The sequence below is a fragment of the Knoellia sp. 3-2P3 genome (genome assembly GCF_029223115.1).
In the GTDB taxonomy this organism is placed as follows: domain Bacteria; phylum Actinomycetota; class Actinomycetes; order Actinomycetales; family Dermatophilaceae; genus Pedococcus_A.
This window is the reverse complement of record NZ_JARGZE010000002.1, coordinates 337547-563239: the sequence shown is the minus strand read 5'-3', so window position 1 is coordinate 563239 and position 225693 is coordinate 337547. Positions and strand designations below refer to the sequence as shown.

The 225693-nt window shown below is 71.8% G+C and carries 218 protein-coding genes, 4 tRNA genes and 1 pseudogene (2 of these 223 only partly in view); 133 read left to right on the top strand and 90 right to left on the bottom strand.

Features of this window, described 5'->3' with window-relative positions:
• The 8 genes from P0Y31_RS08135 to P0Y31_RS08100 all read left to right on the top strand — a co-directional run.
• A protein-coding gene (locus tag P0Y31_RS08135) for a glycogen debranching N-terminal domain-containing protein (RefSeq protein ID WP_275868167.1) crosses the window boundary here: on the top strand, positions 1-1145 show its 3' portion. The gene continues 958 nt to the left of window position 1, outside the view; the window shows 1145 of its 2103 coding nt (coding positions 959-2103); its start codon lies beyond the left edge, outside the window; the stop codon is at positions 1143-1145.
• A gap of 36 nt (positions 1146-1181) precedes the next feature.
• On the top strand, positions 1182-3056 hold the full coding sequence (gene dxs, locus P0Y31_RS08130; protein ID WP_275868165.1) for a 1-deoxy-D-xylulose-5-phosphate synthase: 1875 nt from the start codon (positions 1182-1184) through the stop codon (positions 3054-3056).
• 225 nt (positions 3057-3281) lie between these two features.
• Entirely contained in the window at positions 3282-4490 is a 1209-nt protein-coding gene (locus tag P0Y31_RS08125) for a substrate-binding domain-containing protein (RefSeq protein ID WP_275868163.1), read from the top strand.
• Positions 4487-5224, top strand: a complete 738-nt coding sequence (locus P0Y31_RS08120; protein ID WP_275868161.1) for an ABC transporter ATP-binding protein — start codon at positions 4487-4489, stop codon at positions 5222-5224. The genes P0Y31_RS08125 and P0Y31_RS08120 overlap by 4 nt, the downstream gene beginning before the upstream one ends.
• 41 nt (positions 5225-5265) lie before the next feature.
• Positions 5266-5970 carry an ABC transporter ATP-binding protein gene (locus P0Y31_RS08115; RefSeq protein WP_275868915.1) on the top strand — a complete coding sequence of 235 codons (705 nt, stop codon included), beginning with the start codon at positions 5266-5268 and terminating at the stop codon, positions 5968-5970.
• Positions 5967-6848 (top strand): branched-chain amino acid ABC transporter permease, encoded by an 882-nt coding sequence (locus P0Y31_RS08110; protein ID WP_275868159.1) that lies wholly within the window; start codon positions 5967-5969, stop codon positions 6846-6848. Before P0Y31_RS08115 ends, P0Y31_RS08110 begins: the two co-directional genes overlap by 4 nt.
• On the top strand, positions 6848-7876 hold the full coding sequence (locus P0Y31_RS08105; RefSeq protein WP_275868157.1) for a branched-chain amino acid ABC transporter permease: 1029 nt from the start codon (positions 6848-6850) through the stop codon (positions 7874-7876). The genes P0Y31_RS08110 and P0Y31_RS08105 overlap by 1 nt, the downstream gene beginning before the upstream one ends.
• Positions 7876-8808 (top strand): alpha/beta fold hydrolase, encoded by a 933-nt coding sequence (locus P0Y31_RS08100; protein WP_275868155.1) that lies wholly within the window; start codon positions 7876-7878, stop codon positions 8806-8808. The genes P0Y31_RS08105 and P0Y31_RS08100 overlap by 1 nt, the downstream gene beginning before the upstream one ends.
• Here the strand turns inward: P0Y31_RS08100 and P0Y31_RS08095 are convergent.
• The 7 genes from P0Y31_RS08095 to P0Y31_RS08065 all read right to left on the bottom strand — a co-directional run bounded on the left by P0Y31_RS08095 (position 8787) and on the right by P0Y31_RS08065 (position 18730).
• Complete coding sequence (locus P0Y31_RS08095; protein ID WP_275868153.1) at positions 8787-10640, bottom strand: helix-turn-helix domain-containing protein; 1854 nt, start codon at positions 10638-10640, stop codon at positions 8787-8789. The two genes, P0Y31_RS08100 and P0Y31_RS08095, sit on opposite strands and share 22 nt — an antisense overlap.
• A gap of 43 nt (positions 10641-10683) precedes the next feature.
• Positions 10684-11457 (bottom strand): 3-hydroxybutyrate dehydrogenase, encoded by a 774-nt coding sequence (locus P0Y31_RS08090; protein ID WP_275868151.1) that lies wholly within the window; start codon positions 11455-11457, stop codon positions 10684-10686.
• A gap of 111 nt (positions 11458-11568) precedes the next feature.
• Positions 11569-13098 (bottom strand): UDP-N-acetylglucosamine 1-carboxyvinyltransferase, encoded by a 1530-nt coding sequence (locus P0Y31_RS08085; RefSeq protein WP_275868149.1) that lies wholly within the window; start codon positions 13096-13098, stop codon positions 11569-11571.
• 225 nt (positions 13099-13323) lie between these two features.
• Positions 13324-15453: a 3-hydroxyacyl-CoA dehydrogenase NAD-binding domain-containing protein gene (locus P0Y31_RS08080; protein ID WP_275868147.1), complete on the bottom strand. Its 2130-nt coding sequence runs from the start codon at positions 15451-15453 to the stop codon at positions 13324-13326.
• Positions 15450-16667, bottom strand: a complete 1218-nt coding sequence (locus tag P0Y31_RS08075; protein WP_275868145.1) for a thiolase family protein — start codon at positions 16665-16667, stop codon at positions 15450-15452. The genes P0Y31_RS08080 and P0Y31_RS08075 overlap by 4 nt, the downstream gene beginning before the upstream one ends.
• A 180-nt stretch (positions 16668-16847) precedes the next feature.
• Positions 16848-18035, bottom strand: a complete 1188-nt coding sequence (locus tag P0Y31_RS08070) for an HRDC domain-containing protein (protein ID WP_275868914.1) — start codon at positions 18033-18035, stop codon at positions 16848-16850.
• Positions 18036-18145: 110 nt separating this feature from the next.
• Positions 18146-18730: a DUF3000 domain-containing protein gene (locus P0Y31_RS08065; protein ID WP_275868143.1), complete on the bottom strand. Its 585-nt coding sequence runs from the start codon at positions 18728-18730 to the stop codon at positions 18146-18148.
• A 214-nt stretch (positions 18731-18944) separates the two neighbouring features.
• Between P0Y31_RS08065 and P0Y31_RS08060 the strand changes: the two genes are divergently transcribed.
• From P0Y31_RS08060 to hemE, 3 genes are all read left to right on the top strand, one after another.
• Positions 18945-19868 (top strand): hypothetical protein, encoded by a 924-nt coding sequence (locus tag P0Y31_RS08060; RefSeq protein ID WP_275868141.1) that lies wholly within the window; start codon positions 18945-18947, stop codon positions 19866-19868.
• 63 nt (positions 19869-19931) lie between these two features.
• The gene (locus P0Y31_RS08055; RefSeq protein WP_275868139.1) at positions 19932-20756 is read left to right on the top strand and encodes a DMT family transporter; all 825 of its coding nucleotides are present in this window, start codon (positions 19932-19934) and stop codon (positions 20754-20756) included.
• Positions 20757-20805: 49 nt separating this feature from the next.
• Positions 20806-21849, top strand: coding sequence for a uroporphyrinogen decarboxylase (gene hemE, locus P0Y31_RS08050; protein ID WP_275868911.1), 1044 nt, complete (start codon positions 20806-20808; stop codon positions 21847-21849).
• A 54-nt stretch (positions 21850-21903) separates the two neighbouring features.
• Here the strand turns inward: hemE and P0Y31_RS08045 are convergent, their stop codons facing one another.
• Together P0Y31_RS08045 and P0Y31_RS08040 are read right to left on the bottom strand one after the other, a co-directional pair.
• Complete coding sequence (locus P0Y31_RS08045) at positions 21904-23499, bottom strand: glycoside hydrolase family 13 protein (RefSeq protein ID WP_275868137.1); 1596 nt, start codon at positions 23497-23499, stop codon at positions 21904-21906.
• 14 nt (positions 23500-23513) lie between these two features.
• Entirely contained in the window at positions 23514-24470 is a 957-nt protein-coding gene (locus P0Y31_RS08040; protein WP_275868134.1) for a DUF4349 domain-containing protein, read from the bottom strand.
• Between the two features lie 119 nt (positions 24471-24589).
• Between P0Y31_RS08040 and hemG the strand changes: the two genes are divergently transcribed.
• The 4 genes from hemG (at position 24590) to P0Y31_RS08020 (ending at position 27715) form a co-directional block, all read left to right on the top strand.
• Positions 24590-26020 carry a protoporphyrinogen oxidase gene (gene hemG / locus P0Y31_RS08035; RefSeq protein ID WP_275868132.1) on the top strand — a complete coding sequence of 477 codons (1431 nt, stop codon included), beginning with the start codon at positions 24590-24592 and terminating at the stop codon, positions 26018-26020.
• Positions 26021-26031: 11 nt separating this feature from the next.
• A complete protein-coding gene (hemQ, locus tag P0Y31_RS08030) occupies positions 26032-26733 on the top strand; it encodes a hydrogen peroxide-dependent heme synthase (RefSeq protein WP_275868131.1) in 702 nt (233 codons plus the stop codon).
• A gap of 112 nt (positions 26734-26845) precedes the next feature.
• Entirely contained in the window at positions 26846-27202 is a 357-nt protein-coding gene (locus P0Y31_RS08025) for a hypothetical protein (protein WP_275868129.1), read from the top strand.
• A gap of 78 nt (positions 27203-27280) precedes the next feature.
• Complete coding sequence (locus tag P0Y31_RS08020; RefSeq protein WP_275868127.1) at positions 27281-27715, top strand: DUF1810 domain-containing protein; 435 nt, start codon at positions 27281-27283, stop codon at positions 27713-27715.
• A gap of 8 nt (positions 27716-27723) precedes the next feature.
• On the opposite strand, the gene msrB is transcribed toward P0Y31_RS08020, so the two are convergent.
• On the bottom strand, positions 27724-28146 hold the full coding sequence (gene msrB / locus P0Y31_RS08015) for a peptide-methionine (R)-S-oxide reductase MsrB (RefSeq protein WP_275868125.1): 423 nt from the start codon (positions 28144-28146) through the stop codon (positions 27724-27726).
• A 69-nt stretch (positions 28147-28215) separates the two neighbouring features.
• On the opposite strand from msrB, the gene P0Y31_RS08010 reads away from it, so the two are divergent.
• Entirely contained in the window at positions 28216-30354 is a 2139-nt protein-coding gene (locus tag P0Y31_RS08010) for an ATP-dependent DNA ligase (protein ID WP_275868123.1), read from the top strand.
• Positions 30355-30358: 4 nt separating this feature from the next.
• Positions 30359-31528, top strand: coding sequence for an alpha/beta fold hydrolase (locus tag P0Y31_RS08005; protein WP_275868121.1), 1170 nt, complete (start codon positions 30359-30361; stop codon positions 31526-31528).
• Here the strand turns inward: P0Y31_RS08005 and P0Y31_RS08000 are convergent.
• A complete protein-coding gene (locus P0Y31_RS08000) occupies positions 31525-32262 on the bottom strand; it encodes a dihydrofolate reductase family protein (protein WP_275868119.1) in 738 nt (245 codons plus the stop codon). The genes P0Y31_RS08005 and P0Y31_RS08000 overlap by 4 nt on opposite strands.
• An 81-nt stretch (positions 32263-32343) precedes the next feature.
• Between P0Y31_RS08000 and zapE the strand changes: the two genes are divergently transcribed.
• From zapE to ugpC, 6 genes are all read left to right on the top strand, one after another.
• Complete coding sequence (zapE, locus tag P0Y31_RS07995) at positions 32344-33342, top strand: cell division protein ZapE (protein ID WP_275868909.1); 999 nt, start codon at positions 32344-32346, stop codon at positions 33340-33342.
• A 16-nt stretch (positions 33343-33358) separates the two neighbouring features.
• The gene (locus tag P0Y31_RS07990) at positions 33359-34336 is read left to right on the top strand and encodes a PPK2 family polyphosphate kinase (protein ID WP_275868117.1); all 978 of its coding nucleotides are present in this window, start codon (positions 33359-33361) and stop codon (positions 34334-34336) included.
• A 117-nt stretch (positions 34337-34453) separates the two neighbouring features.
• Entirely contained in the window at positions 34454-35764 is a 1311-nt protein-coding gene (locus P0Y31_RS07985) for an ABC transporter substrate-binding protein (protein WP_275868115.1), read from the top strand.
• Positions 35761-36732: a sugar ABC transporter permease gene (locus tag P0Y31_RS07980; RefSeq protein ID WP_275868113.1), complete on the top strand. Its 972-nt coding sequence runs from the start codon at positions 35761-35763 to the stop codon at positions 36730-36732. The genes P0Y31_RS07985 and P0Y31_RS07980 overlap by 4 nt, the downstream gene beginning before the upstream one ends.
• A 1-nt stretch (position 36733) precedes the next feature.
• Positions 36734-37567 (top strand): carbohydrate ABC transporter permease, encoded by an 834-nt coding sequence (locus P0Y31_RS07975; RefSeq protein ID WP_275868111.1) that lies wholly within the window; start codon positions 36734-36736, stop codon positions 37565-37567.
• A 35-nt stretch (positions 37568-37602) separates the two neighbouring features.
• Positions 37603-38847 (top strand): sn-glycerol-3-phosphate ABC transporter ATP-binding protein UgpC, encoded by a 1245-nt coding sequence (gene ugpC, locus P0Y31_RS07970; protein ID WP_275868109.1) that lies wholly within the window; start codon positions 37603-37605, stop codon positions 38845-38847.
• A gap of 38 nt (positions 38848-38885) precedes the next feature.
• On the opposite strand, the gene P0Y31_RS07965 is transcribed toward ugpC, so the two are convergent.
• Positions 38886-40532, bottom strand: coding sequence for an acyl-CoA dehydrogenase family protein (locus tag P0Y31_RS07965; RefSeq protein ID WP_275868107.1), 1647 nt, complete (start codon positions 40530-40532; stop codon positions 38886-38888).
• A 99-nt stretch (positions 40533-40631) separates the two neighbouring features.
• Between P0Y31_RS07965 and P0Y31_RS07960 the strand changes: the two genes are divergently transcribed.
• From P0Y31_RS07960 to P0Y31_RS07925, 8 genes are all read left to right on the top strand, one after another.
• Entirely contained in the window at positions 40632-41858 is a 1227-nt protein-coding gene (locus P0Y31_RS07960; protein ID WP_275868106.1) for a YihY/virulence factor BrkB family protein, read from the top strand.
• 138 nt (positions 41859-41996) lie between these two features.
• Positions 41997-42069, top strand: a tRNA-Gly gene (locus tag P0Y31_RS07955).
• Positions 42070-42093: 24 nt separating this feature from the next.
• Positions 42094-42164 (top strand) — tRNA-Cys (locus tag P0Y31_RS07950).
• Between the two features lie 30 nt (positions 42165-42194).
• Positions 42195-42269 (top strand) — tRNA-Val (locus tag P0Y31_RS07945).
• A gap of 757 nt (positions 42270-43026) precedes the next feature.
• Positions 43027-43470 carry an SRPBCC family protein gene (locus P0Y31_RS07940; RefSeq protein ID WP_275868104.1) on the top strand — a complete coding sequence of 148 codons (444 nt, stop codon included), beginning with the start codon at positions 43027-43029 and terminating at the stop codon, positions 43468-43470.
• A 115-nt stretch (positions 43471-43585) separates the two neighbouring features.
• Positions 43586-44278: a haloacid dehalogenase type II gene (locus tag P0Y31_RS07935; protein ID WP_275868103.1), complete on the top strand. Its 693-nt coding sequence runs from the start codon at positions 43586-43588 to the stop codon at positions 44276-44278.
• Complete coding sequence (locus P0Y31_RS07930; protein WP_275868101.1) at positions 44275-44592, top strand: thioredoxin family protein; 318 nt, start codon at positions 44275-44277, stop codon at positions 44590-44592. Before P0Y31_RS07935 ends, P0Y31_RS07930 begins: the two co-directional genes overlap by 4 nt.
• A gap of 556 nt (positions 44593-45148) precedes the next feature.
• Positions 45149-46195 carry an NAD-dependent epimerase/dehydratase family protein gene (locus tag P0Y31_RS07925; RefSeq protein WP_275868099.1) on the top strand — a complete coding sequence of 349 codons (1047 nt, stop codon included), beginning with the start codon at positions 45149-45151 and terminating at the stop codon, positions 46193-46195.
• 12 nt (positions 46196-46207) lie between these two features.
• Here P0Y31_RS07925 and P0Y31_RS07920 read toward each other — a convergent pair whose 3' ends face one another.
• The gene (locus P0Y31_RS07920; protein WP_275868098.1) at positions 46208-47404 is read right to left on the bottom strand and encodes a hypothetical protein; all 1197 of its coding nucleotides are present in this window, start codon (positions 47402-47404) and stop codon (positions 46208-46210) included.
• A 321-nt stretch (positions 47405-47725) separates the two neighbouring features.
• Between P0Y31_RS07920 and P0Y31_RS07915 the strand changes: the two genes are divergently transcribed.
• Genes P0Y31_RS07915 through P0Y31_RS07885 form a run of 7 tightly spaced genes read left to right on the top strand, consistent with a single transcriptional unit; the run spans position 47726 to position 53133 of the window.
• Entirely contained in the window at positions 47726-48382 is a 657-nt protein-coding gene (locus P0Y31_RS07915; protein WP_275868096.1) for a glycosyltransferase family 2 protein, read from the top strand.
• A complete protein-coding gene (locus tag P0Y31_RS07910; protein WP_275868094.1) occupies positions 48379-49095 on the top strand; it encodes a DUF2064 domain-containing protein in 717 nt (238 codons plus the stop codon). The genes P0Y31_RS07915 and P0Y31_RS07910 overlap by 4 nt, the downstream gene beginning before the upstream one ends.
• Complete coding sequence (locus tag P0Y31_RS07905; RefSeq protein ID WP_275868093.1) at positions 49092-49766, top strand: class I SAM-dependent methyltransferase; 675 nt, start codon at positions 49092-49094, stop codon at positions 49764-49766. Before P0Y31_RS07910 ends, P0Y31_RS07905 begins: the two co-directional genes overlap by 4 nt.
• On the top strand, positions 49754-50923 hold the full coding sequence (locus P0Y31_RS07900) for a molybdopterin-dependent oxidoreductase (protein ID WP_275868091.1): 1170 nt from the start codon (positions 49754-49756) through the stop codon (positions 50921-50923). Before P0Y31_RS07905 ends, P0Y31_RS07900 begins: the two co-directional genes overlap by 13 nt.
• Positions 50920-51354: a hypothetical protein gene (locus tag P0Y31_RS07895; RefSeq protein WP_275868089.1), complete on the top strand. Its 435-nt coding sequence runs from the start codon at positions 50920-50922 to the stop codon at positions 51352-51354. Before P0Y31_RS07900 ends, P0Y31_RS07895 begins: the two co-directional genes overlap by 4 nt.
• Positions 51347-52027 (top strand): response regulator transcription factor, encoded by a 681-nt coding sequence (locus P0Y31_RS07890; protein WP_275868087.1) that lies wholly within the window; start codon positions 51347-51349, stop codon positions 52025-52027. Before P0Y31_RS07895 ends, P0Y31_RS07890 begins: the two co-directional genes overlap by 8 nt.
• Complete coding sequence (locus P0Y31_RS07885) at positions 52024-53133, top strand: HAMP domain-containing sensor histidine kinase (protein ID WP_275868085.1); 1110 nt, start codon at positions 52024-52026, stop codon at positions 53131-53133. The genes P0Y31_RS07890 and P0Y31_RS07885 overlap by 4 nt, the downstream gene beginning before the upstream one ends.
• A gap of 472 nt (positions 53134-53605) precedes the next feature.
• On the opposite strand, the gene P0Y31_RS07880 is transcribed toward P0Y31_RS07885, so the two are convergent.
• From P0Y31_RS07880 to P0Y31_RS07865, 4 genes are all read right to left on the bottom strand, one after another.
• Positions 53606-54931, bottom strand: a complete 1326-nt coding sequence (locus P0Y31_RS07880) for an alpha/beta hydrolase (RefSeq protein WP_275868084.1) — start codon at positions 54929-54931, stop codon at positions 53606-53608.
• Between the two features lie 167 nt (positions 54932-55098).
• The gene (locus P0Y31_RS07875) at positions 55099-56484 is read right to left on the bottom strand and encodes a wax ester/triacylglycerol synthase family O-acyltransferase (protein WP_275868082.1); all 1386 of its coding nucleotides are present in this window, start codon (positions 56482-56484) and stop codon (positions 55099-55101) included.
• A 21-nt stretch (positions 56485-56505) separates the two neighbouring features.
• Positions 56506-57294 carry a hypothetical protein gene (locus P0Y31_RS07870; RefSeq protein ID WP_275868080.1) on the bottom strand — a complete coding sequence of 263 codons (789 nt, stop codon included), beginning with the start codon at positions 57292-57294 and terminating at the stop codon, positions 56506-56508.
• A 38-nt stretch (positions 57295-57332) separates the two neighbouring features.
• Complete coding sequence (locus P0Y31_RS07865) at positions 57333-57803, bottom strand: CoA-binding protein (protein ID WP_275868078.1); 471 nt, start codon at positions 57801-57803, stop codon at positions 57333-57335.
• A 398-nt stretch (positions 57804-58201) separates the two neighbouring features.
• Here P0Y31_RS07865 and P0Y31_RS07860 point away from each other — a divergent pair.
• Positions 58202-58378, top strand: a pseudogene (locus P0Y31_RS07860) (transposase); the annotation flags it as partial.
• Here P0Y31_RS07860 and P0Y31_RS07855 read toward each other — a convergent pair.
• Entirely contained in the window at positions 58375-59031 is a 657-nt protein-coding gene (locus tag P0Y31_RS07855; protein ID WP_275868076.1) for a response regulator transcription factor, read from the bottom strand. The pseudogene P0Y31_RS07860 and the gene P0Y31_RS07855 overlap by 4 nt on opposite strands.
• Positions 59028-60167, bottom strand: a complete 1140-nt coding sequence (locus tag P0Y31_RS07850; protein WP_275868074.1) for a sensor histidine kinase — start codon at positions 60165-60167, stop codon at positions 59028-59030. The genes P0Y31_RS07855 and P0Y31_RS07850 overlap by 4 nt, the downstream gene beginning before the upstream one ends.
• A gap of 213 nt (positions 60168-60380) precedes the next feature.
• On the opposite strand from P0Y31_RS07850, the gene P0Y31_RS07845 reads away from it, so the two are divergent.
• Positions 60381-60830, top strand: a complete 450-nt coding sequence (locus P0Y31_RS07845; protein WP_345803621.1) for a DUF6326 family protein — start codon at positions 60381-60383, stop codon at positions 60828-60830.
• Between the two features lie 776 nt (positions 60831-61606).
• Here P0Y31_RS07845 and P0Y31_RS07840 read toward each other — a convergent pair.
• From P0Y31_RS07840 to P0Y31_RS07820, 5 genes are all read right to left on the bottom strand, one after another.
• A complete protein-coding gene (locus tag P0Y31_RS07840) occupies positions 61607-61987 on the bottom strand; it encodes a GNAT family N-acetyltransferase (RefSeq protein WP_275868073.1) in 381 nt (126 codons plus the stop codon).
• Positions 61988-62026: 39 nt separating this feature from the next.
• Positions 62027-62200: a hypothetical protein gene (locus P0Y31_RS07835; RefSeq protein ID WP_275868071.1), complete on the bottom strand. Its 174-nt coding sequence runs from the start codon at positions 62198-62200 to the stop codon at positions 62027-62029.
• Positions 62201-62291: 91 nt separating this feature from the next.
• Positions 62292-62525, bottom strand: coding sequence for a hypothetical protein (locus P0Y31_RS07830; RefSeq protein WP_275868069.1), 234 nt, complete (start codon positions 62523-62525; stop codon positions 62292-62294).
• 436 nt (positions 62526-62961) lie between these two features.
• The gene (locus P0Y31_RS07825) at positions 62962-64239 is read right to left on the bottom strand and encodes an MFS transporter (protein ID WP_275868067.1); all 1278 of its coding nucleotides are present in this window, start codon (positions 64237-64239) and stop codon (positions 62962-62964) included.
• Between the two features lie 106 nt (positions 64240-64345).
• Entirely contained in the window at positions 64346-64534 is a 189-nt protein-coding gene (locus P0Y31_RS07820; protein ID WP_275868065.1) for a hypothetical protein, read from the bottom strand.
• A gap of 250 nt (positions 64535-64784) precedes the next feature.
• On the opposite strand from P0Y31_RS07820, the gene P0Y31_RS07815 reads away from it, so the two are divergent.
• The 3 genes from P0Y31_RS07815 (at position 64785) to P0Y31_RS07805 (ending at position 68756) form a co-directional block, all read left to right on the top strand.
• Positions 64785-67550, top strand: coding sequence for a LuxR C-terminal-related transcriptional regulator (locus tag P0Y31_RS07815; RefSeq protein ID WP_275868063.1), 2766 nt, complete (start codon positions 64785-64787; stop codon positions 67548-67550).
• Between the two features lie 172 nt (positions 67551-67722).
• Positions 67723-67956 carry a hypothetical protein gene (locus P0Y31_RS07810; RefSeq protein WP_275868062.1) on the top strand — a complete coding sequence of 78 codons (234 nt, stop codon included), beginning with the start codon at positions 67723-67725 and terminating at the stop codon, positions 67954-67956.
• 47 nt (positions 67957-68003) lie between these two features.
• Entirely contained in the window at positions 68004-68756 is a 753-nt protein-coding gene (locus P0Y31_RS07805; protein WP_275868060.1) for a DUF4386 domain-containing protein, read from the top strand.
• Positions 68757-69074: 318 nt separating this feature from the next.
• Here P0Y31_RS07805 and P0Y31_RS07800 read toward each other — a convergent pair whose 3' ends face one another.
• Positions 69075-69785, bottom strand: coding sequence for an alpha/beta fold hydrolase (locus tag P0Y31_RS07800; protein ID WP_275868058.1), 711 nt, complete (start codon positions 69783-69785; stop codon positions 69075-69077).
• 181 nt (positions 69786-69966) lie between these two features.
• Here P0Y31_RS07800 and P0Y31_RS07795 point away from each other — a divergent pair, with 181 nt between their 5' ends.
• The gene (locus P0Y31_RS07795; RefSeq protein WP_275868056.1) at positions 69967-70500 is read left to right on the top strand and encodes a DUF1697 domain-containing protein; all 534 of its coding nucleotides are present in this window, start codon (positions 69967-69969) and stop codon (positions 70498-70500) included.
• A gap of 105 nt (positions 70501-70605) precedes the next feature.
• Here P0Y31_RS07795 and P0Y31_RS07790 read toward each other — a convergent pair whose 3' ends face one another.
• The 3 genes from P0Y31_RS07790 to P0Y31_RS07780 form a co-directional block, all read right to left on the bottom strand.
• A complete protein-coding gene (locus tag P0Y31_RS07790) occupies positions 70606-71043 on the bottom strand; it encodes a VOC family protein (RefSeq protein ID WP_275868054.1) in 438 nt (145 codons plus the stop codon).
• A gap of 288 nt (positions 71044-71331) precedes the next feature.
• Positions 71332-71691, bottom strand: coding sequence for a hypothetical protein (locus tag P0Y31_RS07785; protein ID WP_275868052.1), 360 nt, complete (start codon positions 71689-71691; stop codon positions 71332-71334).
• 264 nt (positions 71692-71955) lie between these two features.
• Positions 71956-72351: a hypothetical protein gene (locus P0Y31_RS07780; RefSeq protein ID WP_275868050.1), complete on the bottom strand. Its 396-nt coding sequence runs from the start codon at positions 72349-72351 to the stop codon at positions 71956-71958.
• Between the two features lie 169 nt (positions 72352-72520).
• Between P0Y31_RS07780 and P0Y31_RS07775 the strand changes: the two genes are divergently transcribed.
• Complete coding sequence (locus tag P0Y31_RS07775) at positions 72521-73213, top strand: aspartate/glutamate racemase family protein (protein ID WP_275868048.1); 693 nt, start codon at positions 72521-72523, stop codon at positions 73211-73213.
• Between the two features lie 151 nt (positions 73214-73364).
• On the opposite strand, the gene P0Y31_RS07770 is transcribed toward P0Y31_RS07775, so the two are convergent.
• The 5 genes from P0Y31_RS07770 to P0Y31_RS07750 are packed head-to-tail and all read right to left on the bottom strand — an operon-like array spanning position 73365 to position 78074.
• Positions 73365-73847 carry a hypothetical protein gene (locus tag P0Y31_RS07770; protein WP_275868046.1) on the bottom strand — a complete coding sequence of 161 codons (483 nt, stop codon included), beginning with the start codon at positions 73845-73847 and terminating at the stop codon, positions 73365-73367.
• Complete coding sequence (locus tag P0Y31_RS07765; RefSeq protein WP_275868044.1) at positions 73844-75718, bottom strand: glycoside hydrolase family 15 protein; 1875 nt, start codon at positions 75716-75718, stop codon at positions 73844-73846. The genes P0Y31_RS07770 and P0Y31_RS07765 overlap by 4 nt, the downstream gene beginning before the upstream one ends.
• The gene (locus P0Y31_RS07760; RefSeq protein WP_275868042.1) at positions 75715-76959 is read right to left on the bottom strand and encodes an FAD-dependent oxidoreductase; all 1245 of its coding nucleotides are present in this window, start codon (positions 76957-76959) and stop codon (positions 75715-75717) included. The genes P0Y31_RS07765 and P0Y31_RS07760 overlap by 4 nt, the downstream gene beginning before the upstream one ends.
• 27 nt (positions 76960-76986) lie before the next feature.
• Positions 76987-77628, bottom strand: coding sequence for a GTP cyclohydrolase I FolE (folE, locus tag P0Y31_RS07755; protein WP_275868040.1), 642 nt, complete (start codon positions 77626-77628; stop codon positions 76987-76989).
• On the bottom strand, positions 77625-78074 hold the full coding sequence (locus P0Y31_RS07750) for a hypothetical protein (RefSeq protein WP_275868038.1): 450 nt from the start codon (positions 78072-78074) through the stop codon (positions 77625-77627). Before P0Y31_RS07750 ends, folE begins: the two co-directional genes overlap by 4 nt.
• Positions 78075-78238: 164 nt before the next feature.
• On the opposite strand from P0Y31_RS07750, the gene P0Y31_RS07745 reads away from it, so the two are divergent.
• From P0Y31_RS07745 to P0Y31_RS07735, 3 genes are read left to right on the top strand one after another with little or no spacing between them, the layout of a single operon-like run.
• A complete protein-coding gene (locus P0Y31_RS07745) occupies positions 78239-78472 on the top strand; it encodes a hypothetical protein (protein WP_275868036.1) in 234 nt (77 codons plus the stop codon).
• A 29-nt stretch (positions 78473-78501) separates the two neighbouring features.
• A complete protein-coding gene (locus P0Y31_RS07740) occupies positions 78502-79188 on the top strand; it encodes a sigma-70 family RNA polymerase sigma factor (RefSeq protein WP_275868034.1) in 687 nt (228 codons plus the stop codon).
• Positions 79185-79421: a hypothetical protein gene (locus tag P0Y31_RS07735; RefSeq protein ID WP_275868032.1), complete on the top strand. Its 237-nt coding sequence runs from the start codon at positions 79185-79187 to the stop codon at positions 79419-79421. Before P0Y31_RS07740 ends, P0Y31_RS07735 begins: the two co-directional genes overlap by 4 nt.
• 58 nt (positions 79422-79479) lie before the next feature.
• Here P0Y31_RS07735 and P0Y31_RS07730 read toward each other — a convergent pair whose 3' ends face one another.
• On the bottom strand, positions 79480-81492 hold the full coding sequence (locus P0Y31_RS07730) for a methyltransferase domain-containing protein (protein WP_275868030.1): 2013 nt from the start codon (positions 81490-81492) through the stop codon (positions 79480-79482).
• A gap of 323 nt (positions 81493-81815) precedes the next feature.
• On the opposite strand from P0Y31_RS07730, the gene P0Y31_RS07725 reads away from it, so the two are divergent.
• Positions 81816-82181, top strand: a complete 366-nt coding sequence (locus P0Y31_RS07725) for a hypothetical protein (RefSeq protein ID WP_275868028.1) — start codon at positions 81816-81818, stop codon at positions 82179-82181.
• Between the two features lie 241 nt (positions 82182-82422).
• Here P0Y31_RS07725 and P0Y31_RS07720 read toward each other — a convergent pair whose 3' ends face one another.
• The 3 genes from P0Y31_RS07720 to P0Y31_RS07710 all read right to left on the bottom strand — a co-directional run bounded on the left by P0Y31_RS07720 (position 82423) and on the right by P0Y31_RS07710 (position 84041).
• Positions 82423-82971 (bottom strand): suppressor of fused domain protein, encoded by a 549-nt coding sequence (locus P0Y31_RS07720; protein ID WP_275868026.1) that lies wholly within the window; start codon positions 82969-82971, stop codon positions 82423-82425.
• 134 nt (positions 82972-83105) lie between these two features.
• Positions 83106-83573 (bottom strand): GNAT family N-acetyltransferase, encoded by a 468-nt coding sequence (locus P0Y31_RS07715; protein ID WP_275868024.1) that lies wholly within the window; start codon positions 83571-83573, stop codon positions 83106-83108.
• Positions 83574-83690: 117 nt separating this feature from the next.
• Positions 83691-84041: a YciI family protein gene (locus P0Y31_RS07710; RefSeq protein WP_275868022.1), complete on the bottom strand. Its 351-nt coding sequence runs from the start codon at positions 84039-84041 to the stop codon at positions 83691-83693.
• Between the two features lie 23 nt (positions 84042-84064).
• Between P0Y31_RS07710 and P0Y31_RS07705 the strand changes: the two genes are divergently transcribed.
• From P0Y31_RS07705 to P0Y31_RS07690, 4 genes are all read left to right on the top strand, one after another.
• On the top strand, positions 84065-86752 hold the full coding sequence (locus P0Y31_RS07705) for a LuxR C-terminal-related transcriptional regulator (RefSeq protein ID WP_275868020.1): 2688 nt from the start codon (positions 84065-84067) through the stop codon (positions 86750-86752).
• A gap of 143 nt (positions 86753-86895) precedes the next feature.
• Entirely contained in the window at positions 86896-87624 is a 729-nt protein-coding gene (locus P0Y31_RS07700) for a hypothetical protein (protein WP_275868018.1), read from the top strand.
• A complete protein-coding gene (locus P0Y31_RS07695) occupies positions 87621-88130 on the top strand; it encodes a DUF2306 domain-containing protein (RefSeq protein WP_275868016.1) in 510 nt (169 codons plus the stop codon). Before P0Y31_RS07700 ends, P0Y31_RS07695 begins: the two co-directional genes overlap by 4 nt.
• Complete coding sequence (locus P0Y31_RS07690) at positions 88127-88990, top strand: GNAT family protein (RefSeq protein ID WP_275868014.1); 864 nt, start codon at positions 88127-88129, stop codon at positions 88988-88990. Before P0Y31_RS07695 ends, P0Y31_RS07690 begins: the two co-directional genes overlap by 4 nt.
• Here P0Y31_RS07690 and P0Y31_RS07685 read toward each other — a convergent pair.
• Together P0Y31_RS07685 and P0Y31_RS07680 are read right to left on the bottom strand one after the other, a co-directional pair.
• Entirely contained in the window at positions 88894-89418 is a 525-nt protein-coding gene (locus tag P0Y31_RS07685; RefSeq protein ID WP_275868012.1) for a GNAT family N-acetyltransferase, read from the bottom strand. The genes P0Y31_RS07690 and P0Y31_RS07685 overlap by 97 nt on opposite strands.
• Positions 89419-89612: 194 nt before the next feature.
• A complete protein-coding gene (locus tag P0Y31_RS07680; protein ID WP_275868010.1) occupies positions 89613-90653 on the bottom strand; it encodes an NAD(P)-dependent alcohol dehydrogenase in 1041 nt (346 codons plus the stop codon).
• A gap of 192 nt (positions 90654-90845) precedes the next feature.
• On the opposite strand from P0Y31_RS07680, the gene P0Y31_RS07675 reads away from it, so the two are divergent.
• On the top strand, positions 90846-91526 hold the full coding sequence (locus P0Y31_RS07675; RefSeq protein ID WP_275868007.1) for a TetR/AcrR family transcriptional regulator: 681 nt from the start codon (positions 90846-90848) through the stop codon (positions 91524-91526).
• Positions 91527-91558: 32 nt separating this feature from the next.
• Here P0Y31_RS07675 and helR read toward each other — a convergent pair whose 3' ends face one another.
• The 3 genes from helR to P0Y31_RS07660 all read right to left on the bottom strand — a co-directional run bounded on the left by helR (position 91559) and on the right by P0Y31_RS07660 (position 95955).
• A complete protein-coding gene (gene helR / locus P0Y31_RS07670) occupies positions 91559-93721 on the bottom strand; it encodes an RNA polymerase recycling motor ATPase HelR (RefSeq protein WP_275868005.1) in 2163 nt (720 codons plus the stop codon).
• A 153-nt stretch (positions 93722-93874) separates the two neighbouring features.
• Positions 93875-94546, bottom strand: coding sequence for a hypothetical protein (locus tag P0Y31_RS07665; protein WP_275868003.1), 672 nt, complete (start codon positions 94544-94546; stop codon positions 93875-93877).
• Positions 94547-94689: 143 nt separating this feature from the next.
• Positions 94690-95955, bottom strand: coding sequence for a serine hydrolase domain-containing protein (locus P0Y31_RS07660; RefSeq protein WP_275868001.1), 1266 nt, complete (start codon positions 95953-95955; stop codon positions 94690-94692).
• A 246-nt stretch (positions 95956-96201) separates the two neighbouring features.
• Between P0Y31_RS07660 and P0Y31_RS07655 the strand changes: the two genes are divergently transcribed.
• The 5 genes from P0Y31_RS07655 to P0Y31_RS07635 all read left to right on the top strand — a co-directional run bounded on the left by P0Y31_RS07655 (position 96202) and on the right by P0Y31_RS07635 (position 99148).
• Entirely contained in the window at positions 96202-97401 is a 1200-nt protein-coding gene (locus P0Y31_RS07655) for an NAD(P)/FAD-dependent oxidoreductase (protein ID WP_275867998.1), read from the top strand.
• Between the two features lie 89 nt (positions 97402-97490).
• Positions 97491-97796 (top strand): hypothetical protein, encoded by a 306-nt coding sequence (locus P0Y31_RS07650; RefSeq protein WP_275867995.1) that lies wholly within the window; start codon positions 97491-97493, stop codon positions 97794-97796.
• A 19-nt stretch (positions 97797-97815) separates the two neighbouring features.
• Positions 97816-98274 (top strand): helix-turn-helix transcriptional regulator, encoded by a 459-nt coding sequence (locus P0Y31_RS07645; protein ID WP_275867993.1) that lies wholly within the window; start codon positions 97816-97818, stop codon positions 98272-98274.
• A gap of 5 nt (positions 98275-98279) precedes the next feature.
• Positions 98280-98690 (top strand): VOC family protein, encoded by a 411-nt coding sequence (locus P0Y31_RS07640; protein ID WP_275867990.1) that lies wholly within the window; start codon positions 98280-98282, stop codon positions 98688-98690.
• A gap of 5 nt (positions 98691-98695) precedes the next feature.
• Complete coding sequence (locus P0Y31_RS07635) at positions 98696-99148, top strand: pyridoxamine 5'-phosphate oxidase family protein (RefSeq protein ID WP_275867988.1); 453 nt, start codon at positions 98696-98698, stop codon at positions 99146-99148.
• 12 nt (positions 99149-99160) lie between these two features.
• Here P0Y31_RS07635 and P0Y31_RS07630 read toward each other — a convergent pair whose 3' ends face one another.
• Both P0Y31_RS07630 and P0Y31_RS07625 read right to left on the bottom strand, forming a co-directional pair.
• On the bottom strand, positions 99161-101680 hold the full coding sequence (locus tag P0Y31_RS07630; protein WP_275867986.1) for a DUF4153 domain-containing protein: 2520 nt from the start codon (positions 101678-101680) through the stop codon (positions 99161-99163).
• On the bottom strand, positions 101677-102381 hold the full coding sequence (locus P0Y31_RS07625; RefSeq protein ID WP_275867983.1) for a response regulator transcription factor: 705 nt from the start codon (positions 102379-102381) through the stop codon (positions 101677-101679). Before P0Y31_RS07625 ends, P0Y31_RS07630 begins: the two co-directional genes overlap by 4 nt.
• Positions 102382-102488: 107 nt before the next feature.
• Between P0Y31_RS07625 and P0Y31_RS07620 the strand changes: the two genes are divergently transcribed.
• On the top strand, positions 102489-103499 hold the full coding sequence (locus P0Y31_RS07620; protein ID WP_275867980.1) for an aldo/keto reductase family protein: 1011 nt from the start codon (positions 102489-102491) through the stop codon (positions 103497-103499).
• Positions 103500-103567: 68 nt separating this feature from the next.
• Here the strand turns inward: P0Y31_RS07620 and katG are convergent, their stop codons facing one another.
• From katG to P0Y31_RS07605, 3 genes are all read right to left on the bottom strand, one after another.
• On the bottom strand, positions 103568-105754 hold the full coding sequence (katG, locus tag P0Y31_RS07615; RefSeq protein ID WP_275867977.1) for a catalase/peroxidase HPI: 2187 nt from the start codon (positions 105752-105754) through the stop codon (positions 103568-103570).
• A gap of 49 nt (positions 105755-105803) precedes the next feature.
• Positions 105804-106256, bottom strand: coding sequence for a Fur family transcriptional regulator (locus tag P0Y31_RS07610; RefSeq protein ID WP_275867974.1), 453 nt, complete (start codon positions 106254-106256; stop codon positions 105804-105806).
• Between the two features lie 65 nt (positions 106257-106321).
• Complete coding sequence (locus tag P0Y31_RS07605; RefSeq protein WP_275803176.1) at positions 106322-106684, bottom strand: cupin domain-containing protein; 363 nt, start codon at positions 106682-106684, stop codon at positions 106322-106324.
• Between the two features lie 202 nt (positions 106685-106886).
• Here P0Y31_RS07605 and P0Y31_RS07600 point away from each other — a divergent pair, with 202 nt between their 5' ends.
• Positions 106887-107375, top strand: coding sequence for a DUF1269 domain-containing protein (locus P0Y31_RS07600; protein ID WP_275867972.1), 489 nt, complete (start codon positions 106887-106889; stop codon positions 107373-107375).
• Positions 107376-107441: 66 nt separating this feature from the next.
• Here the strand turns inward: P0Y31_RS07600 and P0Y31_RS07595 are convergent, their stop codons facing one another.
• The 6 genes from P0Y31_RS07595 to P0Y31_RS07570 form a co-directional block, all read right to left on the bottom strand.
• On the bottom strand, positions 107442-108896 hold the full coding sequence (locus P0Y31_RS07595; RefSeq protein ID WP_275867970.1) for an amidase: 1455 nt from the start codon (positions 108894-108896) through the stop codon (positions 107442-107444).
• Positions 108893-110161, bottom strand: coding sequence for a M20 family metallo-hydrolase (locus P0Y31_RS07590; RefSeq protein WP_275867968.1), 1269 nt, complete (start codon positions 110159-110161; stop codon positions 108893-108895). Before P0Y31_RS07590 ends, P0Y31_RS07595 begins: the two co-directional genes overlap by 4 nt.
• Before the next feature lie 51 nt (positions 110162-110212).
• Positions 110213-111541 (bottom strand): MFS transporter, encoded by a 1329-nt coding sequence (locus tag P0Y31_RS07585; RefSeq protein WP_275867965.1) that lies wholly within the window; start codon positions 111539-111541, stop codon positions 110213-110215.
• Positions 111542-111759: 218 nt separating this feature from the next.
• Positions 111760-112674, bottom strand: a complete 915-nt coding sequence (locus tag P0Y31_RS07580; protein WP_275867962.1) for a LysR family transcriptional regulator — start codon at positions 112672-112674, stop codon at positions 111760-111762.
• Positions 112675-112711: 37 nt separating this feature from the next.
• Complete coding sequence (locus P0Y31_RS07575; RefSeq protein ID WP_275867960.1) at positions 112712-114295, bottom strand: Hsp70 family protein; 1584 nt, start codon at positions 114293-114295, stop codon at positions 112712-112714.
• Positions 114296-114384: 89 nt separating this feature from the next.
• Positions 114385-115749: an MFS transporter gene (locus tag P0Y31_RS07570; protein WP_275867958.1), complete on the bottom strand. Its 1365-nt coding sequence runs from the start codon at positions 115747-115749 to the stop codon at positions 114385-114387.
• 124 nt (positions 115750-115873) lie between these two features.
• Here P0Y31_RS07570 and P0Y31_RS07565 point away from each other — a divergent pair, with 124 nt between their 5' ends.
• The 6 genes from P0Y31_RS07565 (at position 115874) to P0Y31_RS07540 (ending at position 122032) form a co-directional block, all read left to right on the top strand.
• Positions 115874-116737, top strand: coding sequence for an aldo/keto reductase (locus tag P0Y31_RS07565; RefSeq protein WP_275867955.1), 864 nt, complete (start codon positions 115874-115876; stop codon positions 116735-116737).
• Positions 116738-116788: 51 nt separating this feature from the next.
• Positions 116789-116980, top strand: coding sequence for a hypothetical protein (locus P0Y31_RS07560; RefSeq protein WP_275867951.1), 192 nt, complete (start codon positions 116789-116791; stop codon positions 116978-116980).
• Between the two features lie 68 nt (positions 116981-117048).
• Positions 117049-119301: a phage holin family protein gene (locus P0Y31_RS07555; RefSeq protein ID WP_275867948.1), complete on the top strand. Its 2253-nt coding sequence runs from the start codon at positions 117049-117051 to the stop codon at positions 119299-119301.
• 149 nt (positions 119302-119450) lie between these two features.
• Entirely contained in the window at positions 119451-120200 is a 750-nt protein-coding gene (locus P0Y31_RS07550) for an MIP/aquaporin family protein (RefSeq protein WP_275867946.1), read from the top strand.
• Between the two features lie 95 nt (positions 120201-120295).
• Entirely contained in the window at positions 120296-121507 is a 1212-nt protein-coding gene (gene fdhA / locus P0Y31_RS07545) for a formaldehyde dehydrogenase, glutathione-independent (protein ID WP_275867943.1), read from the top strand.
• Between the two features lie 342 nt (positions 121508-121849).
• Positions 121850-122032, top strand: coding sequence for a hypothetical protein (locus P0Y31_RS07540; protein ID WP_275803157.1), 183 nt, complete (start codon positions 121850-121852; stop codon positions 122030-122032).
• 28 nt (positions 122033-122060) lie between these two features.
• Here the strand turns inward: P0Y31_RS07540 and P0Y31_RS07535 are convergent, their stop codons facing one another.
• Positions 122061-123626, bottom strand: a complete 1566-nt coding sequence (locus tag P0Y31_RS07535; RefSeq protein ID WP_275867941.1) for an AMP-binding protein — start codon at positions 123624-123626, stop codon at positions 122061-122063.
• A gap of 158 nt (positions 123627-123784) precedes the next feature.
• Between P0Y31_RS07535 and P0Y31_RS07530 the strand changes: the two genes are divergently transcribed.
• The 3 genes from P0Y31_RS07530 to P0Y31_RS07520 all read left to right on the top strand — a co-directional run bounded on the left by P0Y31_RS07530 (position 123785) and on the right by P0Y31_RS07520 (position 126595).
• Positions 123785-124984, top strand: coding sequence for an acetyl-CoA acetyltransferase (locus P0Y31_RS07530; protein WP_275867938.1), 1200 nt, complete (start codon positions 123785-123787; stop codon positions 124982-124984).
• Between the two features lie 73 nt (positions 124985-125057).
• Positions 125058-125768: a DedA family protein gene (locus P0Y31_RS07525; RefSeq protein WP_275867935.1), complete on the top strand. Its 711-nt coding sequence runs from the start codon at positions 125058-125060 to the stop codon at positions 125766-125768.
• A gap of 11 nt (positions 125769-125779) precedes the next feature.
• Complete coding sequence (locus P0Y31_RS07520) at positions 125780-126595, top strand: alpha/beta hydrolase (RefSeq protein ID WP_275867933.1); 816 nt, start codon at positions 125780-125782, stop codon at positions 126593-126595.
• Between the two features lie 42 nt (positions 126596-126637).
• On the opposite strand, the gene P0Y31_RS07515 is transcribed toward P0Y31_RS07520, so the two are convergent.
• Positions 126638-127612 (bottom strand): glycosyl hydrolase, encoded by a 975-nt coding sequence (locus tag P0Y31_RS07515; RefSeq protein ID WP_275867931.1) that lies wholly within the window; start codon positions 127610-127612, stop codon positions 126638-126640.
• Positions 127613-127859: 247 nt separating this feature from the next.
• On the opposite strand from P0Y31_RS07515, the gene P0Y31_RS07510 reads away from it, so the two are divergent.
• On the top strand, positions 127860-128981 hold the full coding sequence (locus P0Y31_RS07510) for a N(5)-(carboxyethyl)ornithine synthase (RefSeq protein WP_275867928.1): 1122 nt from the start codon (positions 127860-127862) through the stop codon (positions 128979-128981).
• Positions 128982-129019: 38 nt separating this feature from the next.
• On the opposite strand, the gene P0Y31_RS07505 is transcribed toward P0Y31_RS07510, so the two are convergent.
• Complete coding sequence (locus P0Y31_RS07505) at positions 129020-131851, bottom strand: cation-translocating P-type ATPase (RefSeq protein ID WP_275867926.1); 2832 nt, start codon at positions 131849-131851, stop codon at positions 129020-129022.
• Positions 131852-131995: 144 nt separating this feature from the next.
• Between P0Y31_RS07505 and P0Y31_RS07500 the strand changes: the two genes are divergently transcribed.
• Together P0Y31_RS07500 and P0Y31_RS07495 are read left to right on the top strand one after the other, a co-directional pair.
• A complete protein-coding gene (locus P0Y31_RS07500; protein ID WP_275867923.1) occupies positions 131996-132817 on the top strand; it encodes an ATP-binding protein in 822 nt (273 codons plus the stop codon).
• Between the two features lie 33 nt (positions 132818-132850).
• Positions 132851-133333 carry a hypothetical protein gene (locus P0Y31_RS07495; protein WP_275867921.1) on the top strand — a complete coding sequence of 161 codons (483 nt, stop codon included), beginning with the start codon at positions 132851-132853 and terminating at the stop codon, positions 133331-133333.
• On the opposite strand, the gene P0Y31_RS07490 is transcribed toward P0Y31_RS07495, so the two are convergent.
• Positions 133330-134295, bottom strand: a complete 966-nt coding sequence (locus P0Y31_RS07490; protein ID WP_275867919.1) for a sensor histidine kinase — start codon at positions 134293-134295, stop codon at positions 133330-133332. The two genes, P0Y31_RS07495 and P0Y31_RS07490, sit on opposite strands and share 4 nt — an antisense overlap.
• Before the next feature lie 145 nt (positions 134296-134440).
• Between P0Y31_RS07490 and P0Y31_RS07485 the strand changes: the two genes are divergently transcribed.
• From P0Y31_RS07485 to P0Y31_RS07430, 12 genes are all read left to right on the top strand, one after another.
• On the top strand, positions 134441-135655 hold the full coding sequence (locus tag P0Y31_RS07485; RefSeq protein ID WP_275867916.1) for a 4Fe-4S dicluster domain-containing protein: 1215 nt from the start codon (positions 134441-134443) through the stop codon (positions 135653-135655).
• Positions 135656-135668: 13 nt separating this feature from the next.
• On the top strand, positions 135669-136130 hold the full coding sequence (locus P0Y31_RS07480) for a cyclic nucleotide-binding domain-containing protein (protein ID WP_275803131.1): 462 nt from the start codon (positions 135669-135671) through the stop codon (positions 136128-136130).
• On the top strand, positions 136127-136990 hold the full coding sequence (locus P0Y31_RS07475) for an FAD/NAD(P)-binding protein (protein ID WP_275867913.1): 864 nt from the start codon (positions 136127-136129) through the stop codon (positions 136988-136990). Before P0Y31_RS07480 ends, P0Y31_RS07475 begins: the two co-directional genes overlap by 4 nt.
• Positions 136991-136992: 2 nt before the next feature.
• Positions 136993-137835 (top strand): hypothetical protein, encoded by an 843-nt coding sequence (locus P0Y31_RS07470; protein ID WP_275867910.1) that lies wholly within the window; start codon positions 136993-136995, stop codon positions 137833-137835.
• Positions 137832-139142, top strand: coding sequence for a Ni/Fe hydrogenase subunit alpha (locus tag P0Y31_RS07465; protein WP_275867908.1), 1311 nt, complete (start codon positions 137832-137834; stop codon positions 139140-139142). The genes P0Y31_RS07470 and P0Y31_RS07465 overlap by 4 nt, the downstream gene beginning before the upstream one ends.
• Before the next feature lie 5 nt (positions 139143-139147).
• Entirely contained in the window at positions 139148-139690 is a 543-nt protein-coding gene (locus P0Y31_RS07460; RefSeq protein ID WP_275867905.1) for a hydrogenase maturation protease, read from the top strand.
• Positions 139677-139967: a HypC/HybG/HupF family hydrogenase formation chaperone gene (locus P0Y31_RS07455; RefSeq protein WP_275867903.1), complete on the top strand. Its 291-nt coding sequence runs from the start codon at positions 139677-139679 to the stop codon at positions 139965-139967. The genes P0Y31_RS07460 and P0Y31_RS07455 overlap by 14 nt, the downstream gene beginning before the upstream one ends.
• Positions 139964-140896, top strand: coding sequence for an EamA family transporter (locus P0Y31_RS07450; RefSeq protein WP_275867900.1), 933 nt, complete (start codon positions 139964-139966; stop codon positions 140894-140896). The genes P0Y31_RS07455 and P0Y31_RS07450 overlap by 4 nt, the downstream gene beginning before the upstream one ends.
• On the top strand, positions 140883-141671 hold the full coding sequence (locus P0Y31_RS07445; protein ID WP_275867898.1) for a DUF6390 family protein: 789 nt from the start codon (positions 140883-140885) through the stop codon (positions 141669-141671). The genes P0Y31_RS07450 and P0Y31_RS07445 overlap by 14 nt, the downstream gene beginning before the upstream one ends.
• Positions 141672-141754: 83 nt before the next feature.
• A complete protein-coding gene (locus P0Y31_RS07440; RefSeq protein WP_275867896.1) occupies positions 141755-143914 on the top strand; it encodes a SpoIIE family protein phosphatase in 2160 nt (719 codons plus the stop codon).
• A gap of 43 nt (positions 143915-143957) precedes the next feature.
• On the top strand, positions 143958-144584 hold the full coding sequence (locus tag P0Y31_RS07435; RefSeq protein ID WP_275867894.1) for an ATP-binding protein: 627 nt from the start codon (positions 143958-143960) through the stop codon (positions 144582-144584).
• 87 nt (positions 144585-144671) lie between these two features.
• Positions 144672-145691 (top strand): magnesium transporter CorA family protein, encoded by a 1020-nt coding sequence (locus P0Y31_RS07430; RefSeq protein ID WP_275867892.1) that lies wholly within the window; start codon positions 144672-144674, stop codon positions 145689-145691.
• Positions 145692-145785: 94 nt separating this feature from the next.
• Here the strand turns inward: P0Y31_RS07430 and P0Y31_RS18580 are convergent, their stop codons facing one another.
• Together P0Y31_RS18580 and P0Y31_RS07420 are read right to left on the bottom strand one after the other, a co-directional pair.
• The gene (locus P0Y31_RS18580; RefSeq protein ID WP_345803620.1) at positions 145786-146139 is read right to left on the bottom strand and encodes a hypothetical protein; all 354 of its coding nucleotides are present in this window, start codon (positions 146137-146139) and stop codon (positions 145786-145788) included.
• 288 nt (positions 146140-146427) lie between these two features.
• Positions 146428-147135 carry a VOC family protein gene (locus P0Y31_RS07420; RefSeq protein ID WP_275867890.1) on the bottom strand — a complete coding sequence of 236 codons (708 nt, stop codon included), beginning with the start codon at positions 147133-147135 and terminating at the stop codon, positions 146428-146430.
• A gap of 188 nt (positions 147136-147323) precedes the next feature.
• Here P0Y31_RS07420 and P0Y31_RS07415 point away from each other — a divergent pair, with 188 nt between their 5' ends.
• The gene (locus tag P0Y31_RS07415; RefSeq protein ID WP_275867888.1) at positions 147324-147812 is read left to right on the top strand and encodes a GNAT family N-acetyltransferase; all 489 of its coding nucleotides are present in this window, start codon (positions 147324-147326) and stop codon (positions 147810-147812) included.
• Positions 147813-147843: 31 nt separating this feature from the next.
• Here P0Y31_RS07415 and P0Y31_RS07410 read toward each other — a convergent pair whose 3' ends face one another.
• Positions 147844-149457 (bottom strand): FAD-dependent monooxygenase, encoded by a 1614-nt coding sequence (locus P0Y31_RS07410; protein WP_275867886.1) that lies wholly within the window; start codon positions 149455-149457, stop codon positions 147844-147846.
• Positions 149433-150020, bottom strand: coding sequence for a hypothetical protein (locus P0Y31_RS07405; RefSeq protein WP_275867884.1), 588 nt, complete (start codon positions 150018-150020; stop codon positions 149433-149435). The genes P0Y31_RS07410 and P0Y31_RS07405 overlap by 25 nt, the downstream gene beginning before the upstream one ends.
• A 241-nt stretch (positions 150021-150261) precedes the next feature.
• Here P0Y31_RS07405 and P0Y31_RS07400 point away from each other — a divergent pair, with 241 nt between their 5' ends.
• Positions 150262-150474, top strand: a complete 213-nt coding sequence (locus P0Y31_RS07400; RefSeq protein ID WP_275867882.1) for a hypothetical protein — start codon at positions 150262-150264, stop codon at positions 150472-150474.
• 42 nt (positions 150475-150516) lie between these two features.
• On the opposite strand, the gene P0Y31_RS07395 is transcribed toward P0Y31_RS07400, so the two are convergent.
• The gene (locus P0Y31_RS07395) at positions 150517-151317 is read right to left on the bottom strand and encodes a hypothetical protein (protein WP_275867880.1); all 801 of its coding nucleotides are present in this window, start codon (positions 151315-151317) and stop codon (positions 150517-150519) included.
• A gap of 551 nt (positions 151318-151868) precedes the next feature.
• On the opposite strand from P0Y31_RS07395, the gene P0Y31_RS07390 reads away from it, so the two are divergent.
• Together P0Y31_RS07390 and P0Y31_RS07385 are read left to right on the top strand one after the other, a co-directional pair.
• Positions 151869-152558, top strand: coding sequence for an ATP-binding protein (locus P0Y31_RS07390; RefSeq protein ID WP_275867878.1), 690 nt, complete (start codon positions 151869-151871; stop codon positions 152556-152558).
• 129 nt (positions 152559-152687) lie between these two features.
• Positions 152688-153467 carry a hypothetical protein gene (locus P0Y31_RS07385; protein ID WP_275867876.1) on the top strand — a complete coding sequence of 260 codons (780 nt, stop codon included), beginning with the start codon at positions 152688-152690 and terminating at the stop codon, positions 153465-153467.
• Positions 153468-153773: 306 nt separating this feature from the next.
• Here P0Y31_RS07385 and P0Y31_RS07380 read toward each other — a convergent pair whose 3' ends face one another.
• Positions 153774-154601 (bottom strand): UbiA family prenyltransferase, encoded by an 828-nt coding sequence (locus P0Y31_RS07380; protein WP_275867874.1) that lies wholly within the window; start codon positions 154599-154601, stop codon positions 153774-153776.
• A gap of 102 nt (positions 154602-154703) precedes the next feature.
• Between P0Y31_RS07380 and P0Y31_RS07375 the strand changes: the two genes are divergently transcribed.
• Genes P0Y31_RS07375 through idi form a run of 4 tightly spaced genes read left to right on the top strand, consistent with a single transcriptional unit; the run spans position 154704 to position 157963 of the window.
• Positions 154704-155771: a 3-oxoacyl-[acyl-carrier-protein] synthase III C-terminal domain-containing protein gene (locus P0Y31_RS07375; RefSeq protein ID WP_275867872.1), complete on the top strand. Its 1068-nt coding sequence runs from the start codon at positions 154704-154706 to the stop codon at positions 155769-155771.
• A gap of 5 nt (positions 155772-155776) precedes the next feature.
• Positions 155777-156331 carry an isoprenylcysteine carboxyl methyltransferase family protein gene (locus tag P0Y31_RS07370; RefSeq protein ID WP_275867870.1) on the top strand — a complete coding sequence of 185 codons (555 nt, stop codon included), beginning with the start codon at positions 155777-155779 and terminating at the stop codon, positions 156329-156331.
• Entirely contained in the window at positions 156324-157379 is a 1056-nt protein-coding gene (locus tag P0Y31_RS07365) for an FAD-dependent oxidoreductase (RefSeq protein ID WP_275867868.1), read from the top strand. Before P0Y31_RS07370 ends, P0Y31_RS07365 begins: the two co-directional genes overlap by 8 nt.
• Positions 157376-157963, top strand: a complete 588-nt coding sequence (gene idi, locus P0Y31_RS07360) for an isopentenyl-diphosphate Delta-isomerase (protein WP_275867866.1) — start codon at positions 157376-157378, stop codon at positions 157961-157963. Before P0Y31_RS07365 ends, idi begins: the two co-directional genes overlap by 4 nt.
• Here idi and P0Y31_RS07355 read toward each other — a convergent pair.
• Positions 157960-158682 carry a PAS and ANTAR domain-containing protein gene (locus P0Y31_RS07355; RefSeq protein ID WP_275867864.1) on the bottom strand — a complete coding sequence of 241 codons (723 nt, stop codon included), beginning with the start codon at positions 158680-158682 and terminating at the stop codon, positions 157960-157962. The two genes, idi and P0Y31_RS07355, sit on opposite strands and share 4 nt — an antisense overlap.
• Before the next feature lie 225 nt (positions 158683-158907).
• Between P0Y31_RS07355 and P0Y31_RS07350 the strand changes: the two genes are divergently transcribed.
• The gene (locus P0Y31_RS07350) at positions 158908-159774 is read left to right on the top strand and encodes a sigma-70 family RNA polymerase sigma factor (RefSeq protein ID WP_275867863.1); all 867 of its coding nucleotides are present in this window, start codon (positions 158908-158910) and stop codon (positions 159772-159774) included.
• Here the strand turns inward: P0Y31_RS07350 and P0Y31_RS07345 are convergent.
• The gene (locus P0Y31_RS07345; protein ID WP_275867861.1) at positions 159726-159998 is read right to left on the bottom strand and encodes a DUF2795 domain-containing protein; all 273 of its coding nucleotides are present in this window, start codon (positions 159996-159998) and stop codon (positions 159726-159728) included. The two genes, P0Y31_RS07350 and P0Y31_RS07345, sit on opposite strands and share 49 nt — an antisense overlap.
• Before the next feature lie 282 nt (positions 159999-160280).
• Here P0Y31_RS07345 and P0Y31_RS07340 point away from each other — a divergent pair, with 282 nt between their 5' ends.
• The 4 genes from P0Y31_RS07340 to P0Y31_RS07325 are packed head-to-tail and all read left to right on the top strand — an operon-like array spanning position 160281 to position 165070.
• Positions 160281-163724 carry a sensor histidine kinase gene (locus tag P0Y31_RS07340; protein WP_275867859.1) on the top strand — a complete coding sequence of 1148 codons (3444 nt, stop codon included), beginning with the start codon at positions 160281-160283 and terminating at the stop codon, positions 163722-163724.
• Positions 163711-164130, top strand: a complete 420-nt coding sequence (locus P0Y31_RS07335; RefSeq protein ID WP_275867857.1) for a roadblock/LC7 domain-containing protein — start codon at positions 163711-163713, stop codon at positions 164128-164130. The genes P0Y31_RS07340 and P0Y31_RS07335 overlap by 14 nt, the downstream gene beginning before the upstream one ends.
• A 3-nt stretch (positions 164131-164133) precedes the next feature.
• Positions 164134-164505 (top strand): DUF742 domain-containing protein, encoded by a 372-nt coding sequence (locus P0Y31_RS07330; protein WP_275867855.1) that lies wholly within the window; start codon positions 164134-164136, stop codon positions 164503-164505.
• Between the two features lie 22 nt (positions 164506-164527).
• The gene (locus P0Y31_RS07325; RefSeq protein WP_345803630.1) at positions 164528-165070 is read left to right on the top strand and encodes an ATP/GTP-binding protein; all 543 of its coding nucleotides are present in this window, start codon (positions 164528-164530) and stop codon (positions 165068-165070) included.
• An 82-nt stretch (positions 165071-165152) separates the two neighbouring features.
• Here P0Y31_RS07325 and P0Y31_RS07320 read toward each other — a convergent pair whose 3' ends face one another.
• Positions 165153-165884, bottom strand: a complete 732-nt coding sequence (locus P0Y31_RS07320) for a TetR/AcrR family transcriptional regulator C-terminal domain-containing protein (protein WP_275867851.1) — start codon at positions 165882-165884, stop codon at positions 165153-165155.
• A gap of 280 nt (positions 165885-166164) precedes the next feature.
• On the opposite strand from P0Y31_RS07320, the gene P0Y31_RS07315 reads away from it, so the two are divergent.
• Positions 166165-166455, top strand: coding sequence for an ANTAR domain-containing protein (locus tag P0Y31_RS07315; protein ID WP_275867849.1), 291 nt, complete (start codon positions 166165-166167; stop codon positions 166453-166455).
• Here the strand turns inward: P0Y31_RS07315 and P0Y31_RS07310 are convergent.
• From P0Y31_RS07310 to P0Y31_RS07280, 7 genes are all read right to left on the bottom strand, one after another.
• Complete coding sequence (locus P0Y31_RS07310; RefSeq protein ID WP_275867847.1) at positions 166452-167114, bottom strand: LUD domain-containing protein; 663 nt, start codon at positions 167112-167114, stop codon at positions 166452-166454. The genes P0Y31_RS07315 and P0Y31_RS07310 overlap by 4 nt on opposite strands.
• A complete protein-coding gene (locus P0Y31_RS07305; protein ID WP_275867845.1) occupies positions 167111-168628 on the bottom strand; it encodes a LutB/LldF family L-lactate oxidation iron-sulfur protein in 1518 nt (505 codons plus the stop codon). The genes P0Y31_RS07310 and P0Y31_RS07305 overlap by 4 nt, the downstream gene beginning before the upstream one ends.
• Positions 168625-169380 (bottom strand): (Fe-S)-binding protein, encoded by a 756-nt coding sequence (locus tag P0Y31_RS07300; RefSeq protein ID WP_275867843.1) that lies wholly within the window; start codon positions 169378-169380, stop codon positions 168625-168627. The genes P0Y31_RS07305 and P0Y31_RS07300 overlap by 4 nt, the downstream gene beginning before the upstream one ends.
• 79 nt (positions 169381-169459) lie before the next feature.
• Positions 169460-170626 carry an ABC transporter permease gene (locus P0Y31_RS07295; RefSeq protein ID WP_275867841.1) on the bottom strand — a complete coding sequence of 389 codons (1167 nt, stop codon included), beginning with the start codon at positions 170624-170626 and terminating at the stop codon, positions 169460-169462.
• A complete protein-coding gene (locus P0Y31_RS07290) occupies positions 170623-171789 on the bottom strand; it encodes an ABC transporter permease (RefSeq protein WP_275868905.1) in 1167 nt (388 codons plus the stop codon). The genes P0Y31_RS07295 and P0Y31_RS07290 overlap by 4 nt, the downstream gene beginning before the upstream one ends.
• A 2-nt stretch (positions 171790-171791) precedes the next feature.
• Entirely contained in the window at positions 171792-172874 is a 1083-nt protein-coding gene (locus P0Y31_RS07285; protein WP_275867839.1) for an ABC transporter ATP-binding protein, read from the bottom strand.
• Positions 172875-173042: 168 nt separating this feature from the next.
• Positions 173043-173597, bottom strand: coding sequence for a carboxymuconolactone decarboxylase family protein (locus P0Y31_RS07280; RefSeq protein ID WP_275867837.1), 555 nt, complete (start codon positions 173595-173597; stop codon positions 173043-173045).
• Positions 173598-173675: 78 nt separating this feature from the next.
• Here P0Y31_RS07280 and P0Y31_RS07275 point away from each other — a divergent pair, with 78 nt between their 5' ends.
• Positions 173676-176108 (top strand): TIM-barrel domain-containing protein, encoded by a 2433-nt coding sequence (locus P0Y31_RS07275; protein WP_275867835.1) that lies wholly within the window; start codon positions 173676-173678, stop codon positions 176106-176108.
• On the opposite strand, the gene P0Y31_RS07270 is transcribed toward P0Y31_RS07275, so the two are convergent.
• Both P0Y31_RS07270 and P0Y31_RS07265 read right to left on the bottom strand, forming a co-directional pair.
• The gene (locus tag P0Y31_RS07270; protein WP_275867832.1) at positions 176095-176523 is read right to left on the bottom strand and encodes an SRPBCC family protein; all 429 of its coding nucleotides are present in this window, start codon (positions 176521-176523) and stop codon (positions 176095-176097) included. The genes P0Y31_RS07275 and P0Y31_RS07270 overlap by 14 nt on opposite strands.
• Positions 176520-177005: a TspO/MBR family protein gene (locus tag P0Y31_RS07265; RefSeq protein ID WP_275867830.1), complete on the bottom strand. Its 486-nt coding sequence runs from the start codon at positions 177003-177005 to the stop codon at positions 176520-176522. Before P0Y31_RS07265 ends, P0Y31_RS07270 begins: the two co-directional genes overlap by 4 nt.
• A gap of 123 nt (positions 177006-177128) precedes the next feature.
• Between P0Y31_RS07265 and P0Y31_RS07260 the strand changes: the two genes are divergently transcribed.
• The 4 genes from P0Y31_RS07260 to P0Y31_RS07245 are packed head-to-tail and all read left to right on the top strand — an operon-like array spanning position 177129 to position 181755.
• On the top strand, positions 177129-178376 hold the full coding sequence (locus P0Y31_RS07260) for a DUF4010 domain-containing protein (protein ID WP_275867829.1): 1248 nt from the start codon (positions 177129-177131) through the stop codon (positions 178374-178376).
• Positions 178377-178424: 48 nt separating this feature from the next.
• Positions 178425-179708: an FAD-dependent oxidoreductase gene (locus P0Y31_RS07255; protein ID WP_275867827.1), complete on the top strand. Its 1284-nt coding sequence runs from the start codon at positions 178425-178427 to the stop codon at positions 179706-179708.
• On the top strand, positions 179705-180490 hold the full coding sequence (locus P0Y31_RS07250; RefSeq protein WP_275867825.1) for a DUF1365 domain-containing protein: 786 nt from the start codon (positions 179705-179707) through the stop codon (positions 180488-180490). Before P0Y31_RS07255 ends, P0Y31_RS07250 begins: the two co-directional genes overlap by 4 nt.
• 5 nt (positions 180491-180495) lie before the next feature.
• Entirely contained in the window at positions 180496-181755 is a 1260-nt protein-coding gene (locus P0Y31_RS07245; RefSeq protein WP_275868903.1) for a cyclopropane-fatty-acyl-phospholipid synthase family protein, read from the top strand.
• A 4-nt stretch (positions 181756-181759) separates the two neighbouring features.
• Here P0Y31_RS07245 and narI read toward each other — a convergent pair whose 3' ends face one another.
• The 6 genes from narI to P0Y31_RS07215 are packed head-to-tail and all read right to left on the bottom strand — an operon-like array spanning position 181760 to position 189859.
• Positions 181760-182482, bottom strand: coding sequence for a respiratory nitrate reductase subunit gamma (narI, locus tag P0Y31_RS07240; protein ID WP_275867824.1), 723 nt, complete (start codon positions 182480-182482; stop codon positions 181760-181762).
• Complete coding sequence (gene narJ, locus P0Y31_RS07235; RefSeq protein WP_275867822.1) at positions 182482-183198, bottom strand: nitrate reductase molybdenum cofactor assembly chaperone; 717 nt, start codon at positions 183196-183198, stop codon at positions 182482-182484. Before narJ ends, narI begins: the two co-directional genes overlap by 1 nt.
• Positions 183198-184871 (bottom strand): nitrate reductase subunit beta, encoded by a 1674-nt coding sequence (gene narH / locus P0Y31_RS07230; RefSeq protein ID WP_275867820.1) that lies wholly within the window; start codon positions 184869-184871, stop codon positions 183198-183200. Before narH ends, narJ begins: the two co-directional genes overlap by 1 nt.
• Positions 184871-188602, bottom strand: a complete 3732-nt coding sequence (locus P0Y31_RS07225; RefSeq protein WP_275867819.1) for a nitrate reductase subunit alpha — start codon at positions 188600-188602, stop codon at positions 184871-184873. The genes narH and P0Y31_RS07225 overlap by 1 nt, the downstream gene beginning before the upstream one ends.
• On the bottom strand, positions 188599-189135 hold the full coding sequence (locus P0Y31_RS07220) for a hemerythrin domain-containing protein (RefSeq protein WP_275867817.1): 537 nt from the start codon (positions 189133-189135) through the stop codon (positions 188599-188601). The genes P0Y31_RS07225 and P0Y31_RS07220 overlap by 4 nt, the downstream gene beginning before the upstream one ends.
• A complete protein-coding gene (locus tag P0Y31_RS07215; protein WP_345803619.1) occupies positions 189128-189859 on the bottom strand; it encodes a helix-turn-helix domain-containing protein in 732 nt (243 codons plus the stop codon). Before P0Y31_RS07215 ends, P0Y31_RS07220 begins: the two co-directional genes overlap by 8 nt.
• Positions 189860-190172: 313 nt before the next feature.
• Between P0Y31_RS07215 and P0Y31_RS07210 the strand changes: the two genes are divergently transcribed.
• Together P0Y31_RS07210 and P0Y31_RS07205 are read left to right on the top strand one after the other, a co-directional pair.
• Entirely contained in the window at positions 190173-191537 is a 1365-nt protein-coding gene (locus tag P0Y31_RS07210) for a nitrate/nitrite transporter (RefSeq protein WP_275867813.1), read from the top strand.
• Positions 191534-192934 (top strand): MFS transporter, encoded by a 1401-nt coding sequence (locus P0Y31_RS07205; protein ID WP_275867811.1) that lies wholly within the window; start codon positions 191534-191536, stop codon positions 192932-192934. The genes P0Y31_RS07210 and P0Y31_RS07205 overlap by 4 nt, the downstream gene beginning before the upstream one ends.
• A gap of 98 nt (positions 192935-193032) precedes the next feature.
• On the opposite strand, the gene P0Y31_RS07200 is transcribed toward P0Y31_RS07205, so the two are convergent.
• From P0Y31_RS07200 to P0Y31_RS07180, 5 genes are all read right to left on the bottom strand, one after another.
• Positions 193033-193896 carry a universal stress protein gene (locus P0Y31_RS07200; protein ID WP_275867809.1) on the bottom strand — a complete coding sequence of 288 codons (864 nt, stop codon included), beginning with the start codon at positions 193894-193896 and terminating at the stop codon, positions 193033-193035.
• A 5-nt stretch (positions 193897-193901) separates the two neighbouring features.
• A complete protein-coding gene (locus tag P0Y31_RS07195) occupies positions 193902-194444 on the bottom strand; it encodes a flavodoxin domain-containing protein (RefSeq protein WP_275867807.1) in 543 nt (180 codons plus the stop codon).
• 83 nt (positions 194445-194527) lie between these two features.
• The gene (locus P0Y31_RS07190) at positions 194528-195151 is read right to left on the bottom strand and encodes a CE1759 family FMN reductase (protein WP_275867805.1); all 624 of its coding nucleotides are present in this window, start codon (positions 195149-195151) and stop codon (positions 194528-194530) included.
• On the bottom strand, positions 195148-196290 hold the full coding sequence (locus P0Y31_RS07185; protein ID WP_275867803.1) for an LLM class flavin-dependent oxidoreductase: 1143 nt from the start codon (positions 196288-196290) through the stop codon (positions 195148-195150). Before P0Y31_RS07185 ends, P0Y31_RS07190 begins: the two co-directional genes overlap by 4 nt.
• 94 nt (positions 196291-196384) lie before the next feature.
• Positions 196385-197554: a CapA family protein gene (locus P0Y31_RS07180; protein ID WP_275867802.1), complete on the bottom strand. Its 1170-nt coding sequence runs from the start codon at positions 197552-197554 to the stop codon at positions 196385-196387.
• Positions 197555-197590: 36 nt separating this feature from the next.
• On the opposite strand from P0Y31_RS07180, the gene P0Y31_RS07175 reads away from it, so the two are divergent.
• From P0Y31_RS07175 to P0Y31_RS07140, 8 genes are all read left to right on the top strand, one after another.
• A complete protein-coding gene (locus P0Y31_RS07175) occupies positions 197591-198604 on the top strand; it encodes a chorismate-binding protein (protein WP_275867800.1) in 1014 nt (337 codons plus the stop codon).
• The gene (locus P0Y31_RS07170) at positions 198601-199470 is read left to right on the top strand and encodes an aminotransferase class IV (protein ID WP_275867798.1); all 870 of its coding nucleotides are present in this window, start codon (positions 198601-198603) and stop codon (positions 199468-199470) included. The genes P0Y31_RS07175 and P0Y31_RS07170 overlap by 4 nt, the downstream gene beginning before the upstream one ends.
• Complete coding sequence (locus P0Y31_RS07165; RefSeq protein WP_275867795.1) at positions 199467-199901, top strand: TIGR02611 family protein; 435 nt, start codon at positions 199467-199469, stop codon at positions 199899-199901. The genes P0Y31_RS07170 and P0Y31_RS07165 overlap by 4 nt, the downstream gene beginning before the upstream one ends.
• A 63-nt stretch (positions 199902-199964) precedes the next feature.
• Positions 199965-200041, top strand: a tRNA-Val gene (locus P0Y31_RS07160).
• 46 nt (positions 200042-200087) lie between these two features.
• A complete protein-coding gene (locus P0Y31_RS07155) occupies positions 200088-200432 on the top strand; it encodes an MOSC N-terminal beta barrel domain-containing protein (RefSeq protein WP_275867793.1) in 345 nt (114 codons plus the stop codon).
• Between the two features lie 110 nt (positions 200433-200542).
• Positions 200543-201913 (top strand): FAD-binding oxidoreductase, encoded by a 1371-nt coding sequence (locus tag P0Y31_RS07150; RefSeq protein WP_275867791.1) that lies wholly within the window; start codon positions 200543-200545, stop codon positions 201911-201913.
• Positions 201910-203229, top strand: coding sequence for a cyclopropane-fatty-acyl-phospholipid synthase family protein (locus P0Y31_RS07145; RefSeq protein WP_275867788.1), 1320 nt, complete (start codon positions 201910-201912; stop codon positions 203227-203229). The genes P0Y31_RS07150 and P0Y31_RS07145 overlap by 4 nt, the downstream gene beginning before the upstream one ends.
• Positions 203230-203652, top strand: a complete 423-nt coding sequence (locus P0Y31_RS07140; RefSeq protein WP_275867786.1) for a VOC family protein — start codon at positions 203230-203232, stop codon at positions 203650-203652.
• 4 nt (positions 203653-203656) lie between these two features.
• On the opposite strand, the gene P0Y31_RS07135 is transcribed toward P0Y31_RS07140, so the two are convergent.
• Positions 203657-205570 (bottom strand): acyl-CoA dehydrogenase, encoded by a 1914-nt coding sequence (locus P0Y31_RS07135; RefSeq protein ID WP_275867784.1) that lies wholly within the window; start codon positions 205568-205570, stop codon positions 203657-203659.
• On the bottom strand, positions 205567-206232 hold the full coding sequence (locus tag P0Y31_RS07130; RefSeq protein WP_275867782.1) for a TetR/AcrR family transcriptional regulator: 666 nt from the start codon (positions 206230-206232) through the stop codon (positions 205567-205569). Before P0Y31_RS07130 ends, P0Y31_RS07135 begins: the two co-directional genes overlap by 4 nt.
• A 96-nt stretch (positions 206233-206328) precedes the next feature.
• Between P0Y31_RS07130 and P0Y31_RS07125 the strand changes: the two genes are divergently transcribed.
• The 4 genes from P0Y31_RS07125 (at position 206329) to P0Y31_RS07110 (ending at position 211111) form a co-directional block, all read left to right on the top strand.
• Positions 206329-207621, top strand: a complete 1293-nt coding sequence (locus tag P0Y31_RS07125) for an acetyl-CoA C-acetyltransferase (RefSeq protein ID WP_275867780.1) — start codon at positions 206329-206331, stop codon at positions 207619-207621.
• 1 nt (position 207622) lies between these two features.
• Positions 207623-208963 carry a 3-oxoacyl-ACP reductase gene (locus P0Y31_RS07120; RefSeq protein ID WP_275867778.1) on the top strand — a complete coding sequence of 447 codons (1341 nt, stop codon included), beginning with the start codon at positions 207623-207625 and terminating at the stop codon, positions 208961-208963.
• Between the two features lies 1 nt (position 208964).
• On the top strand, positions 208965-209825 hold the full coding sequence (locus P0Y31_RS07115; RefSeq protein WP_275867776.1) for a MaoC/PaaZ C-terminal domain-containing protein: 861 nt from the start codon (positions 208965-208967) through the stop codon (positions 209823-209825).
• A 98-nt stretch (positions 209826-209923) separates the two neighbouring features.
• Positions 209924-211111: an FUSC family protein gene (locus tag P0Y31_RS07110; protein WP_275867774.1), complete on the top strand. Its 1188-nt coding sequence runs from the start codon at positions 209924-209926 to the stop codon at positions 211109-211111.
• Here P0Y31_RS07110 and P0Y31_RS07105 read toward each other — a convergent pair.
• Complete coding sequence (locus P0Y31_RS07105) at positions 211108-211362, bottom strand: SHOCT domain-containing protein (RefSeq protein WP_275802981.1); 255 nt, start codon at positions 211360-211362, stop codon at positions 211108-211110. The genes P0Y31_RS07110 and P0Y31_RS07105 overlap by 4 nt on opposite strands.
• A 187-nt stretch (positions 211363-211549) precedes the next feature.
• On the opposite strand from P0Y31_RS07105, the gene thrS reads away from it, so the two are divergent.
• From thrS to P0Y31_RS07065, 8 genes are all read left to right on the top strand, one after another.
• Positions 211550-213526, top strand: coding sequence for a threonine--tRNA ligase (gene thrS, locus P0Y31_RS07100; protein WP_275867773.1), 1977 nt, complete (start codon positions 211550-211552; stop codon positions 213524-213526).
• Between the two features lie 41 nt (positions 213527-213567).
• Positions 213568-214113, top strand: a complete 546-nt coding sequence (locus P0Y31_RS07095) for an HIT domain-containing protein (RefSeq protein ID WP_275868900.1) — start codon at positions 213568-213570, stop codon at positions 214111-214113.
• A gap of 33 nt (positions 214114-214146) precedes the next feature.
• Entirely contained in the window at positions 214147-214758 is a 612-nt protein-coding gene (gene pgsA, locus P0Y31_RS07090) for a phosphatidylinositol phosphate synthase (RefSeq protein ID WP_275867770.1), read from the top strand.
• Positions 214755-215681 (top strand): phosphatidylinositol mannoside acyltransferase, encoded by a 927-nt coding sequence (locus P0Y31_RS07085; RefSeq protein ID WP_275867768.1) that lies wholly within the window; start codon positions 214755-214757, stop codon positions 215679-215681. Before pgsA ends, P0Y31_RS07085 begins: the two co-directional genes overlap by 4 nt.
• Before the next feature lie 10 nt (positions 215682-215691).
• Positions 215692-216882, top strand: coding sequence for a glycosyltransferase family 4 protein (locus P0Y31_RS07080; protein ID WP_275867766.1), 1191 nt, complete (start codon positions 215692-215694; stop codon positions 216880-216882).
• On the top strand, positions 216882-217463 hold the full coding sequence (locus P0Y31_RS07075) for a hypothetical protein (RefSeq protein ID WP_275867764.1): 582 nt from the start codon (positions 216882-216884) through the stop codon (positions 217461-217463). Before P0Y31_RS07080 ends, P0Y31_RS07075 begins: the two co-directional genes overlap by 1 nt.
• 69 nt (positions 217464-217532) lie before the next feature.
• A complete protein-coding gene (pdxS, locus tag P0Y31_RS07070) occupies positions 217533-218447 on the top strand; it encodes a pyridoxal 5'-phosphate synthase lyase subunit PdxS (RefSeq protein ID WP_275867762.1) in 915 nt (304 codons plus the stop codon).
• The gene (locus tag P0Y31_RS07065) at positions 218444-218839 is read left to right on the top strand and encodes a hypothetical protein (RefSeq protein ID WP_275867760.1); all 396 of its coding nucleotides are present in this window, start codon (positions 218444-218446) and stop codon (positions 218837-218839) included. Before pdxS ends, P0Y31_RS07065 begins: the two co-directional genes overlap by 4 nt.
• Positions 218840-218866: 27 nt before the next feature.
• Here the strand turns inward: P0Y31_RS07065 and kynU are convergent, their stop codons facing one another.
• Positions 218867-220102 (bottom strand): kynureninase, encoded by a 1236-nt coding sequence (kynU, locus tag P0Y31_RS07060; RefSeq protein ID WP_275867758.1) that lies wholly within the window; start codon positions 220100-220102, stop codon positions 218867-218869.
• Positions 220103-220157: 55 nt separating this feature from the next.
• On the opposite strand from kynU, the gene pdxT reads away from it, so the two are divergent.
• The 7 genes from pdxT to secD all read left to right on the top strand — a co-directional run.
• Positions 220158-220790 (top strand): pyridoxal 5'-phosphate synthase glutaminase subunit PdxT, encoded by a 633-nt coding sequence (gene pdxT, locus P0Y31_RS07055; RefSeq protein WP_275867756.1) that lies wholly within the window; start codon positions 220158-220160, stop codon positions 220788-220790.
• Between the two features lie 55 nt (positions 220791-220845).
• Positions 220846-221604 carry a YebC/PmpR family DNA-binding transcriptional regulator gene (locus P0Y31_RS07050; protein WP_275802965.1) on the top strand — a complete coding sequence of 253 codons (759 nt, stop codon included), beginning with the start codon at positions 220846-220848 and terminating at the stop codon, positions 221602-221604.
• An 80-nt stretch (positions 221605-221684) separates the two neighbouring features.
• Positions 221685-222236, top strand: coding sequence for a crossover junction endodeoxyribonuclease RuvC (gene ruvC / locus P0Y31_RS07045; protein WP_275867754.1), 552 nt, complete (start codon positions 221685-221687; stop codon positions 222234-222236).
• Positions 222233-222838 (top strand): Holliday junction branch migration protein RuvA, encoded by a 606-nt coding sequence (gene ruvA, locus P0Y31_RS07040; protein WP_275867752.1) that lies wholly within the window; start codon positions 222233-222235, stop codon positions 222836-222838. The genes ruvC and ruvA overlap by 4 nt, the downstream gene beginning before the upstream one ends.
• A 36-nt stretch (positions 222839-222874) precedes the next feature.
• Positions 222875-223951, top strand: a complete 1077-nt coding sequence (gene ruvB / locus P0Y31_RS07035; protein WP_275868898.1) for a Holliday junction branch migration DNA helicase RuvB — start codon at positions 222875-222877, stop codon at positions 223949-223951.
• A gap of 173 nt (positions 223952-224124) precedes the next feature.
• Positions 224125-224484, top strand: coding sequence for a preprotein translocase subunit YajC (yajC, locus tag P0Y31_RS07030; protein WP_275867750.1), 360 nt, complete (start codon positions 224125-224127; stop codon positions 224482-224484).
• 1 nt (position 224485) lies between these two features.
• Positions 224486-225693: the 5' portion of a protein translocase subunit SecD gene (secD, locus tag P0Y31_RS07025; RefSeq protein WP_275867748.1), read on the top strand. It continues 586 nt past the right edge of the window; the window shows 1208 of its 1794 coding nt (coding positions 1-1208); its start codon is at positions 224486-224488; its stop codon lies off the right edge, out of view.

Genomic DNA, 225693 nt, shown 5'->3' with positions numbered 1-225693 from the left:
CCGCGGAGGCGCCGGGCAAGATCCCCCACGAGCTCCGCCGCACGGCATACCACGACCCGGAGAGCGGCCTGTCGCTCCCGCCGGTCTACTGGGGCACCGTCGACGCGACCGCGCTGTGGGTGTCCCTGCTCGGCGAGGCCTGGCAGTGGGGGCTGCCCGAGAGGGAGGTGCGCGACCTGCTGCCCGCCCTGCGGGCCGCCGTCGGGTGGCTCACCGGCCCGGGCCAGCCCGACGACGACGGCCTGTTGAAGTACCTCGACACGACCGGCACCGGTCTGGCGAACCAGGGGTGGAAGGACTCCGTCGACGCGATCCGGTGGCGCGACGGGCGCATCGCGGACGGACCGATCGCGCTGGTCGAGGCCCAGGCGTATGCCGTCGAGGCCCTCGACCACGCGGCCCGCCTCCTCGGGGCGCTGGGGGAGGAGGGGGCGCTGGAGGCGGAGCAGGCGGCGGCCGCCCTCCGCCACCGCGTGGCGCAGCGGTTCTGGGTGTCCACGGACGCCGGCGAGCACCTGGCCATGGCGCTCGACGGGTCCGGAGCGGCCGTCGACGGCCTCGGCTCCAACATGGGCCACGTCCTCGGCACCGGCACCGTGACCGGCGGCCAGGCGGTGCGCGTCGCCGAGGTGCTCACGAGTGCCGAGATGCTCGACGCCTTCGGCGTGCGCACGCTGGGCAGCCGCAACGGAGGCTTCAACCCGATCGGCTACCACACCGGCTCGATCTGGACCCATGACACGGCCATCGCCGCCTGGGGCCTGGCCCGCGAGGGGCACCGGGCCGCAGCGGGACGCGTCGCCCGTGCGCTGCTCGACGCGGGGGAGGCGTTCGGCTACCGCTACCCGGAGCTGTACTCCGGCCTGCCGCTCCTGGGCCGGCCCGCGCCCTACCCCGCGTCCTGCCTGCCACAGGCCTGGTCGGCCGCGTCGGCCGCCGTGCTCGTCACCGTGGCGCTCGGGCTGCGGCCGGACGGGGAAGGCGGGCTCCTGGTGACCCCGCCTCCGACCGCGCCCTTCGGGGCCGTCACGGCCCACGGGCTGCGGTTCCACGGCCACCCGTTCTCGGTGCAGGCGGGGCACGACGGCACCGCGCTGGTGACCGGGCTGCCGGACGAGTTCGAGGTGTCCGTGGGGAGCGCATAGACTCAGACGGTTCCCCTGGAAAGGACTGTCCTCATCGTGGGTGTGCTCGAGACCATCACCGGCCCTGACGACCTCAAGCGGCTCTCCGCCTCGCAGCTGCCGGACCTCGCGGAGGAGATCCGCACCTTCCTCGTCGACTCCGTGTCGAAGACGGGCGGCCACCTCGGCCCCAACCTCGGCGTGGTCGAGCTCACCATCGCCCTTCACCGGGTCTTCGACAGCCCCCGGGACGCCATCGTCTTCGACACCGGCCACCAGTCCTACGTGCACAAGCTGCTGACCGGCCGGCAGGACTTCACGGGCCTGCGCACGCGTGACGGCCTCTCCGGCTACCCGAGCCGCGCCGAGTCCCCCCACGACGTCGTGGAGAACTCGCACGCCTCCACGTCCCTGTCGTGGGCCGACGGCATCGCCAAGGCGCGCCGCCTGCGGGGCGAGCGCGACCGGCACACGGTCGCCGTCATCGGCGACGGCGCGCTCACCGGCGGCATGGCGTGGGAGGCGATCAACAACATCGCCGCCGACAAGGACCTGCCGCTGGTCATCGTCGTCAACGACAACACCCGCTCCTACGCCCCGACCATCGGCGGCCTCGCCGACCACCTCGCCACGCTGCGCACCACGCGTGGGTACGAGCGCTTCCTCGACTGGGGCAAGCACACGCTGCACCGCACCCCGGTGGTCGGCGGTGCTATGTACGAGACGCTCCACGGCATGAAGAAGGGCCTGAAGGACATCGTTGCCCCGCAGGGGCTGTTCGAGGACCTCGGCCTGAAGTACCTCGGCCCGGTCGACGGGCACGACGAGCAGGCGGTCGAGGCGGCGCTGCGCCGGGCCCGCTCGTACGGCGGTCCCGTCCTCGTCCACGTCATCACGCAGAAGGGCCGCGGCTACGACCACGCCCGCAACCACGAGGGCGACCGCTTCCACGCCGTGGGCGTCATCAACCCCGAGACCGGGTTGCCCCTGGAGATCTCCGGACGTTCCTGGACCGACGAGTTCAGCGACGAGATGGTCGCCATCGGCGCGGAGCGCGACGACGTCGTGGGCATCACCGCAGCCATGCTCATCCCGGTCGGCCTGAGCGACTTCGCCGAGGCCCACCCCGACCGCATCTTCGACGTCGGCATCGCCGAGCAGCACGCCACCACCATGGCCGCGGGCCTGGCCTTCGGCGGGCTCCACCCGGTCATCGCCGTCTACGCGACCTTCCTGAACCGCGCCTTCGACCAGCTGCTCATGGACTGCGCGCTGCACAAGGCCGGCGTCACGTTCGTGCTCGACCGCTCGGGCATCACCGGTCCCGACGGCGCTTCGCACCACGGCATGTGGGACATGACGCTCACCGGCATGGTGCCCGGACTGCACCTCGCGGCGCCCCGTGACGGCGAGCAGGTGCGCGCCGCCCTGCGCGACGCGGTCGACATCAGCGACGCGCCGAGCGTGATCCGCTTCCCGAAGGGCACTGCGCCCGAGCCGATCCCGGCCGTGGCGCGCCTCGGCACCGTCGACGTGCTGCGCCAGCCCTCGGGCGACCGCGATGGGATCGACCTGCTCGTGGTGGGCATCGGGTGCATGGCGGCGGCGGCGCTCACCGTCGGGGAGAAGCTCGAGGCCCAGGGCCTGAGCGTCCAGGTGGTCGACCCGCGCTGGTCGCTCCCGGTCAGCCCCGACCTGGTCGAGGCCGCCCGCTCCGCCCGCGCCGTCGCCGTCATCGAGGACAACCTCGAGATCGGCGGCGTGGGAACGCACATCGCGGCCGCGCTCACCGAGGCGGGCCTCTCCGTGCCCGTGCACCAGCACGGCATCCCCACCGAGTTCATCGACCACGCCTCGCGCGGCCAGATCCTCGACCGGCTCGGGCTGACCCCCGAGAGCATCGCCAGCGAGCTGGTGGCCCGCCTGTCCTGACCCCCTGCACCGGCGAGCAGGCGCCGGAGGGGCGCGGCCGCGCGGGCCTCGAAGCCTTCGCGCCCACGACTCATCGCTGTGGGCCGGGTCCACCCGGGCGGTCGTCTTTGTGTGACTGCGGCCCACTAACGCCCGACTTGGCCTCCCGTAGGTTGACGCCCGAACTGGCCCGGACGCATCTTCTCGCGCAGTCGGCGCGGGCGTCGGTCCAAGGGGAGGACAACGATGTCCCAGCGTTGGAAGACAGCGGTGGTGGTGGCGGCGACCGGTCTGGCCCTGACGGCCTGCGGCAGCCCGGGGAGCCCGGGGGCGGCGGCCCAGGAAGGCGACGGGGGCACGGCGGCCGAGGCCTACAAGGTCGGCCTCGTCTACTCCAAGTCCGGACCTCTCGCGAGCTACGGCGAGCAGTACCGCCAAGGCTTCACGGCCGGGCTCGACCACGCCACCAAGGGCAGCGGCGAGGTGAACGGCCACAAGATCGAGGTCACCGAGCAGGACGACGCGAGCGACCCCGCGAAGGCCACGTCGGCCGTCACCAGCCTGGTCGGCCAGGGCGCCAAGGTCATCGCCGGCTCCACGGCCTCGGGAGTCGCGCTCCAGGTGGCCCCGCTCGCCAAGGACAACAAGGTCCTGTTCATCTCGGGCCCGGCCGCGGCCGATGGCGTGACCGGCGCCAACAAGTACACCTTCCGCTCCGGTCGCCAGACCTTCCAGGACATCACCACCGCCGGCTCGATGATCGGTGACGTCAAGGGCAGGAAGGTCACCGTCTTCGCGCAGGACTCGGCGTTCGGCAAGGCCAACGAGGCCGGTGTGAAGGCGATCCTGGGTGCCAAGGGCGCGACCGTCACGTCCGTGCTCGCCCCGGCGGCTGCCACCGACCTGACCCCGTTCGCGACCCAGATCAAGCGCCAGAAGCCGGACCTGCTGTTCGTCGCCTGGGCCGGCACCAACGCCTCCACCATGTGGCAGACCCTCGACCAGCAGGGCGTCTTCGCGACCACCAAGGTGGTCACCGGGCTCGACATCAAGGCGACCCACGCGCTGTTCGGCTCGGCCGGCGACAAGATCGACTTCCTCTCCCACTTCTTCGACGGCGCGGCCGACAACCCGGCGTACCAGGCCCTCGAGGCGGGGATGAAGAAGCAGGGCGGGACCGTCGACCTGTTCACCCACGACGGCTTCACCGCGGCGCAGATGGTCGTCCGGGCCCTCACCGAGGGCGGGAGCGACGTGGACAAGATGGTCTCCGCGCTCGAAGGCTGGACGTTCGAGGGGCCCAAGGGCTCGATGGAGATCCGCGCCGAGGACCACGCGCTGCTCCAGCCGATGTTCACGGTCAAGCTCGTCAAGGACGGCACCGGCTTCAAGCCCGAGCTGGTCAAGACCCTGGACCCCGCGGCCGTCGCCCCGCCGGTCACGCCGTTCAAGTGATCGAGGCACGCGGGATCGGCTGGCACGTCGGTGGCGCGCAGATCCTGGACGACATCTCCCTGACCGTTGGGGCCGGTGAGCTCCTGGGCATCATCGGCCCCAACGGGGCGGGCAAGTCCTCGCTGGTCAACATCCTCTCGGGGGTGCGCCGCCCGTCCAAGGGCTCCATCACCCTCGACGGGCGGGACGTGACCCGCCTTGGTGCCACTGCCCGCTCGCGGCGCGGGCTCTCACGCTCGTTCCAGACGTCGGCGCTCTTCGACGGCCTCACGGCGGCGGAGAACGTGCGGCTGGCCGTCCAGGGCACCATGCCCGGCCGGCTCTCCCTCGCCCGACCCGCCTCGGGCTCGGCCCCGGCGGAGCGGCTCGAGGGCCTGCTCGAACGGGTGCGGATGCCCGGCCGGGCGTCGGTCCTCGCGCGTGACCTCTCCCACGGCGACCGGCGCAAGCTCGAGCTGGCGATGGCGCTGGCGAGCGAGCCGTCCGTGCTCCTGCTCGACGAGCCCATGGCCGGCGTCTCGGCAGAGGACGTCGACGGCCTGACGGCGATCATCGGCGAGGTTCGCGATGCCGGGGTGGCGGTGCTGATGGTCGAGCACCACATGCACGTCGTGCTCGGGCTCGCCGACCGGGTGGCGGTCATCCACCACGGCAGACTCCTCGCCTGCGGCTCGGCCTCCGACGTGACGTCGGATGCCGAGGTGCAGCGGGCCTACCTGGGGGAGGCGCTGTGAGCGCGCCAGCGGTCGCCGGCCGGGCGACGCGGCCGTCCCCGATCCTGCGGGTGGAGGACCTGCACGTCCGCTACGGCGGCTCGCACATCCTCCAGGGCGTGTCCTTCGACGTGCCGGCGACAGGGGTGACCGCCCTGCTGGGCCGCAACGGCGTGGGCAAGACCACGACGCTGAAGGCCATCCTGGGGCTGGCGCCGCGCACCGGGGGTGTCTTCCTCGACGACAGCGACATCACTCGCTGGTCGGTCACCCGCACGGTCCGTGAAGGCGTGGGGTACGTGCCGGAGGACCGCGAGGTGTTCGGGGGCCTCACGGTCGACGAGAACCTGCGCCTGGTGGGTGGCGAGGTCGGTGCGGACGCGCCGATCGTCGCCGAGCTGTTTCCCGACCTGGTGCCGCGACGCGAGCAGCGGGCTGGAACGCTGTCGGGGGGCCAGCAGCAGATGGTGGCCCTGGCGCGAGTCCTGTTGCGCCCCAACCGCTTGCTGCTGGTCGACGAGCCGACCAAGGGCCTGGCCCCGAAGCTCGTCACCGAGGTGGCGGACGTCCTCGCGCGGGTCGCCGAGACCGCGCCCATCCTGCTCGTCGAGCAGAACCTGCCCGTCGTGCGACGCATCGCCGACACGGTGGTGGTGCTCGACGCCGGTCAGGTCGTGCACCGGGGGAGCGCCGAGGAGCTCGTGGCCGACCCGGAGCTGACGAGGGAGCTTCTCGGCGTGTCGATGAGAAGGGAGGCCCGGCAGTGAGCGAGGTGGTCCTGCTCGTCCTGACCGGTGTGGGGCTGGGAGCGCTGTACTTCCTGGCCGCGTCCGGGCTCAGCCTCATCTACGGCCTCATGGGCGTCCTGAACTTCGCCCACGGCGCGTTCATGGTCGCCGGCGCGTATGCCGGATGGCTCACCATGACCGGGCTCCCGGACACCATGGGCGCGGGGGTGCGCCTGGCGGTGGCCCTGGTCGTGGCCCTCGCCGTGGGCGCGGGGATCGGGCTCCTCGTCGAGGTGGTGCTGATCCGTCCGCTGTACCGGCACCACATCCAGCAGGTGCTGGTGACGGTCGGCCTGTCGCTCGCGGCCGTGGCGGCCGTGCAGGGCATCTGGGGCTCCGACGCCCACCCGCTGGAGAAGCCGCGGTGGCTCGCGTCCACGACCGACGTCGCCGGCGCGCAGATCCCCAACGACCGGTTCCTCTTCATCGCGGCCGCGCTGCTCCTCTTCGGGACGCTGATGGCCGTGCTGCACCTCACCCGGTTGGGCCTGGTCATCCGCGCAGGCGTCGAGAACCGCTCCATGGTGGAGGCGCTCGGCATCGACGTGCAGCGCACCTTCTCCGTGGTCTTCGCGGTCGGCGGCGCGGCTGCCGGGCTGGCGGGGCTGCTCGGCGGCGTGTACGCCAGCAGCGTCTCGCCGCTCCAGGGAGGCTCGATGCTGATCTTCGCCTTCATCGTGGTCGTCATCGGTGGCATGGGGTCGCTGGTGGGCACCGCTGTCGCGGCAGTGGCGGTGGGGCTCGTCCAACAGTTGGCGAACTACTACGCGGCCTCGGGAGTCGGCGACCTGTCCGTCGTCCTGCTGCTCGCCCTGGTGCTCCTCGTCCGCCCGGCCTCGATGCAGGGAGCTCACTGATGACCCGTCACCTCAAGGCCCTGCCCGCGCTGGCCCTGCTCCTGCTGCTCGCCTACCTGCCCTACGTGCCGGTCGGGTTGCCGGGACTGCTCCCCGGTCGGGTCAACGGGCCAGGCGCCATGCAGCTCCTCGCGACCTGCCTCACCATGGCGGGCATCGCGCTCAGCTACGACGTGCTGTTCGGCCGCACCGGTCTGCTCAGCTTCGGGCACGCGCTCTTCGTGGCCTCGGGGAGCTACGTCCTGACGATCTCCATGTCGACGCTGGGCCTGTCGCTCCCCATGGCCGCGGTGGCGTCGCTGGCCGCCACGACGTTGCTGGCCGTGGTCGTCGGTGGCATATCGCTGCGGGTGGGCGGCATCGCCTTCGCGATGGTCACCCTCGCCTTCGCCCAGGCCGCCTCGATCATCGTCATGCGCAACCCGGGCGACCTGACGGGCGGGGAGGAGGGCCGCAGCCTCAACCGCGAGCTGATGCCCGAGCTCTTCCTCGGCGTGGCGAACGCGCCCTACCGGTACTGGCTCGCCCTGGGCTTCGTGGCCGTCGCCTGGGGTGCCGTGTCCTGGCTCAGCCGCACGAGGGCCGGGCACGCCATGGCAGCGGTCCGTGAGAACGAGGCGCGCGCCGCGGTGCTCGGGTTCAGCGTCTACCGGGCGAAGCTGATCGCGATCGTGGTCGCCTCGTTCCTCGGCGGGCTGGGCGGTGTCGTCCACGCCGTCGTCCTCGGCGGCTCCAACCCTCACCTCACCACGGCCGAGTTCACCCTGTCGCTGCTGGTGATGGTGGTGCTCGGCGGCGCCGGCAGCAAGTGGGGCGCCGTGCTCGGCGGGTTCCTCTACACCTACGCCGATGCACGGCTCGTGGAGCTGAGCGGCTCCTCGCTGCTGCAGTCGATGCACGGAGTCGTGGGTGAGGTCGTGTCGCAGCCGCTCTTCGTGCTCGGCACCTTCTTCGTGATCGTGGTCTACTTCGCGCCCACGGGCCTGACCGGCCTCGGCAAGCGCGTTCTGCGCAAGGAGAGAGTGTGATGGCCCAGACCGAGCAGCTGCTGCGCGTCGACGTCGAGGGCGGCGCCGTCGCCGTCCACGACCTCAGCCGGGGTGTGCCGCGAGAGGGCGCGCCGGTCGTCCTGGCAGCCCACGGCATCACCGCCAACGGCCTGATGTGGAGGCCGGTGGCCGACGAGCTGGCGCGGCGTCGCGGCGAGGGTGCGGTGCGCTTCCTGGCACCGGACCTGCGTGGACGTGGTGCCAGCAACGCCGTCCGCGGTCCCTTCGGCCTCGCGGCCCACGCTGCCGACCTGGTGGCCGTGGCCCGTGAGGTGGGGGACTGCCCCGTCCTCGTCGGGCACTCCATGGGCGCGTTCATCGCCGCGCTGACGGTCGCCACGGCATCGGGGAGCTTTCGCGGCGCGGTGCTCGTCGACGGCGGGCTGGCCTTCCCGGCTCCCGCCGACCTCGACATCGACGCCGCCCTCCAGAAGGTCATCGGCCCCGCGATGCAGCGCCTGGGCATGCGCTTCCCGAGCCAGGAGGCCTACCTCGCGTTCTGGGGCGAGCACCCGGCGCTGGGTCCGGCGCTGACGGGGGAGGGCGCCGACGCGGTGCGCGGCTACATCCTCCACGACCTCGTGCGCGACCCGGACGGTCAGTGGGTCTCGTCGTGCCTGCTCGACGCCGTGCGGGCCGATGGGGCCGACGTCCTCGCCGACGAGCGCACCCACGCTGCGGTCGCGGAGGCGGCGGTCAGGGGCGTCTCGCTCGACTTCGTCTGGGCCCACCGGGGGCTGCTCGACGAGCCGCAGGGGCTCTACGACGCCGGCCGGCTCGACACACTGGGCGTGCCCGAGCAGGTGCGCGTCCGCTCGGTGGACGCCAACCACTACAGCGTGGTGCTGGACGGCCCCGGGGTGGCGGCCGTCGTCGACGCGATCGAGGGTCAGCTCGACGTCATCAGGTGACGCAGCCGCAGGGCCAGCTGCAGCTCCAGTGACTGCCGCGGGTGCTGCCACTGCGCGCCGAGCAGGGCCGAGATGCGGTCCAGCCGCTGGCTGACCGTGTTGACGTGGAGGTGCAGGGCCGTGGCGGCGTGGCGCGGGCTGGTGCCGGCGTCGAAGTAGGCCGCGAGCGTCTTGACCAGCTCGGACCCCCGGCGCTCGTCGTAGTCGAGCAGCGGTCCGAGGTGGCGGCGCACGTAGCCGTCGACGTCCGGGTCGTTCCCGACGACCAGACCCGCGAAGCCGAGGTGGGCGGCCGAGGCGCCCGTGCCCTTCATCCCGAGCGCGCACAGCGCGGCAGAGGTGCGGGCCGCCTCCGCCCAGGACGCGGGCACGTCCTCGGGCGCCCGCACCGGACCGGCGCCGCCGACCGTGATGCTGCCGAGCCGGCGCAGCCGGCGGGCGAGCTCGGCCGCGGCGCCCTGGGGGTCCTCGGAGGGCACCAGCGCGACCACCCGGCCGTCGTGCTCGCCGGCGATGGACCCGGGTCCCGCTGCGGCGTGTGCGGACATCAGCAGCGTCCTGCGGGGGACGTCGTCGCCGGCGGTCGCCACGAGGACCACGTGGGGGCGGGTGGGGTCCACGCCGCTGGCCCGGGCCCTGGTCTGGAGGGCGCTGGTGTCGCCTCGCCCCGTGATGAGGTCGGAGACGAGGTCGGTGCGCACCCGCTGCTCCGCGTCAGCGGCGGCGCGCTCGAAGAGGAGCACGAGGGCCGAGACGACCGCCGCGCGCTCCAGGGTGCGCTGGTCGGACTCGTCGAGGTGCGCGACTCCGCCGAGGACGAGCACCCCCATCTGCGAGTGCGCGGCCTGCACACCGATGGCCCACGTCGTGCCGTCGTGCGCCAGGCGGCCCGTGCGGGTGGTGTCGCGCACGGCCGGGTTCGCCTGCAGGGCGGCGAGGTGGGGGTCCTCCTGGGACGAGCCGTCCGACTGGCTCAGGAGCTCGCCCTCGTCACCGAGCAGGACGACCCAGCCGCCGAGCAGCTCGGCCAGGGCGGCCGTGATGTCCTCCACGCCACCGCCCTCGAGCACCAGCGCCGCGAACCGGTCGTGGGCCGCGGCGGCCCGCTCGATGCCCGCCGTGTGGTGCCGCACCAGTTCGTGGGCGGCCGAGAGCTGGGCCAGGGCGTCCGCCGTCTCGGCGGCGGCCCGGGTCTGCACGATCGACACGGCGGCCAGTGCGGCGAGCGAGGCCAGCAGGGCGACCTGGTCGGGGCTGAAGGGGCGGGTCGAGCGGTTCGCCGCGAACAGCACACCGAGGAACTCGCCCTCCGCCAGCAGCGGGGTGCCGCAGATGGAGACCAGGCCCTCGTCGCCCACGGCGCTGTCGATCTGGCCGGTGTGCTGGAACCGGTCGTCGTGGAAGTAGTCGGCCGTCCAGTACGGCTTGCGGCTCTTGGCCACCAGGCCGCCGAGGCCGTCGCCGAAGGAGAGCCGCACCACCTGGAACTCGGCGCTCACCGAGCCGTCGGTCGCCCGCATGAAGGTGTCGCCGGCCTCGGGGTCGTAGAGCGTCAGGTAGGCCACGTCGGTGCCCAGGAGGGTCCTTGCGCGTCGCACGATGGCGTCGAGGACTCCCGAAGGGTCGCGGAGCGCGGCGAGGTCGCGGGCCGTGTCGACCAGGGCGGTGAGCTCGGCCTCGCGGCGCCGGCGGGACTCCAGGGCCGCGCGCACCCGCAGGGCGAGCTCGCGTGCCTCACCGTCGGAGTCGTCCACCGCCGACAGCTCGGCCACGGGGGCTCCCTCGGCCAGCAGTCGGAGCAGGCGCAGCGCGGCGGGCTCGTCGGTGTCCATCGGGGCGATCCTAGGACTGTCTCCGGTCAGGCTCATGGCGGGCTCAGTGGGCGGTCCAGCCGCCGTCCATGGTGAACGAGCTCCCCGAGATGGACGCGGCCGACGGCCCGCACAGGTAGGCGACGAGGTCGGCCACCTCGGAGGGCTCGATGAGCCGCTTGACGGCGACCGGGGTCAGCATCACCTTCTCGACCACCTCGTCCTCCCCGATGCCGTGCGCCCGGGCCTGGTCGGCGATCTGCCGCTCCACCAGCGGGGTGCGCACGTAGGCCGGGTTGACGCAGTTGCTGGTGACGCCGTGCGGGGCGCCTTCCAGGGCGGTGACCTTCGACAGGCCCTCGAGGCCGTGCTTCGCCGACACGTAGGCCGACTTGTACGGGCTGGCGCGCAGGCCGTGGACGCTGGAGACGTTGACGACGCGACCCCACTCACCGGCATACATGTGGGGGAGCACGCGCCGCACGAGGCGGAACGGCGAGGTGAGCATGAGCCGGATGATGAGGTCCCAGGTCTCCGTGGGGAAGTCCTCGATGGGGCTGACGTGCTGGATGCCCGCGTTGTTGACGAGGATGTCGACCTGCGCCGGCAGGGCGTCCACGGCGTCGAGGTCGGCGAGGTCCACGGGCAGGGGCGTCACCGCGCCCACGTCGGCGAACTGGCGCAGGCCCTCCCCGTCGCGGTCGACGGCATACACCTTCGCGCCGGCCCCGGCGAGGCGCGTCACGCAGGCCGCGCCGATGCCGCTGGCGGCGCCGGTGACCAGGGCCGTGCGCCCGGTGAGGTCGAGCTGCGGGGCTGGCTCGGTCGTCGTCGACATGCGCCGAAGACTAGGTAGCGACCCCGGCGGCGGGCGTGTGCGCCGACCCCACAGTTCGACCCCATCGTGTGTGGGCCCGCCCTCGGGGTGGGCGGGCGCCCGCGGCTCGTCCTAGATGTCGCGGAAGGTCTCGATGGTCGCGCCGAGGGCGTTGAGGCGCTCGGCGAGGTCCTCGTAGCCACGGTTGATCACGTAGACGTTGCGCAGCACCGACGTGCCGGGGGCCGCCAGCATCGCGAGCAGCACGACCACGCCCGGCCGCAGCGCCGGCGGGCAGATGACCTCGGCGGCCCGCCAGCGGGTGGGGCCCTCGATCATCACCCGGTGCGGGTCGAGCAGCTGCACCTTGGCGCCCACCTTGGTGAGCTCGGTCAGGTAGATCGCCCTGTTCTCGTAGACCCAGTCGTGCACCATCGTCGTGCCCTCGGCGCAGGCGGCGATCAGGGCGAAGAACGGCAGGTTGTCGATGTTGAGGCCGGGGAACGGCATCGGGTGGATCTTGTCGATCGGCGCGTGCAGCTGCCCCGGCATCGTCGTCAGGTCGACGAGTCGGGTGCGGCCGTTCGCGGAGAGGTACTCGTCGGTGATGCCGTACTTCATGCCCATGCCCTCGAGCGTGGCGAGCTCGATCTCGAGGAACTCGATCGGCACCCGCTTGATGGTGATCTCCGAGCTGGTCACGACCGCTGCGGCGAGCAGGCTCATCGCCTCGATCGGGTCCTCCGAGGGAGAGAACTGGACGTCGACGTCGATGTGGCGACGGCCGCGCACGGTGAGCGTGGTCGTGCCGATGCCGTCGATCTCGACGCCGAGCTCCTGGAGGAAGAAGCAGAGGTCCTGGACCATGTAGTTCGGGCTGGCGTTGCGGATGACGGTCTCGCCCTCGTGGCGGGCGGCGGCGAGCAGCACGTTCTCGGTGACGGTGTCGCCGCGCTCGGTGAGCACGATCGGCTTGCCGGGGGTGATCTGGGGGTTGACCGAGGCGTCGTAGAAGCCGGCGGTGGCCGTGACGCCGAGCCCGAAGGACCGAAGCGCGGCCAGGTGGGGCTCGACGGTGCGTGTGCCGAGGTCGCAGCCGCCGGCGTAGGGGAGCTGGAACTGCTCGAGCTCGTGCAGGAGCGGCCCGAGGAACATGATCACGGTGCGGGTGCGACGTGCGGCGGCGATGTCGATGTTGGCCAGGTCGAGCTGGGCCGGCGGGGTGATCTCGAGGTCGTTGCTGTCCGGCAGCCAGCGGGTGCGCACGCCGATCGAGGTGAGCACCTCGATGATGCGGTTGACCTCCTCGATGCGGGCCAGGCTGCGCAGCGTGGTGCGGCCCTTGTTGAGCAGCGAGGCGCACAGCAGGGCAACCGCGGCGTTCTTGGAGGTCTTGACGTCGATCGACCCCGACAGGGGGGTGCCGCCGACGATGCGCAGGTGCTGCGGCCCGCTGTGGCCGAGCGAGACGAACTCGGAGTCGAGGCTCTCGCCGATGCGGGCAAGCATCTCAAGACTGAGATTCTGCTTGCCCTGTTCGATGCGGGCCACGGCGCTCTGGCTCGTGCCGAGGGACTCGGCAAGCTCGTTCTGGGTCATGCCCTTGTGGCGGCGGGCGTCACGAATGAGGGTGCCGATGCGCGTCAGGTAGGTCGAAGTCACGCCAAGGAAGGTAACTCACATATGAGATAGATGCACACCGACGCGCCGGAAGCCCGGGTAGCCGGCCCGGGCGCGCAACCCAGAGCACGGTACCCGCAACCAGGACCGCAGCCCAGTGCGATCTCAGCTGGTGAGCGACCGCTCCGTCAGGGGGCACAGGACTGAGCCACGCACGTGGCCGGCACACCGTCAGTGACGGTGTGCCGGCCATGTGGGTCAGGTGCGTCAGGCGGGGACGCTGGCCACACCAGGGGGAAGGAAGCGCTTGCCGGCGACGTTCTCGGAGATGCCCTCCCGGTCGAGCAGCGGCGTCAGGCCGCCGTTCCAGAACTGGAACCCGGCGCCGGTGATCATCGCGAGGTCGATGTCCATCGGTGCCTGGGCGACTCCCTCGTCGAGCATGAGGCGGGCCTCCTCGGCGAGCACCGACAGCACGCGCTCGCGCACCTGCTCGACGGTGAGTACCACCGGGTCGGCCGGCTTCTCGAAGAGCGCCTCGACCTCGGGGTCGACGACCGGCCTGCCCTCGGGCCAGACGTAGATGGCCGGCTTCTTGGCCGCGACGACCCGGCGCAGGTTCTCCGAGACGTAGAAGCGGTCGGGGAAGGCCTTGGCGAGGGTCTCGTTGTTGTGCAGGGCGATCGCCGGACCCACCAGGCCGAGCAGGACGAACGGCGGCATCGGGGCCAGGCCCGCGAACGCCTTGTCGGCCACCTCGATCGGGGTGCCCTCGTCGACCACCTTCGCGACCTCGCCCATGAAGCGGCCGAGGAGGCGGTTGACGATGAAGGACGGGGAGTCCTTCACCAGGATGGTCGTCTTCTTCAGCGCCCTGCCGGTGGCGAACGCCGTGGCGAGCGTGGCGTCGTCGGTGCGCTCGCCCTTGATGATCTCGAGCAGGGGCATGACGGCGACCGGGTTGAAGAAGTGGAAGCCGACGACCCGCTCGGGGTGCGCCAGGTCGGCCGCCATCTCGGTGATCGACAGCGACGAGGTGTTGGTGGCGAGCACGCACTCGGGGCTGACGATGGCCTCGACCTCGGCCCACACCGTCTTCTTGACGCCCATCTCCTCGAAGACGGCCTCGATGACGAAGTCGGCGTCGGCGAAGCCGTCCTTGGACGTGGAGCCGGTGACCAGCGCCTTGAGGCGGTTGGCCCTGTCCTGTCCCAGCCGGCCCTTGGCGAGCAGCTTGTCGACCTCGCCCCGGACGTAGGCCACGCCCTTGGCCACGCGCTCCTGGTCGAGGTCGGTCATCACGACCGGCACCTCGAGCCGCTGCGCGAACAGCAGGGCGAGCTGGCTGGCCATGAGGCCGGCCCCGACGATGCCGACCTTGGTGACCGGGCGGGCGAGCGCCTTGTCGGGCGCGCCGGCCGGTCGCTTGGCGCGACGCTGCACGAGGTCGAACGAGTACAACCCGGCGCGCAGCTCGTCACCCATGACGAGGTCGGCCAGCGCCTCGTCCTCGGCCGTGAACGCCTCGTCGCGGGTGGCGGTGCGGGCTGCCTGCACGAGCTGCAGCGCGCGGTACGGCGCCGGCGACTTGCCGCCGGTCTTGAGGTCGACCAGGCCCTTGGCGGCCTTGACCGCCGCAGCCCACTCGGCCTCCTCGCGCGAGACCTCGGGACGCTGCACGGTGACCTCGCCGGAGACGACACCGGCCGCCCAGCGCAGCGACTCCTCGAGGAAGTCGGCAGGCTCGAACATGACGTCGGCCATGCCGAGCGAGAACGCCTGCGGGCCCTTGAGCATCCGGTTCATGTTCATCGGGTTCTCGATGATGACGTTGAGCGCGTTCGCCGGACCGATGAGGTTCGGCAGCAGGTAGCAGCCGCCCCAGCCGGGGACGAGCCCGAGGAAGGTCTCCGGCAGCGCCACCGCCGGCACGCCGGAGGAGATGGTGCGGTAGTCGCACGCGAGCGAGATCTCCACCCCGCCGCCCATGGCGGCGCCGTTCACGAAGGCGAAGGTCGGGACCGGCAGGTCCATGATGGCCGCGTATGCCGCGTGGCCGGCGCGGGCCACCGCCAGCGCCTGCTCACGCTCGGCCGCCCCGGCCACCGCCTTGAGGTCGGCGCCGACGGCGAAGATGAACGGCTTGCCGGTGATGCCCACGGCCTGGACCTCGCCGGCCTTGGCGCGCCCGCGCAGGGCCTCGACGGCCGCGTGGATGCCCGCGATGCCCTGGGGCCCGAAGGTGTTGGGCTTGGTGTGGTCGAAGCCGTTGTCGAGGGTGATGAGCGCGAGGGTGCCGGCGCCGCCGGGGAGCTGGACGTCGCGCACGTGTGCGTGGGTCACGACCTCCTCGAAGCCCTCGTTGTTCGCGTTCTGGGGGGTCTGCTGCTCGCTCACGCGGCAACCTCCTTGCCGTAGTCGGCGTGGTGCGGGTTCTCCCAGATGATGGCGGCGCCCATGCCGATGCCGATGCACATCGCGGTCATGCCGTAGCGCACCTCGGGGTGCTCCTCGAACTGGCGGGCCAGCTGGTTCATGAGGCGGACGCCGGAGGAGGCCAGCGGGTGGCCGACCGCGATGGCGCCGCCGTACCGGTTGACGCGCTCGTCGTCGTCGGCGAGGCCGAAGTGGTCGAGGAACGCCAGGACCTGCACCGCGAAGGCCTCGTTGAGCTCGAAGAGGCCGATGTCGTCGATGGTGAGGCCGGCCTTCTTCAGGGCCTTCTCGGCGGCCGGGACCGGGCCGATGCCCATGACCTCGGGCTCGACACCGACGAAGGCGTAGTCGACCAGGCGCATCTTGACGGTCAGGCCGAGCTCCTCGGCAGCCTCGGCGCTGGCCAGGACGCACGCGGTGGCGCCGTCGTTGAGGCCGGCGCTGTTGCCTGCGGTGACCTTGCCGTGCGGGCGGAACGGGGTCTTCAGGCCGGCCAGGTCCGAGGTGGTCGTGCCCGGGCGCGGCGGCTCGTCGGCCGTGGCGAGGCCAAAGCCGAGCTCGTCGTGGCGGGTGGCGACCGGCACGAGGTCGGGCTGGATCTGGTTGTTGGCGTAGGCCTTGGCCAGCTTGTCCTGCGAGCCCACGGCGAACGCGTCGGAGCGCTCCCTGGTCAGCTCGGGGAAGCGGTCGTGCAGGTTCTCGGCTGTCTTGCCCATGACCAGGGCAGAGGGGTCGACGAGCTTCTCGGCGACGATCCGCGGGTTGGGGTCGACGCCCTCACCCATCGGGTGGCGGCCCATGTGCTCGACACCGCCGGCGATGGCGACGTCGATCGCGCCGAAGGCGATCGAGGAGGCCGTGGTGGTGACCGCGGTCAGGGCGCCGGCGCACATCCGGTCGACGGAGTAGCCGGGGGTGGTCTTGGGCAGACCGGCCAGCAGGCCGGCCATGCGGCCGATGGTCAGGCCCTGGTCGCCGATCTGGGTGGTGGCGGCGATGGCCACCTCCTCGACCCGCTCCGGCGGCAGACCGGGGTTGCGGCGCATGAGCTCGCGGATGCATTTGATGACGAGGTCGTCGGCACGGGTCTGGGCGTACATGCCCTTCTCCCCGGCCTTGCCGAACGGCGTCCTCACGCCGTCGACGAACACGACCTCACGCAGAGTGCGGGGCACGGGTGGCCTCCTGGCTAGGTGGTCGGTGGGACGTCACCGGCGAGCCGGTGGGTACTCCAGCGATGCTACTTGCCGGTAACCGCGGAGTCAGTCAGTCCCTCGGGTGAGAGCCGTCACCTCGGAAGGGGGCACGAGGGGGCCTGGTGCCGCTCGTGCGAGCGTCCGCGTGCTCGCGTGACGTCAGGCGTCGGGGTGCGCCTCGAACGCCGCAGCCACCATGGGCGCCACGATGTCTACCTGCCACTGCCGGGCGCCGAGCTCGAGCAGCGCGGCCGTGAAGCCGGCGGCTGAACGGTCCGCCGGCGGCGTCCAGATGACCCGGCGAAGGGGGTCGGGCGACATGACGTTCTCGACCGGGATGTCGTGCTCCTGGGCGAACGCGGTGAGCGCGGCACGGGTGGCGGTGAGCCGCTCGGCGGCGACGGGGTCGCGGTCGGCCCAGGCGCGCTGGGGTGGCGGCCCGTCGGAGCGCAGCGTCAGCGGCGGCAGGTCGGCCTCGGGGATCGCCTGGGCCCGCCGCACCGCCTCGAGCCACTGCCGCTGGTAGCGCTGGATGGCGCGGTGCCCGCGCGGCAGGTCGTGCACGCTCCGGGGCGCCGCCATGGCCAGCTCGACGAGCACCGCGTCGGGCAGGACCCGGCCGGGGGAGACGTCACGGTCCATGGCGATGCGGTCGCGGGTCTCCCACAGCTCGCGCACGACAGCGGCCCCGCGCCGCTGTCGCACCTTGTGCATGCCGGAGGTGCGGCGCCACGGGTCGACCCGCTGCCCCGGTCCGGTGAAGCCCAGCAGGGCCTCGAACTCCTCGCGGGCCCAGCCGGCCTTCCCCTGCCGGGCGAGGTCGACGCCCATGAGGTTGCGCAGCTCCACGAGCACCTCGACGTCGAGAGCCGCGTAGAGCAGCCACGGCTCGGGCAGCGGTCGGGTCGACCAGTCGACCGCCGAGTGCTCCTTGGCCAGCGAGAGGCCGAGGTAGTGCTCCACCACCGCGGCGAGCCCGACGCGGGGGAGGCCGAGCAGCCGCCCGGCCAGCTCGGTGTCGAACAGCTGCCGGGGTCGCAGCCCCACCTCGGCGAGACAGGGAAGGTCCTGGGTCGCGGCGTGCAGGATCCACTCCGCGCCGCCGATGGCCTCACCGACGGGGGAGAGGTCGGGCACCGCGATGGGGTCGATCAGCCAGGTGCCGGAACCTTCCCTGCGCAGCTGGACGAGGTACGCGCGCTGCCCGTACCGGTACCCCGAGGCCCGCTCGGCGTCGAGGGCCACCGGGCCCTCGCCGGCGCGGATCGCCTCTGCCGCCTCGAGGAGCCGTCGCTCGTCGGCGACGACGTCGGGGACACCTTCGGCGGGGGCGTCGAGCGGCGTCAGCGCCTCGGGCGCGGGCTCGACCGCTGGCTCGAGCGCGGGCTCGACCGCGGCCGCCGCCGCGGGTTCCGATGGTGTCACGCGGCTAACCTACCGGCCACGCGCCCGGGAGGTCAGCGCCGCTGCCCGGGCAGCGCGATGACACCCTCGGGCAGCGGGGGCAGCCCGGCGATCGTGCAGAGCAGGTCGCACCAGGCCTCGAGGTGGTCGCCGAGGTTCCCGCCCAGCGGGGTCCACGAGGCGCGCACCTCCATCTCCACGCTGGCCGGGCGGTCGGAGAGGCCGGCGAAGCTCTCCGAGACCACACGGGTGACGGTGCCGGCCTCGGCCGTGTAGGGGAGCCGGTGGCTGTCGAGGGCGTCGATGAGCCAGGCCCACCCGACCGACCCGAGCATGGGGTCGCTCGAGAGCTCGGGCTCGAGCTCGGCGCGCGCGAACGTCACCGCCCGCCACATCCCGTCCCACGGCTCCGGCGCGGAGGGGTCGTGCAACAGCACGAATCGGCCGGAGGCGAGCTCGTCCTCGGACCCGGCGCTGCCCACCACCTCGGCGGTGAGGGCCACGGCATACGGTGCGATGCGCTGCGGTGCGGGCACCTCGCTCAGGCGCACCTCGGGGCGCAGCCGTGCGCCCCGCAGCTCGCTGAGCGCCTGCGCGAACTCGGGTGAGTGGTCACCGGTGACCGATCTGCTGCCCACCTCCACAGCGTATGCCGCGAGGGCGCCTTTCCCGGGGAGGTCCGCGCGCTCGTGTCGCCCCTGCGACCCCGTACTCCACCCTTCCGCGGAGCCGCGCTAGGCATTGTGGAGGTTGCCCGGTGCCACGGCCCTGGGGTGAACCTGAAGGCGTACCCGAAGTCGCCCCGGCCGTGGGCCCGCAGGGCCGGGGCCGATGGACCTCAGGGAGGGCCAGATGCGACAACCACGTTCGACAACGCCCGCGGCCATCGTGCTGGGGACGGCACTCACCCTCGCGGCGGCGGCCTGCGGCGACACCCCCGAGACGGCCGGAGCGGGCACGACCACGTCGTCGACGACCACGACGGCGACGCCCACACCGGTCGAGCAGCCCACGACCGGACCGGCCAAGGGCTTCGACGTCGCCACGTTCACGAGCCCCACCACGGTGGACAGCACCTGGCTGCCGATGAAGCCCGGCACCCACATGGTCTACCGCGGCGAGACGATCGAGGAGGACGAGAAGATCCCGCACCGGGTCGAGTTCACCGTGACCGACCTGACGAAGGTCGTCGCGGGAGTCGAAGCGGTCGTGGTGCTGGAGCTCGACTACTCCGATGACCAGCTCGAGGAGGCGGAGCTGGCGCTCTTCGCGCAGGCCGACGACAAGACGATCTGGCACCTGGGCCAGTACCCCGAGGCCTACGAGGAGGGCAAGGTCGTCGAGACCCCCGCCTGGGTCCACGGGGTCAAGGGAGCCGAGGCCGGCATCACCATCCGGGAGGGCGACAAGGCGGGCGACCCGAGCTACTCGCAGGGCTGGGGGCCTGAGGTGGGCTGGTCCGACCGGGCCCGGGTCATCAAGGTCGACCAGCGGACGTGCGTCGAGGCAGGCTGCTACGAGGGGGTGAAGGTCACCGAGGAGTCCAGCGACGACGAGCCGGGGGCCCTGCAGCTGAAGTACTACGCGCCCGGCGTCGGCAACGTGCGGGTCGGCTGGGGCGGCACGGACCCGACCAGGGAGACCCTCGAGCTGGTGTCGGCGGAGACGCTCGACTCCGCCGCGCTCGCCAAGGCGAGGGCCGCCGCGCTGAAGCTGGAGAAGAGCGCCTACCAGCACAGCAAGCAGGTCTGGGGCACCACCGAACCAGCCAGCTGAGCCGAGCCGGGCGGCGCGGGGCGTCGTCGCCCGGCACCGGCGCGGATCGGTACCGTGCCGCCCATGCTGTCGCTGCTCGCCGTCGCCTCGAGCGTGTGCTGGGGCACCGCGGACTTCTTCGCGGGCCTGAAGTCCAAGAGCCGGCCGGCGGCAGCGGTGGTCGCCTGGTCGCAGGGGCTGGGCCTGGTCGTGGTCTCCGTCGTCGTCCTGCTCCAGTGGAACGAGCTGTCCGTCGACGGCTGGCCGCTGTGGTCGGTCGCGGCCGGGGCGTCGGGCACGATCGGCCTGGTCAGCTTCTACTCGGCGCTGAGCAGCGGCACCATGGGCGTCGTGGCGCCGGTGGCGTCACTGGGCGTGGTGGTGCCGGTGCTGCTCGGGCTGCTCGGCGGCGAGCAGCCGCCCGCCAGCACGTGGTTCGGGATGCTGCTGGCCGTCCTGGGCATCGCGCTCGCCTCCGGGCCGGAGCTGTCCGGGGACGTGTCAGCCCGACCCGTGCTGCTGGCGAGCGTGGCGGCCGTGGGCTTCGGCCTCGCGCTCTACTGCCTCGACCGGGGCGCGCGTGAGTCGCTGCTGCACACGCTGTGGGGCATGCGGCTGACCTCGGTCACCGTCTTCGTGGTGGCGGCCCTCGCGCTGCGCACCGCCGGCGGCATGGTGGCCCGCGACATGCCGGGCCTGCTCGCGATCGGGGTCGGCGACCTCGCGGCCAACGGCCTGTTCGCGTTCGCCTCCTCCCGCGGCCTGGTGAGTGTCGCCAGCGTGCTGGGGTCGCTGTACCCGGTGGTCACGGTGCTGCTCGCGCGGTTCCTGCTGCACGAGCGGCTGCTGCTCATCCAGTCCGTCGGGGTGGCTCTCAGCCTGGTCGGGGTCGCGGTCATCGCCGCCTGAGCCGTCGCGGAACGGGGCGTGAAAGACTCGCCCGGTGACCGCCTCCCACATGCTCGACAACCCCAAGCTCGACGACAGCAACCTCGTGCGGGCCGCGCGCCAGCAACCGGTGACGCACACGCCCGTGTGGTTCATGCGCCAGGCCGGTCGGTCCCTGCCGGAGTACCGGCGCGTGCGCGAGGGCATCCCCATGCTGGAGTCGTGCCGTCGGCCCGACCTCGTCGCCGAGATCACGCTGCAGCCGGTCCGCCGCCACGGCGTCGACGCCGCGATCTTCTTCTCCGACATCGTCGTCCCGCTGGCGGCCGTGGGCGTCGACCTCGACATCAAGCCCGGGGTCGGGCCCGTCGTTGCGGAGCCGTTCCGCACCCGTGCCGACCTCGACCGGCTGCCCGAGCTGACGCCCGAGCACGTGCCCTACATCACCGAGGCGGTGCAGATCCTCACGGGCGAGCTGGGCACGACGCCGCTCATCGGCTTCGCGGGGGCGCCGTTCACCCTCGCCTCGTACCTCGTGGAGGGCGGGCCCAGCAAGAACCACGAGCACACCAAGGCGCTCATGTACGGCGACCCGCAGCTGTGGGACGACCTGTGCGCCCGGCTGGCCCAGATCTCCGGGGAGTTCCTGCGGGTGCAGGCCTCGGCCGGGGCATCGGCGGTGCAGCTGTTCGACTCCTGGGTGGGGGCGCTGCCCCGGGCCGACTACGAGCGCTTCGTGCAGAAGCACTCGGCGCGGGCGCTCGCGGCCGTGGCCGACCTCGGCGTGCCGAAGATTCACTTCGGCGTCGGCACCTCCGAGCTCCTGCCACTCATGGGGGCCGCCGGAGCCGACGTCGTCGGCGTGGACTTCCGGATCTCCCTCTCCGACGCGCTGTCCAGGCTCGGTGGGCACTACGCGGTGCAGGGCAACCTCGACCCGGCCCTGCTGTTCGCGCCGTGGGACGCCCTCGAGGCCAAGGTGCGCGACATCGTGGAGCAGGGTCGCCAGGCGCCGGGCCACATCTTCAACCTCGGCCACGGCGTCCTGCCCGACACCGACCCCGACGTCCTCACCCGCGTCACGGAGCTGGTCCACGAGATCAGCGCCCGCTGAGCGGTGCCCACCACGCGCTGAGCGACCCTGCCCGCGACGCGCTGAGCTGGCCGCTCACCACTCGCTGAGCCAGGCGGCCGTGTCCGGCGGCAGCTGGTCCACCACCTCGAGCGATCCGCTCGTGAGGAGCACCTCGCCCGGCGGGAGCACCTCAGGCGCCTCGCCGAGGTTGACGACGAGGCGTAGGCTGCCGCGGTCGGCCACCAGGAGGCCCTCGCCCTGCACCACGACCGCAGTGGCGTCGTCGGGGGTGAGCCGTCCCTCGGCGTGGAGCCGGCGACGCAGCGCCAGCGCCCGCCGGCACAGCTCGAGGGTCGACTCCGGCCGACCGCTCTGGGCGGCGACGGAGAGGGCGGCCCAGCCGTCGACGGGCACCGGCAGCCACGGCTGGGCGGTGGGCGCCGACGAGAAGCCGTGGGCGCCCGCGGGGTCGCAGGTCCACGGAACCGGCACCCGTGCGCCGTCCCGCGTCACGCCGGAGCGCAGCCACGCCGGGTCCTGCCGTGCCGCGACCGGCACCTCGACCTCCGGCAGCCCCAGCTCCTGCCCCTGGTACAGGTAGGCCGAACCCGGGAGGGCCAGCACGGCCAGCACGGCGGCCCTGGCTCGGGCCGTGCCCCGCGAGCCGCCGCCGTAGCGGCTGGGGGTGCGCACGACGTCATGGTTCTCGACGACCCACGTGACGGGCGAGCCGGTTGCCTCGGCCGACTCCAGCAGCTCGGTGGCCGCGGTCCGCCACGCCCGGGCGTCCCAAGGCGCGGCGAGGAACGCGAACGCGAATGCCTGGTGGAGCTCGTCGGGCCGCAGGTAACGGGCCGCTCGTTCCGGCAGCAGGTTGACCTCGCCCACGAGGACTCGTTCGGGGGAGTACTCCTCGCAGATGCGGCGCCAGCGACGGTAGACCTCGTGCACCTCCTCCTGGTCGCAGGCAAGCGGGTTGCCGCGCAGGCGCATGGGCTCGATCTCATGGGGAGCGTGGTGGTCGGGCAGGCCGTCGGCCTTGAACAAACCGTGCGCCACGTCGATGCGCACGCCGTCGGCCCCGCGGTCGAGCCAGAAGCGCAGGGCGTCGTCCATGAGCGCCCCGGTGGCCGGGTGCCGCCAGTTCCAGTCGGGCTGCTCGGGCGCGTACAGGTGCAGGTACCACTGGCCGGGGCTGCCGTCCGGCTCGGTCACGCGCGTCCACGCGGGGCCGCCGAAGACGCTGGGCCAGTTGTTGGGCGGCAGCTCACCGCGCACGCCGCGCCCGGGCAGGAAGTGGAACCGGGCTCGCTCGGGGCTGCCTGGCCCAGCGGCCACCGCCGCGCGGAACGCCGGGTGCTCGGAGGAGCAGTGGTTGGGCACGAGGTCGACGATGACGCGCAGTCCCCGGGCGTGCGCCGCAGCGACGAGGTGGTCGAAGTCGTCGAGGGTGCCGAACAGCGGGTCGACGTCGCAGTAGTCGCTGACGTCGTAGCCGTGGTCCGCCTGGGGTGAGCGCTGGAACGGCGTCAGCCAGATGGCGTCGGCGCCGAGGTCGGCGATGTGCTGGAGGCGGCTCGTCACACCGACCAGGTCACCCACGCCGTCGCCGTTGCTGTCGGTGAACGACCGCGCGTACACCTGGTAGACGACGGCTGAGCGCCACCACCCCTCGTCGCGTCTATCCATGGGGCCCGAGTCTGTCAGCCGGCGGCGTTCACGGGGGAGCGGTGGGCCCGACGGCGTCGAACCCCCCACCACACAGGCAGGGCGACCACCGCGGCGGTGACGGCGAAGGGCAGTACGGCGCCGAGCGCGGTCAGCAGCACGACCACCGACGCGGTGAAGGCCCTCCAGCCACCCTGGAGCCCAGCCAGGAAGCCGTCGTTGTCGTCGGCGACGATCACGTCCGACTCGGTCGTCAGGCTGACCTGTATGGGGGCGCGAGCCACCCGGTCCTTCAGCGAGGCGAGCTGCGCCTCGAGCGCCTCGAGGTCGGCCTGCCGCCGGCTGAGCTCGGACTCCAGCGTCACGATCTGGGCGATGTCGGTGGCTCGCGCCATCAGCGCCCGCACGCGGTCGACGCTCGCCCGCATGGTCTTGACCCGGCTCTCGGTGTCGATGTACTGCTCGCGGACGTTCTCGCTGGTGGACTCTCGCCGGATCACGGTCCCGACCTCGCTGAGCGCGGCCAGCGCCCGGTCGAGCCGGTCCCCGGGCACCGAGATGGTGATCTGGCCGTAGTTCATCGCCGTGATCCTGCCCCGGTCGGGCACGGGGGTCTCGCCGCCGCCCCCGATGCTCTCGCTCAGGATGACCCCGTCGTGCGCGGTGCTGATCGAGCGCACGGAGGCCGCGGCCGCCGCGATGCTCTTCACCTTCAGGGCCAGCATGGCGCTGCGGGCGAGGTACTCGGACTGGGCGGTCACCGCTGCGGGGTCGACCCGGCCGAAGCTGCCGTTGTCGGAGCCGCCTTTGGCGCCGCCGGACCTGTCCTGCCCGGCGCTGGGGGGCTGCGCCTCGCTGCCGGCGCTGTCGCGGGCCACCGCGCCCGTCGAGGCGTCGCTCCCGGATCCGCTGCACGCGGACGCGAGCAGGAGGGCTGCTGCCCCGGCGACGAGCGCTGCGGTGGTCCGGCGGAGATGACGGTTGACGTTCATGGCGGCCCCCTGGGCTCGACTGGCGCTGCACGGCTGGACACCGGTGGGAGGGGTGGTCGCAGGTCCCGGGTTCCCACCCCGCGGTGTCGATTCGGTCACGGCCTTGGCAGAGTGGGCCCGTGTCCAGCACCTCCCGTCCCGCCCCCCGCGTCGTCGTGCTCGGAGGGGGCATCGCAGGGCTCTCGGCTGCCTGGGACCTCTCACACCGCCTGCCCGACTGCGACATCTGCGTGGTCGACGCCTCGGACCGGCCGGGCGGCAAGCTCCGCCTCGAGACCGTGGCGGGCCGGCGCATCGACGTCGGCGCCGAGTCGGTGCTCGCGCGCAGACCCGAGGCGGTCGAGCTGATGGAGGAGGCCGGTGCCGGAGGCCTGCTCACCCACCCCGCCACCACGGCGGCGAGCGTCTGGTCGCGAGGCGACCTGCACCCGCTGCCGAAGGGGACGCTGATGGGGGTGCCCGGTGAGCCGGAGGCGGCACGGGGCCTGCTCACCGACGAGGAGGTGGCCCGCGCAGCCGACGAGCAGCCGTGGCCCGCAGGGGCGCTGGAGGACGACGTCGCGGTGGGCGACTACGTCGGCGCGCGGCTGGGGACCGCGGTCGTGGACCGCCTGGTCGAGCCGCTGCTGGGCGGCGTGTATGCCGGGCACGCCAGCCGCCTGTCCCTGCAGGCGTGTGTGCCGGGCCTGTTCGAGGTGGCCCGCTCCGGGGGCAGCCTCAGCGCCGCCGCTCGCGCTGCAGCGGCGGCCGGGGCGGCGAACACCAGCCCCGTCTTCGCCGGAGTGGTCGGCGGGATGGGGCGCTTCGCGGAGCTGCTCGTCGAGGAGCTCCGGGCGAGAGGCGTGGAGATCCGCACCGGGCTGATCGCTCGCGAGCTCCACCGGCGCCCCGACGGTGGGTGGACCGTCGTCACAGGCCCGCGTCCGGCTCCCGAACGGCTCGAGGCGGATGCCGTCGTGCTGGCCGTGCCTGCTGCGCCGGCGGCCCGCCTGCTGCGCGAGCACGCACCGGCCGCCGCCGAGGAGCTCTCAGCGATCGAGTACGCGTCGATGGCCATCGTCACCCTCGCCGTCGCCAGGGACGGTCTCGGCGACCTCCCCGGGTCGGGCTTCCTCGTGCCGCCTGTCGACGGCCGCGGCATCAAGGCCAGCACGTTCTCGTCGAACAAGTGGGCGTGGGTCGGCGCCCTGTCCGACGACGTCTTCTTCCTGCGGGCGTCGGTCGGCAGGGCGCGGGAGGAGGCCGACCTGCAGCGCCCCGACGACGGCCTCGTCGCCCTGGCCGCAGAGGAGGTCGGCCAGGCGCTGGGCCGCCCGCTGACCCGGGTGCTCGACGCCCACGTCCAGCGCTGGGGAGGCGGGCTCCCGCAGTACGCCGTCGGCCACACGGCGCGCGTCGCCCGGGTGCGGGCAGCCGTGGCGGACCTGCCGGGGCTGGAAGTCGCCGGGGCCGCCTACGACGGCGTCGGCATACCGGCGTGCATCTCCAGCGGGCGGGCAGCGGCCGCCGGGGTCGCGACCCACCTGACCGTCGCCGGGGCGCACGGGTGACAATGGGGCACATGACCGGCAAGCCCTCCCCGTCGCGCATCCGCGAGATCAACGCCTCCATCCGCTACGCCATGTGGTCCGTCTTCGCCGTGACCGCGCCGCTCGGTGACGAGCGCGACGTCATGGCCAAGGAGGTCGACGAGCTCTTCGCCGAGCTCGAGGCCGAGGGCGTGCTGACCCGCGGGGTCTACGACATCGGCGGCATGCGGGCCGACTGCGACTTCATGGTGTGGTGGCACGCCGAGCGCATCGAGGACGTGCAGGGCGCCTACCGGCGCTTCCTCAGGACGCGACTCGGGCAGCTGCTCGAGCCCACCTGGTCGGCCGCTGCGCTGCACCGCCCGGCGGAGTTCAACAAGAGCCACATCCCGGCCTTCCTCGCCGACGAGGAGCCCAAGGACTTCATCTGCGTCTACCCGTTCGTGCGCTCCTACGAGTGGTACCTGCTCGAGGACAAGGAGCGCCGCGACATGCTCCGCGAGCACGGGCAGATGGCGCGCGACTACCCCGACGTGCGGGCCAACACCATCGCGTCCTTCGCCCTCAACGACTACGAGTGGGTGCTGGCGTTCGAGGCCGACGAGCTGCACCGCATCGTCGACCTCATGCGCGAGCTGCGGGCGTCCCGGGCGCGGATGCACGTCCGCGAAGAGGTGCCGTTCCACACCGGCCGCCGCGTCGAGGTCGGCGAGCTGCTCCAGTCGCTGCGCTGAGGGCGGTCACTGGTCCACCTCGCTCGGATGTGCCATCCCGAATAGCCATGGTTCGGTGCTGACCTCGCGACGAGACTGCAGGAGCAGGGGACACCAGCACAGGAGGTCTCCGATGGAGAAGTTCGCCGTGGCAGTCATGCCCATCGCCGACATGGGGGGTTGGAAACAGTTCCTCGAGGAGGCCACGTCGGGTGCCCGCGGTGACGCGCAGCGCGAGCTGCTGCGTCGCGGCGGGGTGTCGGCGGAGCACGTCTTCCACCAGCCGACGCCGATGGGCGACCTGATGGTGCTGGTGTGGGAGGGCGTCGACCAGGACCAGATGAGCCAGCTCTTCGCGGACATGCTGCAGAACCCGACGACCGACCACGAGCGGTATGTGCGGGACGTCGTGATCCCCAAGGTCCACGGGGTCGACCTGACGCAGCCTCCCGCCCCTCCCGCGGAGCTGATGGCGAGCCACAGGACGTAGGGCGGGTCCGGCAGTGCCTCACTGATGCCCTGGACGCATCAGTGACGCAGGCAGCACGCACCCGGCAGGATGGGCGGCATGAGCGCGCCCTTCGACCTCACCCGGTTCGTGACGGCCCAGGAGGAGGGCGGCAGGTACGCCTTGGCCCTGCGCGAGCTGCGGGCCGGGCGCAAGACGGGTCACTGGATGTGGTTCGTCTTCCCCCAGGTCGCCGGGCTCGGCCGCAGCGAGACCGCCCGGTTCTACGCCCTGTCCGGGCTCGACGAGGCGCGGGCCTACCTCGCGCACCCGACGCTGGGGCCGCGGCTCCTCGAGTGCGCCGACACCCTGGCAGGCCTGTCGACGCACGACCCGGTGGCGGTGCTCGGCACCGTCGACGCGATGAAGCTCAAGTCGTCGATGACGCTGTTCGCCCACGCCGCCGAGACCGACGAGCAGCGCGCGTCGTTCCGCGCGGTGCTCGACAGGTACTTCGGCGGAGCCGAGGACGCCGAGACGGTGCGCCGGGTCTGAGCGGGACCTCAGCCGGCCTTCGGGCGCAGCGTCATCGAGATCGAGTTGATGCAGTAGCGCTGGTCGGTGGGCGTGTCGTAGCCCTCGCCCTCGAAGACGTGCCCGAGGTGGCTGCCGCAGGTCGCACAGCGCACCTCCACGCGCTTCATGCCGAGGCTGGTGTCCTCGATGAACTCGACCCGGTCCTCGGCGAGGGGGGAGTAGAACGACGGCCAGCCACAGTGGCTCTCGAACTTGGTGTCGGAGGTGAAGAGCTCCGCACCGCAGGCCCGGCAGGCGTAGACGCCCTCGGTCCTGGTGTCGGTGTACTCGCCGACGAAGGGGCGCTCGGTGCCCGCCTGTCGCAGCACGTGGTACTCCGCCGGGCTGAGCTGCGCCTTCCACTCGTCCTCGGACTTCGTGACGGCATACGTGCGGTTGGTCTGCTCCATGCTGGGGACAACCGCGACGGCCTCCCGAACGTTCCCGCCGCCGGGGGTCGCGCCGACTAGGCTCCCGCCATGAGCGCCAAGCCGCTGGTCCTGGAGGTGCCCGGCCCCGACGGGGTGCGCGAGGTGCGCGTCTCCAGCCCCGACCGGGTGATGTGGCCTGACGCGGGCATCACCAAGGGTGACCTGGCGGCCTACACGGTGGCGGTGGCCGAACCCCTCATGGGCGCGCTGCGCGACCGTCCCGTGACCCTCCAGCGATTCCCCGAGGGCGTCGACGGGGAGGAGTTCTACTCCAAGAACCCGCCCCGCGGGGTGCCCGAGTGGGCGCGCACGGTGATGTGCACCTACCCCTCGGGGCGCCGGCACCCGCAGCTGGTGGTCGACGAGGCCGCCACCGCGGTGTGGGCCGTGCAGATGAACACCGTGACGTTCCACCCCTGGCCCGTGCGCACGGAAGCGGTCGACAACCCCGACGAGCTGCGCATCGACCTCGATCCCCAGCCGGGCCGCACCTTCACCGACGCCGTGGAGGCGGCCTTCGCGCTGCGCGAGGTGCTCGCCGAGATCGGGCTGACCGGCTGGGCGAAGACCTCCGGCAACCGCGGCGTGCACGTCTTCTGCCGCGTGCGCCCCACCCACGAGTTCCTCGACGTCCGCCACGGCGTCATCGGCATCGCCCGCGAGCTCGAGCGTCGCCTGCCCGACCTCGTCACCACCGCGTGGTGGAAGGAGGAGCGGGGGGAGAAGGTCTTCGTCGACTTCAACCAGGCGTGCCGTGACCGCACGATCGCCTCGGCCTGGAGCCCGCGTCCGCTGCCGGGTGCACCGGTGAGTATGCCGGTCAGCTGGGAGGCGCTGAAGGGCGCGAGTCCCGGCGACTTCACCGTGCGGACGGTGCCCTCGATCCTCGCGGCCGACGGCGACACCTGGGCGGGCATCGACGACGCGGTCGGTGACGTGTCGGCAGCGATCGCCTTGTGGGACAAGGACATGCACGAGCGCGGACTGGGGGAGATGCCGTTCCCGCCCGACTACCCGAAGATGCCGGGGGAGCCGCCGCGCGTGCAGCCCAGCAAGCGCCGCCAGGACCGCCAGGACAGCGACTACCTCGGGCCCAAGGCGGACCGCGACGCCGAGTGGGGGTTGCCGCTGGTGCCGCACGTGGCCCCGATGCTGGCCAAGTCGGTCAAGGCCATGCCGGAGGGCGACCTGCTCTACGAGCCCAAGTGGGACGGGTTCCGCTCGATCGTCTTCCGCTCCGGCGACCGCGTCGAGATCGGCAGCCGCAACGAGAAGCCGATGACCCGTTACTTCCCCGAGGTGGTCGAGGCGGTGAAGGCGAACCTCCCGGACAGGTGCGTCGTCGACGGCGAGATCGTCGTCGTCGGCCCGACCGGCGACCGGCTCGACTTCGACCTGCTCCAGCAGCGCATCCACCCGGCTGCAAGCCGGGTCAGGAAGCTGTCGCAGGAGACGCCGGCCCACTTCGTCGCCTTTGACCTGCTCGCCCTCGGTGACGACGACCTCCGTGAGCGGCCGTTCGCCGAGCGGAGGGCGCTGCTCGAGAAGGCGCTGGCCGACGCCGAGCCGCCGGTGCACCTGACGCGTGCCACGCGGGACCGTGCGCTGGCGCTCGAGTGGTTCGAGCAGTTCGAGGGAGCCGGGCTGGACGGCGTCGTCGCCAAACCCCTCGACGGCACCTACCTGCCCGACAAGCGGGTGATGTTCAAGGTCAAGCACGAGCGCACCGCCGACTGCGTGGTGGCCGGCTACCGCACCCACAAGAGCGGCCCCGACGCCATCGGCTCCCTGCTGCTCGGGCTCCACCGCGGCGACGAGCTCATGAGCGTGGGGGTGATCGGCGCCTTCCCCATGGCACGCCGCCGCGAGCTCTTCGAGGAGCTGCAGCCGCTCGTGACGACCTTCGACGACCACCCCTGGGCGTGGGCGCGACAGGAGGAGGGCACCCGCACCCCCCGCAACGCCGAGCAGAGCCGGTGGGCCGCCGGCAAGGACCTGTCGTTCACACCGTTGCGGCCGGAGCGCGTCGTCGAGGTGCGCTACGACCACATGGAGGGCGAGCGCTTCCGGCACACCGCCCAGTTCGTCCGGTGGCGGCCGGACCGCGAGCCCCGCTCGTGCACCTACGAGCAGCTTGACGAGCCGGTCAGCTTCGACCTCGCCGACGTGCTGAGCGGCGGGGCCTGACCTGATGGGAGCCAGTCGCGACGTCGTCCGGCGCGCCGCGCTGGGTGCGGCGATCACCGGCGGCTCCGTCACAGCCCTGGGTGCGCTGTCCTCGATCAGCGCCGCCGCCTACTTCGCCCGCCGGGCCCTCACACCCGACCGGGAGCGGCCCGACGACACCGAGGTCCTCGCGGTCGACGACCACAGCGTCACGGTGGGGCTCACCGCCGACAGCGTCGTGCCGGGGCGGTACGGGCTGTGGCTGGACGGCACGGAGGGCCACTGCCGGGTCGGTGACGTCCTGGAGCTCGACCAGGAGCGGGGCAGGGTGCGACGCGAGCTGCTCGGCGTCGACTTCGGGCACCTGGCGCCGGGGTTCGCCCGGTGGAACCAGTACTACTACGGCTCGTCCCCGGACCACTCCCTCGGCCTCCCGACCCGGCACGTCGAGGTGCCGACCGAGCTCGGGCCGATGGCCGCGTGGGTCGTGGAGGCCGAGCGGCCCACGGACCGCTGGGCGGTCCTCGTCCACGGCCGGGGTGCTCGGCGCGAGGAGTGCCTGCGCGCCATCACCCCCCTGCGCGACAGCGGGATCAACGTCCTCGTGCCGTCGTACCGCAACGACCTCGGGGCGCCGAGCGGTCCGGACGGCCGTTACAACCTCGGGCTGTCCGAGTGGCGCGACATCGAGGATGCCGCCCTGTGGGCCGTGCAGCAGGGAGCGCGCGAGCTGGTGCTGGTGGGATGGTCGATGGGCGGCGCCATCGTGCTGCAGACGCTCGACCGCTCGTGGCTCACCGGGCACGTCAGCCACGTCGTGCTCGACGCGCCGGTCATCGACTGGAACGACGTGCTCGCCCACCACGCTCGGGGCCACGGCGTGCCGGCTCCCGTGGGGACGCTCAGCCGCACCCTCATGGGCAAGCGCTGGGCCCGCAGGCTCGTCGGTGTGCACGATCCCGTCGACGTGGCCAAGACCAACTGGGTGGCGAGGGCCGACGAGCTGCGGCACCGGATCCTGCTCATCCACTCCGTCGACGACGAGTTCGTGCCGGTCGGGCCGTCCGAGCGGCTGGCCGAGGCGCGGCCCGACCTGGTCCGGTTCGAGCCGTGGGAGACGGCGCGGCACACCAAGGAGTGGAACACCGACCCGCAGCGCTGGGAGAACGCCGTGCGGGAGTTCGTCTCCCCCTAGTGGTCGGCCGCCCGGTGCAGCACCCGCCAGCGGCCCATGACGGTGCCGTCGCCCTCCACCAGGGCCATCGGCGCCAGCGGCACCTCGAACGCCGGGGCCCGGGCGATCCGCCCCTGGTCGCCGCCGACCGCGACGGGCGACCACGTGAGGTCCAGCTCGTCGACGACGCCGGCTGACAGCATGGCGCCGAGCAGGCTCGGACCGCCCTCGGTGAGCACGCGCGGCATACCCCTGTCGGCCAGCCGCCGGCGCAGCTCTGGCAGGTCGACCCCGTCGTCGCCGCAGAGGAGCACGCCGTCGTCGCCGAGGGCTCGGCGAGCTGCCTCGACCGCGTCGGCCGGCGCGGCACGGTGCGTCACGAGCAGGACGTCGCCCCGGCCCGGCGCGGGAGCGAGCAGGGCCTGCGGCACCCGGGCGCTGTTGCTCACGACGGCGAGCGGCAGCGGGCCCCCGTCCTCCGCGCCGAGCCGCGTGTAGCCCTCGGTGCGGATCGTGCCCGCGCCCACGACGACCACGTCGCTCAGCCGTCGCAACAGCCGGAAGACCACGCCGTCCGCGGCGGTGTTGATCGTGCCGGAGCGACCGTTGGCGCCGGTGGCCGCGCCGTCGAGGGTGGAGACGAAGTTCGCCCGCAGCCACGGGCCGGCGGGCGGCGCGTACACCTCGGCCAGGGCGGCCTCGTCGAGGGTCTCGCCGGGGGAGTGCGAGCCGGTCTCGTCGAGGAGGAGGCGCATGCCCCGCAGTGTGCCACTCACTACGCTGCCGGTGTGTCCACGTCGATCACCACCCGCGAGCCCCGCCTCGACCGCGAGCGGCTGATCCGCGAGCTCGTGCCACCGCCGCGTTTCGACACGGAGCGCTTCTCCACCTACCGGCCCGACCCCGCCCAGCCGAGCCAGGCCGCTGCGGTGCAGCGGTTGGAGGAGTATGCCGCGTGGCTGGCCGGCCCTGCCGGGAACGGGGCGGGCGGTGGTCGCGGCCGCTGGTGGCGCCGGGGGAACAACCGTCAGCAGGCGCCCAAGGGCGTCTACCTCGACGGCGGCTTCGGCGTGGGCAAGACGCACCTGCTCGCGAGCCTGTGGCACGCCGCTCCCGAGCCCAAGGCGTTCGGCACCTTCGTCGAGCTCACCAACCTCGTGGGCGCGCTCGGGTTCTCGGAGACCGTCACCGCCCTGCAGGGCTACCGGCTGCTGTGCATCGACGAGTTCGAGCTCGACGACCCGGGCGACACCGTGCTGATGGCCACCCTCCTGACCCGGCTGAGCGAGTCCGGGGTGGGGCTCGCGGCGACGTCCAACACCCTGCCCGGCGCCCTCGGCGAGGGGCGCTTCGCCGCCGAGGACTTCCTCCGCGAGATCCAGGCACTTGCCGACCGGTTCGAGGTCGTCACGGTCGACGGCGAGGACTACCGGCACCGAGGCCTTGCGCCGAGCCCGCCGCCGCTGTCGGACGAGGAGGTCGCCGCCCGCGTCTCGGAGGCGGGCGGGCTGTGCGACCGGTTCGACGACGTGACGGCTCACCTCGCGAAGGTGCACCCGAGCCGCTACCACGCGCTGCTCGACGGGGTCACCTCCGTCGGCTGGCAGGGGGTGCGGCCCGTCTCGGACCAGATGGTGGCGCTGCGGCTGGTCGTCCTGGCCGACCGGCTCTACGACAACGACATCCCCGTGTTCGCCAGCGGCCACCCGCTCGGCGAGCTGTTCACGCCGGAGCTGATGAAGGGCGGGTACCGGAAGAAGTACTTCCGGGCGGTGTCGCGGCTGACCGCGCTGGCACGCGAGGGAGTCGGAGAGGTCGCGCACGGCATGGGCTGATGCCACGATGCCCTCCATGGCGAAGTCGGAGAAGAAGAGCGGGAAGAAGTCCGGGAAGGCCAAGGCCGCGCAGGCTCGGGGGAAGCGCGCGTCGGGAGGCGACCCGCTCGCCACGGCTGAGGTGCTGCCGACGCCGAAGGCGGCCGCGAAGCCGATGCAGCCCGGTTCGTTCACCGAGGCGCTGCGCGTCGGCGAGGGCTTCAGCCTCTTCGACACCGACACGCGGGCCACGCCGGCGTGGGACGGCGACAAGGTCGCGGCGGCCGAGGCCATGGCGCCCCTGGCCGATGAGACGAGCGAGCTGCAGGAGCGGCTGTACGCCGAGTCGAGGATGGGCGGCCGGCGCTCGCTCCTGCTGGTCGTGCAGGGGATGGACACCTCGGGCAAGGGCGGCATCATGCGTCACGTCGTGGGGGAGATGGACCCGCAGGGCGTGAGCTACACCGCCTTCAAGGCGCCGACGGCCGAGGAGAGGAAGCACCCCTTCCTCTGGCGCATCCGCAACGCGCTGCCGCAACCGGGGCAGGTCGGGGTCTTCGACCGCTCGCACTACGAGGACGTGCTGATCGCGCGGGTGCGCGAGCTGGTGCCGCGCAGCACCTGGTCGCGGCGGTACTCCCAGATCAACGCCTTCGAGCAGTCGGTGGTCGAGTCCGGCACGACCGTGGTGAAGGTGATGCTGCACATCAGCTCGGATGAGCAGAGGTCCCGGCTCATGCGGCGGCTCGAGCGGCCGGACAAGAACTGGAAGTTCAACCCGGGCGACGTCGACGAGCGGATGCTGTGGCCCCGCTACCAGGAGGCCTACCAGGCGGCGCTGGAGAAGTGCTCGACCGCAGAGGCCCCCTGGTTCGTCGTGCCCGCTGACCGGAAGTGGTACGCCCGGCTGGCCGTGATGAACCTCGTCCTCGAACACCTGCGGGCGATGGACCCCCAGTGGCCGGCCGCCGACTACGACGTCGAGACGGAGAAGGCCCGGCTGGCGGCGACCTGAGACGGGGTCGGATGACTCTTGCGTCACAACTGTTGCGCGCACCGCGCGGAGTGCCTAGTTTCGACCCACAGGATGTGTGACACCGATCACACGCCGCGGCCTGCCGAAGGAGCGACGATGAAGTCACCGACCGGACGAGGTAGGGCAGGACGGCGGCGACGCGCGCGCGTGCTCGCCATAGGGGCGGTGCTGGGGCTCACCGGGGGGCTGGCCGCCTGCTCCGGCGGTGGAGACGGGGGCGTCGTCGTCAACCTCTATGGCGGGGCGAGTGCGGTCGGCTTCGAGGACATCCTCGCCGACTGCAACAAGAAGGCGGCCGGCAGGTACACCATCGTCGGGAACCTGCTGCCGAGCGACGCGGACGGCCAGCGCGAGCAGTTCGTCCGCCGGCTCGCGGCCAAGGACACGGGCATGGACCTCCTGGGCATGGACGTCACCTGGACGGCCGAGTTCGCCGAGGCGGGGTGGATCGAGGAGATCACCGGCGACAAGAAGGCCCAGGCCATCGAGGGGGTTCTCCAGCCGCCGGTCGACACCGCGACCTGGAAGGAGAAGCTGTACGCCGTGCCGAGGACGACCAACGTCCAGATCCTCTGGTACCGCAAGTCGCTCGTTCCCGAGGCACCCAAGACCTGGGACCAGCTGATGGCCGCGGCCCAGAAGCTCAAGGACGAGGGCAAGCCGTACCAGATCGCGTTCACGGCGGCCCAGTACGAGGGCTACGTCGTGAACGTGAACAACATGCTCAACGCGTACGGGGGCACGTTCGTCAACGAGGACAGCACCGAGGCAACCATCGACGAGAAGGCGGTTCAGGGCCTCACCCTGCTCAACAAGCTGGCCACCTCGGGCCTGACCAGTGCATCGCTGTCCAACTCCCAGGAGCCCGAGGTCTTCGCCGACCTCCAGGCCGGCAGGGCCGCGTTCGCCCTGAACTGGCCCTACGTGCTCAGCGCCATGCGCAGCGCGGGCGAGACCGACCCCAAGAGCAAGGAGGTCGCGGACGACCTCGGCTACGCGCCGTTCCCGACCGTCAACGAGGGTGACGCGCCGAAGGTGACCCTGGGCGGGATGAACTACGCGGTGAGCACCTACAGCGAGCACAAGGAGGAGGCATTCGAGGCGGGGATGTGCCTGCGGTCGGAGGAGAACCAGCTGCGGGCGGCGCTCGACGCCGGTGACGCTCCCGTCTTCGAGCGGATCTACACCTCCAACGAGGAGTTCCGGAAGCAGTACCCGATGGGCGACGTCATGCTCGAGGAGCTCAAGAACGCAGTTCCTCGCCCGGTGACGCCGATCTACCAGAACATCTCGACGATCGTCTCCACCTCGCTGTCGCCACCGGCAGACATCAACCCCGAGCAGAGTGCGGCCGAGCTCGATGACTCCATCCAGCAGGCCATTGACGGAAAGGGGATCCTGCCGTGAGCACCAACCTCCCCACGCAGCCCGGCGCCGAGGTCGAACGGGACCAGGCACGGGGAGCCGGCACCGACCGCGGCACCGAGATCGCCCGTCAGCGCTACAGCGAGGGCAAGCGGGCCGAGCGCCGGCTGGGCCTGCTGCTCTGCGCGCCGGCCGTCATCACCATGCTGGCGGTGACGGCATACCCGATCCTCTACGCCTTCTGGCTCTCGCTGCAGCGCGCCGACCTCCGCACCCCCGACCAGAACGAGTTCATCGGGCTCGAGAACTACGTCACGGTCCTGTCCAGCCCCATCTGGTGGGACGCCTTCGGCATCACGATGCTCATCACCGTCGTGAGCGCAGCGCTCGAGCTCGTCCTCGGGATGCTGCTGGCGATCGTCATGCACCGCACCATCGTTGGCCGGGGCCTGGTCCGCACCTCCGCCCTGGTGCCCTACGCGATCGTCACGGTCGTGGCGGCCTTCTCGTGGCGGTTCGCCTGGACGCAGAACCTCGGGTGGCTCGCCGGCGAGAACGCGCCGCTGACCGAGAGATGGCCCTCCGTGGCGATCATCATCCTGGCCGAGGTGTGGAAGACGGTGCCGTTCATGGCCCTGCTCCTCATGGCCGGACTCGCGCTCGTGCCGGAGGACCTGCTCAAGGCCGCCTCGATGGACGGGGCGACGGCATGGCAGCGCTTCTGGCAGATCACGGTGCCCCTGATCAAGCCGGCCATCCTGGTGGCGCTGCTGTTCCGCACCCTCGACGCGTTCCGCATCTTCGACAACATCTTCGTGCTGACGGGCGGCGCGAACGGCACGTCCTCGGTGTCGATGGTCGCCTACAACAACCTCATCAGAGGCCTCAACCTCGGCATCGGCTCGACGATGGCGATCCTGATCTTCATCACCATCGCCATCATCGCCTTCCTCTTCATCAAGCTGTTCGGGGCGGCGGCACCAGGTGCGGACACGGAAGGGAGGCGCTGACATGCGCCAGGAGACCGCTCAGCGCAAGTGGACGTGGTGGGGCATCAACACCATCGTCCTGCTCTACGCCTTCATCCCGGTCGTCTGGATCATCTCGATGTCGCTCAAGGACGCGGGGACGCTCAACGACGGCAGGTTCCTGCCCGTCTCGCCGTCCACCGAGAGCTACACCCAGATCTTCGAGAACAGCGACTTCACCCGGGCGCTGATCAACTCGATCGGCATCTGCCTCATCGCCACCTTCATCGCGCTGGTGTTCGGCACCATGGCGGCCTACGCCATCGCGCGCCTGGACTTCCCGGGCAAGAAGACGATCGTGGCCGTGTCGCTGCTGATCTCGATGTTCCCGCAGATCGCGCTCGTGACGCCGCTGTTCAAGATCCTCACGACCATCGGGCTGTTCGACACGTGGATGGGCCTGATCATCCCCTACGTCACCTTCGCGCTGCCGCTGGCGATCTACACCCTGTCGGCGTTCTTCCGCGAGATCCCGTGGGAGCTGGAGAAGGCGGCCAAGATGGACGGAGCCACGCCCTTCCAGGCCTTCCGTCAGGTGATCACCCCGCTGGCCATGCCGGGGGTCTTCACCACCGCGATCCTCGTCTTCATCGCCTGCTGGAACGACTTCCTGTTCGCGATCTCACTGACCTCCACCTCCGCGTCGCGAACGGTGCCCGCGGCCATGTCGTACTTCACCGGTGCCACGACCTTCGAGAAGCCCGTCGGGCCCATCGCTGCTGCGGCCGTGGTCATCACCGTCCCCATCGTCATCTTCGTGCTGCTCTTCCAGCGGCGCATCGTTGCCGGCCTGACCTCCGGCGCCGTCAAGGGCTGAGCGCCCGATCACCGTGAACGACTGAAGGAGCAGACATGGCCGAGATCGTCCTCGAGAACGTGGTCAAGCGCTACCCCGATGGTGCGCTGGCCGTGGACCACTTCAACCTCACCATCGCCGATGGGGAGTTCATCATCCTCGTGGGGCCGTCGGGCTGCGGGAAGTCGACCACGCTGAACATGATCGCGGGCCTCGAGGACATCACCGAGGGCAAGCTGATCATCGACGGTCAGGTCGTGAACGACAAGGCCCCCAAGGACCGTGACATCGCCATGGTGTTCCAGTCCTACGCGCTGTACCCCCACATGACCGTCGGCGAGAACATGGGATTCCCGCTCAAGCTCGCCGGCGTCGACAAGGCCACCATCGACAAGAAGGTCAAGGAGGCGGCCGAGATGCTGGAGCTCACCCAGCACCTCGACCGCAAGCCGTCGAACCTCTCCGGTGGCCAGCGCCAGCGCGTGGCGATGGGACGGGCGATCGTGCGCCAGCCCAAGGCCTTCCTCATGGACGAGCCGCTGTCGAACCTCGACGCCAAGCTGCGGGTGCAGATGCGGACCCAGGTGTCGCGCATCCAGAAGGCGCTGGGGACCACCACCATCTACGTCACGCACGACCAGACCGAGGCCATGACCCTCGGCGACCGGGTCGTCGTGATGCGCGGGGGCCTCATCCAGCAGGTCGGCTCCCCGCAGGAGCTCTACGACCACCCCGTCAACCTCTTCGTCGCCGGCTTCATCGGCAGCCCGTCGATGAACTTCCTGCCGGCCAAGGTGGCCGAGGGCAGGATCACGAGCCCGCTGGGCGAGGCCCAGCTGCCCGAGGGCGCGCGCAAGGCCATCGAGAAGGCCGGAGACGTCCGCGACGTGATCATCGGCATCCGGCCCGAGCACTTCGAGGACGCGAAGATCGCGCGTGACAGCGAGGGTGGGCGGTTCACCACGACCGTCGACCTCGTCGAGTCGATGGGCTCCGACGTGTTCGTCTACTTCACCCTGCGGGCCGAGGAAGCGCACTCCAAGGACCTCGAGGACCTGGCGGCGGACACCGGCTACGACCTGCACGGGGACGGCATCACGATCACCGCCCGCCTCGACGCAGCCTCGCGCGTGAGGGAGGGAGCGGAGGTCGAGCTCTGGTACGACACGAGCAAGATGCAGATCTTCGACGCCAAGACCGGACAGAACCTGGTGGCCCGGCCCACCGACGACGACAGCCCGGAGAACCCGCCTTCCGCGCCGGCGATGGCATCGGGGGAGCGGGACGAGGGCGAGGCCTGACCCGCGCGCTCTGACGCGCCGGCCCGACCGCCGGCGTGTCAGAGCACGAGTGCGCGCTCGAGGATACGTTCCGCGCTGCCCTGCACCAGGGAGCCGTCGAGGGTGCCCAGCGTGTGACCGTGACCGCCGGCGATCCGGCTGGCGACGAACGCGTCGGCCACCTCGCTCGGCGCGTGCTGGGCCAGCAGTGAGGCCTGGAGCGTCACGGCGAGTGTCTCCACCACCCGGCGGGCACCGACGGCGGCGCCGGGCTCTGCGGCATCCCGGGCCACCTCCTCGACGCCGTCGATGGCGGCGTCGAGTGCGGCACTGTGGCCGAGGCCGCGCTTGGCCTCGTGGACGAACGCCTCGACGGCCTGCGGCTGGCGGGAGACGGCGCGCAGCACGTCGAGGGCGTTGACGTTGCCCGAGCCCTCCCAGATCGAGTTCAGCGGCGCCTCGCGGTAGAGCCGGGCGAGGCCGTTCTCCTCGACGTAGCCGTTGCCGCCCAGGCACTCCAGCGCCTCGGCCACGACCGGCGAGGTGCGCTTGCACACCCAGTACTTGCTGACCGCGACGGCGAGCCGGGAGAAGTCGGAGTCGCCCTCGTCGACGGCGTGGGCGAGGCGCAGCGAGAGCATGGTGGCGGCCTCGGTCTCGAGGACGAGGTCGACGAGGACGTTGCGCATCAACGGCTGGTCGACGAGCCGAGCCCCGAAGGCGGAGCGGTGCCGGGCGTGGTGGACCGCGCGCACCACGGCCTGCCGCATGGTGGCCGTGGAGCCGAGCACGCAGTCGAGCCGGGTGGACGCGACCATGTCGATGATGGTGCGCACGCCGCGTCCCTCGTCGCCGACGCGCACACCCCAGGTGCCGTCGAACTCGACCTCCGAAGAGGCGTTGGAGCGGTTGCCCAGCTTGTCCTTGAGGCGTTGCAGCGCAAAGGGATTGCGGGTCCCGTCGTCGAGGACACGCGGGACGAGGAAGCAGGTGGGGCCGGCCTCGGTCTGGGCGAGCACGAGGAAGGCGTCGCTCATCGGCGCCGAGAGGAACCACTTGTGGCCGGTGAGCCGGTAGGTGTCGCCGCCGGCCAGGGGGCCGCGCGATGCAGCGGTCGCGACCGTCGCGTTGGCGCGCACGTCGGAGCCGCCCTGCTTCTCGGTCATGCCCATGCCGGCGATGGCGCCACGCTTGCCGGCAAGGGGACGCAGGCCGAAGTCGTACTCGCGGGAGGCCAGCTTCGGCACCCAGGCGGCAGCCAGCTCGGGGTTGGCGCGCAGGGCGGGCACGGCGGCATACGTCATCGACACGGGGCACAGGTGCCCTGCCTCCACCTGGGACCAGACGATGAAGCCGGCCGCCCGGCGCACGTGGGCGCCGCTGCCCGCCGGCTCGGTCCACGGCCCGGCCGTGAGGCCGTGGGCGACGGCGGTGTCCATGAGGTCGTGCCAAGAGGGGTGGAACTCCACCTCGTCGACCCGCTCGCCGGTGGGCGCGTGGGTGCGCAGCACCGGCGTGTGGAGGTTGGCCAGGTCGCCGGCCCGCTGGGCCTCGGGACGGCCGGCCAGCTCTGCGAGGACGGCGATGTCCTCGTATGCAGTCGGGCCGGCCCAGCGCCGCAGGCCCTCCTCGAGCGCGGGGTCGCTGGTCAGCAGGCTGTGGCCGGAGAGCGGCGGGACCTGGTTGGTGACGGCGTGGGTGCTCACCTCGGCAGCCTAGGGCGGGCAGGCGGCGTGATCAGGCCGTTGCCGCGTCAGACGTGTCACATGCGGGCCGACGGTGAGGCGCCGGGATACCGTTGCGGAGTGGTGAGCGTGAAGGCGCGGGTGAAGAGACACCTCGCCCGGGTGCCGGGGGCGACGGCTCTGGCGCGCCTGACCGTCGAGACGATCCGGGTGTGCCTGCGCTACCGCGTGACGGGGCTGGCGTCCGAGGCCGGCTTCTTCATGCTGCTGTCGCTGCCGCCGCTGCTGCTGGGACTGTTCGGCGGGGTCGGTTACGTCGGGCAGTGGCTCGGCCAGGAGACGGTCGACGAGATCACCGGCGGGATCCAGACGTGGGCCGAGCGGTTCCTCACCGACACGTTGATCACGGACGCGCTGTTGCCCACCGTCAACGACGTGCTGGGCAGGGGGCGCCTGGACCTCATCTCCGTCGGTTTCCTGCTGTCGATCTGGTCGGGGTCGCGCGCCCTGAACGTCTTCGTGGACACCATCTCGATCATGTACGGGCAGTCGGGCGTGCGGGGCATCGTGCAGACCCGGGCGTTGTCGTTGACGCTCTACCTGGTCTCGCTCGTCGTGGGGATCATCGTCATCCCACTGGTGCTGATCGGCCCGACGTGGCTGGAGGCGCTGCTGCCGGAGAGCCTGGACTTCCTGTTCTGGCTCTACTGGCCGGTGGTGACGTTCATCGCCGTCGCCAGCCTGACGACGCTGTACCACATCTCCACGCCACGCCGGACGCCGTGGCTGAGGGACATGCCCGGGGCCGTGCTGACCATGGTCATCTGGGCGCTGTCGTCGTTCGTGCTGCGCGGGACGGTCGCGGCCTCGCTGGGCGGCACGTCGATCTACGGGCCGCTGAGCACGCCGATCGTGCTGCTGATCTGGCTGTACTTCCTCGCCATCGCCATCCTCATCGGCGCCGCCCTCAACGCCGCCATCCGGCTCCTGTGGCCTGTCCAGGAGCGGCCCAGCGCGCGGGCCCGGGCCGTGGGGTGGGTCAAGCAGGAGGTGCGCCGTCGCCGGGCCGCCGAGGAGGTCGCGGGCCCCTCGGGTGTGGCGGGGGAGCCCGAGGCTGCGGCCGAGGTCTTCGGGGGGCTCGACGGGGCGCCTGGTGAGCCTGTGGGGACGCCGGGCGAGCCTGTCGGGGCGCCAGCCGGTGCGGGGGCGGGGGACGGCACTGAGGAGCCAGCTGCTGCGAAGCGGAAGAAGTCCAGGCCACTCACGCCGCTTCCCGAGGACCCCGAGCGGGTTGCGCGAAAGGCGGCCCGGAAGGCCGCCCGGAGGGCGGCGCGGTCGGCCTCCTGAACGGGGGTGTCGGCGGGTCCAACGGGGTCCGTCGAGGCGGTGACCGGGGCGGCTGGACAGCCGGTTTGGAGTTCACGGCGGGGATCGGCTAATGTCTCTCCCGCCGCACAGCGAAGGAATAACAACGCTGTGAGCAGCGCGGATGTAGCTCAGTTGGTAGAGCGCAACCTTGCCAAGGTTGAGGTCGCCGGTTCGAGACCGGTCATCCGCTCGGAGGGATCAAGACCGCCTTCACGGTGGAGTGGCCGAGAGGCGAGGCAGCGGCCTGCAAAGCCGCGTACACGGGTTCAAATCCCGTCTCCACCTCGATCACGCAAGACCCCGAGCAACACCCCAGGGCGATTGGCGCAGTGGTAGCGCGCTTCCTTGACACGGAAGAGGTCACTGGTTCAAACCCAGTATCGCCCACCATCGACAGACAGCCCTTGACCAGCGGAGACGCTGGTCAGGGGCTGTTCTCTTGTCCACCGGGAACGGCGAAATGTGACCTCTTCCGTGGCTCTGGGTGACCAACTGAGTGACAAAGAACTGCGATTTGGGGTGCAGGTAAGGGGTCACTCGTCGAGTTTGGTATTGCCCACCGGCGATACACCGGGCGCAGCAGGTACTCGCCTCTGTAGGAAACCGGTGGTGGTGTGCGATTTGAAGGTGGCTGTCTGCAACGAAGCGGTAAGAGCCCTCGGACGCCGTCGCCGAACCCCAGCACGGGCATGCTGGCGCCCGCCGTACCGCTGCCCTGAGCACGGAGTCCTGTTGGCCTTCCATCGCATGGATGTGCGCTGACAGACCCGTGCCGAAAAGTCACCGAACGGGGGGGGCGAACCGGGGCCGACAGTGTCGGGTGGTCCGTTCAGCGCACCGCACCGCTGGTCGACCGCGGGAACCGGGGCGCGAGGTCGATGACCTGACGGCGAGTTGGGCTGCTACGTGGCCGCAACCGTGGCACCGAGCGGCCGACGGCTCGTGTCGAGGGCTCGAGCTCCGCGGCCGACTGGGTCGATGCGAGGTTTGACTTCCCCGCTGCCGTCGGGAGGGACGCAATGGCAAAGGCGGCCGGCAGGTCCTTCTCGGCAGGATGCGCGTGCCGTGACCGTCATCGCCCCAGGGCCAAGCCCCCTGGCCTGCGAGGTTGTTGCGGTGTCGTGCGGTGACAGGGGGAAGATGTCCTATGACTGTGGACGTGATGGTCGAGACAACAATCGCATGCGCACCTGAGGTTGTTGCGGAGTTCGCGGGCGACCCCACCAATGCTCCGCAGTGGTATGCCAACATACGGTCAGTGGAGTGGCAGACGCCACCACCTGTGCAGGTCGGCTCGCGCTTGCACTTCGTTGCCCAGTTCCTGGGACGGAGGCTTTCGTACACGTACGAGGTGGTGGCGCAGGACCCTCTGCGCCGCATGGTCATGCGGACCGCGAACGGCCCCTTCCCGATGGAGACCATCTACACCTGGGAAGCGGTCGGAGGTGGGGGCACCCGGATGACGTTGCGCAACCGCGGCATCCCATCGGGATTCTCGCGACTGACCGCGCCGGTGGTGGCGCGCGCGATGCGGCGGGCCACCACCAAGGACCTGGCGCGGCTCAAGGCATTGCTCGAGACCGCGACATGAGCACGTCAGGATCGAGGGCCAGGATCTGGTCGACCGGGTGCTGCCGCAGCTCATGGGGCGGTGGGCATGCGTGTCACGAGTGGTCGGCACTTCCATGCAGGTCAAGGAGAAGCGGATGAACCAAGCACCCCGCCGTCCGCGCCTGATCGTCTTCGACGTCAACGAGACGCTGTCCGACATGAGCGTGCTCGCCGCTCGCTTCGCCGAGCTCGGCCTGGCCCAGCAGCTGGCACCGACGTGGTTCGCCAGCCTGCTGCGGGACGGTTTCGCGCTGACGGTGGCTGGGGAGAACCCCGACTTCGCGGAGCTGGCGTTGGAATCCCTGACCACCCTGCTCCGGAGCCAGGGCGTGACCGATGTCGAGGCAGGCGTCGAGGGCGTCATGGAGGCGTTCATGCAACTCCCTCTGCACCCGGACGTCGTGGAGGGCATCCGTCTCCTGAGCGAGTCCGGGATCCGCCTGGTGACCCTCAGCAACGGGTCCACGTCAGTGGCCGAGGGGCTGTTCCAGCGCAACGGCCTCATGGACCGTTTCGAGCGGCTCCTGTCCGTTGCGGACGCGCCGGCCTGGAAGCCGGCGGCGGCGGCATACCGGTATGCGATGGAGGTGTGCGGCGCCGACGCGGCAGAGAGCATGCTCGTGGCGGTCCACCCTTGGGACATCCACGGTGCGCACCGGGCCGGTCTTGCCACGGGCTTCCTCAATCGCACCGCCTTCCAATACCCGCGATTCTTCGCCCGGCCGGACATCGAGACGGCGAACCTGGTCGAGCTGGCAGACGCGCTGGCACGCCGAGGGCAGCCATGATCGCCCAGGTGCTGTTCATCGAGCACTGCCCCCATCACGGTGTGGCGGTGGCGCGGCTGCGGGAGGCGGCCCGCCTTGCGGACCTTGATCTGGTGGTCCAGGACGAGCGGGTCAGCAGTGCCGCCGATGCTCAGCGGATGGGCTTCGGTGGTTCGCCGAGCATCCACCTGGATGGCGTTGACCTGTTTCCCGTTGCACAGGTCGGTGACCTGGCGTGCCGGATCTACCCGACCGAGGCAGGGCCTCAGGGTGTTCCCAGCGTGGAGCAGCTGGTGGAGGCGTTGCGAGAACGACGCGACGCTGCCAGTCACTGACGGTGACGCCCTCGCGCGTGCGGGGAGTGCCAGCGCCGGCCGCGGGCTCCCGAGGCACACGAGCCGATAGGGGCACAGCCCCGAGGCCGACGCGAGGAGCCAGCCCCTAGTGGGCTGCAGACCGGGGATGCTGGCTCCATCGCACCATCGACCAGGGCACGGGTGCAGCGGTACCTCCCCTCGAGAGGGCTGGCCCTCTCATCGTCGGGTTGCGAGCTCCTCGGGAGAGCCGGAACCGTCGCGCCTCCTCGCCCAGATCGAGGAGTACTGCATGAGGTCGCGAGCCGTTCGACGCCGGTGCTCGTGGGTCCGCGACCCCGAGAGAGCCGCCGATGGCCACTGAACCGGCCTGTCTCCTCATCGCGTCTGTCCAGTCCGCGCTGGTACGGAGGGAGCCGAGAGCAGCGCCGCACCGAGGCACGAGGAACTGTTCTCCCGGTCCGCGCTGGTTCCGACGTAGAGCGCGGGTTCGGCAGCTTCTTACGGATCCGTGACGGGCTGGCCCACGGGCCCCTCATCGCTGGCCTGACCGCGGGCGCGGCGGCAGACTCCGGCCATGAGGGTTGTCCTGACGGGCGCGGCCGGCTTCATTGGCCGGGTCACAGGCTCGGAGTTGGCCGACGCGGGCCACGAGGTTGTCGGGATCGACGCCCTGCTCCCAGCAGCTCACCGCCCCGGGGCACCACCGCCGCCGGGGGTCGAGGTGCGGGATGTGCGTGACGCCGACGAGTGGGCGGAGCTGCTGCGCGGCGCGGACGCGGTGTGCCATCTGGCCGCCATGGTTGGGGCGGGGGTGTCGGCCGGGGACCTTCCGCTGTATGCCGCGCACAACGACCTCGGGACCGCCGCCCTGCTCGCGGCGATGCACCGTGCGGGCGTCCGCATGCTCGTGCAGGCGTCGTCCATGGTCGTCTACGGCGAGGGCCGATACCGCTGCCCTGAGCACGGAGTCCAGGTGCCGTCTGCCCGGGACCGGGCCGCCCTCGATGCGGGTCGTTTCGAGAACCCCTGTCCTGGCTGCGGGAAGGCGCTGGCGTGGGAGGCCGTCGACGAGGCTGCCGCCCTCGGCCCGCGCAGCAGCTACGCCGCGAGCAAGGTCGCCCAAGAGCACTACGCGACGGCCTGGGCCCGCCAGTCGCCGGGGAGGGCGCTCTCCCTGAGGTACCACAACGTCTACGGACCTGGGATGCCGCGTGACACCCCGTACTCGGGCGTAGCGGCGATCTTCCGCTCGGCGATCGAGGCCGGTCGGGCCCCCCGGGTCTTCGAGGACGGCCACCAGGTGCGTGACTTCGTCCACGTCGCCGACGTGGCGCGCGCGAACGTCCTCGCGCTCGAAGCGGTGGCCACGCGCGAGACCGGAAGCCACACGGCATACAACATCTGTTCGGGGACTCCGGTCACCATCCTCGAGGTCGCGGAGCGCATCACGGCAGAACTGGCCCCCAGCCTCGGCCCGATCGTCACCGGGGAGTATCGGCTGGGGGACGTCCGCCACATCGTCGCGTCCCCGGCGCGGGCGCGCGACGAGCTCGGCTTCACCGCGTCGGTGCACCCCCGCGAGGGGATCGCGCGGTTCGCCACCGAGCCGTTGCGCGACTGATCCGCGGCGAGGTCACCAGGGCGTCCACACGGCGTGCTGCACGGCGAGGGCCAACACGGCCTGGGAAGCGAGTGCGGGTCGGCGCCACGCGCGAGGCAGCATGGCAGCCGAGATCGCGAGCCACGGCACGAAGGGCAGCCAGATCCGCTCCACCTCCGCCTTGCTCATCAGCGAGAGGTCGGCGACGGCGACCATCGCCACCGCGGCGGCCACCAGGATCGGTGCCGCGGCATCGGGGGTCCGGCGCAGCTGCGGCAGTCGTCGTCGTCGGACAGCCCTCACGTCGCGGGGGTCAAGGGCCGCGCACACGGCGCCGATGATGACCGGGCCGGCACAGAGGGCGAGCGCCGCGAGGTTTGCCCACACCCAGTAGGCCACAGGGCGCTGGCTGGCGATGCCGTCCGCATAGCGCTGGCGCAGAACGGGAAAAGCCTCCCACCAGGAGAAGCCTGCAGAGGCGAAGGTGACCGCGACGGCGAGGGCGGCCGGGATGGCGACGAGCAGGGGCAGCCACACGCGGGAGGCGACCAGGACGCCGAGGGCCAGCAACGGGAGGAGGACCAGCCCGTAGGACAGGAAGACGCAGGCGCCGAACAGCAGGCCGGCCAGAGCGGCCCAGACCACGGCGCGCCAAGGACCTGCGTGCTCGTGCGCGATCGTCGTCGAGGTGGCGAGCGCCGCCGCACCCCAGGCGCCGACCGCCGCGAACACCGCGTCGGCGGAGACCGCCTGCCAGATTGCCGCAGGCCCGATCACGAGGAAAGGCAGGGCGATTCGCGCGGCGTTCTCAGCCCCCAATGCGCGAAGGGTCACGACCACGGCCACAGGCGTGGTCGCGGCCACGGCGACCACCAGGAGGCCGGTCGCCACCCCGCTGGCGAGCCCGACCCGCGCCAGAACCACGAAGAGCAGGAGGGCGCCCGGTGGGTGCCCGGCGACGTGCACCGCCCAGTGGTCCGGGTGGTCGAGCGGGATGCGGTCGATGAAACCACGCAGCGTCTCCGGCACGTCGTCCACCGCTCGCGCGGTCGGCAGGTACTCCGTGCTCTGCTCCAGGGGACGGCTGATCCCGCCGATGCCGTCCACGAGGGCGAGCGAGAGCATCCAGGCGACGCCCATCACCCAGGCCACCCCGAGCAGGCGACGCCATCGCAGCCGAGCGCAGGCCTGGTGCAGGGCAGGGCTGCAGGCCACCAACGCGACGGCCACTGAGGGGATAGTTCCGGGCCCGATGCGTGGGCGCCAGTCGGCGAGCAGAGGCGGTGCCGTCCCCACACGCACAGAGATCCCCAGCACGAACGGGACCACAGCGGCTGCGACCACGACAACAACGGCAGCGGTCGCGCCTCGTCGCACCAGCGGGGCTGACGCAGCCGGAGGTGCGTCACCGCGCCGGTCCACGCGCAGCGATACGTCCATGCCCCGAGGCTGACACCTGCCACGTCCTCAGACCCATCAGGGCGAGCGTCCTTCACACTCTCGTAAGGGTTTGCGTCTCACGCCGCGACGTCGGGTGCCTAGCGTCGAGGCATGACTCGATGCGATCTGGTGCTGCCGTGCAGGAACGAGGCGGCCGCCCTGCCAGACCTCCTCGGCAGGGTGCCCGATGTGTTCGGCGTCATCGTCGTCGACAACGGGTCGTCCGACGGCACCGCGGCGGTCGCCCGGTCGCTCGGGGCCCGCGTGGTGGCGGAGCCGACGCCCGGATACGGCGCAGCCGTGCACGCCGGCGTCGCGGCCTCGACCGCGGAGTACGTCGCGGTCATCGATGGCGACGGTTCGCTCGACCCAGAAGACCTGCTCATGCTGCTCGAGTGGGTGGCGAGCGGCCGGGCGGACCTCGCCGTCGGCCGGCGCCGCCCCACTGCAGAGGCGCGCTGGCCCTGGCACGCCCGACTCGGCAACCGGGTGGCGCTGCGCTGGCTCACCGCGCAGGCTGGACTGCGGCTCCACGACATCGCGCCGGCCAGGGTGTGCAGGCGCGACGACCTCGAGCGGCTCGGCGTGATGGACCGCCGATTCGGCTACCCCGTCGAGCTCCTGCTGCGCGCAGGGCAGGCCGGCTGGAGCGTGGCGGAGGTCGAGGTCGCCTACCATCCGCGGGCCGCCGGCACGCGGTCGAAGGTCTCGGGGTCGGTCGCCGGCAGTCTGCGAGCCGCCCTCGACTTCGCCCGGGTGCTCTCGTGAGCGTCGCGGTGGTCGTCCTCGCCAAGGCGCCAGTGCCGGGAGTGGCCAAGACGCGACTTGCAGCCGTCGTGGGTGACCGGCGCGCGGCCGATCTCGCAGCGGCAGCGCTGCTGGACACGCTCGAGCTCTGTGCCGAGGTCTTCCCCAGCGGGTTCCGGGTGGCGGCGTTGGATGGCCACCTCGCCGAGGCCAGCCGGCGGGACGAGCTGGCAGCGACCCTCCACGAGTGGCAGGTCATCGACCAGACCACCGGGGGTCTGGGTGAGCGGATCTGTCACGCGCTGCACGCAACTCACCGGCTCACCGGCGGGCCGGTGGTCCTGGTCGGGATGGACACGCCCCACCTGCAGACCGGGATCCTCGCCGAGGTCGCCGAGAGCGTCGCGGCCACCGGCCGGCCGGTGCTGGGCCCCGCCGCCGACGGCGGGTGGTGGGTCCTCGCGATCGCCGACCCGCGGCACGCGGACGGGCTGGCCGACGTGCCGATGTCTCGGCCAGATACCTACGCCCGCACCCATGAGGCCGTATGCCGCGTGTCTCGCCGCGTGGCGCCCGCGCCGGTGATGCGCGACGTCGACACCGTCGTGGATGCCGCGTGGGCCGCGGCGGCAGCGCCGAGGAGCCGGTTCGCGCGCGCCTGGCGGGAAGGGGGAGCCCACCAGGGCTGGGTGTCGGGGACCAGCGCGCGGGTGGGGACGGAGGCGGCACGGTGAGCGCCGCGGTGGTGTTGGAGGTGCCTGCGTCCGATGTCTATGCCGCGGCGCTGCGGGGTGCTCCCTGCACCGCGACCGTCGACGGCAGGGAACGGAGGCTTCCCGTGCGCCGGTGGGCAGGCGCAGTCACCGCGGGGGACCGGTTCCTCCTGTCTCATTGCGAGGGGCCGACCATCGACCTCGGCTGCGGGCCCGGCCGGCTGACCGCCGCGCTGGCGCGCCGCGGTGTGCTCACCCTTGGCGTCGACCTGTCGGTGGCAGCGGTTGAGGCGGCCGCTGCGCGGGGCGCGCCCGTCCTGCGCGCCGACCTGTTCGGCCCGCTGCCGAGGGAGGGCCACTGGCGCACAGCGCTGCTGGCTGACGGGAACGTGGGAATCGGCGGCGCCCCCGCGGCCCTGCTCCGTCGGGTGCGCGGCCTGGTCACGCCCGGCGGACGCGTGGTCCTCGACTGTGCGTCGCCGGGCACTGGTGTGCGCGTGCGGGTCGTGCACCTGCGCGCCGGCGGTCTGACCTCGGAGCCGTTCCCCTGGGCGGAGGTCGGTGTCGACGCGCTCGGCTCTCTCGCTGCGGATGCGGGACTCGTGCTCGGGGGGGCCAGCAGCTGGCGGGGCCGTTGGGTCGCCACGCTGCACCGCCCCGCGCTGGAGGAGGAGAACTCATGGCCCTGCTGAGCGGCACACGGCTGACGGACCGCATCGACCGGCTGCTCCCCCGCGAGGGTGACTTCCACAGCTCCCTGCGCGGCCCCGACGTGGCCTCGCGGGTGGGGCTCTGGCTTGGCCTGTGTTTCCTCGTGGCCCTGCTCACCGGGGTCTACAGCCACTTTGCGCAGCAGGCAGCGACGGCCATTCCGCTCCCTCGCCGGCCCGTCTCGCTCTACCGGGTCACCCAGACCCTGCACATCGCGGCCGGCACAGCCGCCGTGCCGCTGCTGCTGGTGAAGATGTGGGCGGTCTACCCCAAGCTGTTCGCCCGTCCTCCACGGGACCGCCGGGCCGTGCTCCTGCACGTCCTGGAACGGCTCTCCATCGCTGCGCTCGTCGCGAGCGCGATCTTCCAGCTGGCCACGGGTCTGGCCAACGCCGCCCAGTGGTACCCGTGGGGGTTCACCTTCCGCGAGACGCACTACGCGGTCGGCTGGGTCGCGATCGGGGCGCTCCTGGTCCACGTGGCCGTGAAGCTGCCCACCATCCGCGAAGCCCTGACCCGACGGCTGCCGCCGGTTCAGGCCGGCGGTGTCACGCGCAGGTCGCTGCTCCGGACGACGTGGCTGGCGGCCGGCGTCGCGGTCCTGGCCACCGCTGCCGCGGGAGTGCCGGGTGTGCGCCGGATCTCGGTGCTCGCGGTGCGTTCCGGGGATGGGCCCGGCGGGGTGCCGGTCAACAGGTCCGCGGCGGCGGCAGGCGTCAGTGCCCTGGCCGCAGACCCGGGTTTCGCCCTCTCCGTCGTCGCGCCCGGCCGGGAGGTCCGGCTCAGCCGGGCCGACCTGGAGGCCCTGCCACAGACGAGTGCTGAGCTGCCCATCGCCTGCGTCGAGGGGTGGAGCGCCTCGGGCACCTGGTCCGGGGTGCGGGTGCGGGACCTCCTGGCCCTGGTCGGTGCGCCGGCGCACACGGCCGTCGTGGTGCGATCCCTGCAGCCACGGGGAGCCTGGCGTGAGAGCCGGCTGCCCGCCGAGGTGGCCGCGGACCCGCTCACCCTGCTCGCCCTCGCCCTGGCCGGCGAACCCCTCAGCCCCGACCACGGCTACCCCTGCCGGATCATCGCCCCGAACCGGCCGGGAGTGCTGCAGACCAAATGGGTCTCCCACCTCGAGGTACAGGCGTGACTGACCATGTCGCTGAGGTGACCACCCGCGTCGTCCTCGGTGCCGCGGGCACCGCCGCCGCGGCATACGGGACCGTCACGCTGCTGGGCCTGGGCACCGAGAACCTGCTCGCCACACTGCCATGGCTCGTCGGCGGAGTGGTGGCGCACGACGCGGTGCTGGCGCCGCTGGTCGTCCTGGCCGGCGTCCTCGCTGCGGCCCGCCTGCCAGGCTGGGTCCGGGGTGCGGCCGCCGCCGCGCTCGTGGTGCTCGGCACGGTCACCCTCGCCGCGTCTCCGGCGCTCGGCCGGTTCGGTGCGCGGCCCGACAACCCGACCCTCCTCGACCGCCCGTATGCCGCGGGGTGGGCGGCCCTCGCCGCACTAGTGTTGGTGGCGGCAGGAACCGCAGCCCTGGCGACCCGCCGACGTGGAGGAGAGCATCGTGGCTGACGTGCTCGTGGTGGACGACGACCGGACCGTCCGCGAGGTCGTCGTCTCGTACCTGCGCGCCAACGGGCACGACGTCAGCGAGGCCGGCGACGGGGAGGGCGCCCTGACCGCCATGAACCGGCACCGGGCCGACCTCGTGGTGCTGGACCTCATGCTCCCGGGGGTGGGCGGGCTCGAGGTGTGCCGGCGCCTCCGGGAGACCACCGACGTGCCGATCATCATGCTGACGGCCTTGGGGTCCGAGACGGACCGGTTGGTCGGGCTGAGGCTCGGCGCCGACGACTACGTCACGAAGCCGTTCAGCCCCCGCGAGCTCGTGCTGCGAGTGGACTCGGTACTGCGTCGGGTCGGGCAGCGGGCCAGCCGCGGGGTCCGCACTGTGGACGGTTCCCTCGTCGTCGATCCAGCGCAGCACCTGGCGACCCTCGACGGCGAGCCGCTCCCGCTGACCATGCGGGAGTTCGACCTGTTGCAGTTCTTCCTGGCCAACCCGCGGATTGCCTGGTCGCGTGACGCGCTGCTGCGCGAGGTGTGGGGCTGGTCCTTCGGCGACCAGTCAACGGTGACCGTGCACGTCCGACGGCTGCGAGAGAAGGTCGAGGCCGACCCCACGCGGCCCATCCGCCTCGTGACCGTGTGGGGTGTGGGCTACCGCTGGGAGCCGACGCCGTGAGCCGCGACCAGGTCGAGGTCATCCTCATCGCCGCTGGCCTGTCGCTGGCGGTCGGCGCGGTCTGCGCCCTGCTCAGCTGGCGGCTGCGTCGCGCCTCGATCCTGTGGGCGTCGGGACTGGTGGCCGTGGCCGCCGTCGCCGGCATCCTTGCGGGGGTGGTCGGGACGGCGCAGGCGATGTTCCTCTCCTTCCACGACCTGGAGGTCGTCCTCCTCGTCTGCCTGGTTTCGGGGCTGGTGTCCTTGGGATTCGCGCTGTGGCTCGCCCAGCGTCTCCTCCGCGAGGCCCGCACCCTGCGTGACAGCGCGCACCGGCTCGGGGCCGGCGAGCCGGTCGCCGCGGTCTCCTCCGGGCCACGTGAGTTCCGCGCGGTCAGTGACGAGCTCGCACGCAGCAGCGAGCAGCTGCGCACTGCCCGGGAGCGCGAGCACCGGATGGAGCAGTCCCGGCGGGAGCTCGTGGCATGGGTCTCGCACGACCTGCGGACTCCGCTGGCCGGCCTGCGCGCCATGACCGAGGCCCTCGACGACGGCATCGCCGAAGACCCCGCCCGCTACCACCGGCAGATGCTCGGCGAGGTGGACCGCATGGTGCTCATGGTCGACGACCTCTTCGAGCTGTCCCGCATCCACGCAGGGACGCTCAGCCTCTCGCTGCAGAGCCTCCCCCTCGGCGACGTGGTGAGCGAGACCATCGCCGGAGCGCGCCCCGTCGCCCTGACCCGCCACGTATCGGTAGGCGGGAACGTCGACCCGGATGCCATCGTGAGGGCCGATCCCGGGGCGCTGTCCCGCGTGGTCGCGAACCTCGTCATGAACGCGATACACCACACCCCCGCCGACGGAGTGGTGGGCATCCACGGCCGGCGCGACGGGGCGGTCGTCGAGCTCAGCGTGACCGACGGGTGCGGGGGCATCAACGCTCCGGACCTCGAGCGGGTCTTCGACGTGGGGTGGCAGGGTGACGACGCCAGAACCCCGGGCGCGCAGACCGGGGCAGGGCTGGGGCTGGCCATCGTCAAGGGACTCGTGGAGGCCCACCACGGAACGGTGGCGGTGGCCAACCTCGACGGTGGCTGCCGGTTCACGATCCGGCTACCTGCATAGGCGCAGCGGTCGAGGGCCAACCCGAGGCAGGCAACAGGCTCGCCGTGGAGGACCGGGTTGTGATGACTTGTCCAGCGGTCACAGCGGACTTCACCGATCGGATGTTCCGGTTTTCGACGCGGCCGTCTTGCCAGAGGGCCCTGAGTGGGCATTCGCGGCGCCGACTGGGACGCCGAAAGGCTGGCCATCTGCACGATGTCAGTAGGCGTCCCGCCGAGTGGTGGGATCTGGGGATGAGCGGAGCGGCTCCGGGCGTGTAGGGGCCACCGGCGGGATTCTCGGTGTGTACGGCCAGGTACTCACTGACGAAAGAGCCCACCGATGGCCTTTTCCCGATCTGCCGTGTCCGAGCTGCTCGAGGCGTTCCGCGCCGGCGATGGCGCGCGCAGCTTCACCACGGCCGCCGTGCCTTCGACGACGCGAATGCCGCAGGTGCGCCGGTGCACGATGGGGGTGTCGCGCTTGTCTGCTCTCAGTGCAGCCTCACGATGCGGAACACCGGGTACTGGGCAGCGATCGCCTCGAACTCGGAGGCGGGCGCTGTGGGGTCGACGGGGATGTGGACGCGGCCGCTGGTGGCGACCTGGCAGTAGCGCTTGATGATCGGGGCGCGCTTCTCGACCGGCACCTCCTCCAGGCGGACCGGTGTCCGGTCGCCCTTGATGAGTACCGCCCGGTGGCCGGCAGCACGGACGTTGCGTACCCAGTTGGTGCCCTCTCCGAGCATCGACACCAGGTAGCGCTCACCAGCCAGGTCGGCAATCACGACGGGCAGCCTCACCGGGTTTCCCGACCTACGGCCCACGACCTCGAGCGTGGCGACCATGGCAGGGCCCCGACCCGTCGCGAAAACTCGCGCCCACGCGCCGTTGAGGGCGCGTGCCAGCGAGTTCGGTCGACCGCCGCGGTAGAGCCACCGCGTGAAGGCCTCGAAACGCGCCGCTGCCCCCGTCCTCGACCCTGTCGGCGCCAGGCTTGCGACCGCGCCGACTCGCCCTTGAGGCTCGTTCCAGGGCGGTCCGGAGGCAGCGGACCAGTCGATGGCGCGGTCGTCGGCACTGCTGGTCATGACGTCCGCGATCAGGTGGACGAAGGCGGCTGTGGCATCGAATGGTGCCGCGTGCCCTGCACCAGGGATCTCCTGGGTACGCGCGGTCGGGATGGCAGCCGCCAGAGCACGGGTCATGCGGACGATGTTGCGGGGGCTGAGGGCGCCGTAGCTGCACACGACCGGGAGACGGAGGGTGGCGAGCTGTCCAGGGGACGGGTGGTTTCCGATCGAGTTGCGGAAGTCCCACAGCGCCGCTCGAGCGTTCTCCCGGGCGATCCGCCTCCACTCCTCCGGGAAGGCGTCCCACGCGGTGCCGCTCTCTCGGTAGGAGTAAGCGGCGCGCAGCAAGATCTCAGCCGCTTCCTCGTGCCGCTTGAGGACACTCAGCCAGGCGAGACGGACCACAGACGCCAGCTGGGATCGGGTCGGCACGTGGCGGTTGGCACGCCAGGCAGCCTCGTGCGCGACGACCGCCCGGAGGAGGTCTGGCCGTCGACCGGCCAGGTCGACCGCGATGGTGGCCCCGGCGCTGGTTCCCACGGCGATGGCCGGCGCGGTGGCCAGGTGTTCCAGGATCGTGGCGGCGTCCGCCGTATGCCGTGAAACGGTGCGGACGGGTGGGCCGGCACTGCGGGCGTAGCCGCGGCGGTCGTACGTGATGACCCTCGCGACCCGGGCCAGCTCCTCCGTCACCGGCCCCCAGGTCGAGGCGGTCGTTCCCGCCGGGGGAATGAGCAGGATCGGCACCCCCTCGCCCCGTTGCTCGTAGTACAGCTCGCATCCATCTGCTTGGACGAAACCCGTCCGGGCGTCGTTCGGACGTTCGTGCGCGTGGACTGCTTCGTCAGATGGGACAGCGGCGGCTGGGCCCGGACCCGGGACTGCCCGACAGCCGGGTCCCACGTCGTTGGCGCTCATGAGACAGCGCGCGCGAGCGTGCGCGTGAGGTCGTCGAGCGCCGTTCGGACGCCATGGGTGAACGTCCCCACGTCGGCGCAGTGCTGGGCGTCGACGACAGCGGTGATGGTGAGCTGTCCGGCATACGAGAGCGCCCCGACGACAAGGGTGAGGTTGCCCATCGTGGGCATGGTCGGGAACATCTCCAGCACTCTCGCGCCTGCGAGGTACAGCGGCGTGGGTGGACCGGGCACGTTGCTGACGACCAGGTTTACCGAGCGTTGTCGAGGGAACCGCCGGTACCAAGCGCGTTGAATGGCGACGAAACGGAAGATTCCGCTGCCTGCCTCCGGGCGGGCGCGCCGCTTGCGCGCGGCGGTCTCGGCTGTGATGGCCGCCAGCCGGCGGACGACGTCCGGCTCGCCGAGGGGGAGGGGCACCATCATCCAGCCCGGCTTGTTGCCGCCGGCCTGTTCGGCGGGCGGCGAGGTGATGGTGACCATGGCGCGCTGCACCAGCTCACGGACATCCTCACCGCGACTGCCCAGCAGCTCACGCAGGCCTCCGGCCACCACGGTGAGCAGGACGTCGTTGACCTTGGCGTCGTGTGAGCGCGCGACCTGCCTCGTGGTGTCAAGCTCGGCACGGATGACGAGGAACCTTCTGTCGGCACTGACCGGGACGTTGAGGCTGGTGGTCGGCGCGGGCGCCTCGGACAGGACCTCCCGCCACGCCGGCAGCACCTGCCGGGCCAGACGGATCGTCGCGCGCGGGTGGGCGAGTCCCGCCAGCGCCCGACCGAGTTCACGCCGCCGGCGGACGATGTTGTCGCGAAGGAGCTGGGCTGGCGTGGGTGCAGGACTGGGGGACCAGGATCGTGCCGGTGGGGTGGGTGTGTCAGCGCTCGGGTCCAGCAGGGCGCCGAAGGCGGCCAGGGCCGCAGCGCCGTCAGCGAGCACGTGATGCACTCGCAGGAAGGCGCCGATCCGGCCACCGGGCAGCCCGGGGAGCAGCCAGAGCTCCCACGGTGGCCGGGCCGGCGCGAATGGCCGTCGGGCCAGGTCCGCAGCGACTCGCAGCAGCTGGTCCTCGTCGGCCGGCTCGGGCAGCGGTCGGACCCGGACGTGTTCCGCGAGGTCGAAGGAGGGTGCGTCGACCCACACGGGCCAGCCCAGCCCGAGTGGCGGCCGGTGGAGCACCTGGCGGAAGCGGGGTACGGAGCTGAGCTTGGGCTCGAGGTGGCGTCGCACCTCGTCGATGGGCAGGGTGCCCCCCGCGTCGAGGAGGTCGGTGCCGTCGAGGATGGCGACCCCTCCGATGTCGGTGGGCCACCCGTAGTCCTCCCACAGCAGCAGGAAGAGGTCGGAGGCGGTCACCCGTTCCAGTGGGCGCGTGGGGGTCATGGCTGGTGTCCCTTGGGCCTGCTACACCGTGGCAGCGGTTCCGAGGCCCTGCAGCAGCGAGTACACGGCGATTCCGCCGGCATGCTTGCGGCCGAGCTCCCTGAGCTCCTGTGAGACGTGGCCGAAGGCGGACATCCGGTGGTCGTCGGCGTAGCGCTCGAACAGGGTCGCCCGCGCGCCCATGATGTGCGCGTTGTGCTCGAACAGGCCGTGGCCGGTCACGTAGGCCTCGTGCACCTCGCACACGGAGCCGTCCTCGTCGAGATACCAGTCGTACCGGCTGGTCTGGGTGTCCAGTTCGCGAGTGATCGCGACGAGCTCGGCGGCCTGGGCGGTGAAGCCCGCCAGCTGCCCCGGTCGGACCCGCATGTGCGCATGCACCTCGAGGCGTTCTCCGGCCAGGTTCCGCGCCCCCTCGGGGGTGGCCTTCATGGCGCCGGGCCCGCTCGGATCGAGTCCCTGCAGGAACGTGAAGACGGTGGGCACTGTCCCCGTGCGCGCCTTGACGATGTCGGTGAAGCTGGGCGAGACCCTGCCGAAGAGCGTCGACTGGTGGCCGGACGCGTACTCACGGAAGAGGCGAGTCGTCGCCTCCATCGTGTGCATCTTGTGCTCGAGCAAACCCTGTTCGTCCGAGAACAGCTCGTGCACCTGGCAGTGGGTCTGGTCGTCAGAGACGAACCAGTCGCAGCGCAAGGTGTGGGTGTCCTGCTCTGCGGTGAGGCGGACGATCTCGGCCGCCTCAGCCTTGAAGCCGTCAAACTGACCCGGCCGCACCTCGGCGCGGACGGTCACTTCCAGGAAGGACATGGTGTCTTCCCCTTCGTGGGTGGGCGATGACCGAGCCTTCACACGGTCCTGGGAACGTGGCTCCGGTAGACCACGCGCATGACCTTGTGGCCGAAGTCGGCCGTCGGGTCGAACATCAGTGGGCACCCTCCGTCGATCACGGTGATGCCGTGTTCCCGTCCATAGGTGGTCGCCGCCTCGTTGACGCTGCCGGCGCCGTAGGAGCGGTGCATCCAGACGTGCTTGATCCCCAGCTCGTCGCACTCGCGCATCGTCCCCTCGGCCCGCGAGGGTGCGGTGGCGATCACGACCGCGTCGACGCCTCCGGGGATGCTGTGCAGGTCGTGGTAGCTGGTGACACCTTCGACCTGCTCCGTGTTCGGGTTGACCGGGAACACGTCGTACCCACGGTCTCTCAGGCGGTTGAAGACGACGTTGGCGCCGTGGTTCTGGGCGCTTCTGGAGACACCAGTGACTGCGATCCGCTTCTTGGACAGGAACTGTGCAGCTGCTTGCTCGATGGTTTGCACGGTGGCCTCCTCAGGTGGATCGTGGCGACTGCCCTGCTCGGCCCGGCAGGGCGGCGGCGCCACAGCGAGCGGCTGCGGCCAGCTGCAGGCGGAGCAAGGCGCCATTGACCACGTCGATACCACCGCGCACCTCGGGTCGTGCCCGGTTGGAACGAGGGTCTGGTTCCGGCTCGAGAGCCCCGTCCTGCCGAACCGAACTCTCGTGGCGGTCGGGGGTCGGTCCCGTCGGTGTTGTCGTCTGACTCATGGCCAGACCTTCTTTCTTCCGACCCGCGCAGTCTCATTCCTCACGGTGCCACCCGACAGGGACCAAGGTCCCCAGCTGTCACAGGCCTCGCCTGGCTGTGTCGTGGGCGCGTCGGACTCCAGTGCACGTGAGTCGGGGCATGCGCGACGGTCTCGAGTCCTTCAACGGTCGCCTGCGCGACGAATGCCTCAACATCGTCCTGTTCTGGTCCCTGACCCACGCCAAGGTCACCATCGGCGACTGGAATGGGGAGTACAACCACGACCGGCCACACTCATCGCTGGGCTACCGAACCCCACGGGCCTACGCTGCGATCTGTACCCACTAGTCGGCTCGCACGCGTCTGGTGTCGTATGCCCACATCGCGATCTCGACGCGGTTGCGGGCGCGGAGCTTGGTCATCAACGATGCGACGTGGGTCTTGACCGTGCTCAGGCCGACGAAGAGCTCGGTGGCGATCTCGGCGTTGGTCCGGCCCCGTGCCACCAGCGCGAGCACCTCTTCCTCGCGCTCGGTGAGCGGGTCGATGGGCTGGACCGGTACCACCGGCGCCTGGTCGGCGAAGGTCGCCAGCAGCCGGCGGGTGACGTTGGGGGCGATCAGCGCGTCCCCGTTGGCCGCCGCGTGGATGGCCTGCACGAGGAGCTCCGGCCCGGCGTCTTTGAGCAGGAAGCCGCGGGCGCCGGCGCGTAGGGCGCCGAGGACGTACTCATCGAGGTCGAAGGTGGTGATCACGACGACCGCCATCGGGTCCGTCACGTCTGGCCCGGCCAGGCGCCGCGTCACCTCGACACCGTCGAGCCCGGGCATCCGGATGTCGACGAGGAGGACATCGGGACGCAGCCGGGTCGCCAGGTCGAGCGCTGCGAGCCCGTCTGCAGCCTCCCCCACGACCTCGAGGTCGGGTTGCGCGCCGAGGATCATCACCAGCCCGATCCGGACCAAGTCCTGGTCGTCGGCTACGACAACACGGATGCTCATGCCAGCGTCTCCACCGGCAGCACGGCCTCGACCACCCAGCCACCCTCGGGCCCCGGCCCCGCGGAGAGCGATCCCCCGAGGAGCCGGGCGCGTTCGGCCATGCCCAGCAGGCCGAATCCAGGCTCCGGGGCTGGCCCCGGCTCGGTTTGTCCATCGTCGCTGACACGCAGCCTGACGGCGTCGCCCTCCCGGCGTACGTCGATCCGGACGCGGGTCGCGCTCCGGGCGTGTCGTACGGCGTTGGTCAGCGACTCCTGCGCGAGCCGATAGAGCGCGGCATCCACGGGTCGTGCCAGTCGGGTTAACGAACCGTCCAGCGAGACCTCGACGGTGGGCGTCGCGTCGGCGCGCGCCAGGGCGGGCAGGTCCGCGACCCCCAGCTGCGGTGAGTAGGCGACGGCTTCCTCCTCACGCAGCACCCGCACCATGGATCTCATCTCCGCCAGGGTTCGCGACGCTTCAGACTCGATCGCGGCCAGGACCTCGGCAGCCTTCTCAGGCTCGATGCCGGCAACCACGCCACCGGCCTGCGCCTGCACCGCGATGGCCGAGACGTGGTGGGCCACGGTGTCGTGGAGCTCGCGCGCCAGCGACACCCGCTCCTGATTTCGGATCTCGCGCTGTTGGCGATGCCAGAGGTCCGCGCGGTAGCGGAACACCGCCGCGAGGGCGACGAACAACAGCAAGAGGACGCTCCCGCCGAAAACGTCGGCCCAGCCCGCGGACGAGACGTACATCCCCAGCGCGACGACGGCCGTCACGAACGCCGTTCCCAAGACCATCTCCCGGCCCGAGCCCCACCGCACCAGGGAGTAGAGCAAAATCAGGACGGCCATCATTGAATAGAGGCCGAGGTCCCCGGCGTGTGCAGTCAGCTGGAGGACCGAGAGCAGCCCGACGACGCCCCATCCGACCAGGGCGGCCATCAGGGGGCGACCCCGCCGCCAGAGCAGGGCAGGCATCAGCGTCAGGGCGAGCACCGTCACAAGGGGTCGCCAGGCCAAGCCCGGCCGAGCGATGCCCTCGACCAAGGCAGCGGCCGCGAACACGCCCACCAGCAGCCAGTCGAGCTGACCGATGGGTGGGGCGTCAGCAGGCCGCGGCTCATGCCAGATGGAGCGCCGGACAGTGACCACGGCTCCAGCCTAGGGATCGGCGCGCCTCGGCGTAGCCGCCGAAGGAACGAGAAAGAGACCATCCCATCGGCCAGGCGAACCGCAGCCTCCGGGCCGAGGCACCCGCCACCGGGCTCAGCGATCGTGGACCTACCGATCCTCGCCACCACAACGGAGCCCATGATGAGAACACGTCAACCCACCACCGCGACACTGGAAGACCAGCGGATCCCGGTGAGAGCCAAGCTCGCCGCAACGTGGACAAGCTTCATGTTCCTGTACGCCTACGTGGACATTCTCAACTTCTTCACGCCCGGCGTCATCGAAGACATCCTCGACGGCAAGGTCTTCGAGTTCGACCTCTCCCAGACCTTTTCGACCACGGCGCTGACCCTTGTGGCGATCCCGACCCTCATGGTCGTGCTGTCGATGACGTTGCCCGCCCGGGCGAGCCGCATCACGAACCTCATCGTGGCCTCGCTCTACGTCCCCGTCACGGCATTCAACGCGGTGGGCGAGTCCTGGCTGTACTTCTACGGCCTTGGCATCGTGCTGGAATTGATCCTTCTCGCCCTCATCGTGCGGTACGCCTGGACCTGGCCCCGCACCGCACCGTCGGCGACCATGGCGACCATGGCGACCAGCCCGGACCGCGAAGCCGTTCGCACCCAGCAGCAAGCGTGAACCCAAGAGCAGTCCCGTCTTTTCGGAGCCATCTGCCTCGGTGCCGCGATTTGGGCCACCTGGCGGTGGGACACCCACTACCACTGGGACGATGCGTAGCGCGCTCCAAGGCCCCTACCGGTAGGTCAGGTCATCGGATGCGCAGATAGGCCCACCGCATCGTCGACACCGACCCCCAAGCGCGGCAACGTCGTCGTCCGCGTCACTGGCACCCGCCACGACGAGCCGACGTATCAGGCCCGCCAGTCCCTACTTAGTGGCTGAGCCGAAAGTCCCAGCTGGGACAGCGCGCGACGCTCTGACCGCGTGCGTTTCTCCCCGCAAGCCACGATCAGGGCACGAAGCCTAGCCCCGTGGGCTCCGTACGTCCCACGTGTGCCACTGGTGGTGCGGGACTGCAACCGGGATCGGGCTGGGTGACCAAGTGGGTGACAACGACGCCGGACTTGAGCGGATGGTGGCGGACGGTGGCGGAGTGGTTCGTTCTCAGAAGAGACGCTGGCGGACGTCCGCGGACGGGCGAAACTCGTTGGCACGTAAGAGGTCACTGGTTCAAACCCAGTTTGGCCCACCATCGATGGAGAGCCCCGGACCTGCGGAAACGCAGGACCGGGGTCTCGTTTGGTCCTTCTGAGGTCGGCTGTGAGGCCGCTGCTTGACCAACTGGACTTGACCCCTCTGCGCCACCCCGATGGACTTGACCGACGAGGGCCCGCGGAAACGGGCTCCTCGCGAGTGTCCGCCGTATCCGCGAGCTCGTCGATGCCCGCCCCGGGCTAGGGGTCTCGGCGCATGAACCATACGTGCGGGCCGCCTTCGGGCGGGTCAGCTTCCTCGACGACGCGGAATCCGTGGCGCTCGTAGAGCGGCACGTTGCGCGGCGTGCCGGTCTCGAGGATGACGGCCGTCTTGCTCTCGCGTGTCCGCCCGAGCCCGAATTCGATCAGCGCCGAACCGATCCCGCGTCCCTGCCAGCCGGGCTCGACCGCCACGGAGTCGAGATGCCAGGCCGGCTCGGGCGGGATCTTCGAGGCGACCCAACCCCAGAAGCGCTCATGCCGAAGTCCGCCGTCATCGGTGACGTCGTGAGTTGTCGAATCGTCGACGTGCGCGAGCGCGTCGACCCACACGTCGGTCTGTTCGGGCGGCACGAGCACGAGGGCGCCGTGCCCGTCCGCGGTCTCCCAGACGAGCCCTTAGTCCAGCAACGGGCCAAGGTAGAGCGCGTACGCTCGAATGCAGCGTTCCGTGAGGTCGTCGCTTCGACCACCGAGCGGCCACACCATCATCGGCTCGGTGACAAACGCACGGCCGAGCACATCAGCGATCCGGGCGAGACGGCTCGGGACGGCCGGGCGGATCTCAACCACCGCTCGAGCATACGACGGCGACACGGACGCAGCTGCACACTCCTTCGACGCGGGCGTCCCGGGCGAGGCTGCTGGTGGAGGACGTTGCCACTCATGAGCACTCGCCGTCAGGTAAGGGCTCTCCGAGCTCAGCCGCGCAGAGGACCAGTGCCACGTCGTCGGCTCCGCGCCCCTGCTCCCGACCTCTGGCCCCCAACAGCAAGTCGGCGACCTGCTCCAGGTTTCGGCCGCGGGCCGACTTGGTCACGTAGGCGTTGGCCCCGGACTGCGCTACGAAGAGCTCGTCCGCGTCCGCGTCCGCGTCGTGCGTCGATAGGAGGATCACGACGGGCGGTGTGCGGCGTTCGCGCAGCCGGCGGGTCGCCCCAACGCCGAGGATTCCCGGCAGGTTCAGTCCATCAGCACCAGCCTCGGCTCCAGCCCATCGGTCAGCTTGGGCGACTCCTCACCCGTTGAGGCCTGCCCCACCACCACGAATCCCCGGGTCGCGTCCACGACGGCCACCAAGGCATGCAATGAACGCTTCCTGGTTGTCGACCAGCGCCACACGAACCCGATGCACGTGCCACTCACGTCCATGTCTCGATCGTGCTCGGGGCCCTGCCTGCGCCACAGGGGGCGGCCGCACGTCCCGAAGGGGATCGTCCGCCGAGGAAGCGGTCCGGCGGTGGGACTAGAGAGAGGCACCGTTCGACCGGCCGAGGCGTTCGACGAATGCGTCAAGGATTGGAGCTGGGTGCGACGGGTGTCGACCGGGGCGTCTATCGGACACTTCTGATCGGGCCAACGGCGAGGGCTCCAAGGAGAGCGCAGGTGCCCGCGACGAGATAGAGGAAGGAGTAGCTGTTACCCCTGATGGCGAGAACGGCCGGCGCGAGAGCGGGCGCGAGAGCAAAGGGCAAGGCCCCGGCGATGTTCAGCACGCCGAGGTCCTTCGCGGCAGAACCGGTGTCGGGCAGGACGTCGACGACGAGGGCGAGGTCGACGGCCATGTACATGCCGAAGCCCAGGCCGCCGATGGCCATGCCGACCAGGTAGCCACCGGTCCCGTCGGCGGTGGCGATCAGGAACAGCGCCCCTGCATAGATCACGGCGGCGACGACGACGAAGACCTTTCGGCGTTGGAGTCGGTCGGACATTCGGCCGGTGAGCGGTGAGGCGCTGATGAGCGCAAGGGACTGGGCCAGTGTTCCGAGGTAGATCTGGTGCGCGACCTCGCTCTGCGAGACTCCGACCTCGTCGATCAGGTAGTAGGCCTGGTAGGTCACCAGGAACGCGTAGGCCATGACCAGCATGAACCGGCTGATGAAGGCCCAGGCGAAGTCGGGGTTGGCTCGTGGGCTGACGTAGAACGTCCCGACCGCCTGGCGCAGCGACCATGGCGGCTTGTCGGCCACGTCGAGCCGGCGGTCGTGCAGGGAGGTGGTGAAGATGACGACGAGCACGCCGCCGACCAGCACGGGCGCGAGGAACGTCATCAGCTGGCGTCCTTCGAAGGCTTGGACCAGGTAGGTGGCGGCCACCGAGGCGACCGGAAGGCAGACGCCGAGGATGCCGGAAACCAGGCCACGCTGCACGGTGGGCACCTGGTCGGGCAGGATCGCGGCCTGCGCGGCGAGCAGGGCGTTGAGGAAGACCTGCGCGATGCACCAGCCGACGAGCACGATCCCGATGTTGGGGGCGAGGGCGACGGTCAGCGTCCCGATCGTGCCGCCGGCCAGGCCGGCGATCATCCACGGGCGTCGCATGCCCAGCGGTGAGGTGGTGCGGTCGCTCAAGCGGCCGAAGAGCGGGTTGCTCACGATGGCCAGCAGGGAGCCGACTCCCGTGACGAGGGAGAGGTTCTTCGGTGCGTCGTCGATCCCGACCAGGTCGTTGACCTTCAGCGCCAGCGACACCAGCAGCGGGCCGAGGAAGAGCAGTGACCCGCCCGCGTAGGACAGGGCGTACAGCGTGATGAACCGCCGCCCGGCCCGGGGTGGGTCGAGCGGCGCGAGGGTGACGCCTCGACGTGGCGAGTCAGGATCAGGTGGTTCCATACCGCCTGCCTCGTCATCGGATGGAGCTGGCTAGTGACCAGCATCCAGCAGGCGGCGTGTGGTGCCAATGGGCAGTCCGGGGTGGGCCTGTCGCGGCCCGCCGGCGTCAGGCGGCCCGTCGCGACACGAGCCGCATCCGCATGCGGTGCAGCCGGGGCATGATCCCGTAGATGACGATCGGCACCGCGATGGTGGCAAGCACGAAGGTTCGCAGGACCGGCCCCGCGTCGGGGAGCCAGGGGCCGATCGACAGGTTGAGCACGGTGAGGGTCGGGAAGACCGCGATCCAGATCATGATTGCCGGCTGGTGCTTGGTCTGAGGACCTGCGGGCTTCGGTGCGACCGGGTGTGCGGGAGTCGTCGGGTCGGGCTGAGGGATGGGTTGTGGACGAACCTGAGCCGCATCAGGACCCGCAGCAGTAGGAGGAGGCGCCGCGAGCGGAGGACCGGCCAGCCAGTGCATGCCGGGGTTCGGGGTGGGCAGACGCCGCCGGGGTCGCTCATCTACGCTCCAACTGCACGGCCTGGACCGAAGGGAGCCGCCGATGGGTGACCTTCTCTTGGAGAGCAAGCTGCTCGTTCCGCAGCCTCACCGGGACCTGGTCCCGCGCCGTCGCCTCACCAACATCGTCGACCGTGCCTCCACCTGTGCCCTGACCGTGGTGTCGGCCCCACCAGGTTTCGGAAAGACGACTCTTCTGGCACAGCTGGCAGCAGGCCTCGACGAGCAACGCGGCGGGCACGCGGTCGCCTGGGTGTCCCTCGACGAGCGTGACGGCGAACCACGCCGGTTCTGGTCCTACGTGCTGCACGCAGTGGAGCGGGCGAGCCCTGGCGCCGCCGCATCGGCACTGGATCTCCTGGACTCGGCGATCGGGTCCCTCGAGGGTGTCATCGCCGCCTTGGTCAACGAGCTGAGCGTCCACCCTGGCGAAGTCACCCTCGTGCTCGACGACTTCCACCTCGTCGACGACCCCGCGATCAGCGACGACCTTGCCTTCCTGCTCGACCACCGACCGCCACAGCTCCATCTCGTCATCGGCACCCGTGCCGACCCCGCCCTCCCGTTGGCCCGACTCCGCGCACGGGGCGAGCTGGTCGAGGTGCGCGCTGAGGACCTGCGCTTCAGCGCTGACGAGGCAGGTACGTACCTCAACGGCATACACGGCCTGGACCTGAGCACCGCAGACGTCGCGTCGCTCGAGGCCCGAACCGAGGGATGGATCGCCGCACTTCAGCTGGCGGCCGCCTCGCTGCGCGACCGCGACGACAAGACGGCCTTCATCTCCGGGTTCGCCGGCGACGACCGGTTCGTCGTCGACTACCTCGCCGACGAGGTGCTCGACCGGCAACCTGCCGCGGTTCGCCGCTTCCTTCTCGAGACGTCTGTGCTTGAGCGCCTGAGCGGACCGCTCTGTGATGCGGTGACCGAACAAGAGGACGGAGGGTCGACGTTGGTCGCGCTGGAGCGGCAGAACCTGCTCATCGTGCCGCTGGACGACCGTCGCCACTGGTACCGGTACCACCACCTGTTCGCTGATGTGCTCCGCTCCCGGCTGCTCACCGAAACGTCCATTGACGTGAGCGCGTTGCACCGGCGCGCCAGCGCGTGGTTCGAGCAGGTGGGCGAGATGGATGCGGCGGTTCGGCACTCGGTGGCAGCCGGGGATCTGGTCCGCGCCGCCGACCTCGTCGAGATCGCCGCCCCGGCGCTTCGCCGGCAACGGAGCGAGGGCGTGATCCGGGGGTGGATCGACGTCATCCCCGACGAGGTCGTGGAAAGGCGGCCGGTGCTGGCGGGGATCTTCATCGCGGCGTTGATGGCCGACAACGCGTTCGGTGGGGTGGGGAAGCGGCTGGACGACCTGGAGGGGGTGCTGGCAGGGCCGGCTGATGCCGTGGTGGTGCGCAACCGGGCGGAGGCTGAACGGCTCCCGGCGCTGATCGCGACCCAGCGGGCGGGACTGGCGCTGGTCGCCGGTGACCTCGACCTCGCCATCTCCGATGCCGAGGGTGCCCTGGCCGTGGCAGGAACTGACGACCTGCTCACCCTCGCGGCCGCTCGTGCGCTGAAGGGCCTGGCGTCGTGGGCGGTTGGCGACCTGCGGTCCGCTTACGAGGCGTACACGGCCGCAGCCCACGACCTCGCGGCAGCCGGGCACGTCGCCGACGTCCTGGGGTGCACGGTGACCCTCGTGGACCTGGCCCTCACACTTGGCCGGCTCGGCGACGCCCAGCGCCTGGCGACCGAGGCCCTGGGCCTCGCCCGATCGGCGACCACAAGCGAAGTGGTGCGTGGGACGGCCGACATGTGGGTCGCCCTGGGCCGCGTCGCCTGGCAGTACGGCGACGCCGTCACCTCGGCTCGCCATCTCGACCGGGCGGCCGACCTGGGGGAAGGCGCCGGCCTGCCCCAGCAGCCGTACCGGTGGCGGGTTGCCATGGCGGACGTGCGGGCAGCGGTGGGCGACTGGAGTGGCGCCGACGCGCTTCTCGAGGAGGCTGGTCGCCTCTACGTCGGGGATTTTTCACCGAACGTGCGCCCGGTGGGCGCGACCCGCGCGCGGCTCTGGGTCCGTGCCGGTGACCTCGCCGCAGCGCGACGGTGGGCGAGGGAACGACGGCTGTCTCCGCGCGAGGACGTCACGTACGTTCGCGAGTACGAGCAGCTCACGCTCGCGCGGATCCTGCTCGCCGAGCACGCGTTGTCCGAGGACCGCGTGACGATCGCCGACGCCATGAATCTCCTCGAGCGACTCCGAGAGGCCGCTGACGCCGGTGGGCGGATCGGTACGACCGTCGAGGTGGCCGTCCTGACGGCGCGGGCCCGCCACCTCGCGGGCGACCGGGCCCAGGCGCTCGAGTCGCTGCGTCTGGCCCTCGCCCTGGCTCAACCCGAAGCGTGGGTTCGGGTGATCGCCGACGAGGCCGTGGGGCTGCGCGGTGTCCTCGACGAGCTGGAGGGCCTCGACGGCGACCCCCAGTTCCTGGCCGAAGTGCGTGCGGCCGCCGGTGGGTCGGCGTCCTCGGCGGGGGGACCTCAGCGCGGCGGTCGGACCGACTCGCCGCGGACCGGGAGGGCAGGACCGGTGGACACCCCGGACCCACGGCTCTCGTACGTCGAGCCGCTCAGCGAGCGTGAGCTCGAGGTGATGCGGCTGCTCGGGTCCGACCTCGACGGGCCGGCCATCGCTCGCGAGCTCAGCGTCTCCTTGAGCACGGTCCGCACCCACACTCAGCACATCTACACCAAGCTCGGGGTCAACAACCGACGTGCAGCGGTGCGTCGCGCCCACCAGCTCGACCTCTGACGCGTCTCCTCGCGGGTGAGCCGCTGGAAGCTGGTCCCCGACCGTCATCCACCAATCATCACCGCGTTCATCACCTGTGATGACGCGTCCTCATCACCCTGACTCCTACGTTCCGGACATCAACCGGAGCCCACCAGACACCCGGTGGGCGCAAACGACGAGGGAGCGGTCAGTGGCCGGGACCACCAGGGATCAGCCGGGCGGCTGGTACGAGATTCGTCTCGACGGACGCCTGGACCCTCGCTGGGCCTCCTGGTTCGACGGCTTCGACCTCAACCCGGGCGAGGGCGGCAGCACCCTGCTGCGCGGTCGCGTTCTGGACCAAGCGGCGCTGCATGGCGTCCTGCACAAGGTACGGGACCTCGGTGTCCCGATCATCTCGGTCGCCCAGGTCGACTTCCCATGAGCTCCCAGCACAGCAGCCCACCAATGCATGACGACAAGGAGAATCCCATGAGCACGCTCCAGAACGCCCCCACCCTCCGACGTGGGCCGGTGCCCAGGAACTCGCTGAGGACCACCGCCTCCATCGTCGGCTGGCTGTTCATCGTCACCTACGTCACGTCGATCGCCTCGAAGCTCGCGTTCTACCCGCCGCTCTTCGACGGCGACTACGTCACCGGCCCAGGGGAGGACACTCGAGTGCTGTGGGGGGCCGTCTCCGAGGCCGTGCTGATCATCGCGAACATCGGCACTGCCACCTACTTGTGGCCGGTCCTCAAACGACAGCACGAGAGCCTCGCCATCAGCTATGTGGCCGCGCGGATCATGGAGTCCGTCTTCATCGCAGTCGGCGTCCTCAGCGTGCTCACGGTCGTGACGCTGCGGCAGACCTACGCCGGCGGCGACGCGGCCGCCACAGCGGGCCTGACCGTCGCCGGCGACGCCTTCGTAACCCTCCAGGAATGGACGTTCGGGCTCGGGCCCTCCTTCGTGGTCGGGGTCGGCAACGGCCTGATCCTCGGCTACCTGATGTACCGCTCCCGGCTGGTGCCGCGCAAGCTCGCCGTCCTCGGCCTCGTCGGTGGCCCGCTGATCATTCTGTCCGGTGCCGCCGCGATGATCGGCACCATCGAGCTCGACGGGACCTGGCAGATACTGGCAGCGGTCCCCGAGTTCTTCTGGGAGCTGGGCCTGGGGATCTACCTCGTCGTCAAGGGCTTCAAGCCCTCGCCGGTCACCGCCGGAATGGATGACGAGCGATGATTCGCGTCGAGGGCGTCACCAAGCATTACGGCGCCATCCCGCACGACGGCGCACGCCGCGAGATCCTCACGCTCGCACAGCAGACCATGGGCCTGCGCGCCGGCCGGGTCGGCGAGATCCTCGACCTGGTGAGCCTGACCGAGGGGGAGGCCGGCCGCGCGCCCGCGACGACTCGCTCGGCCTGCGGCAGCGGTGGTCGCAAACGACTCGTCGTCATCAGCAACGGCCGGATCGTGGCCCAGCGCACCAAGGGCGAACCGCTCGCCTCGAGTCGTTGTGCCGACGTCGTCGTCCTCCACGTGCTGACGAGGGAGCCGGTCAGTGGGAGGCGGCGACCAACAGCTCGGCCAGACGCGCGGGCTGCTCGCGGAAGATCCCGTGGTCCGCAGCGATCTCGACGATATCGGCTGCCACCGACGCTGCCATCACCCTTTGAGCCTCCGGCGGCACCAGCGTATCGGCGGTCGTCAGGATGTAGGTGCGGCGGCGAGAAGCGGGCGGTTCCCCGCGCCACTTCTGGCGGAGCGCAGCGATGCCCTGTGGACGTTGCGTCCGCTCCAGGTATTTCCGTACCGCGTCGCGCTCGACGGGATCGGCCGCGGCGACGTACATGTCGATGTTCAGGGTGCACAAACCAGGGCCGGCGCTTAGTACCAGTCCGTCGAAGGCGGCGATTCCTGCTTCCTCGCCGGCCTCGAACGGATCGCCGCCTACGAAAAGGTCGAGCACCGAGGAACCATCCCGCGGGATCCAAGCCGCGACGTAGACCACCGGCACGTCGGGGTGGTCGACGGCGACCATGGAGGCGGTGAAGCCCCCGAACGAGTAACCGACCAGCACGACCTCGGTCAGGTCATCCGGCAGCACGGTGCGCACGGCGTCCGCGTACTCCTCCAGGGTCGCCTCAGCCTTCCCACACGGCAGATCAACGACGATCACGTCGTGGCCAGCCGAAGCCAACGGTTCGATAATCGGCTCCATGGTCAAGGGTGTATCCCAGGCTCCGGGGACGATGACGAACGTGGACACAAGCCGATCCTCCTCGGGCACGAAACTGCTCGGTGACGGGCTCTGAGGTGAGGCTGCGTGCCCGTTCACCGCTGAACGATCGCGACGACGTACCCATCATTGTTGATCTGGTTGAGCCTGGCCATGGAGCGTTCGGAGAGGCCGCCCAAGGGCTGGACGGCGGATCCTGCTGAAGCGCTACGTGGCACTCCTGCGCGGTATCGCTCCGAGCGGCGCGAACATGACGAACGACAAGTTGCGCGGGGTGTTCGAGGGGCTCGGGTTCACCGCCGTGGGGTCAACGCTCGCCAGTGGCAACATCACGTTCTGCACGGCGGAATCGGACGTGCCGTCGCTCGAGACACGAATTGAGGAGGCACTCGTCAGCGGTCTCAGCGTCAGCAGCCGAACGATCATCCGCGAACACCGTGAGCTGCGCTCGCTCGTGGACAGCGACCCCTTTCCCGGGTTGACGCATGAACGCCGGACCTACCTGACCGCAACGTTCCTCAAGGACGCGCGACTGTCCCCTGACGTCATCGCGGCGGAGCCAGTTCGGTCCACACGGGTTGTCCGATATGACCGATCCGCTCGTGCCGTTCTAGCCGTCACTGACAACAGCGATCCCGGCGCCGCCTCTGGGTTCATGTCCTGGCTGGAGAGGTCCTGCGGCAAAGACATCAACACCCGTAGCTGGCTCACAGTCCAGCGAATCGTGAGGAGGCTCGAGAGCTGACTCGCCGGGCCACCAAGCGGCGAACTGACGCGCCTTGAGCCTCACCATCCGGATGGCCGCAGTGCCGTGCCGGGCGCCGGAAGAGGACCGGCACGTAGCCCAGGGTCAGCTCTTCTTCAGCGCCTCGGCGAGCATCACGAGGATGCCGCTGGGGCCGCGGACGTAGGTGAGCTTGTACACGTCCCCATAGGTCGCCACGCCGCGCAGGGGGCGGCAGCCGTGCCTCGCGGCGATCTCGAGCGCCTCGTCGATGTCGTCGACCGAGAACGCCACGCGGTGCATGCCGATCTCGTTGGGTCGGGTGGGCTCCGTCTCGATTGCCACGGGGTGGATGTACTCGAAGAGCTCGAGGCGACCGGTGCCGTCCGGCGTCTGGAGCATGGCGATGTTGGCGTGGTTGCTGTCGAGGCCGACCGCGGTGTCGGTCCACTCGCCACTGACCGTGTCACGGCCGACGACGTTGAGGCCGAGATCGGTGAAAAATGCAATCGCCGCCTCGAGGTCGCGGACGGCGATCCCGACGTTCTCGAACTTGATGGGCATGAGTGGCACGCTACCGAGTCAGCACGATTCGCTCAGGTCAGCTGGCGGCCGGTTCCGGATCAGTCGGGCAAGGGACCACTTTCGCAACGGCCATCGGTTACGAGGCTGATGGACGGTGTCGCCGGCGGCCGGAGTTGCGCAGCCGCTCATACGGCGGAAGGACGCCCGGCCATCGCGGCAGATGTGTCCTTCAACTGGATGGCTGTCGGGCGTCCGATCGCGGCTGCCCATCGCACCATTGCTCCGCGCGCCATTGGTGCGGCCTTGAAGCCGTCGGGAGGTCGGGGTTCAGCCCGGTCCGCTGGGGTGCGCCAAATCGTAGGAACGGGAAACCTTCTTGGGCACGACCAGGCGCCAGGCGTCGACGACCAGCTCTCGGGCATCGGTCGGCTCCAGTGCCGCAAGGTCGGCGTGGACCCAGTTGAAGCGCAGGTCCGATGGTGACGGCATGTGGAACGTGTGCGGTTCGCTCGCGACGAGCGCCGCGCGCTCCTCCTTGGGGAAGGCGAAGCCCATGACAGTTTCGTCGAGGGAGAACGCCACGTAGACGCTCTGCTTGACGCGGAACTTCAGCTTGCCGCGTACGTAGACCGGGTAAGAGCGCTCCAACCCGGTGCCCAACGGGAGAAGGTCGTCGAGCCCCGCCATGCTCAGTACCCTTCGGCGGTGACGAAGGCACATCGACTTCCGGCACGCGGATCCGTGGCTGGGACTCGCCCTGCCGGGGTCTTGTCCATCGGACCTCCTAGGTGGGATGCCTCCACGACGTCGACTCCTCACGCGGACCGGACTCATCGGCTCTCTGCCGAACAACCTTCGGCAGGCGGGCTTACCCCGCAGGGCCTGTCTTTGCGCTGCCTGGACTCAGTGGCCTTCGGTGCAGCCCCAGAGCGGCGTGTGAGATCGAAGGGTTCAGGATGCGACGAAGATTGCCATCGTCTCGGGGCGAACCGTGTCGTACTTCATCGCTTCGGCCAGTTCGTCCGAAGGCTGCTCCAGGGCGGCGAAGAGAACGTCGAGATCCGCGATGTCCATGACCAATCCGACCTTCGTCCGGTCCTGGGGGTTCACGAACGTCCGGATGTTGCTGGCGCCCAACGAGGGCAGGACCTCCTCTCGCTTCGGTGATGAGAGCCAGCGGTCGGTGTCGGTGACTTGGTGGGTCACGATGATCGTCGGCATAGCTCCTCCTTGGGCGATGTGTTCGAGATCGACGTGCAGGGCCGGCAAAGACTGGTGCGGCTCCATCGTTTCGCCGCCGCGTGCCGCCCGCCAGACCTCCAGGGACCAGAGACCATGACGCGACATGACTACGTTCTGGCTTTCGTGGACAGAGGGGGCCGTGCCTCTTCGGACGTCCGGACACGTCCATGCCGCGGAGTCGGCCTCGGGGGACGGGTGTCCCGCGCCGCCGGGAGGCATGTCGGCACGGCCGAGGGTCGCGACCTCACGTCCCGCACCCGGTTACGGTGACGTGATGCGGATGCTGGGAGTGCTGGGTGGGATGAGCTGGACGAGCACGGCCGAGTACTACAGGCTGCTCAACCAGGGCGTCGCGACGCGGCTGGGTGGGCTGCACTCCGCTCGGCTGCTGCTCCACAGCGTGGACTTCGCGCCAGTCGCGGCGATGCAGCACGAGGGTGACTGGGCCGGCACCGCGGCGGTCCTCGTCGAGGCCGCGCGGGGTCTTGAGAGGGCGGGCGCCGAAGGTCTCCTCGTCGCGACCAACACCATGCACAAGGTGGCCGACGAGATCGAGGCCGTGACCGGCATACCGCTGCTGCACATCGCCGACGCCACCGCCGCCCGCCTGGTGGCGGACGACCGGCGAGCGGTGGGCCTGCTGGCCACGGCCTTCACCATGGAGCAGGCCTTCTACACGGACCGGCTGCGCCGGCACGGGCTGGAGGTGCTCGTGCCGGACGACGCCGACCGTGCGGACGTGCACCGGATCATCTACGACGAGCTGTGCCTCGACGTCGTCCGTGACGAATCCAGGGAGCGCTACCGGGAGGTCATGGGTCGACTGGCCGGGTGCGGTGCCGAGGCGATCATCCTCGGGTGCACCGAGATCACCCTGCTGGTCGGTGCAGCCGACTCACCCGTCCCGCTCTACGACACCACCGCCATCCACGCCGAGGCGGCGGTGAGCTGGATGCTGGGGACGTAGTCAGCGCAGCGGCGCCTGGGCGGTGAGGACGTATTGTCGATGCTGGACACCAGCACTCGATGAGCATGAACAGTGCCGAGATTCGCGTATGCCGCGGGGCTCGGCCTCGCGGCCCGCGCACGTGGTCGGCCGACGCCATGCCCTGTTCGGATCAGCTGGGACCACGGACGAAAGCGGCGATGGTGATGCCGAACAGCACATGGGCGAACAGGCCGACGCTCGCGGTCTGGGGGCCGTAGTTGAGGCCGAGGAAGCCGGGTGGTTCGAGGAGGGACACCTCCGTCGCGTCGCTCATCTCGCTGCCCATCCGCGGGTGGACGAGGGGGAGGAGCACGTTGATGAGCACCGTGCCGGCGAACACGCCGTGGCCGGCGCCGAACAGCGCACCGAGCCACCAGTCGTGCCGCTCGAGGGCGGTGAAGAGCAGGAGGTAGACCAGGGCGAACAGCTGGCCGAACAGCAGGTGCAGCGCGTAACCGAGCGCCTTCGCCGCGGTGCGGTCGTCGGTCACCGCGGTGCCGAGAAGGAACGGCAGGTCCATGCGGGTCAGGTGCAGCTCGGTGGCGGCGCGGAGCACCGAGGTGACGACCAGGGTCCCTACCAGCCCGCCCGCCACCGCCTGGATCAGGTTCATGAGGGGTCGAGCCGGTCCGTGACCGCCAGGGCGGCGCTGACCAGGGCCAGGTGGCTCAGTCCCTGGGGAAGGTTGCCGAGGAAGTCCCCCGTCGCGGGGTCGATCTCCTCGGCCAGGAGTCCGACGTCGTTGGCGAGGCCGACGAGGCGGTCCATGAGGGCGGCCGCGTCGGCTACGCGCCCGGTGCGGGCCAGCGCCTCGACGAGCCAGAACGAGCAGGCGACGAACGCTCCCTCGTGGCCGGCCAGGCCGTCGTCGCCGGTGTAGCGCTGCAGCAGGTCGCCCTGGCCGAGGCGCGCTCGAATGGTGTCAACGGTCCCGCGCCACCGCGCCGCGGTGGCGTCGCCGTAGCCCGCCAGCAGGCCGAGCAGGACGCCGGCGTCCAGCTCCTCACTCTCGGCAGACCTGGTGTAGCTGCCGAGGGTGGGGGAGTAGCAGCGCTGCTCGATGAATCGTTCGCACTCGGCGGCCGCGAGGCGCCACTGCTCCTGCCGCGTGGTGGGGACGAGTCCGCGGGCCGCCAGGCGGCAGGCCCGGTCGAGGGCCACCCAGCACATCATCTTGGAGTGCGTGAAGTGCCGTGGTGCGCTGCGCACCTCCCAGATCCCGGCATCGCGCTCGGACCACCGGCGAGCGACGAGGTCGGCCACCTGTGCCAGTCGCCGGCCGATGTCGGGGTCGAGCTTCCCGCCGGCCTCGACGTGCAGCCAGACGCAGTCCAGCAGCTCGCCGTAGCTGTCGAGCTGCTGCTGGCTCACGGCGGCGTTCCCGACCCGGACCGGTCGGGAGTCGCGGTAGCCCCTCAGGGGAAGCACCCGCTCGCGGGTCCGGGGTCCGCCGTCGAGACGGTAGAGCGGCTGCAGCCGGGGATGCGTGAGCTGGGTGGCCTGCACGAGCCACCAGAAGTAGGCCTCGGCCTCTGCGGTGCAGCCCAGCCGCATCAGCGTGCCCAGGGTGAGGGCGGCGTCGCGGACCCAGCAGTAGCGGTAGTCCCAGTTCCGCTCGCCGCCGACGAGCTCGGGCAGTGAGGTCGTCGCCGCTGCCGCCACTGCGCCCGAGGGGCTGAAGACCAGCAGCTTCAGCGCCAGGGCACTGCGCAGCACGACCTTCCGCCACGGGCCGCGGTAGGTCAGCCTGCCGCACCAGCGGCGCCACCCTTCCAGGGTGCGGTCGAAGCGTTCGGCCAGGTCACCCGCCGACGGAATCACCAGAGGCTCACCGAACGCCCCGCACAGGGCCAGCACGCCGTGGGAGCCGGGCGTAGTGGTGAGCCCACCCCGGATGCGGCCGTCGGTGATCGAGGGCACGCCCGCGCCGACGGAGACCACGGCGACGGCGTCAGAGCCTGCGGTGGCGACCGGCACACCCGCCCGTGCCCCGAGGCGCACCAGGCGCTGCCCGAAGCCGAACTGCGGCCGCACCGACCAGGCCAGGGTGACGGTGCCCTCGCGTCCCTCGACGCGTCGCTGGAGCTCCCGAACCGGACCCAGTCGGCTGCCGTTGAGCGTGAGCGCGTCGAGCACCCGGACCGATCCGGACTCGGTGCGAAAGACGGTTTCGAGCACGTTGGTGCCGGGCAGGTAGCGGCGCTGCACCGTGAAGGCCTCGACCGGGGCGAGGGCGAACGCGCCGCCTCGGTCGGGGTCGAGCAGGGCGAAGAGGCAGCCGTCGCTGTCGAGGTCGGGCCAGGCGAGCCAGTCGATCGAGCCATCCGCGGCGACGAGGGCGACGCTGCGGCCGTCGCCGAGCGCCGCGTAGCCGCGCAGCGGCGCGAACCCGCCGGTCCTGCGCGGGCGCGTGGCTGCGACTGCTGTCGCACCGACACAGCCGGGGCCCTCTGCGTCGACGGCCGTAGGGCCACCATGCCTCATGACGCACCAGGAGGCTGCAGCTGCTCGAGGGGCACGTCGGGATCGACCAGGAGCGAGGCGTCGACCACCGCGCCAGAGCGGATGAGCGCCTGCACGGCGTCGACCTGCCCCCACTCGTTCACGCCCATGCCAGCCGCTACCGCTCCGTCACGCACCCAGAAAGCCATGAACCGGCCGGAGTCCTCGTCTCCGCGGATGACCACCTCGTGCGGTGCCGCGGCGTCGACCCACCCGGTGTACTCGAGCCCCAAGTCGTACTGGTCGCTGAAGAAGTAGGGGAGCCGGCCGTAGGGGGAGTCGACGCCGAGGATCGAGGCGGCCACCGTGTCGGGCTGGTGCAGGGCGTTGTCCCAGTGCTCCACCCGCAGCCGTCGGCGCAGGGTCGGGTGCCAGGCGTTGGCCACGTCTCCCGCGGCGTAGACGTCGGGAGCCGAGCTGCGCAGGCTCGCGTCGACCACCACACCGTTCGACACCTCGAGACCGCCCTGCAGGGCCAGCTCGGTGCGGGGCTCCGCGCCGATGCCGACGACCACGACGTCGGCGTCCAGGCTGCTGCCGTCGCCGAGCACCACGCCGGCCACCCGACCGCGCCCGTCCTGCCGGAGGGCGCTGACCTGCACCCCGCCACGGACATCGACTCCGTGGTGGCGGTGTGCGCGCAGGAGCACGCCGGCCATCCGGGCCCCCAGCACGTGCTCCATCGGCACCTGGGCCTGCTCCAGCACGGTCACCTCCGCGCCGTGCGACCGGGCCGCAGCAGCGACCTCCAGCCCGATCCAGCCGCCCCCGATGACGACCGTCCGGGGACCGCGCGCCAACGTGGCATACAGGGCCGTGCTGTCCTCGACCGTGCGCAGGTGGTGGACACCGGCGAGGCCGGCACCGGGAAGGCGCAGCCGTCGTGGCGCCGCACCCGTGGTGAGCACCAGTGCGCGGTAACGGATCTCAGCCGCGCCGGTGACGGACAGCCTGCGCTCGTGCGGGTCGAATCCGGTCACGGTGTGTCCCGTGACGAGCTCCACCTCGTGCTCGTCGTACCAGTCCTCCGCGTTGACGAGGATCTTCTCGCCGAGGGGACCGTCGATGAGGTGGCTCTTGGACAGCGCCGGCCGCTCGTAGGGCGCATGGGGCTCCTCGCCCACCAGCACGACGTCTCCGTCGTAGCCACGGGCCCGCAACGCCTCGGCTGTCCTGGCGCCGGCGAGTCCGGCTCCGACGATCGCAACGGTGCTCCTGGACATGAGATCTCCTGTGGTGGTGCCGGGCCCTCAGCGAGGGCTGTGGGTGAGCGCGAGGAACTCGGCGCGGGAGCGCGCGTCGGTGCGCAGCGAGCCGAGCAGGCTCGAGGTGATGGTGGTGGTGCCCGGGGCCCGCACACCGCGCAGCGTCATGCAGAAGTGTTCCGCCTCGATGACGACACCCACGCCGGTCGGCGCGAGGTGCTCCTGGAGCCAGCCCGCCACCTGCGTGGTCAGGCGCTCCTGCACCTGCGGCCGTCGCGAGAAGTGCTCCAGCACCCGCGCGAGCTTCGAGAGGCCGAGGATGCGCTCGCCCGGCAGGTAGCCGATGTGGGCGGTGCCCACGAAGGGCAGCATGTGGTGCTCGCAGAGCGACCGCATCGGTATGCCGCGTGCCACGATGAGCTCGTCGTAGCCCCCGTCGTTGGGGAAGGTGGTGAGCTCGAACGGCCTCGGGGTGAGCAGCTCGGACAGCGCACCGGCCATGCGCTCGGGCGTGCGCTGCAGCGACTCGCTCGTCAGGTCGATCCCGAGACCGCTCAGGAGCAGCCGGGCGCCGGAGGTGGCCGTCCCGGGTGCGGCGCCGGGTCGCGCACCGTGTGGTCGCGGCCCGGGTGCCACCCCACGCGGTGCCCGCCCACCGGAGCCGTGGGCCACCGGCTCCGTGCTCACGGCGCTGTCTTCCGCCGCCACGAGGCGTGCGCGGAGTCGTACCGAGTGCTGAGGCGCTGCAACGCGACTGCTGCCACCAGCAGGCCGACGTCACGCAGCGCGACGTCGTAGAACCCCTGCAGCAGAAGCAGGTTGGCGACGATGCCGGCAAGCCAGGCAGCCACCACTGCGGCGCCGACGCGCGGACGGACCGCCACCAGAAGGCCCGCCGCGATCTCCACGAGCCCCACGGCATACATCGCCTGCTGTGGCGTGACGGGAAGCAGGTCGCTGATGCCCGGCGCGAGGTAGGCCTCCCAGTCGGTCAGCAGGTTGGTGAACTTGTCGGCCCCGAACACCACGGGCGCGACCACGAAGGTGCTGCGCAACAGCACGAAGGCCTGGTGCGCGGGGTCGGTGCGCAGTCGAGCGCTCCCCGCCGGCTGGTCGGTGGATGTGGTCGCCATCGTGGTCCTCCTCGGTGCAGGCGCGTCCTCCGCGGTGCGCGACCCGTGACGGGACGCCGGGCACGTGGGAGGCTGACACCGTGTTAGAGCGCACGGGGCGCGTCGGTCTTACCGACCTCGCGGACTGCGGTAAGACATCGACCTCCGCGCGCAGCAGACAGGGCATGACGACGAACTTCTCTCCCGCCCGGCGTCCGTGCCTGGGCTCTGGTGCTGCGACCGACGTCGTGGGTTGGCGCCGGTGCCGCCTGCTGGAGTACGGCTTCCCGCCGCCTCTGGCCGACGAGCTGGCCCGACAGCGGGTCGACCTGCACGCTCTGCTCCAGCTGGTCGACCGCGGGTGCCCACCCGAGCTCGCGGCACGGATCCTCTCGCCACTGGAGGGACTGCGCCGATGACGGTGGACAGCGCAGGCTGCGACGGTCGCTTGTCGACCGACCTGGGACCGCGGACCCGACCGCCGGAACCGCAGGACTGGATCGCGGCCCTCACGACGCCCGGGCCGGAGCAGACCGCGGCCCTGCGTCAGCTGCACGGGCTGATGGTCCGAGCGGCGGCACACCAGGTGTGGCGGTTGCGCCACGCGCTGCCGGACCCGTCACCGGCCGCCGTCGACGACATCGTCAACCAGGCCGCCGACGAGGCGATGGCCAGCCTGCTCGGCAAGCTGCACACCTTCGAGGGGCGCAGCCGCTTTACGACGTGGGCCTTCAAGTTCGCGATCGTGCAGGCGGGCACCGACGTGCGGCGGCTGCAGTGGCAGCACCGGCAGGTGGAGCTGGGAGACCTCGACGTGCCCGCGAAGGCCGGCGAGGGACCCGAGCAGCAGGCGGAGGCGACCGACCTCGCCCGTGCCGTCGCCGACGCCATGCGGCGCCGGCTCACCCCCTACCAGCGCCGCATCGCTGTGGCGCTGCTGGTCGAGCAGGTGCCGATCGACGTCCTTGCCGAACGCCTGGGCACCACGCGAGGCGCCCTCTACAAGACCGTGCACGACGTCAGGTCTCGCCTCCGCGACGAGCTGACCCTGACCGGACACCTCGACGCGGCGTCGGTCTCTGGCCGGGCCGCGCCCCAGCCCAGCACCCTCCGACCCGAGGCAGGGACTCCATGACCACCCCTTCGCCACACCAGCTCACTCCCCGCGTCGTCGCCGACCTCCTGCTGGACACCACCCCGTGGCTCTCCTGCGAGGAGTGCTTCGAGCGGCTCGACACCCACGTCGAGGCCGTGCTGGAGGGGACCTCCCGCGACGTCGCCATGGAACGCCACCTGCTCGGCTGCCCGGCCTGCGCCGAGGAGGCTGCCTCGCTCACGGAGCTGCTGCAGCAGGACCCGGCCGACTGACCGCCGTGCAGGCCAGGACGTCCCCGATCCGCGCGAAACGCACCACCCAGTCATGGCCTCAGGTGCGGCGTGCGACGAGGTGGCGGTAGCCGGTGAGCAGTGCGAGTCCGTACAGCAGGCCGACGACGACCAGCAGTGCATCGAACCCGAGGACCAGGGAGAGGTACTCCAGTGCCCCGCCGACCATCGCACCGAGCAGGTTGGCGCCGAACGCCGTTGTGGACGACGCCGTGTCCTTGAACCGGACCGCGAACACCAGGTTGGCCAGGAACACCGGGAGGAAGGCGATCGTCACTGCTGCGGCGAACCGGGGGACGGGCGCCAGGTCGAGCAACGACTCCTGCGGGATCAGCCAGGCCGCCGCGAGGGCGGCGAGCAAGGCTGCATACAACCACAACGGATGCCGGATGGTCACCCGCCGCGCGACTTCGATCGCAGCCAGCACGCTGACCAGCACCCCAGCGAACACCGCCGCGTTGACCGCCCACGTCGTGCCGAACAGCAACGCGAACTGCACCACGTTCTTGGTCTCGAGCAGAAGGAACGCCGTGCCCATGAAGAACAGGTCGGCGTAGGGCACCATCTGGCGGAGCGGTCCCGCGGTGACCCTCACCAGGACCACCGAGGCCAGCAGCACCAACCCGAGCATCCACAGGTAGAACGCGGGGACGGACCGGGTCCCGAGGTAGGGAAACGGCCGGTCGTCGACCGACGGCTCGAGGGCGCTGCCGCGTGGCGCCCAGGTCTGCGGGCAGCCCCCGGTACCGCCGTCCTTGTGCAGCGACAGCACCGCCTGCTGGCGCGGTCCGTAGGCGGGTCCGAGCTGGACGCACGGCGCGACTCCGTACACCGTCTTGATCGTGTTGGCGTACCTGTCGAGGAGCCAGGGCTCGTAGTAGTTGTACATCGCGAAGGTGCCGTCCGACTTGAGCAGCGACCGGGCACGATCGAGCGCCTGCGTTGTGAACAGGTAGTTCTCCAGCCGCAACGCGGACTGCCCGGTGACGATGGTCGCCGAGTCGGGCAGTGCCAGGAGGATGAGGTCGTAACGGCGGTCGGTACGCTCCATGAACGCCCGCCCGTCGTCGACGTGCACCGTGACCCTGGGGTCGGAGTACGGCCGGTCGGGGTGCCGGTCCCGGCCGATGTCCACGAGAGCGGGGTCGATTTCGACGGCGTCGACGTGCCGCGCACCCTGGGCCAGTGCGACCGCGACGTCGTTGCCTGTGCCCGCGCCGACGACGAGCACGTCGTCGTGGGTGGTCGCGTAGGCGTACGGGTAGAGGTAGAACGGAGAGCTGCGACGGATCTCCGCGACGGGCAGCGCGGTCTGCAACGGTGTGTTGTTGACCTCGACCCGCACGAGCCCGTCGGCGACGTCCTGGGTGTGGATCTTGTAGTAGGGCGACCACTGGAACGTCCCGGCGAACGACTCGACGCCGAGCACCAGCACCAGTGTCACGAGGCCGAGCACGGGCCAGACCCGGAGCCGGCGACCCGCCCGATCGCGCCCGTTCCTCCGAACGGGCTCTGCGGCCCACAGCCGCGGCCCGAGCAGCAGCCCGAGGACACTCGCCGAGACAAGTCCCCACGCCAGCGGCGGCATCCGCAGGAACGACACCACTGCGAAGGCGACGATTCCGCTGAGGCTGCCGAGCACGTCCAGTCGGTATGCCTCCAGCGCCGGGAACTGGGCGAAGGTACGAGCCACCTCCTGCGCGAGCACGACCATGACCGCGACGGTGAGCAGGAACACGATCGTGAGGCTGAGCGGGCGCGGCAGCGGCGGAGTGTCGAACAGGCCGACGAGCTCCCAGCGCCCGCCGCGGCCCGTGCCGGTCCGCACCGGGAAGAGCAGGACGAACCCGACGAGTGCTGCCAGCAGCACCGGCGCGGCTCGGAACAGCTCCCGAGGCGCCGACGCTCGCAGGAACCCGAGGCCGATGCCCAGGAAGCTGGCGAGCAGGACGAAGTTGGTGAGGTGGACGAGGTACAGGTTGTTCGACGACGTCCATCGGATGAGCGCCAGCTCCACGAAGAGCATGAGCGCGCTCGCCAGGACCAGGCGCACCCGAGGAGTGATGTACGCCGCGTCGCCAGGGCCCTCGTGTCCGTCTGTCGCCGTGGCCGTGCCTCTCTCTGAGTTCCCAAGAGGTGGTTGCCGCAACCTAGCAGTGCCATGATCGGTGCGCCCGCCGGCGGGAGGTTCCGCACCGGAGGCGTGCTCGGCCGCCCGCGAGCTCGTGCCCCGACATCGGCGTCCTTGGTGCGGCCGCGGGCGTGCCACAATTGCGCGAAAGACCGCACTGTGTGACGGTTCCGCCACATTGCGGGAGATCGGGGGATGGGGAGAAGCGTGGTCGTGACTCTTCCTGCCGGCTCGGCGGTGCAACCATGAGCGCGGATGACCCGGGTCGGGTTCGGGCCGAGATCGAGAAGACCGACGTCGAGCACGCCACGGTCCGCCAGGCCGAGATCGAGCAGGCCAAGGCCATGGTGGCGCTGATCTTCGCGATCACTCCGTCGGAGGCCGTGGGCCTGCTCAGCCTGGCTGTGGACCAGCGGGGCTGGAGCCTGGCCGAGGTGGCTCGTGCCGTGCTCGACCTTTCCCGCCAGCCGCGCGGCGGTGACCTCGACCTGGTGCGCCACCGCTTCACCCTCCTCCTCTTCTCGCACATGGCCGTCGACGCGCTGGTCGAGCGTGCCGACGGCCACCGCCGTGCCGAGCGCGACAAAGCTGCCCTCACCGAGCACAACTAGGGCTGCGAGGGTGAGCGGACCGTTCGCCCCCAGCGTCACGGCCTGCGGGAGCGCACTCCGCTGGACGTCGTCGTCATCGTGGCCGGTTGCCGGGCTCACGATGGGCCAGCACGTGAAGCTGAGGGGCGTCGTTCACGATGCTCGACGGCTCACCCGAGAGGTTCTCGACCGGGAGCCAGTTGGCCACCTCGGGGAGAGCGGCAGGTGCGAACGTCGTCAGACGATGGCCGGGCGAGCTGGGTCAAAGGGGGTCCCAGTCGCGCTGCCAGAACCGCTCGAGGCCTTCAGCTCGGATGAAGAGGCGCTCACTGTCGTGGATGGGGTACATGCCGGCGATGTTGACCACGTCTTGCGGGCCCGGGCCCTCAGGTGCGCCGAGAACGTTGAGGTAGTCGGCTCGCTCCATCACGGCAGGAGCGGATACGACAAACGCAGTCATCGTCGTGTCGGTCGCGATGGGCTCGCCGAAGTCGATGGTGTCGCCGTACGCGAATGGGCAGTCGTGGACCAGGCTGCTGGCGAGGTACCCGATGGCGTGACCCCAGCGCTCGTCGTCAGACGCCATGCTGATGCAGAGCTCGGGCCGGCCGACCCTCCACTCTTCGTGGTCGGCCGTGGACAGGCCGTAGGTGAGGCCGGTGAGCATGCCGGGCTCGGGCACGTCGCGGTAGATGATGTTGGTGACCTTGTGCGGGCCGCCGGCCTGGCGATCGAGCGGGTAGAACCGCGGCTCAACACCGCCGCTGAGGCGATCCAGATGCGCGAGGTACTGCTCAACCCGGGTCCCCATGCGGAGGGGTTATCCAGCCCGTCAGCGGTACGCAGTGCGGCCTGGGCCGTTGACACCCACGCCCCTCACCGGTGAGCAGGGCATCGACGCGTGGACGCACATCGCCGGTCTGTGGCACCGCTCGGGCAGCGGCGTCAGGTGCGCAGCTCCATCCGGTGCTCCGGGGGCTCGTCGGCCGGCCAGCCGTCAGGGATTCCCGTGTCGACGAACCCAGCCCGTTCATACGACTTTCGCGCGGGGACGTTGTCGCTGCGAACCATCAGGTAGGTCGTCCTGCCCTGGCCAGCGGCCCAGTCCGCGACCGCGCCGATGAGCTGACCGGCAGCACCCGTGCCTCGAGCTGCCGGAGCCACCCACATCGAGATCAGTTCCACCCATTTCTCTCCGACAGGCTGTCCGCTGACGACACCGACCACCTGCGTCGCTTCCAGCGCCAGGAGCGTCAGCGGAACCTGAGTCAGGCGGGACTGCCAGCGCTCGGCGGGGGCATCGACCCAGTCGGCATGTCGTGAGCCGAAGGCCGCTGGAGACTCGGACAACGACGCCAGCCGCACCGCCCGGAACCTCTCCCAGTCGGCAGGTCCGATCCGCGTGATGTCCACCCGCTGAAGTTAGCAAAGGACAGGATGGACGACCGGCGGCGATGGCAGCCGGGCGGGAGCGGCTGACCGGTCAGCGTGTCGCCGCCCGGGACCCGATCCCCTTCCACGCCAAGCGCATCACACGTCGCGGGTCGACCGGGGGAACGTCGTCGGGGTGAAGTGGATGGCGCCGGTTGGCAGCATCCACGGCATGGCGACCAGCTCGAAGACGCCGGCTCGCACGGCCGGGTCCTCGCCCTTCAGTCGCAGCGCCTCCTCGGGGTCGCAGCGCAGGATCGACAGGCCGCGGTAGTGCCGCCGACCGCCGGGTTCGCCGAGCGGGCCGGCAGCGAGCAGCACACCGCGGTCGTGCAGGTCGGCGAGGTGGCTGAGGTGCGCGTCCTGGAGCCGGTCGGCCTCGTCCTCCGAGAGCTGCGGCGGGTGCTCAGGGGTCACCAGCAGCACGACGGTGTAGCGGTCGAAGTCCATGCCGTCGATCGTATGCTCGTCCTGTGGCGGTGCTGGCAACCAAGATCCATCCGCCGGCCCCGCGCCGCGACCTCGTCCCGCGGCCGCGCCTTGCGCAACGCCTGTCGCCGGGGGAGCGCCCACGACTGGTGCTCGTGTCGGCTCCGGCCGGGTTCGGCAAGACCACGCTGCTCTGCCAGTGGCTCGCCGAGGCCGACGACGCCCCCCGGGTTGCGTGGCTCTCGCTCGACGCCACCGACAACGACCCGCGGCGGTTCCTCGAGAACGTCGTCGCCGCTCTGCAGGTGCAGGGTCGGCTCCCCGAGGCGGCCGAGCTCGTCGCCACGGGGGCCGAGGCGCCGGTCGAAGCGGTGTTGACCGCCGTGGTCAACGACCTCGACCTCCAGCCGGGCCGGACCCTGCTGGTGCTCGACGACTACCACGTCATCGAGGCGCCGGAGGTGCACCGTGCAGTGACCTTCTTGCTCGACCACCTGCCACCCCAGGCTGGTCTCGCGGTCGCGACCCGGGCCGACCCACAGCTCCCGCTGCCGAGGCTGCGCGCCCGCGGCGAGCTCGTCGAGCTGCGTGCCTCGGAACTGCGGTTCACCACCGACGAGGCGGGCGTTTTCCTCGCCGACGTGATGGGGCTCCACCTCGACGGCGCCCAGGTGGCGGCCCTCGAGGCGCGGACCGAGGGGTGGGTCGCCGGGCTCCAGCTCGCCGGCCTGTCGTTGCGGGGTCTCGACGACACCACCGAGTTCGTGGAGGCGTTCACCGGCAGCCACCGGTTCGTCCTCGACTACCTCGTCGAGGAGGTCCTGCGCCACCAGGCCGAGCCGGTGCGCGAGTTCCTCCTCGACACGGCGGTGCTGAGCCAGCTGACCGGGTCGCTGTGCGACGCCCTCACCGGAGGCCACGACGGCAGCTCCATGCTCGAGTCGCTCGAGCGCGCCAACCTGTTCGTCGTCGCGCTCGACGACGACCGCCAGTGGTACCGCTACCACCAGCTCTTCGCCGACGCGCTCCGCGCACGCCTGGCCGCGGAGCGTCCCGGCCACGTCGCCGTGCTCCACCGGGCCGCCGGCGAGTGGTATGCCGCGCACGGCCTTCCCGAGGACGCCGTGCGCCACGCGCTGGCCTCCGGCGATGCCGGGTATGCCGCGGACCTGGTCGAGGCCGCGCTGCCCGACCTGCGCCGGCAGCGGCGGGACCGCGTGCTGCGCGAGTGGCTGACGGCGCTGCCGGGCGAGGTGGTCCGCAGCCGGCCGCTGCTGGGCACCTACCTCGCGTGGACCCGGCTGGTCGCGGGCGACCTCGACGGAGTCGAGGTGGCGTTGGGGGAGGCTGAACTGGCGCTGGTGGCGAGCCCGCCGGCCGCCGCGACGGGTGCCTCGGTCGCCACCATGGAGGAGCTGCGCACCCTGCCGGCGACCATGGCGATCTTCCGGGCGTCTGCCGCGCAGGCCCGCGGCGACTCGGACGCGACGCAGAGGCACGCGCGCAGCGCGCTGGAGCTCGCTGGTCCAGAGGACCACATGGCGCGGTGTGGTGCCCTCGGCTTCCTCGGCCTCGCGGCCTGGGGCAGGGGCGACCTCGAGGAGGCGGTCGACACGTTCTCCGCGGCCGTGCAGAGCATGGGGGCCGCCGGTGACGTGGCCGACCAGCTCGGCAGCACGGTGGTGCTCGCCAGTATGTGGGTGGCGCGGGGACGCCCCGTCGAGGCGCGGAGACTGCTGGAGCGCGCGCTGGCCACCGCGGGCAGGCACCGCGGCGCGGCGCTCGCGACCTTGGGTGACCTGCACGTCGGGCTGGCCGACGTCCTTATCGAGCAGGGGGAGCTGGATGCAGCGGCCGAACACCTGAGAGCAGCCAAGGAGCTGGGGGAGTCGTCATCGCTGCTGGAGAACCGGCACCGCTGGTATGTCGCGATGGCGCGCCTGCGTTGTGCCCAGGGCGAGTTCGAGGCAGCGGTCGAGCTGCTGGCCGAGGCGGAGCCGCTCTTCCTGCCGGGATTCTTCCCCGACCTGCGACCGATCCCGGCGCAGCGGGCACGGGTCCGGATCGCACAGGGGCCGCTGGCCGACGCGTGGGAGTGGGCCCGCGACCACCAGGTGCAGCAGGTCATCGAGCCGTCGTACCTCGACGAGTACGACCAGCTCACCCTCGTCCGGCTGCTGGTGGCCCGGCACCGTGCCGACGGCGACCAGGACAGCCTCCACGAGGCCGCCCAGCGGCTCGACCGCCTGGTCCCTCCCGCGACCAGCGGCGGCCGCGGCGGCAGCCTCGTGGAGATCGGGTTGGTGCAGGCCCTCGTCGCCGATGCACGAGGCGACCGGGCCGCGGCCCTCGCACACCTGGGGCCGGCCCTGGAAGCGGGCGTCCCCGCCGGCTACGTCCGCCTCTTCCTCGACGAGGGCGAACCCATGACCCGCCTGCTCGAGGCTGCCGAGCGCATGCCCACGACCGGTGACCACGCGCGCCGGCTCGCCGCCGCGGCATACCGGGAACCAGCCGTGGGCCCCGGGGATGCGAAGACGGAGGGCCTCAGCGACCGCGAGATGGAGGTGCTGCGGCTGCTCGCCACCACGCTCAGCGGACCCGAGATCGCCGGGCAGCTCTTCGTGTCGGTCAACACGCTGCGGACGCACACCAAGCACATCTTCACCAAGCTCGACGTCAACACCCGGCGGGCAGCGGTGAGCCGTGCCGCCGAGCTCGGGCTGCTCTGAGCCCATCACTCTGCGCCCATCACCGCCGCGGCGATCACCATCTCGATCACATCGGATGGTGATTCGCCGTCACCACCGCGGTTCATACCGTCGAGGTCGTCCCCGGCAGACCGGCTGGGGCGACTCGGCAGAAGGAACCAGCCATGACCGTCACCACCACCCGTCTCGGCCAGGCGGCCGGCGTCGCAGCCGCCGTGGCCGGGCTGATCTTCATCCTCGTGCAGGTCAACCACCCCGCCATGGAGGTGGCTTCCGCCACCACCGCCGACTGGGTGCTCCGCAGCACCGCCAAGGCGGTCATGTCGGTGCTGGCCCTTGCCGGGATCACCGGCATGTACCTGCGCCAGCTCCGCCAGAGCAGCGTCCTCGGCCTCGCGGCGTACCTGCTCTTCAGCCTGGGCTACCTCGTCATGTTCGGGGTCGAGTTCCTCGCAGCCTTCGTCTTCCCGACGGTGGCGGACACCGCACCCGGCTACGTGGACGACGTCATCGTCGCGGCCGCGGGCGGGACCCCGGCAGGGGACATCGGCCTCATGCAGGCCGTGCTCGTGGCCAGTGCGGCAGGGTACGTCGGCGGCGGTCTCCTGTTCGGCATCGCGACGTTCCGTGCCGGCGTGCTGGCGCGTTGGGCTGCGGTCCTGCTGGCCGTCGGCACCGTCTCCACCCTGGCCCTGTCCGTGCTGCCGGAGTCGTTCAACCGGCCGCTCGCCGTGCCCACCGGCATCGCCCTGATCGGCCTCGGCACCTCGCTGTGGCGCGACCAGCGGCGCCAGGCAGCAACCACGACGACCACCACTACGACCACCGCCACGACCACCGGCACGACGACCGGCACAGCAGCCGCTCCTCGCGAGGAGGCCTCGGTCCGATGACCAGCCAGCAGTGGGGCTGGCGCGTGCCGGCCGCCCTGGTGGCACTGAGCGTCATCCCGGTGTTGGCCGGCACCGCCAGGCTGGTCGAGCTCGCGGGAGGTCCGGCGGTCATCCCGGCCGACGCCCGGTTCGCCGCCTCCCCGCTGCCCGTCGGCGTCCACATCGTCTGCGCCGCGGTCTACGCGCTCCTGGGTGCCCTCCAGTTCGCCGCGGGGTTCCGGCGCCGGCGGCCCGGGTGGCACCGGGCCGCCGGCCGGGTCCTCGTCGTCGCCGCGCTCGGGGTGGCGGCGATCCGGCGCGGAGACGTCGCCACCCACCGGGCCTGGATGATGCGGGCCTACGCGATCGCGCTCGCCGCCGGGACCCAGGCGTTGACCGAGGGCGTCGGCGGGGCGGTCTTCGGGGACAGCGCCCTGGTGCTGGACACGTCGCGGGGCGCCGCGTGCTTTGACGGTGGTGCTCGCCGCCAGCGCGCTGCGACGGTGTTGGTGGGCGACCGGCCGTGACCACGACCTACGAGCTCCGGGTCGAGGGCAGGCTCGACTCCCACTGGTCCGGTCACCTCGGGTCGGCGCTCCTCGGCGGCCTGTCGCTGAGCCACGAGGACGACGGCACGTCGACCCTCACCTGCCCGGTCGCCGACCAGGCACAGCTGTACGGTCTGCTCGCCGGGCTCCGGGACATCGGCGCGTCACTGCTCTCGGTGCGAGCGGTGCCGGGGGAGGTGGGGCAGGCGCCCGGTCCGCTGGCGCGGCTGGCGTGGCCCCGGCGCACCGAACGGCTGACGCTGCGCCCTGCACGGCCGGAGGACGCTGGGTCGACCTGGCGTCTCCGCCGCCTCGAGTCGGTGGCGCGCTGGCTCACCGAGGCGCCGACGAGTCTGGACGCGTACCGGCTCGCGTTCGAGGACCCCGCGCGGCTGGCCGCCACGGTCGTGGTCGAGCTGGACGGACGGGTCGTCGGTGACCTCATGCTCCGGGTCGAGGACGCCTGGGGGCAGAGGGAGGTCGCCGAGCGGGCACAGCGGTCGCAGGCCGAGCTCGGCTGGGTCCTGGACCCGGCGTTCGAGGGGAGGGGGTACGCGACCGAGGCCGTGCGCGAACTGGTCCGAATGTGCTTCGAGGACCTGGGGCTGAGGCGGGTGGTCGCCACCTGCGTCGCCGAGAACGAGTCCTCCTGGCGGCTCATGGAACGCCTGGGGATGCGCCGGGAGCAGCACGCCGTGGAGGACGCCCTGCACCGTTCCGGTGCATGGCTCGACTCCTACGGCTACGCCTTGCTGGCCAACGAGTGGGCGGTCCGCCGCCAGAGCATGGTGACGGCGTCGCCGTCGTCGCGGACCGTCTCGAAGCCCAGCCGCTCGTAGAGCCGGGTCGCCGGGTTCGCCTTCTCGACGCTCAGGGAGACGCGCTCGATGCCGCGGGACCGGGCTGCGTCGAGCAGCCGGGTGCACAGCCCGGTGCCCAGGCCTTCGCCCCGGGCGTCCGGGTCGACGCCGATGCTCAGCTCAGGGGTCCGCTCGTCGACGAACCCGTAGGAGGGGTCGGCCGCCGTGAAGTACCGCAGCCACGCGGCGCCCACACCGACGCCGTGGGCACTCTCGACGACTACGCCAAGGTCGCCCGGCTGCGGCCAGCCGTCGGCGTAGTGGGACAGGTGCGGGTTGGCCGCCAGCTGCTGGGGAGTGAGCGCCGGACGGATCGGGTCCCAGTTGGCGGCGTGCATGAGCATGGCCGATATGAGGTGGGCGTCGCCGGTCTCGGCCGCGCGGTAGGTGAACGAGATGGGCTGCACGCACTTCCTCCTGACGTCGACACTGCTCATGGTGTCGCGTCACGCTCGCACCGATGAACTGGGGCCGGTCACGGCGGCATACGCAGCGGGGCTCCAGCCAAGCGAGCACCTCGTCGCGAAGCCCAGTCGCTCGTGGAGCCGGACAGCGGGGTTGGCCTTCTCACCAGAGGCTGGGCGAGCAGGCGCCGCAGCGGCTACGGCGTGCTGACGGTGATGGCGACCTTTCCCCGGACCTCGCCGGCCTCGAGGTGGCGCATGGCGTCCGGCACGCGCTCCAGCGGGAACGTGCGGTCGACGCTGGGTGTGACCTTGCCGGATTCGATGAGCCCGGTGAGCCGCTCCAGGTCGCTGGCGCGCTCCTTGCTGGCCAGCATGGTCAGCCGCTGCGAGACGAAGGGGGAGAGCAGTGGCGCCCGCAGCGAGCGGCCGAAACCCCCGGTCCACCTGCCACCTTCCTCGCCACCGACGATGACCAGCGTCCCGGTGCGCGTGAGGGTGCGACGAAGGCGCGACAGGGGAGTGTTCCCTGCGATGTCGAGGACCAGGTCGTAGTGGTGGGCGCCGTCGGCGAAGTCCTCACGGGAGTAGTCGACCACGTGGTCGGCTCCGAGGGCCCTCACCAGGTCGAGCTTGCCGGTGCTGGACACGGCCGTGACTTCGGCACCGAGCGCCTTGGCGAGCTGCACGGCATAGCTGCCGACCCCACCCGAGGCGCCGATGACCAGCACCTGCTGGCCCGGCTCGACTCGGCCGGAGTCGGTCAGCGCCTGCAGGGCAGTACCTGCGGAGATCGGAACGACCGCCGCCTGCTCGAAGGACAGGTTCGCGGGCTTGCGAGCGAGCTTGTCCTCGCGGGCCGCGGCATACTCCGCGAACGACCCTCGGCTCATCCCGAAGACCTCGTCGCCCACCGCGAACCTCGTGACCGCCGAACCCACCGCGGCGACGGTGCCGGCAACGTCGATACCGGCCACGCCGTTCTTGGGACGACGGAACCCGAAGCCGATGACACGCATAAAGTAGGGGCGGCCGGTCATCATGTGCCAGGTGCCCCGGTCCAGCCCGGCAGCGCGCACCCGCACGAGCACCTCGTTGTCGGCGAGCTCGGGGCGGGGGACCCGCTCGAGCCGAAGGACGTCCACGGTGCCGTAGCCGTCCTGGGCGATGGCCCGCATCTCGTGCTCCGAGGCCGCGGGCTGCTGTGTGAGAGCGGACTCCCTCGTGGTCTTGGCCATGTCTTTCCGATCTGTGGTCTGGCCCCGAGCAACGCCGGCGGGCGGTCCCCGGGCCGCTTTGGTACTTTGTACGAGAGACGGTATCGTACAAAGTAAGACCCGCCTAGGGGTCGACCTGGACCGATGGGAAAGTGGATGGCTGACACCGAAGGCGGGGGCGGACCGAACCGGCCCCGGCTGAGCAGGGATCGAGTGCTCCGTGGTGCCCTGGCGATCGCGGACGCGGGCGGTCTCGGCGCGCTGACCATCCGTTCACTCGCCCACGAGCTCGGCGTGAAACCGATGTCGGTGTACTACCACGTCGCCAACAAGGAGGAGATCCTCGACGGGCTCGTCGACATCGTCTTCAGCGAGATCGAGCTGCCGTCCAGCGGCGGCGAATGGCGCTCGGAGATGCGCCGACGCGCACACTCCGCACGCCGCGTGCTGCGGAGCCACCGCTGGGCGGTCGGGCTGCTGGAGTCGCGTCCCACCCCCGGTCCGGCGACGCTGCGGCACCACGACGCGGTGCTCGGCGCCCTGCGCGCGGCAGGCTTCTCGCGCGAGATGACCGCCCACGCGTATGCGCTCATCGACAGCTACACCTACGGCTTCGCGCTCCAGGAGGCCAGCCTCCCGTTCGATGCCACCGAGGCGGTCACCACGGATGTGGCCGGCCCGATCGTGGAACAGTTCGCCACGGGCGAGTACCCACACATGGCCGACATGGTGAGCGAGTACTACCTGCGGCCGGGGTACACCTTCGGCGACGAGTTCGACGTCGGGCTGGGGCTGATCCTCGACGCCCTCGACGCGGCGTTGCAGGCCAGCGCGGCGACGCGCCCACCGCGTGACCCGCTGCCGGAGACGGCCACGAGAAGCGCTGTGTCGTAACGGGTTTGGTCCCCTCCCGGTCCTGCTCGTCGTCAGGGGCTCGTGAGGATGACGAGTTGCTGCGTTGCCCGGGTCATCGCCACGTAGCGGTCGACGGCACCTTCGACACCCGTGCCGAACGCCTCCGGGTCGATGAGGACGACCAGGTCGAACTCGAGCCCCTTCGCCAGCTCTGGCGTCAGCCACCGGACCCGGGAGGTCGCGGGGACCGTGCCGGCATGGACGTCACCGGTGCCGATGACACAGGCGATGCCCTCGACGTGCGCATCGAGCCACGCGTCGAGGATCGCGCCCAGCTCCGCAGTGGATCCGTGGGTGACGGGCACGTTGGCGCTGCGGATGGAGGTCGGCACGTTGGCGTCCGGGAGCGCGGCCCGGATGACCGGTTCGGCCGCCGCCATGACCTCTTCCGGCGTGCGGTAGTTGATGTTGAGGGAAGCCAGGTTCACGCGGTCGAGCCCGACCCGCCCGAGCCGTTCCTGCCACGACTCCGTGAACCCGTGCCGGGCCTGGGCGCGGTCTCCGACGATGGTGAAGCTGCGGGACGGGCAGCGGCCCAGCAGCATCTGCCACTCGGCGTCGGTCAGCTCCTGGGCCTCGTCCACGATCACGTGAGCGAACGGGCCGGCGAGCCGACCGGGGTCGGCGCCGGGCTCTGCGGCCTCGTCGACCAGTGCGCCCCGAAGGTCCTGGCCGCGCAGCATCGACATGACGTGCATCTCGGAGTCGTCGGTCGCGATGAGGTGCTCGACGACCTTCGCCATCTCCTCTCGTTCGGCGGCGAGGACCGCCTCGCGACGCCGCTTGCGCCGAGACGCCTCCGGGTCGCCGAGTCGCAGGCGTGCCGCATCGAGCAGAGGCAGGTCGGACACCGTCCACGCACTGGCGTCGGGGCGTTGGAGCCGACGGACCTCCTCGATGCCCAGCGCGGGAGCGCACCTGCGCAGGTAGGCGGGCACCGACCACAGGTCACCGACGAGGTCGGTTGCCTCGAGCAGCGGCCAGGCGCGGTTCAGGGTCGTGCGCAGCTCGCCGTTCTGCTCCAGCGACCTGCGGACCAGCGCGGGCGAGGCCTCGTCGTCGTGCCGGTCCACGATGATCGTGAGCAGCTCCTCCCAGATCACGTCGCGGGCCTCGTTGTGCGGTGTGCCGGGCGCCGGGGCGTCGAACGCTGCGGCCCAGTCGTCCGGGCTGAGCCAGATCTCGTCCCACGGGGTCGTCACCGACATGCCCTCGGTGGGCGGTTCCTCGTAGAGGGCGACGGCCGGCTCGATCGCCCGGACGAGGGCGACGGAGGCCTTGAGACGGGCCACGTCCGGGTCGGTCTCGGGCGCCGCCTCGGCTCCCTCGGTGACGAGGTCGCGCAGGGTGCAGGTCTGCACGCCCTCCTCACCGAGGCTGGGGAGGACGTCTCCGACGTAGGAGAGGTAGGGCTGGTGCGGTCCGACGAACAGCACGCCGCCACGGCGGTGCCCGAGGCGCGGGTCGGAGTAGAGGAGGTATGCCGTCCGGTGCAGGGCGACGACGGTCTTGCCCGTGCCCGGACCGCCGTCGACGACGAGGGCACCGCGCGAGCCCGCACGGATGATGGCGTCCTGGTCGGCCGCGATGGTGCCGAGCACGTCCCGCATGCGCGCAGTCCGGGTGGCGCCGAGGCTGGCGATGAAGGCGGACTGGTCGTCGAGCGCGGCCGCGTGGCCCTCGAACGCCTCCGCCGTGAAGACCTCGTCCCAGTAGTCGGTGACCCGGCCGCTGGTCCAGCGGTACCGGCGCCGGCTGGTCAGCCCCATCGGGTTGGCGTGGGTCGCCGCGAAGAACGGCTCGGCCGCGGGCGAGCGCCAGTCGACCAGCAGCTGGCGCCCCGTGCGGTCGGTGAGGCCGAGTCGCCCGACGAAGACCGGGGCGGGTTCGCCCTCGAGCACCATGTGCCCGAGGCACAGGTCCAGGCCGAAGCGTCGCAGGGCGCGCAGGCGTGCGGTCAGGCGATGGACCTCCAGGTCTCGCTCCAGCACCTCCTGACCCGCTCGGGCGGGCGAGACGCGCTCGGCGTCGAGGCGTTCGGAGAGCTCGGCGACCGTCTGCTCGAGGCTCGCCGCAACCGCCGCGAAGTGCTGCTCGTCGTGGGCGATCAGCGTCGGGTCGGCCTTTGCGGCCAGGTGCTCCGGAAGGTCGAACGCGTGGGTGGTCAAGGGCATTGTGCGGTTCCCATCACTGGTGCTGGCCTCGGCCGGCGATTCTGCGGCACGACCCGGGTCTTGCCGCAAGGCCCCCTGTGCCCTATACGTTGAGAGTGGAGGGGATGGGTGACCTCCCACCCGTCGGACTCCGGGGGCCCTGGGGGTTCGGTGTCAGTGGTGTCCTCGCTCCCGGTCGTCCTCGGTCACGCGCGCCGTGCGGCCGACCACGGTGACCTCCACGTCGGTGCCGTCCCGGCGGGTCAGGTCCACCTCGTAGAAGGGTCCCGTCGGAGCGTCCTGCACCTCGACCGTGTCGAGGCTGCCGCGGGTCGCCTTGACGGCCAACGCAACAGCCTCGGGCAGTGTCAGTTGCGGGGCGGCCCGGGGCTGGGGCTTCGCACGGTCGGAGTCACGGTCCTGCCCGGTCACCCGGGCTGTGCGGCCGACCACGGTGACCTCCACGTCGGTGCCGTCCCGGCGGGTCACGTCGACCTCGTAGAAGGGTCCTGTCGGAGCGTCCTGCACCTCGACCTTGTCGACGCGGCCGTCGCCCCGCTGGACGGCCAGCGCGACAACCTGTGCCAGGGTCAGGGGCCGTACCCCCGAAGGTGCGGACGTCGTCGTGGTCGAGGGGCGTGCCGGTGGGGGCGGAGGCATCGTCGACGTGGCTGTTGCTGTGCCCTGGCCCACCACGACCGGGGCTTCCGGGGCGTGCACCTGCTGACGGGGGGCGTCGGTCGCGGCTCGAGTGGCGAGGGCCGCTGAGCAACCTGCGGCCAACGCGGCTGTGCTCGCGAGCGCGAGGCCGAGCAGGGCGGATCGGCGACGAGGGGTCAGGGTCATGGCGTTTCCGTTCGTGTCGAGGGCTTTGGTGGTGGCTTGCTCACCACTGTGGTTCCTCGGCAGTGCAACGGGGCACCACCCCTTGGTGGGCCAGATGCCCACCTCTCAGGAATCTCTCCCGGAGAGGTGGGCAGGCCCTCGTGTCAGTTGCGCGACCCCAGGCCGGCGGCGACCGGCGCCACCGCGCCCGACGCGCCCGCGGCCTGAGGCGTCGTGGTGGCCGCTTCCGGGACAGGCTTGCCGAACATCGTGCAGACGGCCTGCAGGACCAGCTCGTCGAACTTCTTCGCGATGGCCTCGTTGGGCTCGGTCGACATCACCAGGACAGCGCTGCGAGTGCCGGAGCGGTTGTGGTACGAGATGGTGATGTAGCCCGGGATGCCGCCGGTGTGGCCCCAGATCGTCCCACAGGGCGTGTCGACCGTGAGGATGCCCAAGCCGTACCCGGCCCCGGCGAAGACGCTGACGGTGGTGGTCATCTCGCGGAGCAGGGAGCGGGGCAGCAGGTCACCGGACAGCAGCGCCTGGTAGAAGGTCCTGAGGTCCTTGGTGTTGGACACGAGGGCACCTGCGGCCCAGGCCCAGGTCGGCGTCCAGCCCGACGTGTCGAGGTAGCCGGCGGAGTAGAGACCCGGCGGCGTGTACCCGTGGGCGTACGGGCCCCGGAAGCGTGGCGTGTTCGCGAAGTACGTGTCCTCGAGGTGCAACGGCCGGGTCACCCGCCGCTTGACCAGGTCTGCGACGGAGGTGTCGGACGCCTTCTCGATCACGAGGCCCAGCAGGATGTAGCCGGTGTTGCTGTACGACCAGCTCGTGCCCGGCCGGAACAGCGGTTTGTTCTCGAGGGCGAGGTCGATGAGCTCGCGGGGGGTCCACGCGCGGTACGGGTCCGCGAAGGCCTTGGCGAAGAAGTCGGGGTCGTCGGTGTAGTTGAAGATCCCGCTGGTGTGGTTGAGGAGCATGCGCAGGGTGATCGCTGAACCGCCGGGCACCACCCCCGGCAGCCAGTCCTCGATGGAGTCCTCGAGGTCGAGCTTGCCCTCACGCGAGAGCTGGAGCGCGATCACGGCGATCAGGGTCTTGGTGATGCTGCCGACTCGTGCCTGGTCCTGGGGGTGGAGCCGACGTTCCGGGTCGAGGCGGGCGCGGCCGACGGCGAGGCGGGTGATGTCGTCACCGTCGTCGAGCAGGGCGTTGACGCCCGTGGCCCCTGCGTCGACGACGGCTTGCATGGCCGCTCGCAGAGCCGCTCTCGAGTCGTCTTCGTCGGTGTGGGCAGCGGCGGGAGCTGCCGCGGTCACCGTGCGGGCGGGGGGAGCAGCCGTGGCCGGCGCGGAGGGGATGAGCAGGGCGAGAGCGGCGGCGCTGGCCGCGGCCAAGGCGGCGAGGCGGCGTGTGCTGGCAGTCATGGGGAAACCTCGTTCGCGTGGCAGGACCGGGGCCGCCCCCTCTTCTCCACACTGTCCTCCGGCGGGCATCGCCGCACCAGACCTGAATCGGTGAGCGGTCCGCGCCGGCCGACCGGGGGCGGCGTCGTCACGTGGCAGCCGGCCTGCCCTGCGGGGAGCGGGTCGCGGGCCACTGGAGGAGGTTGACGAACGCGTGCCCCGGGCATTGCATGGACGGTGACGCACCTGCAACCCCTGGGACCAGTCATGGCCGACCGAACGTACGACGTGGTGGTCGCGGGCGGCGGGCTCGCGGGGTCGGCGCTGGGAGGCGTGCTGGCGCGGTCGGGTCTCGGTGTCCTCCTGGTCGAGAAGGAGGGACGCTTCCGCGACCGCATCCGTGGCGAGCTGACCTTTCCCTGGGGACACTCCGAGGCCCTGCGCGTGGGACTGGGCGAGCCCCTCGAGCAGGTCGGCGTCGTGCCGTTGCCCGTGCTCGACTTCTACCAGGACGGACGGCGCGCGGACTCGCTGCGCTGGGAGACGGTCTCGATCGACGCCCTGCCCGCCGTGGGGTTCTCCCACCCGCGGCTGCAGGAGGTGGTGCTGGCCTGGGCCGAGTCGCAGGGCGCGACCGTGCTGCGGTCGGCGAAGGTCGTCGGCGTCCATGACGGCGACAGCCCCACGGTGTCGGTCGTCAGCGACGGGCGTGCCGTGGACGTCCGGGCGAGGCTCGCCGTCGGTGCCGACGGGAAGAGGTCGGGCGCCCGGCGGTGGTTGGGGGCGGACACCGTGACCGACCCTGAGCACCACTGGTTCGGCGGCCTCCTCGTGTCGGGCGCACGCTGGGACGACAGCATCGCGTGGGCCACCACACCGTCCGGGGCAGTGGCGTGGTTCGCCAACGGTGCCGACTCGTGCCGCCTCTACGTCCGGCTGACGGCCGAGCAGGTTCGCGCGAAGGGGGTTGGACACGATGCCGAGGCGTTCCTGTCGTTCGCCTCGACGTTCATGCCGGAGGGGACGCTGGACGGCGCGCATGCGGCGGGCCCGGTGGGCTTCTTCCCGAACAGCTGCACCTGGTCGAGCCGGATCGCTCTCGGGCACCTGGTGCTGGTGGGAGACGCGGCGGGGGCGGTGGACCCCACCCAGGGACTCGGCACGTCCCTGCTGTTCAGGGACGTCCGCGCCTTGAGCGAGCTGCTCCTGGCGGACGGGGACTGGGTTCGGGCGACGACCGAGTACGAGCGGCAACGGCAGGCGTACTACGACGTGCTGCGTGCCTACGACCGGTGGTGCGCGCTCCTGGAGGCGGAAGTGGGACCGGAGGCCGACCGGCGGCGGGAGCGCAACGCCGCCGCCCGTGAGGCGGATCCCACACTAGGCGGGTTCGCCACCATCGAGGCCCGCGGGCCGGACGGGCTGGTCCCGGACGAGACGGCGCGCCGGGTCTACTTCGGCGAGTAGGCCGGCCGCAGGAGTGGCCTACGCCAACCTGCCCTTGACACGACCTCAGGGCGGCGAGTCCATGGGAGGACCGAGAGAAGGAGCTGACGATGTACGGCTACACGATGCGGGTCGCGCAGGACATCGGCACGTACCAGGCCATGCACCAGGCGGTGGTGGACCTCATGGGCGACAACCGCGACGGGCTGATCCTCCACATGGCCGCACCGTCCGCCAACGGTTTCGAGGTGACCGAGGTGTGGCGCTCGAAGGATCTCCTGGACGCGTTCAACCGTGACATCCTGCCCGCCGCCATGCAGAGAGCCGGGGTGACGATGGACCCGGCGGATGTGCAGGTCACCGAGTTCGACCCGGTGGTGGTCATCACGCCGGGGGCCTACAGCTCCGACACCTAGGAGCACCGGCTGTGGGACGATGCGGCACGTGGGCACCAGCACCGCCGAGTCGCAGCGACTGCGTGACCTCGCGCTGCTTCGCCGGGTCCGCGACCGCATCGACCGGGAGTACGCGCAGCCGCTGGACGTCGAGGCGCTGGCCCGAGGCGTGAACATCTCGGCCGGGCACCTCAGCCGCCAGTTCCGGGCCGCCTACGGGGAGTCGCCGTACTCCTACCTGATGACCCGGCGCATCGAGCGCGCGATGGCGCTCCTGCGCCGGGGCGACCTCACCGTCACCGAGGTGTGCTTCGCCGTCGGCTGTGCCTCGCTGGGCACGTTCAGCACCCGGTTCACCGAGCTGGTGGGTATGCCGCCCAGCACCTACCGGGCCCTGGCCGCCGGTGGAGCGGCCGGGATGCCGGCATGTGTGGCGAAGCAGGTCACCCGACCGGTCAGGAATCGAGAAGCGCCGATGCCTCTCTCGCACCTAGCGTGAGACCCATGGACATCACCATCAGCTCGGCCTTCCTGCCGCACGATGACCCGGAGGCCTCGCTCGCCTTCTACCGTGACGCACTCGGCTTCGAGGTCCGGGGTGACGTCGGCAGGGGCACGATGCGCTGGATCACCGTCGGTCCGGTCGGCCAGCCCGGAACGAGCATCGTGCTGTACCCGCCGGGGGCCGACCCGGGCGTCACCGAGGCGGAGCGCCGCACCATCGCCGAGATGATGGCCAAGGGCACCTACGGCATGATCGTGCTGGCGACCAGGGACCTCGACGGCACGTTCGAGAAGCTGCAGGCCGGTGACGCCGAGGTGGTCCAGGAACCCACGGAGCAGCCGTACGGCATCCGCGACTGCGCCTTCCGCGACCCGGCCGGGAACATGGTCCGCATCAACGAGGTGCGCTGACGGTGGTGAGCGCGCCGGCGCGTGACCGAGCGACCCGCAAGGCCGACACGCTGGCGATGCTGGCGACACCCGCGATCGACGTGTGGGTCGCCACGGCGTCTGCCGCGGGCATCCCGCACCTCGTCCCGCTGTCGCTGGCCTGGGTAGGGGAGCGGGTGGTGGTCGCGGTCGAGGCGACGTCGGTCACCGCACGCAACCTGACCACCTCGGGCACGGCTCGACTCGCGGTCGGGCCGACGCGCGACGTGGTCGCGATCGACGTCGTGCTCGAGCGGTCGGTCGACGTCGCGGCCGACGACCCCGTCGGCGAGGCCTACGTCGCGCAGGCCGACTGGGACCCACGGACGAGCCAGGGCTACGTCTTCCTGGTGTTGCGGCCGACCCGCATGCAGGCCTGGCGCGAGGCCAACGAGATCGCCGGCCGCACCCTCATGCGCGACGGCACCTGGCTGGTGTGACGCGACCTGGTCTCACCTGGGGCTGGAGGGGCAGGGCGTGGTCGTGTCGCGCGCGCCTGTCGGGGGCCGGTCCGCCATGAGATCGCGCGCTCGCTCGCGGGACAGGTTCCACTCGAGCCAGTCGTCGTCACCCAGCGGCTCGACGCCGCGGGTGGCACAGGTGAACTGCTCGTCGGGAAGGTCGACCAGGGCCGGGTAGGCGTCCGCCGACAGGTCGCCCAGGTACTCCCAGTCGATGCCGACGGGGGCGTCGGCACGGGCGATGTTGTGCTCAGCGACGTAGAGGTCGGGGTTGAGCAGGGCCAGCCCGAGCAGCCCGACCGCTCCCAGCCGGACCGCGACCGGGACCAGCCACCCGCGCGCGCCCACAACGCCTGCGAGGATGACGAGCAGGACGACGACCCCCAGCCAGCCCTCGAAGACGGACACCAGCAGGCGCAGCCTGGTGAAACCGTAGGCCTCCTCGTACAGGTGCATCCGGTGGAGCGCCGAGACGACCACCACGAGCGTCATGACGCACAGCGCCCCGAGGGCCAGGTCGCGTCGGTGCCCGGGCGAGGCCTTGCGCGCTGCCCACGCCACGACGGTGAGCGTGAGGATCGTCGCGACGGTGAGCTGGCCGAAGCCCTCGTGCACGTACTCCGCGTAGGTGAGGCCCGTGGTCCGCTGCAGGTAGTCGTGGCCGCCGAACAGGACGGTCGCCTGCGCGACGAGGAACGCCAGGAAGACCGCATCCACGACGAGCACCGGGGCCAGCCACTCGAACTCGTTGCGGCTGCCGGACGACGGCAGCCGCAGGCGCTCGACGGCGGGCGGGGCGAGGGCCACGAAGGCCGCCGCCAGGGTGCCTGCGCCGATGAAGACGGCGAGGAGGACACGCGCCGGCAGGTCGTTCCAGGTGATGTCGGGCGTGACGGCGTCCACCCAGGACGCGAACAGCGCGTCGGCAGAGGCGAACAGGGCGCCGAAGACCAGGAGCAGGACGGCCGAGATGACGGCGGTGCGGGCTGCCGGCAGCCATGCCTGCACGCTGCCGTGCGGCTTGAGGGTGCGACGGAGCCAGGGGAGCCCGCGCAGTGCTGCCAGCGGCACGGCGACGGCGGTACCGAGCAGCGCGAGGACCGAGGAGGCCCGGGTGGAGCTCGCCGCCGTCAACGCCAGAGCGGCGAGGAGGCACAGCATGGTGATCCACTCCGCATCGCGGACGAACAGCGGTACGAGCAGCAGCCCCACCACGACGGCATCGACGGCCTGCAGGCGCGTCCAGCGACGTCGGGCAGTCCGCGTCGTCGCGGCGACGAAGACCGTGCCGGCCACGACGGCGAACACCAGGGCAGTCCCCAGGCCGGGACTGCGATCGGGCAGCACAGTGGCTGCGAGCGCACCTGCCGCTGCGGCCGCGGCGACGATGCCGGGACGACGGCGGGGGGCGTCGGGCCAGTACGCGGCCAGGCCGGCGTGGGGAGGCCCCGTCGGGGTCTCGGGGGCCGGGGCCGGTGGGGTGAACGTGCTCACGACGGGCTCCTTCCGCGTGGCCGGCCGGGGCGCCTCGGCCGGCAGCATCACCTCGATGCGGCAGCCGCGGTCGGTGTCGGCGACGGCGATGCTGCCGCCGTGCAGCTGGGCGACCCAGCGGGAGATGGCCAGGCCGAGCCCGGTGCCGCTGCTCTGCGCGGCGCTCGTCGTGAACCGCTCGAAGACGGCGTTGCGGTCGGACGCGGCGATGCCCGGCCCCTCGTCGGAGACGGAGAGCAGCACCTCGTCACCGTGGCGAGCGGCGCTGATCGTCACCTCCCCATCGGTCGGGCTGTGGCGGGCGGCGTTGTCGAGCAGGTTGGCGAGCAGCTGGTGCAGCCGGTCGGGGTCTGCCTCCACCGTGAGGGTGTGCGGCCTGACGTCGACCGCGTAGTGCACGCCGTCGGTGCGCGCCTGGGCGACGGCGTCGTCGAAGATGTCGGCGAGCCGAATCTCCTTGACCCGCAACGGGGTCACGCCCTCCTCGACGCGGGAGAGGTCGAGCAGGTCGCCCACCAGCCGCCCCAGCCGCTCGGTCTGGGCGAGGGCGGTGCGCAGCTCCGCGGGTCCCGGGCTGGACACCCCGTCGACGAGGTTCTCCAGCACCGCCTGCAGCGCGGAGATGGGGGTGCGCAGCTCGTGCGACACGTTGGCCACCAGGTCGCGCCGGTGCCGGTCCACCATCTCCAGCGTCGCCGCCGTGCGGTTGAAGGCCCGGGCGAGCTCGCCGACCTCGTCACGCGAGGAGGTGTGCACCCGCTGCGAGTAGTCACCCTGCGCCATCCGCTGCGCGGCGACCGTCATCTCGCGCAGGGGTGACGTCATGCCCTTGGCCAGCACCTGCGTCACGACCAGTGCCGCCGCGACGGCGACTGGCACGGTGGCCCACGGCGAGACGCCGAGCCGGGTGCCGATGACCGCCAGCACGGAGGCGACCACGATCGTGACGGCGACCAGCAGACCCAGCTTCGTCCTGATGGAGCGGACCCGGTCGAGGGGGCGCACGTCGTACCTCATGACCGACGCTCCGCGGCATACCCGGTCTCCAGCGCGTAGCCGACACCGTGGACGGTGCGCACCCGGTCTGCGCCGATCTTGCGCCGCAGCGACTTCACGTGGCTGTCGACGGTGCGGGTGCCGGAGGCGTCGGCCCAGCCCCAGACCTGCGCCAGGAGCAGCTCCCGTGTGAGCACTGTCCCCGGCCGGGCGGCGAGGCAGGACAGCAGGTCGAACTCGGTCGGCGTGAGGTGCACCTCGTCGGTGTCGGACCAGACCCGGCGGGACGGGCCGTCGATGCGCAGGCCGCCCACCCGGACGTCGGGGGCCGTGACGGTCATGGAGCGGGCGCGCTCGACGCGGCGGAGCAGCGCCCGGATGCGCGCGACCAGCTCCCGCATGGAGAACGGCTTGGTCATGTAGTCGTCCGCGCCCACGCCGAGCCCGACGAGGAGGTCGATCTCGTCGTCGCGGGCGGTGAGCATGAGCACGGGCACCGGATGGTCCGCCTGGAGGCGCCGGCACACCTCGTGCCCGTCGAGGCCGGGAAGCATGACGTCGAGCACCACCAGCTCTGGGTCCCACGCGGCGGCACGTTCGAGGGCGATGAGGCCGTCGTGCACCTGGTCGACCTCGAAGCCCTCGGCCTCCAGGCGGGCGGCGACGGCCTCGGCGATGGTGCGCTCGTCCTCGACGACCAGGACACGGGGCTTGTGGCTCACCCTTGGAGCGTAGGAGAGAGCCGGGGAGGGAGCGGCGCAGATGGTGTGAAGGTTCTGTGCAGATCTCGCAGAGCGCGCAGCCGGGCGCCGGGCCCTACGGTGGCGGGATGGAGTTCAGGTACCTCGGACACAGCGGCCTCAAGATCTCGGAGATCACCTACGGAAACTGGCTCACCCACGGCTCCCAGGTGGAGAACGAGACCGCCACCCAGTGCGTGAGAGCAGCACTCGACGCGGGCATCTCGACCTTCGACACCGCGGACGCGTACGCCAACACGGCAGCCGAGACGGTGCTCGGCGAGGCGCTGAAGGGGGAGCGCCGGGAGTCGCTCGAGATCTTCACCAAGGTCTACTGGCCCACTGGGCCCAAGGGCAAGAACGACACCGGCCTCTCGCGCAAGCACGTCATGGAGTCCATCCACGGCTCCCTCCAGCGGCTGCAGACCGACTACGTCGACCTCTACCAGGCCCACCGCTTCGACACGGAGACGCCGCTGGAGGAGACCATGCAGGCGTTCGCCGACATCGTCCGACAGGGCAAGGCGCTCTACATCGGTGTCAGCGAGTGGACGGCCGACCAGATCCGCGCCGGTGTCGAGCTCAGCCGACAGCTCGGCTTCCAGCTCGTCTCGAACCAGCCGCAGTACTCGATGCTGTGGCGCGTGATCGAGGGCGAGGTCGTGCCGGCCTCGAAGGAGCTGGGCGTGTCGCAGATCGTCTGGTCACCCATCGGGCAGGGCGTGCTCACGGGCAAGTACCGCCCCGGCGAGCAGCCGCCGGAGGGGTCCCGCGCCACCGACGAGAAGGGCGGCGCCGACATGATCTCCCGGTTCATGCGCGACGACGTCCTCACTGGGGTGCAGCAGCTGCAGCCGGTCGCCGACGAGCTGGGGCTCTCGATGGCCCAGCTGGCCGTCGCATGGGTGCTGCAGAACGACAACGTGGCCTCGGCGATCATCGGTGCGTCGCGTCCGGAGCAGGTCAGCGAGAACGTCAAGGCCGCCGGGGTGACCATTCCCGACGAGCTCATGGCGAAGATCGACGACGCACTCGGAGACGTCGTCGAGCGCGACCCGGGCCGGACCGCGGAGAACGCGCCCGCCCGGCGTCCTGTCTGAGGGAGAACGCGAGAGCCCCGGTCACCTCAGGGGTGACCGGGGCCGTGCGCGTCAGGGCAGGTCGGACCTCAGCGCAGGTCGAACCGGTCGAGGTCCATGACCTTGACCCACGCCGCGACGAAGTCCTTGACGAACTTCTCCTTGGCGTCGTCCTCGGCGTAGACCTCGGCGATCGCGCGCAGCTGCGAGTTCGAGCCGAAGACGAGGTCGACGGCAGTGGCCGTGCGGGTGACCTCGCCGGTGGAGCGGTCGCGGCCCTCGTAGACGTTCTCGGTGTCGGTCGAGACCTTCCACTCCGTGCCCATGTCGAGCAGGTTCACGAAGAAGTCGGTGCTCAGCACGCCGGGGCGATCGGTGAAGACCCCGTGCTGAGCCCCACCGTGGTTGGTGCCGAGAGCCCGCATGCCGCCGACGAGCACGGTCATCTCGGGGGCGGTGAGGGACAGCAGGTTCGCCCGGTCGAGCAGCAGCGTCTCCGGCGGCAGCTTCTCGCCTGCCCGCAGGTAGTTGCGGAACCCGTCCGCGCGGGGCTCCATCACCGAGAACGACTGCACGTCGGTCTGCTCCTGCGTGGCGTCCGTGCGCCCGGGGGCGAACGGCACCTCGACCTCGACGCCGGCGGCCCGGGCGGCCTGCTCGACCGCGGCGGAGCCACCGAGCACGATCAGGTCGGCCAGCGAGACCCGCTTGCCGCCGGTCTGCGCGCTGTTGAACTCCTGCTGGAGCTGCTCCAGTCGCTCGATGACCGGTCCCGTGCCCGCGTTGACCTCCCAGTCCTTCTGCGGTGCCAGGCGGATCCGCGCGCCGTTGGCTCCACCCCGCTTGTCGGTGTCGCGGTAGCTGGCGGCAGCGGCCCACGCCGTGGAGACGAGGTCGGAGAGGGAGATGCCGGAGTCGAGGATGGTGCGCTTGAGCGACGCGATGTCCTCGGCCCCGATGAGCTCGTGGTCGACCGGCGGCACCGGGTCCTGCCAGAGCTGCGGCTCCGGCACCCAGGGGCCGAGGTAGCGCGAGACCGGGCCCATGTCGCGGTGGAGCAGCTTGTACCAGGCCTTGGCGAAGGCCAGCGCGAACTCGTCCGGGTTCTCGTAGAAGCGGCGCGAGATCTTCTCGTATTCCGGGTCGAGCCGGAGCGCGAGGTCGGTGGTGAGCATGGTCGGACGGTGCTTCTTCTCCGGGTCGAAGGCGTCGGGCACGGTGGCCTCGGCCTCCTTGGCGACCCACTGGTGCGCACCCGCCGGGCTCTTGACGAGCTCGTAGTCGTAGCGGAAGAGGTTCTCGAAGAAGCCCATGCCCCAACGGGTGGGCGTGTTCGACCACGTCACCTCGAGGCCGCTGGTGATCGTGTCGGCGCCCTTGCCGGAGCGGTAGGTGCTGTGCCAGCCCAGGCCCTGCTCCTCCACCGGGGCGGCCTCCGGCTCGGGGCCCACGTTGTCGGCCGGGCCGGCGCCGTGGGTCTTGCCGAACGAGTGGCCACCGGCGATGAGGGCGACGGTCTCCTCGTCGTTCATCGCCATCCGGCGGAAGGTCTCGCGGATGTCGCGGGCCGCCGCGATCGGGTCGGGGTTGCCGTTGGGGCCCTCGGGGTTGACGTAGATCAGGCCCATCTGCACCGCGCCCAGCGGGCCGGACAGCTCTCGGTCGCCGCTGTAGCGCTCGTCGCCGAGCCAGGCGTCCTCGGGGCCCCAGAAGATCTCCTCGGGCTCCCAGATGTCCTCACGGCCGAAGCCGAAGCCGAAGGTCTTGAAGCCCATAGACTCCAGGGCGACGTTGCCCGCGAGCACCAGGAGGTCGGCCCAGGAGATCTTCTGGCCGTACTTCTTCTTGACCGGCCAGAGCAGTCGGCGGGCCTTGTCGAGGTTGGCGTTGTCGGGCCAGCTGTTGAGCGGGGCGAAGCGCTGGGAGCCGTCACCGGCGCCACCACGGCCGTCCTCGATGCGGTAGGTGCCGGCAGCGTGCCAGCTCAGCCGGATGAACAGGCCTCCGTAGTGGCCGAAGTCGGCCGGCCACCAGTCCTGCGAGGTGGTCATCACGTCGATGAGGTCCTGCTTCAGGGCCTCGACGTCGAGGCCCTGGAACGCCTCGGCGTAGTCGAAGCCCCCACCCAGGGGGTTGGCGTAGGGGGAGTGCTGGTGGAGCACCTGGAGGTTGAGCTGGTTCGGCCACCAGTCCCTGTTGCTGTGCGGCCGCCGATCCGTCTTCGGTTCGGGGGCGGGGATTACCGGGTTCTCGCTCTCGCTGCCGTGTTCGACCACGTGAGTCCATCTCCTTCATTGTGGGGTGGGGGCTGGGTTGGTGGCGCGGTCAGCGTGTGGCGGTTGCTGTCGCGCACTCGGGGCACAGGCCCCAGTAGGTGACCTCGGCCTCGTCGATGGCGAAGCCGTGGTCGTCCGAGGCGGTGAGGCAGGGGGTGTGGCCGACGGCGCAGTCGACGTCGGCGATGGTGCCGCACACGCGGCATACGACGTGGTGGTGGTTGTCGCCCACGCGCGCCTCGTAACGGGCGACGGACCCGGCCGGCTGGATGCGGCGCACCAGCCCCGCCGCGGACAGGGCTCGCAGCACGTCGTAGACGGCCTGGTGGGAGACTCCGGGCAGCTCGTCGCGCACGGCGCCGATGATGGAGTCGGTGTCGGCGTGCGGGTGCTCGCGCACGGCGGCGAGCACGGCCAGGCGGGGGCGGGTCACACGGAGGTCTGCGCCGCGCAGGATGCGCTCGAGGTCCGTGGTCGTGGGCACGCCTGCAGTCTGATGCATTTTCTGGAATGAATCAAGAACTCAGACGGGTATGCCGCGGGGCTCGGCGCGGTGACGGGTGCCGGCTACGCCGGCCGGGCGTAGGAGGGTGATGCGCCGAAGTCGACCACGACACAGGGCTCGTCGCCCACGACCCACGCGTCATGGCCCGGCTCGGCCCGGACGACCTCGTTGGGTCCGGCCTCGCCCTCGGTGCCGTCGTTCATGCGCAGGTGCATCCGGCCCGAGAGGACGTAGAGCAGGTGGGGCGACTGGCAGCTGTCGGTGCCCGCCAGCGGGCGGACGTGCTCCGACCAGCGCCACCCCGGCTCGAAGCGTCCTTTCAGGACGGTGCTGCCGGCCAGGGTGACGACCTCTGCCGCGCCCTTGTCCGTGAAGGGGCGCACCTCCTCCGGAGAGTCGAAGCTCCTCGACTCGAGTCCTCCCATGACAGCCTCCTCGATCGCCTCTGACTCGAACCTAGGCCCGCCGGGCCGGGCAGCCGATGGCTCGTCGGGACCACATTTCCCGGGCCGGGGCCAGCCATCTCGGGTGGATGCCTGGTGAAGTCCCCGGCTCGACCGGGCCAGGAGGCGTAGGGTCGGCGGCAGGGGTGAGGGGCCTGCACCAACCGATCACGAGGAGTGCCCCATGACCGCCTTCACCGTCTGGAAGTTCGAGTCGCCCGACGGCGCGGAGCGGGCCGTCCACGTGCTCGCCGATGCCGCCGCCGAGGGAATGGTCAAGATCCTCGACCACGCCGTGGTGTCGTGGCCGGAAGGTGCGTCGCGGCCCACGACGCGGCACAGCCACGACGAGGCGGTCCGCGGCACGGGCTGGGGCGCCTTCTGGGGCGTGCTGGTCGGCGCGCTCTTCTTCGTGCCCGTCGTCGGCGGTGTCGTGGGCGCTGCCATCGGCGCGATCAGCAAGGCCACCGAGGGCACCGGCATCACCAAGGAGCAGCTGGAGACGATCCGCACCGAGGTGACCGAGGGGACCTCTGCCCTCTTCGTGGTCACCGACGAGGGCGACCTCGACCGGCTGGGCGACCGGTTCCGCGGGGTGTCCAAGAAGCTGGTCGCGACGAACCTCACCGACGCCGAGCGCGCCGTCCTGCTCGAGACCTTCGGCGGTCGTTGACCGTTGGCCGACGGTGTCGACGGGCACCGGCGTGCGCGAGCCGCCCGTGGGACGGTCCGGTCGCTGTCAGGCAGACCGTGGCGCCAGAGGCCAGGGCCTACTGGGTGCCAGCTGCTCGACGGCTGCGGCCACGTTGAAGACGGTCTGCTCGTCCAGCGGTTGACCCACGACTTGGATGCTGGTCGGAACGCCGTTGCTGGCAAGACCGCTGGGCAAGGCCAGCACGGGACACCGGTTCGCGACGTTGAACGGGCTGGTGAGGTGCGACTCCCAGTAGTGGGCGAGCCGCGTGTCGCCGACAATCAGGCCGTCGAGGTAGTCGCCGTCTGCGCTGAGGGCGGTCACGGCGTTCGTGGGGCAGATGAGGACGTCGACGTCCGCCATGGCTGCAGCCAGCTCGGCCTGCATGGCGGCGTCCATGGCCAGTGAGTCGACGAGGCTGTCCCGCTGCCTCGCCCGTCGGGCGTCGGCGATGAACCGCTGCGTGTACGGGGCGAGCCTCTCCACGTCGCCGGACTCCCGCTCCAGGGCAGGGCCGAGAATGTGACCGAAGTGGGCGAAGATCGTGCGGATGACACGGTCCGTCGTCCACGGCAGGTCGATGGGCACGATGGTGGCGCCCGCGTGCTCCAGCCGGGCGACCACGTCGAGCGTGGCCGCCTCGACGTCCGGCTCCACGGGGTAGTCGCCCAGCCGGACGGAAAGACCCACCCGGACTCGCGACAGGTTGGCCGCCGCGTTGTTCGCCACCATGACGGGCTCGCCGTGGGCCCCCCATGACTGGTGGTCCACTGGGTGCCTTCCAGACATGACCCCTGCCAGCAGTGCGGTGTCCGCAACCGTTCGAGCCATCGGGCCGTCACTGCGATACCAGTCCGCGCTCAGCGGCGGCTGACCGGGAATGCGCCCGTAGGGCGGCTTGTAGCCCACGGTTCCGGTGAAGCCGGCCGGCACCCGTGTCGAACCCGCGATGTCAGAGGCTGTCGCCAGGGTCGTCATGCCTGCGGCAAGGGCAGCCCCCGCGCCTCCCGACGAGCCGCCGGGCGTCGCCTTCAGATTCCACGGGTTGCGGGTCACACCCCACATCGGGCTGTGGGTCACTGTGGCGCAACTGAACTCTGGCGACGTGGTGCGGGCGTGTATGACACCGCCAGCCTGCTGGATCCGCTCCACGACCGGGTGATCTGTCGTGGCTGTGCGGCCGGCGTGCGCGCTCAGACCCTGTTCCAGCCTCCGCCCGGCGAGGGCGTGCTTCTCCTTGGTCGCCACAGGTACTCCCAGCAGCGGGGGCGTCGGCGCCCCGTCCCTGGCTGCGCGGAGGTAGGTCGCGGCCGCTTCCTTGGCTGCCACCCTGGCCTCGTCGGTGAGGGCCTCGGTGAAGGCGTTGATCCCGGTGTCACGTTCTCCATTGACCCGTTCGCTCTGGGCGACGACGGCGTCGAGCAGCTCGACTGGGGACAGCTCCAGCTTGCGGAAGGCGCGCAGAGCCGAGACGGCATCGAGATGCGCGAGGTCGCTCACGGTGTGCCGTCCTCTGCCCCGGCTGGTCCCTGCCCGTCCAGCTCCCCGTGGAGAAGCTCCCAGACCGCCGCGGTGAGGGCGTCGACGCCGATGGCCATCTGCTCGTCGCTGGACAGCTCGCGCTCGCAGTGGCTCACTCCGTCGATGGACGGGATGAACATCATCAGCGCCGGCACTATCCGGTTCATGGCCACCGAGTCGTGGCCAGCCATCGTGTTGATCCGGCGAACGCCGATGCCGAGCGATGCCGCTACCTTCTCGGTGACCTCGAGGCTGCGCTCGGGAAAGGCCTGGACCGGCCGCACGTCGAAGTCGGTGACTTCGATCGTCAGGGCGTGATCCTGTGCCACGCGGGCAATCCGCTCGCGCAGCAGCGCCCTTGCCTGCTCGACAACCGCAGGCGACGACGCGCGGATGTCGGCGACGAGGTGCACTCTGCGTGGGACGACGATCGGTGAGTTCGGCTCGAGGGTGAGGTGACCGACGGACGAGACGATTGATTCCGGCTCGAACTCCGTTGTGACGTCGTGCACGAGCACCACGACTTTGGACGCGGCGACGAGGGCGTCGCGGCGGTCGGCCATGGCGGTCGCCCCGGTGTGGGACTGCTCGCCGATGACCTCGATGTCCAGCTTCTGCGTGTACCAGCTGCGGTCAACGGCGCCGAGCTCGATGCCCTCGCGCTCCAGGATGCGACCCTGCTCGATGTGGATCTCGGCGTAGGCCGCTGGCGTCGGCCTCGGGTCGGTGCCCCGGTAGCCGATGGCGTCCAAGGCGTCGCGGACGGTCGTGCCATGCAGGTCGGTGACGCGGAGCATCGCCTCCTCGTCCATGAGCCCGGCGAAGACGGAGCTACCCATGATCGACGGGGCGAACCGGCCTCCCTCCTCGTTGAACCAGTTGACGACTGCGAGGTTGTACCCGGGAGCAGGCTCACCCCGACGGACACGGTCAGCGAGCCGGGCGGCTGCGTGCAGGGCCGCGATGACGCCGTAGGCGCCGTCGAACCGACCTCCGAGTGGCTGGCTGTCGAGGTGGGATCCGACGAGGACGAAGTCAGCCCCTGGAGTCCACTCGATGAGGGCGAACATGTTGCCGATCGTGTCGACCCGCACGGGCCATCCGCGGTCCGCGGCGAAGGCCGCAAACCAGTCGCGCGTCTGCTTGTCCTCCACTGTCGCGGCCTGGCGGTCGACGCCGCCGGCGGGGGTGGCTCCGATGGCAGCCACGTGGTGGAAGTCGGTGAGGAACGTCTGGGCGTCCATGGTCCTGGCTCTCAATCTCTGGTCGGCGGGGGTGTGGTGGCTGGGCGGGCGTCAGGCTGCGATGCCATCGGGTCGCTGGTGGGTCTCGGGGACCCGTGTGGCGACGAGCAGGACCAGGACGATCGCGGCGGCAGTGGCCATGTAGTAGCCGGGGGCGGACGCCACGTCGGTGCGACCGACAAGGTAGGTGCCGACGAAGGGTGCAGTGCCGCCGAAGAGCGCGTAGGCGACGTTGTAGCTCACCGCTGCTGAGGTGAACCGGGTGCGAGTGGTGAAGATCTCGACGAAGAAGGTGTAGCAACCGCCCCCGTAGGTGGTCAGGCAGAGCACGAAGAGCGCCTGTCCGAGGAGCGCGAGGGTCAGCGACCCGCTCGTGACCAGCATGAAGCAGGGCACCGCCAGCAGGGCGATCGCGAGCGAGCCCGCGACGAGCATGGGCTTGCGACCGACCCGGTCACTGATGACGCCCCCGATGGGCAGGAGCACGGCATACAGGAACATGGCTGCGGCGTTGGTGGCCAGTGACTCCTCCCTGCTGAGCCCTCCCGCGGTCTGGATGTAGGAGACGAAGTAGCCGGTGAGGAAGTAGAAGCCCATTGCGGTCAACCCCATGACGAGGATGACCTGCAGCATCCGGACCTTGTTCTCGCGGAATGCTTCGCGAACGGGGCTGTACTCGCGGTGGGCGCTCTGCTCGAGCACCTTCTTGAAGGCCGCGCTCTCCTCGGTGCGGCTCCGGATCCACAAGCCGAAGAAGGCCAGGGGCAGGGCGATGAGGAAGGGGATGCGCCAGCCCCAGCTGAGGAAGGCATCCTGGGACATCGACTGTGACAGGACGAGGATCAACGTCCCACCGACGACCGACGGCAGAGCGGTGGCGGCGAGGGTGATGTTGAGCCAGAAACCACGCCGGTGCAGTGGCGCGTGTTCGAACACGAAGGCCGGAGCCCCCACGGACTCCCCGCCGGCAGAGAAGCCCTGCACGAGGCGGCACAGGACGAGCAGAGCGGGCGCCGCCGCGCCGATGGTGGCGTAGGTCGGCAGGAGACCGATGAGGGTGGTCGCGCAGCCGATGGACAGCAGGGTGATGTAGAGGACGCTGCGGCGCCCGATGCGGTCGCCGAGCGCACCGAAGAACAGGCCGCCGAGAGGGCGGACCAGGAAGGCCACACCGAAGGTGGCGAACGTCGACAGCAGGCTCGCCAGCTCGTTCTGGCTCGGGAAGAAGAGGGTGGCGAGGGTCACGGCTGAGAGCGCGTAGAGCGTGAAGTCGTAGAACTCGATGAACTGCCCGACACTTCCGCCGGCGAGGACCCGGGTCTGAATGCCCGATCCTGTCCGGGCGGGCGCCGTCGGGGTGAGTCGTGCTGTGGTGGTCATGGGCAGCTCCCTCGGTGGAGGCGACCGTCGGGCCCGGAACATCCGGATCGGGCCGGCCCAGCGGTCCAAGGGAGGAAGGACGTGAGCCGTCGCGGGGTGCGTCCAATGCTGCGGAGGGTCTTCGCATGTGTCTAACAGATTCGTTTTCTCCAGCATCATCGGTTTTTTCGATGCCAGAGCGCTCCGCCGGTTCGCCGAGGGCGCCCTGGACTGCCGCCTCAGCTGGTGAGCCCGTAGACCCGCAGACACACGTCCTCGAAGGCCCGGGACTTCAGGGTGGGGCGCGTCCCTGCTGCCCGGACCAGCAGCACCTCGATCTCTGGCAGGTCCTCCACGATGCGTAGAGGGACGACGGAGCCGCCCGCATAGGTGAGGTCGTGAGCGAGACGTTGGTTGAGGACGGAGTACCCGTGGCCCCGGCCGACGAACGAACGAACGGTCTCGTAGCCGCTGGCGCGATGGCGGATCATGGGCGTCACCCCACACACCTTGAACAGGCTGAGGTAGTACTCGCGGGTGTGGGGCAGATCGAGCAGGATCAGTGGCTCGTTCTGGAGGTCCCTGAGGCTCACCACGCGCCCGGGGGAGTCGGCCAAGGGATGCCCCGCAGCCACGATGACATGTGGGGGAATGCGCTCGACGAGGCGACGGGGCAGCTCACTGCCGAGCCCGATGTCGTACATCAGGGCGGTCTCGCACTTGCCGTCTCGAAGAGCCCTCCGGAGGAACTCTTGGTCGCCTTCGAGGAACGAGAGGCGCACCCCGGGATGGGTGCGTTCGAACTCTTGGAGGATGACGGGTGCACGGAAGGGCGCGAGGGGCCCGAACACGCCGACAGTGAGGTCACCCGCGAGCGCGCAACCGTCCTCGCGCACCAATCCCGGCAGCTGGTCGGCTTCCTCGATGAGCACGAGGCTACGCTGGAGCAGCCTTCTACCAGCAGGCGTGAGACGCAGCCCGCGGCGTGGCAGACGGATGAACAGCTCGACACCCAGGGCGTGTTCCAAGTGGGAGACCGCGGACGAAAGGGTCGACTGGGTCACGTTCAGCGCAGTTGCAGCTGCGGTCATGTTCTCGAGCTCCGCCACGGTGCAGAAGTAGCGCAGCTGGACCAGTGTGAACGACCTCGTCATTCCGGAATTGTGCCGCGGCCAAGCCAGCTGGGGGCCATCAGCCGGTCAGCACGTGCTCCTGCCGGTAGCCGGTGCTCAGGTCGGTGACGACGACCGAGATGATGCCGGCAGGGTCGACCGTGTAGCGCTCCTCGACCATGGGCCCGGACCACCGCACGATGGGTGTGCCGCGCAACTCCGACGCGGCACACGTCGGCTCCGACGGTGAGCCGGGGTGCTGCCGCTGGAGGTCGGGGTCGAAGGGGAAGACGATCTCGGCCACCGGCGCGAGGTCGCCGCGGGGCTCGCCCTGGTCGTCGACCGACGAGTACTCCACGAACCGGAACCAGCCGATGTTGTGTGCCGCCTGGTAGCGGCGGGTGACGACAACCGGTTCGGCGGACGACGGCGCACCCACCACCTCGGTGGTGAGCAGGGACCGGTCGAGCACGGGGTCGAACGAGACCCTGGCCCCGCCCTCCCGCTCGCGGAACACACCGAAGCCGCGGGAGAGCCTGTCGCGCAACGAGAACCCGGCGCCTCTGTCGGCCGCGATCGCCAGGCCCACGGCTGTCGACGCGCTCGGCATGGGCGCCCGGTGGACGCGGCGGCCGAACCTGGCTCGCAGCAGGCGCGGAACGAGGGGCAGCGCACTCGCCCCACCGACGATGTAGATGCCGGCGACACCCTCGAGCTCGTCGCCCCCGTCCGCAGGGGAGCCCAGCGCTTGCACCAGGGGCTCGATCGCCTCGGTGGTCGCCTCGACGAGGGGCGTTGCGGCGTCGTAGAAGTTGTCGACGCCGACGGTGACGACCTCTGTCTCACCACCGGTCGTCGGCACCTCGAGGTTGATCCGGCGCGACTGCGGGGTGATGCGCTCCTTGGCTTCGCGGCACTCGTCCAGGAGGTCCGACCGCTGGGCCTCGGTCAGGTCCTCGCGCGCGCGACCGGCAGCCGTGAGGGCCACCCCCGCGAGCGCCTCGTCGAAGTCCTCACCGCCGAGCCGGTTCACGCCGAAGGAGTCGAGCACCTCGTGTGCGGTGCCGTCGAGCTGCACCAGGGACGCGTCGAACGTCCCACCGCCGAGGTCGTAGACGATGACGAGGTTGCGCCGCGACGAGATGGACCGGGCCTGGCGGTGGGCGAACTCGAAGCTCGCAGCGGAGGGCTCGTTGACCATGCCGACGACGTGGAACCCCGCGCGCCTGCAGGCCTCCAGCGTGAGGAAGCGCTGGGCGCTGTTGGCCTGGGCGGGCACGCCCAGCACGGTCCGGGTGGCTTCACTGTCGAGCAGGCCCTCGGCCGTCGACGCCGTGCGCAGGGCGTCCTGCAGGGCATGGAAGAAGCCGGTGACGACGTCGAGCAGCAGCACGTCTCGGTGGCCGACCCGCAGCACCGTGTCGGGCGTGACGCTCGGCTCGGCGAGCGCCCGCTTGAACGAGCGCACGAAGGGGGCGCCGCGACGGGCCGCTTCGAGCGCCGCGAAGCCGTAGGCGAGCGCACCGTCGTCGTCGGCGACAACCGTGGGGAAGTGGTCGTGGGCGTCGCCGTGCTCGTCGAGGAACGCGACCACGGGGTAGTTGCCCCGGTCGGAGAGGGCGACGACGGTGTGCGTGGTGCCGAAATCGAGGCCCAGGTCCATGCCCCAAGGCTAGGGCGAGCGGTGCACAGCCCGTCGCGCAGCCCGCGGCCAGCGCCGGGGCAGGGCGCAGCGGTCGGCTGGCGGCCCGGTCAGGCCGCGGTCTCGAGTGTCTGGCCGCGGCGCTCCGGCAGGCCCCACGCCCCGCCGGCCGCGAGCACGAAGAACGCGGCGAAGCAGGCGAACACCACGGCGCTGCCGCCGAGGCCCAGCAGCGGGGGCACCGACAGCGGCGCTAGGATCGAGGCGATCCGGCCGAAGCCGGCGGCTGCTCCCGAGCCACTCGCGCGCAGGGCAGTGGGGTAGGCCTCGGGGGTGGCGGCATACAGCGCGCCCCAGGCGCCGAGGTTGAAGAACGACAGCGCCATGCCGCCCGTCAGCACCATCGCCTCGGTGTCGGCCATCCCGAAGGCCACCGCCGACACCGCCGAGGCGAGCAGAAAGAGCGACAACGTGAGGCGGCGTCCCCAGAGCTCGACCAGCACGGCGGAGAGGGCGTAACCGGGCAGTTGGGCCAGGGTGATGACGAGGGTGAAGCCGAACGAGCGGACGAGGTCCATGCCGGAGGCGACCAGCAGGGTGGGCAGCCAGATGAAGGCGCCGTAGTAGGAGAAGTTCACCCCGAACCACACCACCCACAGCGCAGCGGTGGTCCGTCGCCGTTCCGGCCGCCAGAGCTCGGCCAGCCCGGCCCGCTGCGTTCGGGTCGTGTCGCGTCGCCCGGTCGGGTTGGGGTCGGCGGGACGCACCTCGGTCGGTGCCGCGACTCCTGCGGCTGCCTCGAACCGGCGCACCGAGGCCTCGGCCTCGTCGTGCCGCCCTTGCTGCTCGAGGAAGCGCACCGACTCGGGCAGCGCGAAGCGGACGACCGCGGCGTAGACCGCGGGCGCGGCGCCGATGGCCAGGGCCCAGCGCCACCCCGAGTCCGAACCGGGCACGACGAGGTAGCCGATCAGCGCGGCGAGCGTCCACCCCACGGCCCAGAACGCCTCAAGGGCCACGACCACCCGACCGCGGATCCGGGCGGGGGCGAACTCGCTGACGAGCGTGGCCGCCACCGGCAGCTCGGCCCCGAGCCCCAGCCCGACGAGGAACCGGAACGCCATCAGGGCGCCCACCGACCACGACAGCGCCGAGAGGCCGGTGGCGGTGCCGTAGACGAGCAGCGTGAGGGCGAACACCTGCCGGCGGCCGATCCGGTCGGCCAGCAGGCCGCCGACGCTCGCCCCCACGGCCATGCCGATGAACCCCACCGACGCGATCCACGACAGGGTGCCGGCGCCCAGTCCCCACTGCTTGGCGAGGGCCGCCATGACGAAGCTGATCAGCCCGACGTCCATGGCGTCGAGGGCCCACCCCAGGCCCGAGCCGACGACCAGCCGCCGGTGCTCCCGCGTGAAGGGGAGGCGGTCCAGCCGCTCGGAGCGGGTGGTGCGGACGTCGGTCGGCAGGGGCATGCGCACTGTCTACGGCAGCCTGCCGCCACCGGCAACGCGGACAACCGGGAACAACTCCGACAGCAGATGACTTTGCCCCAGAGGACCACCCGAAGGTCTGACCGCGACGAACAGGAGTGACGACATGAAGCAGCGCATCCTCGGCGACCTCAAGGTCGGGAGCATCGGCCTCGGCGGCATGCCCATGTCCATCGAGGGACGCCCCGACGAGCAGCGCTCCCTCGCCACGATCCACGCGGCCCTCGATGCCGGCGTCACGCTCATCGACACCGCGGACGCCTACCACCTCCAGGCTGGTGAGGTCGGCCACAACGAGGAGCTCATCGCCAAGGCCCTGCGGTCCTGGGGCGGGGACCCCTCCGGTGTGGTCGTCGCCACCAAGGGCGGGCACCTGCGCCCTGGGGACGGGTCGTGGACGCTGAACGGGGACCCCGCCTACCTCAAGCAGGCGGCCAGGGACTCCGCGAAGCGGCTCGGGGTCGACGCCATCAGCCTGTACCAGTTCCACCGACCCGACCCGAAGGTCCCCTACGCGGAGTCGATCGGGGCGTTGGCGGAGCTGCTCGACGAGGGCGTCATCGTGCGGGCCGGCATCTCCAATGCCTCCATCGCCCAGATCGAGGAGGCCAACGAGGTGCTGGGAGGCCGCTTGGCATCGGTGCAGAACCAGTTCTCCCCGGCCTTCCTCTCCAGCCGGGCGGAGCTCGAGCACTGCGCGGAGCACGGCATCGCCTTCCTGCCGTGGAGCCCTCTGGGCGGCATCTCCAACGCCGCGGAGCTGGGCTCGAAGCACAGTGCCTTCGCCGAGGTCGCTCAGCGGTACGGCGTGAGCCCGCAGCAGGTCGCGCTGGCCTGGGAGCTCTCGCTGGCGGAGGTCGTCATCCCCATCCCCGGCGCCTCCCGCCCGAGCTCGATCCGGGACTCCGCTCGGGCCGTGGACCTCGAGCTCAGCCCGGCGGACCGCGCTGACCTCGACCGGGCTGGCTGACCGGCCGCGCCGCCTGACCCGCGGCGCTGCCGGGCGGGTTACGCTCGGCAGGTGAGTCGTGCTCTGCCCATCGCGCTCGGGAGCGTGCTCTTCCTGGTCGGCGCCCTGTGGACGCTCCAGGGGCTGGGCTACGTCGGAGGCAGCCCCATGAGCGGCGTCACGCTGTGGGCGGTGCTGGGCCCGGTGGTCGCCTTCCTCGGCCTGCTGCTGGCGGTCGTCGGGGGGCGGCGCCGCCACGGGTGACCCCCCCCGCTCACGATCATCCGCCAGGGGTGGGGTCCTCGCGGGTCCGGGCTGCCAGCATCGGGGCGGTGGACACCACGAGCACAGGTCCAGCGGACGGCGGCCCCGGGGGCGGCGCCGGCCCGACGAGCGCCGCTGCCCCCACCGCGCGGTCGCGGGCCGGCCTCGGATGGCGCCTGCTGAAGGGGCGGAAGCCGACCTCGTGGGCCGAGGTCCGGCGAGCGGCGGTCAACCTGGTCCTGAGCTGGGTCGTGCTCTCGGTCACCATCTGGGTCGTGCCCGGCGTGAGCGCGGCGGCGACCCTCGACGTGCTGCTCGCCGCCGTCATCCTCGGCGTGCTCCACGGGATCGTCCAGCCGCTCGTGACCTCGGTGGCCCTGATGGTGGGCTGGGTGGGCGTCCTGCTGGCGAGCCTGTTCGCCGAGGCTGCGTTCTTCTACGCCGCCCTGAGCCTGACGCCGGGCATCTCCGTCGACGGCTTCTGGAACGCCTTCTGGGCGTCCTGGCTCTTCTCGCTGCTCGTCACAGCGGTCACGTGGCTCGTCAGCGCTGGCGACGACACGGCGTTCCTCACCAACCTGCTGCGCCAGTCCCGCAAGGCGAGGGCCCGGGCCACCACGACGACGGTGCCGGGCGTGGTCTTCCTGCAGATCGACGGGCTGTCGGCCCCGTTGCTGCGCTGGGCCATCCGCAGCGGCGACCTCCCGACGCTCAGCCGCTGGATCCGCTCGGGGAGCCACACCCTGACCGAATGGGAGGTGCAGCTGCCGTCGACCACGCCGGCCAGCCAGGCGGGCCTCCTCCACGGCGCCAGCTCGCAGATCCCCGCGTTCCGGTGGTACGAGAAGGAGAACGACCGCCTGCTCGTGGCCAACCGCCCCAAGGACGCGTACGTGATCCAGCAGCGACTCTCGGACGGTCGGGGCCTGCTCGCCGACGGCGGTGTCGGGATCTCGAACATCTTCACCGGCGACGCCCCGACGGCGCTGCTCACCATGAGTGCCGTCACCGCACCCGGCTCCCGGAAGGGGCCGTCACGGGGCTACGCCACCTACTTCATCAACCCGTACGGATTGTCCCGCTCCCTGGTCCTCTCGGTGGGGGAGATGGTCAAGGAGCGACACCAGGGCCGAAGGCAGCGCCGCCGCGCGGTCGAGCCCAGGATCGAGCGGCACGGCTCCTACGTCGTGCTGCGGGCGGTCACAAACGTCCTGCTGAGGGACCTCAACGCCGGGCTCATCGTGGAGCAGATGATGTCGGGGAGGCCGTCCATCTTCTGCGACTTCACCGACTACGACGAGATCGCCCACCACGCCGGGCCCACCCGGCCCGAGTCGCTGGCCTCGCTCGCGGGCCTGGACCACCTCATCGGGGTGCTCCACGCCGCGGCCGAACAGGCGCCCCGGCCCTACGAGTTCGTCATCGTCTCGGACCACGGCCAGAGCCAGGGGGCGACGTTCCGGCAACGCCACGGCCAGAGCCTCGAGGACCTGGTCCGTGAGCTGTTGGCCGGCCGTGTCGACACGGTGACCGCCGCCACCAACCTCGAGGAGACCGCGGGGCCGGCCAACACGCTGCTGTCCCAGGTGGGGGAGCAGGGAGGCGCCACGGGGAAGGCAGTCAGACGGGCCACCCGTCACCGGTCCGTGGGCGACGAGGTGCACCTCGAGAGCGGTGCGCCGAAGGCCACGGTCGCCGGAACTCCGACACAGGCCTCACCAGACGGCGCCGGCGCTGGTGACGTCGTCGTCATCGCGTCGGGCAACCTGGCGATGGTCTACTTCACGCGCTTCACCGGACGGATGAGCCGCGAGGAGATCGAGGCCGCCTACCCGGGGCTGGTCGCCTCCCTGGCCATGCACCCGGGCATCGGGTACGTGGTGGTGCGCTCGCAGGAGCACGGGACCGTGGTGCTGGGCCGTGGTGGGACGCGCTACCTCGACGAGGGCCGCGTGGAGGGCCGCGACCCGCTGCGGCTCTTCGGCGATCGGGCAGAGCAGCAGGTCCGGCGGCACGCGGCGCTCGCGCACGTCGGCGACCTGGTCCTCAACAGCCCGCTGTACCCGGGGACGGACGAGGTCGCGGCCTACGAGGAGCTCGTCGGCAACCACGGCGGACTCGGAGGCTGGCAGACCCAGGCGGTGCTCGTGCACCCGACCGCGTGGCCCCTCGACCAGGACGCACCCCTTGCCGGTGCCGACGAGGTGCACCGGCAGCTGGTGCGCTGGCTGCGCCGGCTCGGCCACCGGTCCGACATCCCTGACCCGGCGGACCGGCCAGGCCCGGCCAAGGTCGAGGCGGTGACCTCCACGACCGACTAACGCTCGGTGGGGGTTGATCAGGCGGAGGGACCGGTCTAGCGTCGGGAAGGCGCGGGCGCAGGGCGCAGCTGCCAGGGACGCGGCTGCCGGCGACTCAGGTCGTGACTGGGCTACGGGGGCCGCGACCTTTTCGTGCAAGGGGGCACGCAATGCAGGCAGGCCTGTGGCGCCGTGTGGTGGCCGAGTGCGTCGGCACAGCGATGCTCGTGCTCGTGGGGGCCGGCTCCGTCGTCGCAGCGCTGCGCGCGGGCGGCGGTGAAGTGGGCTACGCGAGCCTGGGCTTCATCTCCCTGGCCTTGGCGATCATCGTGGCGGTCGTCATCTACGGCTTCGGCCCCGTGTCCGGCGCCCACATCAACCCAGCCGTCACGCTGGCGCTCGCCGCCACCCGGCGGTTCCCCTGGGCGAAGGTCCTGCCCTACGTGGTGGCCCCGCTCGTCGGCGCCGTGCTCATCATCGCCGTCTCCGGCTCCGGCGCGGTCGACCTCGGTCTGGGCGCGACGTCGCTGGGGGAGGGCGTTCCCTACTGGCAGGGCATCGTCGCCGAGAGCCTCGGCACCTTCCTGGTCCTCTTCGCGGTCATGGCGCTGGCGGTCGACTCGCGCGCACCCCTGGGCTGGGCCGGGCTCATGATCGGTCTGGCAGTCGCCGCCGCCATCCTGCGGATCGCGCCCCAGACCGGTGGTTCGCTGAACCCGGCCCGGACGTTCGGGCCGTACCTCGCCCTGGCCCTGTTCGGGGGAGAGGTGCCGTGGGGGCAGTTCCTCCTCTACTGGGTCGGCCCCCTGGTGGGTGCGGTGGTCGCCGCCGTCCTCTACGACCTCGTGGCCGAGACCCGCCGCGCACAGGCACCGGCCGCCGAGGAGTCCTACACCCCGAACCCACCAGAGGAGGCCTGAGCCGGGCGCACGCCCATTGTCGTCACCGCCCGGCGCGGCCGGCGGGAAGTTCTCACCAGCGGAAAAGTTCTCACCAGAGGAAAGGAAGAAGAACCATGACGGGAAACCGTGTTGTGGTCTACAAGGGTCCGGGAGAGGTCGCCGTGGAGTCGATCGAATACCCGAAGCTCGAGCTCCCTGACGATGTGGTCAAGGGTCTGGGCCTGAAGAAGAGCGCTCCGCACGCCGCCATCCTCAAGCTGGTGACGACCAACATCTGCGGCAGCGACCAGCACATGGTCCGGGGGCGGACGACCGCACCGGTGGGGCAGAGCCTGGGCCACGAGATCACCGGTGAGGTGGTCGAGGTGGGCGAGGACGTGCTCTTCGTCAAGCAGGGTGACATCTGCTCGGTCCCGTTCAACATCGCGTGCGGGCGCTGCCGCATGTGCAACGAGGGCAAGACCGGCATCTGCCTGAACGTGAACCCCGCCCGGCCCGGGGCGGCCTACGGGTACGTCGACATGGGCGGCTGGGTCGGCGGGCAGGCGGAGTACGTCATGGTGCCCTTCGCGGACTTCAACCTGCTCCGGTTCCCCGATCGGGACCAGGCCCTCGAGAAGATCCTCGACCTCACGATGCTCTCCGACATCTTCCCCACCGGCTACCACGGCGCCTACACCGCGGGCGCGACGACGGGTTCGACGGTCTACGTGGCCGGTGCCGGTCCGGTCGGCCTGGCCGCGGCGCACTCCGCCCAGCTGCTCGGGGCGTCCGTCGTCATCGTGGGTGACCTCAACGCCGAGCGGCTCCAGCAGGCGAAGAGCTTCGGGTGCGAGACGGTCGACCTCAGCTCCGGGAACGAGCTGCCTGACATGATCGAGCAGATCCTCGGTGAGCCCGAGGTCGACGCAGCCGTCGACGCCGTGGGCTTCGAGGCGCGCGGCCACGGTGCCGGCGCCGCGGAGGCGCCCGCCACGGTGCTCAACGACATGATGACGATCGCGAGGGCGGGAGCGGCGCTGGGCATCCCCGGCCTGTACGTCACGGGTGACCCCGGGGGCGTCGACGAGGGCGCCAAGATCGGCCAGATCGGCGTGCGCCTCGGTCTGGGGTGGGCGAAGTCGCACTCGTTCACCACCGGCCAGTGCCCGGTCAAGCGCTACAACCGTCAGCTGATGAACCTCATCCTCAGTGGCAAGGCGCAGATCGCCAAGGCGGTCAACGCCACGACGATCAGCCTGGACGAGGCCCCCCAGGGCTACCAGGAGTTCGACAAGGGAGCGGCCAAGAAGTACGTGATCGACCCACACGGCATGGTCGCGTAGAGACCCGTCCCCGGACATGAGTGAGGCCCGGCGCCCTTCCCCCGAGTTCTGCGCCGGGCCTCACTTTCTCCGCCCCGATCAGAAGCATGCTCGGTGCGCACCACCCCTGTCAGTCGGTCGTTCACCCCTGTTTCCCGGCGCACGTCCTAGGACTTATGTCCTAACCATCGGGTGGCCGGACGAGGGCGAGCCTCCGCCAGGGGGAGCACCTGTGCCGGGGGAGCCGAACGGCCCTGCCGTGACGGTGGAGCCGGGCGCACACTGGTGCCGGCGGTCCAGGCCGGCGGTCACACCCGCCGGCCGGGGGTGGCGGCAGGTGGCAGGGACCAAGGGGTGGCAGGAATGAGCAGCAGCAACACGGGTGCAGCCGGCGGTGGCGCGGTCTACGGCCTGGGGATCTTCGGGGCCCTGGTCTGGTTCTGGCAGCAGGCGGACAGGTTCTGGGAGTACGTGCTAGCGGTCTTCCAGGGACTCTTCTGGCCGGCCTTCATGGTCTACGAGGTCTTCGCGGCGCTCGCCGGCTGATGGGTCGCGGTCGGTGCCGGCCGCGGGGTCAGTCCCTCGACTGAGGCGCCGCAACGGCCTCCCGGTCCCAGGTCGACGGCCCGACGGCCCTCGCGCGCAGCTCCTGCTTGCGCACCTTCTGCGTCGGGGTCTTCGGCAGCGTGTCGACGACCTCCACATAGCGCGGCCGGGCGAACCGGGGCAGCACGAGGTCGGCGTGCGCGGCGACGGCCTCGGGGCCGAGACGGGCCCCGGGTGCGGGAACCACCGCGAGCATCACCTCGTCCTCGGTGCCCTCGGCACCGGCCGGCACGGCATACGCCGCCACCTCGGCCACGCCGTCGAGGCGGGCGATCGCGCTCTCCACCTCGAAGGAGGAGATGTTCTCGCCCCGGCGACGGATGCAGTCCTTGGTGCGGTCGACGAAGGTGACCCAGCCGTCCCCGTCCATGACACCCGAGTCGCCGGTGTGGAACCAGAAGTTGCGCCACGCCGCCACGGTCGCGTGGGGCAGCCCCGCGTAGCCGGCCATGAAGCCGAACGGCACCTTCGGGCGCACCATGATCTCGCCGACCTCCCCGCGGGGGAGCAGGTCGTCGGTGTCGGGGTCGCGCACGGAGACCTCGAACCAGCGGTCGAGCACCAGCCCAGCGGTGCCGGGTCGGGAGGTGCCGAGCCGCCCGTAGAGGGGGATGTTGACCTCGGTCATGCCGTAGGCCGAGACCACCTCGGGCACGGCGAACCGCTCGCGCCAGGACTGCTCGTGCGACGGCGGGTTGGGCACCGGGCAGACCACCCGCAGCGCGTGGTCACGGTCGTGGCGCGTGGGCGGCTGGGCGACCACGAACTGCGTCATCGCGCCCAGCAGGTTGGTCACCGTGCACCCGTGCTCGCGGATGTCGGACAGCCACGCCGACGCGCTGAACCTCCCGCGCAGCACCGCCGAGGCGCCCGCGATGAGGGTGGCGTAGAGCTGCATGAACAGGCCGTTGGCGTGGAACAGCGGCATCGACACGTAGTACCGGTCGTCGGCGGTGAGGCCGAGCGCCTCGATGCTGCCGAGCCCGAAGAGGTAGCAGTGGGCGTGCGGCAGCAGCACGCCCTTGGACGGCCCGGTGGTGCCGGAGGTGTACATCAGGCAGGCAGTGTCGGAGGCGGCAGGGGAGTGGCCGTCGTGCTCCGGCGCGTGCTCCCAGCCGTCGAGGGCCAGCACCTCCAGCCCCGGCACGGTCGGCAGGACGTCGGCCACCGCACCAGCGGCGTCTCCGGCGGTGACGACGTGCCGGGCGCCGCTGTCGCGCAGCTGGTGGGCCAGGAAGTCGCCCGTGAGCCCGGTGTTGACGGGCACGATCACGGCGCCGAGACGGCCGAGCCCGAGCCAGAGCCGCACGAAGTCGAGTCCGTTCGGCAGCAGCACCGCGACGGCGTCACCCGGCGCCACCCCCAGCCCGGCACAGTGGGCGGCGACCTGGCGCGCCTGCCGGGCCGCGGCGGCATACGTCAGGCTGCCCTCGCCGATGACGGTGAGGAACGTCTGGTCGCCGCGCTCGCGCGCCTGCGCCTCGAGGACGTCCGGGAGGACCCAGCGGTGGTGGTCGTGGAGGTGCTCGTACACCCGGCCACTCCACCAGAGCCACCCGCGGTATGCCGTGTGTGCCGGCCCCACTCCTGGCCGGCCCGCGCGTGCCCGCGCACCATGGCTCGCGCGGCGGGGGTGACTAGCCTGAGGAGCCTGTCCCGACGAGGGGTGTCCCGGTGACGAAGGAGTGGACCATGGGAGTGCGCGAGGCATTCGGCACGGACGTGCTGCTGACCGGCTGGGGGCACTCCCGGTTCGGGAAGCTGGTGGACGAGACGCTGGAGTCCCTCGTGGTGTCGGTGGCGACGGAGGCCCTCGAGAACGCAGGCGTCGAGCCGGGCCAGGTCGACGAGATCTACCTCGGGCAGTTCAACTCCGGCATGGTGCCGCTGGGCTTCCCGTCGTCACTGGTGCTGCAGGTCTCCGACGCGCTCGCCAACACTCCGGCCACGCGGGTCGAGAACGCCTGCGCCTCAGGCTCGGCCGCGTTCCAGCAGGGTGTGAAGTCGCTGCTGGCGGGCACGGCACGCACGGTGTTGGTGGTCGGTGCCGAGAAGATGACCCACGCCCCGGCCGACGTCGTCGGGGCGGCCCTCCTCGGAGCGGACTACGAGCTGGCGGGCACCCCTTCGAGCACCGGGTTCGCCGGGATCTTCGCCGAGGTCGCCCGGCACTACGAGAAGCGGCACGGCCCGGTGGGCGACACGCTCGGCCTCATCGCCGCCAAGAACCACCGCAACGGTGTGCTCAACCCCTTCGCCCAGCTCCGCAAGGACCTCGGCGCCGAGTTCTGCCAGTCCGTGTCGGACCGGAACCCGGTCGTGGCCGAGCCGCTGCGACGCACCGACTGCTCGCCCGTGTCGGACGGTGCGGCGGCGGTGGTGCTGCAGGCGGCCCCCGTCGCGGGAACCGCAGGTGCGGCAGCCACGGCCCCGGTGCGCCTGGCCGGCTTCGGGCACGCCAACGACTTCCTGCCCGCGGCCAAGCGCGACCCGCTCGAGTTCGCCGGCAGCGTCGCCGCCTGGCAGCGCGCGATGGCGATGGCGGGGGTCGGCCTCGACGACCTCGACCTCGCCGAGGTGCACGACTGCTTCACCATCGCCGAGCTGGTGCTCTACGAGGTCATGGGCCTGGCGCCGCGTGGCGAGGGGCGACGGGCGATCGAGGAGGGCTGGGTCGAGCGCGACGGCCGGCTGCCGGTCAACCTCTCCGGCGGCCTGAAGGCCAAGGGCCACCCGGTCGGCGCCACCGGCGTCTCCCAGCACGTCCTCGCCGCCATGCAGCTCACGGGCACCGCGGGGGACATGCAGCTCGCCGGCGCCCGCCGAGCCGCCGTGCACAACATGGGCGGCCTGGCGGTGGCCAACTACGTGAGCGTGCTCGAAGCCGTCTGACCTCTGTTCCGCGCGCCGCACCTCATCCGGCGCAGATGGTGTGGCGCTGGGTGCCCGCGGCCACCATGGGAGCGTGGTGGATCGGCACGAGCTGCTGAAGGCCCGCAACGGGTGGCTGTGGGCCCTGCTCGCCGTGGTGCTCCTCCTGGGTGGCGTCGTGGTGGCCCGACTCATCGACGGCCCCGACCTGTCTGAGCGGATCGCGCAGGCCAGCGACACCGGTGCCTACCTCATGGTCTTCGCGCTGGTGTTCCTCGACGGGCTCTGTGCCCTGTTCCCGGCGGAGACGACCCTCAACACCGCCTCCACCCTGGCGGTGGAGGGAAATCTGGACCTCGTGCCGATCATGGTTGCGGGTGCCCTGGGCGCGGTGGGCGGCGACTCGGCGCTGTACTGGGTCGCCCGATCGAGCCGTCGGCGGTTCGAGACGAAGCTCGACCGGGCCCTGAGCAACGACAAGGTGGCGATGGCGCTCGACCTCATCGGATCGCGTGCCCCCGTGATGCTGGCCTTCGGTCGCTACGTTCCCGGCCTGCGGTTCGTCGTGAACGCCTCGTGCGGACTCAGCGGGCTGCCCTACCGGACCTTCCTGCTGTGGTCCGCCATCGGCGGCACCCTCTGGTCGGTCGTCAGCTGCACGCTGGCGTATGCCGTTGCGTCGGTCCTGGCCGGCTACCCGCTCGCCTCGGTCGTCGTCGCCGGAGGCATCAGTTCCGTCGCCATCGCGGTCATCTTCCTGGTGCTGCGGTCGCGGCGCGGCGCGGCCGCGGCCGAAGTCGAGTGAGGCCCCTGCCCGTGGGGTGGGCCGACGGCACCGTCGCGGTGGCGGGCAGGCCTGTGTACTACCGCAGGAGCGCCGACGTCGAGGACCGCCCGCCCATCGTCCACGTTCACGGCTTCGGGATCTCAGGCCGCTACCTGATGCCGACCGCGCAGGTGCTGGCACCCCGCGGCGTCAACGTGGTGCCCGACCTGCCCGGCTACGGCCGCAGCGCCAAGCCGGAGAGCGTCCTCGGCATTCCCTCGCTCGCGCAGGCTCTGCTGGAAGTGCTCGACGCGCTGGGCCTCGAACAGGTCGTGCTGGTCGGCAACTCGATGGGCTGCCCGGTCGCCCTCGAGGTGGCGCACTCGGCCCCGGAGCGGGTGCACCGGCTCGTGCTCGTCTCTCCTGCCGGCGGCATCCAGAACCAGCCCCTGGCGCGGGCGCTCGTGCAGCTGGGCGTGGACGCGCTCCGGGAGAGCCCCCGCATGGCCCGGGTCGCGGTGCCCGACTACCTGCACTTCGGCCCGGTGAGCGCGCTGCGGCTCTTCCACGAGCTCACGCAGTTCCCGTCTCTCGAGCGGCTGCTGCAGACCCCGGTGCCGTCGCTTGCCGTGCTCGGCAGCCGCGACCCGCTGATGCCGCCACCGCGCCGCGTGCAGGAGGTGGGGCGCCTGGCGCCGCGCCACGTCACGGTCGTGCTCATCGAGGGGGCGGCGCACGCCATCAACTTCAGCCATCCCGACGAGCTGGCGCACGTCATCGGGTCATGGCTCGACGGTCGCGAGATCGTCGACGACCCAAGCCACCCGGGGCGTGCCCGGGTCGTGGACGTCTGGCGTCGCGGCTGAGCCCGGCGTGAGGACAGCCGCTGCTTCACCACTCCCGCCGTGTCACCGCGCGACGAGGTAGCCGTCGTGGTCGAGGCCGACCGGGATCGGGTCGCAGATCTCGAAGCCGTCGCCGCCCGCCTGTTCCAGGTTGTGGAAGCCGACCAGCACCCAGCTGCCGTCGCGGCGCTGGACCAGGGGAGCGGCGAACAGGTCGGGGTCAGCGGTGAACGGCCGGGCCTGGTCGACGTCGAAGGGGCCTACGGGGCTGGGGCTCGGCACCGACCAGGTGCAGAAGTGACCTGACCTCACCAGCCGCTCCTGCGTCATCTCCTGCGGGTGGCAGGTGAAGACCAGCACGGAGCGGCCGTCGATGACCTTGCTCTGCAGCACCTCCAGCTGCCCGAACCCGGTGCCGGGCCGGCTCAGGGGCGGCTCGGCCCGCCAGGTGACCAGGTCGTCGCTGCGGGCATGACCGACCACCCCGTCGTCGTTGCGGGCGCCTCCGACCGCCCGGGCGGTGAGCAGCATGTGCCAGCCGGCTCCGGCGGGGTCGGCCAGCACCAGCGGGTCGCGCCACGTCTCGCTGCTGCCCTCGAGGTCGGGGCCGGTCGTCGGTGGCGGTGCGAGGTCGAGGGTCTTGTACCAGCGCCGGTCCACCGGCAGCACGGGCTGGTCGGCGGAGCGGTGCCACGTGTGCAGGTCGTCGGACACCACGCTGCCGATGCGCTGGTCGTGGACGTGGTGACCCGCGGTGGAGATGGCTGTGTAGAACATCCGCCACTGGCGGCCGTCGTGGACGACCGACCCGGTCCAGATGGCGAGGTCGTCGAACCCCGTCTGCGCAGGACCCAGCGCAGTGCCGAGGTGCTGCCACCTCGTGAGGTCGTCGGAGACCGCGTGCCCCACCGTGGCCTGCGTGTGCCTCAGGGCGGGGTCCCCCAGCGAGCGAGGGGCTTGAAGGAAGAAGAGGTGGTAGCGCTCGCCGTCGTCGGCGACCCACGAGTCCCACACCCACTGGTCCTGGAGGCGCAGCATGGCTGAGTGTGGCACTCACAGGCCGTCCGCCGCGCGCTGTGGACGTGTGGAGGGTCTGGCACCACGTGGCCCGCTTCGGCGCGCCCGTCCACGGGTGACGGAAGTCCCTACAGCGGGTCCTCGAGCCCTCCTACGGTGGAGGAGCGGGTTCTCATCGGCGAGAACCCGCCGGGGCACCACGGCAAAGGACGGTCTGACGATGACGGCAGCGGACGGCATTCGGGAACACCCCCTGACGCTCGGCGTCATGGCGCGCTCACAGAAGGAGAACGAGCGCCGACTGCCAATCCACCCGCAGCACCTGCAGCACGTCGCACCCGACCTCAGGGAGCGCATCTTCCTCGAGCGGGGCTACGGCCAGCGGTTCGGGGTGCCGGACGAGGCGCTGCGCGAGCTCGTGGCGGGCCTGCGGACCAAGGCGGAGCTCATCGAGCAGTGCGACGTCATCCTCCAGCCGAAGCCGGTGCTCAGCGACCTCGCCGAGATGCGTACGGGGCAGATCTTCTGGGGCTGGCCCCACTGCGTGCAGGACGAGAAGCTCACGCAGCTCGCCATCGACAGGCGCCTCACCCTCATCGCCTTCGAGGCCATGAACCACTGGAACCGCGACGGTTCCTTCAACCTGCACGTCTTCCACAAGAACAACGAGATGGCCGGCTACTGCTCGGTGCTGCACGCCATGCAGATCGCCGGGGTGACGGGCGACTTCGGCCGCAAGCTGAGGGCAGCGGTCATCGGGTTCGGCGCCACCGCACGCGGGGCCGTGACCGCCCTGAACGGCCTCGGCATCTTCGACGTCGACGTGCTGACCCACCGGCAGGTGGCTGCCGTCGCAGCCCCCATCCACACCGCCCGCATCGTGCACTTCGACGACCGGACCGAGGAGCACATGAGCCACGCCGTCACCGATCGGGGACCGGTGCCGCTGGCGTCCTTCCTCGCCGAGCACGACATCGTCGTCAACTGCGTGCTTCAGGACACCGACCGCCCTGCCGTGTTCCTCACCGAGGAGGACCTGCCGGCTGTGCGGCGAGGCACCCTGGTCGTCGACGTCTCGTGCGACGAGGGCATGGGGTTCAGCTGGGCACGGCCCACGACGTTCGCCGACCCCGTCTTCGAAGTGGGCGACGGGGTCCTCTACTACGCGGTCGACCACAGCCCGTCCTACCTGTGGAGCTCGGCGACGTGGGAGATCAGCGAGGCGCTGCTTCCGTTCCTCGGGCACGTGCTCGGCGGCAGCGACGCCTGGGAGGAGCACCCGACGGTGCGCCGGGCGATCGAGATCCGCGACGGGGTGGTCCAGAACCCTGCGATCCTGTCGTTCCAGGGCCGTTCGCCGGTCCACCCGCACTACCCGCTGGCCACCTGACCGTGCCCGTCGGCGCGGTGGGGGCCGCACCGAGCTCGTCATCCCGCTGACCTGATCCCGCCACGGCCCGTCCGTGCAGTCAGGCGCAGCACCAGTTTGCGCAGCTCGCCGGCCCACAGCACCGTGCTGGCGAGCCCGACACAGGCCGCCCACTGCCCGGGGGCCAGCGGCACGGTGCCGAAGGCGCGGTTCAGCACGGGCAGGTGCACCACGGCCACCTGCAGTGCCGCCGACAGGGCCACCGCACCCCACAGCCAGCGGTTGGCGAAGAGGCGGTGGAACGCCGTGCCCGTCTCCGATCGCGCGTTGAACGCGTTGAACAGCTGTGCCAGCACCAGCACGGTGAAGCCCGCGGTTCGCGCGTTGTCGAGGTCACGGGTCCCGCCGGGCAGGAGGCCTTCCGGCAGGTAGAGGTCGATCGCGGCGAGGGAGGCCAGCGCCATCACCAGGCCGATGAAGAGGACCCCACCCCACATCCGGCGGTCGATGACCCGCTCCTCGAGCGTGCGCGGGGGCCGGCTCATGACGTCCTCGGTCTCGGCGTCCATGCCCATCGCGAGCGCCGGCGCACTGTCGGTGAGCAGGTTGATCCAGAGGATCTGCGTCGCCAGCAGCGGCAGCACGACGGCTCCGTCGCCCTGCGAGAGACCGATGACGCCCGCCAGCACGACGCCGAGGAAGACCGTCATGACCTCGCCCATGTTGGACGAGAGCAGGTAGCGGAGGAACTTCCTGATGTTGAGGAAGATGTCGCGGCCCTCCCGGACCGCGCGGACGATCGTCGCGAAGTTGTCGTCGGCGAGAATCATCTTCGCGGCTTCCTTGGTGACCTCCGTGCCGGTCTGGCCCATCGCGATCCCGATGTCGGCCGACTTCAGGGCAGGTGCGTCGTTGACACCGTCACCGGTCATCGCGACCACCTGGCCCTCGGCCTGCAGGGCGTCGACGATGCGCAGCTTGTGGTGCGGTGTCACGCGGGCATAGACGTTGCGCTCCCGGGCCGCGGCCCGGAAGCCCTCGTCGTCGAGCGCGTCGAGCTCGGTGCCCGTGACGGCCAGCGACTCCGCTGACGAGACCACCCCGAGGTCTCGGGCGATCCTTGCCGCGGTGCGGGGGTGGTCACCGGTGATCATCACGACCCTGATCCCTGCCCGGTGGGCCTCCCCGACCGCGGCGGCGGCCTCGGGGCGCGGTGGGTCGATGATGCCCACCATGCCGGCGTAGACGAGGCCGTGCTCGAGGGACTCCTCGAGGGCGGGGGTCGCCGTCACCTCGAGGGGCTGGTAGGCCACGGCGAGGGTGCGGAACGCCTCTCCCGACAGGCGTTCCACGTCGTCGAGGACCCGCGCGCGCCACCCCGCGTCCAGCGGCTCCACGTCGCCGCCCACCTGGATCCGCGTGCACCGGTCGAGGAGCACGTCGGGTGCGCCCTTGGTGACCACGGCGATCATGCCGTCGCGGGAGGCGTCCGCGTGCAGGCTGGTCATGAGCTTGCGCTCGGAGGTGAACGGGATCTCGGCCACCCGGCTGAACCGGGCCGCCCGCCGTTGGTGGGTGCCGAGCTTGGCCTCCGCCACCAGGAACGCCGCCTCCGTGGGATCGCCCTGGATGGCCCAGTCACCGTTCGCCTCCTGCTGCAGGACCGCGTTGTTGGCCAGGCAGCCGCCGGTGAGCACGTATGCCGTGGCGAGCCACAGCGGGTCGTCCTCCTCGAGATCGGCGCCGTCGTGGAGGAGGTCCCCCTCCGGCCGGTACCCCGCCCCGGTCACACTGACCTCACCCAGCGGGGTGACGACCCGGCCGATGGTCATCTCGCCCTTGGTCAGGGTGCCGGTCTTGTCGGAGCAGATCACCGAGGCCGACCCCAGCGTCTCGACCGAGGACAGCTTCTTGACGATGGCGTGGTGCGCGGCCATGCGCTGCACCCCGAGGGCGAGCACCACGGACAACACCGCGGGGAGCCCCTCGGGCACGGCGGCGACGGCGAGGGACACCCCGAGCAGCAGGGTGGTGACGACGTCGTCGGCGCTCTCGACGCCGAAGAAGAGGAACACCGTGGTCATGACGACCAGGGCGATGACGACAACCGCGGTGCCGAGCATCCGACCCACCCGGGCGATCTCCCGCTGCAGGGGGGTGGGGTCCTCCCTGGTGGCGTGCAGCAGGTCGGCGACCTGCCCCATCTGGGTGGCCATGCCCGTGTCGGTGACCACGGCGCGTCCCACGCCCTGGCTGACCGCCGTGCCGTTGAACACCATGTTGAGCCGGTCGCCCAGTGCGGCGGGGGCGCGCAGCGGCGCGGCATCCTTCAGCACCGCCTCGCTCTCCCCGGTGAGCGAGGCCTCGGAGACCTTCAAGGTCGAGGCGCTCAGAAGCCGGGCGTCGGCAGCGACGGTGTCGCCCTCGGCCAGCAGGAGGACGTCGCCGGGCACGAGCTCGCGGGTGGGCACCCGCACCTGCGCCCCGCCGCGCACCACCGTGGCGGTGGTCGCGCTCATCCGCTGCAGCGCCTCGACCGCGTGCTCGGCCCGCGCCTGCTGGAGGTACCCGAGCACCGCGTTGAGCACGACGATGACCGCGATGACGATCGCGTCGAACGGCAGCCCCTCGGCGCCCTCGAACGCCCACGCGACGAGCGAGACGACGATCGCGGCGAGGAGCAGGTAGACCAGAGGGTCGCGGAAGTGCTCGAGGAAGCGGCGCCAGGCGGGCACCGGGGGAGCGGACGCGATCTCGTTGGGCCCCACGCTGGCCAGACGCGCAGCCGCCTCCTCGGGGCTGAGCCCGGTCGCGGGGTCCGAGCCCAGCTCGCTCGCCACGGACGAGGCCTCGAGCAGAGAGGGGTCGGACTGGGTCGTGGAGGTCTCCATGCTCCCTTCCCCGTGCCTCGGTCCGCACACGGGCGAGCCCGTGGTCGCACCACCACTCTGCCACCGGCGGCGCTATCCCGGGCGGACATCTCGGGTCGGGAGTAGCGTTCGAGGCGGCAGGGCAAGGCTGCGAGATGGGATTCGATGAGTGGCAAGGGTGCGCGACGCTCGTGGGCCGGTGCGAACTGGGCGGCACCGGCGACCGTCGGCCGAGCCGGCGGCCTGAGGGTCTACCCCTATGGCGACGTCTGGATCGTGGAGGCCGACGCGCCCCCCGAGGACCTCGGCGACGACGTCGACCATGCCGTCCAGACCGCGCTCGCGGAGTGCCCCGACGGTGTCGTCCTCGTGCTGCCGGAGGGGATGAACGAGCTCACCGACACCTCGGTCGCCTCGCTGTCGCCCCTGACCCGGCACGCCGACGCCTGGCCCGAGACGCCTGTCGTGGTGGCCTGTGGGAACGCGCAGGTGCGGGAGGCGCTGCGGGAGCGGCTCGGGACGTCACGGCTGGCGTTCGCGTCCTCGATGCTGGCTGCCACCGCCCTGGTGGCCGACGGACCACACCTGCTCCGGGCCGAACTGGCCCTGCCGCGGCACCCCGCCTCGGTGGGGGCAGCCCGTCGGTTCCTCGCTCGCACCTGCGAGGAGTGGCACGTCGCCCCCTGCGCGGATGCCGGCGCCCTCGTGGTCAGTGAGCTGGCCGCGAACGCGGTGCAGCACACGGCCGAGCAGGTCCGCGTGGTGCTGGTCAGCGACGGGGTGGCGATGGTGCGGGTGGGGGTGCGCGACCAGGCCCGCGACGCACCGGCCACCGTCGACGCCGACCACGACTCGCTCAACGGTCGAGGGCTCGTCGTGGTCGAGGCGCTGTCGCAGGCCTGCGGGGCGCTGCCCACCGGGGACGGCGGCAAGCTGGTCTGGGCGCGCATCGAACCTGAACTCGATCTGGGGGACGTTCGGCCCTGACGGGTGCCGTGCACCCTCGGTCCCCATAGAGGCATGAGGATCGAGTACGTCCACGCGTCCAAGTACGGGAACGGCGCCCAGGTGGCGCAGGCGTTCAAGCACCGAATGGAGGCCAGGGGAGTAGCGGTGGCGGTGCACCACATCCGTGACGTGCGGCCGCAGGAGCTGCCGTCGGCCGACCTCTACCTCTTCAGCTCACCGGGGCGGATCGGACGTCCCATCGGCGGCATGCGGCGCTTCCTGAAGAAGGTGGATCTCGCCCCCGGGACGAGGTATGCCCTGCTGACCACGGAGGCCGCGCCCCAGCCGGACAAGAAGACGGGCCGGATGCCGACCGAGGAGGAGCAGGCCCGGTGGCAGCGGGTGCGGCCCCTGATGAACGAGGCGCTGCAGGCCAAGGGGCTCACCGAGGTCGCCGAGGACAGGGTGCTCGTGACGGGCCTGAAGGGTCCGCTCGAGGAGGGCTGGCAGCACAAGGTGGAGGACTTCGCCGCCCGCATCCCCGTGCAGCCCTAGCCAGTCGGGAGCAGCGACAGCACGCGCACGTCGGTCGTCCCACCGTCGGTGCTGACCTCCACGGAGTCGCACAGCTGCCGGGCCATCCACAGGCCGCGGCCGTTGGTGCCGAGGTCCGCGGGCGGCGCGTAGCCGGCGAGCGCGTCTACGGGGCCGCCCCCGTCGTCGCGGACGTGGCAGACCAGCACCGGCACCTGCCCCGGCGCGTGCTCGGTGTAGACCGCCAGGCGGGCAGGTGGACGACCGTGGGTGAGCGCGTTGGACACCAGCTCGCTGACGGCGAGGACCACGTCGTCGACCACGTCGTCGGGCAGCCCGGCCCGCCGCATCTCCTCGCGCGCGAAGTGGCGCGCGCTGGGGACGTCGGCCCCCGTGAGGCAGCTGATGGCGGGAGCGGAGGCCGGGGGCGCAGGCACCGTCGTGCTGTCAGGGATGAAGCGGTGCGGGTCGACGAACAAGGCACTTCGCCGGGCCCCGTCGTGCTCCAGCAGCTCCGCGTGGGTGCGGTGACACGCCTCGATCAGGTCGCTGCTCAGGGCTGAGGCGTCGTACGGGCAGAGGATCTCGACGGGGTAGGGCTGGTAGACCACGTTGGCCGCGGACTCCATCCGAAGGTAGTCGGCCACCTCCATGGGTGAGCGCCTGCCGAGAGCCTGCTCGGCCACCACCCGCGAGCGGCGGCCCCCCTGTCGCTGGATGTAGTCCAGGCACTCGTAGGTCGCCCGGAGCTGGGGGTGGTAGCCGACCTCGGCATCGGCGAACTCCACGGCTGCCGCATCGGCCCCCAGTTCGTCGCGCACCCGCGCCACCTTCTCGCGCGAGGCCAGCACCAGCACCGGCTCGTCGAGGGCCAGCCCGGCGCGCACGTACCCGCTCACCCGGCCGACGAACTCGTCGACGCCGTGGTAGACGAGCGCAAGGTGACTCCCGGATTGCCCGGTCCGTCCCGTGAGCAGGCTCACCCGGCCAGCGTAACTCCAGCCAGGGCATCCGGCACCGCCGCGGCGACGACCTCTTCCCGGGCCTTGGCAAACCGCCCTCGCCGGGGGCCGAACCCGCCTACCGTGGTGAGGGAGAGATCGCGTTGGGCTCCTAGCGGGGGGCGTCATGGTGGACACACGGCTGATCGACGAGACCGGCCTGCAGTCCCTGCTCGACGCCCTCGTCGCGCGCGGCTACCGCGTGATGGGCCCCACGGTGCGAGGCGGTGCCGTCGTCAACGCGGAGATCACCGCGGTGGCCGACCTGCCGCGCGGCTGGGGCGACGACCAGGAGCCCGGCCGATATCGCCTGCGCCGTCGGGACGACGAGGCACTCTTCGCGTTCGCCGCCGGGGCGCAGTCGGCCAAACCGGTGTTCTTCCCGACCGACGAGCTGCTGTGGCGGGGGCAGCGCACGGCGGGCGGCACCGGCTTCGAGGTCGGTGGCGCGCCGGGCAGCCCGACCGGCGGGACCCACGTGGAGGACGAGCACGGCGCCGACCGGCGGCCCACTGCCCTGCTCGGCGTGCGCTCCTGCGACCTCAGCGCGGTCGGCATCCACGACACCGTGCTCACGGGCCGCGGCTTCACCGACGCGCACTACGCCCAGCGCCGCGAGGGGGCCTTCGTCATCGCGGTCGCCTGCTCCGACCCCGGCGGCACCTGCTTCTGTGTGTCGATGGGCACCGGGCCGCGGCCCGAGCAGGGCCGCGGGGCGCCGTTCGACCTGTCCCTCACCGAGCTGCTGGAACCCGAGCACCGGTTCGTCGTCGAGGTCGGCAGCGAGCGGGGTGGGGCCCTGCTCGACGAGATCGGGGCGACGGCGGCCGCCGCGGGCGACCTGGCCGCGGCAGATGCCGTGTCCGACCAGGCGGCGCAGCGGATGGGGCGCCGGCTCGACACAGACGGGATCCGCGACCTGCTCTACGCCAGCGTCGACAGCCCCCGGTGGGACGACGTCGCATCGAGGTGCCTGGCCTGCACCAACTGCACCATGGTGTGCCCCACCTGCTTCTGCACCACGGTGGAGGACCTCTCCGACCTCAGCGGGGAGTCCGCCGACCGCCACCGCGTCTGGGACTCGTGCTTCAACGCGGACTTCTCCTACATCCATGGCGGCACCGTCCGCGATTCGACCCGGTCCCGCTACCGCCAGTGGATGACCCACAAGCTCGCTTCCTGGCACGACCAGTTCGGGTCCTCGGGGTGCGTCGGCTGTGGCCGCTGTGTCACCTGGTGCCCGGCCGGGATCGACATCACCGAGGAGGCGGCCGCTCTGCGCGGGGTGCCCGGCTCGAACCTCCCGGCACCCCTGAGCCCGCCCGACCCGGCGCCCGAGTGAGGAGACGACCGCCGTGCAGACCATCGCCGAGTACCTTCCCCAGCACCCCTTCTTCGCGGGTCTGCCGGAGCCGCTCGTCGCGCTGGTCGCGGGGTGCGCCGTCAACGTGCACTTCCACCCGGGCCAGCACCTGTTCCACGAGGGCGAGCCTGCGGACACCTTCTACGTGATCCGGCACGGCCGGGTCAGCCTCGAGGTGCATGCGCCCGCCGGCTCGCCGGTGGTCGTCGACAGCGCCCACGCCGACGACGTCGTGGGCTGGTCGTGGCTCGTGCCGCCCTACCGCTGGCTCTTCGACGCGCGGGCCACCGAGGAGACCAGCGCCATCGCCTTCGACGGCGCCTGCCTGCGCGACAAGTGCGACACCGACCCGGCTGTCGGCTACGCGATGCTGCAGCGGGTGGTGCAGGTGATGTCCACCAGGCTGCACTCCGCGCGCATCCGCCTGCTCGACGTCTACGGAGCCCCGGTATGACGGCGGTGGCCGGTGCCGGCTCCCGGGCAGCGCGCCCGCGCGACCCCTTCCTGCCCCGGCCGTTCGTCGTCCGGCGCCACCGGCAGGACACCCGCGACACCTGGACCCTCGTGCTCGAGCCGGTCGACGGGGTGCCGATGCCGTTCGCCGCCGGCCAGTTCACGATGATGCAGGCGTTCGGCGCGGGGGAGGCGCCGATCTCCATCAGCGGCGACCCGGCCCGGCCCGCGGTCCTCGAGCACACGATTCGGAACGTCGGCGCGGTCACGCGGGCGCTGGTGCACGCCGCACCCGGCGCCGAGCTCGGCATACGAGGTCCGTTCGGCACCGGCTGGGAGGTGTCGTCCGGACGCGGTGGCGACGTCGTCTTCGTCGCCGGCGGCATCGGCCTGGCACCCCTGCGCCCGGCCATCCTCGAGGTGTGCGCCGACCGCGCGTCCTACGGCCGCGTGCTGCTGCTCTACGGCGCCCGCACCCCCGAGGACATCCTCTTCGGTGACGACCTGCGCCGCTGGGCCGCCGACCACGCCGTCGACGTGCAGGTCACCGTCGACAACGGACAGCACGCCTGGCAGGGGCGGGTCGGCCTGGTCACCCAGCTGGTGGAGCGGGGTGGCTTCGACGCCGTGAACACGCTGGCCCTCGTGTGCGGGCCGGAGGTCATGATGCGGTATGCCGCGATGGCCCTGCGCGCCCGCGGCGTCCGCCCTGCGCGGCTGCGGCTGTCGATGGAGCGCAACATGAAGTGCGGGGTCGGCCTCTGCGGCCACTGCCAGCTGCGCGAGTACTTCCTCTGCGTGGACGGCCCGGTGCTCACCTACGACGTCCTCGAGCCCCTGATGGCCCGGGCGGAGCTCTAGCCATGACCGTCACCGACCGATCCGACGCAACGGCCACCAAACGTACGCGCCCGACGCTCGCCGTGTGGAAGTTCGCCTCCTGCGACGGTTGCCAGCTCACGCTGCTCAACTGCGAGGACGAGCTGCTCCGCCTCGCGGGCGAGGTGGAGATCGCCTACTTCCCCGAGGCCACCCGCGCGGTGGTGGAGGGGCCCTACGACGTCTCGCTGGTCGAGGGCTCGATCACGACCCCGGAGGAGCTCGAGCGCATCCAGCACGTGCGCCAGGTGTCGCGCCGGCTGATCACCATCGGCGCGTGCGCCACGGCCGGCGGGATCCAGGCGCTGCGCAACTTCGGCGACGTCGCCGAGTTCCGCTCGATCGTCTACGCCCACCCGGAGTACCTGTCGACGCTGTCGCGCTCCACGCCGATCTCGGCGCACGTCTCAGTCGACTTCGAGCTGCGCGGCTGCCCGATCAACAAGCGCCAGCTGCTCGAGGTGCTCGCCGCGTCGATCCAGAACCGCACGCCGCGGATCCCGTCGCACAGCGTGTGCGTCGAGTGCAAGCGGCGGGGCAACGTCTGCGTGACCGTGGCCCACGGGACGCCGTGCCTCGGGCCGGTCACCCAGGCAGGGTGCGGTGCCCTGTGCCCGAGCTTCGACCGCGGCTGCTACGGCTGCTTTGGCCCCCAGGACACACCCAACACCGTCTCGATCGCCCACGGGCTCAGAGAGCTCGGGATGAGCGAGCCTGAGGTGGTGCGCATCTTCCGGACCTTCAACGCGGCCTCGGAGCCGTTCCGCCGGGAGAGCGAGCGGCACGAGCAGGGAGGGCCACCGGCGGGAGAGGGGGAGGACGCATGAGCCACAAGCTCACCGACGGCGGCCAGGTGATGCACGTCGGCACCCTGGCGCGGGTCGAGGGCGAGGGGGCGATGCACATCGAGTACCGCGACGGCACGGTCACCGACGTGCAGCTGCGCATCTACGAGCCGCCCCGGTTCTACGAGGCGTTCCTGCGCGGCCGCGCCCACACCGAGCCGCCGGACATCACCGCGCGCATCTGCGGGATCTGCCCGGTGGCCTACCAGATGAGCTCGTGCTGGGCGGTCGAGGACGCCTGCGGGGTGGAGGTGCCGGAGGAGATCCGGCTCATGCGGCGGCTGCTGTACTGCGGCGAGTGGATCGAGAGCCACGCCCTGCACGTCTTCCTCCTGCATGCGCCCGACTTCCTCGGCTACGACGGCGCGGTCGAGATGGCTGCCGACCACCCCGACGTGGTCGAGCGGGGCCTGCGGATGAAGAAGGCCGGCAACGACCTCATGGACACCGTCGGCGGGCGATCGGTGCACCCCGTGAACGTCAAGGTCGGCGGGTTCTACCGGTACCCCACCCGCGAGGAGCTGCGGGCCGTGCGGCCCCGGCTGCAGCGGGCCCTCGACGAGGCGGTGCGGACGGTGAAGCTCGTGGCCGGGTTCGACTTCCCCGACATGGAGCAGCCCTACGAGTACCTCGCCCTGCGGGCCGAGAGCGGGTACCCCATCGAGGCCGGGAGCGTCGTCACGTCATCGGGCGGGGCCTTTGCCGTGCGCGACTTCACCAAGCACATCGAGGAGTTCCACGTCGCCCACTCCAACGCCCTGCACGCGCGCCTCGACGGCTCACCCGACCCCTACGTCGTGGGCCCGCTGGCCCGCTACTCCCTGAATGCCGACCGGCTCAGCGACCTGGCCCGGGACGCGGCTCGCGAGGCCGGGCTCGGCGACACCTGCCGCAACCCGTTCCGCTCGATCATCGTCCGGGCCGTCGAGCTGGTGGAGGCCTACCACGAGGCGCTGCGCATCATCGACGGCTGGACGGGCAGCGGCCCGGCGAGTGTTCCCGTCCCGCCTCGGGCGGGTGAGGGCTTCGGGGCCAGCGAGGCACCCCGAGGGGTGCTGTTCCACCGCTACGTCCTCGACGAGGAAGGCATCATCCGCGACGCGCAGATCGTGCCGCCGACCTCGCAGAACCAGCCGAGCGTCGAGGCCGACCTGCGCACGATGGTGCAGACGTGGTCCGACCTCGACGACCACGCGCTGCAGCACCGCTGCGAGCAGGCCATCCGCAACTACGACCCGTGCATCTCCTGTGCCACCCACTTCCTCGACCTCACGGTGGACCGGGGATGACGGGCGTGAGGGGTGCTCCGACGGGCCCGGTCACCTCCCGCCCGCTCGTGGTGGGGCTGGGCAGCCCGGACCGGGGCGACGACGCCGTGGGGGTCGTCGTGGCGCGAGCGGTCGCCGCGCGCCACCTGCCGGGCGTCGACGTCGTCGCGCACGAGGACCCCACCGACCTCGTCGAGCTGTGGTCGGGCCGCGAGCTCGCCCTCGTGGTCGACGCCGTCCGCTCGGGCGCCGAGCCCGGCGCCGTCGTGGTGCTCGAGACGGGCGCGAGTGGAGAGCGCCTGCCGGAGTCGGCGTGGGGACGGACCGGTCGGGGTGGCACCCACGCGTTCGGCCTGGCCGCAGCCGTCGAGCTGGCCAGGGCGCTGCGCCGGCTGCCCGACCGGGTGGTGCTGGTGGGCGTCGAGGCGGCGTCGTTCGACCACCGGGCGACGCTGTCGCCCACCGTCGCCGCGGCCGTGCCGACCGCGGTCGAGCGCGTGCTGGCGACCGTGGGGGAGGCGCCTGCGGGGACCGCTGCGCCGGAAGGAGCCGCCCGTGTGCCTGGGTGAGCTGGCCGAGGTGCTCGAGGCCCCGGATGCCCGCACGGCCGTAGTGCGGTCGTCCGTGCGCACCCTGACGGTGTCGCTGCTGACCATCGAGGGGCCCGTCGCCCCGGGCGACTGGCTGCTGTGCCACTCCGGCTTCGCGCTGCGCCGGCTCACGCCGCAGGAGGCGCACGAGGCGGCAGCCCTGCGGTCCACCTCACCGTCGCCGCTCGCAGAGGCCACCGAAGAGGCATGGGCCACCGAAGACGCTGAGCCCACCGCACAGAAGAGGGAGCCATGAACACCACCCGCCGGACCGGCATACTGCTCGCGCTCGTCACGGCCGCGATCAGCGGCTTATCGGTCTTCGTGAACGCCTACGGCGTCAAGGCCTTCGACGATGCCACGGTCTACACGACGGCCAAGAACCTCGTGGCCGCGGCCGTGCTGCTCGCCCTCGTCGGGCTGGGCTCCCGAGCCGGGGCGCGCCTGACCGTGCCGCGCACGCGGGGCCGGTGGCTGGCCCTCGGGGCGGTCGGGGTGGTCGGCGGCAGCGTGCCGTTCGTGCTGTTCTTCGAGGGGCTCAGCCGGGCGTCATCACCCCAGGCCGCCTTCATCCACAAGACCCTCGTGCTGTGGGTGGCGCTGCTCGCCCTGCCCCTGCTGAAGGAGCGCCTGCAGTGGGGCCACTGGGTCGCCATCGGTCTGCTGGTGGTCGGGCAGGTGGGCCTGGCGGGCGGCCTGCCGGGCGAGCTCGGCACCGCCGGCGTCATGATCCTCGCCGCGACGCTGCTGTGGTCGGTGGAGGTCGTCGTGGCCAAGTGGCTGCTGGACGGGGTGTCGTCGTGGACGGTCGGCGTGGCACGGATGGGGCTGGGCTCGGTGGCCCTCGTGGCCTGGCTGGCGGTCACGGGCCAGGCCGGTGCCCTGGGGTCGATGACCCGGGAGCAGCTCGGGTGGGTCGTGCTCACCGGTCTGCTGCTCGCCGGCTACGTCGCGTCGTGGTTCGCCGCCCTCGCCCGTGCGCAGGCTGTCGACGTCACGGCCGTGCTGGTGCTCGCGGCACCGGTCACAGCCGGCCTGGGCGCCGCCGTCAACGGCACCGCGCTGGCGCCCCAGGCGCTGTGGCTCACCACGCTGCTGCTCGGGGGTGCGGCGGCGGTGTGGCTCGGCTGGAGGGGCGCGGCGCGGCCCGTGCCTGAGAGCGGGACGGTCCGTGCCGGCCGGTAGCGCAACGGCGGGGCTGCACGGGGCCCTGCGGTTCGCGGCGTACGCCTACCCGCCCAACGCGCTCGGCTACTGCGGGCCCCACGCGGCGCAGCAGCTGCTCGAGCAGGTCGCGGCCGGGGTCGACGACCCCGACCTGCGACGGCTGGCCCGCGGGTTCGAGGGCGCGTGGCCCTACCTCGAGCTCATCGCCGCAGCCAACCGGATCGGCGACCCCCTCGACGCGCGCGTCGTCGAGGCGTACTGGGTCGGGAACGAGCTGCTCGACCGGGTGGGTCCACGCCTGCTCGGCGACTCGCTCGAGGCGCGTTTCCGCGACCGTGCCGGCCGGCGCTCCTGGCCGAGGCTGGCCGACGCGGTGCCTGCCGGTGCGGTGCCGCACCACTCGTTCCACGTCTTCGGTGTCTACCCCTGGCTGGGGCTGCTCCGCGAGGGCCGGGTGGACGAGCCGCTGCACGTGCTCGACCGCTGCCGCGTGCGCTGGGGACACGTGATGGAGGTCCGGGGGCCGGAGGCGGTCGTCCGGTCGCGGCCGCTGTGCTGGGACGGCCGTCGCCTGCACCTGGGCGAGGAGCGCGAAGAGCGGGCCCTCCTGCGGGTCGACGGCCTCGGGCTCGCCGGGGGCGTCTCGGCGGGCGACTGGTGCTCGCTCCACTGGGACTGGGTCTGCGAGCGGCTCGACCGTCGCGGGTTGGCCGCCCTGTGCCGCCAGACCCTGCGGCAGCTCGCCGTGGTCAACAGCACGCCGTTCCCGGCGCCGGCCGCCGTCCTGGCCTGAGCCCTCGATCCGGAGGGCCACGAAAGCCTACGGATTCCGCAAAATGCTGTTCGCGCAGCGAGCAGACTGTGATGATGTGCCCTGTGAGTGGCGACCGGCCCGAATGCTGGCCTGCCGAGCCGCGCCTGCTCGACGCCTTCGGCGACGTGGCCGTGCTCGTAGACCTCTCCTGCCGTGTTGCGTATGCGAACGCCGCTGCCCGCAGCACCGTGCGGACCACGGTGTCCGGCGCCCCACTCGAGGGTGCTGACCTCCTCACCGAGTTCTTGGACGAGGCCGAGCGCGCGCGCCTCGCGGCGGCCGTCGAACAGGTCCTCGGTGGGGAGCCGTGGTGCGGGGCTGCGACGCTGCTCACCGCTGCTGGTCCGGTGCAGCGCCGGGTCACCCTCACTCCGATGTGGCGGGACGGGGCGGTCGTCGGGATGCTGTGCGTCGCGGCCTCGTTCGACGGGCCGGCGGAGCAGGGGGAAGCCGCGGCCGTGGAGGGTCGGCTGCGCGCCGGCGGCAGCCTGGCCCGGCTGGCCCGCGTCACCTCGGAGCTGGCCGTGGCCGAGTCGGTGGACGCGGTGGAGCGCATCATCATCACCCACGCGGCGGACGCCGTCGGGGCACCGATCGCGACCCTGACTCTGCGCGACGGGGACGACGCGCTGCGCATCGTCGGCCTGCGGGGCCTCCAGGAGAGCGACGCGCGGCGGTGGAGGCGCTACCCGCTCGCCATCGGCACGCCATCCAGCGAGGCCGTGCGCACCGGGCGGATGGTCACCGTGGTCGGGGCGGCGGAGCTGACGCGGCGGTTTCCCGACGTCATCGGGGACACCCCGGTGCCCGACCAGTCGATCGTCGCCCTGCCGTTGAGGGCGTCTGACCGGACCCTCGGCGCGATCGCCCTGTCCTTCCGGGGCCGTCGTCCCGTCGACGCAGCCGAGCTGGAGTTCCTTGAGATCGTCGCCGACACGTGCGCCCAGGCGCTCGAGCGGATTGGTGTGTCCGAGGAGGTGGCCGCCCAGACAGCCAAGCTCCAGTTCCTGGCCGACGCCTCGGCCGAGCTCGCCAGCAGCCTCGACTACGAGACCACCTTGGCGCGCGTGGCCCAGCTGGCCGTCCCCACGTTCGCCGACTGGTGCGGCATCGACGTCGTCGACGGCACCCGCCTCAACCGGCTGGCCGTCGCCCACGTGGACCCGGCCAAGGTCGAGCTGGCCCGGTCCCTCCAGGACCGCTACCCCGCCGACCCGGACGCCCCGGTTGGTCCGTGGCAGGTCATCAGGTCGGGCACGAGCCTGCTCGTCCCGGAGGTCACCGACGAGATGCTCGTCGCCTCCGCCAAGGACGAGGAACACCTCCGGATCGCGCGCGACCTGAGGCTCTGCAGCGCCCTCACCGTGCCGCTGTCCGCCCGGGGCAGGGTGCTGGGAGTCATGACCTGGGCGGCCGCGGAGTCCGAACGGCACTTCGGGCCGCCGGACCTCGCGTTCGCCGAGGACCTCGCCCGTAGGGCCGCCGTGGCGATCGACAACGCCGAGCTGCACAGCCAGACGCTGGTGGCCGCGGTGCAGCTGCAGCAGGCGGTGCTGCCCGAAGCCATGCCCAGCCTCCCGGCATGGGATATCGCGAGCCACTACAGCCCCTCGGGCCGCACCGAGGTCGGCGGCGACTTCTACGACGCCATCCCGATCGGCGGCGGCCGGCTGGCCGTGTTCGTGGGCGACGTCATGGGCCGGGGGGTCCGCGCCGCCGCCGCCATGGCGCAGATGCGGTCGGCCGTGCGTGCCTACGCCGCCGTCGACCCCTCACCCGAGGCGGTCATCCGCAGCCTGGACCTGATGCTCGATCGCTACGGGTCCGAGCAGCTGGTCACGCTTCTCTACATGGTGCTCAACCCCCGCCACGACGAGCTGATGATCGCCAACGCGGGCCACCCGCCCGGGGTGATCCTGCGCGGCGACCTCAGCACCGAGCAGCTGCCCTACGCAGACGGGGCACCGCTGGGCGCCGGGAGGCAGCGCCGGAGGCAGTCGCGGGTGCCCTTCCGGGCTGGAGACACCCTGCTGACGTTCACCGACGGGCTCATCGAGCGCCGCGACGAGGACATCGACCAGGGGATGAAACGGGTCCACGACGCGATGCCCGACCTCGTCGGCCGCCAGTTGGTGGATGGCCTTTCCGACCTCGTCGACCGGCTCCGGGAGCCGTCCCACGACGACGACGTCGCCGTGCTGGCCGTGCGACGCACCGAGTGAGCCCGCGGGTCCCCGTGGCCGGCGGCAGCAGGAGCGAGCCACGATGACGGTCGCCTGCTCGTGCACGAGCGAGCACACCCCCCGCCGGGTGGTGGTGACCGGCGGCCCCGGGGCAGGGAAGACTGCACTGCTCGAGCTGCTCCGGCACGCGGTGTGCCGCCACGTCCACATCCTTCCCGAGTCCGCCGGCGTGGTGTTCGGGGGCGGCTTCCCGAGGGAGGAGGACCCCACCTGCCGGCAGGCCTCCCAGCGCGCCATCTTCCACGTGCAGCGCGAGCTCGAGGTGGTGGGTGACGCCCACCGCCCGGCCATCGTGCTGTGTGACCGTGGGACGGTGGACGGGGTTGCCTACTGGCCGGGCGACCCCGCGGAGTTCTGGGCCTCGGTGCACACCGACCCGCGACGCGAGCTGGAGCGCTACGGCGCCGTGATCCACCTGCGCACGCCGCCCCCGGGTCGCGGCTACAACCATCGCAACCCGCTCCGCACGGAGTCGCCGGAGGCGGCGGCGGAGATCGACGAGCGCATCCTGCAGGCGTGGTCGGCCCACCCGCGCCGGTTCGTCATCGAGTCCTCGCCCCGCTTCGTAGACAAGGCCATGCGGGCCATCGAGATCCTGCACGCCGAGCTGCCCGAATGCTGCGCCCACGGCCCGGAGCTCCACCGCTGAATGTCCAGCGCCGAGACGGCGTGGTGCGGGCAGACGCTGTGCCGGAACCGGGGTCCGCCGACCCCGGCTGTGCGGGAGACTGCCGGTGTGACCACCGAGATCGCGCACAGCGTCCGCACCAGGCTGTGGCGCCGGTCGGGGGACGTCGTGGACGGTTTTCCGCTGGACGAGCTCTCGGACCACCTGCAGGACCACGACTGCCTGGTGTGGGTTGACCTGTGCGGCCCGAGCCGGGCAGGGCTCGACAAGCTGGCCCAGGAGCTCCTGCTCGACCCCCACGCGGTCGAGGACTCCGTGGCGTCGGCGGAGCGGCCGAAGGCCACCCGGCACGCGACCCACACCTTCGTGACCGTCTACGCCACCCGGCTCCCGTCGAGCGACAACGGGCAGCACGGCGCGGTGGAGTCCCGGCTCGAGCTGCAGAGGCTGTCGGTGTTCGTGCTTCCCGGCGGTGTCGTGACGGTGCGCGCCGACGACCGGTTCGACATGGACGAGGTGGTCCAGCGGTGGAGCGACCACCCCGACCTCGTCAAGCAGGGCTCCGGCGCCCTCCTGCACGGACTGCTCGACGTCGTGGTCGACGGGCACTTCGACACCATCCAGGCGATGGACGACGCGATCGAGCTGCTCGAGGACGCCCTCTTCGACGAGAGCGGCACCCGTCGGCTCCAGGAGCGGACCTACCGGCTGCGCAAGGAGCTGGTCCAGCTGCGCCGGGTCGTGCTGCCGATGCGTGAGGTCGTCAACACCGTGATGCGGCACCAGTCCGACCTCGGCGGGGGGCAGGGCGAGCTCGACGGCTGGTACACCGACCTGTACGACCACGTCCTGCGCGCCTCGGAGTGGACCGAGTCCCTGCGCGACATGGTCACGACGGTCTTCGAGACGAACATCGCGCTGCAGGACGCCCGGCTGAACGTCGTCATGAAGAAGCTGACGGGCTGGGCAGCGATCATCGCGGTCCCGACGGCGGTGACGGGGTGGTTCGGCATGAACGTCGCCTATCCCGGCATCGGCAAGACCTCCGGTTTCGTCGCCAGCGTGGTGGTCATCTCGGCGCTGGCCCTCACCCTCTACGTGCTCTTCAAGCGCCGCGGCTGGATCTGAGGCGGCGGACCTGCGGCGCCTCTCACCGGGTGTGCCCCTGTCGGTGGCTGCGCGTCGGGCAGGCGTTGACCGGATGTGTCGCGAGTGACCGGCCTCATGCAGGGTCGACCGTCTTCAGCATGACGCAGTTCTTCAGCCCTTTGGGCCGGTCGTAGGTGAAGCCGAGCCGCTCGTAGAGTCGACGGGTGCCGTTGTAGAGGTACGACGCCGACATCTTCTTGGTCTGGTTGGTCAGGTCGTGGGGATAGCTCTCGACCAGCCCGCCGCCGGCCTGCGCGATCAGGTCCAGCGCACCGGTGATCGCCAGCTCCGTCACGCCTCGTCGCCGATGGCGCTTGTCGACGAAGACGCAGGTGATCCGGTAGTCGGGGTCCGCGCTCTTGGTGGCGTCGTACTCCTTGCGGTGGTGGATGGTGGGCAGCTCGACCGGGGTGCCGTACTCGGCCACGCGATGGCCTCGTCGCCGTCCATCACCAGTGCGGCGTGTGCCTTGCCCTGCTCGACGTAGGCCTTCTTCAGCGCTCGGTTGGCCTCGGCCCCTTGGCCGCGCTCGGGCCCGTCCGGGTGGAACCAGATGCACCAGCAGCCGCCGACGATGCCGTTGTGCCGCTGCACCAGCGCATCGAAGGCGGGCCAGGTCTCGGGGCTGAGTGGCGCGATGGTGTACGAGAACCCGCTGGCCATACGGCACCTTGTTCCGCTGCGGCCGCGCGACGCCGGTCAACCGAGTGAAGCGTCAGTCCCTCTTCGCAGCGGACACGTCGACGCAGACGATTCCCTTGTTGCCGTCCGGGTCGGCGACCACGGTGAGCGAGGGCGCGTTGCTGTCATCGACGACGGTCCCGCCCGCGGCGAGGGCGGCAGCGATCCGTCGCTCGGCCGCCTCGTGCGCCACATAGACCTCGATGTGGAACCGCTGACCCGGGGCCTCGTGCTCGTCGGCGCCACCGAACCAGAGGTTCGGTACCCGTCCCGTGGCGTCCCTGATCTCGTCGCTCGGGGTCCCGCGTCCCTGGGACTCGACGCTCCCGGTCAGCAGGGCGGCCCACACGGGAGCGATGGTCGCTGAGCGCGCCGTGTCGAGGCCGAGCTCGACTTCGCTGACCGAGGCCGGGTCGGCGTCGAGCTTGTGGTCGGCGGCGAGCTCGGTGATCCGTCGCGCGAGGTCGACGTCCTGCTGGGTCACCCATTCGATGACGTGTTCGGTGCCCTCGTCGTCGCGGTAGATGGCGTCGTCGCTGGCCAGCTCGAGGTCGACGTATCCCTTGCCGATCGACACGCGAGGGTGGTGTCCGAGAGCGTCGCCCGCCTCGCCCACCGCGGCGACGAACCGTGCGCCGGTGCTGAACTCGTCCACCAGGTAGCGGGCGTGCAGTCCCTGGGCCAGCTTGCGCCAGTCGGTCAGGTTGGCTTCAGCGATCTGTTCGCCCCTCAGCATGTCCACAGACGGGGACCCTATTCCTGATTCAGCCCCATCGCTGGCGCAACGAAGAACTGGCTCACACCGCTGGTGAGTTGGCCCACCAGCCAGGAGGCCGACGAGGTTCGAAGCATCTCTGGCGCACCCTTTGCCGGGAATCATGGTTGAGGGCGTGACCGTGCGGACGTTCGCTTGCTGGGGAGGATTGCACCGTGAACATCTCGGATGGTGTTGTGAAGGTCGCCGGCGCCGAGCCACCTCATGGCGCGGTCCACGCGGCGTCGATCTGGGCCCGTGCACGAGCTCGGCGGGACCGGTCGCCGCGGCCGCCCGGCGTCGAGGAGACCCTGGCCGGGATCGAACGCCGCCTCAGCCTTGAGGGAGCCAAGCTGCTGCTTGCCTGGCAGGACAGTCGCCTCGTTGGCTTCACGCTCTTCGCACCTCGTTCACGAACGCTCGAGGTCTTCTATCTCGCCGTCGATCCCGATGCCTGGGGCGCAGGCGTGGGCAGCCGGCTGCTCCTCGAGGTCGAGCAGCACGCACGAGAGATGGGGCACGAGACGCTCGCGCTGTGGGTCATCAACGACAACCAGCGGGCAATCCGCGTCTATGAGAGGGCCGGCTGGATCGGCACCCAGGAGGTGAAGCGGGATACGCCGCAGTCGCGCCCTGAACGAAGGTTCCTCCGACGGATCGGCTGAGCCCGCTCCTCCTGCAGTTCCCACTGCCACGTCACAGCGCGCCGACGAGGTCGAGCCACCGGGGGAGTCCGCCGTCTCCCGCGTCCTCCGTCCGGAAGCCCACGTGTCCGTCGGGCCGGACGGCGAGCAGGCCTGTGCCCGACCAGCTCTCGACCCAGTGGATGCTCACCGGTGCGTGCGGGGGCAGCCGGTCCGGGACGACACCGTCCCGCTGCAGCAGCACGTGTATGCCGGGTGTCGCGGTCCGCTCGTGCAGCCGCGTCCGGCGCCCCCCGCACGTCACCGCTGCGTCCGGCAGCCGGTCGCCGGGCCGTGGACCCCTTCGGTTCCGGCCGGCGTCGACGGACAGGGGACTGGTTCGATAGCGCACCCAGCCCTGGGACAGCACGCGCACCACCTCCGCCATCGGCAGGCGCTGCCGGAGCACGAACGGGATCAGGGGCGCCGCGAGCGGCACGAGCGTGCCCCGCAGGAAGGCCGCCAGCGGGTTGGTGGAGGCCTCGGCGAAGAAGACCAGGTGGGTGAGCGCGAGCACCTCCCGTGCGACGGGGCGGCGCTCCATCTCGTAGGAGTCGAGCAGCGCGGAGCTGTCGTTCACGTGCTTCGCGTCGTGCAGGGCCCCCAGGCCGGACCGCGACGGGGCCGCAGCGGCGCGACGGGCGGCGAAGGCCAGCTTCCAGCCGAGGTTGAGCCCGTCGAGGATGCCGGTGTTCATCCCCTGAGCGGCAGCCGGCGAGTGCGTGTGCGCCGCATCGCCGGCGAGGAAGAACGGCCCCTGCCGGAAGGAGCGTGCCAGCCGGTGCTGCAGGGGGACGACCGCCGACCAGCGCAGTTCGGTGAGGCTCGCGCCGATGCCACCGGCGTCCAGCAGCGCCTGCACCTCGCCGGCAGGCACCTCGGGCCCCGGCTGCCCGTACGGGAGCCCGCTGCAGGTCGTGGGGCGCGTCGCCAGGACCCGCCACGTGGCGCCCTCACCCAGCGCGAAGACGAACACCAGGCCGGAACGGCCGGCAGCGACGTGCAGCACGCCGGGGGAGAGGCCGCCGTCGAGCTCCGCATCCGCGAGCACGACCTCCTCGCCGTAGGGGCCGCCGTGCCACCCGGTGCCCATGACGCTGCGCACCGTGCTCGACTGCCCGTCGCACCCGGCGACGAACCGGACCGTGGTCTCCTCGAGCCGCCCGGCAGCACTCAGGGTGGCCCGCGCGAGCCCGTGGCCCGCCGCGGCGGCCACCAGCTCCGTGCCACGCTCGACCTCGACGCCGCGCTGGCCCAGCGCCTCCGTCAGGGCCTCCTCGACGTCCATCTGCCGGATCATCGTCAGGTGCGGGTATGCCGTGTCGGCGATTTCCACGTCGGCAAGCCGGGTCGAGACGGTGCGGCTGCCCAGGTGCAGCTCGGCCCGCGGGGCGCGGTCGCCGACCTCGAGCAGGCGGTCTGTCACGGCGAGCGGCCGCAGTCCCTCCAGCGTGCGGGGGTGGACGATCATCGCCCGCGAGGGCCGGAAGGCGTCGGTCCTGCGCTCGACCACCCGCACCCGGGCACCGTGGGCCCGCGCCTGGAGTGCGGTGGCCAAGCCGGCCGGTCCGGCACCCACGACCAGCACGTCCACCTCCGGGGTCAGGCCGCCACGACGCGCCACCACGCGGCCCCACCCTCGTCGGTCGCGGCGAAGCGGTCGAGCAGTGCGGGTTCGGCGAGCACGGCGTCGCGCCCCAGCCCCGGCAGCACCCGGTAGTCGATGGAGCCGGGCTGCGACACGAGCTCGAGCACGCGCCAGAGCGAGCGCGCGTAGGCCTCCGCGCGGGCGGGACCGTCCCACTCGTAGAGCCCCCGGTAGAGCCCGCGGGCGTCGTGGGCGAGCCAGAGCTTGGAGACGAACCCGGGGAACCCGACGAAGAGGGGCGTGTTCAGCAGGCTCTCGGCCCGGAAGACCGGATGCGCCCGGCCGCGGACGAGCCGGAGCCTGAACGACACCACGAGCACGCACGGGGCTGCCGGAGTCCGGCGCACGGCGGTCTCGCGGTACACGCGCCCGGACGTCCCGTCCGCGAAGGGGATGATGCGTCCGACCTTGTCCCGCGGTTGGAGGACCTCTCGCCGACGGAGCATGCCGGCCGTGACGAGCACCGACCGGGCCACGGCGCGCCAAGCCGCCCCGCGCGGCAGGGGCGCCGCTGCACTCGAGGGACGCGTTGGGCTGGCCACCCCTTCACGGTGCGGCGGGCGAGGGGCCCCGCGACAGGGAGGAAGGTCCCCCTCCACCGGACTGTTGGCACCCGCTCCCGTCAGGCGTGGCACGAGACGATCCCCGGGTGGGGCCCGGTGGTGGCCTCACCTGAAACGACGATGCCGAGGTCATCCGTTCGGGTGAACTGCGCTGCCCCGTGGGGGAAAGGTGGGCCCGTCCCCGTAACCGGGTCTCGGCACCGTGCGTTGAGCGGGCATGGTGACGATGCCGGTGGACCCCGAGCTCACGGACCAGGACCTCGGGTCAGAGATCGAGCTGCTCGCCGACGTCATCGACGGGGCCAGCGAGGCGCCCTCCGTGCTGAGCCAGCAACAGGTCGACAGCCTGCTCGGGGTGAGCCCCACCCCAGCCGGCGAGGAGCGGTCCCGCTCCACCGGCGAGGGGTCCGGCGCCACCGGGGACGGGGCCTGACCTGGACCGTGCCCGCCTCCGCCGGCTGGTCTGCCGGCAGTGCTACAGGCGCCTGCCCGACAGCAGCCGGGCGGAGAGCTGCTGCCAGTCCTGCCGAGCGCAGGAGGTGTACTGCGTCCACGAGGCCCCCATCGCCCTGGCCATGCAGTCGGCTGCGAGCTCGACACCGGTGCGGCCCGACCCGCCGAAGGCGGCGTTCGTGGCGCTCTTCGCGGCTCGCCAGTCACCACCGTAGGCGCGGACGGTGACGACGTGGGCGTACTCGTGGCGCACCACCGAGTCGAGGAGGCCGGGGCTGACATCGGGAGAGATGAAGATCTCGCTCGTCGCCAGATCCGTTGCCCCCCAGTGCCCGTAGCGTGAGGTGACGCCCCAGCGGATGCCGCCCGCGGAGTAACCGGGGATGCGGGCGATCGCGGCATCGAGCGCCGGCCAGCCGGTGGGTCCTCCGCTAGACCGTCTCGGCGGGGCCGGGGCGGGGGACGGCGCGGGCCGCGGTGCGGGCCTCGGCGTCGTCTTGCTGGGTGTGGCCGGCGTCCTCGTGCCGCCCGGTCGGGTGGCCGGGGGTGCCTTCTTCGTCGTGCCCGAGGGGGCGAGGGCCGTGGGCCGGGCCGGCCGGCCGGTCGATGCCGCCGACGTGGGCCGGGCCGACGTGGACCGGGGCCGGACCAGGTCCTTCTCGGCCGAGGAGGTGGTGGGCGTGCGGCTCACGTCAGGAGGCCGGCTCGGGCTGGCGGCTGTCCGCACCGCCGGTGAGGTGTCCGTGCCGCCCTCGGCGGACGAAGCCCACATGACGGCGACCACTGCGCCCGTCAGGCCCACGACCAGCATCCTCGACGTCATGGTCCCCCCTCCGGCGAGGCGACCCCGTGCGCTCCCGCGGGAGCGGGACGAGGGCGCGACCAGCCCAGGGCCTTGACGGTAGGGAGGGTGAGGCGCGGCCCAAACGGCCTGCGGCCGTAGGACATTCGTGCCGTGTGGTGGAGCCGTCAGCGGCGGATGTCCTAGTACAGGTGCCCCAGTCGGCCGCCACGAGAGCTCGACCGGCGGGGCCCGCCCTCGGCCCCGCTGCCCGCCCTAGTCTCCGCAGGGCCGACGGCGTAGCGTTGCAACGAGCAGTTCGACGTCGGCGACCGCGTCGCAGGGGGATGTTGGGCTGCCGGCCGCCGGTCTGGCGGGCACACAGGGAGCCTGCGATGTCTGGTCCTACACGCTCGGCAGGCGCCGCGGGTTCCGGCGCCACCCCGCGCAGACGCGCACGGCGTCCGGCTGTCCGGGGGGCGCGCGGGGGCTCCGGGAAGGATGCGGAGCGAGGGTCGTGGGCAGGCGCGAACTGGTCGGCGCCGGCGCCGATGGGCGCCACCGGGCGAGTCTCCGCCTACCCACTGCGGGGCGTGTGGCTGATCGAGGTCGAGCCTCCCTACGACGACACGGCCGACGACGTCGACCACAGCATCCAGCTCGCCCTCGCCGAGTGCCCTCGCGGCGTGGTCTGCAGCTTCACCGGGCCCCTGGCAGGCACCTCCGACGCGGCACTGGACGTGCTGGCGTCAGCCGGCCGGCACGTCGCCGACTGGCCGGCTGTGCCGGTGGTGTTCGCCTGTCGTGACGTCGGTGCCTCAACGCACTTCGCGGGACGTGAGGGTGCTGACCAACTGAGCTACGCCTCCTCGATGCTGCACGGCTGGACCCAGGTCATGAGCCGTCGTGCGCCACGCAGCGCCCACCTGCGGCTGAGTCCGGGAGCGATGGCGGCGCGCAACGCGCGCCGCTTCCTGATCCGGTGCTGCCTCGACTGGGGTCTCAACCAGCACCTCGCGTCGGGCCCGCTGGTCGTGAGCGAGCTGGTCACGAACGCGATCCAGCACGCCAACACCGACATCGACGTCTTCCTGGCCGGGGACGGGGCCCGTCTGCGGGTGGGGGTGCGTGACCGCAACCCCGCGCCCCCGGTGACCCGCCTGACGGCCCCGGATGCCTCCGGGGGGCGCGGCCTGCGCGTGGTGCAGGCACTGGCTCGGGGGTCGGGCGCACTTCCCACTGTCGACGGCGGCAAGTTCGTGTGGGCCGTGCTGGGGCCCTGAGCCCTGAGCCCAGGGTCCTGAGCCAGCGGGCAGGGGCTCGGTGGACGTCGTCTGCGTTGCCGCCCGCCTCGGGCTGCTGCAGGGTGGAACCAGCCGGCCCACGGGGTCGGCCCGAGGGTGGAGGTCACCATGGGGTTCCTGGACCGGCTGCTCGGCCGTGAGCCGAGGACGCAGCAACCGCCATACGCGCCGCAGCCACCGGCTCATCCTGTGCCGGGCGGGGGGCTGCGCCCAGCAGCCGGCGATGACGAACGAGCCGTCGCCCGCTACCGGTACCTGCTGCGAACCGCCCCGCCCGAGGCGCTCGAGCAGGTGCATGCGGAGGCCTTCGCACGGCTCACGCCCGAACAGCGCAGCCAGGTGCTCGCCGAGCTCAGCCGCGACTTGCCGGCGGGGGAGCGGCCACCCGGTGCGGACCCCCAGTCCCTCGCCCGCTCCGCGACACGTGCCGAGCTGCGCCAGCCCGGCTTCCTCGAGCACGCCTTCAGCCGGGGACGCTTCGGTGGCGCCGCCGGGGGCATGGGTATGGGTGGGAGCCTCGTGGGCTCGATGATGGGGACCATCGCCGGCGTGGTGATCGGCTCGGCCCTCGCGGATGCGCTCTTCGACGGGTACGCCGACTCGCCGGAGGCGGCCGAGTCCGGCGACACCGGCAACACCGGCGGCGCCGACACCGGCGGCGCCGACACCGGCGGCGCCGACACCGGCGGCGCCGACACCGGCGGCGCCGACACCGGCGGCGCCGATACCGGCACAGCCGACACCAGCACGTCGGACACCGGCAGCGCGGACACCGGCAGTGCGGACACCGGCAGTGCGGAAGCCGCTGGCGCCGACCACGCGGGTGGCGACTTCGGTGGGGGTGGCTTCGGCGACTTCGGCGGCGGGGACTTCGGCGGCGACTTCTGACGCGCGGACCCGGTGACTAGTCACCGGCACACGGGCGCTGCCGGAGGCGGGTGGCCCCCGGCGCTGAGGTGGGGGGTGGGTGTTCTCCACAACCAGTCCTGTGGACGGCTGGCTCCACGCACCGGCGCCTGTGGGCAGACGGACGGCGGCGTGTCTCCGTGCCGGTTCGACGAGGTGGGGGCCTGCGCCGATGTGACCACGACCTGACCACGCGCGGGCCGCGTCAGCGGCGAGCCGGCCTAGTACATCGGGACTAGGGAGCCCAGCCCACGGTCGCTGATCGTCTCGACCGGACCACCCCGCGGCTCAGGCGCCCGTCACCAGGGCAGCGACGTCGAGCGCGGCGATGCCCACGGCCGCCCCGAACGGCGTCCGGCCGCGCCCCACGACCGCGACCGCCGCCAGGAGCAGGCACAGCGCGAAGACCGCCCACGCCCAGGGGGACGGGCGGCCCGGTGGACCGATCAGCGCGACTGCGGAGGCCACGGTCAGCACGGTGGGCGCCAGACGACGCACCACCTGCGCCCCTAGCCGGTGCGGCAGCCCCCGCACACCCGTCTGCTCATCGTCGGCGAGGTCCGGCAGGGCGTTGAGCAGGTGGGCACCCACGCCGAGCAGCGCACCCGCAACGACCACCCAGGGAGCGGGCCAGCCGGGGTCGGGGAGGGCCAGGGTGACGACGGCGGGAAGGGCGCCGAACGCCACGGCATACGGCACCGCCGACCACGCGGTGCGCTTCAGTCCGAGGTTGTAGGCCCAGCCGGAGGCGACGCCGAGGAGCAGGTGCACGGCGGCGGAGGCCGCGCCACACGCCAGGGACAGCGCCACGCACAGGAACCCGGCCACCCCGACGGCGAGGCGCACCACCGCTTCCGGCACCTCTCCACGGGCGACCGGCTTGTCCAGCCGTCCGACGACCCGGTCGCGGCCGGCGTCGACGAGGTCGTTCGACCAGCCGATCGTGAGCTGCCCGGTGCCGACGGCAGCCGTGACCAGAGCGCCGGTGCCCAGGCCGTGACCGGACCCTGCTGCCAGGAGCGCGGTCAGCGTCGTCACGGCGACGGTCGGGCCCGGGTGGCAGGCTCGCGCCAGTGAGGGGAGCACCGGCGGAAGGCCGGGGAGGAGACGGCGCACGGGCCGAGCGTACGGCGAAGGGCGCGCGGTGACGGGGTGGTCGGCGACGTGGAGTGCGGCGTAGGGCCACGCAAGGGGGCCTGCTGTGCCTAGGGTTGCCGGGTGAGCCACCTCGCCGCAGTCGCCGGGACCCTGCCGGACCACCGCTACCGCCAGGCCGAGGTCACGAAGGCCTTCGCCGACGTCCTCGGCTCGCGCGGCGTCAACCGTGCCCTGCTCGAGAGGCTGCACGCCAACGCCGGCGTCAGTCACCGTCACCTCGCGTTGCCGCTCGACCGGTATGCCGCACTGGCCGACTTCGGTGAGGCCAACGACGAGTTCATCCGCGTGGCAGTCGAGCTCGGGTCGCAGGCCGTCGAGAAGGCGCTCGCCGACGCGGGGTTGGCGCCGGCCGACGTCGACCTCATCGTGTCCACCACGATCACCGGCCTGGCCGTGCCGTCGCTGGAGGCGAGGGTGGCGGCCCGGATCGGGCTGCGCGAGGACGTCAAGCGGGTGCCCCTGGTGGGCCTGGGATGCGTGGCCGGTGCCGCAGGCGTCGCGCGCGTGCACGACCACCTGCGCGGCCACCCGGACGACGTCGCCGTGCTGCTCTCGGTCGAGCTCTGCAGCCTCACGGTGCAGCGGGACGACACCTCGATGGCGAACCTCGTCGCGAGCGGTCTCTTCGGCGACGGGGCAGCCGCGGTGGTGATGGTCGGGGAGTCCCGTCGGGAGGCCACGCTCCTGCCCGAGGTCGTCGCCACCCGCAGCCGGCTCTACCCGGACAGCGAGCGGGCCATGGGCTGGGACGTCGGCGCCTCGGGGCTGCGGATCGTCCTCGGGGTCGAGGTGCCCGACCTGGTGCGGGCCAACGTCGGCGATGACGTCGCGCGCTTCCTCGCCGACCACGGCCTGGCCCTGGAGGACGTCGGCTGGTGGGTCGCCCACCCGGGCGGGCCGAAGGTGCTCGAGGCCATGGAGGAGGCCCTCGGCGTCGCACGGGAGGCGCTCGGCGTGACGTGGCGGTCGCTGGACCGCATCGGCAACCTCTCCTCGGCCTCGGTGCTCCACGTGCTCGCAGACACCCTTCGCGAGCGACCACCCGCTCCCGGCTCGCACGGCGTGCTGCTCGCGATGGGCCCGGGCTTCTGCCTGGAGCTGGTGCTGCTCCGCGCCAGGGCAGCCTGACGGCCATGACGGACGTCATGTCTGAGGTGCTGTTCACGGCCCTGGTGGGGGCGGTGGCGCTCGAGCGCCTCGCCGAGCTCGTCGTCTCGAAGAGGCATGCGGCGTGGGCGTTCTCGCGCGGGGGCATCGAGTACGGTCGCGGCCACTACCCGTTCATGGTCGCGCTCCACACGGGTCTGCTGGTGGGCGCGGTTGCGGAGGTCTGGCTCCTCGACAGGCCGTTCGTGCCCGTCCTGGGCTTCACCATGCTCGCGCTCGTGCTGGCCTCGCAGGCCTTGCGGTGGTGGTGCATCGCCACCCTGGGCCACCAGTGGAACACCAGGGTGGTCGTCGTGCCCGGGCTGTCGCTCGTGAGCGGCGGTCCCTACCGGGTGCTCCGGCACCCCAACTACGTCGCCGTCGTCGTCGAGGGCCTGGCGCTGCCGCTGGTGCACTCGGCCTGGCTCACCGCGGCCGTGTTCACGGTGCTGAACGCCCTGCTGCTGCGGGTGCGGATCCGCGTCGAGGACGACGCGCTGCGCGGGGCCTCCGGCACGGAGCGCGAGGTGGCCGGTGCCTGACGTCGTGGTGGTGGGCGGGGGACCGGTCGGCCTTGCGGCCGCGCTGTATGCCGTGAGGGCCGGCCTGTCGGTGACGGTGCTCGAGCCGCGTGCGGGCGTGGTGGACAAGGCCTGCGGGGAAGGTCTGATGCCGGGCGCGGTGGTGGCCCTCGGGGCGCTCGGTGTCGACGCGCCCGGCCGCGAGCTGCGCGGCATCCGTTACGTCGGTGGGGGCCGGCAGGCGACCGCCGACTTCGCCGCGGGGCGCGGCAGGGGGGTGCGGCGGACCACGCTGCACCGTGCGCTGCGGGAAGCCGCCGAGGCGGCGGGCGTCGAGGTCGTCGGGCGCTCTGCGACCGCCCTGGTCCAGGACGGGGGAGCCGTCCACGTCAGCACCCGGGAGCCGGGTGGCGCGCAGGGAGCGGGCCTCACGGGACGCTACGTCCTTGCCGCAGACGGGTTGCACTCACCCATGCGGCGAGCCCTCGGCGTCGAGGTGGCCGTTGGGGGCCCGCAGCGCTGGGGACAGCGCCGGCACTACGGCATACGGCCGTGGAGCGACCACGTCGAGGTGCACTGGGCGCCGCACGGCGAGGCCTATGTCACCCCGGTGGCCGACGACCTCGTGGGGGTGGCGGTGCTCAGCGCGAAACGAGCGCCGTTCGAGCAACAGCTCGAGGGGTTCGCCGGCCTGCGCGAGCGCCTGTCGGCTGCGCAGGCCACCACCGCGGTGCGCGGCGCGGGGCCGTTGCGGCAGCGCGCGTCGCGCCGGGCATGCGGCCGGGTCCTGCTGGTCGGTGATGCCAGCGGCTACGTGGATGCCCTCACGGGAGAAGGGATCTCGCTCGGGCTGGCCCAGGCGCGGGCGGCGGTCGCCGCCGTGGGCCGGGAGCAGCCGGAGTCCTACGAGCGGGAGTGGCGTCGGGTGACCTGGCGGTATGCCGTGCTGACCGGTTCGATCGTGCAGCTCACCCGGGCCGGGTGGGCACGACGTGCCATCGTGCCCTCTGCGGCAACGGTGCCGGGCCTCTTCCGCGCGGCCGTGGCCGAGCTGGGACGGGTGCGGTGACCCGCGAGCTGGTCGTCCTGGTCGACGCGCAGGGGCGGGCCGTCGGAGCCGTGCCCAAGGATGGGGTGCACCACGGCGAGACGCCGCTGCACCTCGCCTTCTCGCTCTACGTCTTCAACGCCGGGGGAGAGCTGCTCCTCACGCGCAGGGCCGAGACCAAGGGGACCTTCCCGGGGGTGTGGACGAACTCCGTGTGCGGCCACCCCGGTCCGGGCGAGCCGCTGGACGGAGCGGCTCGCCGCAGGGCGGCTGCCGAGCTGGGGCTCGAGGTGGGCCCGACCGTGCTGGCGCTCCCGGACTTCTCCTACCGCGCCGAGATGCTCGGCGTGGTCGAGCACGAGCTCTGCCCGGTGCTGACCACCAGGGTCGCGTCCGACGTGGTGCTGTCGCCGGAGCCGGCCGAGGTGGCGCAGACCGCCTGGGTGCCGTGGGCCCGCGTCGTGGAGGACGTCCGCACCGGCCGGATGCCCTTCTCCCCGTGGGGAGTCGAGCAGGTCAGGGCCCTCAACGACCTCGGGCCCGACCCGGCGGCGTGGCCACCGGCCGACCCCCGCCGGCTGCCGCCCGCCGCGCGGTCCGGCTAGGTCGCCCTGTCGTTCACGGCGCGGTGCAGCACCCCCGGCCGGTCCGTCACGGCAGCGAGGATCTCGCCGAGCTTGTCCTGGGGCCGCAGGTGGGCGAGGTCGGGGTTGACCAGCTGCGCCACGATGTAGCCGGCCAGGGCGTTGAGCTTGACGTTGGTGTGGTTGGAGTAGGCCCGCAGCGCCTCGAACGCCTCCTCGGCGGAGATGCCGTAGGTCGCCATGAGGGCTCCCTTGGCCTGCTCGATGGCTGCCCGGGTGGCGACCGTGCGGGCGATGCCCTCGGCCGTCTCCTGCTCGACGACACTGCGCAGGGAGTCGGTGAGGTCGATGAGGTACCCGCGCACCGCGATGACGCTCCCGTTGGCCCTGACGCCCTCGCCCATGGCCACGATGTACCGCTGGGCGCCCTGGGGGGTGACGACCCGGTGGCGTGACGAGAACGGCGCGCCGTCGACGAGGGCCCGCTCGAGGGTCTCCCACGCCCGGGGACGGTCCTCGGGGTGGACCTGCCCCATCAGCTCCTCCAACGAGGGAGGGGAGGCTTCAGGATCGAGGCCGAAGACGGTCAGCAGACCGTCCGACCACCACCAGCTGTCCGTCAGGGCGTCGAACCGGAAACGGGCCACGAGGTCGGGCCGCGGCTGCTGGAGGGTCCCCTCCAGGGCCGGTCGGTCGGCAGGCACCCCTGCGCGCCGGGCAACGGGTCCCGGGTCGTTCATGTGTCCACCCACCTGTGGTCGGCCCGGGACAGCGGCCCCGGGCGCGCGAACGCGTCAGAAGCGGCTGTTGGCTCAACCAGTGGCGGAGTCTAGAGGATGGCCCGGGGCTGCCGGTCGGGGCCGCAGCGCAGCCGTCCGGTTGCGCCGGGTCGGAGCCGGTGCTTCCCTGACCGCAGTGCAGTGGTCCAGCAGCGGCGCCACGGTCCCGCGAACGAAGGACGTGCGATGCCGTCAGGAACCACCCAGCTGCGGGAGACCAGCGAGCCCACGCTCGCCCAGGATGGACACGAGGGCATCGAGGTCCTGCTCAGCCGGCTCCGTTCCTGCCCCGACCCGGCGCGCCGGGCGGAGCTGGAGGAGGCCGTGGTCCTCGCGAGCCTGCCCCTGGCCGAGGCCGTCGCCCGCCGCTACACCGGGAGGGGCCTGGAGCACGAGGACCTTCTGCAGGTGGCCCGGCTGGCGCTGGTGAAGGCCGTTCGTGGCTACCGCGCCGGGGCGGGCTGCGGGTTCGCGGCCTACGCCGTGCCCACCATGGCCGGTGAGGTGAAGCGGCACTTCCGCGACTGCGGTTGGTGCGTGCGCCCGCCTCGGCGGCTGCAGGAGTCCAGGGCCAGGCTGCAGGAGCACGAGGAGCGCCTGCTGCACGAGCTGCAGCGGGTGCCCACCCGCAGCGACCTGGCCGCGGCCTTGCGGTTGACTCGGGCCGAGGTCGTCGAGGCGCAGCGCAGCGCGGCGGCCTACCGCGCCGTCTCGCTCGAGCACCCCTCGGCAGGTCGGTGCGGGGCGGAGGCCGCCGAGGGGGCGTGCGACGAGTACGGCGCGCTTGAGATGCGCGAGTCGCTGCGGGTGGCCTTGGCGACGTTGAGTCCCCGCGACCGCCTGCTCATCCGGCTGCGGTTCGTCGACGGGCTCACCCAGGCCGAGGTGGGGCGCGCCCTCGGGGTGAGCCAGATGCAGGTCTCGCGCCTGCTCGCCCGGGTGCTGCGCCGGCTGCGCTCGCAGCTCCTGGACGAGCCGGTGGGCCTGACCCTCGTCAAGCCCCGTCAGAGTGGCTCGGCCACGCTGACCGTGGGCACGTGCTCGTCGAGGTAGGCGAGGACCTCTTCGAGCGAGCCGAACCGCCGCGTGCGCGGCAGCGGGGCGAGACGCCAGAGCAGGTGGCCCGGTGCCCGGCGCCGCAGGAGCGTCGCGAGCAGCTCGTCCTGGCGCGCCGGAAAGGTGGCGGGACGGAGCAGGGCGGCCAGTTGCTGGGTCCAGTCCGGCCCGTTCGGCGCCCACGGACGAGGCGCGGGCGCGGCCGGCAGCGTGGCTGTCATGTCGTGTTCCTCTCTGCCCGCCGCGGTCACCGTGGCACAGGGGTCGGCCAGTCGGCGCGACGTCGGGGCGTGGCGGTGACCTCGGGATGCCCGCCCCGCAGGCCACCGAAACCCATGCTCGGGTAAAGACTTCGCAAAAGTCTCGGGTCGGACGGCCCTAGTCCTTTTGGTCGATTTGCCCCCGCCGAAGGTGTGAAGCGCTTCGTGGAGTCTGTGGGTGGGCCCGCTGCCGCCCCTATGTTTCCGTTCGCTTGAGGTTCCGCCGATCAGGAAGGTGTCGCTGTGACCCAAAGGCAGTCGGCCGCCGACCAGACCCCCCGGGTGTCGTGGTCGTTCTCCCAGTGGCCGCTGCGGCGGAAGCTGGCCGCCGCCCTGATCGCGCCCGTGCTGCTCGCCTTCTGGCTCGGTGGCCTGCGCGTCAAGACCGAGCTGGACCAGGAGCGCACCTTCGCCCGGGCGGCCGACAGCACCCTCCTGCTGCGTCCCGTCGCCGAGTTCAACCTCGCTGTCCAGCGGCTCGCCGCGTCGTCCGCCCCGGGGGGACAGGGCCTCAAGGCTTCCGCCGGCGCCTACGAGCGGGCTGTGAAGGACGTCGGCCGGGCCCTCGACGAGGCGTCGGTCTCCGACGGCGTCCGCACCAAGACCGAGCAGGCGCTCGTCCTGGGCAAGGGTGTCCGCCAGGCTGCCGGCCAGAGCGGCGCACTCTCCGTCGCGATCGACAAGTCGGCGAGCACCGCCAGCATCGTCTCGTCCATCATCGGCGAGCTCGGCCTCAACGACGTGTCCTCGGTCAAGACCCTGGTGGCGTTGCAGGACACCGTCGCCGCCCAGCGCGCCATGACCGGCCAGCAGCTGAACCTCGCCAACAAGGACGACGCCAGCGGCGCCCAGAACGCGATCAAGCTCGTCGGTGCCGAGGGCTCCTTCGTGACCCGCCTCAAGGACGAGGCGGCCACCAGCAACGCGTCCGACATCCGTCAGCTCATCAACGAGAACACTGCTCGAGGCGTCTACCTCCAGAAGGCGTCGATGACGCCCGAGGAGCTCGCGGTCGTCGCGGGCGCCTTCGAGCGCAGCAACACGGCATACGGCTCGCTGCTGAACCGGCAGCTCTCCGAGTTCGAGGCGGGGCTGCGGGCCCAGGCGAGCGAGCACCGCACCCAGGCGCTGGTCAACATCGCCCTGATCGTCCTGGCCCTGCTCGCCTCCCTGTTCCTCGTCCTGGCACTGCTCCGCTCGCTCCTCGTGCCCCTGCGTGCGGTGCGGCACGGTGCCCTCGAGATCGCCCGGCACCGCCTGCCAGACGCGGTGCGGCGCATCCGCGACGGCGAGGAGGCGCCCGCCTTCCAGCCGATCCCGGTGCACACCAAGGAGGAGATGGGCCAGCTCGCGCGGGCCGTCGACGACCTCCACCAGCAGGCGCTGACGCTGGCGGGCGAGCAGGCCCGCCTGCGCGTCCAGGTCGGCCACATGTTCGAGACCCTCTCGCGCCGCAGCACCTCGCTCATCGAGCAGCAGCTCACCCTCATCGAGCGCCTCGAGAGCGACGAGGAGGACCCGCAGCGCCTGCAGAGCCTGTTCCGCCTAGACCACCTCGCGGCTCGCATGCGGCGCAACAGCGACTCGCTGCTCGTGCTGGCCGGCACCACCACCCGCCGAGGTGGAGCCCGCTCGATCTCCGTCGCCGACGCCGTGCGCGCCGCCGTCTCTGAGGTGGAGGAGTACCAGCGCATCGACATGCACGAGACCGCGGACGACCACGTCCTGTCGTCCGTCGGCTCGGACCTCATCCACATGCTGGCCGAGATCGTCGACAACGCGCTCTCGTACTCGCCGCCGACCAGCCGCGTGAGCATCAGGGGCGCCCGCACCTCCGAGGGCGGGGTCCTCATCGAGATCAAGGACTCCGGACTGGGGATGCCGCCGAACACGCTGGCCGGCCTCAACGAGCGGCTGGCCGACGGCGGCGACATCACCACCGACACCGCCCGCCGCATGGGCCTGTTCGTGGTCGGAAGCCTGGCCAAGCGCCACGGCATCGGCGTGCGGCTGCGTCGCAACGACGACGTGGGCCAGAGCGGCATCACCGTGTCGGTCCACCTCCCGGGTGTGCTGCTGGCCGACCGCCCCGCGAAGACGGGGGCGACCCCGGGTGCAACCGCCCCGGTCAACGGATCGGCAGCTCCGGCCGCCGCTCCGGTGCAGCCGAACGGTGCCTCCGCGCCGGCCTCCGCGCCGATCCAGCCGGGCGGCTCCGCCACCAGCAGCTCGTCGCCCGCCGCCGCGGGGGAGGCGCCGAAGGGCCTGAACGGCCTGCCCGTGCGCAAGCCCATGGCCAGTGGTGTCAACGAGCACACCGGCGCCGGTCCGACGCCGCCTGCGACGCCGCCCGTGGCACCGGCCGGGGACGCTCCGGCGCGCACGTTCAAGGGCCTGCCCTCGCGCCGCCCCGGCGCCTCGCGCATCAGCGAGCAGACCAACCCCGCCTCCCTGGCCCCCTCGGGTCCGGCGGCCCCGGCGGCGCCTGCCGCCAAGGCACCGTCGGCTCCGGCTCCGGCTCCGGCTCCGGCTGCGGCTGCACCGCCCGCGCCTGCGGCCAAGGCACCTTCGGCTCCGACAGCGCCGCCTGCGAGCGAGACGCCCGCCGCCGAGCAGGCGAGCGAGGAGCCGAAGACCACCGCCGGCCTGCCGATGCGCAAGCCGATGGCGACCGGCATCACCGAGCACACCGGTACCCCGGCCACCCGCGCCGAGGCTGCCGCCGAGGCCGCTGGCGAGGGCAAGCGCAGCTGGCTGCGCCTGCCGTCCCGCAAGGCGGGCGAGGACGCCCGTGCCAAGGGCAAGGAGGCCGCGGCCGCAGCCGCTGCTGCCGAGGCCGAGGACGAGCACCGGATGCCGGCGAACCTCACGGCCTGGCTGGACCACCGTGCCAAGCTCGCCGCTGCCCGCGCGGAGGCCGAGACGAAGGCGAACGACCCCGAGGCCTCGGAGGGTTCGGAGGGTTCGACGGACGACACCTCGCTGCAGGCGGCCGAGCCGTCCCAGCCGGCACACGCCGCCCCCGAGCGCCCGACCTCCGCCCCGGTCGGCGAGCCGGTCCCGGCCCCTGTCGCCCCGAGCCCGGCGACCGACGGGTTCAGCGCCGCAGCCGCGGCCATGGCCCCGGCCGACCAGGCGACGACGCCCTTCAACGCCTTCGGTTCGCCGCAGCCTTCGGCCGTTGCGCCGGCGCCCGCGCCCCAGGTGGCCGAGCCGCAGGTGGCCGAGCCGGAGCAGCCTACCGAGCCTGAGGCCACCGCCTCGAGTGGCCTGCCGCGACGCCAGCCCGGCGCTTCCGGCATCCAGCCCTCGACCAGCTCGTCCCACGAGGACACGCCCATCTTCCGGGCCATGGGGTCCCCCTGGCTTGCCGACTCCGATGGAGGACAAGTGGATTCGTCCCGGTCGCCCGCTGCGCCTGCCGGCGGTCCGTCGGCAGCGGCAGGTCTCGAGGCCACCCAGCCCCAGGCCACCGCCTCAGGGCTGCCCGTGCGGCGCCCGGGCGTCAGCGGTGCACCCGGAACCGGCGAGGCGGCAGAGGGCTCGCAGCCTCCCGCCCGCGGCGGCCGCGACCCCGAGTCGATCCGCCGCAGCCTCAGCCGCCACCAGACGGGTGTGAGCTCGGCTCGCTCCCAGACCCCCCTGAACGGAACCCCCGACCGAGAGGAAGCCGATGTTCCCCACTGAGACCGCCGCCGAGACCCAGGGCCAGTACGACTGGCTGGTGTCGAAGTTCGCCGCTGAGACCCCCGGCGTCTCGCACGCCATCCTGGTGTCGGCCGACGGCCTGCCGATGGCCGCCAGCGAGCAGCTGCCGGCCGACCGGGCCGAGCAGATGGCCGCCGTGGCCTCGGGCATGGCCAGCCTCTCCGCCGGCGCCGCCCGCCTGTTCCAGGGTGGCACGGTCCTGCAGTCCGTCATCGAGATGGAGCTCGGCTACCTGCTGCTCATGAGCGTGGGTGACGGCTCCCACCTCGCGGCGCTCACGGGCACCGAGTCCGACATCGGCCAGGTGGGCTACGAGATGGCGGTCCTCGTCGACCGCGTCGGGCGGATGATCGACGCCTCCGCCCGTAGCCACATGACGGGGTAGTCCATGAAGCCCGAGGACCCCACACAGCCCAAGGGCCCCAACCTGGTCAGGCCCTACTTCCTGACGGCTGGGCGCACCCAGGCAGTCGTCGAGCTGCCCATCGAGGCCACCCTCGTGCTCCAGCCGTCGGCGCGGGAGAAGTCCTGGCCCGCCGGCGACATGGGCGGCCGCATCATCGCCCTCTGCTCGAGCCCGCAGTCCGTCGCGGAGATCTCGGCCAAGCTCGGGGTCCCGCTCGGGGTCGCACGCGTGCTCATCGGCGACCTCGTCGCCGCGGGTCACCTGCGCACCCAGGCCACCCTCACCGAAACCAGCTCCAACGACGAACGCCGTGACCTCATCGAAAGGACCCTCAGTGGACTTCGCGCCCTCTAACCGCTCCAGCGCCTCGACGAAAATCGTCGTGGCCGGCGGGTTCGGCGTCGGTAAAACCACCTTCGTGGGCGCCGTCTCCGAGATCGACCCGCTGCGCACCGAAGCCCTCGTGACCAACGTGTCGGAGGGGGTCGACAACATCGACAAGGTGCAGTCCAAGACCTCCACCACCGTGGCGATGGACTTCGGCCGCATCACCCTCTCCGAGGACCTGGTGCTCTACCTCTTCGGCACCCCGGGCCAGCGCCGTTTCTGGTTCATGTGGGACGACCTGGTCAAGGGCGCCATCGGCGCGATCGTCCTGGTCGACACCCGACGCCTGGACGACAGCTTCGCCGCCGTCGACTACTTCGAGGCCCGTCAGCTGCCGTTCATCGTGGCGGTCAACGAGTTCGACGACTCGCAGCGGTTCGGCCTGGAGGACATCCGGGAGGCGTTGGCCATCTCGCCGCACGTCCCGATGATGACGGTCGACGCCCGTGAGCGAGAGTCGGCCAAGCAGGCGCTCGTGCGCATCACCGAGTTCGCGCTGCTCCAGCTCGCGGCGCCGGCAGCCTCTCGCTGACCCGGCTCACCCTCCCGCGAGCTCCACGAGCGCGTCCCGCTGTCGCCCAGATCCGCACGGGTCTGGGCGACAGCCATGTCGGCTAGCGGCTGACGACCCGGTCGATCCGGTCGAGCAGGCTCTTGAGGCCCCGCTCGAACTCGTCGTGGGTGTGGTCCTGCGACAGCAGCGGCCGCAGGCGCTGCAGGGCGGGGAAGTCCGTCGGCCGGGCTGCCCGGTCACGGTGCGACGCCTCACCGACGAGCGACTCGTCGGTGCCGGAGGCGGCTGCGCGGTGGGCGGCGGCCGTCTCGGGCAGCAGGTGACCGAGCAGGAACGTCGTGAACGCCCGGTAGGTCTCGACCGCCTGCTCGTCGGAGAAGCCCCGCCGCACGAGCGCCTCGAGGAACTGCTCGACCAGGCGCATGCCGCGCAGCGGCGGTCGCAGCCAGGGTGCTGCCGGTGGCCGGGTGGCGACCAGGGGAAAGGCCGCGGGATGGGCCAGCGCGGCGCGCCGCACCTCGTGGGCCAGCCAGTGCAGGTAGGCCTGCCACCCGTCCTCGGGGCGCAACCGGTGGCCGGGGTCGGCCTCGAGTCGGTCCATGAGCTGGGCGACGATGCCCTCGAGCAGGTCCTCCCTGCCGTCGACGTACCGGTAGAGGGACATCGCCTCCACACCGAGGCGTCTGCCCAGGCCGCGCATGGTGAGGGAGTCGACGCCCTCGCTGTCGAGGTGCTCGATGGCGGCAGCGATGACCAGCTCGCGCGACAGCGTCCGGCGGTCGGGGTTCGCGAGGCTGATGGTGTCCAGCCCGTCAACCATCGTCTCCGTCATCCCCATCTCTCCTCTCGCTCGGTGCTGGGGCGGGTTCGTCTCGACGACGCGGTCGGTCGACGTCCCGTTCACGAAGGGCGACCATTGTGGACCACGCGACGGGAGCAGGCGCGCACCGGTGGCGGAGAAGACTTGCCCTTTCGGCGGCCGTTGGGTAACTCTTCTCCCTGCCTGGCTTGCCTGTAAGCGCGGTATCACCGCGCCGACGGTCGCCGGCGGGTTCAAGACACCGGACCGCACCGACAGGCGGGCCGGGCTGCCCGCAGAGAGGAAGACAGCGGTGAGCGTCGAATCCACACACGGGGGCGTGTCGGCGATCGCGCCGGAGGTCGAGGACCCCACGGTCGAGCAGGCCAAGGGGATCCTGGCGGTCATGTTCGCGATCAGCCCCGAAGAGGCCCTGCTGCTCATGAAGGCCTTCGCGGGGCGCGAGTTCCCGACGCTCGGCGAGCTGGCCCACCACGTCGTGGCCGTCGCGACCGATGTGCCCCCGGGCGGAACCGACCTGGCCCGAGAGCGCCTGACGCTGCTGCTGTTCGCGGAGCAAGGCGCGGACGGCGGGGCGGCCTAGGCGCCGTCCGTGGCCCCGGGCCGGTCCGGCCCGGCGAGCACGACCACGAGGGTCCGCGGTCCGTGCACTCCCTCGACCCGGCTCAGCTCGATGTCGCTGGTGGCCGACGGGCCGCTGATGAACGTCAGGGGTCGGGTGGGGTCGAGACGCTCCAGACCCTCGGGCACCGTCTGCACGACGTCGGAGGTCGAGACGACGCACACGTGCGTGTCGGGGACCAGTGTCAGGGCGCGGCGGCCACAGGCTGGGCTGCCGTCGAGGACGATCGTGCCGGTCTCGGCAATGGCCACGGAGGCGCCGGTGACCACGGCCCCGATGCGGTCCAGCTCGCGGGGAGTGGCACTCCCGTCGTCCAGCCGGATCCCCGGTATGCCGTGCAGCCAGCCGCCGGGCACACCCGGGGCGGCGGCCACCTCGTCGATCCCTTGTGCGACAAGGTGTTCCGCGATGGCGGCCGCGATCTCGGCCTCGTCCTCGCTGGTGCGGAGCACGCGGGCCCGGTAGTCGTCCAGGCGGTCGACCAGCAGGCTGACCAGCTCGGCGGAGCCGGCGGCGTGCTCGCCGTGGCGGCGGTAGCCCCGGGGAACTGGGGGAGCCGGGGGCTGCGTGCCCAGCGCGCCGCGCAGGCGCGCCAGCACGACGTCGCGGGCGCCGCTCACGACTGGCCTCCTCGGGTCCTCGCCCACCAGTCCCTGAAGGTCTCCGACGGGGGCTGCGGGACGTCACGCGATGACGTCCACCCGCTCAGGGGCGGTGGCAGGGGCACCACCGGGCGCCCCTTGCGTATGCCGTGGCGTCCGGCTCCGGCGGCGCGCCCCGCCCGGGCGAACCGGCGGGCATCGCCCATGACCCAGGCCGCGGCCCGCATCGCCGCCGCCTCGGCGGTCGGCAGCCGGTGCCGCTCCGCGTGGGTCTGGGTGTGCTCGGCCCGCAGCTGGACCAGGAGCTCGGGGATGTTGATCTTCACCGGGCACACGTCGTAGCAGGCCCCGCAGAGGGAGGAGGCGTAGGGCAGCGAGTCGTTCGGGTCGTCCTCGCCGCTCAGGCCCGTCAGCTGGGGCGTGAGCACGGCGCCGATGGGACCAGGGTAGACCGAGCCGTAGGCATGGCCCCCGGCGCGCTCGTAGACGGGGCAGACGTTGAGGCAGGCGGAGCAGCGGATGCAGTGCAGCGCGGCGCGGCCGGACTCGTCGGTGAGCACCCGCGATCGGCCGTTGTCGAGCAGCACCAGGTGGAACTCCTGGGGGCCGTCGCCCGGCGTGACCCCGCTCCAGGTGGAGGTGTAGGGGTTCATGCGCTCACCCGTGGAGGAGCGCGGCAGCAGCTGCAGGAAGACCTCGAGGTCCGACCAGGTGGGCACGACCTTCTCGATGCCCATCACGGTGATCAGCGTCTGCGGGAGGGTCAGGCACATCCGGCCGTTGCCCTCGGACTCGACCACGGCCAGCGTTCCCGTCCGGGCCACCGCGAAGTTGGCGCCCGACACGGCCACCCGCGACCTCAGGAAGGCCTCGCGCAGGTGGGCCCGGGCGGCAGCGGCCAGGACGGCGGGGTCGTCGGTGAGCGTCGAGGCGTCCACGCCGGGCATCCGTTCCGCGAAGATCTCGCGGATCTCGGCCCGGCCGCGGTGGATCGCCGGCACGAGGATGTGGGACGGGCGGTCGTCGGCGAGCTGGACGATCAGCTCGGCGAGGTCGGTCTCGAGGGCGTTGATGCCCGCGGCCTCGAGCGCCTCGTTGAGGCCGATCTCCTGGGTCGCCATGGACTTCACCTTGACGACCTCGTCGGCTCCGGTGGCCTGCACGAGGGAGGTGACCACCGCGTTGGCCTCCGCGGCGTCGCGGGCCCAGTGCACGACGCCACCGCGGGCGGTGACGTTGGCCTCGAGCTCCTCGAGGAGCTCGGGCAGGCGGGCCAGCGTGGCGGCCTTCACCGCAGAGCCGGCGTCGCGCAGCTCCTCCCAGTCGGGGACCTCCTGCACAACCTGGGCCCGCTTGGCGCGGATCGTCGAGGTCGCGTGCGCGAGGTTGCGCCGCAAACGGGAGTTGCCCAGGGCCTCCCGGGCCGCGGCGGGGAAGGGACGGCTGCCGGTCAGCTGACCCACCCCGGTGTCCGCGGGCGGGCCCGGGACGACGTCGTCGCGGCCACGCGGCATACCGAGGAAGGTGCTCATGCCGGCGCGCTCTCGGTGCTGGCCAGGATCTCGGCGAGGTGGGTCGTGCGCACCCCGGCGCGCAGGCGCGCCAGGCCGCCGCCGATGTGCATCAGGCACGAGGCGTCGCCGGCGGTGACGACCTCGGCCCGGGTGGCCAGCACGGCGCTCATCTTGTCGGCGAGCATGGCGGTCGAGGTGTCGGCGTTCTTGACGCTGAAGGTGCCGCCGAAACCACAGCAGGAGTCCGAGGCCGGCAGCTCGACGAGGTCGATGCCGCGCACCTGCCGCAGCAGCTGCAGGGGCCGATCCCCGACGCGCAGCATCCGCAGCGAGTGACAGGTCGGGTGGTAGGTCACCCGGTGGGGGTAGGAGGCTCCGACGTCGGTCACCCCGAGGACGTCGACGAGCAGCTCGGACAGCTCGTAGGTCCTGGCGGCGACGGTCTCCGCGCGAGCCGCCAGGTGCTCGTCGCCGGCCCTGCGGGCCACCATGGCGTGCTGGTGCCGCACCGAGCCGGCGCACGACCCCGACGGCGCGACGACGGCGTCGGCGCCATGGGCCAGGGCCCGCTCGAAGACCTCGACGTGGTGGCGCACCAGGCCGGCCGCGTCGCCCGGGTAGCCGGTGTTGGTGTGCATCTGGCCGCAGCAGGTCTGGTCGGCGGGAAAGACCACCTCGTGGCCGAGCCGTTCGAGCACCGCGACGGTGGCCTTCCCCACGTCGGGGAACAGCACGTCGCCGAGGCACGTCACGAACAGCGCGATCCGCATGGCTCTCCCTCCCTCGACGCAACCTACCGCGCCGGCGGGTCGGTGCGCGCTGCGCGCGGGACGGGCGAGAGGCCTCGGCTCAGGGCGTGACGAGCGAACGCCGCAGGCGCAGGGAGGCCAGGGCGAGCAGGGCCACGGCGTAGAGCGCGAGGATGCCGAGGTAGCCGGCGATCTGCGCCAGCCCGCCCCCACGCGAGAGCACCTCCACCCAGGCGTCCACCGCCCAGGCGTGGGGCGTCGCGTGGCCGATCGCCCGCACCGAGGGCGGGACGATCTCCAGCGGCCACATGCAGCCGCCGAGCATCCCGAAGGCGATGCCCACGGCGGGACCGATCGCGCCGGCTTGTTCCGGCGTGCGGAAGAGCGTTCCACTGAGCATCCCCGCACCGGTGCCCACGAGGGCCCACACGAGGATGAGCGCGGCGGCAGCGAGGGGGTTGCCCCACTCGACACCGAAGAGGAAGGCGCCGATCGCCACGATGAGCACCGCCTGGCCCAGGGTGAGCGAGAGGTAGGCCAGGGCCTCTCCGCCGACGAGGTCGCGGGGCCGGGTCGGTGCGGCCAGGGCGCGGGAGAGGATGCCGTACTGCCGCGTCTGGATCATCGCCGCACCCCCGGCCAGGGCGTTGATGAAGACGAACAGCACCAGCATCGTGGGTGCGCTGTAGCTGAAGCCGAGCGGCAGGTAGTTGCTGGCGCTGTCGACCACCTCGGTGCGCAGCGGCACCGCCGGGTCGGCGTCCTGGAGGCGGGTGGCAGCAGCGAGGTTCTCCTCGAAGGAGCGCCCGCCGCGGTCGGCGGCGAACCGCGCTGCCTGGACCTGGGCGGCGTGTCGGCTGACCACGGCCGACACCGCGGCGAGGGCCGCCTGGCTGCTCTCGGCGGCGCCGGGGACGAGCACCGGCACGGTGACCTGCTCGCCGTCGCGGAGTCCGGCGTCGAACCCCTCCGGGATGACCACCGCGGCGGAGACCTCGCTGCGGCGCAGCGCCTCCGCCGCCTGCGCCCTGCTGTCGAGGGTCTCGACGGTCAGGGCCGGGTCGGCGCCGAGGTCGCGGGCCAGGCTGGTGGACAGCGGCGCAGGCTGCTGGTTCACGACGCCGATCCGGATCTGCTCGTTGCTCGAGATGGTGATGCCGATGAGCAGGATGATCAGGATCGGCAGCAGCACCATGAAGAACAGGAACGTGCGGTCCCGCACGACGCGGCGCAGCTCGGCGCCGGCGAGGGCCGTCGCGGCCCTCATGGCGTGAGCGCCCTTCTCCGGAGGGCGACGGCCGCGCCCCCGGTGGCGAGGGCGAAGGCCAGCAGCACGAGCACCGGGGTGACGACCGCGGTCCAGTCGGCACCGCCGGCGAGGTCGGTGAACGCACGCAGTGCCCACCCGTTGGGCGTCAGCAGCGACAGGCTCCTCAACAGCGGGGGAGCGGCGCTGATGAAGATGAAGTTGCCCCCGAGGAGCACCAGCCCGAAGACCAGGATCGAGGAGAGCCCTTCAGCCTGGCGTTCAGTCCTCGCCAGGGCGATCACCAGCGCCGTCAGACCCACCAGCACGAGCGAGAGTGCCACCACCAGGGCGGCGACGGCGGGCCACGGTCCCCAGCGGGCGCCGAACACGAGGCTCGTGAAGAGGGCGACCGTGCCCAGGCTGGCGAGGCCGTAGACGAACGTGGCCAGCGACTTGCCGAGCAGCACCGCTCCCGAGGTGATGGGCGCGGCGTCGAGGCGTTCCATCGTGCCGCCTGCGCGCTCGAGGAAGTAGCCGCGCGAGCCGAAGCTGATCGCGAAGAGCATGAAGAAGATGCCCATGCCGGGGGCGTAGTAGCTGATCGCGTCGATCGTCCGCGTGCTTGCCGACTGCGCGGCGACGCTCTCGGGTGGCGGGATCCGCGATGCTGCCTCCGCGAGGGCGGCGGCCTGCTCGTGGGGCGCGCCGGCGTCGACGGCCGTGGCCACCGACAGCCGCACCGCCTCGACCTGGGCGGTGAAGGAGGCGGCCAGCGACGTCGACACCTGCGTCGCGATCGTGGAGTCGACGCTGCCGAGCACGGTGATCGGCCGGCCGCCGCCGGCGACGACTGCCGGCGTGAAGCCCTCGGGCACGACGAAGGCCGCGCTCAGGGTGCCGTTGTCGACCTTGGCCCGCGCCTCGGCCTCGCTGGGGACCACGGTGACGGTGAGCAGGTCGGACAGCTCCGGGCTGCGAAGGAAGCTCTGGAACCCGGCGGCGACCTGGCCGCCGTCTCGGTCGACGACCCCGACGTCCATGTGGAAGGACCCGGTGGAGCCGAAGGCGGCGCTGACGAGCCAGGCCACGGCCAGCGGAGCGATGAACCCGAGCACCAGGGCTGACCGGTCGCGCAGGCGCTGGCGCAGGTCCTTCAGCGCGATCACCAGCACGGGCTCCATCGTCACTCCCGCAGGGCGGTGCCCGTGAGGTGGAGGAAGACGGCTTCGAGGTCGGGTTCCTCGACCTCGACCGAGCGGACGGCGGTGTCGGTGGCCACGGCGACCGCCAGCACCTCGGCGAGGCGCCGGCGGCCGTCGGAGGCGATGAGGTGCACCGACGAACCGGCCGTGTCGACCTGCTCGATGCCCTCGAGCCGACGGCACTCCTCGGCGAAACGAGCCAGGGAACCACTGGCAGACAGCGTGATCCGGTCCTTCTCACCCACGCGGGCGACCAGCTCGCGATGGGTTCCCTCCGCGACCAGGTGGCCGTGGTCGATGATGCCGACGCGGTCGCAGAGCCGCTCGGCCTCCTCCATGTAGTGGGTGGTGTAGAGGACCGCCATGCCGGCGGTGCCGAGGGTGGCGATGCTCTCCATGATGGCGTGGCGGCTCTGCGGGTCGACGCCGACCGTGGGCTCGTCGAGGACGAGCAGCTCGGGCCGGTGCAGCAGGCTCGCGCCGATGTTGAGCCGCCGCTTCATCCCACCGCTGAAGGACTCCACCCGGTCGTCGCGACGGTCGGTGAGGCCCACGAGCTCGAGCACCTCGGCGACGCGCGCCTTGAGCTCCGCTCCGCCGAGGCGGTAGAGGCGGCCGAAGAACTGCAGGTTCTCGCGCGCAGTGAGGTCCGGGTAGAGGGAGACCTCCTGGGGGACGTAGCCGATGCGTGCCTTGGCCTCGGTCGCCGTGGCGGTCACCGGCAGCCCGGCAACGGTCACCTCGCCGGCATCGGGCGCGAGAAGCCCGCACACGACGCGGATCGTCGTGGTCTTGCCGGCCCCGTTGGGGCCGAGCAGCCCGTAGGTCTCGCCCGGGGCGACGTGGAAGCTGACGTCCTCGACGGCCAGTCGCTCACCGAAGCGACGGGTGAGCCCCGTGGCCTGCAGCGTCCACTCGCCGTCCGGCCGCGGGACGGCCGTGGGGGTCTGCGTCTGGGGCGGCGTGGTGCGCTGCTCGGTGCGTTCGATGGCGCCCTCCTCGTTCCCTCCCAGCGTGGTCGGCGCCCGTCGCAGTGCCCAAGGGCCGAAGGCCCCTACGCGCACCGAGGGGGCCGCACCGGTGACGGCGCGACCCCCTCTGCCTCCGACGCCTGCACCGGCGCGACCTCAGCCCTCGAAGCACTCCTCGAACCAGAGCCCGTGGCGTGGCGGAAAGACCAGAAGGTACGTGCCTCTGCGTAGGACGTATCGGGCACTGGTTGCGCGAGGGTGTCAGCCGGCGCGGAACACCCGCAGCTGGAGGGCGAGGGCGGCGTAGTAGCCCACCAGCGCGCAGAGCTCGAACACGGCCCTGCTCCCGAGCGGCTCGGCCCAGCGGGCCCACTCGTCGTCGGAGACCTCTCCCCGGAGCAGGCAGCGCACGAGCTCGGCCGACGCGCGTTCCTGCGGGTCGTCGAGCGCCGGGACCTCCCCGCGGCGGACCGCCCCCAGCTCTTGGTCGGTGAGCCCGGCGGCGCGACCCACCGCCTCGTGGGCGGTCCACTCGAAGGTGCTCGACCAGTGGGCAGCGACGGCCAGGATGGCGAGCTCGCGGGTGCGACCGGTCAGGCCCGTCTCGTAGCGCACCGCGGCACCGAGGCGCTCGAGGGCCCCGCCCACGCCGGGCGAGAGCAGGAAGGCGTTGAAGGGGCCGGTGAGGGCGCCGTCAGGGGTCGTGAGCGCGAAGTGCTGGGGACCATCGGCGCGCGGCCCGCCGGTGATGCTGGCGTACAGGGCGCGCTGCTCGCTGTCCTGCTCCTCGGGACGGATCGGCTCAAGTCGGCTCATGGCGCTTCAGTCTCCCAGCCATCTGCGGCATGCTCGCCTCTGGCACCCCGACACCGAGCGAGCGAGGACCCTGACCCAGTGATCGACACCGACGGCTACCGGCGCTTCGAGAGGGTGGACGACGTCTCGGAGACGGCGACCGGCCTGCTGGCCCGAGTTCACGGAGAGCAGCTGCGCATCGACGTCGTCCGCGACGACGTGGCTCGCGTGAAGATCAGCCGGGGCGGGGTCTTCGACGAGTCCCCGACGTATGCCGTGTGCGTCGACCCGCTCGCGCAGCCGCCTGTGTTCTCGGTGGAACGGGGCGACGGCGTCGTGCGCCTGCGTGCGGCGGCGATGGTCGTCTCCCTGTGGCTGGACCCGTTCAGGGTGGACGTGCACCGGCCGGACGGGACGCCGGTGGTGGAGACGGCGCAGGACGGCGAGGGGCGCTACTGGGCCTACGCCACGCTCAACGACGCGTTCACCGTTCGGCGTCGCTGCCGCCAGGAGGACGCCCTCTACGGCCTCGGCGAGAAGACGGGACGGCAGAACCGCAAGGGCCGCGACTTCACGCTCTGGAACACCGACGTGCTCAACCCCAGCGCGACCGCGGAGTTCCGGTCCGGCCTCGACCCCGACGACCCCCGGGCCGACCGCACCAGCACGGAGTTCGACCCCTACTACGTCTCGATCCCGTTCTTCTACCACCACATCTACCCGTCCGGGGCCATGAGCGGGTCCTTCGTCGACAACGGCTACCGGGCCGCCTACGAGTTCGCCCACCGGGACGAGTACCGCTTCCACTTCGCGGGTGGCCAGTACACCGAGTACATCTTCGCCGGACCGCGCATGCCGGACATCCTCACGGCATACACGTGGCTCACCGGGCGCACGGCGCCCCCGCCGCTGTGGGCGCTGGGCTACCACCAGTGCCGCTGGTTCGACTACACGCAGGACGCCGTCGAGGCGCTCGCCCAGCGCCACCGCGACTCCGAGATCCCCTGTGACGCCCTGTGGCTCGACATCGAGTACATGGACGGCTACCGCGTCTTCACCTGGAACGAGAAGTCCTTCCCCGACCCCGCAGGGATGCTGGAGAGGTTGCGGGAGAAGGGGTTCCGCGTCATCACGATCATCGACCCCGGCGTGAAGCACGACCCCGGCTACTGGGTCTACGACCAGGCGGTCGAGCGCGACGTGCTGTGCCGCACCGAGGGCGGCGACATCTACATCGGCGAGGTGTGGCCGGGCGACACCGCCTTCCCCGACTTCGCCACCGAGGAGGCGCGGTCCTGGTGGGGTGAGCTCAACGCGGCGCACGTGAGGTCCGGCCTGGCCGGCATCTGGAACGACATGAACGAACCGGCCACCGGCGTCATCGACCCCCGGGCGATGCGCTTCGACCACGGCCGCGAGTCACACGAGCGCTACCACAACCAGTACGCCCTCCTGATGGCGATGGGCACGACCCAGGGGCTGCGCGAGGCGATGCCCGACCTGCGCACCTTCGTGCTCTCCCGCGCGGGCTTCGCCGGCATCCAGCGCTACGCCGCCAACTGGATGGGCGACAACATGTCGCGCTGGGACCACCTGTGGCTGAGCATGCCGATGGCGGCCGGCTTCGGCATCTCGGGGCAGGCGTTCGTCGGCGCCGACATCGGGGGCTTCGCCGGCAACTCCAACGCCGAGCTCTACCTGCGGTGGATGCAGTACGGCGTACTGACGCCCTTCTGCCGCAACCACTCCGAGATCGGCAACGTCGACCAGTACGCCTGGGCCTGGGGTGACGTGGTCCTCCACCACGTGCGCGAGGCGCTGCGGCTGCGCTACCGCCTTCTGCCCTACATCTACGCCGCGTTCCTCACCGCCGCGGAGACCGGGGCGCCTGTCCAGCGGCCGCTGGTGTTCGACTTCCAGGACGACCCGCTCACGCGCGACCTCGACGACCAGTACCTCTTCGGCCCGGACCTGCTCGTGGCCCCGGTGGTCGAGGCGGGGCAGGTGGCGCGCCAGGTCTACCTGCCGGCGGGGGAGTGGTACGACTGGTACTCGGGCGAGCGGTACGACGGCACCCGGTTCCTGCGGGTCGACACGCCCATGGACCACATCCCGCTCTTCGCCCGGGCCGGTGCGGTGGTGCCGATGTGGCCGCAGGCGCCTGCCTCGACGGACGGGCACCACCCCGACACCGTCGAGCTGCACCTCTTCGTCCCGGCGACCGAGGGCCGCCACGAGTCGGTGCTGCGCGAGGACGACGGGCTGACCTTCGCCGCGGACCAGGGCCGGCACCTGCGCACGACGCTGGTCGTCGAGCGCAGCGGTGACAGCGTGACGGTGCGGGCGGCCGTCGAGGGCGAGGGCTACCCGGAGTTCCGCCGGGAGGCGTTCCGACTCGTCGTGCACGGTGCGACCCCGGACCAGGTGCAGCACGACGGGGAGGCGGTCCACGCCGAGGAGGGCGCCGCCGACCGTGCCTTCACCCTGCCGAACAGCGGCCAGCCGTTCGAGGTCGCCTTCACAGTCGGCTGAGCGCCTCGCGCATGCCCTTCTCGGCGTCGTCACCCAGCTTCTTGAAGGCCGGGGCGAGCAGGGGTGCGACGAAGCGGGTGAGTCCCTTGAACGCGAAGTCGGCCGTGTAGGTCACCGTCGTGCGCTGGTCGCCGCCCGAGAACTCCATCGTGTCGTGCGCCACCAGCGTGCCGTTCTCGCCGCGCAGCGCGAAACGCCGGTTGGGCTCGACCGCCTCGACGACATAGACCAGCTCGGTCTCGCGGCCCGCGAACTTCGAGGTGTTGTGGTACCTCGTCCCGACGCCACCGTCGCCGCTCTGGCGGACGGTGCGCACCGTGCCCGGGTCCCACTCCGTCGTCGTCGTGAAGTCCGAGAGGTAGGCGAAGACCTTCTGCACGGGCTGGTCGACGGTCACGGTGCGCTGGATCTTCACGAGGTCCTCCGGGGTCGGTTGCGGCGGGCGATCGAGGCGTTCAGGGCGGTGGCAAAGGCGACCCACCCGGCATACGGCCAGAGCAGGCGGCCGGCCGCGGGGTCGGGTCTGCCGGCGCGACGGGCCAGGTCGAGGGTCGAGGCCTCCAGGAGGACGACCTCGGCGAGGGCGAGGTCGGGCCGACGGGCCCGGAAGAACAGCCAGTTCCACCCGGCGTTGAGCGCCAGGTTGACCGCGAGGGCCCGCTGCAGGCTGCGCCGCTCGGCAGGGGAGGAGGCCGCGTCGAGGGCCCGGGCCGAGCCGAGCGCGATGAGCCCGTAGAGCGTCGTCCACGCCGGGCCGAAGGCCCAGCCGGGTGGCTGCCACGGCGGCTTGTCCAGGTCGCGGTACCAGCGCGAGCGCACGTCGGTGCCGAGCGAGCCCGCGACGGCCGTCGCCGTGACCGCGGCGCCGGTGGCGAGCAGGGTGCGTCTGGCGGGCATCACGTCGTCCTCACGTCGGGGTTTCGGCGTCGTCGCCGTGGTGGATGGGTCGGTCCGCACCAGTTGCCTCCATGGGAGCACATGCCCGGACGTGGCGCGCGCCGTCGTGGTGAGATGGCGCCCATGGAGTTCACGGCGGCCGAGGTCTCCGGGTTGGCCGCCGCGCTGGGCATCGGGCTCCTCATCGGCATCGAGCGCGAGCGGCGCAAGGGACAGGGGACGGTGCGTTCGGCTGCCGGCGTGCGCACGCACGCGTTGCTGGCCCTTGCCGGTGCGCTGTCCGTGCTCGTCGACACCCGGCTCCTGCTCGTCACGGGCCTCCTCGTCGCCGGGCTGGTGGTGGTCAGCTACGCCCGGTCGGGCAGCGAGGACCCGGGCGTCACCGGCGAGGTCGCCATGGTCGTCACGTTCATGCTCGGCGCCCTGGCCCTGCGCAACCCCGCGCTGGCCTCCGGGATCGGCGTCGTGGTCGCCGTGCTGCTGCACACCAAGCGGCCGCTGCACCGGCTGAGCCGCGAGCTGATCAGCCAGCGCGAGCTCGGTGACCTGCTCCTGCTCGCCTCGGCCATCCTGGTGATCTGGCCGCTGCTGCCGGACCGCAGCCTCGACCCCTGGGGCGCCCTCAACCCGCGGACGGTGTGGAAGTACGTCGTGCTGGTCATGGCGGTCGGTGCGGCCGGTCACGTGGCGCTCCGGCTGGTCGGGGCGCGGTGGGGGTTGCCGTTGGCGGGCTTCTTCTCGGGGTTCGCCTCGTCGACGGCGGCAACGGCTGGCTTCGGCCAGCGGGCCCGTGAGACCCCGGAGGTGCGTCGGCCCGCCGCCTCGGCCGCGCTGCTGTCGAACCTCGCCTCCCTGCTGTTGTTCGTGGCCGTCGTGGGGGCGGGGTCGCCGGCCCTGCTGCGCAGCACGGGGTGGGCCCTGGCGGCCGCGGCGCTGTGGCTGCTCGCCTTCAGTGCGGCCGGCATCTGGGGCAGGGCTTCCGACACCGAGGCCCTCCCCGGCAACCCCACCGCCCGTGCCTTCCGGCTCAGCTGGGCGCTGACCTTCGGTGCGGCGATCACCGTGGTGCTCTTCGTGTCGGCGTGGCTGCGCGACGTCGTCGGTGACGCCGGCGCCCTGGCGACGGCAGGTGTGGCTGCGCTCGCCGAGCTGCACGCGGCCGCCGCCACCGTCGCGCAGCTGACGGCCGCGGGCAGCCTCGGTGTCGAGGCCGCCCGCTGGGGGGTCCTCGGCCTCCTGGTGGCCAGTGGGGTGGTGAAGTCGGCCGTCGCCCTGACCAGCGGTGGTCGCCGGTACGGGCTCATCGTGACCGCCGGCCTGCTGGGGTCCGTCGCGGCGGCCGCGGCCGTCCTCGCCGCCAGTCCGGCATAGCAGCACAATGAGACCAATCCAGACCGGCAAGCGCACCGAAGGACCGGCATGAGCGGACCTGCTTCGTCCTCCCGGCCATCGGTCGCCGTCATCGGCGCCGGGGTGTCAGGCCTCACGGCCGCCTACCTGCTGGCGCGCACGCACGACGTCACCCTCTACGAGGCCGAGGAGCGGCTGGGCGGGCACGCCCACACCCACGACGTCCCCTCCGCCGACGGGAGCCGGTATGCCGTGGACAGCGGGTTCATCGTGCACAACGACCGCACCTACCCGTTCCTGCGGCGGCTCTTCGCCGAGCTGGGGGTGCAGGCGCGCCCCACCGAGATGAGCATGAGCATCCGGTGCGAGGACTGCGGGCTGGAGTATGCCGGTGGCCGCGGACTCAAGGGCATCCTCGCCCAGCCGGGTCGCCTGTTCGACCGCCGTTTCGTGGCCATGCTCCTGCAGGTCAAGCGGTTTCACCGCCGAGCGTCCGCCTTCCTCGAGCGCACCGACGACACCGACACGACCACCTACGGTGAGTTCCTCGAGGCGGAGGGCTTCAGCGAGCACTTCGTGAACCACTACGCGGTGCCGGTTGTCTCTTGCGTGTGGTCGGCGGGGCAGGACTCCGCCCTGCTGTACCCGGCGCGCTACCTGTTCCGCTTCCTCGACCACCACGGCATGCTGCGGGTCACCGGGTCACCGCAGTGGTTCACGGTCGTCGGCGGGTCGCGCACCTACGTCGAGCGGATCGCCGAGCGCCTGCCGTCGGTGCGTCGCGGCAGGGCGGTGACGGCGGTGTGGCGAGGACCGGACGGGGTGGACGTCGAGGACAGCACCGGGGCCTCCGCACGGTTCGACAAGGTGGTCCTGGCCACGCACCCGAACCAGGCGCTGTCGCTGCTCGCCGACCCGACCGAGGACGAGGTGCAGACCCTCAAGGCGTTCACCTACACCCCCAACGAGACCGTGCTGCACACCGACCCGGCGCTGCTCCCGCGGGCTGCGCAGGCACGCGCCTCGTGGAACTACCTGATGACCTCGTGCTCGACCCCCGGCAGCGCGCCGGTGGTGACGTACTGGATGAACCGTCTCCAGGGACACCGTTCGCCCGAGCAGCACCTCGTCACGCTGAACGCGCGGGAGCGGATCGCCGCGGCTAGCGTCATTGCCGTGATGGACTACGAGCACCCGCTCTACACACCGGAGTCCGTCGCTGCGCAGTCCCGGCTCGCCTCGCTGGCCAGCGACCGGACCGTGTACGCCGGGGCGTACCACGGCTGGGGCTTCCACGAGGACGGCTGCCGCTCCGGGGTGGAGGCCGCGCGTCGCTTCGGGGTCGAGTGGTGACGACGGCCCTCGAGGCGCCGACGCCCGCCCGACCACGCCCCAAGCCAGGCGTGCCCGCCGTCCCGGCCCTCGTCGTGGGGGAGGTGACCCACCACCGCCCCGGTCCGGTGCGCCACGGTTTCCGCCACGGGGTGTACCAGTGGCTGGTCGACCTGGACCGCCTCCCGCGGCTGCCGTGGTGGTTGAGGCCCTTCGCGGGCTTCCGCTCCGCAGACCACCTCGGCGACCCCAGCCGCAGCATCAAGGCGAACGTCGAGCACTTCGTGGCGGGGCACGGCATACGGCTCGACCCGGCCGGACGCGTGCTCATGCTCGCCAACGCCCGCGTGCTCGGCCACGTCTTCGACCCCTTGTCCGTCTTCTGGTGCCTGGACCGCGACGACGCCGTGCGCTGCGTCGTCGCGGAGGTGCACAACACCTACGGCGAACGCCACGCCTACCTGCTGAGGCTGGGCGACGACGGGAGGGTGGGCACCGACAAGGAGTTCTACGTCTCACCCTTCAACGACGTCAGCGGCCGCTACGACATGCGCTTCGCCCTCGAGCCCGGGCGGGTCGGCGCCACGATCGTGCTGCGACGCCAGGGCCAGCTCGCCTTCTCCGCGGCGCTGCACGGCCGCCCCGTCCCGGCATCGAAGCGCGCGATCGTCCACCAGTTGGTGACCAGGCCGCTGATGCCACAACGAGTCTCGACCCTGATCAGGGTGCACGGCATCTGGCTCTGGCTCCGGCGGCTGCCCGTCGTCCGGCGCCCCCACCACACTGCACAGGAAGGTGTGTGACCGACATGACGGTGTCCACGACGACCATGCGCTGGTCCTCGATCGTCCGCACGCCGCGGGCTCCGCTCCACGCGAGCATCGCCCGGAGCATCTTCGAGCGTGCAGTCCACACGGTCCCCGTCCGGGTGACCACCCCCGACGGTCGGGTGTGCGGTGGTGACACCAGCCCGAGCGCCCCGGAGTTCCACATCGTGCGTCCCACCGCGTTCTTCGCCCGGCTGGGCCGCGACACCAAGGTCGGCTTCGGCGAGGCCTACATGGCCGGCGACTGGAAGGCCGGCGAGGGCACCGACCTGGCGGACCTCCTGACGCCGTTCGCGGCTCGCCTGAGCACGCTGGTCCCTCAACCGCTCCAGCGGCTGCGCGCCGTCGTCGACAAGCGGATCCCCAAGCACCAGGAGAACACCCTCGAGGGGTCGCGCGCCAACATCGCGGCGCACTACGACCTCAGCAACGACCTCTTCGAGGCCTTCCTCGACCCCACCATGAGCTACTCGTCGGCCTGGTTCGACGAGGCGGTCGACGTGCGCAGCGCCACCGACCTCGAGGGCGCCCAGCTCCGCAAGATCGACGGCGTCCTCGACTACGCGGGGGTCGGTGCGGGCACCAGGATGCTCGAGATCGGCACCGGGTGGGGGGCCCTGGCCGTCCGGGCAGCGCAACGGGGTGCGCACGTGACCACGGTGACGCTGTCCCAGGAACAGCTCGACCTCGCGCAGAAGCGCGTGGTGGAGGCCGGGGTGGGGCACCTCGTGGAGATCCGGCTCCAGGACTACCGCGAGGTCGCGGGCGAGTTCGACGCCATCGTCAGCGTCGAGATGATCGAGGCCGTGGGCGAGGAGTACTGGCCGACCTACTTCGCCGCCATCGACCGGCTGCTCGCTCCCGGCGGTCGCGTGGCGATCCAGGCGATCACCATGGCGCACGAGCGGATGCTCGCCACCCGGCGGTCCTTCGGGTGGATCCAGAAGTACATCTTCCCCGGTGGGCTGATCCCGTCCCTGGAGGCCATCGACCAGACGCTCGCGTCGCACACGGGCCTGCGGGTGACCCAGCGGCGTGAGCTCGGACCGCACTACGCCCGCACCCTGCACCTGTGGCGGGAGCGGTTCACCGAGAACTGGCCCCAGATCCATGAGCAGGGCTTCGACGAGACGTTCCGCCGCATGTGGGAGTTCTACCTCGCCTACTGCGAGGCCGGCTTCCGCACCGGGTACCTGGGGGTCAGCCAGCTGCAGCTGACCCGCGCCCCGTCCTGGGGCTGAGCGGTCAGCGGCTGACCTTCTCCCAGCCCCGCTTCGGCGCGCGGGTGCCCTCCCGCTCCTCGTCGCGCGTGCGGTAGACGATGTAGGGCCGCGTGACGTAGCCCAGCGGCGCGCTGAACACGTGCACGAGACGCGTGAACGGCCAGAGGGCGAAGAGGCCGAAGGCGACGAGGGCGTGCAGCTGGAACCCGAGCGCCGCGTCGGCCATGAGCTCGGGCTTCGGCTGGAAGAGGAAGATGCTGCGGAACCAGGGCGAGACGTCCTCGCGGTAGTCGTAGTGCCCGAAGGTGCTGGCGGCCAACGTGTTCCAGATGCCGAGGACGATGACAGTGGCGAGGAAGACGTACATCAGCTTGTCCATCCTCGTGGTCGCCGAGAAGACCGGGCCCACCGTCCGTCGTCGGTAGACGAGGATCACCAGGCCCACCAGCGTGGCGGCGCCGGCGATGAGGCCACCGGTGACGGCCACGAGGTGGTAGGCTTCCTCGCTGATGCCGAGCGCCTCGGTCCACGACTTCGGCACCACGAGCCCGATGACGTGGCCCGCGATCACCCCGAGCAGCCCGAAGTGGAACAGCGGGCTGCCCCAGCGCAGCAGACGGTTCTCGTACAGCTGCGACGAGCGCGTGGTCCAGCCGAACTTGTCGTACTTGTAGCGCCAGTAGTGGCCGACGACGAAGACGGCCAGGCACAGGTACGGGAAGATCAGGAACAGGAAGGTGTCCATCAGGGGGCTCCTACCGGGATCGTGTGGCCGAGGTCGACGCTGTCAGTCGGGCGGGGGTTGAGCCGCGGGTCCATCGCGTAGGGCTGGAGGTCGAGGCCGACCTCCTCCGAGGGTGGCCCCTGGGCGATGAGGGCGAGCATCTTCTCCTCGTCCTCGCCCTTGAGCTCCGGCAGGGTGGTCACGAGGGCGAGCACCACGTCGTGCCACGGAGATGCCTTGTCTGCCAGGGCGATGCGCAGCATCTCGATGCCGGCGCGGTGGTCGTTGAGCAGCCTCCACGCCGTCTCGGCGTCGTGGGCCGCACCGAACTCCAGCACCACGCTGAGGTGGTCGGGCAGCTCGGCGGCGTCGAACTCGACGCCGGCCTTGCGGTACGCCTGCTTGAACTGCACGAGCGCCAGGCCGCGCTTGCGCGTGTCCCCGTGCGCGAAGTAGGTCAGGTAGAGGCAGCAGCGCCGCGTGACGTCAAAGGTCTCAACGTAGGTGCGCTGGAGCTGCCCGAGGGGCGTTGACTCCAGGAAGGTGGTGAACCGGTGCACCGGCTCGCGCACCGGTGCGGGCAGCGACTCGACGGCCTGACGCACCACCGCCAGGCGGGCGAGCAGGTCGTCGTCGGGGTAGTCGAGGAGCAGGGAGACCACCTGCCACGCGGTGGCGAGCTGACGGTCGTCGAGGCGCGGTCCGGGATGGCGCGGGTGCCGGGTGCGGCCGAGCATCAGCGGTCATCTCCCCTGCCACGCTTGGGGAAGAGGCCCCTCGGCGATCCCTTGCCGTCCCAGTTGAGGAGGTTGACCCGCCCCCGCAGCTTCCCGCGGTCGGCGCCGCTGAGGGTGTCTGCCGTCTGCCGCTGCTTGAGCATCTGGAAGTTCTCGACCGCCACCGGGGTGAGCTCGCCGGAGCCCTCGCCGAACGGACCGGACTCGCCCATCATGCCGGGGCCGCCCTCGTAGTCGAGCGAGCACTCGGTGGCCAGCTCCTCTAGGGCGTGGGCCTGCTCGGCGTGCGCCGTGGGGATCACGTAGCGCTCGTCGTACTTCGCGATGGCCAGCAGCCGGAACATGTCGTAGAGCGTCTCGCCGTCCATGCCGACCGATGCCGGGATCGAGTCGTCGGGGTCGCGGCCGAGGTTGATGTCGCGCATGTAGGAGCGCATCGCGGCCAGCTTCTTGAGCACCGCGTCGACCGGCTTCGTGTCGCCGGCGGTGAAGAGGTTGGCGAGGTACTCGACCGGGATGCGGAGCGTGTCGATGGCCGCGAACAGGTTGCCGGGGTCCTCGGCGTCGTGCCCGGTGTCCTTGATGACGTCCACCACGGGCGACAGCGGCGGGATGTACCAGACCATCGGCATGGTCCGGTACTCCGGGTGCAGCGGCAGGGCCACCTGGTAGCGGTTGATGAGCGCGTAGACGGGGGAGCGCTTAGCGGCCTCCACCCAGTCACCGGGTATGCCGGCCCGCTCGGCTTCCCGCTGCACGGCGGGGTCGTGGGGGTCGAGGAAGACGTTGCGCTGGGCCTCGTAGAGGTCGTGGTCGTCCTCCACCGACGCCGCCTCGAGAACCCGGTCGGCGTCGTAGAGGACCAGGCCGATGTAGCGCAGCCGGCCGACGCAGGTCTCGGAGCAGACGGTCGGGATGCCGACCTCGATGCGCGGGTAGCAGAAAGTGCACTTCTCGGCCTTGCCGGTCTTGTGGTTGAAGTAGACCTTCTTGTACGGGCAGCCCGAGACGCACATGCGCCAGCCGCGGCACTTGTCCTGGTCGACCAGCACGATGCCGTCCTCGGCGCGCTTGTAGATCGCGCCACTCGGGCATGACGCGGCGCACGAGGGGTTGAGGCAGTGCTCGCAGATGCGCGGCAGGTAGAACATGAAGGTCTGCTCGAACTCCATCTTCACCTTGTCGGTGATGTTCTTGAGCATGACGTCACGGCTGGCGTGCTCGTGGCTGCCGCCGAGGTTGTCGTCCCAGTTGGCCGACCAGTTGACGTTCATCGGCTTGCCCGAGATCAGCGAGATCGGCCGGGCGACCGGGAAGTGCTTCTGCGCCGGGGCGTTCAGCAGGGTCTCGTAGTCGTAGGTCCACGGCTCGTAGTAGTCGTCGATCGACGGCAGCTTGGGGTTGGAGAAGATGTTGGCCAGCTTCTTCCAGCGGCCGCCGGACTTCAACGTCAGCTTGCCGTTGCGGCCCAGCTTCCAGCCGCCCTCCCAGGTCTCCTGGTCCTCGTACCCGCGCGGGTAGCCCAGGCCCGGACGGGTCTCGACGTTGTTGAACCAGACGTACTCCGTGCCGGCGCGGTTGGTCCACGCCTGCTTGCAGGTGACCGAGCAGGTGTGGCACCCGATGCACTTGTCGAGGTTCATCACCATGGCCATCTGTGCCATGACCTTCATCAGTACTGCACCTCCTGCGAGCGGCGACGGATGACCGTCACCTCGTCGCGCTGGTTGCCGGTCGGTCCGAGGTAGTTGAACGCGAAGGCGAGCTGGGCGTAGCCGCCGATGATGTGGCTCGGCTTCACGAGGATGCGGGTGAGCGAGTTGTGGATGCCGCCGCGACGGCCGGTCTTCTCCGTCAGGGGGACGTCGATGAGCCGGTCCTGGGCGTGGTGCATGTAGACCGTGCCCTCCGGCATCCGGTGGCTGACGATGGCGCGGGCGTTGACGACCCCGTTGCGGTTGACCGCCTCGACCCAGTCGTTGTCCTTGATGCCGACCTTGGCGGCGTCCTTGTCGGAGATCCAGATCGCCTGGCCGCCGCGCGAGAGCGAGAGCATGAAAAGGTTGTCCTGGTACTCGCTGTGGATCGACCACTTGTTGTGCGGGGTCAGGTAGCGCACGCTCACGCCGAGCTCGCTCTGGCTGCCGATCGCGGGCTCGCCGAAGATCTCGGTCATGTTGAGCGGTGGCCGGTAGACGGGCAGGCCCTCGCCGAGCTCCTGGATCCAGTCGTGGTCGAGGTAGAAGTGCTGCCGACCCGTGAGGGTGTGCCACGGCTTGAGCCGCTCGACGTTGATGGTGAAGGGGGAGTAACGGCGGCCACCCGACTCCGAGCCCGACCACTCGGGACTGGTGATGACCGGCACCGGCGCGGCCTGCGTGTCGGCGAAGGTGATCTGCTTGCCCTCGTGCTCGGCGGCGAGGTCGTGCATGAGCTGGCCGGTTCGCTTCTCGAGGGTCTTGAAGCCCTGGGTGGCGAGGTGTCCGTTCGTCGTGCCCGACAGCGCCATGATCGTCTCGGCGACGTGCACGTCGCGCTTGAGCGAGGGCCGCCCGTCGGCGACGCCGCCGCGGATCGCGCCGTTCTTGTGGCGCAGGTAGTCGACCTCGCGCTCGACGTTGTAGGTGATGCCCTTCTGGGTCGTGCCGAGCTTGTCCATCAGCGGGCCGAGCGCGCCCATCTTGTCGAAGATCGCGCCGTAGTCGCGCTCGACGACGACGAGCTTCGGCATCGTCTTGCCGGGCACCGGCTCGCACTCGCCCTTCTTCCAGTCCCTGACCCGGCCGTGCGGCGTGGCCATGGCCTCGGGGGTGTCGTGGAGGAGGGGAGCGGCGACGACGTCCTTGCGCACGCCGAGGTGCTTGGCCCCCAGCGTGGCGAACGCCTCGGATATCGCCTGGAAGATGTCCCAGTCCGTCTTCGTCTGCCACGGCGGGCTGATCGCCGGGTTGAACGAGTGGATGAACGGGTGCATGTCCGTGGTGTTGATGTCGTGCTTCTCGTACCACGTGGCCGCCGGCAGCACGACGTCGCTGAAGATCGTCGAGCTCGTCATCCGGAAGTCCAGGACGCAGAGCAGGTCGAGCTTGCCCTCGGGCGCCTCCTCGCGCCAGACCACGTCCTTCGGCCGGGCGGCCTCGGCGGTCTCCGTCGCCGACACCGAGTTGTCGGTGCCGAGGAGGTGCTTGAGGAAGTACTCGTTGCCCTTGGCCGAGGAGCCGAAGAGGTTGGCACGCCACATCATCAGCACCCGCGGCCAGTTCTCCGGGGCGTCGGGGTCCTCCACCGCGAAGCGCAGGTCGCCGCTCTTCAGCTGCTCGACGACGTACTCGCCGATCGGCTTGCCGGCCGCCTCGGCCTCGTCGGCGAGGTCGAGCGGGTTGCGGTTGAACGTCGGGTACGACGGCATCCAGCCGAGCCGCGTCGACAGGGCCAGCTGGTCGGCGGTGCTCATGCCGTCGAACAGGCCGGTGCCGGTGGGGGCCGCCATGGTGTCGGCCGTGTAGTGGTCGTAGCGGTACTGGTCGGTGTGCATGTACCAGTAGGCGGTCTGGATCATCTGCCGCGGCGGCCGGGCCCAGTCGAGGCCGAACGCCATCTGCGCCCAGCCCGTGATCGGGCGCGCCTTCTCCTGGCCGACGTAGTGGGCCCACCCACCGCCGTTGCGGCCCTGGCAGCCCGTGATGGTCGTCAGCAGCAGCATGCAGCGGTAGATGGTGTCCGAGTGGTACCAGTGGTTCGTGCCGGCGCCGACGATGATCATCGAGCGGCCCTGGGTGTCGGCGGCATTCTGCGCGAACTCCCGCGCGATGCGGGCCACCTTCTCGGCGGGCACAGCCGTGATCGGCTCCTGCCAGGCCGGCGTGTAGAGGCCGTCGACGTCGTCGTAGCCGCTGGGCCACGCGCCCGGAAGCCCTTCTCGGCCAACGCCGTACTGCGCGAGCAGCAGGTCGAAGACGGTGGTGACCACGCGGTCGCCGACGCGCCTCACCGGCACGCCGCGCTTGAGCACCGGCGCGGCACCTTCGGCGAGGTCGAAGCGCGGCAGGTCCACCATCGCGGTGTCCTCGCGGGTGTCGAGCAGGCTCAGGGCCGGCACGACGTCGCCGAGGTCGAGGTTCCACCTCCCCGCGCCGCTCTCGCCGAACCGGTCGCCGAGGGTGCCGTTCGGCACCACGAGCTGTCCCGTGCGGCTGTCGACGAGCACCGTCTTGAACTCGGCGTTCTCGGACACCGCCTCGGCGCCACCGAGGTCGGAGGCGGTGAGGAACTTGCCGGCGCGGTACGCCGTGGTGCCGTCCTTGGCGGCATACGGCTCGAGGGCCACGAGGAAGGGCAGGTCGGTGTACTTCCGCGTGTACTCCTCGAAGTACTCGACCTGGTGGTCGACGAAGAACTCCTTGAGCACCACGTGGCCCATCGCCATCGCCAGGGCCCCGTCGGTGCCCGGCGCGGCGGGCAGCCACTCGTCGGCGAACTTCACGTTGTCCGCGTAGTCAGGCGCCACGACGACGACCTTCTGGCCGCGGTAGCGGGCCTCGGCCATCCAGTGGGCGTCGGGGGTGCGGGTGACCGGGATGTTGGAGCCCCACATCATGAGGTAGCCGGCGTCCCACCAGTCGCCGGACTCGGGCACGTCGGTCTGGTCGCCCCAGATCTGCGGCGACGCCACGGGCAGGTCGGCGTACCAGTCGTAGAACGAGAGCATCGAGCCGCCGATGAGCGAGGTGAAGCGCGCCCCGGAGGCGTGGCTGACCATGGACATCGCCGGGATGGGGGAGAAGCCGGCGACGCGGTCCGGGCCCCACTGCTTGATGGTGTGCACGTTGGCGGCGGCGACGATCTCGGCCGCCTCGCCCCACGAGGCGCGGACCAGGCCACCCTTGCCTCGAGCGGCCTTGTAGCGCTTGGCCTTCTCCGGGTCGTTGACGATGTCGGCCCAGGCGAGCACCGGGTCACCGAGACGCTGCCTGGCCTCGCGGTACATCTCGAGCAGGACGCCCCGGACGTAGGGGTAGCGGATCCTGGTGGGGGAGTAGGTGTACCAGGAGAAGGCCGCGCCACGCGGGCAGCCGCGGGGCTCGTACTCGGGCCGGTCGGCGCCGGTCGACGGGTAGTCGGTCTGCTGGGCCTCCCACGTGATGATGCCGTCCTTGACGTAGACCTTCCACGAGCAGCTGCCTGTGCAGTTCACGCCGTGCGTCGAGCGCACGACCTTGTCGTGGCTCCAGCGGTCGCGGTAGAACGCGTCGCCCGCGCGGCCGCCCTTGGCGTAGAGGCTGCGCTTGTCGTCGGAGACCTCGGCGCGCGTGAAGAAGCGCCGGGTGCCGACCAGGGCCTCGGACAGAGGACCGTCGAATCCTGCTGTTCCGTGGGTGCTGCCGGGCCGTTCGGTGGTGCTCACGCGTGGTCCTCCTGGTCGGGGTCGGGGCCATGGTGGTCGTGGTCGTGGTCGTGGTCGTATGCCGTGTGCTCAGGGCCGATGGCCGAGCCCACCCGGCGGCGCACCGCCTCCACCCGCTCCCAGGCCTCGGTGTCGAGGACGGTGAGCGAGGCGGGGAACATGCCGTCCTGCTCCTTGAGGATGTGCTCGCGCAGCAGGTCGAGGGCCGCGAGGAGCCGCTGCGGCCAGGTCGGGTCGGTCGGTGTGCCCGTGGCGGCCTCCGCCAGGACGGCCTCGACGACGCGGTGCTCGCGCTCGAGGGCGTCGACGTGGTCGGGGAACTCCTCCGTCATCGCGGGGAACAGGCCGTGCTCCTCGACTGCCGTGTGCGGCTGGAGGATCTCGGTGATGCGGCGGGCGGTCTTGGCTGCCCCGTCGACGTCGTGGTCGCCCAGGAAGGTGCGCACCGCGGCGATCTCGGCCACGACGGCATCGTGCTCGCGGGTGAGCTCGCCGATGGCCGCGACCTGCTGGCACCCGCAGTACTCACACACCGGCCGACTCCTCGGGGTGTCGCGGCAGCGCGGCCAGGGTCGTCAGCCGGGCCAGGCAGATGCCGGGCAGGGCGAACGGCTGGAGGTGCACCTCCGCGTCCGGCTCGCCGAACACGTCGAGGGCGCCGCGGATGAGCCCGACGTGGGCGGCGCAGACCACCTCCGTGTGCGACTCCGCGAGGCTGAGGAAGGGACAGCGGGCCAGGGCCACCTCGGCGGTTCGCCCCTGGTCGGTGGTCCGCACGCTTGGCTCGTACCCCCAGGCCTCGAGCAGGTCGAGCAGGCGACCCACCTTCGCCAGCCACTCGCCCGGCGTCCTCGCCTGCGGCAGCTCGGCATCCCCGGAGCCGCTGAGCTGCCTGACATGGGCCAGGGCCCACCGCGCGCCCGCGTCCTCCGGGCTGAGGGCTCCGCCGTCGGGCTGCGCGAGCGCCTCGGTGAGCAGCTCGGCCAGCATGCGGTAGGGATCGTCCTGCTGCTGCACCGGCGCCCGGTCCGGCAGGACGGCATACCGCTTCTGGGGGCGGCCGGTGCCGTGTCGGTGGAAGCTCGCGGCGAGCACCCCCGCGTCGGCGAGCTGCTCGAGGTGGAAGCGCGCGCTGGTCACGTGCAGGCCGAGCCGCTCACCGACCTCGGCCGCGGTCAGGCCGGTCGCGCGGCTCGGGGTCCCGTGCGCCGGGAGCTGGGGGAGGCCGGCGAGGGTGTCGACGATGCGGCGGCGCACCGGCGATACCAGCAGCGCTGCGCTGCGAGGCGGTTGCTGTGCCACTCGCCCGGCCTTCCTTTAGAGGATCCTGGTCGTCGAAACCGATGTCTCCGCGGAACTCCTGGCACCCTACTCCCGAAACCACGTGCCTGGTGGATTGCCGCAGTGGCACAGAGAATTGCGTTCCCAAGGGCCCTCGCACTAGGGACCAATGGCCCTCTCCGCCCCGGTGGTGCGTCAATACATTCAGGCCCAGTATTTGAAGGAGCGTGCTCCTTTTATCTGGTGGTGTGACAGCCCGTGGGCTGCGACAGCGTGGGGCAGGAGAGCAATGCACGAGCACGACGCGGGGACGAGGTCGGGGGCCACCCGGGTCCTGGTGATGTCCACCCTGAGCTTCACCGTGATGTTCGCCGTGTGGCTGATGTTCGGCATCCTCGGCATCCCGATCCGCAAGGAGTTCGGCCTCACGGACGTGCAGCTGTCGTGGCTGTCCGCCGTCGCCGTGCTGAACGGCTCGATGTGGCGCCTCCCGGCGGGGATGGTGACCGACCGCATCGGTGGGCGCAAGGTCTTCGCGGTGATGCTGGCCGTCACGGCCATCCCGGCCTACTTGGTGTCGCAGGCGGAGAGCTACGGGCTGCTGCTCGTGCTGGCCTTCCTCGTCGGGTTCGCGGGCAACTCCTTCAGCGCCGGCATCGCCTGGAACTCGGCCTGGACACCGCGTGAGCACCAGGGCTTCGCGCTCGGCGTGTTCGGCGCCGGCAACGTGGGGGCCTCGGTCACGAAGTTCATCGGCCCCGCCCTCATCGCGGGCACGGCCGGCACCACCTACTTCGGCGTCATCCAGGGCGGTTGGCGCATCGTGCCCGTCATCTACTCGGTGCTGCTGCTGCTCCTCGCCGTGCTCACCTGGGTCATCACGCCGCACCACGACCGGATGCCGGGACACGGGCGCCCACTGCGTGAGCAGCTGCTCCCGCTGCGGCAGGTGCGGGTGTGGCGCTTCAGCCTCTACTACGTGGCCGTCTTCGGTGCCTACGTGGCCCTGGCCGCCTGGCTGCCCAAGTACTACGTCGACAACTTCGACGTGAGCCTCTCGACCGCTGCGCTGCTCACCGCCACCTTCATCTTCCCCGCGTCGCTGCTCCGGCCGGTCGGCGGCTGGTTCTCCGACCGCTGGGGCGCGCGCCGGGCGATGTACTGGACGTTCGGCGTGATGATGGCCAGCACCCTCGTGCTCTCGATGCCCAACGGCCACATCGTCGTCCAGACCCGCGAGGGAGCCCGAGAGGTGCTGCCCTACACGATCGGCATCGTCCCCTTCGCCGTGGTCGTGTTCGTCCTCGGCTGCGCCATGGGCATCGGCAAGGCCGCCGTCTACAAGCACATCCCGGAGTACTTCCCCCACGACGTGGGCGCCGTCGGCGGGCTGGTCGGCATGCTCGGTGGTCTCGGCGGCTTCTTCCTGCCGCCGATGTTCGCCTACAGCCAGCAGTGGACCGGCTTCCCGTCCAGCACCTTCTTCGTGCTGTTCCTGCTCACCGTCGCCTGCTCGGTGTGGATGCACTGGACCGTCGTGGGGATGCTGCACGAGAAGTCGCCGGAGCTGGCGACGCACCTGGAGACCCCGCCGGAGCAGGTCCCTGCCATCGGCACCACCACCACCCGTGAGCCCGAGGAGGCACGCGCATGAGCACAGCCGCCGAGACCCGGCGTGGGAGCGAATGGCTCCAGTCCTGGGATCCCGAGAACGAGGAGACGTGGGACAGGCGCCTGGCCTGGACGACGCTGTCGATCACCACCTTCACGCTCACGCTCTGCTTCGCCTCGTGGTTCCTCGCCAGTGCGATCGCACCGAAGCTGACCAACCTCGGCTTCGACCTGACGCAGACCCAGCTCTACTGGCTGACCTCGATGCCGGGCCTGGCCGGCGGGCTCTTCCGGCTGGTCTGGATGGTCCTGCCGCCCATCATGGGCACCCGCAAGATGGTCACCCTGACCACCCTGCTGCTCATCTTCCCCGTGCTGGGCTGGGGCGTGCGCGTGCAGGACCCGACGACGCCGTACTGGGAGCTGCTGGTCCTGGCCTTCCTGTCCGGCATCGGCGGCGGCGCGTTCTCCGGCTTCATGCCGAGCACGTCCTACTTCTTCCCGCGGCGCCTGCAGGGCACCGCGCTCGGCCTGCAGGCCGGCATCGGCAACTTCGGCGTCTCGCTCGTGCAGCTGCTCACGCCGTGGATCATCGGGTTCGGGCTGATCGGCTTCCTCGGCGGCTCGCAGACGATGCAGGGCCTGCCGGGCAAGCCGGCCACCGAGGTCTGGTACCAGAACGCCGCGTTCATCTACATCCCGTTCATCCTCGTCGGCGCGGTGCTGGCGTGGACGATGCTGAAGTCGGTGCCGATCACGGCCAACATCCGCCAGCAGTTCGACATCTTCTCCAACCAGGACACCTGGTGGATGACGCTCATCTACATCATGACCTTCGGCACGTTCTCGGGCCTGTCCGCCCAGTTCGGCCTGCTCATGAAGAACCTCTACGGCGCGGGCAACTCCGACATCGTGCAGGGCGTCGGGCAGAGCGCCCAGCTGCTCGTCGAGGGCTACAGCGTCCCGGACCCGGTCAAGTACGTCTTCCTCGGCCCGCTCGTCGGCGCCGGTGCCCGGGTGCTCTTCAGCCCGCTCACCGACCGCATGGGGGGCGCGATCTGGACGCTCATCTCGGGCCTGGGCCTCATCGCCTCGATCGCCTTCACCATGACGGCCCTCAGCCCCGACACGTCGTCGGCGGCCGCGCTGCAGAGCGACTTCAACAGCTTCCTCTACGGCATGCTGGCGATCTTCCTGTTCAGCGGGATCGGCAACGCGTCGACCTTCAAGCAGATGCCGATGATCTTCGAGCGCCGCCAGGCCGGTGGCGTGATCGGCTGGACCGCCGCGATCGCCGCGTTCGGCCCGTTCCTCTTCGGCGTGGGCCTGACCATCATGGCGCCCGAGGCCTTCTACGCGATCGGCATCGCCTGGGCGGTCATGTGTGTCGTGATCACGTGGATGCGCTACGCCCGCAAGGGCGCTCCCAAACCGTCCTGACCCGCGAACGGGTCACGGCCCGACCACGACGCCCCCGAGGGGATCCCTCGGGGGCGTCGTCCTGCGGTATGCCGTGCCCGCCCGGCACGGGCTGGCGGTCAGCGCGGCCGGACCACGGCGACGGGGCTGTGCGCGCGGTGCAGCACGCCATGGCTCACCGAACCCAGCATCAGCCCGCGGAAACCTCCACGGCCACGGGCGCCGACGACGGTGAGGCAGGCACCCTGCGAGGCCCGCTCGATCGCATCGATGGGACGGGCGTGCTCGAGCCGCACGTCGACCGCCACGTCGGGGTACTTCTCCTGCCACCCGGCCATGGTCTCGGCGACGGTGATCCGCTGGCGCTGCTCGGCGGCGGTCCACTGCGGCGAGCCCACCGTCGTGACGACCACCCCGTCCACGAACTCGATCCACCACGCGTAGACCACGACGAGCGGGACGCCCCGCAGGGACGCCTGCTCGAAGGCGTACCCGAGCGCGTCGCGCGAGAGCGCCGACCCGTCGATGCCCACGACCACGGGGCCGCCCTCGGCCCCGGCCTCTGTGCCCCGGACGACGACCACCGGGCTGTGCGCGTGCATGGCGACCTGGAGCGACACGGAGCCCAGCGCCCCGCGCGCGGTGCTCTTGCCGCGCGCCCCGACGACGACGCACTCCGCGCCCTCCGACCGCACCACGAGGTCGTGGGCGGCTGCACCTGTGGAGGCCTCGGCCGTCACGTGCAGAGAGGGGCTGGCCGCTCGGACCCGGTCGCGCGCGGTCTCGACGAGGTCGTCGAGCGCCGGCGGGGCGTCGGCGGGGTTGAGCATGGCGGCGGCGACGAGGTAGTCGATGTTGGTGGCGTGCACCAGGTGCAGCGGGAGCCGGCGGCGGGCCGCCTCCTCGACAGCCCAGTCCAGGGCCGCGTCGCTGCCGGGCGAGCCGTCGACCCCGACGACCACGGAGCCCGGGTGAATGGTCATGGTCGTCACCGCAGCCCAGAGCCCGGAGCGGACTCGGTCAGTGCCAGGTGCCGGCCGAGCTCCTCGCCCCACGAGCGGGCCCGCGCCAGCTCGTCGTCGACCAGCGGCCCCGCCTTGCCGTGGACGTAGAAGCTGTGTGGCTGCTCGAACTCTGGGAAGCCCTTGTGCGCCAACCGTTTGCGAGCCTTCTTCGCCGCGGACCCCGGCAGGTGCGGCTTGTCGACGCGGGTGTCGAAGGTGGCGGTGGGCGTGCGGCCGTCGCCGGGCGCGAGGTCCTCGAGCCACTCGCGGATGCCGCGTCCCCTGGAGACCACCTGCCCCGGCGCCTCCCTCTCGGCGTCGGCCCGGGACTCCGGCCGGCTCATCCCGAAGGCGTGCGTCGGCCCTCCCACGACGAGGAGGCCGACGTCGGGCGGGATCGTGTCGGGGGCGTCGGCGACCTCGCGGACGGTGACGGGGCGCGACTCGCCAAGGCCCTCCGCGATCGCCTTGGCCACCGCCTGCGTGTTGCCGAGTACGGACTCGTAGACGACCAGGGCCCGTGTCATGGTGCACCTCCTGTGCAGCGGTCCCGTCTGCTCTCGTCCCCATGATGACCGGGGGAGCTGGGCGGGGCCGGTGCCGAAGGTCCCTACCCGGACCAGCCCCCGGCGAGCAGGTCCTCGAAGGGGACGGGGTCGCCGAACGGGTCGCGCGGACCGGGGTGCACCCGGGCCGCAGCGAGGGTGGCCAGCTCGGCGCCGGCGCGCCGGACCCGTGCGGTGAGGCCCTGCTCGGCCCCACCGGCGGCGCCCCAGTCCTCGGAGGCGGCGAAGACGGCCGTGCCCACGGCGACGGCGCCGAGGTGGGTGAACAGCGGCCGGAGGGCGAACTCGAGGACCAGGGAGTGGCGCGCGGTGCCACCGGTGGCCGCCAGCAGCACGGGGGTTCCGCGGAGCACGTCACGCTCCACCACGTCGAAGAAGGTCTTGAACAGGCCGCTGTAGGAGCCCTGGTAGACCGGGGTCACCGCCACGACCGCGTCGGCGGCGGCGAGCGTCGCCAAGGCTTCGCGGACCCCGCCGGTGGGGAACCCGGCGAGCAGCGTGTTGGTGAGGTCGTGCGCGAGCTCCCGGAGCTCGACGACCTCCACCTCGGCCTCGACGCCGCCCTCGAGGAGGGCGTCGACGGTGGCAGTGGCGAGGAGGTCGCCGAGCAGGCGGGTCGACGACGGCTGGCCCAGGCCGGCGCTGACGACGACGACACGGCGCGTCATCGGGCCACCTCCGGGGAGGAGCCCGTGACGTCCTCGACCGCGTGGACGGTCGCGTCCCGCCCCCCGCCGGCCGCGGCGACGCGCGAGGCGTGGGTCGGGGCGTCGGGCACGTGGGCCGGCCTGCGGGCGGCCGCGATGCGCCGCAGCTCGGGCACCACCTCACCGCCGAGCATCTCGAGCTGCTCCATCACCGTGGCCAGCGGAAGGCCCGCGTGGTCGATGAGGAACAGCTGGCGCTGGTAGTCGCCGACCTCGTCGGCCATCGCGGCATACCGCTCGATGACCTGCTGCGGGCTGCCGACGGTCAGCGGCGTCTCGCGGGAGAAGTCCTCCAGCGAGGGGCCGTGGCCGTAGACCGGTGCGACGTCGAAGTAGGGCCGGAACTCGCGCACCGCGTCCTGCGAGCGGGGGCGCATGAAGACCTGGCCGCCGAGGCCGACGATCGCCTGGTCGGCGCGGCCGTGGCCGTAGTGCTCGAAGCGGCGGCGGTACAGCTGCACCATCTGCTTCGTGTGGCTCATCGGCCAGAAGATGTTGTTGTGGAAGAACCCGTCGCCGTAGTAGGCGGCCTGCTCGGCGATCTCGGGGGAGCGGATCGAGCCGTGCCACACGAACGGAGGTATGCCGTCCAGCGGCCGGGGCGTGGAGGTGAAGCCCTGCAGGGGCGTCCGGTGCTTGCCGCTCCAGGTGACGGCCTCCTCGGTCCACAGGCGGCGCAGCAGGGCGTAGTTCTCGATGGCGAGCGGGATGCCGTCGCGGATGTCCTTGCCGAACCACGGGTAGACCGGGCCGGTGTTGCCGCGACCCATCATGAGGTCGACGCGGCCGTCGGCAAGGTGCTGCAGGTAGGCGTAGTCCTCCGCCAGGCGCACCGGGTCGTTGGTGGTGACCAGTGTCGTCGCGGTCGAGAGGACGACCCGCTCGGTCTGGGCGGCGACGTGGGCCAGCAGCACCGTCGGGTTCGCCGGGGCGGCGAACGGCGGGTTGTGGTGCTCGCCCGTGGCGAACACGTCGAGGCCGACCTCCTCCGCCTTCCTCGCGATGGCGACGGTCGCCTTGATGCGCTCGTGCTCGGTGGGGGTGCGGCCGGTGGTGGGGTCGGGCGTGACGTCGCCGACCGTGAAGATCCCGAACTGCATCACTCGCTCTTTCCGTGGTGTCGTCAAAAATTCAACTACCGTCGGAACAGCGTACCCGCCCGCGGCATTCCCAGGGGAGTGGCCGATGCCGGGGTCAGGGCCGCTGGGCCAGCCCGGAGCACGCGGCCGCCTGCTTCCAGACGCTCATGAGGCGCTGCCGGTCGGCCGGTCCGGGCTCACGGGGTATGCCGTCGGCGCCGACGAGCATGGGGGTCCAGCGTGCCTTCGTGACGGCGGGCGTCGACGACCCCTGCCCGCGAGCGCGCTCGGCGTCCACGGTGAGGGTGAGTACCCCGGTGCGGGAGTCCGGCTCCCGGCTGCGCCACCAGACGAAGTTGCCCAGCCCGTACGCGACGTAGGCCCGGCCGAGCCACCCGGCCCCGTTGACCCGGTGGGAGTGCCCGCCGACGACCACGTCGGCGCCGGCCGCCTCGAGCGCCTGCGCCGTCGTCGTCGAGAGCCCGTCCTGACACTGCTGGTAGTCGAGCCCCCAGTGCATGAAGACCACCACGAGGTCGTGGCTGCGTGACGCCTTCTCGACGGCGCGGCGCAGCGGCCCGAGGGGCGCCGCGCTCGCGATGCCGGGGGAGTCCTCGTCGGCCGACCAGCTGGCCAGGGTCATCTCGTAGACCTGCGAGGCGCCGAACAGGGCGACCTTCAGGCCCTTGGCCTCGAGGGTCGCCGGCGCGAAGGCCTCGTCGTCGTCGGCGCCGATGCCGACGACCGGGATGGGGCTGGTCCTGCGTGCGGCGAGGGTGTCGCGCAGGCCGACCGCCCCGTAGTCGGCGCCGTGGTTGTTGGCCATGCTGACCGCGTCGACCCCGGCGCCGGCCAGGGTGTCGAGCGCGGACGCGGGGGCCCGGAAGTGGAACTCCTTGCCGATCGGCGCCCCGCGCTCGGTGAGCGCGGTCTCGAGGTTGACCACCGCGAGGTCGGCCGCCCCCAGGGTGGTGCGCAGCTCGTCGAGGCCGTGGGGGTCGCGGGCGAGCGGGGCGAGGTACTCCTCGAAGTGCACGTCCCCGGCGAAGGCCAGGGTCAGGGTGTCGTCGTCCGCGCCGGTCGCCGTCGCCGTGGCGGACGGTGTGGCCGGCGTGGCGGAGGGCGTGGCCGCCGGGCCGGTCGCCGAGGCGGTGGCGGACGAGGTGGCGGACGGGGCCGGCGTCGTCCTGCCCGAGGGGGGCAGGTTGGCCGCATCGGCGCCACCGGCGCAGCCGGCCGCCAGCAGCGCCACGAGGGCCGCAGCAGTGGTCCCCAGTGCACGCATGGTCGCGCAGTCTAGGGGCGTCCCTATGATCTGCCCGTGTCCCACGCCCGCTTCGGCCCCGTCGTCGCGCGGGAGGTCGTCGAGGTGCGCCGCGACCTGGCCGGGGTCGAGAGCGGGTTCTGGGCCGTGGTGGCCGACTTCGAGGGGGCCGTCACCGCCGTCCGATTCGCCGACGTCGAGCGTGACGCGCCGCCGGCCCAGCCGGCCCCGTGGGCGCCGCTCGACCGGCAGTGGCACAGCAGCCTGGACCACGCGGCATACCTCGCCGGTGTCGAAGAGGTGCGCCGACGCATCGCGGCCGGCACCGTCTACCAGGTCAACCTCTGCCGCGTGCTCTCCCACCGCCTCGGCGAGGAGGCCGACCTCGACGGCCTGGCCGGCCTGCTGGCCGAGGGCAACCCCGCGCCGTACGCGGCCCGGGTGCACGTGCCCGAGGCAGGGCTCGACGTCGTCTCCGCCTCGCCGGAGGCCTTCCTGGTGCGCGACGGCGCCCGGCTGGAGTCGCGGCCGATCAAGGGCACCGCGCCGGTGCTCGACGCGATGCTCCCCAAGGACTACGCCGAGAACGTCATGATCGTCGACCTGGTGCGCAACGACCTGCAGCGGGTGTGCCGCCCGGGCAGCGTGCGGGTCGACCACCTGTGCGCCCCGGAGGAGCACCCCGGGCTGGTCCACCTGGTGTCGACCGTCTCGGGGGAGCTGGTCCCGAACACCACCTGGGCCGACGTCTTCGCGGCCACCTTCCCGCCGGGGTCGGTCTCCGGGGCGCCGAAGTCGAGCGCCCTCACCGCCATCGCCGACCTCGAGCGGGGACCCCGCGGTCCCTACTGCGGGGCGGTGGGCTGGATCGACGCCGACAACGGCCGTGCGGAACTCGCGGTGGGCATCCGGACGTTCTGGGCAGAGCACGACGAGCAGGGGGAGCGGTGGCTCCGGTTCGGCACCGGTGCCGGCATCACGTGGGGTTCTGACGCGCAGGGCGAGTGGGAGGAGACGGAGCTGAAAGCGGTTCGCCTCATCGGCTTGGCATCTGGGAGGGTTCAGGCATGAGCAGCAGTGCGGTGCCGCAGGTGCGGGTCTGGGTGAACGGGAACCTCGTCGGCCCGGACGAACCAGCCATCGCCGCGCTCGACCACGGCGTCACCGTGGGCGACGGCGCCTTCGAGACCTGCAAGGTCGACCGGGGCCAGGTCTTCGCCCCCACCCGCCACGCCGCCCGCCTCGACCGCACCCTGGCCGGGCTCGGCCTGCCTCCTGCCGACCACGGGTACATCGCCGAGGGCGTCAAGGCCGTGCTCAGCGCCGGCACGCCCCTCGACTTCGGGCGGCTGCGGTACTCCGTGACCGGCGGGGCCGGGCCGCTGGGGTCCGACCGCGACACCTCGCCGCTGACCTACATCGTCACCGCCGGCCCTCAGCCGCGGCCCCCGGCCAGCGCCGGGGTGGCCGTGGTGCCGTGGGTGCGCAACGAGCGCAGCCCCGTGGCCGGTCTCAAGACGACCTCCTACGCCGAGAACGTCGTCGCCCTGGCACACGCCAAGGAGCGCGGCGCGATCGAGGCGTTGTTCTCCAACACCCGCGGCGAGCTCTGCGAGGGCACCGGCAGCAACGTCTTCGTCGTGCGGGACGGCGTGGTCTGGACCCCGCCGCTGGACTCGGGCTGCCTGGCCGGGGTGACCCGCGCCCTGACGGTGGAGTGGTGCCGCGCCGACGGCCTCGAGGTCCGCGAGGAGGCCATGCCGCTGTCGGTGCTCGAGGACTGCGACGAGGTCTTCATCACGAGCTCCACCAAGGACGTCCTGGCCGTCGACCGCGTGGTCGGGCTGACGTCCGAGCGGGCCCTCGAGCCCGGACCGGTCACGGTGCGGGCCCGCAAGGTGTTCGCGCGCGAGTCCTCCCGGAGGCTGGACCCGTGAGCCGGCAGGAGACGCCGGTGGAGGGCGGCCGACAGGACCGCGACTGGGAGTGGCGCCGCCGCATCCGGTCCAACCCGCACTCGCACCGGATCTACCGGACCGTCATCGGCGTCGTGGGCACCCTCGTCACCGTGGGCGGACTCGTCATGGTCCCTTTCCCGGGCCCTGGCTGGCTCGTGGTCTTCATCGGCATCGGCATCCTGGCCTCGGAGTTCGACTGGGCCAAGCGGCTGCTCGCGTTCGGCAGGGCGAAGCTGCAGGCCTGGAACGACTGGATGCGACCAAAACCGCTCTGGTTCAAGGGCCTGGCCGCGATCCTCACCGCGGTGCTGGTCGGCGTGATCTTCTACCTGCTCTTCCTCGTGGCGGGTGTGCCGTCGATGCTTCCTGACGTCATCCAGATGCCGCTCCAGCAGCTGCCGGGGCTCTGAGCACCCCCGGATTTCGCCTGCGGGACCCCCTCCCGCTATCCTTCACGAGCCCGCGAGGGCACTGGACGTGTAGCTCAGTTGGTTAGAGCGTTCGCTTCACACGCGAGAGGCCAGGGGTTCGAGTCCCTTCACGTCCACCAGCAGTGAACGGGGGCGACGGTGGCGGTGCGGGTCTACCGTGAGGTCATGACCGGAGCACTCGTCGCGTCGATCCACATCTACCCGGTCAAGGGCGAGGCCGGGCAGGAGCTCTCGGTCGCCGATGTCGAGACCGAGGGCCTCGCCGGGGACCGGCGCAAGCGCGCGCCCGTGCAGCTCGTGGCGGCCGAGGATGCCGACGAGGACACCCGGGCCAACTTCATCGTCACCATGACGGGGGAGGCGCTGCAGCAGGCGGTGGGCTCGACCCTGCGCCTCGGCGTCGTCGAGCTCGAGGTGGACGCCGTCCCGGGCGGGTGCCCGGGTGTCTACGCCCGCGTGCGGACGCCGGGCAAGGTCAGCGTCGGGGACCCAGTCGAGGTAATCGGGTGACGCAGGATGCCGCCCCGGCCTAGCCTGCGAGTGTGCCTGACCGCCTGACGTCAGAGCCGGGGGGAGCCGTCACCAGCAGATCGGGAGCCCCCCAGCAGCACGCTGCCGCGGTGCAGCGGCTGGTCGCCAGCTACCGCTCGATCCCGCCGTCCGCCCCCGTGCGGCTGGCCAAGAGGACCTCGAACCTATTCCGCGCCCGAGCCCGCACGGGCGCCCCCGGTCTCGACGTCAGTGGACTCGCGGACGTCATCAGCATCGACACCGAGGCGCGCACGGCCGACGTCGCCGGGATGTGCACCTACGAGGACCTCGTCGCCGCAACCCTTCCCCACGGGCTCGTCCCCCTCGTGGTGCCCCAGCTGAGGACGATCACGCTGGGAGGCGCGGTCACCGGCCTGGGCATCGAGTCGACCTCGTTCCGCAGCGGACTGCCGCACGAGTCCGTGCTGGAGATGGACATCCTCACCGGCGCCGGCGAGGTGGTCACCGCCGGGCCGGGCGGCGAGCACGACGACCTCTGGCGCGGTTTCCCGAACTCCTACGGAACGCTCGGGTACGCGACCCGGCTGCGGATCGAGCTCGAGCCGGTGCTGCGTTTCGTGGCCCTGCGCCACCTGCGGTTCCACACCATCGAGGCCCTCGTCGAGGTGCTCGAGCGCGTGGTCCGCGAGCGCACCCACGAGGGTGAGGACGTCGACTACCTCGACGGCGTGGTCTTCAGCGCCACCGAGGCCTACCTCACGCTGGGCCGGCGCACCGACGAGCCGGGCCCGGTCAGCGACTACACGGGGCAGCACATCTACTACCGCTCGCTCCAGCACGACGCGCCCGAGCCGAGGCGCGACCGGCTGACCACCCACGACTACCTGTGGCGCTGGGACACCGACTGGTTCTGGTGCAGCCGTGCGTTCGGGGCGCAGAACCCTGCCCTGCGCAGGCTGTGGCCGCGGCGCTGGCGACGCAGCAGCGTCTACTGGAAGCTCGTCTCGCTCGACCAGCGCTGGTCCCTCGTCGACCGGCTGGACGCGCGGCGCGGACGACCCCCGCACGAGCGGGTCGTGCAGGACGTCGAGGTGCCGGTGGGGGAGTGCGCGGCCTTCCTGCACTGGTTCCTCCGGGAGGTCCCGATCGGGCCGATCTGGCTATGCCCGCTGCGCGTCCGCGAGGACGGGCCCGCCAGGCCGGCGCCCGGGTCCCGCCCCTGGCCGCTGTACCCGCTGCGGACCGGCGAGACCTACGTCAACCTCGGCTTCTGGTCGACCGTGCCGGCCACTCCCGGTCAGCCCGGGGCGGTCAACCGTCTCATCGAGCGCGAGGTCACGGCCCGGCACGGCCACAAGTCGCTGTACTCCGACGCCTACTACGACCCCGCCGAGTTCGACCGGCTCTACGGCGGCGACGCCTACCGCTCGCTCAAGGAGCGGTACGACCCCGACAGCAGGCTCCTGGACCTCTACTCCAAGGCGGTGAGACGCAGATGACCGTGCTCAAGCAGACCCCACAGCCCCATCAGCAGCCGAGGACGGCAGACACCCGGATGACCATGGCCGAGGTGATCGAGGCGGTCGTCGACGGTCCGCTGCCCCTGCGCTTCACCGCGTTCGACGGCTCCTCCGCGGGGCCGGCCGACTCGGACATCGGGCTCCACCTGCGCACGCCCCGCGGGGCAGCGTACGTCGCCACGGCGCCGGGGGACCTCGGGCTCGCCCGGGCCTACGTCTCGGGTGACCTCGACATCGAGGGCGCGCACCCCGGCGACCCCTACCCGGTGCTGGCGGCGCTCGGCAGCCTGCGCTTCCACCTGCCGGCCCCCCGCATCCTCGGCACCATCGCCCGCAGCCTGGGCTCCGGGCTGCTGCACCCGCCGCCCCCGCCGCCACAGGAGGCCCTACCGCGCTGGCGCCGGGTCGCGGAGGGCCTGCTTCACTCGAGGTCGCGCGACGCCGAGGCGATCCACCACCACTACGACGTCTCGAACGCCTTCTACGAGAAGGTCCTCGGCCCGTCGATGACCTACACGTGCGCCTGCTACCCGCACGAGGGAGCCACGCTCGAGGAGGCCCAGGAGAACAAGTACCGCCTCGTGTTCGAGAAGCTGCGCCTCAAGGAGGGCGACCGCCTGCTCGACATCGGTTGCGGCTGGGGCGGGATGGTGCGGTATGCCGCGCGGCGCGGGGTGCGCGTCATCGGCGCCACCCTCTCGCGCGAGCAGGCCTCGTGGGCGCAGCGCGCCATCGCCGCCGAGGGTCTCGCCGACCTCGCCGAGGTGCGTCACAGCGACTACCGCGACCTGACGGAGGGCGGCTTCGACGCCGTCTCGTCGATCGGGCTGACCGAGCACATCGGCGTGCGGAACTACCCGACGTACTTCCGCAGCATCAGGGACCGTCTGCGCGATGGTGGGTTGCTGCTGAACCACTGCATCACCCGGCCCGTGAACCGGCGCACCTCCACCGGCGCGTTCATCGACCGCTACGTGTTCCCCGACGGGGAGCTGACCGGGTCCGGGACGATCATCGCCGCCATGCAGGACGTCGGCCTCGAGGTCCGCCACGAGGAGAACCTGCGCGAGCACTACGCGCTGACCCTGGCCGGCTGGTGCCGCAACCTCGCCGACGAGTGGGAGGACTGCGTCGCCGAGGTCGGTGAGGCCACGGCACGGGTGTGGGGCCTGTACATGGCCGGCTCGCGCTACAGCTTCGAGACCAACGGCGTCCAGCTGCACCAGGTGCTGGCCGTCAAGCCCGACCCGCGTGGTGGGTCCGCGCTGCCGCTTCGGCCGTGGTGGGATGGCTGAATGGAGCAGCGACTGAGCCTCGTCACCCTCGGCGTGGCCGACCTCGACCGGTCCCGGGCCTTCTACGAGGCCCTCGGCTGGAAGCGGGGCGACGACAACGACGACGTGGTGTTCTTCCAGACCGGCGGCATGATCATCGGCCTGTGGGACCGCGCGGCGCTCGCCGACGACAGCGCCGTGGAGGACTCCGGCGGCTGGGGCGGCGTCACGCTGGCGCTCAACGTGCGCTCGCCGGAGGAGGTCGACGACGTGCTCGAGGAGGCCCGGGCGGCTGGCGCCGTGGTCGGGCGCCCGCCGGCCGAGACGTTCTGGGGTGGCTACTCCGGCGTCTTCATCGACCCCGACGGCCACCCGTGGGAGGTCGCCCACAACCCGTTCTGGACGGTGACCGGCGACGGCCGGACGGTCCTGCGCGAGAGGTAGCCGCTCAGGGCTGCTGCAGCAGCTCGGTGCCCAGCCACTCCACCGGGATCCCGAAGGCGTCGACGAGGTCCTGCGCGTGCGGCCGCAGCTCGGCGCAGAGGGCGTTGACCGCGCCGGTCACCTGCTTGCTCCGCGCCGGGGTGATCCGGGTGTGCTCGAGGAACCACCCCTTGTCCGCCTCGATGGTGGACAGGGCGTAGAGGTCGCAGACGCGGTCGAGCACCGCCCGGGCCGTGGTGTCCTCACAGGCCGCGACCCCTGCCACGAACGCCTCGAGCACGACCTTGTCGACGTGCGCCCGGGCGGCGGCGAGCAGGTGGTCCTGCGTGTCGTTGAACACCTCGAACGCGTCCGCCCCCGGTGCGGTGGCCCTGCGCAGCCGCATCGCGAGGGTCTCGAGCAGGTGCTGCTCACGGTCCTCGAACAGCGCGCACTGCCAGCCGCGGTCGAGCACCGCGTCCTCGGCGTCCCGTCCCGGCGCCGCGGCGATGAGCCGCTCGACCAGGCCCCGGGCGGCGGTGCGCTCGATCACCGCGCCGGCCACCTGCCGGGCGCCGAACCGCACCATCTGGAGGGTGTCCATGTCGCCGAAGGTGTCGCGGTAGTCGGTCAGCAGGCCCTTGGCCACCAGCTGGAGGAGGACCGTGTTGTCGCCCTCGAAGGTGGTGAAGACGTCGGTGTCGGCCTTGAGGGCCGGCAGCCGGTTCACGGACAGGTACCCGGCGCCACCGCAGGCCTCGCGGCAGGTCTGGATGCTCGCGGTGGCGTGGGCGGTCGCCACCGCCTTGATGCCCGCCGCGCGCGCCTCGAGCTCGCGCTGCGCGCGCGGGTCGGCCGCGTCGCCGGCGGCCTGCACGTCGTGCATCCGCGAGACCAGCTCGTTCTGGGCGAACATCAGGGCGTAGGAGGTCGCGAGCGCGGGGAGCAGCTTGCGCTGGTGGGCACGGTAGTCGAGCAGCAGGACCTCCTCGTCGCTGCCGGGCGGGGCGAACTGGCGCCGCTGCCCGGCATACGTGACGGCCAGCGTCAGGGCCGTGCGGGTGGCCGCGCCGGCGCCGCCGGCCACGCTGATCCGCCCCCGCACCAGCGTGCCGAGCATGGTGAAGAAGCGCCGCGTGGCGTTGTCGATGGGGGAGCTGTAGACGCCGTGCTCGTCGATGTCCCCGTACCGGTTCAGCAGGTTGGTGCGCGGCACCCGCACGTGCTCGAAGGTGAGCCGGCCGTTGTCGACGCCGGCCAGCCCTGCCTTGCCACCGCAGTCGCCGATGGTCACGCCGGGCATCGGGTGGCCGTCCTCGTCGCGGATGGGGACCAGCACGCAGTGCACGCCGTGCGACTGCCCGCCGGTGACCAGCTGGGCGAAGACGGCCGCCATCCGCCCGTCGCGGGCCGCGCCGCCGATGTAGTCCTTGCGGGCCGCCGGTGTGGGCGTGTGCACGACGAGCTCGTCGGTCTCCGGGTCGTAGGTCGCCGTGGTGCCGAGGGACTGCACGTCCGAGCCGTGCCCGGTCTCGGTCATCGCGAAGCAGCCGGGCAGCTCGGCGCTCAGGATGGCCGGCAGGTAGGCCGCGTGGTGCCGCCGGGTGCCGAGGTTCGCCACCGCGCCGCCGAACAGCCCCCAGTGCACACCGGCCTTCACCAGGAGCGACAGGTCGGCGTGGCCGAGCATCTCGAACGCGGTGACCGATGCCCCGAAGTCACCCTGGCCGCCCAGGTCCTTGGAGAGCCCGCGGGCCGGGTGGCCGGTCCTGGCCAGGTGCTGGAGCTGCTCGGCGACCCGGGCGCGGTGCTCCTCGCGGGTCAGCTCACCCCTCGGCGGTGCGAACCGCGCGGGCTCGAGCTCGGAGCGGGCCTCGTCGCGGATGTGGGCCCACCGGCCGTCGATGGCCTTGCGCAGGGCGGTGCTGAGGGTGCTCATCGGGGCTCCTCGAGGGACGGGGTGGACGGCCAGGCGGACGAGAGCCCGCCCCAGGCCAGGTCGGTGAGGTGCTCGGCGAGCTCCTCGCGCGGCATCGGGTCGGCCGTGGTGAGCCACTGGTCGGCCGCGGCCCGCACCATGCCCACGAGCCCGGGCCCCCACACCACGGCGGCGGCGGTGTCGCGCCCCGCCGCCTCGAGGGCCGAGGCGAGCACCGCCGACATCTGCTCGGCGATGTGCGAGGTCACCTGGCCGGCCGGGTCGCCGCCCGCCGGACGGTCCAGCAGGGGCGCGCCCACGACGAAGCGGTAGACCTCCGGGTCGCGCTCGACGAGCCGCAGGTAGGAGTCGATGGCCGCGGCGATGAGCCGGCGGGGGGAGCCGCCGGCGGCGCCGAGGTCCGCCGAGCCCAGCGCGGTGGTGACGTCGCGCAGGATGAGGGCGTCGACGCGGGCCGCCACGGCGGCATACAGCCCGCTGCGGTCGGTGAAGTGGCGGTAGAAGACGGTCTTGCTCGTGGCCGCCGCTGCGGCGATGTCGTCCATGCCGACCGCCGCGCCGTGCTGGCGGATGGCGCGCAGCGTCGCGTCGACGAGCTCCTCGCGGCGTCGCTGCCGGTGCTCGTCCCACCGGGTGCTGCGCCCGTCAGTGGTGGTGCTCACGATCGGCGACGGTAGCAGGTACGAGCGGTACCTGCTACCGTCCGTACCCGGTAATTCCGCCCCCCCGGCACTCCCGAACCGCTCGAAGGAGCCCTCGTGGCCACGACCCGCACCCCCCGCCGCGCCGCCGTCATCGGTGGCAACCGCATCCCGTTCGCCCGCGCCAACGGCACCTACGCCCACGCCTCCAACCAGGACATGCTCACGGCCGCCCTCGAAGGGCTCGTGGCCCGTCACGGCCTGGCGGGGGAGCGGCTCGGCGAGGTCGCGGCGGGAGCGGTGCTCAAGCACAGCCGCGACTTCAACCTCACCCGGGAGTCGGTGCTCGGCTCGAGCCTGTCGGCGCACACCCCCGCCTACGACGTGCAGCAAGCCTGCGGCACCGGGCTCGAGGCGACCATCCTCGTGGCCAACAAGATCGCCCTCGGGCAGGTCGAGTCCGGCATCGCCGGCGGCACCGACACCGCCTCCGACGCCCCCATCGCCGTCAGCGAGGGGCTGCGCGAGACGCTGCTGCGCCTCAACCGGGCCAGGACGACCGGGCAGAAGGTGAAGGCCCTGACCGGCCTGCGGCCGGGACACGTGGTGCCGGAGATCCCGCGCAACGTCGAGCCGCGCACCGGCCTCTCGATGGGCGACCACATGGCCCAGACGGCCAAGCGGTGGGGCATCACTCGCGAGGCGCAGGACGAGCTCGCCGCCGCCAGCCACCGCAACCTCGCCGCCGCCTGGGAGCGCGGGTTCTTCGACGACCTGGTCACGCCGTTCCTGGGCGTGACCCGCGACGAGAACCTGCGTCCCGACTCCTCGGTCGAGAAGCTGGCCACCCTCAAGCCGGTGTTCGGCAAGGGCGAGGGCGCCACCATGACGGCGGGCAACAGCACCCCCCTCACCGACGGCGCCTCCGCCGTGCTCCTCGGAACGGACGAGTGGGCCGCCGAGCGCGGGCTGCCGGTGCTGGCGCACCTCGTCGACGCCGAGACGGCGGCGGTCGACTACGTCACCGGCGACGAGGGCCTGCTCATGGCCCCCGCCTACGCGCTGCCCCGCCTGCTCGAGCGGCAGGGCATGACCCTGCAGGACTTCGACCTCGTCGAGATCCACGAGGCCTTCGCCTCCACCGTGCTGGCGACGCTGGCCGCGTGGGAGGACGAGGAGTTCTGCCGTGACCGCCTCGGCCTCGCCAAGCCCGTCGGCTCCCTCGACCGCAGCCGGCTCAACGTGCACGGCTCGTCGCTGGCCGCCGGCCACCCGTTCGCCGCGACCGGCGGCCGCATCGTCGCCTCGCTGGCGAAGATGCTGCACGAGAAGGGGTCCGGCGCCCGGGGGCTGGTCTCGATCTGCGCCGCTGGTGGCCAGGGCGTCATGGCGATCCTCGAGGCGGCCTGACATGGCCGGCTACGCCTCCTTCGTGAACACCGGGGTCGGGCAGAAGCTCGCGGCCCAGCTCGGGCTGCCCCGGCCGGTGCGGCTGCGCCGGTATGCCGCGGACGCACCGCTCGTCGACGGCCCCGTGCTCGTGGGCGGCCATGGCGACGCCCCGCTCGCCGGCCGGGTCCGCGCCCTGCTGGAGCAGGAGTCGGGCACGGCCGTCGAGTCGCTCACGCAGGGCCAGCGCGTGGCGGCCGTCGTCGCCGACCTGAGCGCCGTGGAGTCCCCGGAGGACCTCGAGACGCTGCGGTCGCTCGTCGGCCCCGCCCTGCGCTCGCTCGCCCCCAGTGGTCGTGTCGTGGTGTTGGGGCGTCCTCCTCGGGAGGCGGCCACCGTGGCCCAGGCGGCCGCTCGCCGGGCCCTGGAGGGCATCACGCGCAGCATCGGCAAGGAGCTGCGGGCCGGGGCGACCGCCAACCTCGTGCTGGTCGCCGACGGCGCCGACAGCGGCGTGGACAGCACGTTGCGCTTCCTGCTGTCGGGCCGCTCGGCCTACGTCGACGCCCAGGTCGTCGAGGTGACCGGTGGTGACGCCCCGGCTCCCACCGACTGGCGGCGGCCGCTCGACGGCAAGGTTGCGGTCGTCACCGGGGCCGCGCGCGGCATCGGCGCCGCGATCGCCGACGTGCTCTCGCGCGACGGGGCGACCGTGGTGTGCGTCGACGTGCCGGCTGCCGGGGAGTCGCTGGCCGGCACCGCCAACCGCGTCGGCGGCACCGCGCTGCAGCTCGACGTCACCGCCGCAGACGCGGGCGAGCGCATCCTCGAGCACGCGAAGGCCCGCCACGGCGGCCTCGACATCGTGGTGCACAACGCGGGCATCACCCGCGACAAGCTGCTGGTCAACACCGACGAGCAGCGTTGGGCCTCGGTGCTCGACGTGAACCTGCTGTCGATCCTGCGGATGAACGAGGTCCTGCTCGGCGACGACGGCCTGCGCGAGGGCGGTCACCTGGTGCTCGTCTCGTCGATCGCCGGCATCGCAGGGAACCGGGGCCAGTCGAACTACGCGGCCTCCAAGGCCGGCGTCATCGGCCTGGTGCAGGCGCTGGGCGGCGACCCGGGCCTGCGCGCGCGGGGCATCACCGTCAACGCCGTCGCGCCCGGCTTCATCGAGACGGAGATGACCGGGCGCATCCCGTTCGCCACCCGCGAGGCGGGCCGGCTGATGAACTCCCTGTCGCAGGGCGGCCTGCCGGTCGACGTGGCCGAGACCATCGCCTGGCTCTCGCAGGACGCCAGCGCCGGCATCACCGGCAACGTCGTGAGGGTCTGCGGCCAGAGCCTGCTGGGGGCCTGACGTGGCGACCACCGACGTCGAGGACCTCGAGTCCGTCCCGGCCCTCCCGCGCCTCTACGCCACCGCGGCGCTCACGGCCCGGGGGCGCGGCGGCGACCTGCCCACACGCGCGATCCGGCTCCGGTCGGCGGCTGTCGACCGCGACCGCCTGCTGCGCTACCAGCGGCTGTGCGGCTTCCCGGTCGGCGACGCCCTGCCGCACACCTACCCGCACCTGCTCGGCTTCCCGCTGCAGATGGAGCTCATGGCCCGTCGCGACTTCCCGCTCGCCCTGCCGGGGATGGTGCACCTCGAGAACGTCGTCACCGTCCACCGCCGGCTCACGGCCTCGGACGCGTTCGACGTCACCGTGCGGGCCGAGCACCTCAGGGAGCACCCCAAGGGCCTGCTCGTCGACCTCGTGACCGAGGTGGACGTGGCCGGGGAGCGGGTCTGGGACGGGCGGAGCACCTACCTGCGGCGGGGTCGTTCCCACGAGGCCGCGGCGACCCCTGTCCCGGCGCCCGAGCCACCCGCTGGCGACCCGGTCGCGGTGTGGCGGCTTGCCGGTGACCTCGGCCGCCGGTATGCCGCCGTCAGCGGCGACGTGAACCCCATCCACCTGCACCCCCTCACCGCCCGGGCGATGGGCTTCCCCCGGGCGATCGCCCACGGCATGTGGACCTGTGCGCGCGCCCTGGCGGCCCTCGGGCCGGCCACCGCGGAGCCGTCGACCTCGCACGTGTGGTTCCGCAGGCCCGTGCTCCTGCCGAGCACGGTCGCGCTCGCGGTCGACCGCAGGGGCGGCCAGGTGGTGGCCGGGCTGAGGTCGGTCCCCGGCGGGGTCGACCACCTCGTGATGGCCTGGGCGCCGCAGGAGTAGACCGGACTCCGGTACGCCGTCCCGGTTCCCTCCCGGCTACCGTGGGCCGGATGCACACGACCGGGGATGACACATGGCACCACCGTGCCCGAGAACGGGTGAGGTCCACGCTGGCCACCTGGGTACGCACCGTCCGGCGGGCGGTCGCACACGCGGGGCCGGAGCGCGACACCGGGCTGTTGCTGGCGAAGGCGTCGATCGCCACGGTGGTCGCCTGGCAGGTGGCCGTGCACCTGCTCGACAGCCCCCAGCCGTTCTACGCCCCGCTGGCGGCCCTGCTGGTCGTCGACGAGACGATGGTGCGGTCGCTGGGGGCGAGCGCGCAGCGGATCGCCGCCGTGGTGCTCGGCATGAGCGTTGCCTGGCTGGTCGGCTCGGTGGTGGGTGTGTCCTGGTGGACGATGGTCCCGGTCATGCTCGTGGCCCTGCTGCTGGGGCGCTGGCGCCGACTGGGTGACCACGGGCTCCAGGTGCCCACCCTGGTGCTGCTGTCGCTGCTCACCGTGCACGGCACCGACACCCAGTTCACCTACCTGACCATCGTCGAGACGGTGGTCGGAGGCGTCATCGGCGTGGCGGTCAACGCGGTCGTGCTCGCGCCGCTGCACATCCAGCAGCCCCGCGACGCCGTGCGGTCGCTGACCTCCCGGGTCCGCCGCCTGTTGCACGAGATGGCGACCGGCCTGCGCGAGGGCTGGGACGCCGACCGGGCCCGGCGCTGGTACGACACGAGCACCGAGATCGTGCAGACCGCCCCCGAGGTGCTCGAGACGATCGAGACCGGCCGGGAGAGCACGCGGCTCAACCCGCGGCACGACCTGCGGCCGGTCGACATCGACTGGGCCGGCTACGAGCGCACCGTCGAGACCGTCCGGCGCTCGCAGTGGCAGGTCTCCGGCATCGCCCGCACCCTCGTCGACGCCGCCGACGAGGCCGAGCGGCTGCCGGTGCCGTCACGCGACTTCCTTGAGCGCTACGCCGAGGCGCTCGACGCCATCGGCTGCGCGGTCGACCACTTCGGCCTGCGTGACGACGAGGACCAGGCCGAGGTCGACCGCTACCTGCGCGCGGCCCTGGAGGTGCTCGACCAGCTCGGCGCCTGGGTCCGCGAGACCCCGCTGGACGACCCCCATGCCTGGCCGGCGTACGGCGCACTCATCCTCGACGCGCAGCGGCTCGCCCGCGAGCTCGCCGCGAAGAAGGAGGAGGCGGCCGTGCCGACCGACAGCGGCCCGATCCGGCTGCCCCTGCAGGACCGGCTCAAGCAGATGGGGTCGGCCGGCTAGCGACCGCGCAGCACCGCCCGCCGGTGCAGGTACTCCTGCTCGTCGATCTCACCGCGTGCGTAGCGCTCGTCGAGCAGCCGGTCGGCCGCGCTCGACCCGGGCTCCCGGCTCGACCCGGCGCCGCCGCCGGACCGCGCCAGCGACACGGCCAGCAGCACCACGCCTGCGAGGAGCACGAACAGCACGAGCAGCAGCACCAGCAGGCCCCACCAGCCGCCCCACCCGTGCATGCCCCAGCCGTCGTTCCACATGGCCACACCTCCTCTGCGGGTCAGCGTGGCCCGGGGTGGCCGCCGCCGGCAGGGCCGTTGGACCCGCACCGGTGCCCGTGCGGAACTGCGTCGCAGGGCCGAAGGCCCGGCCGATACGATCGGTGTGCCGTGCGCGCACCGAGCGCACGCGGCATACGAAGCCCACGAACAGCCCAGGAGTGCCCACGTGTCTGCGCAGATCACCGTCACCGTCGCCGGGAGCGAGCGAGCGGTGCCCGGGCAGACCACCGCGGGGGACCTGTTCGGCGACGACCGCTCCGTCGTCGTGGCCCGCGTGAACGGTGAGCTGCGCGACCTTGCGCACGAGCTGGCCGAGGGCGACACCGTCGAGCCCGTGCGCGTCGACGAGGAGGACGGCCTGAACGTGCTGCGCCACTCCGCGGCCCACGTGCTGGCCCAGGCGGTGCAGGAGGTCAACCCGAAGGCGAGGCTGGGCATCGGTCCGCCCGTCAAGGACGGCTTCTACTACGACTTCGACGTCGAGGAGCCCTTCAACCCCGACGACCTGAAGAAGCTCGAGAAGGTGATGCAGCGCATCATCAACGAGGGCCAGACCTTCGTGCGGCGCGAGATCTCCGACGACGAGGCGCTCGCCGAGCTCAAGGACGAGCCCTACAAGTGCGAGCTGATCGGGCTCAAGGGCGGTGCCGCGGAAGGCGCAGCCGAGGGTGCGTCGGTGGAGGTCGGCGGCGCGCAGCTGACCATCTACGACAACCTGCGCCGCGACGGCAGCGTCGCCTGGGGCGACCTCTGCCGCGGACCGCACATCCCGTCGACCAAGCTGATCGGCAACGCGTTCAAGCTCATGCGCAGTGCGGCCGCCTACTGGCGCGGCTCGGAGAAGAACCCGCAGCTGCAGCGCATCTACGGCACCGCGTGGCCGACCAAGGACGACCTCAAGGCGTACCTCGACCGGCTGGCCGAGGCCGAGAAGCGCGACCACCGCAAGCTGGGCGCCGAGCTCGACCTGTTCAGCTTCCCCGACGAGATCGGTTCCGGGATGGTCGTGTTCCACCCCAAGGGCGGGGTCATCAAGCGGGAGATGGAGGACTACGTCCGCCGTCGCCACATCGAGGAGGGCTTCGACTACGTCGGGACCCCCCACATCAGCAAGGACGGGCTGTTCCACACCTCCGGGCACCTGCCGTACTACGCGGACACGATGTTCCCGCCCATGGAGTTCGAGGGCACGGAGTACCGCCTCAAGGCGATGAACTGCCCGATGCACAACCTCATCTACCGTTCCCGCGGCCGGTCCTACCGCGAGCTGCCGCTGCGGTTCTTCGAGTTCGGCTCGGTCTACCGGTTCGAGAAGTCCGGCGTCGTCCACGGCCTGACCCGGGTGCGCGGGATGACCCAGGACGACTCCCACTCCTACGTCACCGCGGAGCAGGCCCCGGCCGAGATCAAGCACCTGCTGTCCTTCGTGCTCGGGCTGCTCAAGGACTTCGGGCTCGACGACTACTACCTCGAGCTGTCGACCCGCGACGAGACCAGCAACAAGTTCATCGGCAGCGACGAGCAGTGGGCGGAGGCCACCCGCGTCCTGGAGCAGGCGGCGACCGAGACCGGTCTCGAGCTGGTGGCCGACCCCGGGGGCGCAGCCTTCTACGGGCCCAAGATCTCGGTCCAGGCCCGTGACGCCATCGGCCGCACCTGGCAGATGTCGACGATCCAGTACGACTTCAACCAGCCGGCTCGCTTCGGCCTCGAGTTCCAGGCCGCCGACGGCTCGCGCCAGCAGCCGGTGATGATCCACTCGGCGAAGTTCGGCTCCATCGAGCGCTTCTTCGGGGTGCTCGTCGAGCACTACGCCGGGGCCTTCCCGCCCTGGCTGGCGCCGGTCCAGGTGCTCGGCATCCCGGTGGCCGAGGAGTACAACGCCTACCTCGAGGAGGTCGCGGCGCGCCTGCGGCAGAAGGGGATCCGGGTGGAGGTCGACGAGAGCGACGACCGGTTCCCGAAGAAGATCCGCAACGCCAGCAAGGCCAAGGTGCCGTTCGTGCTCATCGCGGGTGAGGACGACCGCTCAGCCGGGGCAGTCTCGTTCCGCTACCGCGACGGCTCGCAGAAGAACGGCGTCCCGCTCGAGGAGGCGGTGGCCGAGATCGTGCAGGCGGTCGAGAGCCGGGTCCAGGTGTGACCGACGAGCAGCAGCCTCCGGCAGAGGAGGAAGAGGCCCGTCTGCGGGTCTTCCCCGAGCTGGCGCGCGAGTTCGCGGCGGCCGAGGACGGCTTCGAGCGGCTGTGGACCCCGCACCGGATGGCCTACATCAAGGGCGAGCGGCCCAGCGAGCAGGCGGGGGAGGGGTGCCCGTTCTGCCTCGCGCCGCAGCGCGCCGACGACGCAGAGGGGCTCATCGTCCATCGCGGCGAGCACTGCTACGTCGTGATGAACCTCTTCCCGTACAACCCGGGGCACGTGCTCGTCTGCCCCTACCGCCACGTGGCCCTGTACATCGACCTCAACGAGGCCGAGACCGCCGAGTTCACCGCCCTGACGCGGGGGAGCATCCAGGCCCTGCAGAACGCGTCGAGGCCCATGGGCTTCAACATCGGCATGAACCAGGGCTCGGTCGCGGGGGCCGGCGTGCAGGCGCACCTGCACCAGCACGTCGTGCCACGCTGGGGCGGCGACTCCAACTTCCTGCCGGTGATCGCGCAGACCAAGGCGCTGCCCATGCTGCTCGAGGACGTCCGCCAGCAGCTCGTCGCCGCGTGGCCGCGCTGACTCGCCGCCTGCCGTCGCTACCCTGAGGCCACCATGCTGAACCGATACGCGCGCGCCTTCTTCACCAAGGTGTTCACCCCGCTCGCCCGCCTGCTGCTCAAGCTGGGCGTCAGCCCGGACGTCGTCACCCTGGTGGGGACCCTCGGCGTGTGCGTCGGGGCCCTGGCCTTCTACCCCCGCCACGAGTTCTTCTGGGGGACCATCGTCATCACCGCGTTCGTCTTCTCCGACACCCTCGACGGGATCATGGCGCGGATGTCCGGCCGGTCCGGCAACTGGGGGGCCTACCTCGACTCCACGCTCGACCGGGTCGGGGATGCCGCCATCTTCGGCGGCCTCGTGCTCTGGTACGCCGGTGACGGCAACGACACGCTGATGGCCGCCCTCGCCCTGGCCAACCTCATCCTCGGCAGTGTCGTCTCCTACGCCCGGGCCCGCGCCGAGGGGCTGGGCATGACCGCCAACGTCGGCATCGCCGAGCGCGCAGAGCGCCTCGTGGCCACCCTGGCCGCCACCGGCCTCGTCGGCCTGGGTGCGCCGGAGCTGCTGCTCACCGTCGTGCTGGCGCTGCTCGCCGTCGCGAGCTTCATCACCGTGTGCCAGCGCGTGCTGACGGTGCGCCGGCAGGCCCTGAGCCGCGCGTGAGGGCGCTCGGCGACGCCCTGGCCGTCGGTGGCTTCCGGCTCGGCTGGTCGGCGGTCCGACGGCTCCCGGAGCGCGCGGCACACGGCCTCTTCGACCGCGTCGCCGACGCGGCCGTGGCGCGCGGCGGCCGTGGCGTGCGGCGGCTGCGGGCCAACTACGCGCGCGTGCGCCCCGAGCTGGGGGAGGACGAGCTCGACGCCCTGGTGCGGGCCGGCATGCGGTCCTACATGCGCTACTACTGCGAGGCGTTCCGGCTCCCGGACCGCAGTGCCGAGGACGTCGCCCGTGGCGTCAGGGTCGTCGGCGACGCCGCCATCCGCGAGGAGCTGGCGGGGGGTCGTGCCGTGGTGTGCTTCCTCGGCCACCTGGGCAACTGGGACACGGCCGGCGCCTGGGGCACGCGCGAGCTCGCCCCGGTGGTGACGGTCGCCGAGCGGCTCAAGCCGGAGGAGGTGTATGCCGAGTTCCTCGCCTTCCGCGAGTCGCTCGGCATGACCATCCTGCCGCTGACCGGGGGAGGCGACGTCTTCGCCCAGCTCCGCTCGCACCTGAGCAGGCCGGTGCTCGTGCCGCTGCTGGCCGACCGCGACCTCACCGCCCGCGGGATCGAGGTGGACCTGTGCGGCCACCGCGCCCGCATGGCGGCCGGTCCGGCGGCGCTGGCCATCGCCACGGGCGCAGCCCTGCACCCGGTGTCGATCCACTATGAGCCCGTGCCGGGAAGCGACTGGCGCCGACGCGTCGTCATCACCTTCCACGACCGGGTGCCCGACCCGGGGCAGGGGACCACGCGCGAGCGCGCCACGGCCATGACCCAGCAGTGCGCCGACGTCCTCGGCGGCGCCATCCGCGAACACACTGCCGACTGGCACATGCTCCAGCGCGTCTTCGTCGAGGACCTCACGCCCAGGGCTTCCTCGTGAGGTCCCGGCCGTGAGGATCGGGATCGTCTGCCCCTACTCGTTCGACGTGCCGGGCGGGGTGCAGTTCCACGTGCGCGACCTCGCCGAGCACCTGATCGGGCAGGGGCACCACGTCTCCGTGCTGGCGCCCGCCGACGACGACACCCCCCTGCCGGGGTACGTCGAGTCCGTGGGCCGCACCGTGCCGGTGCGCTACAACGGCTCGGTGGCGCGGGTGAACTTCGGCCCGGTGACGGCGGCGCGGGTGGGGCGCTGGGTCGACCGCGGCGAGTTCGACGTCATCCACCTCCACGAGCCGGTCACGCCGAGCATCTCCCTCCTGGCCCTGTGGGCCTCCGAGGGCCCGGTCGTGGCGACCTTCCACACCTCCAACATCCGCTCCCGGGCCATGCAGGCGGCCTACCCGCTGTTGCGGCCCAGCCTGGAGAAGATCGCCGGGCGGATCGCGGTCTCCGAGGACGCGCGCCGCACCGTGACGACGCATGTCGGCGGCGACGCCGTGGTGATCCCCAACGGCGTGAACGTCGAGCGCTTCGCGAACGCCACCCCCCGGCTGGAGTGGCGGGGCAGCGACGCCGCACCGACCCTCGCCTTCCTCGGACGCATCGACGAGCCCCGCAAGGGCCTGCACGTGCTCGCTGCCGCCATGCCCGGCGTGCTGGCGGCCCACCCCGGTGCCCGGCTGCTCGTGGTGGGGCCCGGTGACGCCGACGCCGCTCGGCAGCGGATGACGCCGCAGGTGGCGGCCGCCACCGAGTTCCTGGGCGCCGTCAGCGACCCCGACAAGGCCGCGCTGCTGGCCTCGGTCGACCTCTACATCGCCCCCCACACCGGGGGCGAGAGCTTCGGCATCGTGCTGGTCGAGGCCATGAGCGCGGGCGCGCCCGTCGTCGCCAGCGACCTGCCGGCCTTCCTGCGGGTGCTCGACGGGGGCCGGGCCGGGGCCACCTTCCGCAGCGAGGACGCCGCGGCCCTCACGCAGGAGATCGTCCGGCTCACCGGGGACGCAGCGGCACGCGCCGCCCTCGCCGAGGCGGGGCGGCGGCGGGCGCGGCAGTTCGACTGGTCGGTCGTGGCCGAGCAGGTCATGGCGGTCTACGAGACCGTCACGCACGGTGCCGGCCGCGTGCGGGCCGACACCAGCGGCGACACGCGCTGGACCCGCCTGCTCCGGGGCCTGTCCAAGGCGGGTGACGAGTGATGGACCTGCTGACCTGGGGTGGGGTCGTGCTGGCGCTGCTGGTCGGCATCGCCTGGTACCTGTCCTACAGCGCAGCCCGGCTCGATCGGCTGCACGCCCGGGTCGAGGGCGCGCTGTCCGCCCTCGACGCCCAGCTCGTCCGACGGGCGGAGGCGACCCTCGAGCTGGCCAACTCGGGGGCGCTCGACCCGGCGAGCGCGCTCATCCTGGCCGCGGCGGCCACGGAGTCGCTGGAGGCGCACAACGGCAGGGTCGGCGACGACCTGCTCGAGGGCCAGCACTTCGCGGGACGCGAGGTCGTCGAGAGCGACCTCACCGAGGCGCTGCTGGTCGCCCTCGCCCCACCCGTCTCCGAGCAGGTCCGGGAGGCACCCGGCAGCACCGGCGAGGCGGCGCTGGCGCGGGTGGAGGCGGCCGGGCTGCGGGTGCAGCTCGCGCGCCGGTTCCACAACGACGCGGTCAAGGACGTGCAGCGCGTCCGTCGCAAGTGGGTCGTGCGGTGGTTCCGGCTCGCCGGCTACGCCGAGCTGCCGCAGACCATCGAGTTCGACGACGCGCTCCCCGGGTCGGAGCGCACCTAGCGGGCAACTAGCATTGGGGGCGAAGCGCGACTCCTGCGCTGCGCCCCGCGAACGACATGGAGCACCCCAATGTCCTCCGAAACCCCCGTCACGGCTGCCCAGCCGACCACCGGCACCTCGCGCGTCAAGCGCGGCATGGCCGAGATGCTCAAGGGCGGCGTGATCATGGACGTGGTCACCCCCGAGCAGGCGAAGATCGCCGAGGACGCCGGCGCCGTCGCCGTCATGGCCCTCGAGCGCGTCCCCGCCGACATCCGCGCCCAGGGCGGCGTGTCCCGCATGTCCGACCCGGACATGATCGACGGCATCATCGAGGCCGTCTCCATCCCCGTGATGGCCAAGGCCCGCATCGGCCACTTCGTCGAGGCCCAGGTGCTGCAGTCCCTCGGCGTCGACTACATCGACGAGTCCGAGGTGCTCACCCCGGCCGACTACGCCAACCACATCGACAAGTGGGCCTTCACCGTCCCCTTCGTCTGCGGCGCCACCAACTTGGGCGAGGCCCTGCGCCGGATCACCGAGGGCGCGGCGATGATCCGCTCCAAGGGTGAGGCCGGCACCGGTGACGTCTCCAACGCCACCACCCACATGCGCCAGATCCGCGCCGAGATCCGCCGCCTGCAGAACCTTCCCGAGGACGAGCTGTACGTCGCGGCCAAGGAGCTGCAGGCCCCCTACGAGCTCGTCAAGGAGGTCGCGCAGGCCGGCAAGCTCCCCGTCGTGCTGTTCACCGCCGGCGGCATCGCCACCCCGGCCGACGCGGCGATGATGATGCAGCTCGGCGCCGAGGGCGTCTTCGTCGGGTCGGGCATCTTCAAGTCGGGCAACCCGGCCCAGCGCGCCGAGGCGATCGTGAAGGCCACGACGTTCTACGACGACCCGGACGTGGTCGCCAAGGTCTCCCGTGGCCTCGGTGAGGCCATGGTCGGCATCAGCGTCGACGAGATCCCGCAGCCGCACCGGCTCGCCGAGCGCGGCTGGTGACGCTGGACCCCGCCACACCGGTCCCGGACCCGGGCCTGCCACGCGACGCGTGGCAGGCCCGCGTCACGTCGGGCCGGGGGCGTTTCCCGTCGTTGACGGGGGTGCACGGCACGCTGGCCCTCGGCGAGGGCCGGCTCACCTTCACCTCGGAGGACGCTCCCCACGCGCTGTGGTCGGTCTCGGCGGCCGAGGTGCGTGCCGCCCTGCAGGGATACTTCGCCAGCAGCGACCTGGTGCTGGAGTCCGTGACCACGGGGAAGCTGCACGTGACCGTGAGCCGGGAGCGGATCAGCCGCCTGTGGGCCAGCGAGGACCGTGAACGCCGACAGCGCCAGTACGCCGAGGAGTTCCTCGCCGCCCTGGCGCTGTCGGGTGGGACCGTCCGCAGCTGACCCGCCGACTGGTCGGCCGGTGGCTCGTCAGGTGACGGCCGCCCGGGTCCGGAACTCGGGCCGCTCGAACTCCCGGTCGCGCAGCACCGCGGCGAGGTGCTCCGCGGCGGCGAGCACGTCGGCGTGCGAGAGGTAGAGGGGCGCGAAGCCGAGCCGCACGATGTCGGGCTCCCGGAAGTCCCCGATGACCCCGCGGGCGATGAGGGCCTGCACCACGGCATACGCGTCGGGGTGCCGCAGGCTCACCTGTGAGCCGCGCCGCTCGTCCGCGCTCGGGGTCGCGACCGGGAGGTCGACGCCGAGCGCTCCGAGGCACTCGAGGAAGAACGAGGTCAGCGACAGCGACCGTGCGCGCACGTCGTCCACACCCAGCCCGTCGAAGGCCGTCAGCGCTGCTTCGAGCGTGAGCAGGGAGATCAGCGGCGCGGTGCCGACCCGCGCGCGGGTGATGGTGGGGGCGGGCTCGTACTGGCGGGACATGGCGAAGGGGCTCGCGTGGCCCTGCCACCCGGTCAGCGGGCTGTCGAAGTCGGCCAGGTGCCGTTCGGCGACGTAGACGAACGCCGGTGCCCCGGGGCCTCCGCTGAGGTACTTGTAGCCGCAGCCGACCGCGAAGTCGGCGTCGGCCGCATCGAGGCCGACCGGCATCACGCCGGCCGAGTGGCACAGGTCCCAGCAGGCCAGCGCGCCCACCTCGTGGGCCGAGCGGGTCAGCGCGGCGAGGTCCCACAGCTCGCCGGTGCGGTAGTCGACCTGCGAGTAGGAGGCCAGCGCCAGCGAGGAGCCCAGCTCGGCGATCCGGTCGGCGGCCTCGGCCACGGGCACGAGCTCCACGGTCAGGCCGAGCAGGTCGGCCGCCGACTGCGTGATGTAGAGGTCGGTGGGGAAGGAGTCGGGGTCGGTCAGCACCGTGCTGCGGCCCGGGCGCATGCGCGAGGCGGCCACGACGACCTTGAACAGGTTCACGGAGGTGGAGTCGGTGACGACGACCTGGCCCGGCGACGCCCCGACCAGGGCGCCGATCCGGTCGCCGACGCGCTCGGGCGCGCCCCACCAGTCCGACTCGTTCCACGCGCGGATGAGCTGCTCGCCCCACTGCCTGGACACCACGTCGGCGGCGGTCTCCGCGGCCGCGAGGGACAGGGCTCCGAGGGAGTTGCCGTCGAGGTAGATGACGCCGTCGGGGAGGCGGAAGAGGCTGCGGCGGTCGGTGGCGGCGTGCTCGTCGTCGAGCCGGCGCGCCCGGTCTGCGAGGTCTGACATGGCCGCAACCTAGCCCAGCGACCGCCCCCCACGTCAGGGGCCCTAGCCTTTCAGCGTGACCGCCAGCCAGCCCCTCGTCGGGGTCCTCGCCGTCCAGGGCGACGTCCGTGAGCACCTGTATGCCGTGGAGCGCGCGGGTGCCCGCGCCACCACTGTGCGACGCCCCTCCGAGGTCGCGGCGGTCGACGGGCTGGTGATCCCCGGCGGCGAGTCGACCACGATGGACAAGCTGGTGCGGGCCTTCGGCCTGTTCGAGCCGCTGCGTGCGCGCATCGCCGCCGGGATGCCGGTCTACGGGTCGTGCGCCGGGATGATCATGCTCGCCGACCGGATCACCGGTGGCCGCCCCGACCAGCAGACCCTCGGCGGCATCGACATCACGGTGCGCCGCAACGCCTTCGGCCGGCAGGTGGACTCCTTCGAGGAGGACCTGCACATCCACGCCATTGGTGGCGCTCCGATGCGGGCCGTGTTCATCCGGGCGCCCTGGGTGGAGGAGTCCGGCCCGGGGGTGGAGGTGCTCGCGTCGGTCGAGGAGGGTCCGGCCGCGGGTCGTGTCGTCGCGGTCCGGCAGGGGCGCCTGCTCGCCACGTCCTTCCACCCGGAGGTCACCGGTGACCACCGGTTCCACCAGCTCTTCGTGCAGATGGTGCGCGACGCCCGCGCCGGTGGGGCGAAGGGCCCTTAAGTAAGATCGCCTCCGGTCTTTTTGCCAGCAGCACGACGTAGTTCGAGGAGAAGCGATGAGCGGCCATTCCAAGTGGGCGACAACGAAGCACAAGAAGGCTGCGATCGACGCCAAGCGGGGCAAGCTCTTCGCCAAGCTGATCAAGAACATCGAGGTGGCCGCCCGCACCGGTGGCGGTGACCCGGCCGGCAACCCGACGCTCTACGACGCGATCCAGAAGGCCAAGAAGTCCTCGGTCCCCAACAACAACATCGACAACGCCGTCAAGCGCGGCAGCGGTGCGACGGCGGGTGGCGCCGACTGGGAGAACATCACCTACGAGGGCTACGCGCCCGGCGGTGTGGCGATCCTCATCGAGTGCCTCACCGACAACCGCAACCGGGCGGCGGCCGAGGTGCGCACGGCCCTCACGCGCAACGGCGGCCAGCTGGCCGACCCGGGGTCGGTGGCCTACGTCTTCGACCGCAAGGGCGTGGTCATCCTGCCCAAGGGCGACAAGACGGAGGACGACATCCTCGAGATCGTGCTCGACGCCGGTGCCGACGAGGTCAACGACAACGGCGACACCTGGGAGATCGTCTCCGAGGCGACCGACGTCGTGGCGGTCCGCACGGCACTCCAGGAGGCGGGCATCGAGTACGACTCGGCGGAGGCCTCCTGGGTGCCCAACCTGCAGGTGCCGCTCGACGCCGAGGGCGCGCGCAAGATGATCCGGGTCATCGAGGCCCTCGAGGACTCCGACGACGTCCAGGACGTCTACGCCAACGGCGACATCAGCGACGAGGTGCTCGCCGAGCTCGAGTCGGAGGAGTAGGCGTGTTGGTGCGCGGCAGCCGCCCCGGCGCTGTGTAGCGTTCGACCGAACACCTGTTCGGATGTGGAGGAGTTGTCAGCGTGCGCGTTCTCGGCGTCGACCCGGGCCTGACCCGTTGCGGGCTGGGGGTCGTCGAGGGCTCCCCGGGCAGCCTGGCCATGGTGGCCGTGGGTGTCGTGCGCACCCCCGGCGGCAGTGACACGGGGGAGCGGCTGGTCTACCTCCAGGACCAGCTCGACCGCTGGCTCGACCGCTTCGAGCCCGACGCCATCGCCCTCGAGCGGGTCTACGCCGCTGACCACGTGCCCACCGTCATGACCACCGCGCAGGCCTCGGCCGTCGCCCTGCTCGCGGGGGCCAGACGCGGGCTGCCCGTCGTGCTGCACACGCCCACCGAGGTCAAGGCGGCCGTCACCGGGTCGGGACGCGCCGACAAGGCCCAGGTCACGGCCATGGTCACTCGCATCCTCCGGCTCGACGTGGCGCCCCGTCCCGCCGACGCGGCCGACGCCCTCGCGCTGGCGATCTGCCACCACTGGCGCGGCACGGGGGAGAGCCGGCTCGCGCTCGCCGCCGCCTCCGAGCGGGCCCGGCTCAGGGCCGCGTCCGGCCGAACGGTGGTGGCGGGGTGATCGCCTCGGTCCGCGGAAGCGTGCTGCACGCCGGCCTCGACCGTGTGGTGGTGGAGGTCGGGGGCGTCGGCATGCTGGTGCACACGACCCCCGGCACGGCGGCGTCGGTGCGCCGTGGCCAGGAGGCTGCGCTGTCGACCACCCTGGTCGTGCGAGAGGACTCGCTGACCCTCTACGGCTTCGGCTGCGACGACGAGCGCGACATGTTCGAGCAGGTCCAGACGGTCTCGGGGGTGGGTCCGCGTCTCGCGTTGGCCATGCTGTCCGTCATGCCGCCCGACCGGATCCGTGCCGCCATCAGCGGTTCGGATGTCGCGGCCCTCACGAAGGTCCCCGGCATCGGGAAGAAGGGCGCCGAGCGGATGGTGCTCGAGCTGCGTGACAAGATCGGTGTGCCGGGATCCGCCGGTGCCGCGGCCCCTGCGGCGGCGACGCTGCCGGCGTGGCGCGACCAGGTCACCGAGGCCCTCGTCGGCCTCGGCTGGTCGGCCAAGCAGGCCGACGACGCCGTCCAGCGGGTCGCGGACGGTGCCGGGGACGCCGGTGCCACGCCCACGGTCTCCGAGATGCTGCGGGCCGCCCTGCGCGAGCTGGGGAGGTAGGCCGTGCCCGCGTCCGCTGACGGCTTCGCCTCCGAGATGTACGAGGACAGCTCCCTCGACGCCACCGCCCGCGTCGTCGACGCCGGCAGCGACGCCGACGAGCGCACCGTCGAGGCCGCGCTGCGTCCCCGTCGCCTGAGCGAGTTCCCGGGCCAGACCCGGGTGCGCGACCAGCTCGCCCTCGTGCTCGAGGCCGCCAAGCGCCGGGGGAGCCCTCCCGACCACGTCCTGCTCTCCGGGCCCCCCGGGCTGGGGAAGACGACGCTGGCCATGATCGTGGCGGCCGAGCTGGAGAAGCCGATCCGCGTCACGAGCGGCCCGGCCATCCAGCACGCCGGCGACCTCGCGGCCGTGCTCTCCTCCCTCATGGAGGGCGAGGTCCTGTTCCTCGACGAGATCCACCGCATGTCGCGGGCCGCCGAGGAGATGCTCTACCTGGCCATGGAGGACTTCCGGGTCGACGTGATCGTCGGCAAGGGCCCGGGGGCGACCGCCATCCCCCTGGAGCTGCCGCCGTTCACCGTGGTCGGCGCGACCACCCGGGCCGGGCTGCTGCCCGCACCGCTGCGCGACCGCTTCGGCTTCACCGGACACCTCGACTTCTACGCGAGCGACGACCTCGTCCGGATCCTGCACCGCTCGGCCAGGCTCCTCGAGGTCGAGGCCGACGGCCTGGGCATCGCCGAGATCGCGCGACGCTCGCGAGGCACGCCCCGCATCGCCAACCGGTTGCTGCGCCGGGTGCGCGACTGGGCGCAGGTGCACGGGCGCAGCGTCGTCGACCAGGAGGCCGCCCACGCCGCCCTCGCCCTGTTCGACGTCGACGACCGGGGGCTCGACCGGCTCGACCGCGCCGTGCTCGAGGCCCTCTGCCGCCGCTTCGGGGGAGGGCCGGTGGGCCTGGGCACCCTCGCGGTCGCCGTCGGTGAGGAGGCCGACACCGTCGAGACCGTGGCCGAGCCGTTCCTCGTGCGGGAGGGCTTCATGGCCCGCACCCCACGGGGCCGGGCCGCGACCGCGCTGGCGTGGAAGCACCTCGGCCTCACCCCGCCGGCCGGCAGCGACCCCCTGCTGACGCCGCTTCCCCTCGAGGGCGGCGACGGCCGCTTCTGACCCCGGCCGGCACCCTGGGTCACAATTGGAACGCGCCCTCGGTGCGGTGCGTTGGTTGGTGTGGTCGGTCTCACCTACACTCGACCGGTCCCCGGCCTTCGCCGGGAGGACACGCGTGCCCGGGTACCGGTGACGCGGCGCACAGCGAACCCCATCCGTGAAGGGACTCAAGCATGTCAAGCGGCGGCCTCCTGGCCCTCCCCATGGCGACCAGCGGAGGATCCTCCGGCTCCAGCCTGCTGATCTTCCTGCTGCCCCTGCTGCTCATCGGCTGGATGGTCTTCACCCAGCGCAAGCGCCAGAAGCAGGCCGCTGACCTCCAGAGCAGCATCGTGGTGGGCGACGAGGTGTGCACGACCTCCGGCCTCTTCGGCACGGTCACCGCGCTCGACGCCTCGACGGTGACCCTCGAGGTGAGCCCGGGTGTCCACGTCCGCTACGACCGGCGGGCCGTCGGCATGAAGGTGACGTCCCCCGAGGCGCCCGGGGCTCCCGGGGCGACCTCGCAGAACCCGGGCGAGCAGGGGGACTGACGTGGCGCTCAACCCGCACACCCGCAAGCCGCTCAAGGTCCTCGGCAGCTTCGCAGCGCTCATCGCCGTGCTGGCCGGCCTGCTGTTCAGCGCGAACACCTGGGGCATCGCGGCCTGGACGCCCAAGCTGGGCCTCGACCTCGAGGGCGGCACCCAGATGGTGCTCGAGCCCGTGCTCGTGGGCACCAGCACGGTCTCGAGCTCGCAGCTGAACCAGGCCCGCGACATCATCGTTCAGCGCGTCGACGCCAACGGCGTCGCCGGCGCCGAGGTCACCACCCGCGGCGGGCGCAACATCGTCGTCAGCATGCCGGGGCAGCCCGACCGGACCACCGAGGACGCCATCCGCAAGTCCTCGCAGATGCGCTTCCGGCCGGTGCTGGTCTCCGCCGCCGGCACCACCGCCCCCCAGCCGACGGGAACGCCGTCGGGCACGGCCACCGGCCAGCCGACCGGCTCCGCGACCCCCACCGCGCCGGTCCCGACGGCCACCGGCGCCACCACGTCCGTCGCCAAGAGCGGCCTCCCGCAGGCTCTGCTGAACAGCACGACCTCCCCGTCGGCCACGGCCACGGCCACCGCGACGCCGAAGCCCACCCCGACCGGCACCGCGAGCCCCACCGGCGGTGGCGCCAAGCCCGACAAGCAGAGTGACCTGTCGTGGGTGACCGACGACGTCGCGCAGCAGTTCCAGGCGCTCGACTGCGCCAAGGAGGGCGCCCTCGACAAGGTCGTCGACGACCCGGCCAAGCCGCTGGTCACCTGCTCCGACGACGGCGTGGAGAAGTTCATCCTCGGCCCCGTCGTCGTCGGCGGTGACCAGATCGACAGCGCCGCTGCCGGCTACCGCCCGCTCGCCAACGGCCAGCCGTCCAGCGAGGTCGAGATCCAGCTGTCCTTCAAGGGCGAGGGCACGAAGGCCTACGCCGAGTCCAGCAAGCGCATGGTCTCCCTCGAGCCGCCGCGCAACCGGATGGCGGCCACCCTCGACTCCCGGGTCATCGTGGCGCCGCAGTTCAACGAGGCGATCCTCAACGGCCAGGCCTCCATCACCGGCGGCTTCACGATCGAGCAGGCGCGCGAGCTGGCCGACCAGCTCAAGTTCGGCGCCCTGCCCATGTCGTTCTCGCTCGAGACGCGCGAGAACATCAGCCCCACGCTGGGCGGCGAGCAGCTCCGCTACGGCATCATCGCGGGCATCATCGGCCT

What these genes read in the sequence shown, in the direction of transcription:
- P0Y31_RS07330 (WP_275867855.1), top strand. Translation starts at nt 164,134, where the DNA reads ATGAAGCCCGAGGACCCCACACAGCCCAAGGGCCCCAACCTGGTCAGG.
- P0Y31_RS07820 (WP_275868065.1), bottom strand. Translation starts at nt 64,534, where the DNA reads ATGATCTGGATCGCGGTCTTCCCGACCCTCACCGTGCTCAACCTGTCG.
- P0Y31_RS07650 (WP_275867995.1), top strand. Translation starts at nt 97,491, where the DNA reads ATGTACGGCTACACGATGCGGGTCGCGCAGGACATCGGCACGTACCAG.
- P0Y31_RS07510 (WP_275867928.1), top strand. Translation starts at nt 127,860, where the DNA reads ATGGCGCGCTCACAGAAGGAGAACGAGCGCCGACTGCCAATCCACCCG.
- P0Y31_RS07785 (WP_275868052.1), bottom strand. Translation starts at nt 71,691, where the DNA reads ATGGCGGGGCTCGACGACCTTCTCCCGTTGGGCACCGGGTTGGAGCGC.
- P0Y31_RS07320 (WP_275867851.1), bottom strand. Translation starts at nt 165,884, where the DNA reads ATGACGGAGACGATGGTTGACGGGCTGGACACCATCAGCCTCGCGAAC.
- P0Y31_RS07470 (WP_275867910.1), top strand. Translation starts at nt 136,993, where the DNA reads ATGACCGTCACCGACCGATCCGACGCAACGGCCACCAAACGTACGCGC.
- P0Y31_RS07725 (WP_275868028.1), top strand. Translation starts at nt 81,816, where the DNA reads ATGAGCGCGGATGACCCGGGTCGGGTTCGGGCCGAGATCGAGAAGACC.
- P0Y31_RS07210 (WP_275867813.1), top strand. Translation starts at nt 190,173, where the DNA reads ATGCACGAGCACGACGCGGGGACGAGGTCGGGGGCCACCCGGGTCCTG.
- P0Y31_RS07660 (WP_275868001.1), bottom strand. Translation starts at nt 95,955, where the DNA reads ATGACTGCCAGCACACGCCGCCTCGCCGCCTTGGCCGCGGCCAGCGCC.
- P0Y31_RS07710 (WP_275868022.1), bottom strand. Translation starts at nt 84,041, where the DNA reads ATGGACTTCGACCGCTACACCGTCGTGCTGCTGGTGACCCCTGAGCAC.
- P0Y31_RS07735 (WP_275868032.1), top strand. Translation starts at nt 79,185, where the DNA reads ATGACCACCCCTTCGCCACACCAGCTCACTCCCCGCGTCGTCGCCGAC.
- P0Y31_RS07075 (WP_275867764.1), top strand. Translation starts at nt 216,882, where the DNA reads ATGGACCTGCTGACCTGGGGTGGGGTCGTGCTGGCGCTGCTGGTCGGC.
- P0Y31_RS07620 (WP_275867980.1), top strand. Translation starts at nt 102,489, where the DNA reads ATGGAGTTCAGGTACCTCGGACACAGCGGCCTCAAGATCTCGGAGATC.
- P0Y31_RS07940 (WP_275868104.1), top strand. Translation starts at nt 43,027, where the DNA reads ATGACTGTGGACGTGATGGTCGAGACAACAATCGCATGCGCACCTGAG.
- P0Y31_RS07805 (WP_275868060.1), top strand. Translation starts at nt 68,004, where the DNA reads ATGAGCACGCTCCAGAACGCCCCCACCCTCCGACGTGGGCCGGTGCCC.
- P0Y31_RS07180 (WP_275867802.1), bottom strand. Translation starts at nt 197,554, where the DNA reads ATGCGTGCACTGGGGACCACTGCTGCGGCCCTCGTGGCGCTGCTGGCG.
- P0Y31_RS07870 (WP_275868080.1), bottom strand. Translation starts at nt 57,294, where the DNA reads ATGTCCTTCCTGGAAGTGACCGTCCGCGCCGAGGTGCGGCCGGGTCAG.
- P0Y31_RS08025 (WP_275868129.1), top strand. Translation starts at nt 26,846, where the DNA reads ATGGAGAAGTTCGCCGTGGCAGTCATGCCCATCGCCGACATGGGGGGT.
- P0Y31_RS07135 (WP_275867784.1), bottom strand. Translation starts at nt 205,570, where the DNA reads ATGAGCACCCTCAGCACCGCCCTGCGCAAGGCCATCGACGGCCGGTGG.
- hemE (WP_275868911.1), top strand. Translation starts at nt 20,806, where the DNA reads ATGCTCGACAACCCCAAGCTCGACGACAGCAACCTCGTGCGGGCCGCG.
- P0Y31_RS08045 (WP_275868137.1), bottom strand. Translation starts at nt 23,499, where the DNA reads ATGGATAGACGCGACGAGGGGTGGTGGCGCTCAGCCGTCGTCTACCAG.
- P0Y31_RS07985 (WP_275868115.1), top strand. Translation starts at nt 34,454, where the DNA reads ATGAAGTCACCGACCGGACGAGGTAGGGCAGGACGGCGGCGACGCGCG.
- P0Y31_RS07170 (WP_275867798.1), top strand. Translation starts at nt 198,601, where the DNA reads ATGAGCAGCAGTGCGGTGCCGCAGGTGCGGGTCTGGGTGAACGGGAAC.
- P0Y31_RS07720 (WP_275868026.1), bottom strand. Translation starts at nt 82,971, where the DNA reads ATGGGGACCCGGGTTGAGCAGTACCTCGCGCATCTGGATCGCCTCAGC.
- P0Y31_RS07925 (WP_275868099.1), top strand. Translation starts at nt 45,149, where the DNA reads ATGAGGGTTGTCCTGACGGGCGCGGCCGGCTTCATTGGCCGGGTCACA.
- P0Y31_RS07290 (WP_275868905.1), bottom strand. Translation starts at nt 171,789, where the DNA reads ATGGAGCCCGTGCTGGTGATCGCGCTGAAGGACCTGCGCCAGCGCCTG.
- P0Y31_RS07475 (WP_275867913.1), top strand. Translation starts at nt 136,127, where the DNA reads ATGACGGCGGTGGCCGGTGCCGGCTCCCGGGCAGCGCGCCCGCGCGAC.
- P0Y31_RS07605 (WP_275803176.1), bottom strand. Translation starts at nt 106,684, where the DNA reads ATGGGAGGACTCGAGTCGAGGAGCTTCGACTCTCCGGAGGAGGTGCGC.
- P0Y31_RS07370 (WP_275867870.1), top strand. Translation starts at nt 155,777, where the DNA reads ATGACGGACGTCATGTCTGAGGTGCTGTTCACGGCCCTGGTGGGGGCG.
- P0Y31_RS07485 (WP_275867916.1), top strand. Translation starts at nt 134,441, where the DNA reads ATGGTGGACACACGGCTGATCGACGAGACCGGCCTGCAGTCCCTGCTC.
- kynU (WP_275867758.1), bottom strand. Translation starts at nt 220,102, where the DNA reads ATGTCAGACCTCGCAGACCGGGCGCGCCGGCTCGACGACGAGCACGCC.
- P0Y31_RS07760 (WP_275868042.1), bottom strand. Translation starts at nt 76,959, where the DNA reads ATGTCCAGGAGCACCGTTGCGATCGTCGGAGCCGGACTCGCCGGCGCC.
- P0Y31_RS08010 (WP_275868123.1), top strand. Translation starts at nt 28,216, where the DNA reads ATGAGCGCCAAGCCGCTGGTCCTGGAGGTGCCCGGCCCCGACGGGGTG.
- msrB (WP_275868125.1), bottom strand. Translation starts at nt 28,146, where the DNA reads ATGGAGCAGACCAACCGCACGTATGCCGTCACGAAGTCCGAGGACGAG.
- P0Y31_RS07585 (WP_275867965.1), bottom strand. Translation starts at nt 111,541, where the DNA reads ATGACCACCACAGCACGACTCACCCCGACGGCGCCCGCCCGGACAGGA.
- P0Y31_RS07750 (WP_275868038.1), bottom strand. Translation starts at nt 78,074, where the DNA reads ATGGCGACCACATCCACCGACCAGCCGGCGGGGAGCGCTCGACTGCGC.
- P0Y31_RS08090 (WP_275868151.1), bottom strand. Translation starts at nt 11,457, where the DNA reads ATGTCGACGACGACCGAGCCAGCCCCGCAGCTCGACCTCACCGGGCGC.
- P0Y31_RS07825 (WP_275868067.1), bottom strand. Translation starts at nt 64,239, where the DNA reads ATGGAACCACCTGATCCTGACTCGCCACGTCGAGGCGTCACCCTCGCG.
- P0Y31_RS07300 (WP_275867843.1), bottom strand. Translation starts at nt 169,380, where the DNA reads ATGCGGATCGCGCTGTTCGTGACGTGCCTCGGCGACGTGCTGTTCCCC.
- P0Y31_RS07790 (WP_275868054.1), bottom strand. Translation starts at nt 71,043, where the DNA reads ATGCCCATCAAGTTCGAGAACGTCGGGATCGCCGTCCGCGACCTCGAG.
- P0Y31_RS07990 (WP_275868117.1), top strand. Translation starts at nt 33,359, where the DNA reads ATGGCGAAGTCGGAGAAGAAGAGCGGGAAGAAGTCCGGGAAGGCCAAG.
- P0Y31_RS07775 (WP_275868048.1), top strand. Translation starts at nt 72,521, where the DNA reads ATGCGGATGCTGGGAGTGCTGGGTGGGATGAGCTGGACGAGCACGGCC.
- P0Y31_RS07565 (WP_275867955.1), top strand. Translation starts at nt 115,874, where the DNA reads ATGAAGCAGCGCATCCTCGGCGACCTCAAGGTCGGGAGCATCGGCCTC.
- narI (WP_275867824.1), bottom strand. Translation starts at nt 182,482, where the DNA reads ATGGACACCTTCCTGTTCCTGATCTTCCCGTACCTGTGCCTGGCCGTC.
- P0Y31_RS07540 (WP_275803157.1), top strand. Translation starts at nt 121,850, where the DNA reads ATGAGCAGCAGCAACACGGGTGCAGCCGGCGGTGGCGCGGTCTACGGC.
- P0Y31_RS07780 (WP_275868050.1), bottom strand. Translation starts at nt 72,351, where the DNA reads ATGTCGCGTCATGGTCTCTGGTCCCTGGAGGTCTGGCGGGCGGCACGC.
- P0Y31_RS07900 (WP_275868091.1), top strand. Translation starts at nt 49,754, where the DNA reads ATGGCCCTGCTGAGCGGCACACGGCTGACGGACCGCATCGACCGGCTG.
- P0Y31_RS07495 (WP_275867921.1), top strand. Translation starts at nt 132,851, where the DNA reads ATGAGGATCGAGTACGTCCACGCGTCCAAGTACGGGAACGGCGCCCAG.
- P0Y31_RS07640 (WP_275867990.1), top strand. Translation starts at nt 98,280, where the DNA reads ATGGACATCACCATCAGCTCGGCCTTCCTGCCGCACGATGACCCGGAG.
- P0Y31_RS07345 (WP_275867861.1), bottom strand. Translation starts at nt 159,998, where the DNA reads ATGACAGCCACGCTGCCGGCCGCGCCCGCGCCTCGTCCGTGGGCGCCG.
- P0Y31_RS07815 (WP_275868063.1), top strand. Translation starts at nt 64,785, where the DNA reads ATGGGTGACCTTCTCTTGGAGAGCAAGCTGCTCGTTCCGCAGCCTCAC.
- P0Y31_RS08105 (WP_275868157.1), top strand. Translation starts at nt 6,848, where the DNA reads ATGACCCGTCACCTCAAGGCCCTGCCCGCGCTGGCCCTGCTCCTGCTG.
- narH (WP_275867820.1), bottom strand. Translation starts at nt 184,871, where the DNA reads ATGAAGGTCATGGCACAGATGGCCATGGTGATGAACCTCGACAAGTGC.
- P0Y31_RS07575 (WP_275867960.1), bottom strand. Translation starts at nt 114,295, where the DNA reads ATGGACCTGGGCCTCGATTTCGGCACCACGCACACCGTCGTCGCCCTC.
- pdxS (WP_275867762.1), top strand. Translation starts at nt 217,533, where the DNA reads ATGTCCTCCGAAACCCCCGTCACGGCTGCCCAGCCGACCACCGGCACC.
- P0Y31_RS08005 (WP_275868121.1), top strand. Translation starts at nt 30,359, where the DNA reads ATGGGAGCCAGTCGCGACGTCGTCCGGCGCGCCGCGCTGGGTGCGGCG.
- P0Y31_RS07590 (WP_275867968.1), bottom strand. Translation starts at nt 110,161, where the DNA reads ATGGACGCCCAGACGTTCCTCACCGACTTCCACCACGTGGCTGCCATC.
- P0Y31_RS08125 (WP_275868163.1), top strand. Translation starts at nt 3,282, where the DNA reads ATGTCCCAGCGTTGGAAGACAGCGGTGGTGGTGGCGGCGACCGGTCTG.
- fdhA (WP_275867943.1), top strand. Translation starts at nt 120,296, where the DNA reads ATGACGGGAAACCGTGTTGTGGTCTACAAGGGTCCGGGAGAGGTCGCC.
- P0Y31_RS07205 (WP_275867811.1), top strand. Translation starts at nt 191,534, where the DNA reads ATGAGCACAGCCGCCGAGACCCGGCGTGGGAGCGAATGGCTCCAGTCC.
- P0Y31_RS07350 (WP_275867863.1), top strand. Translation starts at nt 158,908, where the DNA reads ATGCCGTCAGGAACCACCCAGCTGCGGGAGACCAGCGAGCCCACGCTC.
- P0Y31_RS08100 (WP_275868155.1), top strand. Translation starts at nt 7,876, where the DNA reads ATGGCCCAGACCGAGCAGCTGCTGCGCGTCGACGTCGAGGGCGGCGCC.
- P0Y31_RS07295 (WP_275867841.1), bottom strand. Translation starts at nt 170,626, where the DNA reads ATGAGGGCCGCGACGGCCCTCGCCGGCGCCGAGCTGCGCCGCGTCGTG.
- P0Y31_RS07145 (WP_275867788.1), top strand. Translation starts at nt 201,910, where the DNA reads ATGACCGTGCTCAAGCAGACCCCACAGCCCCATCAGCAGCCGAGGACG.
- P0Y31_RS07500 (WP_275867923.1), top strand. Translation starts at nt 131,996, where the DNA reads ATGAGTGGCAAGGGTGCGCGACGCTCGTGGGCCGGTGCGAACTGGGCG.
- P0Y31_RS07655 (WP_275867998.1), top strand. Translation starts at nt 96,202, where the DNA reads ATGGCCGACCGAACGTACGACGTGGTGGTCGCGGGCGGCGGGCTCGCG.
- ruvB (WP_275868898.1), top strand. Translation starts at nt 222,875, where the DNA reads ATGTACGAGGACAGCTCCCTCGACGCCACCGCCCGCGTCGTCGACGCC.
- P0Y31_RS07355 (WP_275867864.1), bottom strand. Translation starts at nt 158,682, where the DNA reads ATGAACGACCCGGGACCCGTTGCCCGGCGCGCAGGGGTGCCTGCCGAC.
- P0Y31_RS07260 (WP_275867829.1), top strand. Translation starts at nt 177,129, where the DNA reads ATGGAGTTCACGGCGGCCGAGGTCTCCGGGTTGGCCGCCGCGCTGGGC.
- P0Y31_RS07610 (WP_275867974.1), bottom strand. Translation starts at nt 106,256, where the DNA reads ATGCATCAGACTGCAGGCGTGCCCACGACCACGGACCTCGAGCGCATC.
- P0Y31_RS07550 (WP_275867946.1), top strand. Translation starts at nt 119,451, where the DNA reads ATGCAGGCAGGCCTGTGGCGCCGTGTGGTGGCCGAGTGCGTCGGCACA.
- yajC (WP_275867750.1), top strand. Translation starts at nt 224,125, where the DNA reads ATGTCAAGCGGCGGCCTCCTGGCCCTCCCCATGGCGACCAGCGGAGGA.
- P0Y31_RS08060 (WP_275868141.1), top strand. Translation starts at nt 18,945, where the DNA reads ATGCGACAACCACGTTCGACAACGCCCGCGGCCATCGTGCTGGGGACG.
- P0Y31_RS07745 (WP_275868036.1), top strand. Translation starts at nt 78,239, where the DNA reads ATGACGACGAACTTCTCTCCCGCCCGGCGTCCGTGCCTGGGCTCTGGT.
- P0Y31_RS07875 (WP_275868082.1), bottom strand. Translation starts at nt 56,484, where the DNA reads ATGACCCCCACGCGCCCACTGGAACGGGTGACCGCCTCCGACCTCTTC.
- P0Y31_RS07185 (WP_275867803.1), bottom strand. Translation starts at nt 196,290, where the DNA reads ATGCAGTTCGGGATCTTCACGGTCGGCGACGTCACGCCCGACCCCACC.
- P0Y31_RS07190 (WP_275867805.1), bottom strand. Translation starts at nt 195,151, where the DNA reads ATGACGCGCCGTGTCGTCGTCGTCAGCGCCGGCCTGGGCCAGCCGTCG.
- P0Y31_RS07765 (WP_275868044.1), bottom strand. Translation starts at nt 75,718, where the DNA reads ATGAGGCATGGTGGCCCTACGGCCGTCGACGCAGAGGGCCCCGGCTGT.
- P0Y31_RS07580 (WP_275867962.1), bottom strand. Translation starts at nt 112,674, where the DNA reads ATGACGAGGTCGTTCACACTGGTCCAGCTGCGCTACTTCTGCACCGTG.
- P0Y31_RS07530 (WP_275867938.1), top strand. Translation starts at nt 123,785, where the DNA reads ATGGGAGTGCGCGAGGCATTCGGCACGGACGTGCTGCTGACCGGCTGG.
- P0Y31_RS08020 (WP_275868127.1), top strand. Translation starts at nt 27,281, where the DNA reads ATGAGCGCGCCCTTCGACCTCACCCGGTTCGTGACGGCCCAGGAGGAG.
- helR (WP_275868005.1), bottom strand. Translation starts at nt 93,721, where the DNA reads ATGCCCTTGACCACCCACGCGTTCGACCTTCCGGAGCACCTGGCCGCA.
- P0Y31_RS07665 (WP_275868003.1), bottom strand. Translation starts at nt 94,546, where the DNA reads ATGACCCTGACCCCTCGTCGCCGATCCGCCCTGCTCGGCCTCGCGCTC.
- P0Y31_RS07855 (WP_275868076.1), bottom strand. Translation starts at nt 59,031, where the DNA reads ATGAGCATCCGTGTTGTCGTAGCCGACGACCAGGACTTGGTCCGGATC.
- P0Y31_RS07195 (WP_275867807.1), bottom strand. Translation starts at nt 194,444, where the DNA reads ATGACACGGGCCCTGGTCGTCTACGAGTCCGTACTCGGCAACACGCAG.
- P0Y31_RS07255 (WP_275867827.1), top strand. Translation starts at nt 178,425, where the DNA reads ATGAGCGGACCTGCTTCGTCCTCCCGGCCATCGGTCGCCGTCATCGGC.
- P0Y31_RS07770 (WP_275868046.1), bottom strand. Translation starts at nt 73,847, where the DNA reads ATGAACCTGATCCAGGCGGTGGCGGGCGGGCTGGTAGGGACCCTGGTC.
- P0Y31_RS07395 (WP_275867880.1), bottom strand. Translation starts at nt 151,317, where the DNA reads ATGACGTCGAGGATGCTGGTCGTGGGCCTGACGGGCGCAGTGGTCGCC.
- P0Y31_RS08040 (WP_275868134.1), bottom strand. Translation starts at nt 24,470, where the DNA reads ATGAACGTCAACCGTCATCTCCGCCGGACCACCGCAGCGCTCGTCGCC.
- P0Y31_RS07305 (WP_275867845.1), bottom strand. Translation starts at nt 168,628, where the DNA reads ATGAGCACCTTCCTCGGTATGCCGCGTGGCCGCGACGACGTCGTCCCG.
- P0Y31_RS07680 (WP_275868010.1), bottom strand. Translation starts at nt 90,653, where the DNA reads ATGGCCAAGACCACGAGGGAGTCCGCTCTCACACAGCAGCCCGCGGCC.
- P0Y31_RS07695 (WP_275868016.1), top strand. Translation starts at nt 87,621, where the DNA reads ATGACCAGCCAGCAGTGGGGCTGGCGCGTGCCGGCCGCCCTGGTGGCA.
- P0Y31_RS07600 (WP_275867972.1), top strand. Translation starts at nt 106,887, where the DNA reads ATGACCGCCTTCACCGTCTGGAAGTTCGAGTCGCCCGACGGCGCGGAG.
- P0Y31_RS07265 (WP_275867830.1), bottom strand. Translation starts at nt 177,005, where the DNA reads ATGCCCGCCAGACGCACCCTGCTCGCCACCGGCGCCGCGGTCACGGCG.
- P0Y31_RS08095 (WP_275868153.1), bottom strand. Translation starts at nt 10,640, where the DNA reads ATGGACACCGACGAGCCCGCCGCGCTGCGCCTGCTCCGACTGCTGGCC.
- P0Y31_RS07930 (WP_275868101.1), top strand. Translation starts at nt 44,275, where the DNA reads ATGATCGCCCAGGTGCTGTTCATCGAGCACTGCCCCCATCACGGTGTG.
- P0Y31_RS07200 (WP_275867809.1), bottom strand. Translation starts at nt 193,896, where the DNA reads ATGACCATTCACCCGGGCTCCGTGGTCGTCGGGGTCGACGGCTCGCCC.
- pgsA (WP_275867770.1), top strand. Translation starts at nt 214,147, where the DNA reads ATGCTGAACCGATACGCGCGCGCCTTCTTCACCAAGGTGTTCACCCCG.
- P0Y31_RS08055 (WP_275868139.1), top strand. Translation starts at nt 19,932, where the DNA reads ATGCTGTCGCTGCTCGCCGTCGCCTCGAGCGTGTGCTGGGGCACCGCG.
- P0Y31_RS07335 (WP_275867857.1), top strand. Translation starts at nt 163,711, where the DNA reads ATGTTCCCCACTGAGACCGCCGCCGAGACCCAGGGCCAGTACGACTGG.
- P0Y31_RS07120 (WP_275867778.1), top strand. Translation starts at nt 207,623, where the DNA reads ATGGCCGGCTACGCCTCCTTCGTGAACACCGGGGTCGGGCAGAAGCTC.
- P0Y31_RS07915 (WP_275868096.1), top strand. Translation starts at nt 47,726, where the DNA reads ATGACTCGATGCGATCTGGTGCTGCCGTGCAGGAACGAGGCGGCCGCC.
- P0Y31_RS07700 (WP_275868018.1), top strand. Translation starts at nt 86,896, where the DNA reads ATGACCGTCACCACCACCCGTCTCGGCCAGGCGGCCGGCGTCGCAGCC.
- P0Y31_RS07155 (WP_275867793.1), top strand. Translation starts at nt 200,088, where the DNA reads ATGACCGGAGCACTCGTCGCGTCGATCCACATCTACCCGGTCAAGGGC.
- P0Y31_RS07435 (WP_275867894.1), top strand. Translation starts at nt 143,958, where the DNA reads ATGACGGTCGCCTGCTCGTGCACGAGCGAGCACACCCCCCGCCGGGTG.
- narJ (WP_275867822.1), bottom strand. Translation starts at nt 183,198, where the DNA reads ATGCTCGGCCGCACCCGGCACCCGCGCCATCCCGGACCGCGCCTCGAC.
- P0Y31_RS07645 (WP_275867993.1), top strand. Translation starts at nt 97,816, where the DNA reads ATGCGGCACGTGGGCACCAGCACCGCCGAGTCGCAGCGACTGCGTGAC.
- hemQ (WP_275868131.1), top strand. Translation starts at nt 26,032, where the DNA reads ATGACCGGCAAGCCCTCCCCGTCGCGCATCCGCGAGATCAACGCCTCC.
- P0Y31_RS07935 (WP_275868103.1), top strand. Translation starts at nt 43,586, where the DNA reads ATGAACCAAGCACCCCGCCGTCCGCGCCTGATCGTCTTCGACGTCAAC.
- P0Y31_RS07570 (WP_275867958.1), bottom strand. Translation starts at nt 115,749, where the DNA reads ATGCCCCTGCCGACCGACGTCCGCACCACCCGCTCCGAGCGGCTGGAC.
- P0Y31_RS07450 (WP_275867900.1), top strand. Translation starts at nt 139,964, where the DNA reads ATGAACACCACCCGCCGGACCGGCATACTGCTCGCGCTCGTCACGGCC.
- P0Y31_RS07515 (WP_275867931.1), bottom strand. Translation starts at nt 127,612, where the DNA reads ATGCTGCGCCTCCAGGACCAGTGGGTGTGGGACTCGTGGGTCGCCGAC.
- P0Y31_RS07050 (WP_275802965.1), top strand. Translation starts at nt 220,846, where the DNA reads ATGAGCGGCCATTCCAAGTGGGCGACAACGAAGCACAAGAAGGCTGCG.
- P0Y31_RS07465 (WP_275867908.1), top strand. Translation starts at nt 137,832, where the DNA reads ATGAGCCACAAGCTCACCGACGGCGGCCAGGTGATGCACGTCGGCACC.
- P0Y31_RS07505 (WP_275867926.1), bottom strand. Translation starts at nt 131,851, where the DNA reads ATGGAGACCTCCACGACCCAGTCCGACCCCTCTCTGCTCGAGGCCTCG.
- P0Y31_RS07630 (WP_275867986.1), bottom strand. Translation starts at nt 101,680, where the DNA reads ATGAGGTACGACGTGCGCCCCCTCGACCGGGTCCGCTCCATCAGGACG.
- P0Y31_RS08000 (WP_275868119.1), bottom strand. Translation starts at nt 32,262, where the DNA reads ATGCGCCTCCTCCTCGACGAGACCGGCTCGCACTCCCCCGGCGAGACC.
- ugpC (WP_275868109.1), top strand. Translation starts at nt 37,603, where the DNA reads ATGGCCGAGATCGTCCTCGAGAACGTGGTCAAGCGCTACCCCGATGGT.
- P0Y31_RS07975 (WP_275868111.1), top strand. Translation starts at nt 36,734, where the DNA reads ATGCGCCAGGAGACCGCTCAGCGCAAGTGGACGTGGTGGGGCATCAAC.
- P0Y31_RS07385 (WP_275867876.1), top strand. Translation starts at nt 152,688, where the DNA reads ATGGGGTTCCTGGACCGGCTGCTCGGCCGTGAGCCGAGGACGCAGCAA.
- P0Y31_RS07245 (WP_275868903.1), top strand. Translation starts at nt 180,496, where the DNA reads ATGACGGTGTCCACGACGACCATGCGCTGGTCCTCGATCGTCCGCACG.
- P0Y31_RS07140 (WP_275867786.1), top strand. Translation starts at nt 203,230, where the DNA reads ATGGAGCAGCGACTGAGCCTCGTCACCCTCGGCGTGGCCGACCTCGAC.
- P0Y31_RS07105 (WP_275802981.1), bottom strand. Translation starts at nt 211,362, where the DNA reads ATGTGGAACGACGGCTGGGGCATGCACGGGTGGGGCGGCTGGTGGGGC.
- P0Y31_RS07280 (WP_275867837.1), bottom strand. Translation starts at nt 173,597, where the DNA reads ATGAGCCGACTTGAGCCGATCCGTCCCGAGGAGCAGGACAGCGAGCAG.